Here is a 226,647-nt window from a genome sequence, read left to right on the forward strand (position 1 = left end):
TGCTGACCGTGCTTGTGGGGCTGCTGATGGTGGTACCGACCGTTGCCGCGGCACAGCCTGCCGCCGGCCGCCCGGACCGGCCGTTGACGGTGATGACGTACAACATCCACCACGGCGCCGGCATCGACGGCGTCCTCGACCTCGAGCGGATCGCCCAGCTGATCGAGCAGTCCGGCGCCGACGTGATCGGGCTGCAGGAGGTCGACCGGCACTGGGACGTGCGGAGCAACTGGGTCGACCAGCCGGCCTGGTTCGCGAAACGGCTCAAGATGCACTACGGGTACGCCGCCAACCTCGACCTGCCGCCGGTGAACCCAGGCGAGCCGCGCCGCCAGTACGGTACGGCGATCCTGTCGAAGTACCCGCTCAAGGACTTCACCAACACCCTGCTCCCGCTGTACCCGACCGGTGAGCAGCGCGGGCTGGCGGTCGCGACGGTCAAGGTCCGCGGCGCCGAGCTGCGGTTCGCGAACACGCACCTGACCAGCAACAACAACGCGGAGCGGCTGGAGCAGGCGCAGAAGGTGGTCGAGCTGCTCGGTACGTCGAAGACGCCGACGCTGCTCGTGGGCGACCTGAATGCGACGCCGGAAGCGCCCGAGATCAAGACGCTGACCGCCGTCCTGAACGACACCTGGACCGAGGTCGGCGTCGGCCCGGGCTACACGATCGAGGCCGGCAACCCGACCAAGCGCATCGACTTCCAGCTGCACAGCGCCGGCCTGTCCCCGACGAAGGCCTCGGTCCCGGTCACCCCGGCCTCCGACCACCTCCCGGTGCTGGCCTCGTTCACCCTGCACTGACCTCCCCGGACCTCTACGGCGTCCATCGGCTTCGGCCGGTGGGCGCCGTTTTCTGTGCTCCCAGCAGCGGTCCGACTACAGCTCGTGTGAAATTACAAGCTTGTAGTTTGTCAAGTCGACACGCAGGTGAAACAAAGTTACTTGTGTGAAAGCTGTTCCCAATGGGGCTCCAGGCAACTAGTGTCACGTATGAGGTCCAGATGGACCAAAAGTTCACGAACCCTGGGGAAGGGGTTCGTGACCCGGCGGAAGGAACCACCCGATGCGGACCCCCTCGCGGGCCAGGTCCGGCGGACGGGTCGCGGGCACTGGGAAGACCGGCAGGGCGCTGCTCTCCGGGGTGCTCGCGGTCTGTCTGGCCGGCTCGATGGCCGTCAACCCGATCCAGGCCGATGCAGCCAAGCCGAAGCCGCCGGTGATTCCGTCCAAGGCCGCCGTCGAGAAGGCCAAGCAGGCCGCCGCCGCGAAGGCCGGCCAGGTGGCCGGGATCGAGCAGCAGCTCGCCACCGCGAGCGCCCGGCTCGAGCAGTTGGGCGTCGCGTCCGGGATCGCGGACGAGGCCTACAACGGTGCCGTCTACAAGTTGCAACTGGCCAAGACCGAGGCGGCCGCCGCGGCGGCTCGGGCGGCCAAGGCGCAGAAGACCCTGACGACCCAGCGACAGCAGATCGGCCGGTTTGCCGCCGCGTCGTACCAAGGTGGTGGCGACGTGGCGAAGATCGCGCCGCTGTTCACGGCCGAGGGTCCGCAGGACTTGCTCGACTCGGCCGGCGCGGCGCGCTCGGTGTCGACCGCGATGCAGGGGTCGTATCTGCGGTACACGGCGAGCCAGGTTGTGACGAATCTGTTCAAGGTGCAGGCCGACCAGGCCGTCGCCAAGGTGAAGAAGGCGACCGACGAGGCCGCCGCGGCGAAGAAGGCGGCCGAGGCCGCGGAGGCAGCGCAGGCCTCGGCGGTCACGGCGATGGGCGTCCAGCGCAAGCAGGCGATCGCCCAGCTCGCCGTCCTGCAGAACACGTCGATCCAGGTGGCCGCCCAGAGGCAGCGGGGACTCGAAGAGCTTGCGCGCCAGCGAGCGGCCGCTCTCGCCGCGAAGAAGGCCGCCGAACTGCGCCGCAAGATCGCCGCCCGGGAGGCCGCCGAGCGGGCCCGGGAAGCGGCCGAGAAGGCGCGGGAGGAACGCGAGGAGCGGGAAGAGGCGAAGAAGAACCACGGCAAGAAGCCGCCGAAGCACAAGCCGGACCGGCCCAGCCGGGACGACAACGGCGGTTCCCGCAAGGGTGCGCAGGCGGCGATCGACTTCGCGCTCTCCCAACTCGGCGACATGTACCTGTGGGGCGGGACCGGGCCGTCGCGGTGGGACTGCTCCGGACTGATGATGGGCGCCTGGAAGCGGGCCGGGGTCCAGTTGCCGCACTACAGCGTCGCGCAGTACGAGCAGGTCCGGCACATCGACGAGGACGAGTTGCGGCCCGGCGACCTGATCTTCTGGTCGGTCAACCCGAACGACCCCGGCACCATCCACCACGTCGCGATGTACCTCGGCGACGGGCGGATGATCCACGCACCGCGGACCGGCAAGCCGGTGCAGGTCGCGAGCGTCTACTACTGGGAGCCGCCGGACTTCTTCGGCCGCCCCTGACAGGTGTCCCCGGCAACCATCAGGTGCCGGGGACCTCCATTTCCCTAGACCAGCCGGTGTCCGCCGTCGGCGTGCAGGACGGTGCCAGTGATGAATCCATTGCGCAGCAGGGCGATGATCGCGTCCGCGATGTCCTTGGTCCGGCCGATCCGGCCGGCCGGGAGGCGGGCGGCCATCGCGGCCAAGGTGTCCGCGGCCGCGTCACCGGCGACGACCTGCCAGATCGGCGTGTCCACCCAGCCAGGGGACACCACGTTGACGCGGATCGGAGCCAGTTCGACGGCCAGCGCCGAGGCGAGTGACGCGAGTGCGCCGTTGAGTGCGGCGACCAACGATGCCCCCGGCCCGGGCCGGTACGCCGCGATGCCCGAGGTGAACACGATCGAGCCGCCCGGTTCGAGTGCCGGTGCGCCGTGCTTGGCGAGCAGCAACGGACCGAACAACTTGGAGTCGACCGCGGATCGCCCCGCCTTCACGTCGTACTCGCTGATCGGTTGGTAGGCGCCGCTGACGTCGGCGGCGGTGGTGACGATGTGGCTGATCTTGCCCGTGGTCGCGAAGAGCCGCTCGATGTCTTCCTCGACACCGATGTCCAGGGCAACGGTCCGTACGCCGAGCTCGCGGCGTACTGCGTCGAGTTTGCCGGTGGAGCGGCCTGCGACGGTCACTTCGCTGCCTTGGGCAACGAGTTCCGCGGCGAGCCCGCGGCCCATCCCGGAGCTTCCACCGACGATCACGACGTGTTCTGTTGACTGCACTCTTTCTCCTTCGACGGTTGACTTCGAGCCAACCAGCTCAGGAGTCAGGTCTCCACGACTTGTTGCCTAACCACCGTTAGGCCAGGGCTAACAGTCATCGCCCGGAGCACCGGGTTGTGCGAGTCTGTCCGCCAGATCGCGGCGTACCGGGTGACCAGCGGGCGGCCGCACAACGGTCGCCAGACCACGTCCGGTGTCGCGGCGCGGCGGGAGCCGAGGCTGATCGCGTCCCGGCGGACGAGCAGGGCGGAGCGGAGCTGGGAGTGGCTCATGCTGATGTCGCTGAGCCTGATCCGGTCGCCGAGCCGGCGGAGCGCGTCGTCGTAGAACTCCGGTGCGGCGGCACGCGGGATCCAGATCAGCTCCAGTCCGGCGAGGTCGTCGAGGCTGAGCTCCGGGCTCGACGCGAGCGGATGCGTGGCCGCCAGCAGAACGCCGAGCTCCTCGTCGGCCAGGTGCTCCGATGTCGTTGCTGCGGGCAACGTCAGGGGCGTGCGGACCAGGCCGAGGTCGATCTCGCCGGCAGTGAGCATCCGGACCTGCTCGGTGGTCGTGCCGGCCTCCAGGGTGACCGTGCTGTTCGGGAAGCGTTCGGTGGCGAGCTGTTCGAGGGCCGCCGGCAACCACCCGGGGATGCCGTTGAGCAGGCCGAGCCGGAGTACGGGTTCGTCCAGGCCGGCGGCCCGGCGGGTGTCCTTCAGTGCCAGGCCGGCCGCCTGGATCGTCTCGCGGGCCCGGGCCAGGAAGACCTGCCCGGCGGGCGTGAGCTCGACGCCACGGCTGTGCCGGATCAGCAGCGTGGCGCCGATCTCACGTTCGAGTTGCTTGATCTGCTGGCTCAGCGTCGGCGTGGAGATGTACAGCCGCTCGGCGGCGCGGCCGAAATGCAGTTCCTCCGCGACGCTCACGAAGTACCGCAGTTGCCGAAGCTCCACGCCTTGATTCTAAGGCGGTTCAGGGCGTGGCGATGAGTCGTCCGAGGTTGGTCCGGGCGTCGAGGGTCTCATGGATGCGGACGACGTCGGCGAGCGGGTGCGTGGCGTGCACCATCGGGCGGAGGTCGCCGGACTGCCAGCGGCGGATGACCTCGGCGACGTCCTCGCGGGCCCCGTCCGGGCTGGCCAGGCGCCAGCCCATGACCGAGACGCCGGTGACCGACCGGAGGCCGAACAGGCTGCTGGCCGGAATCGTCGGGAGGGCACCGCTGATACCGCCGTAGGTGATCATCGTGCCGAGTGGTTTGACCAGATCGAGGCTCTGGTCGAAGACTGTTCCGCCGACGGCGTCGAGGGCGGTGCTCACGCCCTCGGGTGCGAACTTGCGGACCTGCGCCGGCCACTCGGGATCGGTCAGGTCGACGGCCTCGGCGCCGAGCGAGCGGATGAAGTCCAGCCGGGCCGCGGACGACGCGGTGCCGATGATCATCGCCGGGTCGAACGACCGCGCCAACTGGACGGCAAGGTGGCCGATGGTGCCGGCCGCGGACTGGATCAGAACGGTGCCGCCGGCCGGGATCCGGCCGGCTTCCAGCAGGCGCAGGGCCAGCGGCGCCGTCATCGACATCATCGTGGCTTCGCCCGCGTCGGCGTGGTCGGGGACGGGTGCGATGAAGTCCGTGTCGAGGACGACGTACTCGGCGAACGCGTCCTCGGACAGGCCCGCCACGCGGTCGCCGACAGCGACCCCGGAGGTGTCCGGACCGAGCGCGGTGACGTGGCCGACGACATCACCGGTGAGCCGGCCGGGCAGCGGGCGGTCCCAGGGAGTGTTGCCGCGGCGAAGGACGGCGTCGATGGCGTTGGATCCGATGGCCTCGACCTCGACCAGGACCTGACCGGTGGCGGGCTCGGGTACGGCGACCTCCTCGAGTCGCAGGACCTCGGGGCCGCCGTACTCGTGGTAGCGCACTGCGCGCATGAATGCTCCAAATCGTGGGAGTTGTAAATAATGGGAGATGCCCACGATAACGCCAACCAAGGCCGCTGCCAATAGAGTTGATCGGGTGAAGAAGTCGCCGAACCATCGTCTGGCCGACCGGGTGCTGTGGGCGCTCGGCCGGTCGAGCCAGCAGGCGCAGCGCCTGGTCCGGCAGCACATGACGGAGGCCGGCGTACGGACGCTGCACTACCACGTGCTCGCGAGCCTGGCCGACGACGGCGAGGGTGCTCAGGCGACGCTGGCCGACCGGATCGGGTTCGACCGCAGCGACCTGGTCACCCTGCTCGACGAGCTGGAAGAGCTCAAGTACGTCGAACGCCGGGTGGACCCCGCGGATCGGCGCCGCAAGATCGTGGCGATCACGCCCGCGGGGGACAAGCAACTGCTCGCGATGGACGAGCTGATCGCGGCCGCCGAGGCGGAGTTGCTGGAGCCGCTGAGTGCGAGCGAACGGAAGACCCTGCTCGGCCTGCTGCGTCGGCTCACCGCCGAGTGAACCGCCGGCGCCGGGAATCCGGGCCGGCTGGACGGCTCAGTGGGCTTCGGTCTTCAGGCGCTCGAAGGACGCAGTGATCTCGGTCTCGGCGTCGGCGCGTCCGGCCCAGGTGGCGCCTTCGACCGACTTGCCGGGCTCGAGGTCCTTGTAGACCTCGAAGAAGTGCTGGATCTCCAGCCGGTCGAACTCGGGCAGGTGGTGGATGTCGCGCAGGTGCTCCTGGCGCGGGTCGCCGGCCGGGACACAGACGACCTTGTCGTCCGGGCCCTTCTCGTCGGTCATCCGGAACATGCCGATCGCGCGCGCCTTGATCAGGCAGCCGGGGAACGTCGGCTCCGGCAGCAGCACCAGCGCGTCCAGCGGGTCGCCGTCCTGGCCGAGGGTCTCCTCGATGAATCCGTAGTCGGCCGGATACTGGGTGGCCGTGAAGAGGGTCCGGTCCAGCCGGAGCCGGCCCGACTTGTGGTCCAGCTCGTACTTGTTGCGTGTGCCCTTGGGGATCTCGATGAAGACGTCGAACTCCATACGGCAGATACTGTCACGGTTCGGACCGACCAATTGACAGGAGCAGCCCGGTGCCCCGTCCTCCCCGTGCGGTGTTCGTCACGCTGCTCGCCACAGCGCTCTGCGTGAGCCTGGCGGGCGGAGCGGACGCCGTACCCGGATCTGTCCAGGCAGCACAGCAGGCGCCGGCTGTGCTGGCACCGGCCAAGACCGAGGGCGTCGCGCCGACCGCGGCCGGCGTACAGAAGGTGCTGGCGCCGATCCTCATGGACCCGGCGCTGGGCAAGCACCGTGGGATCTACGTGTACGACGCCTCCCGCGGCAAGGCGGTGTACTCAGCAGGTACGGCGACGCCGTACGTCCCGGCGTCCACGATGAAGCTGCTGACGACGGTGTCCGCGCTGGAGACCCTCGGACCGGACCACAGGTTCACCACGAAGGTCGTCACTGGAGCCGGCAGCTCCCTGATCCTGGTCGGCGGCGGTGACCCGTTGCTGGCCACCAAGCGGTCCACCGACCCGACCGACTTCCCGGTCCGCGCGTCCCTGCAGGACCTGGCCGCCAGTACGGCGAAGGCCCTCAAGGCCCAAGGCATCCGGAGCGTCAGTCTCGGGTACGACGCCTCGCTGTTCAGCGGGCCCGCGGCCAACGCGAACTGGGAGCCGAACTACACCACCGAGGGCATCGCTGCCCGCACGTCCGCGCTGTGGGTGAACGAGGGCCGTCTGTCCCCGGGCATGGCCAAGCGGGCCGACTCCCCGGCGCAGGCCGCGGCCAAGGCCTTCGCCGCGCAGTTGCGTGCCGCGGGCATCAACGTGGCGCCGACCCTCAAGGCGGCTGTCGCTTCCGCCGCGGCCAAGGCTGTCGCACAGGTGCAGTCGCCGACGGTCGGCCAGATCGTCGAGTACGTGAACCTGCACAGCGACAACGACGGAGCCGAGGTGCTGCTGCGTCAGGTCGGCCTTGCCACCAAGAACGGCGGCTCGTACGCCGGTGGGGTCAAGGGCGTACGAGCGACGCTGACCAAGCTCGGTCTGGATGTCAGTAAGGCCCGGATCCTTGACGGCAGCGGCCTGTCTCGCGGGAACCACGTGCCGCTCGACCTGCTGGCCGGTGCGATCCGGGCCGCGGTCTCCAGTGAGCACCCAGAGCTGCGGCATCTGCTGACCGGGCTGCCGGTCGCAGGGTTCACCGGAAGCCTCGAGGAGCGCTTCACCGGAGCCGGCACTGTCGGGGGGACCGGACTGGTCCGTGCGAAGACCGGCACGCTGACCGGAGTCCACAGCTTGGCCGGTCTGGTCCGTGACCGCACCGGCACCCTGCTCGTGTTCGCGGTGGCGACGGACAGCGTTCCGGTGCCCAAGACCCTCGACGCGCGGGCCGCGCTCGACCGCGCCGCCGCCGCGCTGGCCGGCTGCGGCTGTGCTGTCTGACGGCGGCCTGACCCGGACCGATCAGCAGACGCATGTTGGGACATGCGACTAGGGTCAGAATATGAGTACGGCGGAAGGTGGGACCGCGGCCGAGATGGTCGACTGGCAGCTGGCAACGGGAGTGGCTCGCAAGCTGCTGCGGCCCGGACCGGCGGTCAGCCGCGTGGAGGCGGATCAGGTGGTGGCCGAGCTGCGCCAGTTCGCGGCCGACTCCGAGCACCACGTCCGGGAGTTCACCAAGCTGGAGGCCACCTCGGCCACCGCACCCGTGGTGATCGTGGACCGGCCCGGCTGGGTGCAGGCGAACGCGGACGGCTTCCGGACCGTGCTGCAGCCACTGGCCGACAAGCTGCGCGAGAAGGCCGAGCGGACCGGTGGGTTGTCCTCCGCGGTCGGCTCGCGGGTGACCGCGATCGAGGCCGGCGCGCTGCTGGCGTTCCTCTCGTCCCGCGTGCTCGGGCAGTTCGACCCGTTCTATCCGTCCGAGCCGGATCCGGACCGGCCTGGTCTGACCGGCCGGTTGCTGCTGGTCGCGCCGAACGTCATGCACGTGGAGTCCGAGCTGGGCGTCGTACCGCGGGACTTCAGGTTGTGGGTGTGCCTGCACGAGGAGACGCACCGGGTGCAGTTCACCGCGGTCCCGTGGCTGCGGGACCACCTGCGGTCGGAGATCGCGTTGTTCCTCGACCAGGCCGAGCTGGACGCGTCGGCGTACGCCGCGATGTTCCGCGAGGCGGTGCAGCGGCTGGGCCGATCGGTCCGCGGTGAGGCCGAGCTGAGCCTGGTCGACCTGATGCAGTCGCCGGAGCAGCGTGCGGTGCTGGACCGGCTGACCGCGGTCATGTCCCTGCTGGAGGGCCACGCGGACTTCGTGATGGACGGGGTCGGGCCGTCGGTGATCCCGACCGTGGACGCCATCCGCTCCAAGTTCACGTCGCGCCGGCAGAGCGGCAACCCGGTGGACCAGCTGCTGAAGCGGCTGCTCGGACTGGACGCGAAGCTGCGGCAGTACAAGGACGGCGCCGCGTTCGTACGCCGCGTGGTCGAGCAGGTCGGGATGGACGGGTTCAACCGGGTCTGGACCGGGCCGAACACGTTGCCCACCAAGCACGAGATCGCGAATCCGGATGCCTGGGTCAGCCGGCTCCACGGCTGAGCCACCGGGCGGATCGGCTGCCGACGACCTGGTCGAGCGCCGGAGAGGGAAGCTGCACCCCGCCGTCGCGCGCACGCGGGAGGCAGTGCGGACCATGCTGGCCGAGCTGCCCAAGGGAACGACCGTTCTGGTCGCCTGCTCCGGCGGTACGGACTCGCTGGCCCTCGCGGCCGCGACCGCCTTCGAGGCGCCGAAGCTCGAGCTCCGCGCGGGTGCGGTCATCGTCGACCACGGGCTCCAGGCCGACTCCGCTCACGTCGCGGAGACCGCTGCCACACAGTGCCGGACTCTGGGGCTCGACCCGGTCCACGTGCGTCCGGTAGAGGTCGGCGCCGACGGCGGTCCGGAGGCCGCTGCCCGGGCGGCTCGGTACGACGCTCTGCGCGACGCGGCCGACGAATCCGGGGCGGACGTCGTACTGCTGGCTCACACGCGTGACGACCAGGCCGAGACTGTTCTATTGGGGCTGGGGCGTGGCTCTGGCGCTCGGTCGCTGGCCGGTATGGCTCCGATCGCCGGACTGCTCAGGAGGCCGTTCCTGGAGGTTCCACGCGCCACCACGGCGGCCGCGTGCATCGCCTCGGGGCTCCGGCCGTGGCACGACCCGCACAACGACGACCCGCAGTACACCCGGGTCCGCGTACGTCACGAGGTCCTGCCGGTCCTCGAGGAGGCGCTGGGGCCTGGTGTGGTCGAGGCACTCGCCCGTACGGCGGGACTCCTCCGGGCGGACGCGGATGCGTTGGACGTACTCGCGGCGGACCTTGCGGAGACCGCAGTACGGCGTACCGACGACGAAGTGGTGTGCGACATCGGGATGCTCGAGAGCGAGCCGACGGCGATCCGGACCAGGGCCTTGCGGCAGGCAGCCCTGGAAGCGGGCTGCCGTGCGACGGACCTCACAGCGGCGCACATCGCTGCCGTCGACGCACTGGTGACAGCGTGGCGCGGACAGCGGTGGATCGATCTGCCGCAAGGGGTCCGGGCGGTCCGCAGGGGCGGATTCATCGTGTTGGGCGAAGGTGTGACAGGCTGACCGCGTGGATGCCGCGGACATCGAGAAGGACCTGACCAAGGTCCACTACACCGAGGACCAGATCCTGGCGAAGCTGCGCGAGCTCGCGGCGCGGATCGAGCAGGACTACGAGGGCAAGGACCTGCTGATGGTCGGCGTCCTGCGGGGCGCGGTGATGGTGATGGCCGACCTGGCCCGGTCGTTCAGGCGGCACGTGGAGATGGACTGGATGGCCATCTCGTCGTACGGCTCGGGCACCAAGTCGTCCGGGGTGGTCCGGATCCAGAAGGACCTGGACACCGACATCACCAACCGGCACGTGCTGATCGTCGAGGACATCATCGACACCGGGCTGACGCTGAGCTGGCTGGTCAGTAACCTGGAGTCACGGAAACCGGCCTCGCTGGAGCTGTGCACGGCGTTCATGAAGCCGGACGCGGCCAAGATGCGGGTCCCGGTGAAGTACGTCGGACTGGAGCTCCCGGACGAGTTCGTGGTCGGTTATGGCCTGGACTACGCGGAGAAGTACCGGAACCTTCGCTGCGTGGCGACGTTGGCCCCGCACGTCTACTCCTGAGACCGGGGCGGTGGGGCGGGGAAAGTCTTAAACTGGTCCTTCGGGGCAGACTTGGTGACAGCCTGTACAACGGGGTCACGCCGTCTTGGTGACCCTCGCTATGTGTTGTCTTGTGCGACACGAGACACTTGGACTGGTGTTACCGTCTCAAGCCCGCATACCCGGGCCTGCCGAGCTAGGAGGGACGGGGCGTAGGCCTCGATCATGGACGTGAAGCGTATCTTCCGCGGACCCCTGTTCTGGATCGTCGTCGCCTTCTTGGGCGTACTGGTGATCGGACAGCTCCTGACCGGCTCGACCGGGTACAAGACCGAGCCCACCGGCCAGGTGGTCCAGCTGATCCAGCAGGCCAAGTCCTCGTCCGACAAGTCGATCAAGTCGGTGACGCTGATCGACCCCGACCAGGAGATCCGGGTCGAGAAGACCGACGGGACCAAGGTCCGGGCGCACTGGGTCGACGGCCAGGCCAACACTCTCGGCACCGACCTGCAGTCCCTGTTCCAGGACGGCAAGATCGAGCGGTACGACGTCGAGAACCCGAAGCCGAGCTTCATCGGCCAGGTGTTCTCCACGCTGATCCCGTTCCTGCTGATCGCGGTCGTGTTCATCTTCTTGATGAACTCGATGCAGGGCGGCGGCTCGCGGGTGATGAGCTTCGCGAAGTCGAAGGCCAAGCTGATCACCAAGGACACCCCGAAGACGACCTTCGCGGACGTGGCCGGCTGCGACGAGGCGATCGAGGAACTCGGCGAGATCAAGGAGTTCCTGCAGGAACCAGGCAAGTTCCAGGCGGTCGGGGCGAAGATCCCGAAGGGCGTGCTGCTCTACGGCCAGCCCGGAACCGGTAAGACCCTGCTGGCCCGTGCGGTCGCCGGTGAGGCCGGCGTCCCGTTCTACTCGATCTCCGGTTCGGACTTCGTCGAGATGTTCGTCGGTGTCGGTGCCTCCCGGGTCCGCGACCTGTTCGAGCAGGCCAAGACGAACGCCCCGGCGATCGTGTTCATCGACGAGATCGACGCCGTCGGCCGGCACCGTGGTGCGGGCCTCGGCGGTGGTCACGACGAGCGCGAGCAGACCCTGAACCAGTTGCTGGTCGAGATGGACGGCTTCGACGTCCGCGGCGGTGTGATCCTGATCGCAGCCACCAACCGGCCCGACGTGCTCGACCCGGCCCTGCTGCGGCCGGGCCGCTTCGACCGGCAGATCGCCGTCGACGCGCCGGACCTGCCGGGTCGCGAGCAGATCCTCAAGGTGCACGCGCGGGGCAAGCCGATGGCGCAGGACGTCGACCTCAGGGCCGTCGCCCGTCGTACGCCGGGCTTCACCGGTGCCGACCTGGCCAACGTGCTGAACGAGGCGGCCCTGCTGACCGCCCGCGGGAACATGCAGGTGATCGACAACCGGGCGCTGGACGAGGCGATCGACCGCGTCATCGCCGGTCCGCAGCGCCGGACCCGGCTGATGTCGGACAAGGAGAAGGTGCTGACGGCGTACCACGAGGGCGGGCACGCCCTGGTCGCCGCGTCCCTGCCGCACTCCGACCCGGTGCAGAAGGTGACGATCCTGCCGCGTGGCCGCGCCCTCGGCTACACGATGGTGATGCCGGACGAGGACAAGTACTCGACCACCCGGTCCGAGATGCTCGACAAGCTGGCCTACATGCTGGGTGGCCGGGCGGCCGAGGAGATGGTCTTCCACGACCCGACCACGGGCGCCAGCAACGACATCGAGAAGGCGACCGCGTTGGCTCGTGCGATGGTCACGCAGTACGGCATGACCGAGCGGCTGGGCGCGATCAAGTTCGGCCAGGACAGCAGCGAGCCGTTCCTGGGCCGCGACATCGGCAGCCAGCGGAACTACTCCGAGGAGATCGCGGCCGCGGTCGACGAGGAGGTCGGCAAGCTGATCCTGAACGCGCACCAGGAGGCGTTCGACATCCTGGTCGAGAACCGCGCGGTGCTGGACCACCTGGTCGAGGAACTGCTGGAGAAGGAGACCCTGGACAAGAACGAGATCGCCCGGGTCTTCGCGCCGGTGATCAAGCGGGAGCGCAGGCCGGCCTGGACCGGTTCGTCCACCCGGGTGCCGTCGGACCAGCCGCCGGTGATGCCGGTGCCGACCCGAGGCGAGCAGAACGGATCGCTCTCCGACGTCCTCCCGGGCGGAGCGGTCGGCCCGGACGAGGCCGTCAAGCCGCCGAACTACGGCAGCGGCCCGACCCCGCCGTCACCAAAGGACTGATCTCACAGTCAGCGCCGCTGCCCACAAGGGCAGCGGCGCTGCTGTTTAGGGTGGCCGCATGACGTCACCGAAGTTCGACCATGCACGGGCCGAGCGGGCCGTCCGGGAGTTGCTGATCGCGATCGGTGAGGACCCGGATCGCGAAGGCCTGCTGGACACACCGGCGCGGGTGGCGCGCTCGTACGCCGAGATCACCGGCGGACTGGGTCAGCGGGCCGAGGACGTGCTGACCACGACGTTCGACATCGGGCACGACGAGATGGTCCTGGTGAAGGGCATCGAGGTCTGGAGCCTCTGTGAGCACCACCTGGTCCCGTTCACCGGAGTGGCCCACGTCGGGTACATCCCGAGCCGCGACGGCCGGATCACCGGGCTGTCCAAGCTGGCCCGGCTGGTCGATGTCTACGCGAAGCGCCCGCAGGTCCAGGAGCGGCTGACCACGCAGGTCGCCGACTCGCTGGTCGAGCTGCTCGAGCCGCGCGGCGTGATCGTGGTGATCGAGTGCGAGCACCTGTGCATGACCATGCGCGGCGTCCGCAAACCGGGCGCCAAGACCATCACGTCGGCGGTCCGCGGCCAGCTCCGCAACCCGGTCACCCGCGCCGAGGCGATGAGCCTGATCGTCGGCTGACCCACAGCTCCAGTCTCCGGCCTGCCGCAGTCCGGGCGGGACGAACGGCCTGTGCGTGCTCCGGGCGGGCGGTGTACAGATCGACAGGTAGTGCACCTGCGATACGCCGTACGCGGGACGTGCCTGCGCTCACGTGCACTACCAACGGCCCGATACCTCCTGTCCGACTGCACGCCGTCCCTTCTCGAAGGCTTCATCTGCGGGATAACCCACGGTGTCGCGGATGAATTCTTGTCCGAGGACACCATCTGGCGGAATAGCCTGTCCGCAGTCCCTGCAACCTGTCCGCAGGTACCGGCTGGCGCCCGGCGAAAGCTTCCGCGGGAACGCCGGCCGTAGCCTCCAGGGCCGGTGTGTCGTTGGAGATTGAAAGCCGATATCTGTGGACATTCTGTCGCTGAACGTTTACTTTCCGTAGTGGCGTTCGGTCGACGAGGACCGGATGCCGGCGTGAGGAGGACAAGGATGTCGGGGCGTTTCCGGTTCGGCGCCGCACTCGCCGGTGCCGTCGTACTGACGGCCGCCGGGCTGGTCGCGGCGAACTGGGCCACCGCGGACTCGGAGCCGTCGGGGGTGAAACCCGGAGAGCTGACCGCCAAGTCTCCGCTGGTCGCCGACGCTCTCGAGACCGAGCTCGGGTCGCGGGCGGTCGGCAGCTACTACGACGAGGCCGGTGAGCTGGTCGTCGCTGTGTCCGATCTCGCCACCGCTGACCTGGTCCGCGCGGCGGGCGCGATCCCGCGGCTGGTCCGCTTCACCGCCGACCAGCTGAACGCGGTCCAGTCCGAGCTGAACCGGCTGGCCATCGGCTCCAGCGCCGGCAAGGTCCGTTCCTGGTACGTCGACCCCCGCTCGGGCACTGTGGTCGTCACGGTCCCCCGAGGCGCGCGTGACTTGATCACCCAGCGGTTCCTGGACCGGGCCAAGGCGAACGGCGACCTCGTGACGATCCGGTCCGCGCCCGGCCAGGTGAGCACCACCGCGGACGACTTCGGCCTGCGCGGCGGTCTCCAGGTCGACAAGAACACCGGGTACGTCTGCTCCCTCGGCTTCAACGCCCGCACCACCAAGGGCACCCGGATCTTCCTCACTGCGGGCCACTGCACCGCCGGCAAGCCGTCGTTCTCCCGCAACGGGTACGTGCTCGGCAACACCCGCACGTCGAGCTTCCCGGGCAACGACTTCGGCAGCGTCGGAGTGATCGAGGGCTGGGACCAGCAGGGGTACGTCGAGGGCTGGGGCGCCGGCAATGTCTCGGTCAAGGGGACCGCCAACGCCACGGTCGGATCCACCCTGTGCAAGTCGGGCAAGAGCACCGGCTGGACCTGCGGCCGGATCGTCGCCCGCAACGTGACGGTCAACTACGGCAGCAACCGGATCGTCAAAGGCCTGTTCCAGCACACCGCGTGTGTCGAGGCCGGTGACTCCGGCGGCGCGAACATGACCGGCAACTACGCGCAGGGAATCACCAGTGGAGCGGCCCTGATCAACGGCCAATGCCTGGAGAAGACCGGCCAGACCAATGAGTCGTACTCGCAGCCGATCGGCGAGGCTCTGCAGGCGACCCAGTCGCGCCTCGTACTGAGCTGAGGCGGCTGACCCACCCACCGCCTCCGCGCACTCACACGCACGTATTTCAGCGGATATCCCTCAGGGTTACCGGTTGTCGCGTCGTTTTCGGGGCTGAGAACCCGCCATATCAGGGGATATCCGCTGAAATTGTCGAGGGGGAGGCGGCTGGTTCCGCGGCTGGGGGTGACGGCCACTACGGTGGTCTGGTGAGTGATGGTTCGCGGGTGCACGTGGACGGGCTGCCGGTCCTGGACCGGTGTCTCGTGATGGGTGTTGTCAACGTGACCCCGGATTCCTTTTCCGACGGCGGCGAGTGGTTCGAGCCGGCCGCGGCGATCAAGCACGGCCGGGAGTTGCTGGCCGACGGCGCCGACCTGCTCGACGTCGGCGGCGAGTCGACCCGGCCCGGCGCCGAGCGACCCGCGCCCGAGGAGGAGATCCGCCGGGTGCTGCCGGTGATCGAGGCGCTCGCGGCCGACGGTGCGCTGATCTCGGTCGACACGATGCGGGCCGGCGTCGCCGCCCTCGCCCTCGACGCGGGCGCGGTGATGATCAACGACGTGTCCGGCGGCCAGGCCGACCCGGACATGCTTCCTCTGGTGGCGGAGCGTCGTACGCCGTACGTCTGTATGCATTGGCGTGGGCACTCCATCGACATGCAGAACCGGGCGGAGTACGACGACGTGGTCGCCGAAGTGATCGCGGAGCTCGGCCAGCGGGTCGACGCGATCCGGTCCGCCGGCGTGGATCTGGGCCGGGTGGCACTGGATCCCGGTCTCGGGTTCGCGAAGAACGCGGATCACAACTGGGAAGTTCTTCGCCGATTACGGGAATTCGGCGTACTGGGCCGGCCGTTGCTCATCGGTGCGTCCCGGAAGGCGTTCCTCGGTAGGCTGCTCGCCGACGAGCAGACCGGTGAACCCAGACCGGCCGTACGACGAGACGATGCGAGCGCGGCTGTCTCCGCCCTGGCCGCCGCCGCGGGAGCCTGGTGTGTCCGGGCCCACGCGGTGGCGCCGAGCGCGGACGCGGTCCGGGTGGCGAAGAGATGGGGAACGGTATGACGGACGGTCCGGGCGGTCCGCGCCGGCGCGCAGGTGGAGACGGTGCGCGCGGCGCGACGGTGGAGGACGTCGTGCTGAACGCGAACACCGCGTTCTACAACGCGTTCGAGGCCGGCGACCTGGATCTGATGGCGGCGGTCTGGCTGCCTGATCCCGATCCGGTCTGCATCCATCCCGGCAACGCGGCGATCTCGGGGTACGCCGAGATGATGCGCGCGTGGGCGATGATCTTCGCCAATACGCCGTACATCCAGTTCTTTCTCACCGATGTCCAGGTCCGGGCGGATGAGGACGTGGCCTACGTCACGTGTACGGAGAATGTCCTGTCGTCGGGTGAGGGTGCCCCGGAGGAAGGGTTCGCGGGCGGTAAGGCGCTGGCCACGAACGTCTTTCGCAAAACTTCCTCCGGCTGGCGGTTGTGGATCCACCATGCCTCACCGGTACTGTCGTCGTCTGGGGGCCGACAGGAGGAGGCGCCGTGAGCGAGCGAAGCGAGTTCACCATCGAGCACAGCGCGTCTCGTGCCTCGTCCGCGCCCGGAGCGAAGCGAGGACGTGGATGAGCTCTCCCGTGTCCTGTCCTGACGTGATCGAGATCCGGGGCATCCGCGGTTTCGGGCGCCACGGGGTGTTCGAGCACGAGCGGGCCGACGGGCAGGAGTTCGTCGTGGACGTCCGGCTGGAGCTGGACACCCGGCCCGCCGCGGCTTCCGACGACCTGGCCGACACCGTGAACTACGGGTTGGTGGCCGAGCAGGTGCACCAGGCGATCGAGACCGACCCGGTGGATCTGATCGAGACCCTCGCCCAGCGCATCGCGGACCTGTGCCTCGCCGACCGGCGGGTGACAGCGACCGCGGTGACCATCCACAAACCCTCGGCGCCGATCACGGTGCCGTTCGACGACGTTGTCCTGACCGTGCAGCGCAGAGCCGGAGAATCCTCGTGACTGAGACCCCAAGTCCCCACGTCATCGACGCGGACACCCTGAGCGGTGGCCTCAAGCCGATCCGCCAGGTGATCCTGTCGCTCGGGAGCAATCTCGGCGACCGTGAGGCGAACCTGCAGGGCGCGGTCGATGCGCTGCGGGACACCCCGGACGTCGTGGTGGTCGAGGTCTCCCCGGTCTACGAGACCCAGCCGATCGGCGGTCCCGACGAGTCCGGCCCGTACCTCAACGTCGTACTGCTCGCCGACAGCACGCTCGCCGTGGACCTGTTGCTCGACCGCGCGCACGCGATCGAGCAGGCGTTCGGCCGGGAGCGCAGCGTGCCGGGTGCACCCCGGACGCTGGACGTCGACCTGATCACGTACGGCACCAAGGAGATCGAGTCCGAGGAGCTGACCATCCCGCACCCGCGGGCGCACGAGCGGGCGTTCGTCCTGGCGCCGTGGCTCGACATCGAGCGGGACGCGGTGCTGCCCGGGCGCGGCCCGGTCGCCGAACTGCTCGCGAAGGTCGGCACCGAGGGCGTGACCAAGCTCGACATCGAGCTCCAGTAGTGGCATCCGGCGGTCCAGAGCCCAACCAGGCGCCCGGCAAAGAGCCGCCGCGCCCGGGCTCGGTCCGGCCGACCTCACGCCGGTTGCTGATCGCGATCGCCGTCCTCGGCGCGGCGATCGGTGTGACCATGGTCAAGGCGATCGAGTCCAGCGGCGGGGTCGCGCCCGCGGTGTCCTGGCTGACTCTGATCGCCTGGACGTTCCTGGCCGCGCTGCTGTTCATGGCGGCCCGCAACACCCACCAGCGGATCCAGGTCCGGCGCGAACGGATCGAACCGTCGCGCGCGGTGTTCCTGCTGCTGCTCGCGAAGGCGAGCGCTTTCGTCGGCGCGTTGTGCACCGGGGTTTACGCAGGGTTCGCGTTAAGCTTCCTGGACGCGGTGAGTGCTTCGGGGCCGCGCAACCGAGTGATCATGGCCGGTGCCGCGGCGGTGGTCTCAGTGCTGGTCGTCACGGCCGGATTGTTGCTCGAACGCGCGTGTCGTATTCCCGAGGACCCGGACGAGACCCCCTAACATGACGGTCCATGGGGTCAAGGGGTAGCCGCCGTCGAACCAGGACCACAGTTCTCACCGTTGCCAACGGTCTGCTGATCGTTGTCTGCCTGGGTGTGAGTATCGCGCTCTTCTCCCAGAATGCCTGGATTCTCCGGACCGCTGCAGCGGGCGCCGTCGTGATCGCGATCGCCGCCTCGGTGCTGTTCCGCCATCAGTTGCTGGTCGAGCGGCTGGCCCATTCCGACGAACGCGCGCAGGTCGCGCAGGAGTACTCCCGGATCACCAGCGCGCGGGTGGTCGAGAACGCCGAGTTCGTCGACCTGATGCAGCGCCGCCTCGACAAGATCGACCAGCGCCTGGACAAGATCGACCAGGAGGTCGCGACAGTCGTTGCCGCCGGCGACAAACACTCCCAGGCCGACGCGCCCACCGTCGTGGATCTGAAGCTGCGAGGCCTGGCCGCTTCCTGAGGCGGACCTCCCGGACCATACTTCGGTGTGGGGAGGGGATGGCCATGGGGCTGGATGCGAACTATCCGGCGGTGACGATGAACGATCCCAACGGGCACGTCACGGTCTTCAACGAGGATCATCTGCCGATCGGGCAGTTGGGCCCGCCGCCGTTCGAGTCGGCGTCGGTGAACGTGACGTGCCGGCGGAAGGCGTGGGAGGACGAGGACTGGTACCGGCTGCTGAGCGCGGAGGGCTGGCCGTTCCCGGCCCAGGAGGCGTACGTCGCGGCCAACGAGACGCACGAACTGAATCCCGGGCAGCCGTATCCGATCCCGCAGTGCGCGTCGGGGTGTCCGATCAAGCTCGGGCAGGCCGCGGGTGCCGGGGCGTTGGCGATCGGTGCCGTGGCCGCCGCTGCGGCCTGGCGGCGCCGGCGGAGGGCGCCGGGTATCGCCTGAGCGACCGGGTGGTGGACCTGGAGGAGCCGGGAGCCGGTGATCCCGCGTAGGTTCTGGGGTGTGGATCTCGCTGAACTGCTGAAGGTTGCCGAAGCCGCTGTTGATCGTGGGCGGGTGGTGACCGACTCCCGGGCGCCCGGCGTGCTCACGTCCAAGGGCGATCGGGACATGGCGTCCGAGGTGGACTTCGCGGTGGAGCGGGAGGTGCGTGCCTTCCTCGAGCGGGAGACGCCGGAGATCGGCGTACTCGGTGAGGAGGAAGGCGGCGCGACGGACGGGACCCGGTGGGTGCTCGATCCGATCGACGGGACGGTGAACTTCATCCACGGCGTACCGCTGTGGGGGATCTCGCTCGGACTGATCCACGAGGGCCGGGCGGTGGCGGGCGTGATCGACCATCCCGCGCTCGGGACCAGGTACGCCGCGGCCGAGGGCCATGGTGCGACCTGCAACCGCAAGCCCATCCGCGGCAGCGAGTGCACGGATCTGAGTGACGCATTGGTTGCCGTGGGCGACTATGCAGTCGGCCCCGACCCCGACCGGGTGAACGCCGAGCGGCTCGCCCTGACGCAACTCCTGTACCCGCGGGCCCAACGGATCCGGATGATCGGTACGGCGGCCACCGCGCTGACCTGGACCGCGGCCGGCCACTTCGACGCGACGATCATGTTCTCCAACAAACCCTGGGACACGATGGCCGGTGTCTCCATCTGCCGCGAGGCCGGTGTCGTCGTACTCGACCTCGACGGCTCACAGCACGCACCCGAGTCCCGCGGCACCTTCGCCGTGTCCGCAGGCCTCGCCGACCCGCTGCTCGAGCTGATCGCTCAGACCGTCGCCTGACCCAGGCAAGCCTCGAGCACCTCAGCCAAGGTCTCTGACTACTTGTCGATGTCCCCGACGACGAAGAACATGCTGCCGAGGATGGCGATCATGTCGGGGATCACGGTGCCTGGGAGCAGCGCGGGCAGGGCGGAGATGTTGTTGAAGCTGGCCGAGCGCAGCTTGAGCCGCCACGGCGTCTTGTCACCGCGGGACACCAGGTAATAGCCGTTGATGCCGAGCGGGCTCTCGGTCCAGGCATAGGTCTGGCCCTCCGGCACCTTGAGGATCTTCGGCAGCCGGACGTTGACCGGCCCCGCCGGCAGTGAGGACAGCTTGTCGATGCAGGCGTCGACCAGGTCCAGCGACACCTTGACCTGCTCCAGCAGGACCGAGAACCGCGCGAAGCAGTCGCCCTCCGGCCGGGTGACAACCCGGAGTACGCCGTCCTGAAGGAGTTCGTCGTACCCGAGGTAGGGCTCGTCGCGGCGGAGGTCGGCGTCGACACCGGAGGCGCGGGCGATCGGACCGGAGACGCCGTACTGCGCGATCAGTTCGGGTGCGAGCCTGCCGACGCCGACGGTGCGGGCGCGGAAGATCTCGTTGCCGAGGACGAGGTCCTCGATGTCGGGCAGCCGCTTGCGGACCGCGACCGAGGCGGCCGACGCGCGGCCGAGCCAGCCGTACGGGAGGTCCTCCTTGAGGCCGCCGACGCGGTTGAACATGTAGTGCATCCGGCCGCCGGACAGCTCCTCCATCACCGCCTGCAGCGTCTCCCGCTCGCGGAACGCGTAGAAGACCGGGGTGATCGCGCCGAGCTCGAGCGGGTACGAGCCGAGGAACATCAGGTGATTCAGGATCCGGTTCAGCTCGGCCAGCAGCGTGCGTAGCCAGACCGCGCGGACCGGGACCTCCAGGCCCATCATCCGCTCGACCGCGAGGACCACGCCGAGTTCGTTGGCGAACGCGGACAGCCAGTCGTGCCGGTTTGCCAGCACGATGATCTGCCGGTAGTCACGCACCTCGAACAGCTTCTCGGCGCCGCGGTGCATGTAGCCGATGATCGGCTCGCAGCCGACGATCCGCTCGCCGTCCAGAGTCAGCCGCAGCCGCAGTACGCCGTGCGTCGCGGGGTGCTGCGGCCCGATGTTGAGCACCATGTCGGTGGTCGCCAGCTCCGAGCCGCTCCCGGTCCCGCCCCGCTCGTACGCGGGGTCGAATCCGGCCGCCCCGGCACCGATTCCCACCACTCGTTCCGTACTCATGCCCCCTATCGTGACAGGCTGGGTGTGTGGATGACCTCTTCGCACCCTCGGATGTCAGCTGGACGCCGGTCTCGCCGAAGCTGGCCGCGGTCCGCCGGCTGACCGCGGGGATCAGCGCCGGCCTGGTCGGGATCGTGCTGCTGATCGTGCTCGGGATGACCGTGGGCTGGCTGTACGGCGTCCTCGCGCTGGTGGTGGCGGCAGCCGGGTTCGTCTGGGCGTGGGTCCTGATCGGGCGCAACCAGCGGTCCTGGAAGTACGCCGAGCGCGAGGACGAACTGCTGGTCAGCCACGGGATCATGTTCCGCGAGCTGGTAGTGGTCCCGTACGGGCGGATGCAGTTCGTCGACGTGGCCGCTGGACCGCTGGAGCGGGCGTACGGGATCGCCACGGTGGAGCTGCACACGGCCACGCCGGCCACGGACGCCAAGATCCCCGGTCTGCATCCGGACGAGGCCGGCCGGCTGCGTGACCGCCTGTCCGCGCTCGGCCAGGCGCAGGCGTGGGGCCTGTGACCGAGCCGACGCCCGGTCCGCCCGGGCAGCAGACAGCGGCGGTGCGACCGCCGGTGACTGAGCAGACCGGCGCCCGCCTCCACCCGCTCACGCCGTTCGTGAAGGGCTGGGGGTACTTCGTCGTCGCGGCCTTCGCGCTGGTCAACAACGAGGGTCTGCGGAGCAATCTGACCATCGCCGGTATCGGACTGGCCGCGGTGCTGGTCGGCGGCATCCTGCTGGGCGCGCTGTCCTGGTGGTTCACCAAGTGGCAGCTGACCGACGATGCGATCCGGGTCGACAGTGGGTTCCTGTTCCGGCGTACTCGGATCATCCGGTTCGACCGGATCCAGGCGATCGACGTGGCGCAGCCGTTCGTCGCCCGCCTGTTCGGGATGGCCGAGCTGCGGATGGACGTCGCGGGCGGCGGCAAGAGCGACGGCAAGCTCAGCTACTTCACGTACGAGGAGGCCGGCCGGCTGCGCACCACACTGCTGGTCCGGGCCAAGGGTCAGCAGGTCGTCGAACAGCAGACCGATCAGGTCGAGATGAAGCCGCTTCTGGTGGTCCCGACCGGCCGTCTGCTCGGTGCGACCCTGCTGTCGTCCACAGTCCTTGCCAGCGCGGGTGGTCTGGTCTGGTTGATCGCCGCAGCGACCGTGCTGAACTTCCACATCGGCCTGTTCGCCGGTCTGCCGCTGCTCCTCGGTGTGGTGCAGCCGATCTGGAAGCAGGTCGTCGGCAACCACGGCTTCACCCTCTCGGAGAGCGACCACGGTCTACGCACCAAGCGCGGTCTGTTCGACGTCCAGCGGCAGACCGTGCCGCCCGGCCGGGTGCAGGGGCTGCTGATCACCGAGCCGCTCATCTGGCGTCTGCTCGGTTGGTCCCGCGTCGAGCTGGACATCGCCGGTGTAGCGGGCAACAAGGACGAGGGCGAGAACGACCACGAGGGCGCGCAGCTCCTGCCCGTGGGCGAGCGGGTCGAGGTGGCCGGCGTACTCGCACGGGTCCTGCCCGGCTTTGACCTGTCTCGCATCGAGATGCATCGCGCCCCCGAACGCGCCAAGTGGCTGCGTCCCATCGGCTGGCGCTACCTCGCGTACGGCGCCGACGACCAGGTGCTCGTCACGGTCCGAGGCTGGGTCAGCCGCCGTACGTCGATCGTCCTGCACCACAAGACCCAGTCCGTCCGGCTGCAGCAGGGCCCACTCCAACGCCGCCTGGGCCTCGCCAACGTCCACGTAGACACCCCCCTCGGCCCCACCGACGCTGTAGCCCTCCACCGCAACCAGTCCGAAGCAGCAGCCCTACTCCAGGATCAGGCGGTCAGGGCGCGGGAGGCCCGGCGTACGGTGGCGTCGCCGTTTGCTGTCCAGACCCAGCCGAAGCCGCCGAGTCCGGATGGGTCGAGCAGTTCGGCGGCCTCGCCGGCTGACGACAGCTCTGACAGGTAGCGCAGGGGGTCTGTCTGAGCCAGTTCGAGGCTCGGACGGGCCGCACTCACTCCGAGGGCTTGTAGAGCGTCTCTCTGGAGCAGCACGGTGCCTCCGAGCGAGTCCAGGGCCACGTGGGCTGTCACGTCGCAGGAGCCGTCCAGTAGCGGGTCGCACTCGCGGCCGTTGCGGAAGCCGGTCGCGGTGCCGTACGGCGGGCGGCTGGTGCGGAGATGGCCGTAGTCGATGGCCACGGCGACTGCGCCGTCGGTGAGGCGGTGCAGGACGTCTGCCCAGGCTTGGTCGCGGGTGGTGCCGATCTCGGCGCGGTCGCCTGGTTCGAGCAGTGGCCACCAGGTCTGCAGCCAGGCGAGATCGTTGCCGTCGACAACATTGCCGAGGGTCAGGTCGGCGAGGAGGTAGCGGGGTACGCCGTTCTCGTCGGGTTCGGCCACGTCGCAGGGGATGTTGTCCAGCCATTCGTTGGCGATGACCAGGCCGCTCAGTGCGGTGGGGAGTTCGTCGTCGAGTTCGATGTCCAGGACGGAGAGGCCTTCGGTGCGGAGGACCTTGCCCAGCTCGCCGGAGCCCGCGCCGATGTCGACGACCTCGTCAGCGCCGACCGCGCGAGCGAGGCGGGCGATCGCCTGGCTGAAGAGCGTCGAGGCGTGCACCGACGTACGGAAGTGCGCAGCCGGCCGTTCGCGCCGGTAGAACCCGTCCGGTCCGTAGAGCGCCGTGTGCCAGCCTTCCCGGAACGTCGTCATGCACCCAGCGGGACCGCACCGAACTGGCGCCACACGCTGTCCGCGCCCTCCCGCCACAGTCCGACCTCGGTGAGCCGCACGACAGGCGCCGCCACCTCGGCGAGTGCCGCCTGAGCCTCGGCGACGACAGTCGGGCCGCCCTCGGTGGATGACGCGATGGTGAGGTGCGGATGCGGGTCCAGGAACTCACCGCCGTACGGCGGGCACTCGGGGAACACCTCGTAGACCGTCTGCACCAGGGAACGCACAGTGTCGAACGGCTCCGGCCGCAGCCACGCCGTTCCGTTCGGGAACTGCCCCGCCGTCGGGAAGCTCAGCTCGAAGGGCTCGACCTTCGCCAGGGCAGCTGTCAGCCGCTCCACATCGGCGTCTGCGGGCTCGGCGACCCACGGCACCAGCACACTGACATGCGGTGGGATGAGCTCGGTCAGCGCGACCTGCGGGCGAAGTCTCGAGCGGGAGACCGAACGCCAGCGGTGTGTGTACGCCGCCAGCTCGGGAACTGTGATCAGAATCGCGGTCAACCCGCGCCGCGCGGCCCAGTCATCGCTCACGACCTCATGCTCTCATCACTGTGTGCCTCGGCGAGGCACTAGGCTGGCGAATGGATCGTCTGGTACCCGACCGCGGGACTGGAACGAAAAGAGTGAAGATGGAACGGATCGGCTTGATCGGAGCCGGCCGGGCCGGGACCGCCGTGGGAGCAGCCTTGGCGGCCGCCGGACATCCCCTGGTCGGCCTCACCGCACGGTCGAGCGCGTCACGCGAACGCGCCGCCCGGCTTCTTCCGCACGTACCGGTGCTGACTCCCGGTGAGGTCAGTGAACGCGCCGACGTGGTCCTGGTCGCCGTACCCGACGACCTGATCCGCGAGGTCGCCGCCGGACTGCCGTTGACCAGCGATCAGTACGTCGTCCATCTGTCCGGGACGCACGGGCTCGCACCACTCCAGGGGCTGTCGGCGACTCCGGTCTCACTGCACCCACCGATGACGTTCACCGGCGACGACCCGGTCAGCCTGGACGACGTGCTGTTCACGGCAACCGCTCCGGACGCAGCCCGGCCGATGGTCGAGCGGCTGGTGAAGCTGCTCGGTGCGCAGGTGCAGTGGGTGGCGGAGGAGAACCGTGCGCTGTACCACGCGGGTCTCGTGCATGGCGCGAACCACCTGACAACCTTGGTGACCCAGGCCCTCGCCGTACTGCGGGAAGCAGGCGTGGCGGATCCGGCCGCAACGCTTCGGCCACTGGTGACCGCAACCCTCGACAACACGCTGCGATCCGGTCATCATGCGCTCACCGGGCCGATTGCCCGGGGCGATGTCGACACGGTGGCAGCTCATCTGGCCGTACTCCCGGACCGGACGGCAGGCACGTACGCCGAACTGGCCAGGGCGACGGTGGAGTTGGCGGCAGCGGACGGGCGGCTGTCCCCGGAAACGGCGGAAGCGTTCTACCAGGTGCTGGACGGACACGGCGATCCGGACGAGGTGCGGGAGCGGTATCGGACAGGGGAGGCACCGCGATGAGACTCACCCAGACGAAGGCCGAACTGCGGGCGGCAGCGGCGGTCCGGCCCCGGGCGGTGGTGATGACGATGGGCGCCCTGCACGAGGGGCATGCGGCGCTCCTGGCCGAGGCCCGCGAGCGGGTCGGGCCCGAAGGCAGTGTGGTGCTGACGATCTTCGTGAACCCGTTGCAGTTCGGGCCCACGGAGGACTTCGACCGCTATCCGCGCACGCTGGCCAGCGACCTGGCGGTCGCCAAGAACGAAGGCGTCGACCTGGTCTTCAACCCGTCCCGCGACGAGCTGTACCCGAACGAGCCGTCCATCACCGTGCATCCAGGTCCGCTGGCCGACGAACTCGAGGGCATGGTCCGACCAGGCCACTTCGCCGGTGTACTCACGGTGGTGGCGAAGATGCTGCACCTGACCGCGCCCGACCTGGCGTTGTTCGGCGAGAAGGACTACCAGCAGCTCACGCTGATCCGCGAAATGGTGTGCGACCTCGACTGGGACGTCGACATCGTGCCGGTGCCGACCGTGCGCGAACCCGACGGTCTCGCGTTGTCCTCACGCAACCGCTACCTCGACGACACCGAGCGTGACGAAGCGCTGGTCCTGTACCGCGCTCTGACCGCGGGTGCGAAGGCCGGCATGAATGGTCCGGACGCCGTGATGGCCGCCGCTCACGCCGAACTGGAGGCGGTGCCGTCGGTGAAGATCGACTATCTCGCCCTGCGCGCACCGGATCTTGGCCCGGTGATCGGCCCCGGCGAGGCCCGGATGCTGATCGCCGCCCGCGTCGGTCTGACTCGTCTCATTGACAACATTTCCATAACCCTGCGGTGAAATCGATTGATACGGTCGCTGGATGACCGCTCCTGCTGTCCCGCAACGGCTGTCTGCGCCCGAGCCTGGCTGGACCGACACCGTTGACGTGGTGGTGATCGGCTCCGGCATCGCCGGACTGACCGCCGCACTGAAGGCCCGCGAGCTCGGCACTGTCCTGGTGGTGACCAAGGATGTCGTCGCCTCCGGCTCGACCCAGTGGGCCCAGGGCGGCATCGCAGCCGCCCTCAGCCCGGAGGATTCGCCCGAGGACCACCTGCACGACACCCTGGTCGCGGGCGCCGGCCTCTGCGATCCGGACGCCGTACGAGCGCTGGTGACCGAGGGACCGGACGCGGTACGGGACCTGATCGAGCTGGGTGCGCGGTTCGACACGCTGGCCGATGGAGACCTGTCGCTGACGCGGGAGGGCGGGCACCACCGCAACCGCATCGCGCACGCGGGCGGAGACGCGACCGGCGCGGAGATCGAGCGGGCGCTGGTCGCCGCGGTGAAGCGGGCCGACGACATCCGGCTGATCGAGCACGCCCTCGTCATCGACCTGCTGACCGCCGCGGACGGCGGCGTCGCCGGAGTCACCCTGCACGTGATGGGTGAGGGCCAGCTGGACGGTGTCGGCGCGATCCGCAGCCGCGTGGTGATTCTGGCGTCCGGTGGAATCGGCCAGTTGTACGCCGCCACGACCAATCCGAGCGTGTCCACGGGCGACGGCATGGCGCTGGCGTTGCGGGCCGGCGCGAAGGTGCGCGACCTCGAGTTCGTGCAGTTCCATCCGACCGTGCTCTGGTTGGGCAAGAGCGCGAAAGGCCAGCAGCCGCTGGTGTCCGAGGCGGTCCGCGGTGAGGGTGCGTTCCTGGTCGACCACGAGGGCAAGCGGTTCATGCAGGGTCAGCACGAGCTGGCCGACCTCGCCCCGCGCGATATCGTGGCGAAGGCGATCATGCGGCAGATGCTTGCCACCGGCAAGGATCATGTCTACGTGGACGCACGCCACTTCGGTGACGAGAAGTGGCGGGTCCGGTTCCCGACCATCCTGGCGTCCTGTCGCTCGCACGGCATCGACCCAGTGCGTGAGCTGATCCCGGTCGCTCCCGCCTGCCATTACTCGTCCGGTGGTGTCTGGACCGATCTGGACGGCCAGACCTCGATGCCGGGGCTGTACGCGTGCGGTGAGGTCGCGTGTACGGGTGTCCACGGCGCCAACCGGCTGGCTTCGAACTCCCTGCTCGAAGGGCTTGTCTTCGCTCGCCGAATCGCCGCTCACCTTGCCGACGGACTCCCGCCGCTGCGTCAGCCGGTCGCCGACGTCCGCGTCCCCGGTCTGGTCGACGCGGACGTGGTCGACGAAGTGCAGCGGGTGATGACCGTCGGTGCCGGCGTCATCCGCAGTGCGCGCGGCTTGTCGGAGGCCGGGGCCACCCTGGCCAAGCTGATCGAGCAGCCGGCCGGCGAGCCCGGTACGCCGGGATGGGAGGCGACCAACCTGGTCACGGTGGCGTCCGCGCTGATCGCCGCGGCCACCGTGCGCGAGGAGAGCCGCGGCTCACACTGGCGCGAGGACCACCCGGATCGCGACGACCGGAACTGGTCGGGCAGTCTGGACCTGACCCTCCCGTCCGAGGGCGAGACCGCGAGACCACGTACGACGTTCGTCCCGCATGACAGCAAGGAGAATGCTCACCATGGATGAAGCCGTCGACCGGCAGTGGGTCGGTGACCTGGTGCGGGCCACCATCGAGGAAGACCTGGCCGGTGGTGCCGACGTCACCACGGTGGCGACCGTCGACCCGGACCAGATCTCGGTGGCCGAACTCGTCGTCCGCGCCGACGGCGTGGTCGCCGGCCTGGAGGTCGCCGAACTGGTGATCCGGCAGGTGGCCGCTCCGGAGGAGATCGAGCTCGAGTACTCGGTCCGTGACGGTGCGTCGGTGCGCAAGGGCGACGTACTGATGACGATCCGTGGCAAGACGCGCCAGCTGCTGACCGCCGAGCGGACGACGCTCAACCTGCTGTGCCACCTGTCCGGCGTCGCCACCCTCACCCGCCGGTGGGTCGACGCGGTCGAGGGGACCAGTGTGGTCATCCGCGACACCCGCAAGACCATGCCGCTGCTGCGGTCGCTGGAGAAGTACGCCGTTCGCTGCGGTGGCGGCAAGAACCACCGGATGGGCCTGTCCGACGCTGCTCTGATCAAGGACAACCACGTGGTCGCCGCCGGCGGAGTGGCGGAGGCGTTCCGTTTGGTCCGCAAGGCCTACCCGGATCTCGCGGTCGAGGTCGAGGTGGACTCGGTCGACGACGCGCTGATCGCGGTCGAGTCCGGTGCCGAGCTGATCCTGCTCGACAACATGGAGGTCCCGCAGCTGCGGGAGGCGGTCGAGAAGGTAGCCGGCCGGGCGCGGCTGGAGGCCTCCGGCGGACTGACGCTGGATCAGGCCCGGGCGGTGGCCGAGACCGGGGTCGACTACTTCGCCGTCGGCGCACTGACCCACTCGGCGCCGGTGCTCGACATCGGACTGGATCTGCGGGAATCCTGATGCTCCTCGCCGTCGCCGTCGAAAACACCAGGACGCTGGTCGGCCTGGTGCTCGACGGCACGGTCAAGCGGCACTGGTGGGTCGGCACTGATCCGCGGCGTACGGCCGATGAGTGGGCCGTCCTGCTGCAGGGATTGCTGACCGGAGAGTCGCCCGTGTCCGGCATCGCTGTGTGTTCCGCCGTACCGCATGTGTTGCACGAGCTCCGTGATGTGGTCGCGCGCTACTACCCGCACGTGCCGGGCGTGGTGGTCGAGCCGGGTGTGAAGACCGGACTGCCGGTGCTGGTCGACAACCCGCGCGAGGTCGGCACCGATCGGATCGCGAACGCACTTGCCGCCGTCAACCAGTACGGCGCGCCCTGCCTGGTCGTCGACGTCGGTACGGCGACCACGATCGACGTGGTCAACCCGGCCGGGGCGTTCATCGGCGGAGTGATTGCCCCAGGCATCGAAACCGCGACCGACGCGCTCGGCCAGGCCGCGGCCCAATTGCGCCGGGTTGAACTCGTCCGGCCACGCGCAGTCGTCGCGAAGAACACCGTCGAGGCGCTGCAGTCGGGGGCGATCCACGGCTTCGCGGCGCTGGTCGACGGTCTGGTCGGCCGCATTCGTGCCGAGCAGTCGCTTGATTCCTCGACCCCGGTCGTGCTGACCGGTGCTCTCGCCCCTGTCCTTGCCGGCGAACTCACCACCGAGATTCGTCACGAACCGTTGCTCACCCTGCACGGCCTGCAGCACGCGTTTGCCCGGAACAACCAATAGTCGCCTGATCGGGCAGGAGCCCTTGTGCCTGCTGGTGACCGGGATCACCATGTGCTCAGGGGAAAACCGGGGTTGGGGGAGAGCTATGAGGTCCGTATATCGGGTACTGGCCGGTCTTGTTGCCGTCGGCGTCGTACTGCAGGCGATGTTCATCGCGCTGGGCTGGTTCACGGCGATCAAGGACATGGACGACGGCTTGGTCATCGACAAGAACTACGAGGGCAACACCGGCCACATGCTGCACGGCCAGTTCGGGATGATGGTGATCCCGATCATCGCGCTGTTGCTGCTGATCGTGTCGTTCTTCGCGAAGGTCCAGGGCGGAGTCAGGTGGGCGCTCTACGTGGTCGGCCTGGTCATACTGCAGATCGCGCTCGCGTTCCTGTCGTTCGGCGTGGCTCCCGTGATCGGGGCGCTGCACGGCCTGAACGCCTTCGCACTGGCCGCTGTCGCGGCCATGGCTGCCCGGCGCGCCGCTGTGACCCGGGAGCCGGCCGTCGAGCCGACCACCACCGTCTAGATGCCTTTGGCAACAAAGCTGGCCGAGCGGCGCCGGCTGCTGGTCGCTGTCGCCGCGACCCTCGCCGTGCTGGCGCCGCTGGCCTTCTTCTGGCAGCGGAGCCTGGTTCCGAACGACCTCTCCCCGATGACCATGGGGTACGCCGACTACGGCGGCGGCCCCATGGTCCATGCCCATCACGGCCAGGACGTCAGCACGCTCACAGGGCCGGCCAACGGCAAGCCTGACGTGGCGGTCGATCTCACCGCCCGCAAGGAGAAGTTCGAGATTCCCGGGCGCGGTTCGGTCGACGGCTACACGTTGAACCACACGTCCCCGGGCCCACAGATCGTCGCACAACAAGGCGATCTGATCCAGGTGACCTTGCACAACGAGTCCGTGCCGGAGGGAATCACCCTGCACTGGCACGGCGTCGACGTACCTGCTGCCGAGGACGGCGTCGCCGGCGTCACCCAGGATGCGGTCGCCCCGGGCCAGTCGTTCGTCTATCGCTTCGTCGCGAAGGACGCCGGCACGTACTGGTACCACTCGCACCAGGTCTCGCACGAACAGGTGAAGAAGGGCCTGTACGGCGTACTGATCGTGCAACCGAGCCCGACCGACGTGATCGCCGCCGTGCACACGTACGACAAGATCCGGACGGTCAACGGCGGGTACGGCGAACGCCGGGTGGCGGCACCTGGATCGACAGTCCGGGTGCGTCTCATCAACACGGACAACGGGCCGATGGCTGCCTGGGTCGACGGAGCGCCGTACCGGGTGCTGGCGGTCGACGGGACCGATGTGAACGCGCCGACCGAGGTGAGCAACAAGAAGGTGCTCGTCACCGCGGGTGGCCGGATCGATCTGCAAGTGACGATGCCGCAGGGATCAGCCGTGCGGATCGGCCTGGGTGGTGGGCCGACCACGCTGGTGATCGGCGACGGCAACGCTCCGACCGGCACCGAGCCGCGTGACCGGGTCGACCTGTTGAGTTACGGCTCGCCGAAGCGGCTCGAGTTCGATCCGGCGAAGGCCGACCGGAATTTCCAGTACAACATCGGACGCCGGCCCGGGTTCTTCGACGGCAGGCCGGGGTTGTGGTGGACGATCAACGGCCACCAGTTCCCGGACGTGCCGATGTTCATGGTGACCGAGGGCGATGTGGTCCGGATGACGATCAAGAACACGTCCGGCCAGGTCCATCCGATGCACCTGCACGGCCACCATGTCGTCGTACTGAGCCGCAACGGCACGGCCGCGACCGGCAGCCCGTGGTGGACGGACTCACTGAACGTCGAGGACGACGAGACCTACGAGGTCGCGTTCGTCGCCGACAACCCGGGCATCTGGATGGACCACTGCCACAACCTGCCGCACGCCGCACAGGGCCTGGTCACCCACCTCATGTACACCGGCGTCACCAGCAACTTCCACCTCGGCGGCTCCCCGGGCAATCAGCCGGAGTGAATCGGCCCTCCGACGCTCAGGGCTTTGCGGAGGATGTCGGGGAGGGTGTCGAAGGCGGCGTCGGGCGGGGTGCCGGTCGCTGCGAGGGTCTTGGAGAAGAAGCAGCGGGCAGCCGCGGCGAGGACGACGTCGAGAACGTCGGTGTCGGTCAGTCCGACGGCCTTCAGTTCGTCCACGTCCGCCTGGGTGATCGTGTCGGCGGACAGCGCGACCTTGCGCGCGAAGGCCATCACGGCGCGGTCGACCGGGTCGGCGGGCGGCTCGTCGACCAGTGCCGCGACCTCCTCGGACGTGTAGAACTTGTCGGCCAGCACCTGACCGTGCGCGAGGCTGCAGTAGCTCGACTTCAGCGCGGTCGCGGCGGCCAGCGTGGCCAACTCGTAGCGGCGCAGGTCCATGGATTCCTTGATCGCGCCGTTGAGCTGTTTCCACGCGTCGTACACGGCCGGCCGGGCCGCGAACGTGGTGACGAAGTTCGGTATGTGACCCGCCGGAGCCCGGTTGCTCTCGAAGAAGTCACGGTTGGACGGTGTGTCGATGTACGCCATGCTGGTTCCCCCCTCGTGGCTCCTTCACGGTAGGTCCGGCGTACCGATCCGGGCAACGAGCTTGGAGTTATTGCTCAGCTTGGCGCAGCAGTGTCGCGGTGGCCGCGGCGTGAGGCTCGAGGCCCAGGCGCCGGTGGGTGTCCAGCGCGGCGCGCAGCAGGTCGCGCGCGGCGGCGCGGTCGCCGGCGGCGAGAGCGAGCTGGCCGAGCGTGTGACGGACGCTGCCGAGGAAGAACGCGCCCATGCCCCCGACCGCCAGGCGATCGGCGTACGGCGTCAACTGCTCGCGCAGGTCCGCGATCGCGCGCTGGTCGCCGAACTCGATCCAGACCCTGGCCCGGACACCGGTCATACCGATCCAGAGGAAGTCCCGGAGCAGCGGGCGCTGCTCCGCCCAGTCGCCGAGCATCATCTTGGCCTCGTCGGTCCGGGAGCACGCGATCAATGCGAGCGCGTGCAGGTCACGCAGTACGGGTTGATGTGCCGCGCCCTCGTGGAGCGCCGGTTCCAGCTCGGCCAGCCGGCCTTGGATCATGCGCAGGGTGGCGAGCTGGCCGATGCCGAGAGCGAACGGGGCCATGGAGACTGTCGACTGCAGCATCACGATGCGCTCGAGCGCCGTCTCCGCAGCGGCGAAGTCGCCGACCGCCTGCCGTTCGAGTGCGAGTGCCGAGCCGGCGATCAGCAGGACCGGGACGAACTGGTGCTGTGCGGCGATCCGCTCGGCGCGGCGCATGTCGGCGACTGCCTGCTCCCAGGCGCCACGCTCGGCCCGGTCGACAGCCCGCATGCAGAGCGCGGCGGCGAGTCCGGTGATGTCGTCGTGCCGGCCGGCCAGGATCACGAGTTCGTCGGCGATCGCGGCCCTGCGGTCGAGCAGATCGGGCCGTTCCATGGCCAGGTGGGTCAGTTGGAGGACGGGGAGCAACTGTCGTGCTGAGCCGGCCTGCCTGGTCGTCAGCAAGGCATCGGTCGCGAGTGACGTCGCACGGTCCGCGGACTCCGGCTGGTAGAGGAGTTCGACGGCCAGGGCGGCCTGGACATGTGCCCGGAGCAGCGTCTCGGAGGTCGGCAGCGCGGACAGGACCTGGTCCCACAGCTGGATCGCCGCCTCGTCGGGCATGCCGTAGTCACGCCACGTCCAGATGTTGCGCTCGCTGATCACGAGCAGCGCCTGAGCGGCCGCAACGGCGTCGCCGCGGGTGAGCGCGGAGCGCGCCGCGTCAGCCAGCGAGACCCATGCCTCGACGGGACGCGCCATCCAGTGCTGGGCCCGGCCGAGGCCGGTCAGTACCGCCTCCCGCTCTTCAGCGGTCGCCATCGGATCCTGGTCCTGCAGCTCGGCAGCCATCCGGAACAGCCGTAGTGCCTCGTCGTGCGCGGAGCGCTCAGCGGCCCGGCGAGCGGCCCGATTCGCAAACGTCCAGGCCGATCGCGCATGCACGGATCCAGCGAGTCGGTAGTGCTCGGCAAGTTGCGCGGTGTGGGGTTCGAGATGGCCGATGCGCTGCCGTTCCAGGGACTGAGCGGCTCGTGCGTGCGCCCGGGCGCGAGCGGGGGCGGGCAGCGAGCGATAGATCGCGTCCCGCACGAGCGCATGGGTGAACCGGTAGCGGCTCGGTGTCTCCTCCTCGAGCAGGCCGCAGCGCAACGCGGCCTCGACGGAGTCGTCCACGGCCTCCGCTGTCACGCCGGCAGCGGCGACGACCACGTCGAGGTCGAATGATCGACCCAGGACGGCCGCGGCCGCGAGGATGTCGCGGGCCTCGTCCGGCAGCTGGGCCAGCCGCTGCCGAACCACGTCGCGGACTCCGCCGGGCACCTCTCGCCACGACGGCGCAGCCGGGTCGGACAGGTCACCAGAGTTGGTCAGCAAGCGGACGAACTCGTTGATGTAGAAGGGGTTCCCGTCCGTCCGGGCCCGGATCGCCGCAGCGACTTGGCGGTCGACCTCCACTCCGGCGTCGAGCGATACATGTGCTCTGATCGCATCCTCGTCCAGGCCTGCGAGTCCGATCCGCACCGGATCGAGCCGGGCCAGGGCAGCCAGGACCTCTGCGACCGCCGTACTGATGTCAGCGTCCGCGTCCCGGCAGGTGACCACCAGCAGGACCGGTACATCGGCCAGTGTGGCGGCGATCCGGCGCAGCAGACGCAGGCTGTCCGCATCGGCCCAGTGCATGTCGTCCAGAACGAGCAGTGACGCCGGACCGGCGCGCAAGGCCTCGACCACAGTGCCGGCCAGCTGGAAGGTCGACGATGCCGCGTCGATCGGCGCCGGACTGGTCGGCTGGAGTACGCCGGTGTCGCCGAACAACTGCTCCGCGGCCTGCTGCCATCCCCACAGCGGAGTAGTCGCGTCGGGCTCCCAGCCGCCCCACCCGCACCGGAAGCCGGCTGCCTTCGCGTCCGCTGCCACCGCTTGCGCCAGCGACGTCTTCCCGATGCCTGGCTCCCCGCTGACCAGAACGACGCGGCCGCGTCCGGCAGTCGCCTCATCCATGGCCCGCCGTACCTCGAGCAGTTGCTCCTCCCGGCCTGGCAGTGCAGCGGAGTCGGCGGAGGTCGGAAGGTCCAGGTCGGGGGATTGCCGGAGGACCGCCTCCTCGAGGGTGCGCAGTTCGGTGCCTGGGTCGAGACCGGCCTCGTCGATCAGTCGGCGGCGAGCCCGGCGCAACGCATCCAGCGCATCGGCCTGCCGTCCGGACCGGTAGAGGGCCAACGCGAGCTGTGCCCACAGCCGTTCGCGCAACGGGTGCGATTCGACGAGATGCTCGAGCTCGGGTGCGGCGTGCCGGTGCCCGCTGAGCGCGAGCCGGGTCGCCCAGAGGTCCTCGACAGCGGTCAGCCGCAGCTCCTCGAGACGAGCCGCTTCGGTTTGGATGGCGGGCGTCGTACTGGCCACGTCGGCGAAGGCATCACCGCGCCAGAGATCCAGTGCGGTCCGGAGAAGCGTCTCTGCCTGGGCCGGATCGGCGGTGATCAGAGGCGAGGCCTCGGCCAGCAGAGCGGTGAACTGCCGCGCATCGACATCGAGCCCGTCGAGCAGCAGGGCGTAACCCGGTGGCCGGGACACCAGCACCCGGGCGGGTGTCCGCGGCTCGCGCACAGGTTCGAGCAGCCGCCGGAGCCTTGCGATGTAGGCATGCAGCGAGGTCATCGCCTTGGCCGGCGGATCCTCTCCCCAGAGCAGGTCGACCAGCCGATCCACCGGTACGGCGTACCCGTCGGCGGTGAGCAGGATCGCCAGGAGCGCGCGCTGCTTGAGGCCGCCGAGGTCGACGACCGACCCGCCGACCACGAGCTCGATGCCGCCGAGCACCCGGACCTGCATGATTCGCAGAATAGGGCGCACTGCGGTGCAAGCCGTGTGCAATTCGTTGGCAAGAGGGCGCGGGCAGAGTGGCCGCGATGCCGTAGCCCACCCGCAGGAGGAGAACAGCAGTGACCGCACCCGAGCTACCGACCGGTGTCATCGACACCCGCGACATGGTCGTCGTGCACATCTACATGCGGCGCGAATTCCGGCTCGCGCCCGGCTTGGTCCGCGCGGTCGAGGACGGCGACACTCGCCGAGCCGGCACCGTCTGTGCGCATCTCGAGTTCCTGACCACAACCCTCCACCACCATCACACCGGCGAGGACCGGCTGCTGTGGCCGAAGCTGCTCGAGCGAGTACCGGAAGAGCTGGCGCCGATCGTGCACCTGATGGAGGCACAGCACGAGCGGGTCGCCGCCGTGCTGGAGGGGATCGAGCGGGTGCGTCCACAGTGGCGATCCTCCGCCCGGCCGGCGGAACGCGACGAGCTCGCGCGCCTCCTGGACGAGCTCTACGTCAGCCTGTCCGAGCACCTGGACGCGGAGGAGGAGCGCCTCCTGCCGATCGCCGCTCGCACGGTCACCATGGCGGAGTGGCTGCAGCTCGGCGAAGAGGGTGTCAAGGACAACCGGAAGCAGGACCTGCCACTGATTCTGGGGATGATTCAGTACGAGGGTGACCCGGAGGTCGTGGCCGAGATCGTCAGCCACACCCCGTGGCTGATTCGTTCCTTCGTCCCGATGCTGTCCCGCCGGGCCTTCCGCAAGCACGCACTCGCCGTCCACGGCACCGCCACGCCCTGACCACTGGCATACCGATCCGGCAACGACCCTACGAACTCGGCAGGCTGATCTGGGTATGGTTCACCCGGTCGGTTGTGAGGCAGCTGAGACGAGGTGGTCGGAGTGCGGCGGATGCTCGCCGCGGCGCTGGCGGTGGTGTGTGGCACAACGGTGCTGACCGCCTGCTCCTCGGATCCGGTTCCCACCGAGGTGGCGGTCGGCTGGTCCGGTGACGGCCGGACCGCGGTCCAGGTCAGCTGGAAGGACGACAACGCCCCGAACCGGATCACGATCGAGGGTGTGCTCAGCGAGAGCCCGTCGTACGTGAAGTATGTCGGCGCCGGCGAGCCGAACAGCTGGGACATCCCCACCTCGGCCTTCCCGCCGGACGGGAACTACCGGGTGGCGGTCGCCATCGGGACCTCGCAGGGTGGTGTGACCAGCAAGCTCGCTCGGTCGCCCGTCTTCGACACCGATGGGCCGGTCGGGCCGAGTACGGCGACGGTGGCACCGGCGGGGCGATCGGGCGCATTGATGCAGTGGACGGTGCCGGTGGTGCCGCAGGACTTCACTCCGAACGACCCGCTGGACGTGAAGGGACCGCGCACCCAGAAGTACGTGCCGATGGTCGGCAAGCCCGGTGAGCAGTTGCGACCGATCGGACCGGCGACGACGTCGACGCGGCAGGTCATCAACAGCATCAAGCCGCCGTACGTGTTCCAGGTCCGGACGCAGAACGAGTGGAGTACCCGGCTCGGTGGGCAGGTGCTGGGCCTGACCAGCTCGATCAGCGCTGCGATGCCAGGGCTGGCCCAGTTCAGCCTGCCGATCCGCGCTCGCGGCCGCGTCATCCTCCAACAGGTCGCCTGCGAGCCGGAGACGCCGTGCACCCAGCGGCGGGCCACGCCGGCCGGGGTGCCGATCGTCGTACTCACCCAGGTGATTCCCGGTGGGCGCTGGACTCCGGTGGCCCGCGGCAAGACGACAGCGGGTGGGCACTATGACATCGGGGTTCCGACCGGCGGCAGTCGCCCGTACATGGTCTCGGTCCCGGACTACACCAAGCCCGGTCTGATCACGAGTACGTCGAACAGCAGGCCGACGTACGTCCGCAACGTGGTCCGGGTCGTGTCGGCCGGGTTCGTCGGCGGGCTGACGGTCAAGAAGCGCGGGTCGAACGTCACCGCGTTCGCGACCATCAAGCCGGCCATGAGTTCGACCGCGACGCTGCAGGTGTGGAACCGCGTGCTGCGCCGGTGGGTCAACGTCAAGGCGACGCCGATCCGCAACGGACAGACGTCGCTGGCGTTCCGGGCGGGCTCGGCGGGGACCTTCGCCTACCGGTTCGTGCTGCCGGCCGCGACGATGTACGGCCGGTCGATGAGCGGAACGATCACGCAGACGCTGGCGCTACACGTCCGCTGACTGCGGCTCCCGCACCGCGGCGGTCTCCCGGTGCCGGCGGCGGATCCGGTAGTAGGTGTACGCCGCGACCGCGGCAAGCGCGAGCACGACCAGGGCCCAGACGGACAACTGGCCGAAGATCTTGTCCGCGTTGTCGCCGATGTTGTACGCGACGATGCCGATCGTGGTCGACCAGGCGATCCCGCCGGCCGCGTTGGCGGCCAGGAACTTGGGGTAGGGCATCCGCAGCATGCCTGCCATCGGGCCCGCGAAGATCCGCAGCAGCGCCACGAAGCGGCCGAAGAAGACCGTCCAGACGCCATACCGGTGGAAGTACTTCTCGGCCTTGACGATGCGGTCCTCGGAGAAGTGGTGGAACCGGCGGCCGAGCCGCTCGAACAGGCTCCGGCCCGCCTTCCGGCCGATGTAGTACCCGACCGAGTCGCCGACGATCGCGCCGGTGGCCGCCGCGGCGATGACGAACTCGAGGTGCAGGTTGCCCTGCGACGCCAGCAGCGCGGCCGCGATCAGCGTCGTCTCACCGGGTAACGGGACCCCCATGCTCTCGACGCCGATGACAAGGCCGACCACCAGGTACGCGAGGATCGCCACCCCTCCGGTCGGGACCATGATCGCGAGCGCGTGCAACGGTTCCCCCATACACCCATAGTGACATCCGGGGGCAACCGATTACGGGACGAGGCAACTATTTCAGGGGATTCTCAGGGCTGTGGCCGTTGTCAGGAGGAATCTCCGGGAGATAGCCGTTGAACGCCTTGGTGACGTTCTGTAGCGCGGAGGTGACCTCGGAGGGGATCACCCAGAAGGTGTTGCCCGGGCCCTTGGCCAGTTCGGGCAGCATCTGCAGGTACTGGTACGCGAGCAGCTTCGGGTCCGGGTCGTTGCGGTGGATCGCGTCGAACACCGTGTCGATCGCCTTCGCCTGACCCTCGGCCCGCAGGATCGCGGCCTGCCGGTCGCCCTCCGCGGTCAGGATCCTGGACTGGCGCTGGCCCTCGGCGGTGAGGATCGTGGCCCGCTTCTCCCGGTCCGCCCGCATCTGCTTCTCCATCGATTCCTTGATCGATGCCGGCGGGTCGATCGCCTTCAGTTCGACCCGGTTCACCCGGATGCCCCACTTGCCGGAGGCCTCGTCGAGTACGCCGCGCAGGGTCGAGTTGATGTGCTCCCGCGACGTCAGCACCTTCTCCAGGTCGAGGCTGCCGATGACGTTGCGCAGCGTTGTGACGGTGAGCTGCTCGATCGCCTGGATGTAGTTGTTGATCTCGTACGCAGCCGCGCGCGGATCGGTGACCTGGACATACAGCACCGTGTCGATGTCGACGACCAGGTTGTCCTCGGTGATCACCGACCGCGGCTCGAACGAGATCACCTGCTCGCGCAGGTCGATCAGCTGCCGGGGCCGGTCGATGAACGGGATGACGACGTTCAGCCCTGGTTCGAGGGTGCGCAGGTAGCGGCCGAGGCGCTCGACGTTGCTTGCCCGCGCCTGCGGGATGATCCGGACGGTCCGAAGTACCAGGACGACGGCGAGCACGGCGACGACGAGCCCGATGATCAGTTCGGCCATGGATCCTCCTGGGGATGGACGAGGGCGGTGACTCCCTCGATGGCGAAGACGTCGACCCGGGTGCCCGCGGGGATGAGCAGGTCAGGGTCGTACGCCCGGGCACTCCACTCCTCGCCGCCGATCCGGACCCGGCCGGGATCGCGGCCGCACGGGGTCAGCACCACGGCCTCGCGCCCGATCAGCGCCGCGACCCCGGTCCGCAGCTGCGGGTGCGATCTCAGGTGCCGGCGTGCGACCGGCCGGACCAGCGTGATCATCGCGGCGGCCGTGACGGCGAACGCGAGGAGCTGCAGGCCGGTCCCGAGACCGAGACCGGCGACTCCGGCCGCGGCCAGCGCGGCGACGGCGAGCAGGAGCAGATCGAGGGTTGCCGTCATCAACTCGGCGGTGCCGAGGACGGCGGCGATGATCAACCACAAAAGCCAGGACTCCATATGACCACCCGCCGGCGGAGAGGACCTCTCTTTCGAAGGTACCTCTGGATACGCGGGATGGCAGCTAACGGTTCAGCTATCTTCTGGCGGCTTCCCGGTCGGTACGACGGCCAGCAGGGTGCTGACCATCCGGGTACCGGCCGGATGGCCGGCCGGGCCGCGGCCCTTCCGGTACCGGTCGACCAGGTCGACGAGGTCCTTCCCGAACTGCCTGGCCTCCTCATGGGTGAGCCACAGCCGGGACCGGCTGAGCGAGCTCACGTCGTCCCAGGGGTCGTCGGCGGCCATCTGCTCGAACTGCTCGAGCACCCGGTCCGCCGTCGTCCGCATGATCGTCTGGCTGGCCAGCCGGCCCACGTTGTCCGACTGCGACGAGATCATCAGGCTGGACCCGCGTGACCGCCAGGGCCGCTCCCGGCCGTCGCCGGACTCCTCGGCGCGCTCGATGATGCCCCAGCGCTCCAGCGCCCGCAGGTGGTAGCTCATCGCCGACGGAGTCAGCCCGACCAGCTCCGCACACTCGGTCGCGGTCAGCACGTTGCCGTCGTAGAGCTCGTCCATGACCCGCTGCCGGGCCGGGTGCGCCAGGGCGCGGATCGCCCGCGGATCGGTGATCACCACGGGTTTCTTCTTGGCCACGAGGTCAGCGTAGCCAATCCCTTGACGATCCGGAATATGAAGCAGTAGCTTCACAACTATGAAGCAATCACTTCAGATCTCGATCTGGTCCTTCCCCGACATCCGGCTGGTGCTGCCCGCCCGTGCGCTGTCCTACGTGGGTGACTCGGTCGCGCTGGTCGCGCTGATGCTGCGCGTGTCCCACGACGGCGGACCCGGCGCGATCACGGCCCTGTTGCTGGCGTTCGCCGTACCGACCGTCGCGATGATCCCGTTCGCCGGCCGGATCGTGGACGGGCACGACTCGCGGACCGTCTTGGTCTTGGCGTCTTTGCTTCAGGCGATTGCGGGAGTCGGCCTGGCCTTCAGTCATGGCTTGGCCGAGACCCTGGCGCTGGTCTGCGTACTGCAGGTCGGTCAAGCCGTGGCGGGACCAGCGTGGGGTGCACTCATCCCGCGCATCGTCGGCGACGACCTGGTCGGCAAGACCACCGGCACCAGCCAGGCGCTCATCGGCGTCGCCACCCTGGTCGGTTCAGCCGCCGGTGGTTTGCTCGTGGGCTGGTCCGGCGACCGCGGCGCCCTCCTGATCGACGCCTTGACCTTCCTCGTGCTGGGCCTGGTGGCTCGGCTGGTCACCACGCGCCGCCGCCCCGAGCCGGGCGCGGTCCGCGAGCCCGGCGCGCTGATGGCGGGTCTGCGCAGCCTGCTGGGCGACTCGCTGCTCCGGATCCTGGTGACGTGTCTGTGGGTCTTCGTGCTCACAGGTGAGGCGGTCAACGTCGTGGAGGTGTTCCTGGTCACCGACGAGGTCGGACTCGGCGCGTCAGGCTATGGCTGGCTGATGGCCGCCCAGGGAGCCGGAGCGATCCTCGGGGCGTGGGGCAGTGGCCGCTTGGTGACGACAGCGTCCCGCTCCCGCGCCTTGCTGGCCGGGATGGCTGCCATCGGCGGTTCGTGCGTGCTCATGGGCCTGTCGCACGACGTGGTCACGCTGGCCATCGGCTGCCTGGCGGTCGGAGCCGGCAGCGGCATGCTCAACGCCGCCTGCAGCACCCTCATCGTCACCCGGACGGCCGAACAGGTCCGCGGACGCGTCGTCGCGGCGCTGGGCGGAACGGTGCGGGGCTGCAGTCTGATCGCGCTTCCGCTGGGTGGTCTCCTTGGTGCGGTACTCGGGACCCGGATGACCTTCGTGACCTGCGGGATCACCGGCGTGGTGACCGCCGCGATCGCCGCCGTACTCCTGGTGCGAACAAAGGATTCGGTTGTGGAGGCGGTCAGTCACTAGCCTTTAGGCATGACTGACGCACACGTGAACCCGGTGAACCCCGACAGCGGGCAGGACGACCTGCCCGAGCAGATGCGGGTTCGCCGGGAGAAGCGTGACCGCCTGCTGGCGGAGGGAGTGCAGCCGTACCCGATCTCGGTGCCGCGGACGCACCTGCTGAAGGACCTGCGGGCGAAGTACGACGGCCAGGAGCTGGAGCCGGACACCCGGACCGGCGAGCAGGTCTCGGTGGCCGGCCGGGTCATCTTCCTCCGCAACACCGGCAAGCTGTGCTTCGTCCGGCTGCGCGAGGGCGACGGGACCGAGCTCCAGGTGATGCTGTCGGTCGCGGACCTCGGCGACGAGGGCCTGACCCGGTTCAAGCAACTCGTCGACATCGGCGACCTGCTGTCCGTCCAGGGCGAGGTCATCACCAGCCGTCGCGGTGAGCTGTCCGTGCAGGCGACCAGCTGGCAGATGGCGGCCAAGACGCTGCGCCCGCTCCCGAACGAGCACAAGCCGCTGAACGAGGAGGCCCGGGTCCGGCTGCGGTACGTCGACCTGATCGTCCGCCCGGAGGCGCGGGACATGGTCCGGAACAAGGCCGCCGTACTGAAGTCACTGCGGGCGACCTTCGACGCGCACGACTTCATCGAGGTCGAGACGCCGGTGCTGCAGCTGACCAACGGCGGTGCCGCGGCGCGGCCGTTCTCGACCCACCTGAACGCGTTCGACCAGGAGATGAAGCTGCGGATCGCGCTCGAGCTGGATCTCAAGCGGGCGATGATCGGCGGCGTCGACCGGGTCTTCGAGATCGGCCGGACGTTCCGCAACGAGGGACTCGACTCCACCCATGCGGCGGAATTCTCGATGATCGAGGCCTATGAGGCGTACGGCGATTACGACACGATGGCCGAACTGTTCGCCGAGCTGATGCGGAACGCCGGTCGTGCGATCGGCCGGACCGCGATCACCGCGCGCGACGGTTCGGACATCGATCTGGAGCAGCCGTTCCGGCATGCGACGCTTTTCGGACTCGTCTCCGAAGCCGTCGGTGAGACCGTCGACGTGACCACCGACGTGGCCGCGCTGACCAAGCTGGCCGAGCAGCACGACGTCGAGCTGCAGCCGGGCTGGAATGCCGGCGAGATCGCCGTGGAGTTGTTCGAGAAGCTGGTCGAGCACACGCTGATCCAGCCCACCTTTGTCCGTGACTATCCGGAGTCGGCCAGGCCGCTGGCGAAGCCGCATCGCAAAATTCCCGGACTGGTCGAGGCCTGGGACCTGATCGTCAACGGGGTCGAGTTGGGGACGGCGTACTCGGAGCTGAACGATCCGGTCATCCAGCGGGAACGCCTGGTGGCACAGTCGTTGCTGGCCGCAGCCGGCGACCCGGAGGCGATGGAGCTGGACGAGGACTTCCTCCGGGCGATGGAGTTCGGCATGCCGCCGGCCGGCGGCATGGGGATGGGGCTGGACCGGCTGGTGATGCTGTTCACCGGCGCCGGTATCCGGGAGACGATTCTGTTCCCGTTGCTGCGCCCGGAGTGATTCCGGCAGCACCCGAGTGATTCAGGAAACCGGCCCGGAGGTTCGTTGCATAGCACAACCTCCGGGTCATGCAATTCCGGGGGTCCAATTGATTCCGGTCCAGCCCGAGTTACGATCTACCGGCGCGGCTGAATACTGAAGGTCACCGTCGGAGCACAGCGTCGCACGTACCTCACCGAACCGAAGATTTCGGTCACATCTTTCCGGCTCATTCCCGGTGGTGAATGACACGAAGGCGGTTTGTGCGGTACAAATCAGGTGCGAACAATTCGGCAGGGGGATTGTGCCCGGTGGCGGGCGCGGAAAGGACTGTCATCGATGGCGCAAAGGGTGCAGGTAGTTCTCGAGGACGATCTCGACGGAGGTAAGGCCGACGAGACCGTGACCTTCGGGCTGGACGGCACGACGTACGAGATCGACCTGTCGAAGAAGAATGCCGCCAAGCTGCGCGACGCCATGGCCGGGTACGTCGGCTCGGCGCGCCGGGTGTCCGGACGCCGCGGTGCCGCGGGCCGGGCGCGAGGCCGCGGCCGGTCTGCGTCGGACTCCGCCGACATCAGGGCCTGGGCCAAGGAGAACGGCTACGAGGTGAGCGAGCGGGGCCGGATCTCCGCCGAGGTGCGCGCGGCGTACAACGAAGCCAAGTAATTCCCACGGACCTGCCGGTCCCGGCGCCCACCAGGGTGCCGGGGCCGTCCGCATTCCGGTTGTTTCACAGTGTGGACGCCCCGGTGACCGGGGATCGGAAGCGGATGGTTGCGCCGGCAGGTAGTTCGGTGAATTCGCTGGTGGCGAACACGCTGTCCGATCGGGGCCGGAGGGGAACACGCTGGACAGCCGCGGGGTTCTTCCCTTGTGATGCCTCCCGGGCGGCCGATCGAGCAGTGTTCTTTTGTTCGCCCAGAGCGAGCCTGTCGGCACCGGGGACTAGCATGCATGTACGGGGGTCGGGCCACACGGTACGTCCGACTCCTCTGAGGCAAGGAGCGCTTTGGCGATGTTTGAACGATTTACGGACCGCGCCCGTCGGGTAGTCGTCCTGGCTCAGGAAGAGGCCAGGATGCTCAGCCACAACTACATCGGGACCGAGCACATCCTGCTCGGCCTGATCCACGAGGGTGAAGGGGTCGCCGCCAAGGCTCTCGAGAGCCTGGGTATCTCGCTCGAGGCCGTCCGCTCCCAGGTCGAAGAGATCATCGGCCAGGGGCAGCAGGCACCGAGCGGGCACATCCCGTTCACCCCCCGCGCCAAGAAGGTGCTGGAGCTCTCCCTGCGCGAGGCCCTGCAACTGGGTCACAACTACATCGGCACCGAGCACATCCTGCTCGGCCTCATCCGCGAGGGTGAGGGTGTCGCCGCGCAGGTCCTGGTCAAGCTCGGTGCGGACCTGAACAAGGTCCGGCAGCAGGTCATCCAGCTGCTGAGCGGGTACCAGGGCAAGGAGACGGCGTCCGCCGGTGGCCCAGCCGCCGAGGGTGCTCCCAGCAGCTCGCTGGTGCTCGACCAGTTCGGCCGGAACTACACCCAGTCCGCCCGCGAATCGAAACTCGACCCGGTGATCGGGCGCGAGATGGAGATCGAGCGGGTCATGCAGGTGCTGTCCCGGCGGACGAAGAACAACCCTGTCCTGATCGGTGAGCCGGGCGTCGGCAAAACCGCCATCGTGGAGGGTCTGGCCCAGCAGATCGTCCGTGGTGACGTCCCGGAGACGCTGAAGGACAAGCAGATCTACTCCCTCGACCTGGGCGCCCTGGTGGCCGGTTCGCGCTACCGCGGTGATTTCGAGGAACGCCTGAAGAAGGTGCTCAAGGAGATCCGCACCCGCGGCGACATCGTGCTGTTCATCGACGAGATCCACACCCTCGTCGGGGCCGGCGCGGCCGAGGGCGCGATCGACGCGGCGAGCATTCTGAAGCCGATGCTGGCCCGCGGCGAACTGCAGACCATCGGTGCCACCACCCTCGACGAGTACCGCAAGTACGTCGAGAAGGACGCCGCGCTGGAGCGCCGGTTCCAGCCGATCCAGGTGGCCGAGCCCTCGATCGCACACACGATCGAGATCCTCAAGGGCCTGCGGGACCGGTACGAGGCACATCACCGGGTGACCATCACCGACGCTGCGCTGGTGAACGCCGCGCAGATGGCCGACCGGTACATCTCCGACCGGTTCCTGCCGGACAAGGCGATCGACCTGATCGACGAGGCCGGGGCCCGGCTGCGGATCCGCCGGATGACGGCTCCGCCGGACCTGCGCGAGTTCGACGAGAAGATCGCGAACGTGCGCCGGGAGAAGGAGTCGGCGATCGACGCGCAGGACTTCGAGCGCGCCGCGAGCCTTCGCGACGACGAGAAGAAGCTGATCAACGCCAAGTCCGAGCGGGAGAAGCAGTGGAAGGCCGGTGACATGGACGTCGTCGCCGAGGTGGACGAGGAGCTGATCGCCGAGGTGCTCAGCACGGCCACCGGCATCCCGGTCTTCAAGCTGACCGAGGAGGAGTCGACCCGGCTGCTCGACATGGAGAAGGAACTGCACAAGACCTACATCGGTCAGGAGGACGCGGTGAAGGCCGTGTCGCGCTCCATCCGGCGTACTCGTGCAGGCCTGAAGGACCCGCGCCGGCCGAGCGGCTCGTTCATCTTCGCCGGCCCGTCCGGTGTCGGTAAGACCGAGCTGTCGAAGGCACTGACGGAGTTCCTGTTCGGTGACCAGGCGGCACTGATCAGCCTGGACATGTCGGAGTACTCCGAGAAGCACACGGCGTCCCGGTTGTTCGGGTCCCCGCCTGGCTACGTCGGGTATGAAGAGGGCGGCCAGCTGACCGAGAAGGTCCGCCGCAAGCCGTTCAGCGTGGTGCTGTTCGACGAGGTGGAGAAGGCCCACCCGGACATCTTCAACTCGCTGCTGCAGATCCTGGACGAGGGTCGTCTGACCGACGCCCAGGGCCGCGTGGTCGACTTCAAGAACACCATCATCATCATGACCACGAACCTGGGGACGAAGGACATCGCGAAGGCCGTCAGCCTCGGCTTCTCGCAGGCCAACGACGTCTCCGGTTCGTACGAGAAGATGAAGGCGAAGGTCACCGAGGAGCTCAAGCAGCACTTCCGGCCCGAGTTCCTGAACCGCGTCGACGAGATCGTCGTGTTCCACCAGCACGGCCCGGACGAGATCATCAAGATCGTCGACCTGATGGTCGGGCAGGTGGAGGAGCGGCTCAAGGACAAGGACATGGGCATCGAGCTCACGCAGGCGGCGAAGGAACTGGTCGCCAAGCGTGGCTTCGACCCGGTCCTGGGTGCCCGTCCGCTGCGCCGCGCACTCCAGCGCGACGTCGAGGACGTGCTCGCGGAGAAGATCCTGTTCGGGGAGGTGCGCCCGGGCCAGATCGTTCTGGTCGACGCGGCTCCCGAGGGCACGGTCAACTCCGACGGCCTGACGGAGTACTTCACCTTCACCGGTACGCCGAAGGCGAGCAGCCCCGACCTGGAGCTGACCGACCTGGCCGCCGGTGGCAGTTCGGGTCTGCAGGACACGTGATCTGAGGGATTCCCTTCAGCAAGCCGAGCGCGGCGAGCACTTGCTCGCCGCGCTCGGCATTTCTTGCAGCAGACTTGGTGACGATTCGCGGCGCCGCGTCGTCGTACCGGACATGAGCGAGCTGACTGGGCCCCGATGGTTGGCGGCGCTGCGTGGGTACCCGAACTTCCGGCGGCTCTGGGGCGCGCACCTGGTCTCCGCACTGGGCACCGGGGTGACCGTGCTGGCCATCCCGTTGCTGGCGGCCGTGGTGCTGCACGCGTCACCGCTGGAGGTCGGCATTCTCACGGCGCTGAACGCCGTACCGCACGTGCTGTTCAGCCTGGTGGAGGGCGCGCTGATCGATCGGTCGCCACAACGGGCCGTGCTCGTCCTCACCGACTTCGGCCGCGCGATCTGCCTGGGCGCAGTACCGGCCCTCGGCCTCCTCGATCTGTTGTCGATGCTGTGTGTCGTACGTCTGCTCCGGGGTTCTGCTGCTGTTCCTGCGGTCGCCCGAGCTGGTGGCCGCGAGGGTCACCGGGCGGAGGGGAATCATCGGCGACATCCGGAGCGGCCTGGCGTACGTGCTGAAGGATCGGGTCCTGGTGGCGCTGTGCCTGTCGTCCGGCATCGGGGCGTTCGCGGTGGCGATCCGGGACTCGTCGCTGGTGCTGGCCCTGGTGCGCGAGCTGCACTTCTCCGCGGGACTTGTCGGCCTGCTCGCGATGCTGGCCGGCGTGGGCGGGGTCGTCGGAGGGCTGCTCGCGCATTGGGCGGCCACCCGCTTCGGATTCGGACGCTCGGTCATGGTCGCGATCCTCACGACTGCCGCCGCGATCGCGCTGCTGACAGCGCCGTTCGGCGTGGCCCCTGCTGTGCTGGTCGGGATCGGACAGTTCGTTGGCGGCGTGTCCGGCGCGGTGTACACGATCGGCCAGCTGACCATGCGCCAGTTGGTCACCCCGCCGGACCTGCTCGGGCGCGTGAACGCCGTACGACGGTTCCTGGTCTATGCGCTGTTCCCGGTAGGCGGTCTGGTCGGTGGGCTCGGTGGAGCCCGGCTGGGCAGCCGGTCGATGCTGCTTGTCGCGGCCGGCGTCATGGCGACCTCTGTGCTTCCGCTGATCCGTGGCAACGTGGCGGGCGTCGAGGGGCATCCGCGGTAGGTGGGGTCAGCGGGTGCGGCGGAGGTGGGTGATGGTTCGGGACAGGGCGGACGGGGGCGCGGCGTGGGGGCGTGGGGTGAAGAACTGGGGGAGCGTGGTGAGGAGCCAGGTCAGGGAGGTGGCGAGGGCTACGGCGGGGCCGGGGGCTGTCCAGGTGTCGGTGGGCGTGGCGGGGTTGGTGGCCTGCCAGGTGGCGGCCAGGAAGAGCAGAGTGATGATCGTGGTCACCGCTGCGGTTGCCTGGGACTTGGGGCCGGGCTTCAGGAGCAGTCCGACGACTGTGGTGGCCAGACCGGCCAGCCAGGTGAAGGCCAGGGTCGGTTCGGTCTCGATGCCGAGCTGCCAGACGGACAGGCCTAGCCGGCGGCTGTAGGTCCACGGGAGAAGCAGAGCTACCCCGGTAGCCAGTGCGGCGAAGAGTGTGGCCCGCGCGAACCAGCGGTGCTCAACAGTGGCCAGCTCGCCTTCTGCCGCGTCGAGACGGCCAGGGAGTTCCTCGTCCGGTAGTTCGGTCATGAGGCGTCCAAACGGATCAGATCGTTGCCCAGCTGGAAGTAGAGCGCCGGCCCGATGACCGTGAGGTGGTCGGCAGCCTGCGGGACACCTTGGGTCGGCCCCGCGACGACCGTCACGTGTCCCGGCGCGTCCACGCGGACGAGGTGGCTGCCGTCGTACCCCCAGAGCTTGCCGTCGGGGCCGGCGAACCACGTCCCGTCGGCCGTCCGCTGCGATGCCGGTACGCCGGTCGCCGAGACAGGCCACCCGGTCGTCGAACCACCGAGCAGCGTGACCGACCGCCCGTCCGGCCCGACGAGCACGAGTCGCTCGCCCAGAACCATCGCCACCGCACCGGACGGCAACTGCACCAACCCGTCCGGCCGCAGGGCGCCCTTCACCTGGACGCGACGTACCGCGCTCCCCGGCCCGTAGAGGTTGTAGACGCTCGGATTGATCGCAGTCACCAGCCGATCCCCGGCTGCCCCGGCGAACTCGGCCTTCTGATCGCCCTGCACCGGCTGCGGATCGCGCACGCGCGTCGTCCGGCCATGCACCAGGTGTACGGCGGTCTCCGCGCCCGGCCGATCGAGCAGGGTCCACCAGACGCCGCCCTGACCGTCCGGAGCCCACGCACGCGCCGCCAACGGCACCCGAACCCGAACCAGCCTCCCAGCGGCATCCAGAGCCAGCTGAGAGCTCACTCCAGCCGCGCCCGGCTGTCCGTCCACCACAGGCACCGCCGGCACCTCGGTCGCCGTGTACGTCGTCGTCCCGACAACCGGCGTACGCCGATCACACCGGCGATCGGGCGGCGGTGCAGCCGGGTACGCCGCGGCCGCCGTCGCCGCATCAGGAATCACCAGTACCTGGTCGCCGCCACCCGGTGACGCTCCCAGCAGCACAGACCCGTCCGGTCGCGCCTCGATGCTCTCGACACCGTCCGCTCCACCCGGCAGCTTCCGCAGTACGCCGTCCGGCGTGATCACCGACGTGGGAGCGCCACCGCCGAGCCAAAGGTTGCCCCGCACATCGACCGCGAACGCGTCCACCGTCATGGACGAGCTGGCTGCATCACTGCTCAGCACACAGCCGGCCGGAGCGATCCCGGTCAGCAGCTGCGGCTTTCCACCCGGCCGGATGATCGCCAACCCGGTCTCGCTCGTACGCCAGGCCGTCGTACCGTCCGGGCCACTGGAGACCTCGTTGCCTGGCGCACCGACTCCTGGGTCGATCACGAAGTCCTTCAGCACCATGCCCGGTCGCAGCTGGTTCGCCGGGATCTGCCAGGTCGTCGCCGCACCTGACACCACGATCGACCGGTCCGAGTTGCGGTGGCTGAGTGCGGGACCGATGCCGGTCGCAAGGATCTGCACGCCGGGCGTCACGTAGTACGTGCCGTTCTGATCCTTGTGGCTGAGGCTGACATCGGCCTGGGCCAGGTCGAGCGGCACGGCCAGGATCGCCCACGGCTTGCCGAGCGCTCCGCCGGCCAGCATGACCATGCGGTTGTCGGCGACGCCCCACAGTGCCGGCGGTGTGGCGCCATGGTTCAGCGTCACTTGTGGCAGCGCGACTCCGTCGCGGTACGCGAACACCGTCGAGCTCTCGGATCCGGTCCGCCCCAGCAGCCACTGCCCCGGCGACCCGTCGAGTGTCCCGGCCAACGAATCCAAGGCATCCGACGTACCGATGGACACCCGCATGCCAAGGCGGTCGACCAGCTGGCCACCGTGCAGATCGAGCAATCGGTGCGGCTTGCCGGCAGACGCTTCGGGCGCATCCTCAGCTCCGATCGCCGACGGAAGCAGCAGACCGCCGAGCAGCCCAACCACTGCCGCACCGGCAACGATCCGCAAGCCACGCAAACCCACCAGGCCTGCGGCAACGAGTAGGACGCCGAGCCCAAGCGCGGTCCAAGCTCCCAGACCGGGCCGGTATCCCACACCATTCGGCAGCTTCGGTGGCAGCCACACCATGTGCGACAGAACCCCGGCAACCACCGCTGTCCCGGTGCCGACGGCAAAGGCACGACGTACCAGGCCGGACGACAGCAACGTCGCGACCGCGAGCAGACAGATCGCCACGGTCCAGGTCCGGGCCGACGGGATCTCCCAGAGTTGAGACCGGGCTAGACCAGCCTCGGCAGCCGTCGGTCCGAGCGCGACCGCGTCGAGCAGCTCACGCCAGGACAGGACCGTGGAGGCCAGCAGGAGTACGGCGAGGACGCCGGTGAGCACCGGCATCAGTTGGACCCGGAGCGGGCTCCATCCGTCCGCTGTGGTCATCAGGCGGACAAAGACTGCCCGCAATTCGGACTGGTTGAGAGGTTCTTCGGCGTCCTCGCCGGGCTCGTCATCGGCGGGTTCGGGCGGCGCGGGGGAGCGTGTCACCCAGTGCGCCGCGACCGCGGTGGCGATGGTCCCGCAAGCGATCGTGCCGATCACTGCCGGTGAAGTCGTGCAACCTGAGCGGCCCTGCGCGACCAGGCCGGTCCAGGTCGCCACGGTGACCAGTGCGATCGCCGTCGTGCCGGTCCATCTGATCTGCCGGCGAAGCTGGAATCGGTCCGCAGACAAGCGATCCGCGAGCACCAGCAGGACCATCGCGACCGGAAGCACCAGTGCCGCACCACGACCGTTGACGGGCTGAGTGGTCGCCCGCCAGAGGTAACAGCCTGTGCCCACCGGCGCCGGGACGAGCACTGAGAGCACTGTGGCCACACTGAGACACGCGAGGGTTACACCCTGCCACCCCGTTCGTCGTATGGTCCTGCGGTGCGTGATCTCATCGGTACGAAGAAGGGCCGCCGCGGCCTTCGATTCGGTGGGAAGATCGCGCAGCGGCATGAAAAAGAAGTTACCTGCCACCCATGTACCGCGTTGTAACCCTGTGACCACGCTGGTGGACCCGGACTGTCGGAAAGGGGGCCGGGGATGGAATCATCTCGTCGCATGGACGCACCGCGTCTGCCACTGACCCAGGAACCGGTCGCCGACACCGGTTCCTTTGGCGTGCGGCAAGCGGGTGGCGTGCTCGAGCGAGCCCAGCGGATCGCGGACACCCTGCGCGAGCAGGCCGAGCGCGAGAACGACGTCGTTCGCGAGGAAGCCGGCCGGATCCGGGCCCAGAGCGAGCGGCTACGGGCCGACGCCGAGGCAGCGGCGCAGAAGCTGCGGACCGACGCGAACTCCGCCGCGCAGCGCCTGCTCAACGACGCCGATCGGGCCGCCGAGCAACTGCGGAACGAGTCCGAGGCGGAGGCCGACCGGGTCCGCGCCGAGGCGGAGGCCGCCGCGGAGCGACTCCGCGCCGAGTCGACCGCCGAGGCCGAGCGAGTACGCCGGGATGCCGCGGCCGCAGCGCAGAAGCTGCACGCAGAGTCCGCCGGTGAGGCGCAGCGGGTCAAGGCCGAGGCGAACGCGATCGCGCAGCGGCTGAAGGCGGAGTCGGAGAGCGCGGCCGAGCAACTCCGGGCCGCCGTGGCAGACGAAGTGGCCAGGCGCCGCGCCGAGTCCGAGGCCGCAGCCGAGCAGCTGCGGACCGAGAGCCAGGCGGCGGCCGATCGGTTGCGGGCCGAGTCGCAAGCGGCGGCGGACCGGCGGATCGCAGCGGCCGAGGCCGAGGCGGCGCGGCTGAAGGAAGAGGCCGACGAACTGCTCGAGGACGCCCGGATGGCACGGGAGTCGGCGCAGCAGACGATCGAGCGGGCCGGTCGCGAGGCGCAGCAGTTGGTGGCCGACGCCGGCGAGCAGGCCGCACTGGTCTCGCAGGCGGCAGTGCGCAACGAGGCCGAGATGATCGCCCGCGCCGAGACCGAGGCGAGCGAGCTGCGAGCGTCGGTGGAGCACGCGGTCGAGGGCGCGCGGGAGAAGGCACGGGTCGAGATCGCCGAGGCGCACGCCGAGATCGAGCGGCTGCGCGGGGAGAACCGGGCCGAGCTGGAGCGGCGGACCGCTGAGCTCGAGGAGACCGAGCGCGCCAAGCTGGCCTCGATCTCGCTCGAGATCGACAAGCTGCGGGCCGAGGCGGTCGCCGAGATCGCCGAGCACAAGGCCGCGGCCGAGGCCGGCAACGAGCGGCTGATGGCCGACGCCCGCGCGCAGGCCAAGTTGGTCGTCGACTCGATCGAGGCTGATCGCCGTACGGCGACGGCCGAGGCGCAGCGGATCGTGGAGGACGCCAACAGGGCGGCCGAGGCGGCGCTCGCGGAGGCCGAGCGGCAGACCATCTGGAGCAAGAAGACGGTCGACGACCTGATCGGTGCGGCCGAGTCCGAAGCCGCGTCGATCCGGGCGCAGGCCCAGGCCGAGGCGACCGACGTGCTGCGTCAGAAGCGGGCGCACATGCGCCGCGTGGTCGGTCGCACGACCAGCCGGCTGAAGCAGACTCAGGACGCCGTCGCCCGGGAGAATGCCGAGCTGACCACGCTGGCCGAGACCACGCTGTCGACGGCCAACCAGCAGGCCGAGGCGACGCTGGCGAGCGCCAAGCAGGAGGCGGACAAAGTCACCGCCCAGGCGCAGAACCGGGCGGACAAGCTGAAGGGCAACGCCCAGACCGAGGCGCGCGAGATCGTCGAGCGGGCGACCCGCCGCGAGGCCGAGGCCCAGGCGAGCACGCAGGTCCTGCGGGAACGCGCCGCCAACGACCTGGCCGATGCACAGCGCCAGTCGCACGACCTGATCCGCAAGGCCCGCGCCGAGGCGCAGCAGCTCGAGGCGCAGGCCCGCGAGCATGCCGACGACCTGCGCGCGCAGGCCCGAAAACTTCTCGCCGACGCCGAGGCGAGGGTCGCGGCACTGAACCAGCGCCGTGATGAGATCACCAAGGAGCTCACCCAGCTTTCGGGTGTGATCGAGGCACTCGCTGTACCGGGGTTCCGTCCAGGTGGTGGAATGTCATCCAGCGAGGGTTCCACGGGGGAATCAGGATGAGGACGTGACAGTCAGATCCTTGTCAGTGACAATGTGTGATCCACCCACCCACCGAAGTGAGCATCAGAAGACATGAGCAGTGAAAGCCCAACCCCGTTCCGGACCGTTCTGCGTGGCTACGAGCCTGCCCAGGTGGACCAGCACATCCGTGAGCTGACCACCTCGCTGACCGCGCTGCAGCAGCAGTCCGAGCAGCTGCAGCGGCACGTTCAGGAGTTGCAGCAGCGCACGGACGCCGCGGAGTCGGCGGTCATCTCCGCCCAGGAGGACAACAAGGACCGGACGCCCACCTTCACCGAGTTCGGTGAGCGGGTGGCGAAGATCCTGTCGCTGGCCGACGACGAGGCCCGCGACCTGGTCACCCGGGCCCGCACCGACGCCGAGGCGATCGTCGCCGACGCCGAGGCGCACGCCAAGAAGGTCCGCAAGGAGGCCGAGCAGTACTCCCTGGACTGGAAGAGCGAGGTCGACGCGGAGGCGGCCCGGATCCTCGAAGAGGCACGGACCCAGGCCGACGACATGCGTGACGAGGCCGAGCGCGACGCGACCGCGCGCCGCAGCGAGGCCCAGGCGCTGTACGAGCAGGAGCGGGCCAAGTCCGCTCAGGCCGCGGCCGCCTTCGAGACCACCCTGGCCGAGCGCCGGGGCAAGGTCGAGCAGGAGTTCGCCGCCCGGACCGCGCTGGCCGAGCAGCAGCTGGCCGCCGTCACCGACCGCGCCGCGCAGGTGCAGCGTGAAGCCGACCGCTCCCGCTCCGAGGCGGAGCGACTGGCTCAGCAGCAGCTGGCCGACGCGAACCGGCAGGCTCAGGAGATCGTTGCCGCCGCCAAGGACAAGGCGGAGCGGATCCGGGCCGAGTCCGAGCGCGAGCTCGCCGCCGCGACCCAGCGCCGCGACAGCATCAACGCGCAGCTGACCAACGTCCGCCAGATGCTGGCGACGCTGTCCGGCAGCCCGGCGATGCCGCTCGACCTGCTGGCCGACGACGACGAAGAAGCCACCACCGGCAGCAAGAAGAACTGAAACACCAGGCCGGCCCGAGAACCTCGGGCCGGCCTTTCAGTTCGAGTGACCGGTCGCTCAGTTCGGCAACCGGTAGCGAGCGCGCGGGAGCGGCTCGACCAGGCCGTCGGCCACGAGGCCGTCCAGCGCGCGCTCACGTTGGACCTCGTCGTGCCAGCACGCGTCCAGAGCCTTCTTCGGTACGGCGTCTGACGTGGCCCGCAGTACGGCCAGCAGTCGACCGCGGACCTGGCGGTCGGTGCCTTCGTAGGTCTGCCCTCTGCGCGGCGGACCGTCGTACGGCGGGCTGCCGGCAAGGACCCAGGCGCAGCGGTCGCGGATCGGGCAGTCGCCGCACTTCGGCGTGCGTGCTGTGCAGACCAGAGCGCCGAGCTCCATCGAGGCAACGGCCCAGCGGGCCGCTGTCGGCTCGTCTGCGGGCAGTGCGGTCGCTGCCAACCGCTGGTCGGCCGCAGTGGGGGAGATGGTCGGCTGTGCGACGCCGGTGAGAGTTCTCGCGAGCACCCGGCGCACGTTGGTGTCCACGACCGCGTGCCGCTGGCCGAATGCGAAGGACGCGATCGCAGCAGCCGTGTAGGTACCAACACCGGGCAGAGCGAGCAGTGCGTCGTGGTCGTCCGGTACTTCGCCGCCGTGGCGCTCCACAATCGCCTGTGCCGCCGCGTGGAGCCTCAGCGCGCGCCGTGGGTACCCGAGCCGGTCCCAGGCCCGCACAGCCTCGCCTGGCGGCTCTGCGGCCAGGTCCACCGGCTTCGGCCACCGTTCCAGCCAGGCGTGGTACGCCGGCAGCACCCGATTGACCGGTGTCTGCTGCAACATGAACTCACTGACCATCACCGCCCACGGACCGGCGTCGGGCTGCCGCCACGGCAGCACCCGGGCGTTGGCGTCGTACCAGCGCAGCACCGGCTCGTGCAGAGCGGTAGCTGCGGCGGTGAGCGGCGAGCCTGACTGGTCCAGCACAGAGCCGATATTAGGGTGCGAGCATGAGCAGCCTGCTCCGTCCGGTCGGGCATCTGCCCGCCAGCGTGTACTGGTTCCGCCGGGGACTGGTGCTCGTCGTCGTGGCGCTGCTGTTCATCCTGGTCTTCCGGCTGTTCTCCGGCGGCGGTGACGATCCGCAGAATTCGGCCGCGTCCGGCCCGCAGCAGAACCCCAGTAGCGCCCCGCCGCCGACGCCGGTCACCACGCCGACGGCGACACCGACCGACAAGCCGGCCAAGAGCACGCCGACGCCGCGCGACACCAAGTGCGAAGGATCCGACGTTCGCGTCGACGTACTGCCCGCGATCCGCCGGATCGCCTCCGGGTCCGCACTGAACTTCGTGGTCCGACTCGACGCGGTCTCGGACGGGTGCAAGGCGAGCGTCGATCCCAGTCAGCTGACCGTCACGGTGACCTCGGGCAATGACCTGATCTGGACCACGACCCATTGCGCGCAAGCGATCAAGCGCGCAACGCTGGTTGTTGCTGAGGGCAAGCAGACCGCCAGCACGGTGGCGTGGAACGGCCACCGGTCCGGCCCCGGCTGCCTGCCGGGGCAGCCGGTGGCCAAGCCCGGCACCTATGTGGTCAAGGCCGTCTTCGACGGCACGCCGTCATCCGCGCAGGCCTTCCAGGTCGCTTGATCCCGGCACGTCGGTCGGCCGCGCCATGTGCGACGGCTTGGCGAACAGCAGTGCCGCGACCAGACCGATCAGGAGGACGACGCCCGGCAGGATCAGCGACTGTGCCATCGAGTCACTGAACCCCTGCACGACTGCCTCCGGAAGCTTGCCTCCGGCAACAGCACCCTGGCCCGCGGGCGCGCCGCCCGGCATGGACGGCAGGTTGTGCGCCAGCCGCGACTCGATCAGTACGGCGATGCCCGCGCTGCCGAGGACCGCGCCGACCTGTCGGGTTGTGTTGTAGACGCCCGCGCCGGCTCCGGCCTGGTGCATCGGCAGGTTCCGCGTCGCGGTGCTTCCGATCGGCGCCCACATGAAGCCGTTGGCGACACCCAGCAGGGCGATCGGCAGCAGCAGTTCCCAGATCGGCAGGTCCGGCTCGATCACCTGGCTCAGCCAGAACATCGACACCGAGCAGCAGAGCAGCCCGAAGCCGGCGATGAACCGCGGCGGCGTCCGGTCGACCAGCCGGCCGACGAACGGCGCCAGCGCACCGGAGATGACCGCCATCGGGACCAGCAGCAGTGCGGCCTTGGTCGGGCTCAGGCCGCGCACCGCCTGCGCGTACAGCATCAACGGGAACGCCATCGCGGTGATCGCGAAGCCGACCGTGGTGATCGCGATGTTGGCCAGCGAGAAGTTGCGATCCTTGAACAGGCCCAGTGGCAGCAGCGGCTCACCGCGGTTGCGGGACTGCCAGACGACGAAGGCCGCCAGCAGCACCAACCCCGTGATGATCAGCGACCACACCGAGATCGGTCCCTTGATCTGGCCCCAGTCGTACTTCTGCCCCTCCTGGATCCCGAACACCAGGCAGAACAGGCCGACCGTGCTCAACGCGACGCCGATCAGGTCGAACCTGTGCGGGTGCGTCTCCAGGTTCGGCACCAGCCGCATCGCCAGCACGAAGCCGACCACCCCGACCGGCGCGTTCACGAAGAAGATCCACTGCCAGCCGAGCCCGTCGACCAGGACACCGCCCAGGATCGGCCCGACCAGGGTCGCCACACCAGCCGTCGCGCCCCACAGGCTCATCGCCCGGCCGCGCTGGTCCGGTGGGAAGATCCGGGTGATCACCGCCATCGTCTGCGGCGTCATCATCGACGCGCCGAGGCCCTGGAAGACCCGGGCCACGATCAGCATCCCGATCGTGGTGGTGAAACCGCACCAGACCGAGGCCATCGTGAACAGAGCCAGACCGGTCAGGTAGACCTTCTTCGGCCCGACCCGGTCGCCGAGCCGCCCGGTCACCAGCAGCGGTACGGCGTACGCGAGCAGATAGGCGCTGGTGACCCAGAGGACGTTGCCGACGTCGGTGTCGAGGTCGTTCAGGATCGCCGGGGTCGCGACCGACACGATGGTCGAGTCGACCAGGATCATGAAGAAGCCGAGGACCAGCGCCCACAGCGCCGGCCACGGCCGAACCTCGGGCCTCACTGTTTCTTGCGGGGTTGCCATTCCAAGTCCTTGCTCTCGATACGTTCGATGGTGGTGGCGAGCCAGTCGCGTTCCGCCGCGATCTGACTGCGGACGTAGGCGCCACCGATCCAGTACGGCTCGTACACCTTCGCCGCCCGGGCAGCGCCGACCACCTCGTCCAGATCGGCCAGCCAGCGGTCCAGGTCCTCGACGCGGCGGCGGAACCGCAGCACGGCATCCTTGGCGTCCAGGTTGTGTGCCTCGCTCAGCACCACCGGGAAGAGCGGGTATTCGTAGACGTACTTCTCGATGCCACTTTCCACCCGCCGGGTCAGCGCCTGGCTGCCCTCCGGAGTGATCTCGTACGTCGTCCGTTCGGGGCGGTTCCCGGCGCGTTCGGTGCCGATCGCGCGGACCAGGTTCTGCCCGGCCAGCCGCTCGACCGTGTGGTAGAGCGAGCCGGGGCGGACCTTGACGATCCGGTCGTTGTGCCGGCTGATCAGCAGTTGGTACATCTCGTAGGCGTGCATCGGGCGCTCCTCGAGCAGCGCCAGCACCGAGATCGCCAGCGGGGTCAGGTCGGCCATCTTCCTCCACCCGGATTGTTCCTCGCGAAATGTTCCATGTGGAGTATTACTCGCCGTACGCCGGAAACGCAAGCGCCCCCGGGTCGATCACGAGCCGGGGGCGCTTGGTCGCAAACAGTCAGACGTAGCGTTCGAGGATGCTGGACTCGGCCAGCCGGGACAGGCCCTCGCGGACCGTGCGGGCGCGGTTCTCGCCGACGCCCTCGACCGTCTGCAGGTCGTCGATGCTTGCCGCCAGCAACTTCTGGAGGTGGCCGAAATGTTCGATCAGCCGGTCGATGACGGCGCCAGGCAGACGCGGCACCTTGGCCAGCAGGCGGTAGCCGCGCGGCGTGACGGCGGCGTCGAGCTGCTCGGCCCCACCCAGCTGCAAGGCCCGCGCGACCTGGCCGATGTCGAGCAGATCCGTCGGGCTGACGGCATCCAGCTCGAGCAGTACGTCGTCGGCCGTCTTGGGCTTGCGCCCCGCGGCCGGCGGGAGGTAGTCGCGAACCACGAGCTCACGCTCGCCGGCGACCCCGGCGACCAGTTCGTTCAGCTGCAGGGTGAGCAGCCGGCCGTCGGTCCCGAGCTCGACGACGTACCCGTCGATCTCGGTGGCGATCCGGCGGACCATCTCCAGCCGCTGCGCGACCGCGGCGACATCCCGAACGGTGACGAGGTCCTCGATCTCCAGCGCGGACAGGGTGCCGGACACCTCGTCGAGGCGCAGCTTGTACCGCTCCAGGGTGGCCAGGGCCTGGTTGGCGCGGGACAGGATGGCGCCGGAGTCCTCCAGCACGTAGCGCTGGTCGTCGACGTACAGCGCGATGATGTGCATCGACTGCGACACCGAGATCACCGGGAACCCGGTCTGCCGCGCGACCCGGTCGGCGGTGCGGTGCCGGGTGCCGGTCTCGTCGGTGTGGATGGACGGGTCGGGCATCAGGTGCACGGCGGCGCGGATCAGCTGGGTGGCGTCGCGGTCGAGGATGATCGCGCCGTCCATCTTGCTCAGCTCACGCAGCCCGGTCGCGGTGAACTCGACCTCGATCTCGAAGCCGCCGGTCGAGATCGAGTCGACGGTCTTGTCGTGACCCAGGACGAGCAGGGCGCCGGTGCGCCCGCGCAGGATCCGTTCCAGGCCTTCGCGCAGTTCGGTACCCGGTGCCACCGCCGCGAGGGTCGCGCGCATCCGGGCGCCGGTGCTGTTCTTGTCGGAATTCGGAGCCACGGAACCTGAGTCTATGCGGTCACGCCGCCGCGTTCGCGCGGAAGTACCCGGCGACCGGTCGCTCGGCAGGCCAGGTCGTGGCGGTGTTCGCCCGTGCGCGTGCAGCCGCCCGTGCATCCGGACCGTGCAGTTCCGGTTCCCCGCGCGAAACCCGACCTTCGGAGTACGGCGTCTGCCGCGTCAGGGGCAGCGGATGACCTGGCCGGCGTACGACAGCCCGCCGCCGAAACCGAACAGCAGTACCGGCGCGCCGGACGGAATCTCGCGCTTCTCGACCAGCTTGGACAGCGCCATCGGGATGCTCGCCGCGGACGTGTTGCCGGACTCGACGACATCCTTCGCGATCACCGCGTTGACCGCGCCGAGCCGCTTCGCCAGCGGCTCGATGATGCGCAGGTTGGCCTGGTGCAGGACCACGCCGCCGAGATCCTCGGGCTTGAGCCCGGCCTTCTCGCAGACCTGCTGGGCGATCTCGGGCAGTTGGGTGGTGGCCCAGCGGAAGACGCTCAGGCCTTCCTGCTGGAACGGGCCCTCGCGGCCCTCGATCCGGACCGCGTCCGACATCTCCGGCACCGAGCCCCACACCACCGGACCGATCTCGCGCTCGTCGCTCGCGACCACCACGGCGGCGCCCGCGCCGTCGCCAATCAGCACGCACGTCGTGCGGTCGGTCCAGTCGGTCCAGTCGCTCAGCTTCTCGACGCCGATCACCAGCGCCTTCGTCGCGTCGCCGGCCCGGATCGCCTGGTCGGCGGTCGCCAGTGCATAGGCGAAACCGGAGCATGCGGTGTTCACGTCGATCGCGGCCGGGTTGCCGAGACCGAGGCGGGCCGCGACCCGGGCGGCGATGTTCGGTGACCGGTCGATCGCCGTACAGGTGGCGACCACGACGTAGTCGATCTCGTCCTTGTCGAGGCCGGCGTTGGCCACGGCCTTGTCGGCCGCCCGCCAGGCCATCTCGTCGACACTCTCGTCGGGCGCGGCGATGCGGCGTTCGCGGATCCCGACCCGGCTCTGGATCCACTCGTCACTGGTCTCGACCATGGTGGCGAGTTCGTCGTTGGTGAGCACCCGCTCCGGTTGGTAGTGGCCGAGCGCGACAACTCTGGATCCGGTCATCTCGAGTGCTCCTGAGGTCATCCGGCAAGGCCGGGCGGTATCCCAGGTTCAGCACTGAACCCGGCGAGGGCGTCTCAAGACTACGTTCCGTCCACGGCCGCCGGGCAGCCCGCGTCTCATCCCTAACGTGATCTTGTGGGCAGCGACACACAACCGTCAGGTCAGGCCGGCGGCCAGCAGGGCCGAGGGCAGGTCCGGCGCGGCGAAGGTGCGCAGACCGTACTTGGCTTGGATGTCCATCGGCTTGAGGTCCTTGCCGCGGTTCGGGACGTCGGCGGGGATGATCGCCTTGGTGAAGCCGAGCCGGGCGGCCTCGGCGAGGCGCTTCTCCAGACCACCGACGCGGCGCACCTCACCGGCCAGGCCGACCTCGCCGATCGCGATCAGGCCGGGGTGGATCGGGCGGTCCATCACCGAGGACGCGACCGCGATCGCGACGGACAGGTCGGCGACCGGTTCGGTGATCTTCACGCCGCCGACGGTGGCGACGTACACCTCCTGGTCGGTCAGCTTCAGGCCGACACGGTTGCCGAGGACGGCGAGGACCATCGCGACCCGGGACGACTCGAGGCCCGAGGTGGTCCGGCGCGGCTGTGGCGCGGCGGACGGACCGACCAGCGCCTGGACCTCGGCCAGCAGCGGCCGGCGGCCCTCCATCATCACGGTCACGCACGTGCCCGCGACCGGCTCGGCGTGCTCGGAGACGAACAGGCCGGTCGGATCGCTCACCTCGACGATGCCGGTGTCCACCATGTCGAAGCAGCCGACCTCGTCGGACGGGCCGAAGCGGTTCTTGGTCGCGCGCACCATCCGGAACCCGGAGTGCCGGTCGCCGTCGAACGCCAGCACGACATCGACCAGGTGCTCGAGCATCCGCGGACCGGCGATCGCGCCGTCCTTGGTCACGTGGCCGACCAGCACGACCGCGATGTGCCGCTCCTTGGCCAGCCGCACCAGCGCACCGGTGACCTCACGCACCTGCGTGACGCCGCCAGGAGCGCCGTCCACCTCGGGATGCGCCATCGTCTGCACCGAGTCGATCACCAGGAAGGTCGGCTCGACCGCGTCCACTTGGCCGACCACTGCGGACAGGTCGGTCTCGGCCGCGAGGTACAGCTCGTCGACGAGCGCGTCGGTCCGCCCGGCTCGCAGTCGCACCTGGGCGGCCGACTCCTCACCGGACACGTAGAGCGTGCGCTGCCCGCGGCGGGCCGACTGCGCGGCGACCTCCAGCAGCAGCGTGGACTTGCCGACCCCGGGCTCACCGGCGAGCAGGATCACCGCGCCCGGTACGACGCCGCCACCGAGAACGCGATCGAGTTCAGCGATACCCGTCGGGCGCGACTCGGCTTCGATGACGGAGACCTTCGCGATCGGCATGGCCGGCGACGACACCGGCCCGGCGCTGATCCGGGAAGCCTTGGGCGCGCCGACCTCGGCGACCGTGCCCCACGCCTGGCACTCACCGCAGCGTCCGATCCAGCGGGCCGACGTCCACCCACACTCGGTGCACGCGAACTGCGGCTTCGCCTTCGTCGTCCCCGTAGCCTTCGCCATGCAGAACAACCTAAGCGAACCCGCCGACAAAACCTCAGCGGCTGAGCGTGAAGTGATCCGTGAGCTTGTCGAGCAGCCTGCGGAACCAACTGACCGTGACCCCGTCCCCGCCGTCGTCGTCGACCTCGGGCGGCTGCCCGTCCTCCTGCGCGGCCTCGAGGTACTTCGTCAGCAGCTCACTCTCCGACGTCCGCAGGTCGGCGCTCCGCTCGAGCAACGCCCGTGCCTGGTTCTTCCGGCCGGCCACGACCTCTGCCGATCCGAGGTGCTGCAGGCAGCGGGCACGGCCTTCGCTCTCGTCGATCTCCGAGTAGAGGTGTTCAGCATGGCGCCACATTCGCTTGGCCTCGTGCGGACTGCGTTGCATCCAGGCCGCTACCCCCATGAGCTCCGATGCGTGGGCCTGGCCGCTGATGTCGCCGGCCGCGCGAGCACGGGCGACGGCGGGCCGGAGTTGGTCGAGTGCCTCTTCCGGCTCCAGTTGGTACAGGTTCACGATCGCGCGGTTGATGAGGATCGCCACCTCGGCGGCCAGGTCAGGGCCCGGCCGGTTCAGGCGCGCGTCGTCCAACCGGTCCCGTGCGTTCAGCACCGCCTCGACCCGGTCGTTGCCCGCCGGCGACTGTTCCGCACGCGCCAGATGCAGCAGCGCCCGCTCGACCTGCCGGCGAGTCGTCAGCGCCGCCGCGGTCCGGCTGTGGGTCGCCACGTTGTCGGAGACACCCAGCCGCGTGGTCGCACTCTCCAGATCACCCAGCAGTCGGTACGCCGTTGCCTCGCGAGCCGCAGCGAGTTCTGCGAGATCGCGGCGGCCGCAGGCTTCGGCAACGGCGGACAGGAGTTCGCTGAGCTCCAGCAACGGGAGGGGCTCGGACCGGCGCAGGTACCAGACCTCCAGTGCGTCGCAGATCCGGGCGAAGTCGTCCGCGATGCCTTCGCGTGGCTTCTCCGCCTGCAGGCGCTCGCGCAGCTCTGGCTCGTTCAGTGAGTACCACTCGGCCGCCGCCATACCGCCCGTGTCGGAGCCGAGCGCGATCATCCACTGCTCGGCCTCCTCCGCAGCCGCACGCAGCTCCGGAGCTGCGACGACTGCCACAGCCTCTTGCCGCCGTCGCCTGTACGCCGCCAGCACGGTCGGCGCGTAGTACGCCGCCCAGATGAGCAGGAAGAGGAACGTCAGCGAGAGTCCGACCACCCGGACCCAGCCGCCGCTGTCGAGACTCTGCGACAACCGCTCGCCTGCAAGACCGGACAGCAACGCCGAGGCGAGGGCGCTGATCCCGAAGAAGTCACCCCGCCGCCTGCTCTGGCGCTCCTTGTTCTCCGGCTTGAGTTGCTGCTCGCCAGACGTCATGGCCGGCTCCCTGCGGTCAGTCCACGCACGACCTTCTGCCAGAACGTCAGCATCAGTACGGCGGGCACAACAGACGCGACCACAGCGGCAGCAGCGACGGTCCCACTGGACGCGGAGAACTGGCGGGCCTCGCCCCACAACACCAGCGACAACGGCGTCGTACCAGGACCACTGATCAGGAACCCGACGATGAAGTCGTTCCACACCAATGCGAACTCCAGCACCGCCACAGCGATCAACGCCGGCCGATAGGTCCGCTGCACCGTCGCCAGTACGGCGCTCTGTCGCGAAGGACCCAGCAGCGCCTCAGAAACCAAGGCCGGTGGAGCAGAGGCGAACGCGGACCGCAGCAGCAGAACAGCGAACGGCAGCCCAGCGGCCGCATGGACCAGTGCCAACGCGATCCGCGACCCGGCCAACCCCGCAGCACCGATCGCATCCTGCAACGGAGCGGCGTACATCTGGACCGGGGTCACCGCGAGTACGACGAACATGGCCATGACTACTCGGCCCAGCCACTGCGGTAGACCGCCCCACGCGACCAGATAGGCCGTCGGTACGGCGATCACCAGAAGCACTGCTGTAGCTGCGCCGGCGATGAGCACAGTGGACAGCAGAGCGCGGAACAGCCCGATGTTCGCGGCAGCACTGAACGACGAGAAGCCCAGACCGGACAGCGACCACCAACCATGCAGACCGGCCTCGCGCGGCGAGTGGAGAGCAGTGGCGACCAGCACTACCGCCGGGAAGATCCACACCAGGCTGACTGCGAAGCCGACGATCCACCCGAAGCGCCGTACCACCTTGCTGGGTTTCGGACGGCCCAGTGACGGATCCGGGGTCACCACAGAGACCGGCATCGCCCAGCGGCGCCGGCGCAGTCCGCGTACGCCGATCACAGCGACAGCGGCCACGATCGCGAACAGCACCACACCCAGCGCCGCCGTACGACCCGAGTCGGCACCGTTGGCGTTCGCACGCCACCAGTTCAGGCCGAGCACGTCTGCGGAGCCCTGCATGGAACCGGGCACGACGATCAGGACCAGGTCGAAGACCCGGACCGCCGCGATGACAAGGGTCAGCGTCACTACACCGGTGATTGGCCGGAGCAGTGGGATCTCCAGCGCGAACAGTCGTCGCCAGCCGGTGACGCCCTCGGCGGCGATCGTGCGAGTGACGTCGTCCGGGATCGCTTCCAGGCCGGCGCGGAACAACGAGACGACGTACCCGAGCCAGGTCCAGCCGAAGGCGGACACCAGTACCAGCCAGAACAGACCGGGGCCGAGCCACACCGGACTCGTGCCGAACAGTCGCGTCCAGACCGCGGTCACCGTGCCGCGCTCCGGTGTGGGGTCGAAGATCAGCCGGAACGTCGCACCCGACACCAGCACGGACACCGCGAACGGGATGACCAGCGCGGGCTGCAGGAACGACGTCAGTCCGGGCAGCCGATAACTCAACAGGGCAAGGAAAAATCCGACCACCACCAATGCGAACGCGACCAGCACCCAGGCCAGACTGTTGCCTACAGCACGCAATGCGCCGGGGTCGCCCATCACCGCGAAGTTGCCGAACCCGAAGCCGCTGCTGGTCCGGAACGCCGCCACCACCGTCACCCCGATCGGGATCAGCAGCAGGCTGCTCAGCAGCAGTGCGGGGAGGCCGAGCAGGTACGGTCCGGCCGGTCGCCGCGGCTTGCCGGCCACAGGGCGGCCGCTCACCTCGCGGCCGACGATCTCCAGCGACAGGCCGTTCGTCTGCAATCCCATCAGCTCTCCACCCCACGCAGTTCGTTCACCGCGGCATCGACAGCCTCCGGTACGACGGCACTGCCGCGATCGCCGATCCTGATCAGGAAATCGGTGAGCACCCGCCACAGTCCGTTGATGCCACCGACGGGTCCCAACTGGTCGGACAGGTCGAACTGCAGCAGTCCGTTCGGTGCGGTCAGCTGCTCGGCCAACCTGGTCAGCTCGGGGGAGTAGCCCGACACGCGCCCGTCGACCAGGAACCCGCCTTGCCTGATCCACGGGTCCACAGCGGTCGGGTCGGACAGACGACGTACCAGATCGACTGCGTCGTCGCTGGTGGGCTTCGGCAACACCATCACGTCGCCGCCGACCACAACCGGCGCGGCCGCACCCGGCGCGAGTGCGGGGAACGTGAACACCCCGATGTCGTCCGGATCGGCCGCGAACGAACGCACCACCGGCTCGGCGAAGTCGGACGCCAGCACCATGGCAGCCCTGCGATGGCCGAACACCTCGACGATCGCGTCCGGGAACTGCTGCACGAGTGAGCGCTTCACACCGCCGGCCAAGGTACCCGGAGCGGACCACATAGATCCCAGCAAACGAAGGGCTGCGGCGAATTCGGGTCGTCGTGACGGCCGCGGGTCCGTTGCTGTCGCCAGGCCTGCGTAGACGGCAGGCGCTATGCCCAGCAGGACGTTCTCCAGGAAGTCGGTGAGCACCCAGCCGTCGCCAGCGGCCAGTGAGAGCGGCCGGACACCTGCGTCCGACAGTGTCTTGTTCAGCGTCAGCCAGTCCGACCAGAGCCGTGGCGGCTCCACCCCGACGTCCCGGAACACCGAGGGCCGGTACCAGACCGCCGACTTGTGGGCGGTCTTGAACGGGACGCCGTACGTCTTGCCGTCGTACACGAGCAGGTCTTCCCACAGCCGTGCCCGGCCGGGGTTCGCCAGCTCGTCCGGGATGGCCTGGAGGTCGTTGCGCTCACTGCGTTCGCGCGGGACCAGTCCGGGCTGCGGCAGCATCACGAGATCCGGCCGCCGGCCGGAGCGGGCTCCGAACGCAGTCGAGATGTCGTCGCCCAGCGGCACGACCTCCACCGGATAGTCCAGCTTGCCCAGCCCGTCGAGTACGTCGTGGAACGCGTGCAACTCCTGACCGCTCCAACTCACTGCGACCCGCACACTGCGCCGGAGTCCCAGTACGTCGCTCGAACAACCTGCGACCATGAGCGTCGCGGCGGCTCCCAGGAACGCTCTGCGGCTACTGGGCATTGCGGAAGCCCGTCGTACGGCCTGAGTCGGTGGTGATCAGCAGCACTGCGGCTCCGTACAGCTCAGGTGGTGGTTCCTCGGGCTGGTGGTGAAGCCGGAGCAACGATCCCCATGTCGGCAGGCCGGCTGCGTCCTCCAGCACGATCAGCCTCGGGTGTGCGCGGAGTGCGCGGGCCACACCGGCCAGCCGGCGACGGCCTGGCGTGATCTCGTGCGGATAGCGATCCAGTACGTCGTCCAGCCCGCAGTCTCCTGCGGTGACGAGGCTCTCCTCCTCCGCGACCTTACGGGTCACGCGGTGCCTGACGATGTGGCCGTGGACGATGTTGCCGAGCACTGTCAGGTGTGGCAGCAGACCGCCTTCAGCAGGCACCAGCCGGACCGGATGGACGGTCGTCACCACTGCATCGGCCGGTGGATCGTCTGCACCGGTCAGGACATCGACCAACTGGCGTGCCGCCGTGGCCGAGGGCATCACCAGCGCTCGCTGCTCGCCTACGTCGATCTGGACCTTCGCCGGCAAGCCGGGGACCTGTTCGAGCAGCAGACCGTCCATCCCTGGCTGGCGCCTCCCCAGAAGACCCGTCGAGTGGTTCGTCAACCCTATGGGGAGTTGAGGTCCGTTCGCAGGGGCATCCGGGTGTCGTTTCAGAAGACGTTCAGAAGGTCCGGCTCCACAGGTTGATCGCGTAGTCGACCTCGACCCCCGAATGCGACGCGATGATGCGTTCGGCGTCGGCCGGCGTGAACTCGATCCGGATCACCGCCTCGAGGTCCTCCCGGCGTTCGAACCGCCAGCCCATGTCGAGTGGCGTCCGCTGCCAGCCGCGCGCGGTCCAGAACGTTTCCACGTCGGCCGCCTTGATCTTCGGGTACGACTCGGCGAACCAGCGCCCGAACGTCGACCGGCTCCCGTCGTTGTCGATCACGAACGCGGTCCCACCGCGCCGCATCACCCGATCCAGTTCGGCCAGTCCCGGTTCGCAGCCAGGCCCGAAGAAGTACGCCCAGCGCGCATGCATCACGTCGACCGACGAGTCCGGCACCGGCAGCCGCTGCGCCGTACCCTGCCGGACCTCGACGTTCGGCAGGTCCTTGGTACGGCGCTTGGCCGCGTCGGCCAGTGCGCCATGCGGCTCGATCCCGATCACGCGGCCGGCCGTCGCAGCGAACATCGGCAGGTGGAATCCGGTCCCGCAGCCGATGTCGAGCAGCGTCGCGCCGGCCCAGTCCCGGATCGCCCGCATGGCCGGCTCGATCACCCCGTCAGGATCGACGGCCCGGTTCTCGACCTCGTACACCTTCGGGTGATGCCAGATGTTGGGACTCGGAATCCCGCCGTCAGCGATGCTCACAGATCAGACCCTAGTTGCTGCCGGCACTGGTCTGGTTGTCGCGGCCAGCAGGGCGACCGGGATCAGGAGCATCCCGCAGAGGATGGCGAGCCAGTGGAAGCCGAGTACGGCGAGAATCGGGCCGGCCGCCGTACCGGCGATCGAGGCGAACGCACCCATGGTCAGGTCGGACAGGCCCTGTGCCGACGTGCGGATGTCCTCCGATACCGAGCGGGAGAGCAGTGTGGAGCCTGCGACCAGGCAGGCGGACCAGCCGAGCCCCAGCAAGGCCAGCGCGGCAGCGGTCAGGCCGTGCGCGTTGTCGGGAGCGAGTGCGGCCACTGTCATGGCTGAGGCAAGTACGGTCAGGCCGATGCCGATGGTCGGGATGCGGCCGAGGCGGTCCGCCATCCAGCCCATCACGGGGGAGAGGGCGTACATGCCGGCCACATGACCGCTGATGACGAAGCCGACGATCGTGAGGGAGGCGCCGTGGTGCCGCAGGTGCACCGACGTCATCGACATGACTCCGACCATCACCGCATGGGCGACCGCGATGGAGAGCAACCCCAGTCGGGCGTGGGGGATCGCCATCACGGTCCGGAACGTGGAGGCGAGTGGCTGCCGTTCGACCTTGGCTCTGGGGGTGTTCTGGTGCAGCCGACGCAACCCGAACCACACCGTGGCCAGACTGATCGCGAAGGCGATGACCGAGAAGATGTACGGGCCGGCGAGTGCCATGACTCCGAGCGACGTACCCACAGCGCCGCCGACCCCGGTGAGGTTGGGCCCGACGACCACACCGATCGTTGTGGCCCAGACGACCAGGGACAGCGAGCGGGCGATGTGCGCCGGGTCGGCCGAGTCGGTCGCGGCGTACCGGGACTGCAGGTTGGACGCGGACCCGCTGCCGAACAGGCATCCGGCCAGCAGGAGCAGTGCGAGCGAGTCGATCTGGGCAGCGACGATGCTGAGCAGCGCACCGGTCGTAGCAATCAGGTAGCCGACCGTCAACGACACCCGCCGGCCGCGCGACCTGGCCAGCCCTGCCAGCGGTACGGCGAGGATCGCGGCGCCCAGAGTGGTCGACGTGGCGGCCAGTCCGGCCATCGAGGTGGACCCCGAGATGTTCTCGGCCAGCAACCCCGCGACCGCGAACCCACTCGCGACCGCGACGCCGCCCACGACGTTGCTCACCACCAGCACCCGCAGCGTCGTTCGTTGCAGCTCGGCGGGTCTGATGTCGGCGGTCACGGGCTCACCCTCTCATCAAGCTGACCGGTAAGCGTCCTTATAGGATTGTTCTGACGTAATTCCACCCCCTGCTTTGGAGTTCCGGATGCCCGACATCGCGATCGTCCCTGCCCCGCGTGAACTCACCGTCGACGAAGGCCAGTGGGTGAGCGCGGATCCCGCCGGCGAGGCCATCCGCGACGTGGTCGAGAACCTCGGCGAGACCGAGTACCGGATCGACGTGACCGCGGACGGTGCCCGCCTGTCGGCCGGCTCCGAGGACGCGCTCCGGCACGCGGAGTCGACGTACGCGCAACTGCTGGACGCGGCCGAGCCGGCCGAGGACGGCATGGTCGCGGTGCCGGCGGTGCGGATCGCCGACGCGCCGCGGTTCGCGTGGCGCGGCATGATGCTGGACGTCGCCCGGCACTTCATGCCGAAGGAGTTCGTGCTCAAGGTGCTCGACGTGCTCGCCCTGCACCGGCTGAACACGCTGCACTTCCACCTGACTGACGACCAGGGCTGGCGGGTCGAGATCGCGGCCTACCCGCGGCTGACCGAGATCGGCGCGTGGCGCGATGAGACCATGGTCGGCAAGATGTCGCGCGGCCAGAAGGACTTCGAGTACGACGGTCAGCGGCACGGCGGCTTCTACACCAAGGACGACCTGCGCGAGATCGTCGCGTACGCCGCCGAGCGCGGCATCACTGTGGTCCCGGAGATCGACCTGCCGGGCCACATGCAGGCCGCGATCGCGGCGTACCCGGAGCTCGGCAACAACCCCGACACCCAGCTGACGGTGCGGCAGTACTGGGGCATCAGCGACGACGTACTGAACGTGAACGACGCGACCGTCGAGTTCGTCCGGACCGTGCTGCGCGAGGTGCTGGACATCTTCCCGAGCCCGTACATCCACCTCGGCGGCGACGAGTGCCCGTCGGTGCAGTGGGCCGTCTCGGAGGAGGCGCAGAAGCGGCAGGCCGAGCTCGGGCTGACCGAGCCGGGGCAGCTGCAGGGCTGGTTCACCGAGCAGGTCGCGTCGGTGCTGGCCGAGGAGGGCCGGCGGCTGGTCGGCTGGGACGAGATGGTCGAGACCGACTGCCCGAAGGACGCGGTCATCATGGCGTGGCGGAGCGCGCAGCGCGGTGAGATCGCGGTGAAGGCCGGCCACCAGACCGTGATGGCGCCGTGTGAGTCGGTGTACTTCGACTACTACCAGGGCGACCCGGCGACCGAGCCGCTCGCGATCGGCAACTTCATCCCGCTGGAGAAGGTGTACGACTTCGAGGTGATCCCGGCCTCGCTCACCGAGGAGGAGGCGGCCCTGATCGTCGGCACCCAGTGCCAGATCTGGACCGAGTACATGCCGGATGAGCAGCAGGTCGGCTACATGCTGCTGCCGCGCCTGTCCGCCTTCGCCGAACGCGCCTGGGGCTCCCCGCGCATGTCGTACGACGAGTTCCTCACCCGCCTCCGCCCGCACCTCGCCCGCATCGAGCGCATCGGCGTCAACTACCGTCCTCTCGACTAGCTTTTGGCTTCTGCCGCCGTTGCTGAAGGGAGAACAAAATCTCCGTAAGCGCTGTCGGCAGGGGTAGACGGACTGGGCCCCGATGGCGACGATGAGGCGTCGGGGATCCCAGGTCGGGAGCGGGAGGGACCATGACCGCGGTGGGACCGCTGGACGCGATGTTCCTGCTCGGTGAGAGCCGTGAGCAGCCCATGCACGTCGGCGGGTTGATGGTGTTCGAGCTGCCGGAGGGCGCCGGACGGGACCACGTGTTCCCGGAAGGTTCCCGCGACTACGTCTCGCAGCTGTACCACGACATGGTCGCGGCGACGGCGGTGAATCCGCTGTTCGCCCGGCGAGTGCGGAACCGGGCGCTCGACCTCGGCTACTGGTCCTGGGAGCAGGACGACGACATCGACCTCGAGTACCACGTGCGGCTGTCCGGCTTGGCGCGTCCAGGGCGGTTCCGGGAGTTGTTCGAGCTGACCAGCCGCCTGCACGGGACGCTGCTGGACCGGCATAGGCCGCTGTGGGAGATGCACCTGATCGAGGGCGTCGAGGGCCGGCGGTTCGCCCTCTACAGCAAGATCCACCACTCGCTGCTCGACGGCGTCACCGCCCTCCGCTGGATGCAGGACACCCTCACCACGAACCCCGACACAACGGACATGCCCGCGACCTTCGCGTTGCCGGCACCTGCCGAATCGGTGCTGGAAAGTACTGCGGGTCGGCTGCCGACTGCGGCTGAACTGTTTGCGGCGATCGGAAGGGCGCCGGGTCAGGCGATCGGTGGTGCTGCTCATGCCCGCCGGGTCTTGGCTGATCTTGCCGGTCTTACGCCTGTTGGGTTGAAGAGTTTGCTCAGGACTGTTCAGGCAGAGCATTCGTCCATCGCGTTCCAGGCGCCGCGGACGATCTTGAATCAGCCGATCACCGGAGCACGGCGGTTCGCGGCGCAGTCGTGGCCGATCGAACGGTTGGAGAAAGTCCGCGCGATCACCGGGGCGACGCTGAACGACGTGATGCTGGCGATGTGTTCAGGTGCCTTGCGCAACTATCTGCTCGAGCTGAATGCCCTTCCGGACAGGGCATTGACGGCGATGGTCCCAGTCTCCCTGCGCGGCGAGGCGGACGCACCCGGCGGCGGCAACGCGCTGAGCACCTTGATCGCCGACCTCGCCACCGACGAGGCGGCCCCCGAGCAGCGGATCCGCCGAATCATGGCCTCGACCACGTATGCCAAGGGCGTGCTGTCCGGGCTCAGTCCGTTGCAGCGACTGCTGGTCGGCGCTCTCGGCTTCGGCGTCGCTGGTCCCGCGGCGGTTCTGCCCGGCGTGGCCGGCCGTACGACGCCGCCGTACAACGTCGTCATCTCGAACGTGCCTGGTCCGGCCGAGAGTCCGCTGTACTGGAACCGGTCGCGTCTGCTCGGCATGTATCCGGCCAGCATCGTGCTCAACGGCCAGGCGCTGAACATCAGCGTCACCAGCTACGACCACCAGTTGCACTTCGGCCTGATCGGCTGCCGCCGTACGGTCCCGCATCTGCAACGGCTGCTGGCACATCTCGAGGTCTCGCTGACCGACCTCGAGAACATCCACTAGAGCAAACGTCCATCTGGCTGACACCCTGTTCCAGTCCGGTGTGCGATGCGAGGATCGGCCCGTGCCTTCGGATCCCGCCCTCGAGCAACCCCTCGCTCGTCCGGAACTGCTGACCTGGCTGGCCGACTCGATCCCGCACTCAACCGGCGACGACTGCGTCCGGGTAGGCATCGACGGTGTCGACGGCTCAGGCAAGACGACCTTCGCCAACGAGTTGGCCGAAGCCCTGCGCGCTGCCGGCCGGAACGTCGTACGCGTCTCGGTGGATGACTTCCACAACGTCCGCGCCATCAGATACCGCCGCGGCCGCTCGTCTCCCGAGGGCTTCTGGCGCGACTCGTTCAACTACGACCGCCTCCGCACGGACGTCCTCGAGCCGCTGGGCACAGGCGGATCACGTCGCTACCGCCCAGCCGCCCACGACCTGGCCACCGACCAGATCCTCGAGCCGCCCTGCGAGGTCGCCCCGGCCGGCGCAGTCCTCGTCGTCGACGGCCTGTTCCTCCACCGCGACGAACTCGCCAACGCCTGGGACCTCTCCGTCTTCCTCGACGTCCCCTTCGACATCACCATCCAGCGAATGGCCCACCGAGACGGCACCAACCCCGACCCCAACCACCCCACCGTACGACGCTACGTCGAAGCCCAACACCTGTACTTCAAAGCCTGCAACCCCCACCAAAAAGCAGACATCCTCATAGCCAACACCCCCCTCAACGCACCCCGCCCCCTCCGCATCCGCTAGCCCGCCCGCGCGCCTGCACCGCCGAGCACCCACCCCTGCAAGCGTCCACGCACCCCAGCAAACAGCCGCCGAGTCCGCCGCCGACCGGAGCCCGCAGGAGCCCCTCTGTCAGAGTGACGGCTCAGCCAGCCGCGGACAGTAGCCTCGCAGCCGGGCGGTAGCCCCGCACGCGGCGGCGGCTGGGTGGGAGCGCGCGGAGCGGGTGCGACGAAGGAGCGCCTGCGTAGCACGCTGGGGGAGAAACCTCTTACAGGCGGACGACGCCGTTGGGGGTTTGGAAGACGGCGGCTACCAGGCCGGGTTGGCCGTTGGGGCCTACCCAGGCGACGTCGAGGTCGTCGAGGAGGTGGTCGGCGGGGTGGCCGATCCAGTCGGTGACGCGGTGCGGGTCGCCCGCGATCTCGAGCGCGGTCAGCCGGATGCCCTTGCCGCCGACCGACGGGTGCTCGGTGAGGTCGTCCCAGTGCACGAAGAACGGCAGTTGCGGGTCGGCGATCAGGCCCTTCACGCCGATCTGCCGCCAGGTCAGGTTCACCCCGTCAGGGCGGTGCCGGTTGCCAGGTGCAGCCTCGCGGCCGAGGCGCTGCTCCATCCGCGCCATGTCGCGGACCGCCACGACCCAGCCGAGCCATCCGCCGCCCAGCTCCTTGCGGGCGCGGACAGCCTGGCCGAACGGCGCCTTGTCCGAGGCGGGGTGGTCGAGCACGTCGACCACCTCGATGTACCGATCGTTTTCCAACGGCAGGATGTGGTTGACCGTGCCGAAGCGCGGGTGCACACCTCCGTCCACGAACTCCGCCCCCAGTTGCGCGGACAACCGCTCGAGCGTGGCCTTGCAGCCGTCAGGGCCGCACGCGTACGACAGATGATCCAGACGCATGCCAGTCATTGTGTCCCCACCCACCGACACTCGTGGCCCCCGGGGTGTGTCGGGAGCACGATCTAAGCTCTCCATCATGCGTACGGTCGTCATCGGAGGAACTGGCCACATCGGCACTTACCTGGTCCCGGAGCTCGTGCGGCTCGGGCATCAGGTGACCGTGCTCAGTCGCGGCGAGCGGTCGCCGTACCAGAGTGATGGCGCCTGGAAACAGGTCGAGCTGGTCCCGGTCGATCGCGCAGCGGAAGATGCCGCAGGCACCTTCGGTGAGCGGGTGGCCGGGCTGGAGCCGGACATTGTGATCGACCTGATCTGCTTCACCGAGGACAGTGCGAAGCAGCTCGTCGAGGCCGTGCGCGGCAAGATCCAGCACCTGCTGCACTGCGGCACGATCTGGGTGCACGGGCCGAGTATGACCGTGCCGACCAGGGAGGACACGCCGCGCCGGCCGTTCGGTGACTACGGCATCCAGAAGGCGGCGATCGAGCGCTACCTGCTCGACCAGTCCCGCCGCAACGGCCTGCCGGCCACGATCATCCACCCCGGTCACATCTGCGGCCCCGGCTGGACTCCGATCACGCCGGCCGCCACCTTCAACCTCGAGGTGTACGAGAAGCTCGCCCACGGCCACGACCTGCTGCTGCCGAACCTCGGCCTGGAGACGATCAACCCGGTGCACGCCGACGACGTGGCCGGCATCTTCCTGGCCGCGATCGCCAGCCGCTCGACCGCGATCGGCGAGAGCTTCCACGTGGTCGCGAGCGACGCGGTGACGCTGCGCGGCTACGCCCACGCGGTCGCCGACTGGTTCGGCCAGGAGGCCCGGCTCAGCTTCCTCCCGATCGGCCAACTGCGCGAGCAACTGTCCGAGCGGGATGCGGGAGCCATGTGGGACCACGTCGCGCACAGCCCGAACTGCTCGATGGACAAGGCGGCCAGACTGCTCGGCTTCCGCCCGCGCTACTCCGCGATCGAGGCTGCCCGGTCAGGTATCGAGTGGCTCGTCGACAACGGCAAGATCACTTAGACGCTGGGTGAGGCAGCAACGGCCGGGCTGCTTCCAGGTGCTGACGGCACAGATCCGCGAGGACGTCGTACGCCTTGTGGCCCATCAAGGTCTGAAGCTCGACCCGGCTGGACTCGAAGACCGCCTCGACGGCGATGTGCGCCTCGGTGTTGCCGGTGCAGTACCAGTCCAGGTCGTGTCCACCCGGTCCCCAGCCACGCCGGTCGTACTCGCCGATGCCGACCTCCGTGTACGTCGTACCGTCCGGGCGCTCCACCTCGCGGAAGGTGCGGCGGATCGGCAACTGCCAGCAGACGTCCGGCTTGGTCTCGACGAAGTGCACACCCTTCTTCAGCGCCAGGCCGTGCAGCGCACAACCGCCGCCACCGGCGAAGCCCGGGCGGTTCAGGAAGATGCAGGCACCCTCCCAGACGCGGGTCTTGCGGTCGCCGTCGTCGTCGGTCTCGACCCAGCCGTTCTTCCGGCCCTCCTTGCGGAACTGCCAGTCGTCCTTGGTCAGCTCCTTGACGTACTGCTTGACCCGCTTCTCGTCGTCATCGTCGGAGAAGTGTGCGCCGAGGGTGCAGCAGCCGTCGTTCGGCCGGCCCTTGTAGATGCCGCGGCAGCCACCCCCGAAGATGCAGGTCCAGTTGGAGGTCAGCCAGGTCAGATCGCAACGGAACACCTGGTCGGGGTCGTCGGGGTCGATGAACTCGACCGAGGCACGCGGGAAATCGAGAGAAACCTCAGGCACCTGGAAAGCGTACGCGCCTTCGCCCGCAGACAGTGAATGCCGACTCCGGCGCGCTGCACTCCGGTGGACCGGTAGCGTGAGGGTATGCGGCTCGGCGTACTCGACGTGGGATCCAACACCGTCCACCTCCTCGTGGTGGACGCGCATCGCGGTGCCGCGCCGCTCCCGGCGTACTCGCACAAGGCCGAACTGCGGCTGGCCGAGCACCTGGACAAGGACGGGAAGATCGCACAGTCCGGCGCCGACGGGCTGGTCTCGTTCGTCAAGGAAGCGTCCGTGCTGGCCGAGGACAAGGGTTGTCAGTCTGTGCTGGCGTTCGCCACCTCCGCGCTCCGCGAGGCGCCGAACGGGGACAAGGTGCTGGACCGGGTCCGCGCCGAGACCGAGATCGAGCTGCAGGTGCTGAGCGGCGAGGACGAGGCCCGGCTGACGTTCCTCGCGGTACGTCGTTGGTTCGGCTGGTCGTCCGGACGGCTCGCGGTGTTCGACATCGGCGGCGGCTCGCTGGAGATCGCGGCCGGGTCCGACGAGGAGCCGACCGTGGCGGTGTCCGTGCCGCTCGGGGCGGGCCGGCTGACCAGGGAAGGGCTGCACCACGATCCGCCGGACAAGGACGAGGTGCGGGAGCTGCGGCGGCGGGTCCGGATCGAGATGGCCGCGGTGGCCGGGCCGGTACTGCGGGCAGGCAAGCCGCAACGGTCGGTTGCCACCAGCAAGACGTTCCGGTCGCTGGCCAGGATCTGCGGTGCGGCGCCGTCCGACGACGGTCCGTACGTGCCGCGCTCGCTGGACCGCGACGACCTGGCCGAGTGGATGCCGAAGCTGACCAAGATGACCGCCGACGAGCGGGCCGGCCTGCCCGGCGTTTCGGCGGGCCGCTCCACCCAATTGCTCGCCGGTGCGCTCGTCGCGGACGCGGTGATGGATCTGTTCGACCTTCCCTCCCTCGAAGTGTGCCCGTGGGCGCTGCGGGAAGGTGTCATCCTGTCCCGGCTCGACCAGTTGCAACCGCGGTGAACCAGATGAACCCCAGTACGACCGCCAAGATCGGCCTGTCCACGGCCTCCGTCTACCCCGAATCGACCGCCAGCGGGTTCGAGCTGGCCGCTCGGCTCGGGTACGACGGCGTCGAGGTGATGGTCGGCATCGACCCACTGAGCACTCAGATCGACGCGATCCAGCGGCTGGTCGACTACCACCAGCTGCCGGTGCTCGCGATCCACGCGCCCTGCCTACTGATCACGCAGCGGGTCTGGGGGACCGACCCGTGGGGCAAGCTCGAGCGCAGCGCCGAGGCGGCCAAGGACCTCGGCGCCGACGTGGTCGTCGTCCACCCGCCGTTCCGCTGGCAGCGGGACTACGCGCGCGGATTCGTTGAGGGGATCGCCCGCCTCGAAGCCGAGACCGGGGTGATCTTCGCGGTCGAGAACATGTACCCGTGGCGCGCGCCCGGCAAGGGTCTGCAGGCATACGCGCCGAGCTGGGACCCGACCGAGCAGGACTACGCGCACACCACTCTGGACCTGTCGCACTCGTCGACCGCCGAGCAGGACTGCGTCGAGCTGGCCGCGACGATGGGCCGGAGCCTCACCCACATCCATCTGACCGACGGGACCGGCTCCGCGAAGGACGAGCACCTGGTGCCCGGCCGCGGCACGCAACGGGCCGCCGACTTGCTGGCCGGCCTGGCGAACCAGGACTTCCGCGGCCACATCATCATCGAGATCAACACCCGCCGCGCGACCAGCCGGTCCGAGCGCGAGGTCGACCTGGTCGAGTCGCTCGACTTCACCCGCAAGCACTTCGTCCGGACGTCGCGCCGCTCGTCGTTCGCGGTCACTCCCCAGGGCGAGATCTCGGAGCTCACGTCGTGAACGCCCGCGGCGGATCCGGCGGTACGGCGGAGTCCGGCGCGGCCCGTACGACGACCACCGGGCGGGCGGGTCGCCGTCCCGGCGGCCCGGATACCCGCGGCGAGATACTCCGCGCGGCGCGGGGATCCTTTGCGGACAAGGGTTTCACGGCCACCTCGATCCGTGCGATCGCTCGCGAGGCCGCGGTGGACGCGGCCCTGGTGCATCACTACTTCGAGAGCAAGGACGAGCTGTTCATCGAGGCGATGGCGATCCCGGTCGACCCACGCCAGATCGCCGCGCGGATCATCGACGGTCCGCGCGACGAGCTCGGCCGGCGGATCGCGACCGCGTTCCTCGGCGTCTGGGAATCGGCCGAAGGTCAGCAGCGGATGAAGGCGATCTTCCGCAGTGTGGTGAGCAGCGACGAGGTCGCCCGCATCATGCGCGAGGGCATCACCCAGATGATCATCCAGCCGGTCTCCAAGGTGCTCGACGTACCTGACGCCCACCTGCGCGTCACGCTGGTCGCGACCCAGCTCATCGGGCTCGCGATGGCTCGCTATCTGGTCGAGCTCGAACCGGTCGCGTCCGTCGACCTGGCCACGCTGATCGATCGGCTCGGGCCGGTCCTGCAACTTCACCTGACCGGTTGATGCAGATCCCGACCGACCGCGAGATCGAGACCTTGCACCGCGATCATGCGCCGACCCGCGACGCCTTCGAGTCCGTGTACGAACACTGCCGGATCGTCTGTCAGCTCGCCGCGCAGTACTGGCCGTCGCTGGACGTCGACGCGGATCTGGTCCGCGCCGGCGCGCTCCTGCATGACATCGGCGTCTACCGGCTCTACACGGCTGGTGTGCTCGACACCGCCGACTATGTGCGGCACGGCGTACTCGGGCATGAGCTGCTTGCTGGTCTTGGGTTTTCGGAGACGATCAGCCGGTTCTGCTCGCGACATTCCGGGGTCGGCATCACGCGGGACGACGTACTGCGGCAAGGTTTGCCGATCCCGGCGGCCGACTATGTGGCGGAGTCGCGGGAGGAGGAGCTGGTCATGTACGCCGACAAGTTCCACAGCAAGCGGACTCCGCCGGTGTTCGTGAGCGGCACGTCGTACGAGATCGCCGTACGTCGGTGGGGCGAGGAGAAGGCGGTCGCGTTCGCGGACCTCAGGCACCGGTACGGCGATCCGGAACTGGCGTCGCTCAGCGCCGCCACCGGCTACGCGGTGATCTGACGTAACTGCCAGCTGTTGCCAAGCGTGGGGTCTCGGGCTAAATTCATCATATGATGAAAAACGCGGTGAGGTGCCGGGACGTCGTGGTGGTGCGCGGCGACCGGGAGGTCCTGCACGGGGTCGGGTTCGACCTCCGGACCGGGACGGTGACCGGGCTGCTGGGCCCCTCCGGCTGCGGCAAGACGACGCTGATCCGCGCGATCGTCGGTCTTCAGGCCAAGGTCACCGGCAACGTCTCCGTCCTCGGACTGCCCGCCGGCGCGCCCAAGCTGCGCGGCCGGATCGGGTACGTGACCCAGGAGCCCAGTGTTTATGGGGATCTGAGCGTGACGGAGAACCTACGCTTCTTCGCGGCGGTGCTGGGGGTGCCGGCTGACGACGTGGGCCGGGTCATCGACGCGGTCGATCTGCGGTCGCATGCCGACGTACGCGTCGATCGTCTGTCCGGTGGGCAGCGGTCGCGGGCCTCACTTGCCGCCGCACTCTTGGGCGACCCCGAGCTCCTGGTCCTCGACGAACCGACCGTCGGCCTGGATCCCGTTCTCCGGCGGGATCTCTGGGATCTCTTCCACCGGCTCGCCGACACCGGCGCGACCCTGCTCGTCTCAAGTCACGTGATGGACGAGGCTTCGCGCTGCGATCGCCTCCTGCTGATGCGCGACGGCGAGCTGCTCGCCGACGACACTCCGCAAGCCCTGCTCGACTCGGTCGGCACCGACGACATCGAGCAGGCGTTCCTCACCCTGATCGAACAGAAGGCAGGTGCGCGATGACGCCCCGGGTCACCTTCGCCGTCGCCGCTCGGGTCCTCGCCCAGCTGCGCCGCGACCACCGCACCGTCGCGATGCTGATCGTGCTCCCCACGTTGCTGGTCAGCCTGATGTGGTGGATGTTCCACGACTCACCCGGCACCTTCGACCGGTTCGGTGGGCCGCTGCTGGCCGTGTTCCCGGCGATCATCATGTTCATCGTGACCTCGGTCGCGACGCTGCGGGAGCGCTCCACCGGCACGCTGTCGCGGCTGTTCACGATGCCGATGGCGAAGGTCGACTTCCTGCTCGGCTACGCGCTGGCATTCGCGCTGATCGCCGTGGTCCAAGCTCTCGTGGTCGTGTCGATCGCGCTGTATGCCCTCGATCTGAGCATCGAGGGTGCCGCCTGGCAGTTGGGCGTGGTCGCGGTTCTTGACGGCGTTCTCGGTACGGCGCTCGGCCTCTTCGCGAGTGCGTTCGCGGCGACCGAGTTCCAGGCGGTCCAGATGATGCCGGCCGTGATGATCCCGCAGATCCTGCTCTGCGGACTCCTCCTGCCTCGCGATCAGCTCCCAACCGTGCTGCACGCCGTCAGCGACGTACTGCCCCTCTCGTACGCCGTCGACGCCGTCACCGGAGTTGCCCAAGGCAACGGCTTCGGCGCCGGCGCAGGCACCGACGCCCTGGTAGTCACCGCCTTCATCCTCGCCGCCCTGGCCCTAGGCGCCGCAACCCTAAAACGCCGCACAGCCTGAGGTTCCCCCACGCGACCGCTACGCGCGCTCCTCCGTCGCGTGCTGGCGGCCGCTGCCCCGACCTGGCGCGCGTGGTCCGGGCACGCGCGCCAGGTTTGTTGCCTTAGGCGCCGAACATGGGGTCGTTGCGGCGGTTGGTGGACCAGCGGAAGTAGACCTGGTCGGCGAAGGTCACCAGGGTCTCGAAGCCCTGCCAGGTCGCGGCCCTGATCGTGGTCGTTGTCGGGCGGAACGGCTCGGTCCGCCCATGCGGCTTCCCCAGCAACCGCTTGACCTGCCTTTTGCTCATCCCGCTCGTGATCGTCACCCGTCAACGCTATGAGGCCGCCCGCCCCGCCCACCCCGGTTGGCAGCTACCGGTCAGCCGGCCAGGTGGGAGACGTTGTGCCAGGCGGGGTCTTCGGTGACCTCGACGGAGACAGGTCCGTGCGGCCAGCCGGTGGTGGCGGCTTGGAGCTGGGCGCCGGCGGGCGTGGTGCCGTCGGCGTAGTAGTGGAGGGTCCGGGTGCCGGCCGAAGTCTCGTGGGCGAGCAGATTGCCGGAACCACCAAGGCGAGCGGTCAGGTGGTCTTCGAAACTCCGGAGTTCGTCCAGCATCTCCGACTCCGGCAGTCCGTCGTCGCGCACCACGGGGTAGCGGATCGAGACCGCGACGTGGGTGTCGAGGTGCGGCCGCCGGATGGACCGCAACGGGTACTCCGCTGTAGCGATCAGTCGATGCCCGTCCCGCGTCCCCTCGAGCATCTTCCACGCCGGACTCCCGTCCTCCAACGTGTGATCGCCCGCGAACGCAGCGACCGCGGGCAGCAACTCCTCGATCGGCACAGCATCGGCCGGCGCCTCGGCCAGCGTGTCGATGGCACCGACCCAGGTCTCCACCATCTCCTCGCCCAGCACGAGATCGAGCATCAGGAACGTCACCCGCCGCTGCACATCCACCGGCAGTTCAGGAAACGCCGGATGATGTACGCCGACATGGATCGCCGACGAATCCGGCTCCATCGACACCACGGTCTCGTCGATCGGGATCGGCGGCAACCCGTCGAACCTGATCGTGAACGCAGGTCCCGGCCGCCGCAGATCGGCGTACTCCCAGGTCCGGTCCGACGGCGGCGCGGCGCGGAGCCAGCGTCGCGCCACGGCACGCCGGCTCGGGTTCCCCGCCGCGGTGACGATCAGGACGTGCTCGGCATGCAGCCCAGGACCGAGCTCCCACTCCAGATCCGGATCGATCCGCGCGATCAGATCGGTGAGTACGTCGCTCAGATTCGCCGGCACCTGACGTGCGATCGCATCGGCCACCCGCGCCGCACCGGATTCGCTCCACCAGGACCAGAACGCGCCGATCGGGTCGGCCTCCACGGCAGTCCGCTTGCGACGCTTGAAGATGGGCATGGACGCATCCTCTCCCGGTCATGGGTGCGTCCGGCCGGTGGTTCCCGGGACGGCGACATACCGTCACCGACCTGGTGTCAACAGTAACCGGCGATCGAACCAGTGACCCCGGTGGTGTGGTGCCTGCCACACGATTCGCGAGCCTCAGGTTCAGGCGCGTAGCCTGCTGACACCACTGGCAGATGGGGCCGGGTGGGTCGATGAGGAGGAACACGTAGTGCTTCGGCGAGTCCTGCTGGGCATGTCCCGCAGCCCCCAGATCAAGAAGGCGGTTTCGTCGCTCCCGGTGTCCAGTGGCATCGTCGCGCGCTTCGTCGCCGGTGAGACCGCGCCGGAGGCCGTGCTGGCCACCGAGAAGCTGGTCAGCAACGGCCTGAACGTCACCCTCGATCACCTCGGCGAGGACGTCACCGACCTGGCCGCGGCGACCGCGACCGCGGACGCGTACCTCGAACTGCTCCACAAGCTGGCCGAAGCCGGGCTGACCAAGAACGCCGAGGTCTCGGTCAAGCTGTCCGCGGTCGGCCAGGCGCTGCCCGGCGACGGCGAGAAGATCGCGCTGGAGAACGCGCGGACGATCTGCCTCGCGGCCCGCAACGCCGGTACGACGGTCACCCTCGACATGGAGGACCACACCACCACCGACTCCACGCTGGGCATCCTGCGCGAACTGCGCCAGGACTTCCCGGAGACCGGTGCGGTGCTGCAGGCGTACCTGCGCCGGACCGAGGGTGACTGCCGCGACCTCGCCCACGCCGGCTCCCGCGTCCGGCTCTGCAAGGGCGCTTACAAGGAGCCCGAGTCGGTGGCGTACCAGGATACGCGCGGCGTGGACAAGGCGTACGTCCGGGCCATGAAGGTCCTGATGAACGGCGCCGGCTACCCGATGATCGCGTCGCACGACCCGCGGCTGATCGCGATCGCCGGCTCGCTCGCCGACGGCGCCAACCGGCAGCCGGGCAGCTACGAGTACCAGATGCTCTTCGGCATCCGCCCCGAGGAGCAGCTCCGTCTGTCCGGCCTCGGCCACACGATGCGCATCTACATCCCGTACGGCGAGGACTGGTACGGCTACCTGGTCCGCCGCCTGGCCGAGCGTCCCGCCAACCTCCAGTTCTTCGCCCGCTCCCTGATCAGCAAGAAGTAGCCGCCTGGTGGGCGCTCCGGTCCTATCCCGGCTGAGCTCAGTAGTGTGTTGGCCATGACTAGTCAGGTGGCCATTCTCGGGGCCGGTGTGATGGGGGAGACGTTGCTGTCCGGGCTGATTCGAGCCGGCCGGCGACCGCAGGAGCTCCTGATCACCGAGCGCCGGGAGGAGCGTGCCGCCGAGCTGCGGGAGCGGTACGGCGTCGACGTCGTGACCAATGGGGACGCGGCGGCCAAGGCGGACACGCTGGTGCTGGTGGTGAAGCCGCAGGACATGCCGGATCTGCTCGCTGAGATCGCCCCGGCCGTCCGGTCGTCGCAGACCGTGGTCTCGCTGGCCGCCGGCATCACCACCGGGTTCATCGAGTCGCGGTTGCCTGAGGGTGTGGCCGTCGTACGCGTGATGCCGAACACGCCGGCGCTGGTCGACGAGGGCATGGCGGCGATCTCTCGCGGCGCGCACTGCGATGAGAGCCACCTGGAGTTGGCAGAGGGCCTGTTGGCCGCGACGGGGCGGGTGATCCGGGTGCCGGAGAAGCAGCAGGACGCAGTGACCGCGATCTCCGGGTCCGGACCGGCGTACTTGTTCTTTGTCGTCGAGGCGATGATCGAGGCGGGCGTCCACATGGGTCTGCCGCGTGGGACCGCTACGGAGCTCGTCGTACAGACCGTTGTGGGTTCGGCGAAGCTGCTGCGGGAGACCGGTGAGCACCCGACCGTGCTGCGCGAGCGGGTGACGTCTCCGGGAGGTACGACGGCCGCCGCCGTACGCGAGCTGGAGGACCACAAGGTCCGTGCCGCGTTCCTGTCCGCGATCGAGGCCGCGCGCAATCGTTCGCGCGCGTTGGCCGCCGAATAACACCTCTGCTACCGGTGGCGTTATTGTTGGCGCCGCAGTTTCCTGCCGTGTTCAAGGGATGAGTCGACTATGGTCCCGCCCATGAGTAATCGTTCGGAGCAGGAGAGCCCCGAACAGGTCAGCCCTGCCCCCGTGCGCGCGGCCCAGGTCCCGGACCTGCCGTGGCGGGTGCCGCTGGATCCGGCGCCGTGGTGGGCGTGGGCGCTGTTCGTCGCGCCGTTCATCGTCGTACCCGCGCTGAACTCCTGGCTGTGGATGGGCGCCCGCGACATGCTCGCGGTCGGGCTGCTGACGATCATCGGGGCGTCGGTCGTGCGCGTCGCCGGCGGTGTCGTCCTCTACCGCGTCGAGCTCACCGCGACCGCTCTGCGCGCCCGCACCAGCATGCTGGTCCGCAGCCTCGCCTGGCAGGACGTCGACACGATCGAGGTCGGCGACGACAACGTCGTACTCACCCGCGGCCAGGACGAGAACGAGATCAACGGCATCCCCCGCGACCGCACCGCCGAGGTAGGCGCCGTCATGGACGCCATCCGCCACGAGGCCGCCAACACCCCCACCCACCACCACCGCCCCCGCCCCGGCATCGGCACCCTCCTGGTCCTCACCTACCTGATCCTCTCCATAGGCACCTTCCTCCTCCGCTGGCACCTCGTCTGACTCTCCAACCCTCGAGCAGTCCTCGCCATGCGCCGGTGTGGGCAGCTAGTGCTTTGACCAGGGGCCTTCGCCGGTGGTGGAGTTTACGGTGATGCGGGCGATGACTCCGGTGTGCCAGATGCCTTCGCCGAAGGGGAATTCGGGGAGGTTGAGGTAGCGCTGGGACAGCCGGTCCATCAGGGCTTTGTAGTCGGCGGGGATGTCGGGGCCTTCGAGTTTGGCGGTGCCGCGGATGGTCAGGTACTGCGTGATGCCGCGGGGGCTCACCTGGTCGTCCTGGACGAGCAGCGTGACGCGGGGGTCGCGGCGCAGGTTGCGGGTCTTGCGGTGGGGGTGCTGGAGGCCGAGCAGGATGTCGTCGCCGTCGCGCTCGGCCCAGACCAGGGAGGCCTGGGGCGTTCCGTCCGGGTCGAGGGTGATGACGGTGACGTTCTTGGGCTCGGTGAAGAGCCGGTGTGCGCTTTCGGGAAGACCGTTCATGGACAAAGACGCTAGGTGCCGCCGTGGGAACCTCTGGGTACCCTGTCGGCCGTGGACGGTTTGGATCCGGGGAACGTGTTTCTCGCCGACTGCCCGGCCCGGCTCGCGGTCGAGGTGATCGCGGACAAGTGGGCCGTGGTGGTCCTGTGGGGCCTGAACGACGGCCCGCGACGCCACACGGAGCTGATCACGCTGATCGGCGGCATCTCCAAGAAGGTGCTGACCCAGACGCTGCGCCGGCTGCAGACGAACGGCCTGGTCACCCGCGAGAACTTCGGCGGTGTCCCACCCCGAGTGGAGTACGAACTGACCGAGCTCGGCCGCACTCTGATGGGCCCGATCCGAATGCTCACCCTGTGGGCCGAGGAGAACGGCGAAGCAGTCCTGGACGCCCAAGAGCGAACTTAGTGTCCCGTCGGGACACCAGACACCCACAAGAGAAACTAAGGACATGGATTTCTCTTTGTGGCCCGCGGCCAACCGGACCTGGCAGGAAGTGCTCGACGGAGCGGAGTACGCCGAACGGACCGGCTGGCACGGAGTCTGGATCGCTGACCATTTCATGCAGAACGGTGACGACCTGTCCGTCCCGGTCAACGAGTGTCTGGCCCTGATCGCCGGTATCGCCGCCCGCACCGACCGGGTGCGGGTCGGCTCGATGGTGCTCGGCAACACCTACCGCCATCCCGCCGTCGTCGCGAACCAGGCGGCGACGATCGACCAGATGAGCAACGGCCGGTTCGTGCTGGGGATCGGGGCCGGCTGGCAGGTGAACGAGCACGAGGTCTACGGGATCGAACTTCCGCCGGTCCGCGCGCGGCTGGCCCGGTTCGAGGAGGCCTGCCAGGTGATCAAGGGCCTGCTCAGTCAGGACCGCACCAGCTTCGACGGCACGTACTACCAGCTCACCGGTGCCCCGCTGGAGCCGAAGCCGGCCAACCTGCCGATCATGATCGGTGCCGCCGGCGAGAAGGTTGCCCTAGGCATCGTTGCCCGGTACGCCGACGAGTGGAACCACTGGGGCACCCCGGAACTCGCCGCCCACAAGGGGAAAGTCTTCGCCGAGCACTGCGAGCGCATCGGCCGGGACCCGAAGTCGGTACGCCGTTCCGCGCAGACCATGCTGGAGATCGTCGTACCGGGTGACACCGAGGCGGCCGAGCGCAAGGAGCGGCTGGAGAGCCGCGGCGGGCACGTGATCATGGGTTCGGCCCAGGAGGTGCTGGACGTCGTGGCGCAGTACTCGGCGGCAGGGATCGACGAGGTCCTCGTCCCCGATTCGATGCTCGGCACCGGCAACCGCCGGTTCGATGCCCTGGAACGCCTCCGCGAAGAGGTCTTCGCCAAGATCTGAACAGCCAGGATCTAGAGGGACAGCGTGGCCATCACCGGCCAGTGGTCGCTGGGCAGCCGTCCGCCCGGGCGGTAATGGGAGACGGCTGCCTCGTCCACGGTCCACCCGGCACTGACCAGGATGTGGTCGATCCGTTCGTCGTCCTCCGCGCCGGTGAAGTCGTGCCAGCTCCCACCGGCCGCGATCGGTACGGCGTACCGCAGGCCTGCCTCGGTCAGGACCTTCAGCGCCGGTGAGTCCGGGGTCGCGTTCAGGTCGCCCATCACGATCCACGGCAGCGCACCGGTCGTCCATCGGGCGATCAGCCGCGAGGATTGCAGCTGTGCGACCTCGCCGGCATGGTCGTAGTGCGCGTTCGCCACGCCGACCGTCGTACCGTTGCGATGCCGCAGCCAGACCAGCGTCGCGATCCGGGTCAGGTGCGCGTCCCAGCCAACGGATCCCGGCGTTCCTGGGTCGTCGGACAGCCAGCGAGTCTCCTGCTTGTCCACCCGCCAGTCACCCGGCCGGACCATGACCGTGCAGTGCTCGCCCGCGTCCATCCCGTCGTCGCGGCCGACGCCGACGATCTCGTACCGCGGGAAGCGCCAGCGCAGGTACTCGAGCTGGTCGGGCAGCACTTCCTGCAGCCCGACCACGTCCGCGTCGAGGTGTTCGATCGCCGCCACCGTCGCATCCCTCCGCACCGGCCAGGCGTTGTCGCCGTCCGGCGCGGAGGAGTTGCGGATGTTGAAGGTGGCGGCGCGAATCTTCATGGAGCAGATCCTGCCAAACCCATCGCGCGCTCCGCCGCCCGGAGCCGGGGCAGGCTCGCTTCCAGCGCCCGGTCCCGGCCTTGCGCGAGCAGTTCGTTGATCGCGCCGGGGTCGGTCGTCAGCCGGGCGTACTCCTTCTGCAGCGGCTCGAGCACGGCCAGCACCGCGTCCGCGACGTCCCGCTTCAGTTCGCCGTACGACGAGTACGCCGTCGCCAGCTGCACCGGGTCGCCGTCGGTGCAGGCGGCGAGGATGTCGAGCAGGTTGGTGATTCCTGGTTTCGCCGCCTCGTCGTGGCGGACCTCGTTGTCGGAGTCCGTCACCGCTCGCATGATCTGGCGACGGATCACGTCCGGCGGGTCCAGCAGCCGGATCGTCCCGACCGCGTCGTCGGCCTCGGACTTGCTCATCTTCTTGGTCGGGTCGGCCAGATCCTTGACCCGGGTCGCGTACGCCGCCTTGGCCAGCCGCGGTACGACGAACGTCTCGCCGTACTCGCGGTTGAACCGGATCGCGACGTCGCGCGCCAGCTCCACGTGCTGGGACTGGTCGCCGCCGACAGGGACCCGGTCGGCGCCGTACAGCAGGATGTCCGCGGCCATCAGGCACGGATAGGTGAACAGCGAGGCCCGCGTCATCGGCCGGCCCTTGCCCTTCTCCTTGTACTGGATCATCCGGGACAACTCGCCGACGTACGACGTGCACTCGAGCAGGTACGCGAGCTGTGCGTGCGTGTTGACGTCGGACTGCACGAACACCGTGCCCGGTGCGGTGCCGGCCGCGAGCATCAGCGTCGCGAACTCGCGCGTCAGCGCGGCGAGCCGTCTGGGGTCGTGTTTGGTCGTCATCGCGTGCAGGTTCGCGACGAAGTAGAACCCCTCGGGGTCGGTGAACCGGCGCAGCGCGCCGAGGTGGTTGCCCAGCGTCAGGCGGCCGGACGGGGTGATGCCGGAAAGCGTGGTCATGTCGATGCCCTTTCGGTGTGTGGATGCCTCACCGAGGGCATCAAAAAAGGCCGCCTCGGCGAGGCGGCCTCTTGGATGCGTGTGAACGCGGGGGACCGCCCTAGGCGGCCCACCACAGCTGCAAGTTCGTGTTCACACCATCAGCATAACCGATGAACGGCCCGGTCATTTGGCTGCCGGCAGCGGCAGCACCAGGGACTGGACGGTCAGTTCGTTGCGGGCGTTCTGACCGAGGGTGATCGAGGTGTGCACGCCGTCGCGGAGGTAGGAGGTGATCCGGCTCGGCTTGGCGGCCAGGTACTCGGCCCAGCGGATGATCCGCAGGTTCGGGTACTTCTTCTGGGCGTCGGACAACTGCAGGTTGACCCAGGCGGAGTTGCGCTGGTCGGCCATCTGTACAGCCGCCGTCTTGGACCACCGGGTGGCGTGCACGTTGATCCAGTAAACGTACCGGTTCGAGCCGGCCAGCTTCATCGCCCGGTCGACCTGGGCGGCGAACTTGGGCGGGTCGAAGATGTCGTTGGTGCCGGTCGCCATCAGGATCCGGCGGGGCAGGCCGTACGCCGTCGCCCACTGGGCCATCGCATCGACGGCGCCGGACGTCGGCCGTCCGGACCAGTCGTGCACGGCCATCTGGCTTCCGTCCCGGCCGATCAGCCGGGTCGCCAGCGACTTGCCGTCCTGCACGGCGATGCTGTCGCCGAACATGAAGACCCCGTTGGTCGCGAGCACCCGTTTGATCTGGGTCTCGGTCGAGATCGCCTTGCTCATGCCTTGCCAAGCCCCGAGGTCACCGGAGCCGTACGGGCCGCCGAAGGCGGTCTCGGTCGATGTCGCAGTCGAGACAGCCACCGTCGAAACAGCAACCACGGCCCCCGCCGTAAAGATCTGCCGCCGATTGGGTCTCGCCGAATTCATGGCGTTCCTCACGGGATGGACAGTGAGGCCTAGACCGCCTCGGTGCAACCCTCCGTGACCGAATCGGGGCCTGTTTTGCAGCTTCCTGCAAATCTTGTAACACCTTGCAGTGTTTGCACGATGAAGCACGTGCCTGGCACCAGCACGAGTGGGACGGGCGAGCGCGGCCTTGGAGGGGTGTCGCGCCCGCCCGTTGTCGCCGGCGGCTCAGCTGGAACCGTTGGCCAATTGCTCGATGATCGGCCCGGCCACCGCCATCAGCTCCTCAGGTGACGCGTCCAGTCCGTCCAGCCGGACCAGGTGCCGCCCGATCACGAGCCCGAGCGTCAACGCTCCGATCACCCCTGACCGCAGTACGGCGTCCTCACCCGGCAACTGCTCGGCGATCTGTCGTTGCTGTCCAGTCATCGCTGCCCGGACCTCCGCGGCCGCTTCCGGATGACTGAACATCGCGCGCATCGCCGCCAGCGCGGCCGCCGGTTCGTCGGCCAGCTTGGCGGTCAACGCGGCCGTCAGCATTGCGGCGATCTCCTCGGGCGAGCCCATGATCGGCCCGTCCGGGCGAATGGTCGCGGCCTGGGCGAACGGCTTGTCCTTGGACCCGAAGTAGCGCATCACCAGGCCGGCGTCGCTCCCGGCCGCCGCAGCGATCGCGCGAATCGTGGTCCGGTCGTACCCGTGCTCGCCCGCCTTCGTCATCGCCGGCCTGCTCACGTTCTGGGCGCAGGTGGGCGAGCATCCGCTGGCGGCCGCGATCGCCGCCGTCGTGGGTGTGCTGCTGATGTCCGTGTTCCACGCGCGCGGTGGTGCCTACCGGCTGAACGCCCGATTCGGGAAACCAGTGCCCGTGCGGTGACGGCTAAGGTCGGAGGCATGAGCGGTGAGGCGATGCTGGTCTTCGACGAGGGTCTGACGGCGTACGACTTCGGGCGCGGGCATCCGATGAGTCCGATCCGGGTGGAGTTGACGATCCACCTGGCGCGGGCGCTCGGCGTACTCGATGAACTGAAGGTCGTTCCGCCTCCGACGGCTGACGACGCGCTGCTCCAGACCGTGCACACGGCCGACTACATCGCCGCGGTCAAACGCGCGGGGGAGCATCCGGAGGTGCCGGATCTCGAGCACGGGCTCGGCACTGACGACACGTATTGCTTTTCGGGGATGCATGACGTCTCCGCACGCATCGTCGGCGCGAGCGTGGAGGCGGCGCGGGCCGTCTGGGAGGGCGAGGTGCAGCACGCCGCGAACATCTCCGGTGGTCTGCACCACGCGATGCCCGATCGGGCCAGCGGCTTCTGCGTCTACAACGATCCGGCCGTCGCCATCCAGTGGCTGCTCGACCATGGTGCGGAGCGGGTCGCGTACGTCGACGTCGACGTGCACCACGGGGACGGCGTACAAGCGGTGTTCTACAACGATCCGCGCGTGCTGACCGTGAGCCTGCACGAGTCGCCGACCACGCTCTTTCCGGGTACCGGGAGCGCCGGCGAGTCCGGTGGACCTGACGCGGAAGGTACTGCGGTCAACATTCCGCTGCCGCCCGGGACCGGGGACGCCGGCTGGTTGCGGGCGTTCCATGCGATCGTTCCGGAGGTGGTGAAGGCGTTCCGGCCGCAGGTCCTGGTGACCCAGCACGGCTGCGACTCGCATGTCGAGGATCCCCTGGCCCACTTGACGAAGACGGTCGACGGGCAGCGCGCGGCGTACCTGGCGCTGCACGACCTGGCGCACGAGCTCGCGGACGGGAAGTGGATCGCCACCGGTGGCGGTGGCTACGCGATCATCGACGTCGTACCGCGGGCCTGGAGCCACCTGCTGGCGATCGTCGCGGGGAACCCGATCGACCCGGAGACTCCCGTGCCCGAGGTGTGGCGCGAAGAGGTCCGGATCCGGTTCCAGCGGGTCGCGCCGATGCGGATGACCGACGGCCAGGACGCGTCGTACACGGACTGGTCGAGCGGTTACAACCCGGACACCTGGCTGGACCGATCGATCAAGGCGACCCGCGACGTCAGCTTCCCGCTGTTGGGTCTCGACCCCACCTATTAGGTCGTGGCTGAGTCACACGAGTCCCCCTCTTTCCCATTCGTACCAACAGCCACTACGCTCGTTGCATGCACGGACGGAGGTGCCGGAGGGGAAGCCGGCGCACGATCCGTGCTGGAAGTGCGGTGCGCAATGGCATCAAAGAAGTCCGGTGGTGAGCAGCCGCTCGCCGAGGTGAAGTTCCTGACCGTGGCGGAGGTCGCCACGGCCATGCGCGTGTCCAAGATGACGGTGTACCGCCTGGTGCACTCCGGTGAGCTGCCCGCGGTGCGGGTGGGTCGTTCGTTCCGGGTGTCCGAGGATGCCGTGCACGACTACCTCAAGGGCGCCTTCTTCCAGGCCGGATAACCACGAGAAGAGCAAGCGGCCGGATCCCTCGGGACCGGCCGCTTCGCTATGACCGGGACACGTCCCGCAGCGCGACGGTCGCCTGTTTCACGGCGTCGTCGGGCAGGTCCGACCACAGCTCGTGGTGCGCGACCGCGCTGGCCTGTACGGCGCGCTCGGCCAGGGTGACGCCCTCGTCGGTGAGCCGGATCTGGGTGCCGCGGCCGTCCTCGGGATCGGGCTCGCGGACGACCAGACCGCGCCGGACCAGTTGATTCGTCACGTTGCTCGTCCCGCCGGTGGACAGCAGCAGGCTGCGGCTGAGATCCGACGGCTTCTGCCGGTACGGCGGTCCGGACCGACGTAGCGACACGATCACGTCGAACTCGGCCGTGGTCAGCCCGAGGTCGCGCAGTACCCGCCGGGTCGCCTCGTTGAGCTCGGTGGCGAGCACGAGGATCCGCTTGGTCAGCTCGCTGGTCGGATACAGCACCCCCGGCAACTCCCGCTGCCACGACGCGATCAGCCGATCCACCCGGTCCGCACTCATGGTTGACAGTCTAGGTGGCTTTGGTGATAGCTTTCAGGAAAGCTTTCTGATGAGGGGATATGTGGATGCGTTTGTTGTTGCGTGGTGGTGTGGTGATCGACACTGAGCCGGAGGTGGTGGCCCGCCGGGCCGACGTACTGATCGAGGACGGCCGGATCGCGGCGGTCGGTCCCGACCTGATCGTGGATCCGTCGGATCTCGAAGTGATCGACGCGTCGGAGCGGATCGTGCTTCCGGGGTTCGTGGACACGCACCGGCATCTGTGGCAGACCGCCTTGCGTGGTGTCACGGTGGACGATGATCTGGGCACGTACTTCGACCGCGTGCTGGGCTCCTACGGCTCGAAGTTCCGTCCGGAGGATGTTGCTGCGGGCAACCTCATGGGTGCACTCGAGTGTCTCGATGCAGGGATCACGACGGTCCAGGACTACTCCCACGTGCAGACCTCGCCCGCCCATGCCGACGCGGCTCTGGATGCCCTGGAGCGCAGCGGAATCCGCGCGGTCTTCGGTTACGGCCCGTCGCCGCTGGGCGGTGGTGCGGTCGACGCCGACGAGATGCGGCGGATCATGGAGTGCCGGTCGGACCGGATCGGGCTCGCGGTAGCTGCGATCGGACCGTCGTTCACGGCGTTCGAGACCGTCCGTGCCGACTGGGAGCTGGCCGATTCGCTGGGGCTGCCGGTTGTTGTGCACATCAGCAGCAGTTCGCAGATACCGGACCCGATCACGCGTCTGCGGGATGCCGGTCTGCTCCGACCCAACACGCTCTATGTGCACGGGAACCTGCTGCCGGACTCCGAGCTGAAGCTGATCGCGGAGTCCGGGGCGTCGGTGTCGGCAACCCCGACTGTGGAGGCGCGGATGGAGATGGGGGAGCCGCTGGCCGGCCGGCTGCGGGCGGCCGGTGTCAACGTCAGCCTGGGCATCGACGTCGTGACGAGTGCAGGTGGCAGCATGTTCACCGAAATGCACGAGCTGCTTGCCCTGGGCTACAAGACCTTCACGGCAGCCGACGTACTGCGCATCGCGACCGTCGGAGGTGCTCGCGCCCTCGGGCTGACCGACGTCGGATCGCTTGCGGTGGGCAACCGTGCCGACCTGGTACTGCTGCGTCATACCGACATCAACCTGGCCGGCGGGCTACGCAACCCGATCGCCACGGTCGTCACCGCGGCGCACCCGGGCAACGTGGACACCGTCCTGGTCGGCGGTACGCCGGTCAAGCGGGATGGCAAGCTGATCAGTACGTCGTTGCCGGCCGCCTACGAGGCGCTGGCCGAATCGACCGCCTACCTCACCGCTTGAGCAAGGCTCTGATCGCGGTCGTGATCTCTGCGGGGGACTCCTCGGCCATGAAGTGACCTGCGGTCGTGGTCTGGTGGTGAAGGTCGGGAGCCCAGGCCTGCCAGAGCACCGCGGCGTCGAAGCCGAGTGCGGATCCCCAATCCTGCTGGATCACGGTGACCGGCATCCGCAGCTTGTTGCCCTGGGCAAGATCTCCCTGGTCGTGGGTGACGTCGATCGCGGCCGAGGCGCGGTAGTCCGCGACGATCGACGGCACCGCGGCCCGGCAAGCGTCGAGGTAGGCATTCCGGACGTCGGCTGGGATCGCGGCGGGATCCTTCGTCCACAGGTCGAGGAAGTGGCCGAAGAACGCGTCCGGGCGGGCCGCGATCAGTTCCTCCGGCAGGCCGGGTGGTTGCGCCATCAGGTAGAGGTGGAAGCCGACGGCGGCGCTCGTTCCGCGCATCACGTCCCACATGTCAAGGGTGGGCAACACGTCCAGGCACATCAGGTGGGTGATCGTGTCCGGGTGGTCGAGGCCGGCCCGGAACGCCACCAGTGCGCCGCGGTCGTGCCCGGCCAGGGCGAACTCGTGGTGTCCCAGGTTCCGCGCCACGGCGACGATGTCCGCGGCCATGACTCGCTTCGCGTAATCGTCGGCTGGTTTGTCGCTCTCGCCGTAGCCGCGGAGATCGGGACAGATGACGGTGTGGTCGGACGCCAGGTCGTTGGCGACGTGGCGCCACATGAGGTGCGTCTGCGGGAACCCGTGCACCAGGACGATCGGCGTACCGGAACCGCCGACGGCGACGTTCAGTGTGACGTCGTCAGCGCCGGAGATGCGGTGGTAGTCGAAGCCGTTGATCTTCATGCCGGCCAGGATCGCGCGCCCGAATGAGCGCTGGATGAGCGCTACGGTGGCCGGGTGGACTTCGGGGTGCTCGGGCCGGTGGTGGCCTGGGATGATGCCGGCCGGCTGGTGGGTCTGAAGGGGCCGCGGCATCGGGCGGTGCTGGCGCGGTTGATCGTTGCGCGCGGACGCGTCGTACCGGCTTCGCTTCTGGTCGACGACCTGTGGGTGGATCCGCCGGAGGGTGCGTTGAGCGCTGTCCGGACGTTCGTCGCGGCGTTGCGGCGGGCGTTGGAGCCGGAGCGGGCGCCGCGGTCGCCGGCGCGGTTCCTGGTGACTGAAGGTCCGGGGTACGCGTTGAGGACGGATGCTGTTGACGCTTGGCGGTTCGAACGGGCTGTTGGTACCGCGTTGCCGCCTGGGGAGTTGGTGCCGCTGCTTTCCGAGGCGCTGGCGTGGTGGCGCGGTCCGGCATACGCGGAGTTTGCCGACGAGGGTTGGGCGCAGGGCGAGCGGTCGCGGCTGACGGAGTTGCGGCTGCGGGCAGTGGAGCGGTTGGGGGAGGCTCGGCTGGCGCTCGGGCATGCTGCTGAGGCTGTGCCTGAGCTGGACGCGCATGTGACCGAACATCCGTGGCGTGAGGACGCGTGGCGGTTGCTGGCGCTCGCTCTGTACCGGACTGGTCGGCAGGGCGACGCTCTCGCCGTACTGCGTCGGGCTCGGGCGATGCTGGTCAGGCAGCTCGGGGTGGATCCCGGTCCGGCGCTCGGGCGGTTGGAGACCGACATCCTCAACCAGGCCGCGCATCTGGAGCCGGTGTCGGCGGGACATGTGTGGGCCGAGGCTGCTGCGGCGTACGACCGGGCCGTTGGGGGCACTCGGGCTCGGCTGGAGTCGACGGTGGGGCTGCTGCGGAATCTCGCCGTCACTGGTGGCGGCGGTCTCGAGGCTGCGCGCCGGCACCGTCTCGCTGCGATCGCTGCCGCCGAGGAGTTGGGCGATGCCGATCTCACGGCGCGAGTCATCGGTGCGTACGACGTTCCGGCGATCTGGACGCGGTCGGACGATGAGTCCCACGCTGCAGCGATTGTGGCGGCGGCGGAGCGGGTGTTGCCTACGCAGGAGCATCCGGGTGTGCGGGCGTGGTTGCTGGCGACTATTGCACTCGAGTCGCGTGGTTCGCTGGATCCGCGGGCGCGGGAGGCGGCGCTCGAGGCCGAGTCAATCGCGCGGGGATTGGATGATCCTGCGTTGCTGGCGTTTGCGCTGAATGGCGTTTTCATGCAGACGTGCTATCGCGCTGGCCTCGCTGCCGACCGTTCCGTGATCGGTGCTGAGTTGGTTGAGCTGTCGCAACGCCACGGCCTCTTTACTTATGAGGTTCTGGGCCATCTCATCTGTCTGCAGTCGTCCTGCGCTATGGCGGACCACGTGGCCGCCGATCACCATGCCGAAGCTGCTGACGAGTTGGCTGCCCGGCATGAGTTGCCGCTGGTCGCTGTCTTCACCCGGTGGTACGCCGCCCTCCGCGAGGACACTCCGGAGGCGTACCGCCAGGCCGGCGCCCTCCTCGACAACGCGTCGATGCCTGGCCTGCAGTCCGGGCTGCTCCCACTAGCCCTGGCCTGCTACGCCATCCGGCACGACGAGCCCGTGGTTGAAGCCGACTATGGCCCCCACGCGCCGTGGGTTCATCCGCTCGTCCTGCTGTCGCAGAACCATCCCGTCGAAGCGGCCGAGGCGCTCGACCGCCTGCCTGATCCAGCACCGGGCCTGCTGCTAGAAGCCCATTGGGCCCTGGTCGCCGCAGCGGCCAAGACCGTCAACCACCGGCAACAGTTGGCGCGTGCCCGAGCCGCGCTGGCTCCAGCGGCAACAGAAGAGGCAGGCGCCGGGTCCGGCCTCTTGACGCTCGGACCTGTTGCGACCTACCTCTGATCGCCGCGACGCCTGGTGATCCTGACGGAGCCGTCGTCGAGGTCAGCGCGTCGTGGTTGTGGCTAGAGGTCGTCGGGGGAGCCGGTCTCGGACTTGCGGTCGGCGGCTCGCCGGATCTCGTGGTGCGACTGGTGGGCCGTCGTACGGTAGGCCTCCTCGTACGCTGCCAACGCGCCGGCGACCCCGGAGCCGTGACCACGGCGCTTGGCCCAGGAGGCGAACCAGGTCAGCCCCGTCAGTACGACGACGAGTCCGCCGAGAAACACCACAGAGGCCATCTCTGCAGGCTACCCGTCAACCGTGGAAGGCGGACTCGAGTCGGGCCAGGAGGATGTCGGCGCCGAGCTGGACCCGGGCGACGAGTTGCGGGCCGTGACGTCCGGCCAGTACTTCGGCCCGGACCTCGGTAACGATCGATCGCTGGACACCGACCAAGGCGTTGGCGATCGCCCACGACTCCATCCGTCCCGTCCCCTCCGAGCGCAGCAGGGTGGCGAGGGCGTCGGTGGTGGCCGCGACGATCTCGCGCTCGCGGGCCTGCAGCGACGGGCTGCCGGCCACGACCCGCGCGGCGGTGGTGATCAGGTCGACCGCGCCCGGATCGGCGGCGTGCGCGACGTTCGCGATCGTGAACCGGCGGAACGCGCCGATCGCCGACTCCCCGGCCGGACGGTCGCCGACCGCGGCCAGCGTCGCGGCCTGGAACTGTTCCAGGCCGCCGCCGAAGAACAGGTCGTCCTTGGTCGGGAAGTAGTTGAAGACCGTTGCCTCGGACACCTGTGCTGCCCGGGCGACGTCGATCACGGTGACCGCGTCGAACCCGTGCGCGACGAACAACTCCCGCGCCGCCGCCGCGATCCGCTCGCGCGTCTCCCGCTTCTTCCGCGCCCGCAGTCCGTCCGCGTCCTTCACACGGTCAGGGTAGTGGTTCTAGAGTGACCGTAAATATAGGGTCACCCTAAGAATTTGGAGGCACGACATGTCCACGGAGCTCGGCGACGCCCCGCAGCGGCTGGTGCAGAGCCTGATCGCCCAGGACACCGCCGCACTGAAGCTGCTGGTCGACCCGGACTGCCGGATCGTCGGACCGAAGGGCTTCATGATCGAGCCCGACGAGTGGATCGGCGTCCACACCAGTGGCGTGTTCGAGCAGGTCTCGCTGGAGTTGCTGCAGTCGGACGTCGTCGCCCACGGTGAGACCGTGGTGCGGACCGAGATCCAGCGGTCGGAGTGCCGGTTCCACGGGGAGACGATCAAAGGGCTGTTCCGGGTGATGAGCGTCTGGCTCGCCCGGGATGGTGACTGGCGGCTGGCCGGCGTTCAGTACACAGCGCTTGCCGCCGACGCGGCCGCGGCGGCCGGGATCACGGAGGCGGGCGAGTGAAGGTCAGTGTGACAGTGACGGATCACGCCTGGGCGGATGGCGTGGACGGGCTGCGGCGGATCGCGTCGATCGCGGACGAGGGCGGGCTGGACACGATCTGGGTGCCGGATCATCTGTTCCAGGCGGACCCGACCAGTCATCCGCAGGCTGAGTTGTACGAGGCGATCACGATGCTCGGGTTCCTCGCCGCGACGACCAGCCGGGCGCGGCTCGGGATGCTGGTCTCGCCGGTGCCGTTCCGGCCGCCCGCCGTTCAGGTGAAGGCGATCGCGACGCTGGATGCGCTCACCCGCGGGCGGGCGTGGTTCGGGGTCGGGATCGGGTGGGAAGGCGAGGAGGCGCGGGCGATGGGGATCCCGCTCGGGCCGACCAAGGACCGGTTCGAGCAACTCGAGGAGTTGCTGGACATCGCGGACCGCATGTTCGCCGGCGACAGTTCGCCGTACCAGGGCAAGCATTTCCAGCTCGAAGGGCCGATCTGCAGCCCGCGGCCGGAGCAGCGTCCGCCGGTGCTGATCGGTGGGACCGGCGAGCAGAAGACGCTGCGGATGGTGGCCCAGCGCGCCGATGCCTGCAACCTCTTCGACCTCCCCGACGCAGGTACGACGGTGCGCCACAAGCTCGACGTACTCCGTGCGCACTGCGACGAACTCGGCCGCCCGTACGACGAGATCGCGAAGACGCTGTCGACCCGGCTCACCCCGGACGACACCGTCGGCACGTTCGTTGAACGTTGCCGCGAGCAAGCAGCGTGGGGAATCGAGCACGCGATCGTGATCCGGACCGGACCCTGGACGCCGGAGTCGGTCGGGATCCTCACCGCCGCGGTGCCGGAGGTCGCCGGGCTGTGACTCCCAGGAAGCTTCCAGCTTCCTCCCAGAACGATCGCAGTACCGGCCCCGAGGATGGAATCACAGCCGAATCCATCACCTCCAGGAGCCCGCAATGCAGCTCGAGATCGTCAAGACCGTTGCCATAGGCACCATCGCCGCCCTCGGCCTCGCCGCCGTGGCCTTCACTCCCGCCGCCTACGCGTCGACCACCAACCAGACCGCCACCCCACACCTGGTCGTCCTCACCGACCCGGTCCAACTCCCCACCCGCAAAGCAGCCTAGTGCCGCGGGGCACTGAGTTCGAGACACCAGTCGTTGCAACGCATCCAGTGGCCCTTCGGGTACTCGAAGTCGCGATCGCCCAGCAGGACGAAGCCAGCCTTACGGCACAGCGCGTTGGAAGCAGTGTTCGTCACGCCGGGATAAGCGTGCAGCGTGCTGTGCCTGCCGGCCGCGGCGGCGACCTTCGCCACCTCGTGCACCGCGGCGGTCGCCAGCCCACGCCCTTGGAACTCAGGCAGGATCGCCCAGCCGGTCTCCCAGACCATCTCGGCCGCCTCGGTGTGTTCCCAGTAGCCGACCAACCCGGCTCGGTCGCCGTCGTCGGTCACGATCACGAACATCTCTCCGGTGAAAGCGTTCTCGACGTACCGCTGCTGTCTCTCGCGTAGCTTGGCCGGGGTCTCGGGGCCGCCCAGGTGCGCGGTCATCTCGGGCGTGTTGCAGCCCTCGAGCAGGGTGAAGTCCTGTTCACTCCACGAATCCAGCGTCACCATGCCGATCAGTCAACCAGCCGGCACCGACAGCCTTTGCTCAGGTGGTGCGGCGAGCGCGGGCGGCGAGAGAGTGGGGAACGCCTTGGGCGTCCGGTTCTTCGAAGCGTTCGAGGGTCAAGCCGGTGGTGAGGAAGGCGTTCAGGTAGTCGGCGAGCGTGAGGTGGTGCATGCCGACCTGACGCCGGATCCCGTCGCCCCAGTACGGCGACTCCTCGTGCCGGCCCGGTTGCCGGTAGGAGGGGTGGATGAGGCGACTGCCGTCCTCGTTCCATATGACGTGCGGGCCGTTGAAGCACGGATGTACGCCGTACGCGACCAGCACCCCGCCCGGCCGGAGCACCCGCGTCGCCTCCCGCACGACCTCGGCGAAGTCGTCCACATCCGTGGAGATCCACATCACCATCGCGGTGTCGAAGGACTCGTCGGCGAACGGGAGAGCGGCAGCGTCCGCGACCATCAGCGGACCGTCGGTCCGGCTCCGAGCCAGCCGCAACTGGTCGGCGGAGAAGTCCACCCCGACCACGCTGCGCCCACTCGCCCGAATGGTCTCGAAGTTGCGCCCGGTGCCACACCCGATGTCCAGGCAGGGGCCGGATCCAGGGCCGAGGAGCTCGAGCAGACCCGGCTGATGTGGTTCCGCTCCGGCCACGTATCTTGCGTCGTACCAGTCGGCCAGACCGTCGTACCGGGCCGTCGTACCACTTGTCATCGGCGCCTCCCCAGGTCACCGCCCAGCCTATCGAAGCAGCCTGCTTTAGGTTCACCGCCTGACCTGCGGGTAAGCTTTGCCGACGTTCTCTTTGAGTTTGGATGGTCCAACTGTGGGTTCTGTTATCAAGAAGCGCCGTAAGCGGATGGCGAAGAAGAAGCACCGCAAGCTGCTGAAGAAGACGCGGGTGCAGCGCCGCAAGCTCGGCAAGTAAGCAGTTCCCGCCGCGCCGGGGGTCGGCGCGGCCACTTGTGGGGTTGCTGTCTGGCTGGGGGTTTCTCGTGGCACAGGTAGTGATGGTGACCGGCGTCTCCCGGGACGCCGGTGCTCGCTGTGCCCGCAGACTGGCCGACGATCCGTCGATCGGCACGGTGCTCGGCGTCGACGTGGTGCCGCCGCGGGCCGAGCTGGGCCGGGTCCGGTTCGTCCGTGCCGACATCCGCAACCCCGTGATCGCGAAGGTGATCGCCGCCGAGGGCGTCGACACCGTCGTTCACACCGGCGTCGTGGCCACTCCCGGCAGCGCCGGCGGCCGGTCGTCGATGAAGGAGATCAACGTCATCGGCACCATGCAGCTGCTCGCCGCCTGCCAGAAGGCGCCCGGCGTGGCCAAGCTGGTGGTGAAGTCGTCGACCACGGTGTACGGCGCGGGCCCGCGCGATCCGGCCATGTTCACCGAGGAGATGGCACCGCGGGCGATCCACCAGACCGGGCTGAGCAAGGACGCCGTCGAGGTCGAGGGGTACGTGCGCGGCTTCGCCCGGCGCCGCCCCGACGTCCGCGTGTCCACGCTCCGGATGGCGAACTGGATCGGCCCCAAGACCGATTCCCCGATCACCCGGTACTTCGCGATGCCCGTCGTACCGACCGTCTTCGGGTACGACGCCCGCCTGCAGTTCCTGCACGAGGACGACGGCGTCGAGGCGATCCACCACGCGACGGTGAATGACCTGCCCGGGACCTTCAACCTGGCCGGCGACGGTGTGCTCTCGCTGTCCCAGGCGATCCGCAAACTCGGCCGGCCGGCGCTCCGGCTGCCCTCGTTCACCGCGTCCAGTACGGCGGCCGCCGTACGCCGGGCGCGGCTCGCGGACTTCTCGCCGGACCAGATCACCTTCCTGACCTACGGCCGTGCGGTGGACACCACCCGGATGCGGGCCGAGTTCGGGTTCGAGCCGAAGTACACGACCGCGGCCGCCTTCGACGACTTCCGTGACTCGCTCCGCCCCGGCGCGGTCGCCCGCGCGGCCTCGCTGCTGACGGCCGGACTGGGAGCGCTGCGTGGTTGACGCCGAGGTCATCCCGATCGGTGCCGGCGGTCGTCCGGGCCGGGGATCAGGACGCCGTACGACGCCGTCGGCGGCTGCCCGCGCACTCGCGGGGCAGGGAGCCCGGTCGAAGAAGAAGGGCAAGCAGTCGGTTGAGCCGTCCGTGGCAGAGCCGGTCGAGCCTGGTGCGGAACCGCAGGTGCCGGTCGTCGAGGCCGCGCCCCTGGACTTCGCGGGACTCGAGCGGGTCGTGCGCGAACTGTTCGGCGAGGACGGGGAGCGGCGGGTCGCGGAGTGGCTCGCGTTCCTGCGGCGGCGGCTGAGTGGAGAGTACGACCTCGACGAGTTCGGGTACGACTCCGACCTGACCGACCAGGTGCTGTTGCCGATGCTGCGGCCGATGGTGGAGAAGTGGTTCCGGGTCGAGGTGCGGGGGATCGAGAACATCCCGGACACCGGCAGCGCCCTGGTGGTCGCGAACCACTCCGGCACGATGCCGCTCGACGGCTTGGTCACCCAAGTCGTCGTCTCGGATCACACCAACCGGCCACTGCGCACGCTCGCGGCGGATCTGGTCTTCCAGACGCCGTTCGTCGGCGAGTTGGCCCGCAAGGGCGGGGCGACGCTGGCGAGCAACGACGACGCCGAGCGGCTGCTGCGCCAGGGGAATCTGGTCGGTGTCTGGCCGGAGGGGTTCAAGGGGCTCGGCAAGCCGTTCTCGGAGCGGTACAAGCTCCAGCGCTTCGGGCGGGGTGGTTTCGTCAGTGCCGCGATGCGGACCGGCGTACCGATCATTCCGTGCTCGATCGTCGGCGCCGAGGAGATCTACCCACTCGTCGGCAACATCGCGTCACTGGCGCGGTTGCTCGGGGTGCCGTACATCCCGATCACGCCGTTCTTCCCGCTGCTCGGACCGCTCGGGCTGATCCCGCTCCCGTCCAAGTGGCTGATCGAGTTCGGCGAGCCGATCCGCACGGACGAGTTCCCCGACGGCGCCGCCGACGACCCGATGCTCGTCTTCAACGTCACCGACCAGGTCCGCGAAACCATCCAGCAGACCCTCTACACCCTCCTCATGCAACGCCGCTCAGTCTTCTTCTGACGGCATCGCGGCGAACACACCAAGAAGAAGCCCGGCACATCGTGTGTGCCGGGCTTCTGTGCGTCTGGGCCTACTTCCAGGGTGGGAGCAAGGTCTGGATGACGCCGGGGAGATTGATGAGAGTCGGGATGCTGAGGCTCGGGAACGGCCAGGGCCACGACGGTGTGCCTGGCGTCGGGAGGCTCGGGACGATCGTGGGAGTCGTCGACGAGTTCGGAGTGTTCGGCTTCGGTGGCGTCTTCAGGCTCGGCGGGGGAGTGTTGGACTCCTCGACGATCGTGGTGTTCGGCAGCTTGGTCGGCGATCCGCTCGGCTGCGTGGACGCACCGGGTGTCGGTGCGGTGGACGACTTCGAGCTGGGCGATCCGTTGGACGGATTGCTCGGCTCGGTGCCCACACTCGGACCGGCAGGCTGGGTGCCCTTGGCCGGCTTCGGCTGGTCGCACTTCGGGCAGGCGGCCGTGGTGTGCTGGGCCAGTTGCTCGATCGTGGCCAGCGCCTCCACGGCGGACTTCAGCGACTCCGGGGGCAGTTTCGGCGCGAGCTCACCAAGAGCCTGGCGGGCGTTCGTGATGAAGGTGGTGATCGCCGTGATCGAACCCTCGTCGCCGTCCTGCTGGTACGACGCGACCAGGCGGGACACGCCTTTGCGGGCCTGTGCCGAGAAGTCGTCCAGAGTGCCGTTGATCGTGCCCACGTCGCCGCCGTGCTCGGCCAGCGCGCGGACCTCGGACAGTCGGGTCATCGCGTGCTCGAGATCGCGCCGGCCGCGGGAGTCGTCCCCGACACCCACGTTGGTGGCCACGTTCTCGATGCTGCGCTTCATCCCGTACAAGGTGTCGCCGGGCATCGCCTGCTGAGCGGCGGCGGCGGAACCGATGCCACCTCCGAGCAGGACCAGCGCGGCAGTACTGGCCACGAGCCGGATGCGCCGGCCGTGACGATGCCGGATAGGTGTCACGGACGCGTCGACGTCCTCGCGGGTCGGCGGGTCGTCCGGACCGTCAGGAGTGCTGTGCACCACCATCGGAGTCGTCGCCGCGCGGGCTGCCGCCTGTTCCATCAGGCGGTGCCGTAGCTCGGCACTGAACTCCGGACGCGGTGCCACTGCGCCGGCGGTCCTCAGCCGTCCGACCAGCTCCACAGCCTCCACAAGCTCCGGGTCATCGCTCAGTCGCGAAGAGTGACGGGGCCCGTGATCGACAGCGTGCGCGAATGCCTCCGCGCGCGCTCGAGCCCTGTGTAGGTCACTCATGTGTTCTCGTTCTCCTCAATGGCCAGCCGGGGTCACCGACAGGTCCTCACGAAGGAGAACGAGGAAACTCGCTGACGGGTTACGAAAGACATTCGTTGTCATCCTCCTCACCTCAAGTCCTTGGGGATAACCTTCGCCAAGTGCCGTACGGCCCTCAGTTGCAGTTGCTTGACGGCGCCTTCGGACTTCTCCAGCGCCTTGGCCGTTTCCGCGATCGACAATCCGGCGAAGAATCGCATCGTCAGGCAGTCGCGTTGCTCCTCGGGCAAGGCCGCGACGGCGTCCCGCAGGACCTCGGCGGTGGCGGCGGCCAGTACGTCGACCTCCGGCCCCTCGGTCTGCCGGTCGTGCGTCTCGATCTCGTCCGTGACCACCTCGAGCCGGACCCGGCCGGACTTGTAGTGGTCGGTGATCAGGTTCCGGGCGATCGTCACCAGCCAGGCGCCGAAGTCCCGGCCCTGCCAGCGGAACGAGTCCAGCGCGCGCAGCGCCCGGACGAACGTCTCGCTGGTCAGGTCCTCGGCGAGTGCCGAGGACGACACCCGTGCGTAGATGTAGCGATAGACGGTGAGCGAGTACTCGTCGTACAGCTCACCGAAGGCACCGACGTCCCCGGCCTGGGCGCGATCGACGAGCTCCGCACGTCTCATCCCGTCCGGGCTTGGCTCCGGCGTCGTCAAGATTTCTCCCCGTTCAACTGACACGTCGTCTGACACATCCGCGAATGGCCACAGCGGCTGAGACAGCACCGAGCGTTATGCCTTAAGCACTCGCTGTCAACAGTCTGAGGCGTGCCGCCTTCCGTCCGGTCCGAGTCGTCACGAATGCGCCAGCGGGCTGGCACCGGACAACGGCGCAGCCTGCTGCCGGGGGTAATTGCGCATAGGTCCCCGGCCGGACGGTTTCTGCAGTGTGAGGTTCAGCAGAAGCTCGCCCACGAGTTCACCTGTATATCGCCCGTCACGCTCTGCTGCAACCGTTCCGAGCGAGCCGAACGCGCCAACCGTGCCGGAAGCACGCCCGGCGACATGGCAGACTCGCCTGGTGAACTTCAATTTCGCTGACATTCTTCGTGACACAGCGCAACGTCACGGTGAACGTCTGGCGCTGGTCGACGGGGACCGGCGGCTGACCTGGCGCGATCTCGACGAGATCGTCGGCGCGACCGCGCAGGGGTTCGCCGCGGCCGGCCTGGTGCCCGGGTACCGGGTCGTCCTGCTGATGGCCAACAGCATCGAGTTCGTCACGTCCTACCTGGGGATTCTCCGCGCCGGGCTGGTCGCCGTACCGCTGAACACCGGACTGACCGAGCCCGAGATCGCGGCCGTCCTGAAGCACTCCGGAGCCCGTCTCGCGGTCACCGACGGGGACCTCGCTGCGAAGGTCGGGGAGGGCGTCCGGACGGTGCGTCCGGGCCAGCTCCAGGGTAACGCTCCGTTACTTCCGTCGATCGACCCTGAGACACTCGCGGTCCTGCTGTACACGTCGGGAACCAGTGGCGATCCGCGAGCGGCCATGCTCAGTCATCGGGCACTGGTTGCCAACGTCAAGAACCTTTCCGAGCTCGGCGAGGACCGGATGGGTCCGGAGGACATCGTTCTCGGGGTCCTGCCGATGTTCCACGCGTTCGGTTTGAACGCCGTACTGGGCTGGGCCGTCGCCACCGGCGCCGCGCTCGTGATCGACCAGCGGTTCGACTCCGCTCACACGCTCGACCTGATCGGCAAGTACGGCGTGACGCGGCTGCCGCTCGCGCCGCCGGCACTGAACGCTCTGCTGGCCCGATCGGACCTGCGGGATGCGCTGAAGACGATCAAGGTCGTGCTGACCGGCGCGTCGACCCTCGACCGCGGGCTGGCGGACCGGTTCGAGCGTGAGACCGGCAAGTTCGTGCATCAGGGCTACGGCCTGACCGAGGCTTCCCCCGGCGTCACCACCACGCTGGGGGAGAGCGAGCCGAAGCCCGGCTCGGTCGGCCGTCCGTTGCCGAACGTCGACCTCCGGATCGCCGACGAGCAGGGTGAGGACGTCGAGGGCGACGACCCCGGCGAGATCGTGATCCGCGGCGGCAACCTGTTCTCCGGCTACTGGCCGGACGGTGTCGACGGCCCCGACCTCGACGGTTGGTACCGCACAGGCGACGTCGGGTTCCTGGATGCCGACGGCGACCTGTTCCTGGTCGATCGGCTCCGCGAGCTGATCATCGTGTCCGGCTTCAACGTCTTCCCGAGCGAGGTCGAGGAGGTACTTGTCGGTGCGCCCGGGATCCGGGAGGCCGCGGTCATCGGCGTAGCGTCCGAGGAGACCGGTGAAGCGGTCAAGGCGTTCGTCGTACCGCAGGCCGGCGCGACCGTGGACATCGCCGAGGTCCGGGAGTACGCCGGGACGCGGCTGGCCAGGTTCAAGTGCCCGGTGGAGATCGAGGTGGTCGACCATCTGCCGCACTCGGTCACCGGGAAGGTCGCCAAGGGCCGGCTGCGGGAGGCGGACCGATGAGCGAACGTAGTGAGCTCACAATCAAGCACAGGGCCGTTGGTGCCTCATCGGCGCCCGGAGCGAAGCGAGGACGTCGATGAGCCGGGTCACGCTGTACGGGAAGCCCGGCTGTCACCTGTGTGACGACGCCCGGGAGATCGTCCGTGCGGTCTGCGCCGAGCTCGGGGTGGAGTGGACCGAGGTCGACATCACCCAGGACGACGGCCTGTTCACGGAGTACGGCGAACAGATCCCGGTCACCTTCGTGGACGGCAAGCAGCACGACTTCTGGCGCGTCGACCCGGCCCGCCTCCGGAAGGCACTCACGGCGTAGTGTGCCGGGTCACTCCCGCCGATTTTGTTCTCACGTTCACAAGCTCCTAGAGTAAGGAACGGGCCGCCGGCCGTCAGACCGCGGCCGAGCAACCGTTCCCAGGAGAATTGTGACGCGTGCCAGCAGCCGTCGACCGGGCCCGCCGACGAGAACCGAACGCGGTATCCCCGAGGCGACTGTCGCGCGCTTGCCGGTCTATCTGCGGGCGCTGACCGCACTGTCGGACAGCGGTATCGCGACCGCCTCGAGTGAGGACCTGGCCACGGCCGCCGGCGTCAACTCGGCCAAGCTGCGCAAGGACCTGTCCTACCTGGGCTCGTACGGCACCCGCGGCGTCGGGTACGACGTCGAGTACCTGCGCTACCAGATCGCCCGCGAGATCGGTGTCACCCAGGACTGGGCCGTGGTCATCGTCGGGATCGGAAACCTGGGCCACGCGCTGGCGAACTACTCCGGTTTCGGCACCCGCGGGTTCCGGATCGTGGCGCTGCTGGACGCCGACCCGAACCTGATCGGCGAGCGGATCGGCGACATGGAGGTCCGCGACTTCGCCGAGCTGGAGGACATCGTCAAGGCCGACCGGGTCTCGATCGGCGTCATCACCACTCCCGCCGGTCCGGCCCAGGGGGTGTGCGACCGATTGGTCGCCGCCGGAGTGACCAGCATCCTCAACTTCGCGCCGGTGGTGCTGTCCGTGCCCACCGGTGTCGACATCCGCAAGGTGGACCTCTCGATCGAGTTGCAGATCCTGGCGTACCACGAACAACGAAAGTCCGGAGAGGCGGCGCTCCCCCAGGTGCCCGAGCTACCAGCGATGAACGGTCTGACCGATCTGCCGAGTGTGGGCGGGGGTGTCGGGGCGTGAACGAGCGGAGCGAGTTCACCAATCAGCTCAGCAGCTCGAGCTCATCCGCGCCCGCGGCGAAGCGAGGACGAGGATGAGCTATCTGGTCGTCGGTATCAGCCACCGCTCAGCTGACATCAACGTCCTCGAGCGCGTGGCGCTCGATCCGGACGCGGCGACCAAGCTGGCCCTGGCGGTCAAGAACACCCCGGCCGTCGCCGAGTCCGCGGTGATCGCCACCTGCAACCGGACCGAGGTCTACGCGACCGTCGAGCGCTTCCACGCGGGCATGGACGAGGTCACCGCGATCCTGTCCGACGTCACCGGCGTACCGCTGCTGGATCTGGCCGAGCACCTCTACGTGCACTTCGAGGAAGGCGCCGTCGCGCACCTGTTCCAGGTCGCGGTCGGGCTGGACTCGATGGTCGTCGGCGAGAGCCAGATCCTCGGCCAGGTGAAGGAAACGCTGCGCGTCGGCCAGGATCTGGAGACCGTCGGCACCGAGCTGAACGCCCTGCTCCAGCACGCGTTGCGGGTCGGCAAGCGTGCGCACGCCGAGACCGGCATCGACTCGGCCGGCCGCTCGGTCGTGTCGGCCGGGCTGGAGGCTCTCGGCGGGTTCGAAGGCCGCCGAGCGCTCGTCATCGGCGCCGGCTCGATGGCCTCGCTGGCTGCACAGACGTTGCTCAACGGCGGCGCGCAGAGCGTGACCATTGCCAACCGCAACTACGACCGCGCGGTCGCGCTGGCCGAGCGGGTCGGCGGTACGGCGATCCAGCTCGCGAACGTGCCCGACGCGTTGGCCGAGGCCGAGCTGGTCGTGTCGTGCACCGGCGCGCGAGGCGTCGTACTGACCGAGGAGATGATCCGGAACGCGACGGACGGCCGGCCGTTCGGCGTACTGGATGTCGCTCTGCCGCGGGACGTGGCTCCCGAGGCCGCACGCATCCCTGGCGTCACGCTCGTTACCCTGGCCGACATCGCGGGAACGGCCGGCGGCAGCGAGGCCGACGTCGACGAGGTACGCCGGATCGTCAGCGAGGAGACCGGGACGTTCGAGGCGACCCGGCGGGCCGCCTCGGTCGCGCCGACGGTGGTCGCGCTGCGAGCGATGGCGACCGAGCTGGTCGACTCCGAGCTGGCCCGGCTGGAGCGCAGGCTGCCCGGCCTGGACGACGTCCAGCGGGAAGAGGTCACCCGGACGATTCGCCGCGTGGTCGACAAGGTGCTGCACAACCCGACGGTCCGGGTGAAGGAGCTCGCCGCTGATCCGGGCGGGCCGACGTACGCGAACGCACTGCGCGAACTCTTCGCCCTCGATCAGGCGACGGTCGACGCGGTGACCACGCCGAAGGCGCGCGGAGGTGAGCACGCATGATCAGGCTCGGCACCCGGCGGTCCGCGCTGGCGACCGTCCAGGCAACCATGGTCGCCGACTGGCTGCGCGAGCTCGGCCACGAGGTCGAGCTGGTGCCGATCGTCACGACCGGGGACGTCAACAGGGCGCCGGTGGAGCAGATCGGCGGTACCGGCATCTTCGTCAGCGCACTGCGCGACGCCTTGCTGGCCAACGAGATCGACATCGCCGTGCACTCCCTGAAGGATCTGCCGACCCAGCCACTCGAGGGTCTGGCCATGGGCGCGATCCCGGTCCGTGAGGACCCGCGCGACGTGCTGGTCGCCCGCGACGGACTCACGCTGGGGGAGCTGCCCACGGGTGCACTTGTCGGCACCGGCGCGGCTCGCCGGGTGGCGCAGCTCGACGCGCTCGGCCTCGGCATCGAATGCACCGGGATCCGCGGCAACGTGGACACCCGGATCGGGATGGTCACCGAGGGCAAATTGGACGCGGTGGTCCTCGCGAGGGCAGGGTTGTCCCGGTTGGGACGGCTCGCCGAGGTGACCGAGACCCTGGATCCGATCCAGGTCCTGCCCGCACCGGGACAAGGTGCCCTGGGCATCGAATGCCGGGAGGGCGACACCGAGGTGCTGGCCGCCCTGGCTCCGCTGGACGATGCGGCCACCCGGGCAGCGGTCACGGCGGAACGGCAACTGCTGGCCACGCTCGAGGCGGGTTGCACGGCTCCGGTCGGCGCCCTCGCCGAGGTGGTCGACGGTGAGGACGGCCCGGAGCTGTGGCTGCGGGGCGCGCTCGGCCAGGACGACGGCGTACGGCGGCTCTCCGCGAACGGGCCGGTGGACGATCCGGTTGCCCTGGGCAAAGCGCTGGCGAACGAGTTGCTGGAGCGAACATGACACCGGCACGGGGAACGACGGCCGCCCACAAGGGGGCCCATGAGACGGCGCACAAGACGAGCAGGACGAGGACGAGGGCGAAGGCAGACGTGAGCAGCGCGAAGACAGCGGCCACCGCAGCATCCAGCACACCTCAGAAGGTGCCGGCGAAGGCCGCCGCCACCAGCACGGTCAAGCAGACCAGACCACTCGGCCATGTCACGTTCGTCGGCGTCGGGCCGGGTGACCCGTCCCTGCTGACCCTGGCCGGCCGCGACGTACTGGCGAACGCCGACGCGGTCGTTGTCGAGGGCCCCGAGCACAATGCGTTCCTGGCGTACTGCCCCCCGGGCGTCGAGGTGATCGACGGGTCCGGCGCCGAGGGCAGCCGGGCGCTGAAGGTCGCCGCCCGGGCGCGGCTGGTGGTGAAGACGGCCAAGACCTCGGCGAACGTGGTCCGCCTGCTCACCGGCGACCCGTTCACCTTCTCCAGCGGTGCCGAGGAGGCGTCCGCGTGCCGCAAGGCCGGCATCAGCTTCAACGTCATTCCCGGTGTCAGCGAGGTCAGCGCCGTTCCGACGTACGCCGGGATCCCGCTGACGATGAAGAGCGACCGCGAGGTCACCGTGCTCGACCTGGCCGAGGCCAAGCTCGACCTGGGCAGGCTGAACCCGAAGCAGACGCTGGTCCTGCTGAACGCCGTGGACGTTCTGAAGGACACTGTGACCGCTCTGATCGAGTCCGGCTTCGACGGCGGCACACCGGTAGCGGTGACCGTCGGCGGTACGACGACCGCGCAGACCAGTGTGGTCGGGACCTTGGAGACGATCGTCGCGGACCTGCGCGCGGCCAAGGTGACCGGCGAGGCCGTGATCGTGGTCGGTGCCGTGGTCGAGCAGCGCGAGGCGCTGTCCTGGTTCGAGACCAAGCCGCTGTTCGGCTGGCGGATCCTGGTGCCGCGCACCAAGGACCAGGCCGGGCCGCTGATGGATCGGTTGAGGCGCTACGGCGCGATGCCGGAAGAGGTCCCGACCATCTCGGTCGAGCCGCCCCGCAACCCGCAGCAGATGGACAAGGCGATCCGCGGCCTGGTCGAGGGACGCTATGAGTGGGTCGCGTTCACCTCGGTCAACGCGGTCAAGGCGGTCCGGGAGAAGTTCGACGAGTACGGCCTGGACGCGCGGGCGTTCTCCGGCCTCAAGATCGCCGCGGTCGGCGACAAGACCGCCGAGGCGATCGGTGCCTGGGGCATCCGTCCCGACCTGGTCCCGTCCGGCGAGCAGTCGGCCGCCGGCCTGGTCGAGGACTGGCCGCCGTTCGACGAGGTGCTGGACCCGATCAACCGGGTGTTCCTGCCGCGTGCGGACATCGCCACCGAGACACTGGTCGCGGGCCTGACCGATCTCGGCTGGGAGGTCGACGACGTCACGGCGTACCGGACCGTCCGGGCCGCTCCGCCGCCCGCCCCGACCCGCGAGGCGATCAAGTCCGGCAAGTTCGACGCGGTCGTGTTCACCTCGTCCTCGACGGTGCGCAACCTGGTCGGCATCGCCGGCAAGCCGCACGCGTCGACGGTGATCGCGGTGATCGGCCCGGCCACACTGAAGACGGCCGAGGAGCACGGGCTGCGCGTCGACGCGATGGCCGAGACGCCGGCCGCCGAGGAGTTGGCCGACGCCCTCGCCCGGTTCGGTGCGGACCGGCGTGACACCATGGTCGAGGCCGGTGAACCGGTCACCCGCCCGTCCGAGCGGCGCTCGGGCTCACGCAGGAAGAGCTAGGTCCGTGTCTGGTGGTTTCCCGGAGGTCAGGCCGCGGCGGCTTCGGTCGTCGGCGGCGGTGCGCAGGCTGGTCGCGGAGACCACGCTGGAGCCGCGGCAGCTGATCCTGCCGATGTTCATCCGCGAAGGCGCCCGGGAGCCGATCGCGATCAAGTCCATGCCGGGCGTCGTCCAGCACACCCGCGACACCGCGCGGAAGGCGATCGCCGAGGCGGCTCAGCTCGGACTCGGCGGCGTGATGCTGTTCGGCGTACCTGAGGTCAAGGACGAGGTCGGGTCGGGTGCGCTGGATCCTGCCGGGATCCTCAACGTCGCCATCCGGGACGCTGTCTCGGAGGTCGGCGACGAGTTGCTGGTGATGTCGGACCTGTGCCTGGACGAGTTCACCTCGCACGGGCATTGCGGCGTACTCGACTCCGCTGGTCGCGTGGACAACGACGCGACGCTGTCGATCTATGCGGAGATGGGTGTCGCGCAGGCCTCCGCCGGCGCGCATGTGGTCGGCCCGTCCGGGATGATGGACGGCCAGGTCGGAGCTGTTCGTACGGCGCTCGACGCGGCCGGCTATCTGGACACCGTCATCTTGGCGTACGCCGTGAAGTTCGCGTCCGCGTTCTTCGGTCCGTTCCGCGAGGCGGTGGACTCGTCGCTGCAGGGTGATCGGAAGACGTACCAGCAGGACGGCGCGAACGCCCGCGACGCGATCCGCGAGGTTGACCTCGACATCGCCGAAGGCGCCGACATCGTGATGGTGAAGCCGGCCCTCGCGTACCTCGACATCATCCGCCAGGTCCGCGACCACGTGAACGTCCCGGTCGCGGCGTACAACATCTCCGGCGAATACGCCATGGTCGAAGCCGCAGCCGCCAACGGCTGGATCGACCGAGACCAGGCACTCCTCGAGACCCTCACCTCAATCCGCCGAGCCGGCGCCGACACAATCCTCACCTACTGGGCCAAAGACGCCGCCCACCTCCTCAACCACCGCTGAGCCCCTAGCCGCCCCACGCGCGCCACGTAGCCACCCCTCCGTCGCACCCGCCACGCACGCTCCCACCCACCCGGTGCTTCCTGGCGGGCTGCCGCCCGCGATCGAGGGCCTGGCTGGCGTCCATCCGCTAGCCGACTGTCGTCACGGTAGCTGGGGAAGACCCCACGTGCTACGCAGGCGCTGCTTGTCGCGCCCGCTCCGACCCGCCCGGGTCTTCCGTGCGGGCTGATCGTCGCGGCTTTTGGGGCTTGGGCGGCTGTGGTGCGGGGTTGGCGTACGAGTCGCTGCTCCCTCGAGGGAACAACCGGTGAGGCTCGGCTGGGTGTCAACGGGCTACCCGACGAACTGGTGGGGTGGGAAACACCCCGGCCTACGCTGGGGCGCTTGACGGGTGATGTGTGCATGGCTAGCAAGAGAAAGACCGATCCCGCCAAACGGGCCTCAACTCTGCGCGGATTCTGCCGCGCGACTGCGGATCAAGACTCTATGGCGGACGTCCTGGTGCTCGCTGAGCGGCATTCGGCGAAGCGCGATGCCCGACGGCTACGGCTGCGCGTCGGCAGGCTCGAGGACATCTGGTGAGTGTTGTCTCGACGGTCCGAAGTGATTGCTCTCGGCAACTAGGTCAGCTGCGGAGCAGGCGTGATGGTTGACGCGGGGGCGCTGGGTGTCGATTGCTGTGAAGGCGTTGTCGTCCCATGGGTCGAAGGGTGGGGGTGCGGCGAGCGTGGGCGGCGGTGGCGTGGACGCGCGTACGGCGGGTTCGGGGTCGTCGTTCCAGGGGTCGATGCGTTGGGGGTGAGTTTGTGGGGAGGGGTGTACGGCGGGTTCGGGGTCGTCGTTCCAGGGGGCGACGCGTGGGGGTGGGGTTGTGGGGTGGTGACTTGGGGCGGGCGGTGGTTGGTATCTGCCGGGTGGGATTGCGGTGGGGGTGGTCCAGGTGGGGCGGGTTACGCGGACTACGCCGTCGATGATTCGGATGTGCCAGTGGCCGGAGTGCAGGTCGTTGTGGTGGCGCTTGCAGAGCAGTACCAGGTTGGACACGGCCGTCACACCACCGTCGAGCCACGGCACGACGTGGTGGGCCTCGCATTGGATCGGTGGTGCGCCGCAGACGACGCAACCCTTGTCGCGAGCGTTGAGCGCGCGGCGCATCGGGCGGGTGACGAGGCGTTGGCTGGTGCCGACGTCTAGTGGCTGCGATTTGGCGCCGAGCACGATCGGGAGGATCTCGGCATCGCAGGCCAGGCGGCGGATGGCCCCGGCTGACAGGTCGTCGCCGAACACCAGGGCGCCGGTCGCGTTCGCGGTTGCGGCGCGCAGATCGTCGAAGTCGATGGTCACGCTGATCTGTGCCTTCGGTCCGAACCCCGGCACGAACCCACCATCCACACCCGAACCATCACCGTCCTCGACCACGGTGGCAACCGATCCGATCGCTTGATGAGGATCGGTGGTGCCGGGGAGTGTGCCTTGAACGGCGCAGGTCGTGCTGGTGTCTGAGTTGGCGTTGGCGAAGTCGGTTGGGGTGCCGGTGGTGTCTGCGGTTGTGGTGCGGTTGGGGGCGGAGGTGCGTGTAGTGGAGGTTGTTTCGGCGCCTGGCGTGATGGTGCTGCTCGACGCTGTGCCGCGGGTGGGTGGTGCGGTCGACGTGTGGGCGGTGCCGGCTGCGGTCCCGGTGGCTGTGGTTGGTTGAGGGGACGTGCGGATGTGGCGTGCGGGGGCGCTGGTTAGGTGGGCGGTGGCGGCGGTGTTGAGGACGGTGGTGAGGGCGTCGGCTTGGCGCTTGTCGCGGGGACGGGGGTCGAGCTCACTGTCGATCGTCTTGTGCGGTTTGGCCTGGGCATGGATGAGGGTGCGCAGTAGCTCCGCGTTCTCGTTGGCCAGGTAGCCGCGGAAGGTGACGCCACGGTCGGCGGTCTTCAGCGTGAGGGATTCGCGGGCGTACGCCGCCTGCTCGTCCGGTTCGGGGCCGTCGGGGTCGAGGATGTCGCGGATCTTCTTGCCCGCGCGGCGTAGTTCGGAGGGAGTGTGGGTGGCCGCCAGGTCGATCAGTTGCCGTTCGGCGAACTCGATGTCGTCAGCCGGCACCGTCGAGGGCACCCTGGCCAGGACCGACATGATCGCATCGGCCTGCGCGGGATGAACGCGCCAGGCTCCAGCCGTGGAAGCGTCCGAATCGCTGAGAGCCACGTCAGATGCTGGGTTGGGGAAAGGCACGCTGGGATCCGGGAGAGCGGCCGTGGTGGCGGGGTGGCTGGTCAGGCGGGTGGCGACGCGGACGTCCCGGTGGGCGGCGGTGCCGTCGATACGGTACCGCTGGGACAGCAGGCGGGCGGTGTCACCGGCGCCGAGGTCCTTGGCGTACCCGGACTGGTCGAGGCCGGCGATCAGCTGCCACTTGATCGTCTCCAGCCGAGCCACCTCGGCGACGACCGCGTCGAGAGTCGACAGCTTCTCGCTGTCGCTCATCGACCAGACGGGCCGTTCGCCGAGGATCTCCATGCCAAGAACTCTAAACAGCCCCACCGACAGTTTCCGGCCCCGAAAACTCCTTGTACTCAAAGGGATTCCAGGACGCGAGGTTATCCACAGTCAAGCGTCCTGTGGACAATCGGGTTCAGGATGTTGCGTTGGGCAACAATTGGCGTGAATTCAGGAGTGGTGTTTCTGGATGAAGGCTAGGGTGATGTCGGCGACCTGTTCCCAGCCGGTGTCGATGACGAGGGAGTGGCCGCGGGCGGTGAGCTGTTCGATCTCGGTGGCGGACGGGTTGTCGCGTTGCTTCTGGAAGGCCGCGGTGGCGAGGACCGGGGGCACGGTGTGGTCCTTCTCGCCGGAGAGGAACTTCATCGGGCCGCGGTTCGGGTTGGCGCGGTCGACGATCGTCTCGCTGTTCGGGTTGATGTTGGCGACCGCGGCCTGGAACAGCGGCAGCCCGGGCCCCGGCACCGGGAACTCGTCGTACAGCTTCCGGGCCTCGTCCTCCGGTACGGCGTTCACGAAGGCGTACCGGAACTGGCCATAGGTCAGCATCACGGCCTTCTTCCGGTTCGCCGGGTTCCGCAGGGCCGGGAACGACGCCCTGAGCGCGGACAACGGCAACGGCAGGATGCCTCGTCCCGGCGCCGGGTCGATCGGGACCGAAACGGTCGCGAGGCCCATGCCGGCCAGCTTCTGCGTGATCAGCCCGCCGAACGAGTGCCCGACGATCGCCGGCTTCCGCTCCAGCCGCGAGATCATGTCCGCGTAGTACTCCGTGATCGCGCCGACCGACTTCCCCGCGAAGCTCGCGGGATTCGCCCGCCCCTCGCCGACGCTCTCCGGATCATCCGGCCACCCCGGCGCCACCGTCGCATACCCGGCGGCCTCGAACTTCTCCCGCCATCGCTGCCAGCTCCCGGCCAGCAACCACAGCCCATGAATGAACATCACCACCGGCCGCCCGGAGGTATTCGCGATCTCGACCTCGCCCAACTCTCGTGCTGTGGCCATCCGCCCGCACCCCCTTTCGCGCAGTAGACCACAATCCCCACCCGCGGAGAAGCGGCCGAGCCGCGGCGGCGATCAGCCCTTCAGACCGGTCTGGGCCAGGCCTTCGACGAACTGCCGTTGCGCCAGCACGAAGATGATCAGCACCGGCAGCGCCGACAGGGTGGCGGCGGCGAGTTGGGTGTTCCACATCGGGCCGCCGTACGCGTCGACGTACTGCGTCAGCGCCTGCGGGATGGTGAACTTGGACTTGCTGGACAGGAAGACGATCGGCTCCAGATAGAGATTCCAGCTGTGCAGGAAGGTGAAGATGGCGACGGCTCCGACGGCCGGCCGGGCGAGTGGAAGGCAGATCCGCCAGAACAGCCCGAAGCGGCCGAGACCGTCCACGCGACCGGCTTCCTCGAGCTCAGCGGGGAGCGTGATGAAGAACTGTCGCATGATGAACGTCGCCAGCACGCTGGGTGCACCGAGCATCGGGATCAGGATCAGCGGCCAGTGCGTGTCCACCAGTCCGAGCGTGTCGAACATCCGGTACAGCGGGATAATCGTCACCTCGTTCGGCACCAGCAGCCCGGTCAGCACGATCATGAACACGATCCCCGCACCCCGGAACCGGATCCGCGCGAACGCGTACCCGGCCAGCGCCGACACCGCCAGCGTCCCCAACGTGACCACCGCAGCGATGTAGAGACTGTTCAGATACTGCCGGCCGAACGGCTGCAGTTCGAACACCTGCCGATAAGCGTCCAGCGTCGGCGACCCCGGCAGCGGCGACGGCGGGAACGCGAAGATCTCGGACAGCGGCTTCAGCGATGTCGTCGCCATCCACCAGATCGGAAACACGAACGGCACACAGCAGACCAGCAGTACGCCGTACAGCAGCACCTTGAGCCTAGGACTCATGCCTGGCCTAGTTTTCATGGAACACCCACCTCCGGCGCATCCGCCACTGCACGACTGTCAGCACGAGAACAATCAAGAACAACAGCAGCGAGAGGGTCGCGCCGTATCCGAAGTGGTGGAACTGGAACGCCTGCTGGTACAGGTAGTAGACGAGCACGGTCGTCGACGTTCCGGGACCGCCCTGCGTCAGTACGGCGATCTGCGCGAACACCTGGAGCGAGCCGACGATCGTCAGGATCATCGTCAGCAAGATCGTCGGACTGATCAGCGGCACGGTCACCCGGCGGAACCGCGCCCACGCCGACGCACCGTCGATCCGCGCCGCCTCGTACAACTCCGCCGGCACACCCTGTAGCGCGGCCAGGAACAGGACCATGTTGAGGCCGACGTTCTTGAACAACTGGACCACGATCACCGACGCCATCGCCGTACCGCCGGATCGCAGCCAGTTCGGTCCGTCGATCCCGAGTACGTCGAGGAACGCGTTCACACCGCCGTTGTCCTGGAGCAGGAACCCCCACACGATCGTCCAGGCGACCAGCGTCACCACGACCGGCGAGAAGAACAACGTGCGGAACACGACCGTGCCACGCAGCTTCTGATTGAGAAGCACAGCAAGGAACAACGCCAGGCTGAGGTTGAGCACGACCAGACCGGCCGAGAACAATCCGGTTGCCCTGAGCACCGGTCCGAGCTGCTGGTCGTCCGCGAGCGCCGCGTAGTTGTCCGCTCCGATGAAGGTGAAGGAGCCGGCCAGCACGTTCCACTCGTGCAGGCTGTACCAGACCACCAGCCCGAGCGGAACGATGACGAAGGCAACGATCCCGGCGAGCTGTGGCGCGACCATCAGCCAGCCGGCCAATTCGTCGCGCCGCCGCATCGTCCAGTACGGCGCTTTGTCCGTCATCGCCGGCGCCCGGGCCGGCTTCTCCAGGAGCAGGGTCATTTCGCCAGCAATGGATTGATCTTCGAGCACACCCCGGCCAGGACGGCCTTCACATCCGCGTCCGGCTTCCACAGCCGGTCGAGCGACGCGCGGACGGTCTGCTGGATCTCGGCGTACCCGGTGTGGCTGGGTTTGATCGTGCCGCGTTCGATGCCCTGGACAACGACACTGTCCAGCTGTGCCGGCTTGAGCAGCGGATTGGCCTTGCCCAGCGTGGCGGCGTTCAGCTGCGACTTGCGGGGTGGCGGGAAGAACTGCGCGAGCTTGGCCGAGTTCTCCGCGTTGGTGAAGTAGGCCAGGAACTGCTTGGCCGCGTCGGCATGCTTGCCGCGCTTGAACACTCCGATCCCGGCCTGCCCGACGACGGAGTAGTCACCCGCCGGACCCTTGGGGAGCGGGACCAGATCCCACTTGAACTTCGCCTTCTCCAGCAGCGCGGCCCGGCTGATCTGGGTCAGAATCATCCCGGAGTCGCCCGCGAAGAAGTCCTTCGTCACCCCCGGACCCGGCATGCCCTTGTCGGTGAAGACCAGTTTGTGCAGGAACGTCATCGCGTCCGCCATCGCGGGCTGGTCGAACTGGCACGTCTTGCCGTCTTCACTCCACGGCCGCGCGCCCCAGCCGGCCCAGACCGCGTTCAGCGTGTCCCAGCCCTTGTAGTCGAAGTCGCCGACCACCAGCCCACCCTTGCCGCCGCGCGCCTGAACCGCGGCAGCGGTCTTCGCGGCCTCGTCCCAGGTCCAGGTCCCGGCCGCGATCTGCTCGGCCGGCGCCGGTCGCCCGGCCGCCTTCACCAGGTCGGTGTTGACGAAGACGCCGAGCGGTGAGGTGGAGAACGGGTAGGCGTACAGCTTGCCGTCCTTCTCCCAGTTGGCCGTCGTGCTGGGCACCAGGTCAGCGTCCTTGTCGATCGGCTCGAGTGCGCCCGAAGAGACGAAGTCGGGCGCGCTGCTCTCGAAGATCCAGGCCAGGTCCGGCACGTTGCCGCCGCCGATCTGGGTGGTCAGCGTGGTCGTGTAGCTGTCGAACGGGATCGGCTCGAAGGTGATCTTCCCGACCTCGGGGTGATCCTTCTTGTAGCCGGCCGCGATCTGGTCGAACAGCGCCAGGTGTTTGGCGTTCGCACTCCAGATCGTCATCCGCAGGTCGACGGGTCCCTCGTCAGCCGAGCCGGACCCGCCGCCACCACAGCCGGCCAACGCCAGCAGGGCCGCGGCGGACAGTGCCGCTGTCAGCGTCTTCATCAGGTGTCCTCCGTCAGTAGCCGGTACTCAGTAGCCTGTGATGGCCGGCCAGTCGAGTTCGATGCCCTGGGCAATCAGCCGGTCCTGGAACTGGCCGAGCAGGGCGGGAGTGCCGCGGACCGCACGCGGGCTGACGTCGCGGTCCAGGCAGAAGGCCGCGAGCAGGCCGGCGGCCTCGCCGACGTTCCACTCGACCGGGTGCAACCGGTAGCAGCCGTTGGTGATGTGGGTGGTGCCGAGGTTCTTGTTCGCCGGCAGCAGGTTCTCGACGCGTTGCGGGATGAGCGCGCCGAGCGGGATCCGGAACGGGCTGCTGGCCACGTCGATGTAGTTGTCCCCGCCCGTCGACGGGTGCAGGTCGATCCGGTACATCCCGATCCCGACGCTGTCGGCGTACACGGCCGCACCCCGGTCGCCGCGGATCGCGGCCGAAAGGTCCTGCTCGACGATCGTGTACTCCGCCTTGATCCGCCGGGACTCCCGGATGTACGGCGCCTGGGCCAGGCCGTCGGTGGATCCGAGCAGATCGCCCCGCAACCGCAGCCCGGGAAAGCCGGCGCCACCATCGGTCCGCGGCGCCTCGGTCTGCAGCCAGTAGAGGACCGCGTGCGACAACTCCTTGGCCGCCGCCAGGTGTTTCGCCACCTCCGGTACGTCGATGACCGGGCCCTCGAAGTAGTCGATCATCGGCCAGTTCACCAGGCAGATGTCGCTGTCGTACGCACCGGGAACGAAGTGCCGGCGGGCCGCGATCCGGCGGAAGGTCCACAGGTTCGTGTCGCCGCCGGTCCGGCGCTGATCCGCGACCACAGCCAGCGGGTCGTCGTCAGGATTGGGCGTGAACGTACGCCGCGTGCTCTCCAGCGTGCGCGGATTCGGCGCTGTCCAGGACAGCAGCCGATCACCCCAGAACGAGGGCTGGTAGTTCCGCCAGAAGGCGTAGTTGGCCGGCTTGTCCCCGACGTGATCACCGTCGACGTGGTCGACCGCGAAGCAGTACGACACGGCCTGCATGTTGAGCGGCTGCGCCTCCGCCGGAGCGCTCGGCTCACCGGTCTCGGTCTGCGCCTCGAAGCCGGTGACGTACTCGGTCCCGGTGAGCGGCAGCAACTCCCCGGTCTCAGTCGCGTCCAGGATGTACGGCGCCGTGACAGTGACCTGCACGTCGCCCTCGCGATGCTGCACGGTCACCGCAGTCACGCGATCGCCGTCAGTGTCAGCTGCCACCGGACGATACGGCTGCAAGACCTGCAACCGCCCGCTAGCCCGGTACGGCGCGAGCATCGCCTCCAGCACAGCCAGCGCCACCCGCGGCTCGTGACAGAGCTTCGACACGTACCCCGCGCCAGGGTTGAGGTGAACATCCGCGCGAGACGCCGACGTCAACGGATAGTGGCGGCGGTAGTAGTCCCGGATGCCCTCCCGCAACGCCCGGTACGACGCTGTGACGCCGAACTGCTCGACCCAGCTGTGCTCGTCCGGCGGGACCGCCTGACTGGTCAGCTGCCCGCCGAGCCAGTCGAACTCCTCGGTCAGGACGACCGAGCGGCCGGCGCGCAGCGCGGCCAGGGCTGCGGCGACTCCGCCGAGCCCGCCGCCGACCACGAGAACATCTGCATGCATCAGAGCCCTTTGCTGGGTGGAATGAGGGTGGTGCCGTCGGTCAGTTCGCAGGGGAGCAGCAGTTGGCGCTCGCTGGCGGTGCCGCTGAGGATGGCCTCGAGCAACTCGACCGCCTGCAGGCCCATCGCCCGCCGTGGCACGTGGAAGCCGGTGAAGTCGATGTCGCTCTCGGCCGGCCGGGTCGAGTCACCGAGCGCGATGACGGACAGGTCGGCCGGGATCTGGACGCCCCGCGCCGTCGCAGTCGCGTGCAGGGCGACGGCATCCGCCCGCTCCTCCACAAAGACGGCGGTGACCTTCCGCTCGAGCAGTGCGTCGAGCAGTGCGTCGGGATCGGCTCCCGGCAGCCACGGCGCGCGTGCGCCGGCGGCGGCCCGGAAGCCGACCAGCCTGTCGGCCGACGACTCGGCGCCGGCCCCAGGGCCGGCGAAGGCGATGCGCCGGTGCCCGAGCGCCAGCGCCTTCTCCACCACGACCCGCGTGGCCTCGACGTAGTCGGCCCCGACGTACGGGACCGGGCCGCCGGCGTCGTCGCGGCGGCCGACGGAGACGAACGGATACTCCTGCGCGATCAGCCGGGCCAGCTCGTCGGACGGGATCTGACGACCGAGGAGCAGGCAGCCGTCGGCGATCCGGAGCCGGTTGTTCTCGTGGAAGATCTGCCGTCGTCCGGACGTGACCGGTGCACTGGTGAACAGCAGCAGGTCCAAGCCCAGTTGCTCCGCGCAGTCCTCGATGCCGGCCAGGAACGGGTGGTAGAAGTCGCCGCTCGCACTCGGGAACACCGACTCGTAGGTGAACACGCCGAGGATCTGGTTGCGCTGCTTCAGCATCCGGCGAGCCAGCGGATCGGCCTGGTAACCGGTCTCGCGGATCACCTTGAGGACCCGGTCCCGGGTCTCGGCCGGGATCCGCGCGGTGGCGTCGCTGCGGTTGTTCAGCACCAGCGACACCGTGGTCTGGCTGACCTTGGCCAGCCGCGCGATATCGCGCTGGGTGAGTCGGGTGGTTGCCTTGTCCGGCATCGATCAATCCTTCGCAGTAATACGCATTGCCGTGAACCGTAGAGCAGCCGCCGAATCGTCGTCAAGGGCCGGGTCGCGTTGATAATGCGAATTATCATTACCAGGATCTTGACCAGTGGTGCGGCGGCGAAGAACACTCACGGCAGTCCGCTCATCGCGAGGAGGTCTCCATGCTGAGTCGTCGCCACTTCACCGGTCTGGCCGCCGCAGCCGTCGCAAGCCCTGTCGTGCTCCTCTCCCAGCCGGCGTCCGCGAGCCCGGTCGGCGCCGACTCCCACGGGCCTGATCGCGACCCGGTCAGTTTCCGGTCGGCGTACGACGCCTGCCCACCCGATCCGACCGCGGTCGTGCTCGGGTCACCAGGCTTCGAGGTGTCCGGTGACGCGACGGCCGCGCTGCAGGCAGCAGTCGACGAGGCGTCCAGGCGCGGGACAGTCAACCGGCTCGGCGACATCCTCGGTGGTGGCCGCGACTTCCCGCTCGGCGACGGTGGCGGCATCGTCCTCGTCCCGCCTGGCACCTACCGCCTGTCCGCACCGATCGACGTGCACGACTCGGTCCGCATCATCGGCTTCGGCCGGCAACGCCCGCGGTTCGTGCTGGCGGAGAACAGCCCCGGGTATGCCGGAACCACGCCGCGCGACGTGTTCTCGTTCCGGCGCCGGCCGGTCGGCGGGCCGATCACCTATGCGAACAACGACACCTTCGGCTCCGGGCTGATCAACCTGGACGTCACGATCGGCGCCGGCAACCCGCAGGCGATCGCGGTCCGGTTCGGCGGCGCGCAGTTGTGCGTCCTGCAGGACCTCGACCTCGACGTGGGCGACGGCCGGGCCGGGATCGACCACAACGCGAACCTGATCCAGCGGGTCCGCGTCCGCGGTGGCGCGGTCGGCTTCAACGCGTACGCCGCCTCAGCCGGGTGGCCGACCACCGTGCTGGACTGCCGTTTCACCGGGCAACGCGAGACCGCGATCCGGGCGAACAACGACGCGAAACTGGTCCTCGTCCGCACCGTCCTGGCCGATGCTCCGTGTGGGGCCGAATGTGCGCCCGGTCAGTTCCTCCATCTCTACCTGGAGAACTGCGTACTCGACCACGTTGCCGAGGGCATCGTCATCAACGACAGCGACCAGTTGCCCGGGGCCACCGATCCACGGATTCGCTACAGCAACCAGGTCAACCTGATCGACAGCGTCGTCCGCAGCACGCCAACCCTGCTCACGCTGGCTCAGAGCGGCCGCCGTACACCGGCGCGGGACGGCGTCGTGCGAGAGCTCACGTACGGCCTGCGGATCACCCGCGGACTGTCGTCGCGCGAATCGCGGGCCGACGGTGTCGTGGTGTCGCTCGGGTCCCGCGATACCCGGATCGGGGAGTTGCTGGTGTCCGACGTACCCGATCTGCCGCCGGTGTCCACGTGGGTCAGCATCACCGACGTGGCTGGGCGGATGGGACGGACTGCCGGATCAGGCTCCGACGATCTCGCCGTCTTCCAGGCAGCCGTGGATCGGCATGAGACCGTCTTCGTGCCGATCGGTGCGTATGTGCTCGCCGGGACGCTGCGACTGCGGAAGAACTCCAACCTGATCGGTCTGCATCCCCGTCAGACCTGGTTGCGTACACCGGACGGTACGTCGTACTTCGGTGATCCCGAGCGGCCGCGGGCGCTGGTCGAGACCCCGGCCGGCGGGCGCAACATCGTGCACGGTCTCGGCCTCGACACCGCCCAGAACACGCCAGGATCGGTGAACATCAGTTGGGGGTCGGGGCGTGCGTCGTACCTGGCCGACATCACCACGCAGTTCGTGAAATGGCATCCCGACGACGTCGCCAGTGGTGATCCCGGCTACACCTACAAGGGCAAGCACAAGTACGGCGTCTGGGTCCGCGGTGGCGGAGGCGTCCTGTCGAACATCTGGAGCGCGGCGGGCTGGGCCGACAGCGGACTCCTGGTCGAGTCGTCGAGTGTCCCGACATCGGCGTACGAGCTCTCGATCGAACACCACCGGTACCGCGAGGTCGTCCTCCGGCACGTGTCCGGCTGGCGGTTCTTCGGCCTGCAGACCGAGGACCACATCTACGGCTGGCAGTCGCAGGCCGTGGAACTCGACCACTGCCACGACCTGCGCTTCGCCAACTCCGTCCTCTTCCGCGTCGCCACGGTCCTCGGCCCTTCGCCGTACGGCGTCGGCCTCGAACAGTCCCGCGACATCACGTTCCGCGGCAATCGCGGCTACCGCGACAAGACCCCCGAGTTCACCCAGTGGGGCGCCTCCGCCGCCGACATCCGCACCGCCCGCGTCGTCCCCGACCCAGAGTTCACCCTCCTGGAAATCCGATGACCCGGCGAGCTGTCGAAGGCCGCTAGGCGGTCCGCAGCCTGAGCACCTGACGAGTCGGGATGCGGCCGGTGAGGTACACGCGGAGGCCGTCCGGGGTCAGGTTGCCACCGAGGTACGTGTAGCGCTCGCCCGGGTCCATGCCGACCCGGGCGGCGCCCGAGCCAGGGCCGAACTCGATCCGGTTGGAGCCGACGGTGTAGCTACCGGTGCCGCCCACCAGCTGGTAGTTGCCTGGGGCATCCAGTGCCTCGACGCCGGCCAACGTGCCGCCCGGCCGGAAGCAGAGCTCGATCGCGTACGACGTCTCGTCACCGTCGAGATCGAAGGTCAGGTCGAAGCCGTTGCCCACCTCGACGACGGTGACCTCGGTCCGCAGCGTGCGGTACTGCTTCGGCCGGTGCGGGAAGTCCATCGACGCGTAGAACCGGCCGTCCGGCGTCAGTGCGTACAGCCCGTCCTTGCGCCGGTAGCGCTTGGGCAGCGGCAGGTGGTACGGCACCTTCACCTCGTCCGCGAGCTTGAAGCTGCGATCGCCCGTACGACGCAGGCCGTCGCTGCGGAAGTGGCCGGTACTGAAGAACTGTGGCGACAACCGGACCGAGTCGAGGATCGCCGCACCCTGGCGGAGCTTGAAGAAGGTTGGGTTGGTCGACAGCCCGGACGAGATCACCGGGAGGTCGTGGAAGTCGGTCCCGCCGAACACGGTCGCGGTGCGATCGCCACGCCGGATCCGGGCCGACCCCTGGGTCGGGAAGTGCTCGGCGAAGTCGGTCGGCACGGGTTCGGCGGCGGGCAGGACTGCGGAGAGCTCCGGCCGTTCGAGCACCTCGGCGAGGAAGTCGCCCAGCTCACCGGTCCCGCGCTGCTCGATGCTCTTGGCAACGGTCGCGAACCGTCCGTCCCGGTCGCGCAGCGCGAGCTCGCGGTACTGCGTCAGATACCACCAGACCTCGCGGATCCCCTTCTGGTCCTGCCGGCGCGAGGCCGTCGTGTCGACCTCGCCGTTCGGCTCCAGCAGGTACAGCGTCGAGTCCAGGTTGCGCCGGACGTACCCGAGTAGTTCGGGCTTGTCCCGCAACCACGCGATCGTCAGCAGACAAGGGTTCGTCACCTCGGCGGCGTACGTCGAACTCCGCTCGCTGTAGAAGCCCTCCGGGGTCGCGTCGATGCCCTCGTCGAGCCAGTCGTCGATGCGGGCGGCGTACCGGCGATCCGGAAACAGGTGGTGTGTGCGCGCAAGCGCGGCCGAGACTTCCCAGCGGTGGTTGGGCGTGTGCACACCCCCGCTCGCCAGTGCCGGGCCGGCCTTCCGCAGTACCTGCTCGAGGATCGCGCGGTGCGGCAGGGTGGCCGGCTGGTCGTCGGCGTCGAGCAGGGCGTACAGCATGCAGACGTCCTGGATCGCGAACGCGCTGTCCGGCGGTGAGTGCAGGTTGCCGACGTCGTACAGGCCGTCGTCGTGCTGCCGCGCGGCCAACTGCTCGACCAGCCACTGCAGCGGGGCCAGCAGCGAGGCGTCGTGGTGGTACGACGACCGGCCCCAGACGTACCCGGAGATGAGGCGCCGTGCCTTGCGGGCGACGGTCCGGATGCTGTCGGAGGCGTTCTGGTAGTTGCCGAGCACCAGCGGGATCTGCTTCTGGTTGGCGTCGGTGAGAACGGTCAGGAAGTCGTCGTCCACGGTGGCTCCTGCGGCGCTCGCCGCGGCGGTGGGGTGCTGGGTGGTCGAGTGCAGTGCACCGACCGTGAGAGTGGTCAGCGAACCGGCGAGAAAGGTACGGCGCTGCATCGGGCGGCCTCCACGGAGAATCGTAGGAAAGCGGTTTCCCACTGCGCAGAACTGTGGTCTCGGGAGTTTGTCCTGTCAAGACCTCGCAGCTGACCGCATCCGGTCAGTCCGGCCTCACCCGAGGTCTTGCGTAAACCGGTTTCTCGTACTAGCTTGACCGGCCAAGGCAAACGCTTTCCGGCAACCGCCTGGAGCTTTCCGGAGGGAAGAAAGTATGAGTGCGCTGGGTGAGCTCGGCAGCCTCCGGCGGAAGAAAGTGGCCGGGCAGCAGCCGAACCGGAGCGGTTGGACCGGGAAGGTCAAGAAGAAGGACAACCTGTCCGCGTACCTGTTCCTGACGCCGTGGCTGCTCGGGTTGTTCCTGATCACCATCGGGCCGATGCTGGCCTCGCTCTACCTGTCGTTCACGGACTACAACCTGATCCAGGCGCCGAAGTGGATCGGGCTGGAGAACTTCACCCGGATGCTGTCCGACGAGCGGCTGCACAACTCGCTGCGGGTGACCTTCACCTACGTGTTCGTCTCGGTCCCGCTGCAACTGGCGATCGCCTTGCTGCTCGCCGTCGTGCTCGACCGCGGCGTCCGCGGGATGGCGTTCTACCGCTCGGTCTTCTACCTGCCGTCGCTGCTCGGCTCGAGTGTCGCGATCGCGGTCCTGTGGCGCCAGGTGTTCGGCACCGAGGGCCTGTTCAACCAGTTGCTCGGGCTGGTCGGCGTCGACGGCAAGGGCTGGATCTCCGACCCGAGTACGGCGCTGGGCACGCTGGTGGTGCTGAACGTGTGGACGTTCGGGTCGCCGATGGTGATCTTCCTGGCCGGCCTGCGGCAGATCCCGACGATGTACTACGAGGCCGCCTCCGTCGACGGTGCCGGCGTACTGCGCCGGTTCTTCAGCATCACGCTGCCGCTGCTCACTCCGATCATCTTCTTCAACCTGGTGCTGCAGATCATCCACGCGTTCCAGTCGTTCACCCAGGCCTTCGTGGTCTCCGGGGGCAGCGGCGGGCCGTCGGACTCGACCATGTTCTTCACGCTCTACCTCTACGACCGGGGCTTCGGCAATTTCGACATGGGCTACGCGTCCGCGATGGCGTGGTTCCTGCTCGTGATCATCGGGGTCTTCACCGCGGCGAACTTCTTCGCCTCGAAGTACTGGGTGTTCTATGACGACTGAGACGATCCGCAGCAGCGTCGCCGCGCGGCGGACCACCGGTGTGAGCTGGGCCCGGGTCCGCCCGGTGCTGATCCACGTCGCGCTGGCCGCGGCCGCCCTGGTGATGCTCTATCCGTTGATCTGGATGGTGGTCAGCTCACTGCGGCCGGGCAACGAGATCTTCCGCGAGCCCGGGATCCTGGTGAAGGACCTGCACATCGACAACTACCGGCTCGGCTGGAACGCGCTGGCCGAACCGTTCACCCGCTACCTGCTCAACTCGGCGGCGGTGGTGCTCGGTGCGATCATCGGCAACCTGGTGTCCTGCTCGATGGCGGCGTACGCGTTCGCCCGGCTCGACTTCAACGGCAAGAAGTTCTGGTTCGCGATCATGCTGGTCAGCATCATGCTGCCGATCCACGTGGTGATCGTGCCGCAGTACATCCTGTTCTCGCAGGCCGGCTGGATCAACACGTTCCTGCCGCTGGTGGTGCCGAAGTTGCTGGCCACCGACGCGTTCTTCGTCTTCTTGATGGTGCAGTTCATCCGCGGCATCCCGCGCGAGCTGGACGAGGCGGCCCGGATCGACGGCTGCGGCCGGGCCGGGATCTTCCTGCGGGTGATCCTGCCGCTGATGACGCCGGCCCTCGCGACCACCGCGATCTTCACCTTCATCTGGACCTGGAACGACTTCTTCAGCCAGCTGATCTACCTGACCGATCCGAAGATGTACACCGTGCCGGTCGCGCTGCGGTCGTTCGTCGACGCGACCTCGAGTACGAACTGGGGGTCGATGTTCGCCATGTCGGTCGTCTCCCTCGTTCCCGTCTTCCTCGCATTCCTGCTCGGCCAGCGGTTCCTGATCAAGGGCATCGCCACCACCGGCATCAAGTAACCCCCTGAAAGGTGCACACCATGAGGCCGCTCATCCCACCCACCGCAGGCCGGCGCCTGCGGGCCCTGGCCGCCGTCGCGATCGCTTCCACCCTGCTGGCCGCCAGCGCGTGCGGTGGTGACTCCGGCGGTGGCGGCGGTGGCGACTCCGCGAACGGCGAGGTCACGCTCCGCTTCACCTGGTGGGGCGGTGACACCCGGCACAAGATGACCCAGCAGGCCATCGACGTGTTCCAGAAGGATCACCCGAATATCAAGATCAAGGGTGAGTTCGGCGAATGGGCCGGGTACTGGGACAAGCTCGCCACCACTGTCGCGGCCAACGACGCGCCGGACATCATCCAGATGGACGAGAAGTACCTGCGTGAGTACGCCGACCGCGGCGCGCTGCAGGACCTGAAGAAGTCCGACGGCCTGGACACCGGCAAGTTCGAGAAGGACACGCTCAGCGCCGGTGAGTTCGACGGCGGACTGTACGGCCTGAACGCCGGCATCAACTCGTTCGCGATCGTCGCCAACCCCGCCGTGTTCAAGGCCGCCGGAGTGGCCCTGCCGGACGACACGACCTGGACCTGGGACGACTTCACCCGGATCGCCGCGGAGATCACCACGAAGACCGGCGGCAAGGTCTCCGGCACCGGTGCCCCCGGCACCAACGAGGCCGCGCTGAACCTGTGGGCCCGCCAGCACGGCGAGTCGCTGTGGACCCAGGACGGCAAGCTCGGCATCTCGGCCGGCCAGGTGACCGACTTCTACACCAACCTGCTGAAGATGCGTGACGCGAAGGCGATCCCGGCGGCCGAGTCCGTCTCCCAGGACATGAACGCGCCGCTGGACCAGTCCGCGCTGGCGACCGGCAAGCTGGCGATGAGCTTCATCTGGAGCAACCAGCTGGTCGCGTTCAGCAAGGCGGCCGGGACCGAGCTCAAGCTGCTGCGGATCCCGAGCACCGACGGCAAGGCGGCCGACAACGGCTCGTACTACAAGGGCTCGATGTTCTGGTCGATCTCGTCGCGGTCGAAGCACCAGAAGGAGGCGACCGAGTTCGTCAACTTCCTGGCCAACAGCACCGCCGCCGGCAACATCCTGCTGGCCGAGCGCGGTGTGCCGCCGAACACCGAGATCCGTGCGGCGGTGGACCCGAAGCTGCAGCCGGCCGACGCCGCCTCGTCGAAGTTCATCCAGGACATCGGCAAGGAGCTCGGCGACCCGTCGCCGGCGCCGCCGGTCGGTGGTGGCCAGGTGGAGAAGATCACCCAGCGCTACACCACCGAGGTACTGTTCGGCCGGCTCACGCCCGACAAGGCGGCCCAGCAGTTCATCGACGAGGTCAACGGGGAGCTCAAATAGTGTTGCTGACGGCAACTGATTGGCGATGACGCCGCGCGTGGCCGTGGCAGGTGTCCACGGCCACGGGGCGTCCCACGTCCGCAACGTCGTCCGACTGGCCGCCGAGGGAAAGGCGCAGCTCGTCGCTGTCGCCGACCCTCGGCCGGCCGAGGATCTGCCCGCTGGGGTCGAGGTTTTCGGCGGGCTGGACGAGTTGCTCGCGTCGACGGCGGTCGACGCGGTGATCATCAGTACGCCGATCCAGACGCACGTGGCGCTGGCCGAGGCGGCGATGCGGGCCGGGACCGACGTACTCCTGGAGAAGCCTCCGACGGCGTCGCTGGCGGAGTTCGAGAAATTGTCCGCGGTCGTCGCTGAGACCGGGCGGGCGTGTCAGGTCGGCTTCCAGGCGCAGGCGTCGAAGGCCACGTTGACGTTGGCGTCGATGGTGGCCGACGGGCGGCTTGGGGAGATCCGCGGGATCAGCGCGGTTGGTAAGTGGGTGCGGAAGGCGCGGTACTTCCAGCGGGCGCGGTGGGCTGGTCGCCGGACGCTCGACGGAGTTGCGGTGGTCGACGGGGCGGTGACGAACCCGTTGGCCCATGCGACTGCGGCGGCGTTGTTGCTCGACGGGTCGACCGGCGTGGACGACGTACGGTCCGTCGAGACGGAGTTGTTCCGCGCGAACCCAATCGAGTCGGACGACACGTCCACGGTGCGGATCGTGACGAGTCGCGGTACGACGATCCTGGTTGCGGTGACGCTGTGCGCGTCGGAACATCTCGAGCCGCGGGTGATCGTGCACGGGTCCGCCGGTCGCGCCGAACTGCGGTACACGACGGACACGCTCGAGATCATCGACGGCAGTGGCACGACCGAGACGACGTACGACCGGGCTGGGCTGTTGGAGAACCTGCTCGATCATCGCGCGGATCCCGGCGTACCGCTGTACGTCCCGCTAGCTGCGACCGGGGGATTCACCCAGGTTGTCGACGCGGTGCGGTTGGCGGAGGCGCCGGCCGAGATCCCGGGCGAGTTGATCCGGTGGGAGGGCGAGGGACTCGACCGGCGGCCGATCGTGCTCGACGTCGAGAAGTGGGTGGACCGCGCCGCCGACGACCTCGCCCTCTTCAGCGAACTCGGCGCGCCGTGGACCCACCCACCCGAACACCAGAACCGATAACGCAGAACCAAGCTGCTGGACGCCCAGGCCGCCAGGGCACCCGCCGCCGGCTGACCCGAGGACCGGTCATCGCTCATTCGGGCCGAGCCACAGGCCGCCGTTCGCTTCGAGCACCTGGCCGGTGACCCAGCGCGCGTCGGGAGACGCGAAGAACGCGATCACGTCGGCGAGGTCGGCGGACTGGCCGTGTCGCCCCAGAGCGACCATGCCGGCCACCAGCGCGGCGGAGTTCGGGTCCTGCAGCCAGCCGTTCATGTCGGTCTCGGTGATGCCGGGAGACACCGTGTTCACGGTGATCTGGCGCGGGCCGAGAGTCCGGGCGAGAGAGCGGGTGAAGACGTTCAGCGCTCCCTTGGTCATGCCGTAGCCGATCTCCGGCTGAGCGAACCACGTGACGCCGGACGACACGTTGACGATGCGGCCGCCGTCGGGCATCAGCGGCAGGACCCGCTGGGTGACGAAGAGCGGAGCCTTCACGTTCACGGCGATCAGCCGGTCGAACGCTTCGGGCGTGATGCCGTCGATGCTGTCGGCGTAGTCGATGACGGCGGCGTTGTTGACCAGGATGTCGAGGCCGGCGCCGTTCAGTCCGGCGACCAAACCGTCGTACAACGCGTCCACGTCGCCCTCGGTCCCGAACTCCGCGCCGACGGCGAACGCCTCTCCGCCGGCGGCTGCGATCGCCTCGACGGTGTCCTTGGCCGCCGCCTCGTTCGTGGCGTAGTGCACCCCGACCCGCGCACCGTCCGCGGCCAGTCGCTCGGCTGCGGCCCGCCCGATCCCGCGCGATCCCCCGGTCACCAATGCGGTCTTTCCCTGCAGACTCATATCCTCGCCCTTCCTCGAAACGGAACGATCCCTAGCATCAATGTAAGGGAACGATCCCTAACATTGCTACCCTGTTCTCATGAGGACCCGCAGAAGCTCGGACGAGACGCGTGCCCACGTGCTCGAGATCGCGCACGAGTTGTTCTACTGGCAGGGGATCCGGGCGATCGGGGTAGACCGGATCGCCGCCGAGGCGGGGATCGCTCCGACCACGCTGTACCGGCTGTTCGCGTCCAAGGACGATCTGGTCGCGGCGTACGTCGACCGTGCCGACGAGGCGTACCGCGAGTGGTTCCGTACGTCGCTCGAAGGCGGCGGTGACGACCCGCGCGACCGGGTGCTGGCACTGTTCTCCGAGCAGAACGCGATGCTCCAGCCCGACATCTGCCGGGGCTGCCCGTTCCTGATGGTGCTGACCGAGTTCCCGGACGAGAAGCTGGCCGGACACCAGCGGGCGATCCAGCTCAAGCAGTGGGTCCGCGACCAGTTCGTTGCCTTGGCCAACGACCTGGAGGTCGACGACCCGGAGCGGTTGGCCGCGCATCTCACGCTGATCTTCGAGGGTGCCTATGCCTCGGTCCAAGCCCTCGGCAGCCTCGGCCCCGCCGCCCAGACTCGCTCCTTGGTCGAGAGCCTGTTGAAGTAGGTGAGTCTCAGTGGGGTAGTGCGAGAGTGAAGGTTGTGCTCTCGGGCTGAGAGGTCAGGGTGAGGGTGCCTTGGTGGGCTTGGGTGATGGATTGGGCCAGGGAGAGGCCGAGGCCGGTGCCGCCGGAGGTTCGGGTTCGGGAGGTGTCGGCTCTGGTGAAGCGCTGGAAGACTGTGGGTTGCAGGTCGGTAGGGATGCCGGGGCCGTCGTCGTGGATGGTGAGGACGGCGGAGTCGGCGGACGAGGTCAGGCCGACCGTGACCGTCGTACCCGCAGGAGTGTGACGGCGGGCGTTGCCGAGGAGGTTGGTGACGACCTGGTGCAGGCGTTGCTCGTCGCCGATGATGACGATCGGGTCCGGCGGCAGGTTCAACTGCCACACGTGCTCAGGCGCCACGATTCGCGCGTCGGCGATCGAGTCGCGTGCCAGCCGACTGAGGTCCACCGGGCGACGATCGAGCGGGCGACCCGCATCGAGGCGGGCCAGCAACAGTAGGTCCTCCACCAGCGCCGCCATCCGGGTCGCCTCGACCATCACCTTGCCCATCGCCTGCATGTACAACTCGGGATCACGCCGCTGCAGACTCAACTGTGCGTACCCGTGAATCGTGGTCAGCGGCGTACGCAGCTCATGGGATGCATCGGCAACGAACTGCCGCACCTGGACCTCACTCCGGTGCCGCGCGTCCAACGACCGCTCCATGTGCCCGAGCAACGTGTTCAAGGCGACCGCGACCTGACCGACCTCGGTCCGTTCGTCCGTCAGCCGGGCCGGGACCCGCGCGGTCACTCCGATCTCGCCGGTGTCCAGCGGCAACCCCGCCACCTCACGAGCCGTCTGCGCGACTCGCCGCAGCGGCCGCAGTTGCCGTCGTACGACGAACACCGCGACACCGCCCGCGGCCAGTACGCCGACGCCGCCGAACAGCACCTCCCACCCGATCAGACTGTTGACCGTGTTATCGATGTCCTTGGTCGGCAGTCCGGTGATCACCGTGACGTCGCCGATCCGGGAGGCGTGCACCCGGTACTGACCCAGACCGGGAACGGCCACGGTCGCATTCGTCCCACCGGCGGGTACAGCCTCGAGGACGGCGAGGTCCTGGCCGGACAAGGTGGTGACCTCGCCGGCGCTCGTGATCACGTTGCCGATGGCATCCGACGCGCTGCGGTAGACGGTCACCGTGCCGGCGTCCTGCCCGTGCGGGACGTCCGGCGGTGGCTTGTTCCCGCCACCGTTGGTCAGTACGCCGAGCGCCCGCCCGTGCGTCGCCATCACCTTGGTGTCGAGCTGCTTGGTCAGATACGAGCTGATGGCAGCCGTCGTCAGCACACTGATCAGCACACTCACGACCGCGACCAGCACGACGACCGCGGCCGCGACCCGTGCGGTCAGGGAGGCAGGCACGAACCGCGTCATGCACTCCAGCATGAGCAACCAGCCCTGGAGGAACCTCCGCGCCGGCTGGGGAAATGCTGTGAGTCAGAGAATCTCGGCCGCCTCCTGCCGCAGTGCCTCGAGCTCGCTCGCGGCCCACCCTTCGGCCCGCGACTCGGTGCCCCGGAACGTCGGCTTGTCGACCAGGTGGAACCGCAGGTTGAAGATCCGGCCGACGACCCGCAGGTACGGGATGGCGGCTTCGTCGGCCGCCGCGATCGGCCGCCGGGTCGTGTACCCCGACTTGAACGAGGACCAGTACGGCGTCGACGCGACGCCGGTGAAGTCCGCGGCCCGGGGACCGATCGCGGCGAGGTCGAAGTCGAGCAACAGTAGTCCCTGCGGCGTCAGCAAAACGTTGTCGAGACTCACGTCGCCATGGCAGACACCTCGGTCGGAGTACTGTGCGACGTTCTTCCGTACTGCGGCCGCAAGATCGCGGAGCAGGTTTTCCTCCGTGCGATGAATCGCGAGGATCTGTTCGAGCGGTTCGTCCAGCCGATGAGCGACATCCGCCGGACGACGCCGGTACGCCGACGAGTAGTTGTCGGCGGCATCGTGGAACGCGGCGAGTTGCGCGCCGAAGGCAGCGTACAGATCATCGTCGAACGGCGGCCGTGGCGTGGTGCCGTCGACGAAGGCCGACACGGTGAACGGCCGTGGTCCCTCAGGTGCCTCGAGTGCGCCGACAAGGTCACCGGACGGCAACGGGCGAATTGCTGGAACGAGCAGTCCGGCGGATCGCAGATGTTCCGAAAGCCCTGCCTCCCAACGGATTTCGTCCGGGTGGCGCGCGTCGTACCGATAAAGCTTGAGGACGTACCGGGCGTCCCCGGTGGTCAGTACATAGACGTCGTTGACCAGCGACCGGAGCAGCTCGCAGCCGGTGAAGCGGAGCCCGTAGAGCTCGCCGAGGTGAGCGCTCAGAGCGCGTGGGTCAGGCAACGATCGCAGGGTCCGGAGCATGGCCCGACCCTAGGAGAAGGGGGCGGACAATTCTTCTGAATTCGAGGTGTGAGCTCGGAACAGAGTGGGGAGGTTCGCAATGTTTCCGGATTCGCCTCCCCTTCTGGGGCCGGAAACCGGTAGCCTCGTTCAGCGGTCCTTGGGGGAGGCCTACCGAGCCACCGCATCCATCCCGACGAACTGCCGGAGAGCCCAAACCGGTCAGGAGACCACGTCTTGCAGGAGAACACCAGCAATCCCAGTACTGGCGAACTGGCGAACGTACCCCTTACCGGTGCGGACAAGGTCGCCTATGCCTTCTACGCCACTGCGGCCGCGGCCGCACTAGTCGGCCAGGTCTGGGCCGGCGTGACCCATATCCCCTGGCCTGACGAAGGCTTCTCGACCTTCCTCAAGATCCTCGTCGTGACCCCGGCCGTGGCCGTGCTCGAACTCGGTGGTGTGGCCACCGCCGCGCTGGCCGACCTGCGCCGGCGCAAGGGTGAGCAGGCCTACGCCTACCGCGCGATGTCGTTCTTCGCGGCGCTGGTCGCGGTCGTCTTCAACGTCGTCGGTCACTGGCGCCCGGAGGAGCGGTTCCTCGCCTTCGGCTTCGGCGGCCTGTCCGCGTTCGCCTACGTGCTCTGGCTGATCCACAGCTCGGCCCGCCGCCGCGACGCGCTGCGCCGGGCGGGGCAGATGCGCGAGACCGGCCCGGTGTACGGCGTGGTCCAGTGGGCGCGTGAGCCACGGGTGACCTGGCTGGCGCGGTCGCTGGCGATCGAGCACGGGTACAGCCTGTACGAGAGCCTGCGCGCGGCCCATCACCAGATCCGGAACAAGTCCCGGCGCGACGCCATCGCCGGGACCGTTGCCGAGTACATCCGTTCCGAGCACCAGGACGAGCGGCTGGCGAAGATCGCCGAGACGACGTACGACCCGGACCGGCTGGCCGGGATGCTCGAGGAGCGGATCAACTACGAGGTCATCACCAGCAAGCTGACCAAGGCGATCTCGCCGCCGCCGGAGCCCGAGGAGCGTCCCGCCGTGCCGGCTGCGGTCTGGGTGCTCGAGGGTGGGCAGCCGCGCCGGGCCGAGGGCACCGGGGTGTCGCTGCGCGACGAGGACGCCTGGACCGGCGAGCTGATGGCTGTCGACTACCAGGTCCCCAACGACGAGTCGGTCGCCGAGGCGGTCGTGGTCGAGGACGAGAGCGAGCCGGAGCACGTCGTCCAGAACGGCGCGTCCGACGGCCCATCCAACGGCGCGGTCAACGGGTCGGTGAATGGCAAGCTCAAGCCGCTGGCGCCGCAGCCGAAGGCCGAGCCGGTGGTGCAGAAGCCGCAGCCGCCGTCGCCGTTCGCGGACGCGACCGACACCCAGCCGCCGGCGCTCATCACGACGGCGCCCGCCGAACCGGTGGCGCGGAAGTCGGTCGTGGACGAGGCAGTGGTGGCCAAGCCGGCGATGGAGTCGATGAAGATCGATGAGCCGGCCGCCGAGCCGACCGCGTTGGAGAAGAAGCGGATGCGGGCGTGGGCGCTGCTGTCCGACTGGCCGGAGGGGCACGAGCGGACGGCGAAGAAGCTCGCCGACGCGATCGCGTCCAGCGAGCCGATGGCCGCACGCTTCATCGAGCAGTACGAAGCCGAGCACGGCTTGGTGTTCACCTCACAGAACTGATGAACCCCGCGCCGGCCGCACCCCGGCGCGGGTTCAGTCCCCGAGGTTGACGGGTAGTTCCGCGAGACCGCTGACCAGGACGCGGCGCCACTCGAGGTCCTCGGCCGGCTTGGCCAGGCTCATCCGCGGGAGGCGTCGTACCAGGGCCAGCAGCGACTCCTGCAGTTCGATCCGGGCCAGCTGCGCCCCGAGGCAGAAGTGCGGTCCGAACCCGAACGACAGGTGCTTGTTGTCCTTCCGGTCCAGCCGCAGCTCGTCAGGAGCGTCGTACGCGCGGGGATCCCGGTTGGCCGAGTTCAGCGCCGCCATCACGCCTTCGCCTGCCTTGATCCGTACGCCGTGCAGCTCGACGTCCTCGAGTGCGACGCGCAACTGGCCGACCTCACTGAAGCGGTTGAAGCGCAGCAGCTCCTCGATCGCGGACGGGAGCAACGTGGGATCGGCGACCAGCTTGGCCCAGTTCTCCGGCCAGCGCAGCAGGGTCGCGACGCAGCTCGAGATCTGGTTCGCCGATGTCTCGTGGCCGGCGACCAGCAAGTTCACACCGAACGCGATCAGCTCTTCCTGACTGAGCCGGTCGCCTTCCTCGCGGGCCCGGACCAGTTCATCCAGCAGGTCCTCCGCGGGCTGGTCGGTGTTCGCCAGCTTCTTCGTGACCAGGTCCTCGATGTACGCCGTCAGGTTGGTCATCGCGTCCTCGACCAGGTCCTTCTCGGCCATCTTCATGCTGTACCCGAGCTCGGTCCACTCCCGGAACTGCGCGCGGTCCGCGTACGGTACGCCGAGCAGCTGACAGATCACCTGGATCGGCAACGGCAAGGCGACGAGTTGCCGGATGTCCGCACCGTCGCCGGCCGCCGCGACATCCTCTGCGAGCTGTGCCGACAACTCCGCGACCCACGGCCGGGTCTGCTCGATCTTCCGATGCGCGAACGTCGGCACGACCAGCCTGCGCAGCCGGGTGTGTTCTGGCGGATCGGTCGTGGTCAGGCTGTTCGGCATCGGCTTGGCCAGCGCGACCCGAGGTGCACCTTGCTTCACCACCGCGGCCCGGGAGAACCGCGGGTCCGCGAGCACCATCCGTACGTCGTCGTACCGCGTCACCAGCCAGACCTCGGCCCCGGCCAGCGTCCGCACCCGAGCCACGGGCCGGTTCTCCCGCAGCTCGGCGAACGTAGGCGAGGGATCGAACTGAAAAGCATCCTGGAACGGAATCTCCAGCACCGGTTCCGACACGTCTTCGACCCTAAGCGACTGAGGTAACCCTTGGCCGCTCCTCAGCGCGTCGGTGCGGAGGGGCGGGTGGCGACGGTTGGGACGATGAAGGCGGCGGCGATGAGCAGCATCAGGACGGCGCCGATGAGGGATCCGATGGTGATGCCCTCGACCACAGGCAGGGTGCCGCCCAGGCTGAGCTCGGCGTCGACGTTCGGCGAACCGTCGGCGTTCATGACGACGACGGACCAGTCGCCTCCGACGGCGTTCCAGTCGAGGGTTCTGGAGCCGGATGCGACCCAGAAGGTCTGGTCGGCGGGTGCAGCGGCGGGCTTGTCTCCGGCGTGTGCCGTCGTCGAGAGCTTGAACGGATCGACATCGAAGTCCGCGACCTCGTCGTGGCTGACACCGCTCAGGTACGTCGCCACCTCGGCCGCCGGACCGATCCCGACGAACACCGGCGTACCGTTCGTCGACTCGATGTCGATGCGGACGTCACCGAGGAAGTCGTCGGTGTAGAAGGCGTCCGGACCGGTGCCGCCGACCTCGAGTGACGGAGCCAGCAGGGCGTAGGAGCCGGTCGTGACGCGCTCCGGTCCGGCGGTGAAGTAGCCGTTGTCGCGTTGCTGCTGCGCCCAGAGGCCGAAGCCGCCGATCGCGAACAGGATGAGGCTGACCAGGCCGAAGAAGGCGCCGACGACAACCAGCAGAGTACGGCGGCCGCTCCACGTGCGTTGGACTGTGGGAGTAATGGTGGTCATGAGACTGTCTCCGTGACATGTGCGGTGTGGCGTGGGTGGATGGCTTCGGCGGGTGCGGGGCTGGTCCAGAAGCGTCGGTTGACGACCAGGAGGACTAGGGCGACCGCGCACCACACGGCGACGTACAGCCAGGTCTCGCGGGTCGCGTCGGCGCCGGACCAGAGGTCTTCGGTGTTGATGGCGCCCTCGGTGGCGTGCGCGATCAGGGTGATGAGTGCGCTGCCGGCGGCGTGGTTGAACAGCCACGCGTACCAGAAGGTGACGGCGACGGTGGTCATCGCTTCGAACGGCTGCAGGCCGAACGAGGAGATCAGGAAGAGCGGCAGGTGCCAGCCGGTGATGGCGACGGCCATGATGGCGGTCGCGGCGAGCGGCGTGCGCTTGGCCTGCAGTCGCGGCTGCGCGTAACCACGGAAGCTCGGCTCTTCGCTGAACGGTCCGCCCATCGGATCGACGATGTTCATCCCGATGACGAACGCGAGTCCGTACCACGGCGTGAACTGCCCGGTGTCCGGTGCGGACGCCCCCAGGGCCTGGTTCATCGAGATCGTCACGAAGTGCACGAGGAGCGGTACGGCGAGCGCGGCGACGTACCAGACCCAGCGGACGCGCCAGCGGATCAGTCGCGCTCCGACGGACTTCAGGCCGGCCAGGCCCTCGGTCAGGAAGACGACAACGAGAGCGGCGATCAGGGCGCCGGGGGCGAAGAAGCTGCCGAACGGGACGGCTCCCCAGGCGAGGACGTAGGCGAGCACGAAGAAGCTCAGCACGGGGTGATTGCGGACGAAGGTCATGACGGTTCTCCTGCGGATGAGGGGCGGCTGCGGACGTGGGTTTTGGCTCGGCCGGCGTGGAGGCTCGGGGTCGTTCTGGATCACGCGGGACTTGTGCACTGCTCCTCCAGGGACTCGGTCTACGTCCGAGACTCGCGCTCCTGGGCGCGTTCGGGAGACCGGTCGACCGGTGGAGGAATGGTTCGGGTTTCTGGTGTCAGGCGCGCAGATAGAGCAGTACGGCGAGCACCCGGCGGGATTCGCTGCGGGTGGACGGGATGCCGAGCTTGGTGAAGATGCCGGAGACGTACTTCTCCGCGGCGCGCAACGTGATCGTCAGCGCGTCCGCGATGCCCTGGTTGGAGGCACCGGTCGCCATCAACTCCAGCGCCTCGCGCTCGCGCGGCGTGAGCACCGCGAGCGGATCGTCACCACGCCGGCGCTTCAGCAGGGTGGAGACGATCTTCGGGTCGATGGCCGAGCCACCGGTGCCCACCCGCCGTACCGCGGCGACGAAGTCCTCGACGTCGCTGATCCGGTCCTTGAGCAGGTAGCCAACGCCCTCGGCGGACTCCGACAGCAGTTGCATCGCCAGACCGAGTTCGAGGTACTGCGACAGCACGAGTACGCCGACCCCCGGATGCTGCGCGCGGATCCGCAGCGCGGCGCGCATCCCTTCGTCGTTGTGCGTCGGTGGCAGCCGGATGTCGAGGATCGCGACCTCCGGTGGGAAGCTGCGGACGTACCGCAGCAGGTCGTCGGCGTTGTCGTACGCCGCGACGACCTCGAGGCCGGCACCACTCAGGATCCGGGTGAGCCCCTCGCGCAGCAGGACGCTGTCCTCGGCGATCGCTACTCGCACGGGAACTCCGCCTCGAGCCGGGTCCCGTGCCCGGCCGGGCTCCAGATCCGCAGCCGGCCACCGACCGCCTCGACCCGATCGGCGAGACCGCGAAGCCCGGTCCCGCGTTCGGTGTCCGCCCCGCCGACGCCGTCGTCGACGACCTCGACCACGACCGTGTCCGCCGAGCGCGTGACGTGGACCGAGGCCACGGTCGCGTGGGCGTGTTTGGCGATGTTCGTCAGGCTCTCGCTGACGACGTAGTACGCGGCGACCTCGATCCGCTCGGTCAGCCGTCCGTCGACCGCGACCTCGAGCTCGACGGGTACGGCGGCCTGCGCTGCCAGCGACTCCAACGCGACGGCCAGGCCGTGCCCGGTGAGCACGGCAGGATGGATGCCGCGGGCAACGTCTCGCAGCTCGTCGAGGGAGACGCTGACCTCACGCTTGGCCTGCAGCAACCGTTCCGAGGTCTCGCCTCCGGCACTGCCGGCGAGCAGGCCGAGCTCGAGCGACAAGGCAACCAACCGCTGCTGGGCGCCGTCGTGGAGATTCCGCTCTAGTCGCTGCCGCTCCTTCTGGCCGGCGTCGATGACCCGGGCTCGGGAACCCTGCAGTTCTTGCAGCCGGGCGCGGAGCTCCACCTGCAGGCGGTTGTTCTCCAGCGCGATGCCCGCCGCCGCGGCGACGGCGTCCAGCAACTCCCGTTCGTCCTCGAGCGACCGGTCGAACTCCAGCGCGATGATCGGCTCGTCGTCGCGCTTGATGACCCGCGTCGCCCGCCCGTCCTCGGCTCCGCGCAGCGTGATGGCCCGTCCCTCTTGGTCCGCCCAAGTGCCGTACTGCGGAAGCCAATAGGCAAGCGTCAGCGAAGGATCGTGCAGTGCCCGCGCCAGTGGCTCGCGCAGCTCGCCGGCTGGGTGGGCGCGCAGCTCCATCAGGAGTGCGCCGACATCGGTCCGGGCCATCCGGGCGTCCAGCAGGCCGAGCAGGAACGCGACCGGCGCGAGCCCGACTGCGGCGAACGCGATGTGGCGGACCGTTTCGATCTGCGGCCAGCCACGCAGACCCGCGACGTACAGGACCGCGAGCGCGACCAGTGCGAGTCCGAACGTGTCCACCAGCAGCGTCACCGGACGTCTGCGCGTGCCGGCGGCGGACGGACGCCGTACGAAGAGTAGAACCGTGCCGGTCAGGAGCAGAACGCTCATGGTGATCAGCTGGACCTGCTCGATCCGGGCCGCCAGTACGGGCTCGGAGGTGATGGCGAGCAGGCTGTCGGGATTGCCACCGAGCAGGATCTTCGCCAGTTGGAGAACCACGACGTTCACGTAGGCGGCGATGACGACCACCTGGCGTGGCCGGGTCTCCAGCCGTCCGGTCGGATAGGCGAGGAAGACGTGCAGGAACATGGCCGACGGAACCATGTCGAGCAGGTGGCCGAACGAGTGCAGCGCAGGCACCGAAGACCACTGCAGAGCCGTCAGCGCCATCACGAAGGCCGTGGCGATCATCAGTGGACCGAGGCGGCTGTCCGGCCGGCGCCACCAGGCCAGGGTGCCGCTGATCAGGTACGGAATGGTGATCCAGTTGAACAGCAGTGCCTGCAGACCCGGCCGGACGAGTTCGTCGCCGGCCATCGCGAGGACCACCGAAACCACCAGGGTGCCGAACCCCGCCAGGACGGTCGCCCACAAAGCCCACGGCCCTGGGCCGTGGGCCGGTTCGATCGTCAGGGTCCCCCTCGCCACAACCCGTCACCCACCCTCAACCCCAGCCTGCGCCCGTTGCCCGGCGCAGACAATGCGTGAGGTTCCTAACGACAGGAGGTGGTCCCGTCGGTGACGGAACCACCTCGCTGCGTGAGCCTGCGGACCGGGTGTGCGGTCGACTACCTCCTGTCCTTGGGCACCGTTACTTGGTGCCGAAGGTGTAGATGGTGGTGGTCGCGTAGGTCTCGCCGGGGCGGAGAACCGTGGACGGGAAGTTGGGCTGGTTGGGGGAGTCCGGGAAGTGCTGGGTCTCGAAGGCGAACGCATCGCCCTGGCGGTAGGCCTTGTTGCCGATGCCCAGGAACGTGCCGTCGAGGAAGTTGCCGCTGTAGAACTGCGCGCCCGGCTGGTCGGTGTGGACCGTGACGGTGCGGCCGTCCTCGGGCTCCCAGAAGCGGGCGGCGAAGCGGAGTCCGTCGTGGTCGGTCTTGCCGCCGAGGACGAAGTTGTGGTCGTAGCCGCGGCCGACGATGAGTTGCGGGTGGTCGCCGCGCAGCCGGGCGCCGATCGGCGTCGGCTTGTTGAAGTCGAACGGCGTACCCGCGACCGGGGCGATCTCGCCGGTCGGGATCAGGCCGGCGTCGACCGGGGTGTACGACGATGCGTTCAGTTCGAGCACGTGGTCGTCGATCGAGCCGCTGCCCTCACCGGCCAGGTTGAAGTACACGTGGTTGGTCAGGTTCACCACGGTCGGCTTGCCTGCGACGGTCGCTTGGTAGTCGATCCGCAGGTTGTCCCGCCGGTCCAGCGTGTAGGTGACCGTCGTACTGAGCTCACCCGGGAAGCCCATCTCACCGTCCGGGCTGACATAGCTGAACGCGACCCCGACCGAGTCGTCGGTGCGCACGGTCTTGGCCTTCCACACCTTCTTGTCGAAGCCGATGGTCCCGCCGTGCAACGCGTTCTCGCCGTTGTTGACCGGGATCTGGTACGTCGTCCCGTCCAGCGTGAACCGGCCCTTCGCGATCCGGTTGCCGTAGCGGCCGATGGTGGCGCCGAAGTACGGGCTGAGCGCCGCGTAGTCGGGCAGATTGTCGAAGCCCAGGCTGATGTTCTTGGTCCGGCCGCGCCGGTCCGGGGTCTCGACCCGCTGGATGGTGGCGCCCCAGGTCAGCATCGAGATCGTGACCCGGCCGTTGGTGAACGTGTAGACGTCCACCGCAACGCCCTCCGGGGTGGTGCCGAACGGGTCCTTGCGGATCTCCAGCTTGCCGTGGTGTGCGCCCATGGCGGCCAACTTATCCGGCGTACCAGCGGCCGAACCGGCCTGGGTGGTCGCCACCGCGGTACTGCTCAGAGCGCCCGCGGCGGCGGCACCCAGACCCAGGGCGCCGGCCGTACGCAGGACCTCGCGGCGGGGCAGGTGATCAGGCATCGCATTCCCCTCACTGAGTCGACGGTCGTCGGCGAGAGCGTTTCCACGCCGACCCGGGCACGATAAGCACGGGTGTCCAGTGTTTGGAATAGTTCGTAACGGTTTGAATTCGTCCGATGACTGCACGGTTATCGAAAGGTCTGCCGACGGCTGACCGGATCGGTCCGGTCCTGGCCCCGATCGGGTCTTCTCCGATACGCCGCCAGCACGCGAGCATGGACGGTATGAGCGCAACCGCACTGATCGTGATCGACGTCCAGGAATCCTTCCGCGTCCGGCCGAACTGGCAGGCCGTGAACCACCCCGACATCGCCGACCGGGTCGGCCGCCTGGTCCGCGCCGCCCGGGACCAGGGCGACCTCGTCGTCTGGGTGCTGCACACCGAGCCCGGCACCGGCGGCGCGTTCGATCCGGCGAACGGCCACGTCCGGCTGATCGAAGGACTCGAGCCGATCGACGGTGAGCCGGTGATCACCAAGACCTCGCACAACGCCTTCACCACAACGAATCTGCAGCAACTCCTGACCCAGCACGGCGTCACCGAGTTGGTGATCGGCGGCATCCGGACCGAGCAGTGCTGCGAGACCACCACCCGGATCGCCTCGGACCTCGGGTACGACGTCGTGTTCGTCACCGAGGCGACGGCGACGACCCCGTTGCCGCACTGGACGATGCCGGCCGACGCGAGTCTGGACGAGATTCTGGCGGATCCGCGCACACTCAGTCCCGAGCTCGTCACCGAGCGGACCGAGTACGCGCTGGCGGGCCGGTTCGCCACCATTCGGACACTCGACGAACTGACCGCCGTACCCGTGTCATCCTGACCGGATCATGAGTAGTACTCGGGTCGTCTTCCTGCTGGTACCCAAGCTGCACCTGCTGGATCTGGCCGGGCCGGCGCAGGTCTTCTCGACCGCGAACGATCTCGGCTACCGCTACCGGCTGAGCTACGTGGCGGAGACGGAGGAGATCGCCACCGCCCAGGGCGTGCCGGTGAAGGCGCGGCTGGACTGGCCCGAGCTCGGTCCGGACGACCTGATCGTCGTACCCGGTTGGCGGTCGCCGCGGTTGTCGCCGCAGCCGCCGATCGGGCCCGAGACCAGGCAGCGGTTGCGCACTCATCACGCAGCCGGGGGATCGGTGGCCAGCGTGTGCTCCGGCGCCGATGCACTCGGCGCGGCCGGGCTGCTCGACGGCCACCGCTACACCACGCACCACGACCTGACCGAGGAGCTGGCCGCGCGGTACCCGAAGGCGAGCATCGTGCGGGACGTCCTGTACGTCGTGGACGACCGCGTCATCACCTCCGCCGGGATCGCGAGCGGGATCGACCTGGCGCTGCACCTCGTCGCGGTCGAGCGGGGCGCAGAGGCCGCGGCCCGGGTGGCGCGGGAGATGGTCGTGTACGCCCGGCGCAACGGCGACGAACTGCAGGACAGCGTGATGCTGCGGCACCGCGGTCACCTGAGCGATCTGGCCCACCGGGTGCAGGACGTCATCGACGCCCGGTACGCCGACCGCCTCCTGCTCGCCGAGCTCGCGCACGAGGTGGGCGTGAGTGAACGGACCCTGACCCGGATCTTCACCAATGCCACCGGCCTGACCCCGCTGCGGTACCAGCAACTCCTCCGGCTCGAGCGGGCCGAACACCTGATCGGCCACGGCGCAACTGTCGAGGCGGCCGCTCGCACTGTCGGCTTCGAGGATGCCCGGATGCTCCGCCGTCTCCGCGCCCGTACCGCGGAGCCGGTCGCGGGGTAGACCTAGGTCCACCCGGCCGGGGGACTCAGCTCTCCTGAGTTCCGCCCGCCGTCCCACGAGGCTCGTTGTGTCAGGAACAACGAGAGGTGGGGACAGCGTGAGCGCTGGTGGCGTGACCGTGCGGGTTGCACGGTGGAGTGCGATCCATCCATGGCGAGCGATCGGCCTCTGGCTGCTGCTCGTCGTCGTCGCGGTCGGGATGTCGGTGGTCATCCCGAAGCAGCAGATGCAGAGCAAGGACACCTGGGTCGGTCAGTCCGGCCAGGCAGCGGAGATGATCGAGCACGCCGGACTGGGCGACCGGCCCGCGGAGACCGTACTCCTGACCGATCCCGACGGTCGGCTGGACAAGGCGGCCGCAACGACTGCGATGACCCAGCTCCGGCAGAAACTCACGACGCTGGACTCGGTCCAGGAGGTCGGTCAGCCGGTCTGGTCGGAGAACGGCAAGGCCGCGTTGCTGCCGATCGAGTTGAAGGGAACGGCGGACGACGCGGCCGACGCGATCGAGAAGGTCGTCGCCACCACCACCGAGGTCCAGCAGGCCAACCCGGGCCTCAGCATCAACCAGGCCGGCACGGCCTCACTGGACGCGGGGATCTGGAAGCAGGTCGGTTCGGATCTCGCCAAGGCGGAGAAGCTCAGCCTGCCGATCACGTTCGTGCTGATGCTGCTGGCGTTCGGTGCGCTGATCGCGGCCGGAATCCCCGTCCTGCTGGCGTTCTCGGCGGTCGGCGCCGCGCTCGGCTTCTACGCGCCGCTGTCGTTCCTCTTCCCCGACGGCGGTTCCGTCGCCAACGTCGTCCTGCTGATCGGGATGGCCGTCGGCGTCGACTACTCACTTTTCTACCTCAAACGAGAACGCGAGGAACGCCGTAAGGGCCGTAGCACCTTGGACGCCGTCGAGATTGCCGCGGCGACCTCAGGTCACTCGGTGGTCGTCTCCGGCCTCGCCGTGATCGTCTCGATGGCCGGCCTGTACGTCGCGCAGGACATGACGTTCTCTTCGATGGCAACGGCAACGATCGTGGTCGTCGCGGTGGCAGTCCTCGGCTCCCTGACCGTGCTGCCCGCACTGCTGGCGAAGCTGGGACATCGGGTCGACCGGCCGCGCGTCCCGCTGCTCTGGCGGCTGAACCGGCGCATCGGTCCCGGTGGGATCAGCCGTCGCATCCTGGCTCCGGTATTGAGCCATCCGCGGGCCGCACTGTCCGTGTCGATCCTCGCCGTGGCGGCGCTCGCCGTACCGGCACTGGGGATGAAGACCGAGCCGTCCGACCTGAACACGCTGCCGCAGAGCATCCCCGAGGTACGCACGTTCAAGGCCCTGCAGGAGAACTTCCCGTCCCAGGGCGGGCTTTCGTACGACGTGGTCGTGCGTGGCGAGGATGCGGTCGCGGCATTGACCGGGCTGCAGGAGTCCGCGGTACAGAGCGGCAAGTTCGTCGTACCGCAGGGCGAGGCGATCCGGCAGGCGAACGGGACAGCGGTGCTCACGCTGGTGTCGGTATTGCCGGAGAGCAGTGCGAACGCCGAGACCGCGTTGAACCAGTTGCGGTCGGACTTCGTACCCGCCTCGCTCGGGTCGATGCCGAACTGGGCGGTCGGTGGGGAGCAGGCCGAGTCGGTTGACTATGGCAACAATCAGCGAGATAAGCTGCCGTGGGTGATCGCGTTCGTCCTCGTGCTGACGCTGGTGATGATGGCCATCACGTTCCGGAGCGTGGCGATCGCCCTGCTGACCACGGTGCTCAACCTCGCCTCCGTGGCTGCCTGCTTCGGAGTACTGTCGCTGGTGTTCCAGCACAGCTGGGCCGAAGGGCTGCTCGGGTTCACTTCGTCAGGCTTCGTGGTGTCGTGGATCCCGCTGTTCCTGTTCGTGATCCTGGTCGGGTTGTCGATGGACTACCACGTGTTCGTCCTCGGCCGGATCCGCGAAGGAGTGGCCGCAGGGTTGACGCCTCGCGAGGCGGTCCGGAAGGGCATCACCGAATCGGCCGGTGTGGTGACCAGCGCAGCCGCCGTCATGGTCTCGGTGTTCGCGGTCTTCGCCACCCTGGGCATGCTCGAGATGAAGCAGATGGGCATCGGCCTGGCCGTCGCCGTCCTGATCGACGCGACCCTGGTCCGGATCGTGATGCTTCCCTCCATCCTCGTCCTCCTGGGCCGCAAGGCCTGGTGGCCGAACCGGCTGCACCGGCAGGAGCCGGCGCAGCCCGAACGAGAGCTGGTGACGGTCTAGTCCTGTTCGAACTGCAGTTGCTGACGATCCAGCAGGTGGCCGCTGCGGATCCCGGTGGCGAATGGATCAAGCAGGTCGACCGCGGCATCCTGCCGAAGACGTACTGCGGACCGACGTCGACCGAGGGGAAGCGGGTCTCGGAACGGATGGCCCGGGGCTTCACCGAGGACATGGCCATGTCGCGGACGAACGTCGACAAGGTCGCCCGTCCGGCCGCCGCGAAGATCATCCGCTGAGCCTCGAGGCCGCCGTCAGTTTGCTGACGGCGGCACTCAGCTGTCCGGTCAGGAGCAGGTGCTCGGCGTCCGACGTGAGTTTGGACGCCGGCTCGGTGACATTCTGTCCGATGTGGTTCTGCGCGATCCAGCGGGCCGCGCCGACCACCGCATCGCCCTCGGTGAAGGAGTCCGCCTTGGTGCGCTCGAGGTACTTGGCGGACTGGGTCAGAGCGGCGAGAGCGATAGTTGCCTGGGGCCCTGACCAGTCCTTCGCCTGGAGAGCTACCGAGGCAGCGACCGCAGCGGCCAGCGCGTACGGATCATGCTTGTGCAGAAGGGTGTTCCGGGCTTCTGTCAGCTTCTGCCGAGCCGTCGCCTGGGTGGTCAGACCCCAACCATAGGGGTACTGCGGATCGTAGGAGGCGTCACCGGCGTTCAATGGCTCCTGCGCTTCCGTACGCGGCCAGCTGACCGGCAGCCGACCGGTGAACGGGCGCCTGCCGAACAGGACGTCCGCGACCCCGGCGCCTTCGGTGCCCGGCAGCCACGACGCCACCACGGCGTTCATCGTGCCGAGCTGGTCGGCGATCGCCTGCGGCCGGCCGGACACGATCAGCACGACACACTTCATCGCGCCGCACACCTTGTCCACCGCGGCCTTGTCGGCGTCCGACAGCAGCAGGTCGTGACCATTGCCGACGTCACCGATCCCTTCGGCGTACGGGCGTTCGCCGACGACGACCACGCCGACGTCGTGACCCTCCAGTGGAGCCGAGGCGTCCGCGCTGAACGTTGCCGTCGGCACCACCTGCTTGATCCCGTCCAGGATCGTCGTACCGGTGGTCGTCGGACCGGAGCCGCCCTGCCAGGTGATGCTCCAGCCGCCCATCTGGTTGCCGAGGTCGTTCGCGTTGCTGCCGGCCACGTAGACCTTCGAGGTGGATGCCAGCGGCAACAGGTTGCCGTCGTTCTTGAGCAGCACCTGGGACTTGGCCGCCGCCTCCCGGGCGACCGCGCGGTGTGCGGCCGATCCGATGTCGGCGAGGTGCGTGGTGTCGGCGTACGGGTGCTCGAACAGGCCGAGCTTGAACTTCTCGGTCAGGATCCGCCGGACCGCGTCGTCGACCCGGGTCATCGGCACCCGGCCGGCGCCGATCTCGTCGGTCAGGCCCTGGGTGAAGCCCTGGTAGTTGGTCGGCACCATGATCATGTCGAGCCCGGCGTTGATCGACGTACGGATGTCGCTCGCGTAGTCGCCCGGCAGCTGGTCGATCGCCTGCCAGTCGCTGATCACGAACCCGTCGAAGCCCATCCGCTGCTTGAGTACGCCGTTGATCAACTCGCCGTCGCCGTGCATCTTGACCGGGGCCTGTCCGTCGATGGCGACACTCGAGTACGACGGCATCACGGCCCCGACCCCGAGGTCCACGGCGGTTCCGAACGGTGCCAGGTGCAGCGTCTCCAACTGCTGACGGGTGACCTCGGTGATGCCCTGGTCGATCTTGTAACTACCGGTCGTCGAGGACCCGTACGTCGTACCGCCGTCGCCGACGAAATGCTTCGCGGTCGCCAGCACGCGGGTGTTCTGCGCCAGCTGGCTGCCGTCCGCCTTGCCCTGCATGCCGGTGATCACGGTCGCCATCGACTGGACCAGCGCCGGGTCCTCGCCGTACCCCTCGTAGGCCCGGCCCCAGCGGTCGTCGCGGACCACGCAGACGCACGGCGAGAAGTCCCACGGGATGCCGGTCGCGCGCACCTCGGTCGCGGTCACCTCGCCGGTACGGCGGGCCAGGTCCGGATCGCGGGTCGCGCCGATGCCGATGTTGTGCGGCAGGATCGTCGCGCCGACCACGTTGTTGTGCCCGTGCACCGCGTCGACGCCGTAGATCAGCGGGATCTGCAACCGGGTGGCCTGGGCGTTCAGCTGGAAGTTGTCGATCATCGCCGCCCACGCGGCCGGAGTGTTCGGCGTCGGCACGGAGCCACCACCGGACAGCAGCGAACCGAGCGCGTACGACGCGATGTCGGTGCGCGAGCGGAGCGCGTTGCGCTCGGCCTGGGTCATCTGGCCGACCTTCTCGGCCGTCGTCATCCGGGCGAGCAGGTCCGCGACCCGCTTCTTCACCGGGAGCTTGCTGTTGAGGTAGGGCAGGTCGTGGGCGTTGATCACGACGACCGGCTGGGTCGACGGTGCCTTCGCGCCGGTGACGGTGAGCTCGAGCGGGATCGTCTCGGCGGCCTCCGCGGTGCGGTCCTTCCGGGTCGTGACGGCCACGGTCTGCGCGGTGCCGGACGCCGTACCGGCCGGGAAGGTGACCGTGCCGGTGACCGGGTTGTAGTCGTCGGCGCCGGCGGATCCGGTCCCCGTGCGGTAGTCGACGGTGACCGGCTCCTCGAGTGGGGTACTGCCGGTGGTCGCGACGGAGATCTTGACCTGGGCGGTGCCGCCTTCCTTGACCGGGTAGACGCCCGCATCGGTGACGACGCTCGCCTTCAGTGCGGGGTCGGCCTTGCCGTAGACCTCGACCTGGTCGATCGCGAACTCACCCGGGGAGCCGACCGGCATGGTGATCGCGTAGCCCCACATCTGGGTCAGGTTCAGCACCTGGTCGATGCCGCCGACCGGTTGGTAGTCGGCGCGGTAGACCAGGTCGCTGAACGGGATCTCGACCAGGTGCCAGCCCTGCCAGTCGTCGGTGAAGCTGGTGTTCCACAGTTCGGAGGCCTCGGCGTTGGCGCCGCCGTCCTTGATCTCGAAGAAGATCCGCTTGCCGGAGCCGGGTGGCAGCGGTGCGGTGTTCTGGCCGTACCACCAGAACCGGATGCCCTTGTGCGCGGACCAGTCGCCGGGGTTCTGGTCGAACGTCACGTCGTGGCTGAACCCGCCGTACCCGCTGATGTTGTAGGTGCCGTGCAGCACCTTCTCGCCGGACGGGGCGTCGGCGCGCGCCTGCAGCTCCATCGTCGGCGGGTCGTCGGCGTCGCTGCCCCAGCCGAAGATCCCCGGGTTCGGCGGCGACGCGAACGGCTCCGCCCCCTCGAACGCGGCCAGCACGATCGGCGCCGGGTCGTCGGCGACTGCCTGCAACGGCGCCATTCCCACCACCAGCGCCCCGGCCACCACCAGAGCAACCCGCCGGAACCCACGCATCGCGACCTCCCCAACGCGCGAGCCTCACACCCGCGTCGGCCCCGACTCTCAACCAGCCACCTCACCCGGTCAAGGCCTCACCGGTTCCGGAACTAGAGCGCTCTCACGATCGGGCGCATATGCGCGCGATCTCCGTCCTGAAGGCAGAAATGAACGAGCTCAGGTGCCGCGATCTCGATCTCGCCGATCGTGGTGGTGCGGCGCTCGGCGACCCAGTCGATCAGCTTCAGCGGGTTCGGGATCTCGGAGGTGAAGTGGAGGAGGTTGAGATACCAGATGTCACGGCGGCAGTGCGGGCGCTCGAACCAGTCGTCGGGGCCGAGCTCGGTGGCGAACCGGTCCAGGAAGGCGTCGGCTGCTCCGTCGAGCGGGATCGCGCAGGCCATCACCGACCCCGGGGTCAGGGTGAGACCGGTGACACGAAAGCGAGTCAGGCCGGCGGTCGCCCGCCGTACGGCGGCCAGATAGCGCTCGATCGCGGGGTCGTCCGGGGCGATGGTGGCGCGGTAGCCCTCGAGAGCGCGGACAGTGAGGTGGGCCGATCCCAGTTGGCCGGTCTGCCAGTGGCCCGGGCCGGCCAGCTCCGCCGCCTCGGTGGTGACGGCGTCCAGGCGTTGCGCGAGGTCGCTGTCGGTCGGAGGACGCAGTACGACGCTGACGGGCCAGCGGCCGCCCTCGCGGGGAGGTTCGTCGCGCTGATGGTCTCCGCGAGCGATGAGGGGTGCGGCGGTGGTGAACAGATCGTCGAACTTGGTCACGGGCGGTACGACGCCGGACGGGATTCAGAAGTTGGAGTGGTCCGATTGAGAACGAATTCAGTAGCCAGAGTGATGGACCCTGACCGGCGCGGCCGGAAAGGATGAGCGCATGACTACACGTTTCGGGATTTTCGTACCGCAGGGCTGGAAGATGGATCTGGCTCAGATCGCGGATCCGGTGGAGCAGTGGGAGGCGATGACCGACGTCGCCAAGCGGGCCGATGAGCAGTCCTGGGACTCGATCTGGTTGTTCGACCACTTCCACACCGTGCCGGAGCCCAGTGACAACACCACCTTCGAGTGCTGGAGCGCGACGGCCGCGCTGGCCCGCGACACCAGCCGGGTGAACATCGGCCAGATGGTCGGCTGCAACGGATACCGCAACCCGGCGCTGTACGCGAAGATCGCGTCCACCGTCGACGTCGCCAGCCACGGCCGCCTGTACGCCGGCATCGGCGCGGGCTGGTACGAGCACGAGTGGAAGGCCTACGGCTACGAGTGGACCGACATCCCGCCGCGGATGGCCGCGTTCCGGGAGGCCACCGAGATCATCTACAAGATGTGGACCGAGGACAAGCCGGTCTACAACGGCAAGCACTACTCGATCAATGAACCGATCAACGAGCCGAAGGGCGTGCGCAAGCCGCACCCGTCGTTCTGGATCGGTGGCGGTGGCCCGAAGGTCACGCTGAAGCTGGTCGCGCAGTACGGCGACGCGGCCAACATCGGCGGCGGCAACCCGCAGGTGATCAAGGAGAAGGCGGACATCCTGCGCGCGCACTGCGAGAGGGTCGGCCGGAACTACGACGACATCATCAAGTCGACCAGCTTCAACGTGTTCCCGATCGACAAGGGTGACGACCCGGCGAAGGCGACCGAGAAGGCCCTCGGCCCGATGAACCGGGAGAAGTTCGACAACGACAACCTGATCGGGACCGAGGACGAGATCGCGGACAAGGTCGAGGCGGCACTCGAGGCCGGCGCCGACTACGTCATCTTCTACGTCCCGGGCGTCGCGTACGACCTGGACCTGGTCGACCGCGTCGAGCAGGTCACCAAGCGCTTCGCCTGAGCCGGAGCCTGCGGAGTCCCGGCCGCACGGTGCGGCCGGAGGTACTTGCGGCCCTGACCAGAACCGGCCATGGCGGGAGTCCGTCATCGGCATCGGTGGACCGGGCTGAGGGCAACTGACAGGCTCGCGAGGATGGCCTCGCGAGCGTCGGGGCATCGGGAGGACCGCCCCGTGACTACTCGATTGCCACGCCTCACCTCGGGCCTGCTCGCGACGGTGGTGGTCGCCAGTTCCCTGCTGCTGGCGACCACCCCGGCCCACGCTGGAGCCACGACCGCTCCGGCGACACCAGCCGGCAGCACCCACCGGATCACCCTGGTGACCGGTGACGTCGCCGAACTGACCACGAGCTCCAACGGCCAGGTCTCGGCCCACCTGGCGGGCGACGAGCCGTACTACTTCGGCAGCTTCGACGGCGAGCTCAGCGTGGTCCCCGCCGCGGCGTACCCGCTCCTGAGCGAGGGTCGCCTGGACGAGCGCCTCTTCAACCTCACCGAGCTGGTCGAGCAGGGGTACGACGACGCGAGCAGCGACGAACTGCCACTCCTCCTGGCCGCGCCGTCCACCCTGCGCAGTACGCCGGCCGCCCCGCAGGCCGCGACCGTACGCCGTACCCTCCCCAGCGTCGGGAGCACCGCGGTCAGCGTGGAGAAGGCCGGCGCGAAGACCTTCTGGAACAGCATCAGCGGCCCGACCACCTTCAGGTCCGGCAGCCAGGTGGCCAAGATCTGGCTCGACGGGCGGACCGAGGCGACCCTCGAACAGTCCACGAAACAGATCGGTGCCCCAACCGCCTGGCGGTCCGGGTACGACGGCCAGGGCGTCAAGGTGGCCGTGCTCGACACCGGCTACGACGCGGGCCACCCGGACCTCGCCCAGCAGGTCGTCGCATCCCAGAGCTTCGTCCCGGACCAGCCGGTCCAGGACCTGCACGGCCACGGCACCCACACCGCGTCGATCGTCGCCGCCCTCGGTACGGCGTCCGACGGTGAGCGCAAGGGAGTCGCGCCAGGCGCCGACCTGCTGATCGGCAAGGTGCTCGACAACAGCGGCCACGGTCTCGACTCCGAGGCGATCGCCGGCATGGAGTGGGCGGTCCAGCAGGGCGCGAAGGTCGTCAGCATGAGCCTCGGCGGCAAGCCGTCTGACGGGTCCGACCCGATGAGCCAGGCCGTCGACCGGTTGTCGAAGTCGAGTGGTGCCCTGTTCGTCGTTGCCGCAGGCAACGCCGGCGCGGAGGACTCCGTCAGCTCTCTCGGTGCGGCGTCGGAGGCACTGACCGTGGGTGCCGTCGACCGTGACGACAAGTTGGCGAGCTTCTCCAGCCGTGGGCCGCGGCTCGGCGACGGTGCACTGAAGCCCGAGGTCACCGCGCCCGGCGTGGAGATCGCGGCCGCCCGGGCGGCCGGCACCGAACAAGGCCACGTGCTCGGCCAGTACTACACCAGGCTGAGCGGCACCTCGATGGCCACGCCGCACGTGGCCGGCGCCGCCGCGATCCTGGCCCAGCGGCACCCGGACTGGTCGGGCCAGCAGTTGAAGGCCGTGCTCGCCGCGACAGCGGTGCCGTCCAAGGACGCGACCCCCGCCCAGCAAGGCCTCGGCCGGATCGACATCCCGAACGCGCTCGACCCGGCGATTCTGCCGGACGCGGCCAGCCTGTTCTTCGGTGATCTCTCCTGGAGCGGTACGACGGCCCCGGCGCCGGTCGGGCGCACGGTTGCTTACCGCAACAACTCCACCCGGAAGGTGACGCTGGACCTGAGCGTCGGCGCGCAGTCGCCCGGCAAGGTGAACGCAGCGGTCACGGTGAGCCCCGCGCGGCTGACCATCCCGGCCGGCGGTACGGCGTCCGCCACGGTCACGATCGACCTCGCGAAGACCCAACCGGCCAAGTACACCGGCGTCCTCACGGCCCGCAGCGGCCACGTGTCGTACCGGACCGGGCTCGGGTTCGCGGCCGGTGGGCGGCTGAACTCCGTGACTGTGAAGGCGATCGGCCGCGACGGCAAACCTGCCAGCCTCAAGGGCGGGTCCAGCGGCGTGCAGCTGTGGAACCAGGACACCGGCGCCGTGAAGGTGGTCGCCTTCGACAGTGCCACCGGCAGCCGGACCCTCGAAGTACCGACCGGACGGTACGCCGTCATGGTCTTCGTCGTCGGCGCCGACCAGGCAGGCTGGTCCAACTCGTACTCGTTGCTCGGTGATCCGGACGAGTGGATCGACGGCGACCGGACGTTCAGCTTCGACGCGCGGACCGCGAACAAGGTCACCATCAAGACCCCGCGTCCGGCCGACGCGCAGAAGGTCGGGTTCGCCTGGCACCGCAACGTCGGCGCCCGCGACGCGGTGTCCGGCTGGACGGTGCCGCAACGGGCCACCGGCGGCATCTACGTGCAGGACTTCGGGAAGGTTGCCAACGGCACCTTCCAGGTCGTGCAGCGGTGGGATCTCGCCCAGCCCGAACTGACCGCCGACGTCAGCGGCGTGGACGGGGCCTTCCGGTTGCCGACCCCGAGCGAGACGACGTTCGACTCGTCGTACGTCGGCAGCACGACGCTGCCGCTGGTGAACGGCGGCGACGGTACGGCGGCTGAGCTGACCGGGGCCAAGAATGCCGCGGTTCTGTTGCGGTTTCGGGGTTCCAGTCAGACGGCGGCGCAGATCACCGCGGCCAAGCAGGCGGGGGCGAAGTTCGTCCTGATGTACAACGAGATCTCTGGCTTCTGGTCGACGAGTTCCAACCAGGGCGTCCCGTTCTATCTGCTGCGTGCCGAGCAAGGCCGGCAGTTGCTCGACGTACTGGCCAAGGGACCGGTGTCCATGCGGCTGAACGGGTTGCGCGACAGCACCTACCGGTACGACGTGGTCCTGGGGCCGTCCGTCGTCCGCGGCCCGCTCACCTATGACGTCGCGAAGATGCGGCCGGCTGTGGTGACCACGGACTTCCAGCGCAACGACGCGTTCAAGTTGCACAACGACGAGCGGATCGCACACCTGCCGGGTGTACCGGCCGGCCTGAGCTCGATCCGTGGCGTGACCGGACCGGTCACGCGCACCGACTACCTCGCCAGCGACGTGAAGGGCGTCCTGTGGGACGAGCAGACGTCGGCGGGGGACTGGAACGAGTCCGGCTTCGAGTACACGATCGCCCGCGGCTACCGCCGGAACGAGACGGCGGACCGTGGCTGGTGGGAGTCGCTGACGCGTCCCGCCGTTCCGGATGGAGGGGGAGCCGGGAACGAGGTGCAGGGCTGGCCTCCGGCGCGGTACGAGAACGCGTTGCGGTTCGCGATCCCGCAGTACGTCAGTGGTGATCGCACCATCTATGGCTGGGGCGACCGCGGTGACACGACGAGCATGAAGCTCAGCAGCAACGGCGTCGAACTCGGCAGCGAGGACTGGTCGGTCGGCCAGTTCACGGTGCCGGCCAAGGCGGCCTGGTACGACCTGACGCTGGACCAGAAGCGTGGTCCGAGCAGTTGGGCCAAGACCTCGACCGCGACCCACACCGAGTGGCACTTCCTGTCCAAGCCGACCAGCGGGCGATCGGTGCTTCCACTCGTCCAGGTCGACTACCAACGGGCCGGCGACCGGCTGCAGCTCAAGCCGGCGTACCAACCGGGTGTGCACGGCCTGGGCATCTTCCGCACCACCGCCGAGATCTCGTACGACGGGACGACCTGGCAACGACTCACGCTGCTCCCGCGGGGACTCGACGGCACGGTCACAGCGCGGATCCCGGCCGCACCAGCGGGAGCGTCGGCGGCAAGCCTCCGGGTCACGGCGACCGATCTGGTCGGGAACAAGCTCAGCCAGACGATCGAGAACGCCTGGCTCGTCCAGTGATGTGATCGATGCAGTGTTCTGATCGTTCACAAAGGGGCGACGCCACGAAGCCGGGGGGAGTTGCTCCGTGGCGTCGCCAGAGGCGCGCCAAGGGAGGGGTGGGGGCAGGCGCGCCGGTCTGTGTGGATCAGCTCCCGAGGATGCCTCCACCGAGAACGCCCAGCAGTCCGAGCAGGGACAGCAGGTTGCGGATCACTTGCTCGACGGCGGCGGTGCCGCCGGTCTGGTAGGCCGTCACGCACTTCTGCAACTGGTCCTGCGTCGGCGAGGTGATGGTCACCTTCTTCATCTCCGCCTGGCAGTACTGCGTCGCCTTGGTCAGCTCGGTCAAGGTGCTGCCGACCGTGCCGACGATCAGGCCGGCTGCCGTCTGCAGGGTTGCGACGCCCGGCGCCGGCGGTTTGCCAGACGTCGGAGGCTTCGGCGTCGGCGTGGTCGGGTTGTCCGTCGACGGCTTGTCGCCCGGTGTGGTCGGCTTGCTGCCCGGCGGGGTCTTGGTCGGCTGCGTGCCCGGCTTGCCGTCGCCACCCTGGACCGGTCCGGTCGTCGGCTTGGCCGCGCCCGGGTAGGTGGGCAGGTCGCTCGCCTGCGGCAGGTTGTTGTCGGCCGGGGCGTCGATGGTCGGGTCGCCGACCTGGTCGCCGGCGGTGTCGATGCCCTGGCCGTCGCTCTCGGTCCCGTTGCCGACCGCGATCCAGCTGCCACCGGCGTACGCCTTCGCGATGCTGATCACGAGATCGGCGTACTGCTGGGAGTGGTTGTAGCGCAGGATCGCCGAGTTCAGATCACTGGCCTTGGACAGGTTGGTCTTGCCGGAGCACAGGTACACCGCGGTGGACATGGCCGCGTCGTCGATGTCCTGCGGGTTCCGCACGCCGTCGCCGTCGCCGTCCACCCCCATCGAGCGCCAGGTGCCCGGGATGAACTGCATCGGCCCGACCGCGCGGTCGAAGGCGCCGTCACCGTCGAACGCACCGGCGTCCGTGTCGTTGATCTTGGCCGTGCTCACGCCGTCCAGCCGGGGGCCGAAGATGCCCGGCACCGCGACACCCTGGGAGTTCAGCGCGTTGCCTCCGAAGCGGCCGTGGTTCGACTCGACCCGGCCGATCGCGGCCACGAGGGTCCACGGCAGGTTGCAGGCAGGATCGACCTGTGCCATCACCTGCTGAGCCCGGGAGTAGGCCTTCAACGCGGCGTTCGGGATCCCGTTGCGGGACAGGCCGGAGACGACCTGGGTCGGCTGCTCGCCGGGATCGACACCGTGGCCGACCACACCGGGCACCGGCACGTTGGCCGGCTCGGCGATCGGCTGCTTCGGTACGACGACCGGACTCTTGCCGGACAGACCCTGCTCCAGCGACGCCGTGGCGATCGCCGGATCATCCGTGGCGCTGACGGTGAATGCGCTCGCGAACAACGCCAGCGGGATGAGCGGCGCCACCTGACGCCACCCGCTACCCGTGGCGCGGCGCTTGCCCTTCGCCATCGATGATCCCCTCCGTGACTCATCGAAATGCCCAGCCCCACGCTGCGGACATCTGATTTCGTCTGTCGGTTGCCGTCGTACTGGGTCTAACGTCCAGTCCGTGCGTGGGTTACGCACCGAACTCAGACCATCTACGTCGGGTTACCGGGTACCCATACTGGCGCGTAACAACGCGCCTGTGAACCCCCCGGCGGGAACGAACCGGCCTGCCCGCCCATCGGCCCGCCTGGCCGGTCGGGGAGAATGGCGGCCGTGCCCGACCACACAGAACAGTCCGCCAGCCTCTTCGACAGGGCGTCCGCCGTCACGCCGGGCGGGGTCAATTCTCCCGTACGAGCGTTCCGCGCCGTTGGCGGCGTACCGCGATTCATGGCATCGGGTGATCGATGTCACATTACCGATGTCGACGGCAATCGCTACCTCGATCTGGTCTGCTCCTGGGGCCCGATGCTGCTCGGCCACGCCCACCCGGAGGTGACCGCCGCGGTCCAGGCCGCCGTCGCCCGCGGTACGTCGTACGGGACGCCGACCGAGACCGAAGTACTGCTCGGCGAGGAGATCGTCGGGCGGACCCCGGTGGACAAGGTCCGGCTGGTCTCGTCCGGCACCGAGGCCACCATGTCGGCGCTCCGGCTGGCCCGCGGGTATACCGGCCGGGCGAAGATCGTGAAGTTCGCCGGCTGCTACCACGGGCACGTCGATGCCCTGCTCGCGCAGGCGGGATCCGGCGTGCTGACGCTGGGCATTCCCGGTACGCCGGGTGTCACCGAGGCGACCACGGCCGACACCATCGTGCTGCCGTACAACGACCAGGCCGCCGTCTCCGCCGCCTTCGCCGAGTACGGCGACCAGATCGCGGCTGTCATCACCGAGGCGTCACCCGGCAACATGGGCGTCGTACCGCCCCGCGACAACTTCAACGCCTTCCTGGCCACGACGTGCAAGGACAACGGCGCACTGTTCATCTCCGACGAGGTGATGACCGGCTTCCGGATCACCCGCTCCGGCTGGTACGGCGTCGACGGCGTACAGCCCGACCTGATGACGTTCGGCAAGGTGATGGGCGGTGGCTTCCCGGCCGCGGCGTTCGGCGGACGGGCCGACGTCATGTCGCACCTGGCTCCGGAGGGCTCGGTCTACCAGGCCGGCACCTTGTCCGGGAACCCGATCGCCACCACCGCGGGCCTGACCACGCTTCGACTGGCCACCGACGAGGTCTACGCGAAGCTCGACGAGACGTCGGCCACGATCCAGCGGCTGGTCTCGACCGCGCTGGACAAGGAAGGTGTGCCGCACGTCATCTCGGCGGCCGGGAACCTCTTCAGCGTCTTCTTCGTGGAGTCCTCGGAGGGACCTGCCGAGATCCGGGACTTCGCCGGAGCGAGCGCCCAGGTGCTGCCCCGGTTCGCGGCGTTCTTCCATGCCATGCTGGACGCCGGCGTCTACCTGCCGCCGAGCGCCTTCGAGGCCTGGTTCGTCAGCGCCGCCATCGACGACGACGCCCTGGCCGAGCTCGAGTCCGCCCTGGCCTCTGCGGCAGCGGCGGCGGCCGCCGTACAACACTGAAGGGCTGTACCGAATTGATGGAAGGGCAGCGGTGACCGAAACGACGGTCGTGCACCTGATGCGTCACGGCGAGGTGCACAACCCGACCGGTGTGCTCTACGGCCGGATCCCCGACTTCCACCTGTCCGAACTGGGCCGGGCGATGGCCGAGCGGGTGGCCGAGTCCGTGAAGGGTCGCGACATCGTCCACCTGGTCAGCTCGCCGCTGGAGCGGGCCCAGGAGACGATGGAGCCGATCGCCACGGTGTTCGGGCTGACCCCGGACATCGACGAGCGGGTGATCGAGGCCGCGAACCTGTTCGAGGGCAAGAAGTTCGGTGTCGGCGACGGTGCGCTGCGCAACCCGAGTGCCTGGTGGTTGCTCCGCAACCCGATCAAGCCGTCCTGGGGCGAGCCGTACCAGCAGATCGTCCGGCGGATGCGGGACGCGATCGAGACCGCCCGGCAGAAGGCCGCCGGCCACGAGGCGCTGATCGTGTCGCACCAGTTGCCGATCTGGATCGTCCGGTCCGCGATCGAGGGCCGTCGGCTGCCCCACGACCCGCGCAAGCGCCAGTGCAGCCTGGCCAGCCTGACGTCGTTCACCTTCCACGGCGAGTCGATCGTCTCGGTCGGGTACGCCGAACCGGCCAAAGACCTGCTGCCGGTGAAGAACCCGAAGAAGTTCGTCGGGGGCGCGTGATGAAGCGTGCGGCCGCCGTGGTGGCCGGGTTGTTGCTGGCGCTGACCGCGTGCTCGTCGGGGCAGCAGGCCGCGGAGAACCGGCAGGGCCAGGCGGGATTCGTGAGCGGGACGCACAACGTGTCGGTCTTCGCCCCGGCCGACCGCAAGCCGGCGCCGGCCTTCACCGGTACGACGCTCGACGGCAAGACCTGGACGCTGTCCGACCACCTGGGCAAGGTGGTCGTGCTGAACGTCTGGGGCTCGTGGTGCCCGCCCTGCCGCAAGGAGGCGCCGGACCTGGTCGCGGCGAACAAGGAACTCGGTCCGTCGGTGCAGTTCATCGGCCTGAACACGCGTGATCTCGACCCGGCGCCGGCGAAGAAGTTCGTCCAGGAGTTCGGCGTGCAGTACCCGAGTGTGTACGACCCGAACGGCAAGTCGCTGCTGCGCTTCCGCGGCCAGATCTCGGCGGCGTCGATCCCGAGCACGCTGGTGATCGACAAGACTGGCAAGGTCGCCGCACGGGTGATCGGCGACGTGACCAAGCAGACGCTGCTCGGCATGGTGAAGGACGCCGGTTGACCTGATGGGTGAGTGGTTCGCGCAGTCGATGACGGGTTCGATGCTGGTGGCACTGCCGATCGCGGTGCTGGCCGGCGCGATCTCGTTCTTCTCGCCCTGCGTCGTTCCGCTGCTGCCCGGCTACCTGTCCTATGTCACCGGGCTGTCCGCGGCCGAGCTCGGTTCGAAGCAGCGCGGCCGGATGCTGGCCGGGACCGCCTTGTTCGTGGCGGGATTCTCGGCGGTCTTCATCCTGACCGGCGTACTGTTCGGCACCGCCGGAGACCTGCTGATCGAGCACCAGACCGCGATCACCCGGGTGCTCGGCGGACTGACCGTCGTACTGGGACTGGTCTTCCTCGGCGGGTTCGGGTTCCTGCAGAAGGACGTGCGGGTGCATCGCGTGCCCGCGGTCGGGATCGCGGCCGCGCCGCTGCTCGGCGTACTGTTCGGATTCGGCTGGACGCCGTGTATCGGTCCGACGCTCGGGACCGTGATGACGCTGGCCGCGACCGAGGGCAGCACCGGGCGGGGTGCGACGCTGGCGTTGGTGTTCAGCCTCGGGCTGGGCATTCCGTTCATCGTCGCGGCGCTGGCGTTCCGGCGGATGCTGTCCGCCGTCGCGTGGGTCCGGCGGCACCAGGTGCTGGTGATCCGGATCGGCGGCGTACTGATGATCGCGGTGGGACTGCTGCTGCTGACGGGAGTGTGGGATTCGATGACCGCGGACCTGAGGCAGTGGGTCGCCAACTTCGGGTCGGCGGTGTGAGGTGACCGAGGTCAAGGACCACATCACCGCACCGACCGGCGGCTCCGGGAACGAACCGCCCGCGCTCGGCCTGGTCGGCTGGCTGCGCTGGATGTGGCGCCAGCTCACCTCGATGAAGACCGCGCTGGTGCTGCTGTTCCTGCTCGCGCTGGGTGCGGTGCCGGGATCGCTCATCCCGCAGACGCCGATCGACCCGATCAAGGTGTCGGACTTCCTCACCGCGCATCCGAAGCTCGGCCCGTTCTACGACAAGCTCGGGCTCTTCGACGTCTACAAGTCGCCCTGGTTCTCGGCGATCTACCTGCTGCTGTTCATCTCGCTGATCGGGTGTGTGGTGCCCCGGCTCGGCGTCTACCTGAAGGCGGTCCGGGCCCGCCCGCCGAAGCCGCCGCGGAACCTGAACCGGCTGCCCGGCTACCAGCGCTTCACCATCGACTCCGAGGGCGACTTCCTCGCGACCGCCACCCGTGAGCTGAGCCGCCGTCGGTTCCGCGTCCAGGCGTACGACGGAGCCGTCGCCGCGGAGCGTGGTTACCTGCGCGAGGCGGGCAACCTGCTCTTCCACTTCTCCCTGATCCTGGCGCTGATCGGCGTCGCCTGGGGCTCGCTGTTCGGCTACCGCGGTACCGTCCTGGTTGTCGTGGGCAACGGTTTCGCGAACTCGCTGGCGCAGTACGACGACTTCGCGCCGGGCCGGGTGTTCAACGGCGACAACCTGCCGCCGTTCTCGCTGACGGTCAAGGACTTCGAGGTGAAGTTCCAGCAGGACGGTCCGCAGAAGGGCGCGGCCCGCGAGTTCAAGGCGCAGCTGAGCTACCAGGAGACGCCGGACGCGCCGGAGAAGTCGTACCAGCTCGAGGTCAACCACCCGCTGAAGCTCGACGGCAGCAGCATCTACCTGCTCGGCCACGGCTACGCGCCGCGGGTCACGGTGCGGGACGGCAACGGGCAGGTCGCGTTCTCCGGGCCGGCGCCGTTCCTGCCGCAGGACAGCAACTTCTCGTCGTTCGGCGTGATCAAGGCGCCGGATGCGCGGCCGATGCAACTCGGCTTCGAGGGCTTCTTCCTGCCGACCGCGGTGATCGACCAGCGCGGCCCGGTCTCGGTCTTCCCCGACGACCTGAACCCGGCCCTGGTGATGACCGGGTACTACGGCCGCCCGCAGCCGGAGACCGGGAAGCCGGAGTCGGTGTACCAGCTGGACAAGTCCAAGCTGACCCAGTTCGAGAAGGACGGCGACAAGCTGCGCTTCCAGCTCGCCCCCGGCCAGACCACGACGCTGCCGGACAAGGCCGGATCGATCACCTTCGACGGCTACAGCCGCTGGGTGAAGCTGCAGGTCAGCCACACCCCGGGCACGAATCTGGCGCTGGGGGGCATCCTGCTGGCCATCCTCGGCCTGATGGGCTCGCTGTTCGTGCACCCGCGGCGTACCTGGGTGCGCGTCCGCACCGAGGACGGGCGTACCGTTGTCGAGGTCGCGGGTCTGGACCGCGGACCCGAGCGCGGGCTCGGCGACGAGATCCGGGCCATCACCGACAGCCTGAAACCAGAACCCGACCGATCGAGCACCCAGGAGCAGCCATGAGTGCGGAGACCTTCGCGCACGTCTCCAACCTGGTCGTCCCGACCGCCACGGTGATCTACGCGCTGGCGATGATGTCGCACGCGCTCGAGTGGGCGCTCGGCCGCGCCGTCGTGGTCAAGGACGCCGAGGTCAAGCAAGACGTTCTGGTCGCGTCCGGTGGCGAAGCGGTCACCGCAGGCACTGCTTCGACCGGCCCTGCTTCGACCCGCACCGCTTCGGCTGGCTCTGCTTCGGCCGAGGCGGCCGTGCCGGGGACGGAGCGGATGGAGGCGGCGAGCCGGATCGGGCTGACGCTGACCTACCTGGCGTTCGTGCTGCACCTCGCGGGTGTGGTGACCCGCGGCCTCGCCGCGGGGCGGGTGCCGTGGGGCAACATGTACGAGTTCTCGATCACGGCGTCGCTGGCTGTCGCGGCCGTCTACCTGATCTTCGTGCAGCGCTACAAGCTGCAGTGGCTGGGTCTTGGCGTGACGCTCGTGGTCGCCGCCGTCCTGGGTCTCGCGACGCTCGCGCTCTACACCCCGGCCGGTCCGCTGGTGCCGGCGCTGCACTCGTACTGGCTCGTCATCCACGTGTCCGCGGCCGCCATCTCCGGTGGTGCGTTCACCATCGGCGGTCTGGCGTCCGTGCTCTACCTGGTCAAGGCTCGCGCGGAGCGCCGGGTGCTGGCCGGCGGCACGATGTCGGCGTCGCTGCGGCGGCTCCCGAGTGCCGAGGCGATGGACGGTACGGCGTACAAGGTGCTCGCGTTCGCGTTCCCGCTGTGGACCTTCGGCGTGCTCGTGGCCGGGCCGATCTGGGCGGAGTACGCCTGGGGCCGCTACTGGGGCTGGGACCCCAAGGAGGTCTGGTCGCTGGTCACCTGGGTGGTGTACGCCGCCTACCTGCACGCGCGGGCGACCGCGGGCTGGCGCGGCCGGAACGCCGCGACGATCGCGATCATCGGGTGGTTCGTGTTCATCTTCAACTTCGTCGGAGTGAACCTGCTGGTCTCCGGTATGCACTCCTACGCCGGGGTGTGACATGAAGGAGTTCGCCATCTACACCGGCCTGCGGGCCGCGTTGTTCGCGGTCTGCTTCGCCGTGTTGTGGTTCGCGCTGAACGCCCGGCTGAGTGTCTTCCCGTTGTTGCTGCTGGCACTGATCGTCTCCTCGATCCTGTCGATCTTCGTTCTGCGCGCCGCCCGCGAGCGGCTGGCCGGCCAGATCGAACGCCGGGCCACGAAGATGTCGCAGCGGATCGAACAGGCCCGCTCCGCCGAAGACGACGACTGACCCACCTCACTCCGCGGGGGAACGGCGTACCACTGGTTCAACTGGTACGGAGAGTGACCTAGGCCACGGCCAGGTTCTTGGCAAAATCGTTTGTGCATCCCTTCACATGAGTCGTAGAGTCGTGGATAGAACGAAACCGTTTCGTTCTATCTGCTACTACGAACTCACACAGGGTGATCATGGTCGAGACAGCCGGAGTGCGGCACCGTCCGCGGGTCGAGGGTGGTCGTGAGGAAGAGATCCTCGCTGCGACCGTCACGCTCGTGGCCGAGTTGGGGTACGACCGGCTGACCATGGACGCGGTGGCGACGGCGGCGAAGGCCAGCAAGGCGACGCTGTACCGGCGCTGGACCAGCAAGGCCGAGCTCGTGGTGGACGCGATCAGCCGGGCCAAGGGATGCCCGATGCCGGACAACGTCGACACCGGCAGCCTGCGCGGTGACCTGATCTCGCTGGCGTGCGGCACCGGCGGGTTCACCGACGAGATGCCGATGTCGGTGATGGCCGGGCTGCTGACCGCGTTGCAGCACGACGCCGAGCTGCAGAAGGCGTTCCAGCAGCGCTTCCTGGCGCCGCGGCTGGGGCTGGTGGCAACGATCTACCAGCGGGCGATCGACCGTGGCGAGGTCAGCCCGGCGGTCGACGTCGAACTGCTGGCCAACACCCTGCCGGCGGTGATCATCCACCACGCCTTCCTGCTCGGTGTCGAGCCGACCGACGACCTGATCCTCCGAGTGATCGACAACGTCATTCTGCCTGCGGCGCGGGGGTCGCAGGCGAGCTGACCGGTGAGGGGCCGGTCCGCGACCACAACGCAGTTACGCCCAAGAGGGGAATAGTTCTATGTCCGAAGACGTCGTCAAAGCCGATCCGCCCGAGGGCCGGCCGGTGGACGCGGTGACGGAGACCGCCCACGGCCACCGGAACCTCGGTATCGCGCTCGCGCTGATCAGCATGGCGCAGTTGATGGTGGTGCTGGACGGCACCATCGTCAACATCGCCCTTCCACACATCCAGACCGATCTGGGCATCAGCAACGCCTCGCTGCCGTGGGTGGTCAACGCCTACGCGCTGGCCTTCGGCGGTCTGCTGCTGCTCGGCGGCCGGATCGGGGACATCCTCGGCCGCCGCAAGGTGTTCATCTTCGGCGTCGTGCTGTTCGGTGTGGCGTCGTTCATCGGCGGCATCGCGCAGAGCGAGAGCGTGCTGCTGGCCAGCCGGATCCTGCAGGGTCTCGCCGCTGCGGCGGCCTCGCCGAACGCACTGGCACTGATCACCACCACCTTCCCGGCCGGCAAAGAGCGCAACCGCGCGATGGGGGTGTACGCCGCGATGTCCGGGGCCGGTGCGGCCGTCGGACTGATCCTCGGCGGTGCGCTGACCGAGGCGTCCTGGCGCTGGACCTTCTTCATCAACACGCCGATCGGCCTGATCGTGGCGGTGCTGGCGTTGCGCTACCTGGGCGAGTCGGCCCGGCAGAGCGGGAAGTTCGACCTGCCCGGTGCGATCACCGGATCGATCGGTCTGGCCGGTCTGGTCTACGGCCTGAACCACGCGGCCTCGGACGGCTGGGGTGACCCGGTGACGCTGACCTTCATCCTCGGCGGCCTGGCGCTGATCGCGACCTTCCTGCTGATCGAGGCTCGGTCGCGGCACGCACTGATGCCGTTCCGGATCCTCGCCAACCGGACTCGCGGAGTCAGCTTCTTCGTGATGCTGGTGGTCGGCGCGGCGATGTTCTCGATGTTCTACTTCCTGGGCATCTTCGTGCAGAACATCATGGGGTACAGCGCGCTGAAGACCGGCTTCGCGTTCCTGCCGTTCAGCCTCGGCATCGTGGCGGCCGCGCAGGTCGCCTCGGCGCTGATCGCCCGGATGGATCCGCGCTGGATCGCCGGTGCCGGTGCGGTGCTGGTCTCGGGTGGCATGTTCGGGTTCAGTCAGCTCGAGGTCGACTCGTCGTACCTGACCCATCTGTTGCCGTTCATCCTGCTGCTGTCGTTCGGCATGGGTCTGATCTTCGTGCCGCTCACACTGACCGCGGTCAGTGGCGTCGCGAACGAGGACTCCGGTGTCGGCTCCGCCGTACTGAACACGGTCCAGCAGATCGGTGGTGCGGTCGGCCTGGCGTTGCTGGGCACGATCTCCACCAACGCGATCAAGGACAAGTTCACCGAGTTGGCTCCGGGGCTGCAGAATGCGGCCGAGTCCGGTCAGTCGCCGACCCAGCTGAAGCAGTTGGAGGGCCAGTTCACGGCGGTCGCCACCACGCACGGCTTCACCCGCGCGTTCCTGTGGTCGACGTTCCTGATGCTCGGCGCGGCCGTGGTCACGCTGGTCGGTCTGTCGGTCAAGTACAAGGATCTGGCCACCGACAACCAGAACGGTCCGGTCCACATGGGCTGATCCAGCCCGAGAACTCGAAGGGTCCGCTTTCCACGGGAGGAGGGGAAGCGGGCCCTTCGTCGTACGTCAGAGCTGCTTGCGCAGCCAGAACTCCATCCGGACGCCGTCCGGCATCAGGTTGCCGGGCGCACCGAAATCGGTGAATCCGTTGCGGAGATAGAGCTTGCGGGCCGGTTCGTTGCCGTCCGCAACCGCCAACTCCAGCACCCGGGCGCCGGTACTACGAGCCCAGCTCTCGATCGCCGCCATCAGTGCGTCACCGACGCCTTGGCCGCGGCCGTGCGGGGCGATCCACATCGAGACGAGCTCGGCGACACCGGGCTCGTCGTCGGCCGGCAGTCCGCCGGCCATGCCGACCGCCGTACCGTCGAGACTCGCGATCACCTGGTAGCCGCCGGGCAGGGTCAGCCGCTCGCGCCACCGCTCCTGCGGCGCGTCGACCCAGTCCGCGTGCACCGAACCGAAGGCGGACGGTGTGTCTGCCAGCGCCGCCAGTCGTAGTTCGCGCCAGAGCTTCCAGTCGTCAGGCCCGATGTCCTGTAGTTCGATCACGACGGACAGAATCCCCGCAGACGAGTGCCCGGCGCCAGTCAGTTTCTCGGCGGGAACTTGTTGGACACCCAGTCGCGGACGCCGCCCATGCCGTCGCCGAGGTCGCGGAGGAACTTGGCGAGCGGATCCTGCGAGCGGCTGAAGGTGTCGGCGTACGACTTGGCGGCGTTCTTGGCCTCCTGAGAGATGGAGGCGGTGGCGTCGTCCTGGCGCTTCGGGTAGGTGCCGGACACGATCGTGGTGTACTCGCCCTCGTCCACCCAGCGCCGCAGCTCGTGCGCGCGGATGACGGCCAGCGGGTGCGACTGCGCCTCGAGCAGCAGCAGCTTCAGCAGGCTGTCGCGCAGATCGCCGGCGCTCTCGTACTCCGTGCCCTGCGCCAGGAACGCCGTGGTGTCGAGCTCACCGAGCTCTCCGCCGCTGGCCAGCTTCATCTGCACGCGGAGCGCGACGGCCGGGTCCTGGGTGGCGAGCAGGCCGGCCCGGTCGCCGGAGAGCTCGGCCTTGCGGGACCACTCTTGCAGTGCGGCGATGATCGCGCGGACTCCGAGCGCGCCGATCGGCATCCAGTTCACCGCGCCGGTCAGCCGAATCAGCCAGAACAGTAGCGACTGGTAGAGCGCGTGCCCACTCTGCGCGTGGCCGAGCTCATGACCGAGGATGAAGCGCAGTTCCTCCTCGTCCATACCCTTCAGCAGCGCGCTGTTCACGACGATGAACGGCTTGTCCATACCGATCGTGACGGCGTTCCAGATCGGGCTGTTGACGACGTACAGCTCGGGCAGTTGGCGGACGTCGAGGGTGCTGCCGGCCTCGGTGTAGAGCCGGTGCACGCGAGGGAACTGGCGCTCGTCGACCCGGATCGCCGATCCGAGGAACTGCAGCCGGAAGGCCCGCTCGTTGATCAGGCCGGACATCTTCTTCAGCATGAAGTCGAAGCCCTTCAGCTGCCGCAGCGCCACCAGCGCGCCGCGGTCGGCCGGGTGCTCCCACGCCCGCGAGCTGATGTCGGTCAGCGTGACCCGCTGCCGGGTCGGGCGCTCTTCGTTCTCGCTCATCGTTCCCCCTGCTGACTGGGCCTCGTGTCCGTCCAACCTAGCTCGCTCCCGGGTCGCCGTACCTTCGGATTGAGGATCCAGGCGAGCAGGAGCGGGAGCGGCCAGCTCAGGGGGACGGACCACCAGGACGCGTGCAGGAAGAGGAGGCCGACCACGCCGGCCAGCGCGATTGCGGTGCCCCACAGCCAGTACCAGAAGGCGTTCCATCCGGGGTGGCGGAAGCCTCTGCGGTAGCCGACCGCCGCCAGCGTGGCCGTCGCCGGCAGGGCGCTGAACACTCCGAAGGCGACGACGACAGTGGCGATCAGCACGATCTCGCCGGTGGAGAAGTGCGGCTCGAATCCCAGGGGCACCATACGTACCATCGTTCCGTCCGGGACCCCGGTTGCAGAGCGTAGGAATACTCAAATCGCGCCATTGGTCCTAGCCTGGCCCGCATGAGTGAGGTTGACGTGTGCCGTGAGGTGGACCGGCGCGACGACAAGGCGCGCGCCTGGGTGTCGGAGGCGATCCGGATCGTGGATGCCGACGCGAACCGGAGCGCGGACACCCACCTGCACGTGTTCCCGATGCCGGACGCGCTGGGCGTGGACCTGTACCTGAAGGACGAGTCCGTGCACCCGACCGGCTCGCTCAAGCACCGGCTGGCCCGGTCGCTGTTCCTCTACGCGCTGTGCAACGGCTGGATCGGCGAGGGCACCACGGTGATCGAGGCCTCCAGCGGCTCGACCGCGGTCAGCGAGGCGTACTTCGCCCGCCTGCTCGGGCTGCCGTTCGTCGCGGTGATGCCACGCTCGACCAGCCCGGAGAAGGTCGAGCTGATCGAGTTCTACGGCGGCAGCTGCCACTTCGTCGAACGGTCCGGCCAGATCTACGGCGAGGCGAAGCGGCTCGCCGAGGAGACCGGCGGCCACTACATGGACCAGTTCACGTACGCCGAGCGGGCCACCGACTGGCGCGGCAACAACAACATCGCCGAGTCGATCTTCGACCAGCTCCGCCTGGAACAGCACCCGGTGCCGAGCTGGATCGTCGTCGGTGCCGGCACCGGAGGTACGTCGGCCACCATCGGCCGCTACGTCCGCTACCAACGGCACGACACCTCGATCGCGGTCGTCGACCCGGAGAACTCGGCCTTCTTCCCCGCCTTCGAAGCCGGCGACGACGACTACTCCACCGGCCGCCCGTCCCGAATCGAAGGCATCGGCCGCCCGCGCGTCGAACCGTCCTTCGTCCTCGGCGTGGTCGACCGGATGATCTCGGTCCCCGACGCCGCCTCGATCGCCGCGATGCGCTTCTGCTCCCGCGTCACCGGTCGCCTGGTCGGCGGCTCCACCGGCACCAACCTGTGGGGCTCACTACGGCTGGCCGCGGAGATGCGGCGTACCGGCGTCCGCGGCAGCATCGTCACGTTGTTGTGCGATTCCGGGGAGCGCTACGGCAACACGTACTACGACGACGCCTGGCTCCGCACGAGCGGCATCGACATCACGCCGTACACCACCACCCTCGAAACCTTCGCCACCACCGGCCGCTGGCGCGAACCAGGCGAGTAGGGAGATTTCTCCCCCAGCCCACCCATACCTTCCCTGCGTCTACCGCCGCACCTGCGGGCTGTCGCCCGGGTGTCCGCCGTACTGCGTTTCCACCTGAACCGGCGTGCGGCCTGCCGACCGGGGTGTGCGAGCTGCCGCTCGCGTTCGACTGCAGGACCGGCGTGAGGCGCCCGGCCGTGGCGTGGGCGGTGTCAACCACCGTGCCCACGCGGCCGCCTGGGTCATACAGCGCGATGGGCTGAGTGGCTGACGCTCATGGGGTTTCGACTCGGGTGAGGATGATGCTGCCGGGTGCGGGACGCGGGCGCCGGGTGGTAGGTGGACCTCGGCGATGTCTGTTGGGGAACGCGGGCCGGTGATCTGGCCGGGGGGGGGGTATCCGGTGGCGGGGTCGTGCCATTCGGAAGGCCGCCGACGTAGACGAACGGCTCGAACTGCTCGCCGAGGTCATCGAAGCAGCCAAGGACCGCGGCGACCTCACCTCGTAAGCACCAAGCGCCGCCGGGGTGAGCGGACCTGCACCACTCAGTAACCCTCGCCAGCTGCCGATGCTCGCCCTCGGCTGAGCGTGCGCACGCGGTCCACGGGCGCGTTGGTGAGTGCCGCAGGTCCGCCAGAGAACGAGCTGAACTAGCCGCCGAGGGCGAGGCCGACGGCTAGGCCGGTGGCGTAGAGGAGTTCGGTTAGGCCGGTGCCTTTGAGGACGGGGATGAGGGCTGGGCCTACCGCGTCGCCGAGGACTACTCGGATGGACTGGATGGCCAGCGGGATGGCGATGAAGGCCAGGAGGGTCCAGGGGGTGGCGATGGCGGAGACGGCTGCCAGGACGAACGCCAGTACAACGAGGGCGGCGTACAGGCGGCGGGAGTTGGCGGCGCCGAGGACCACTGCGAGGGTGCGTTTGCCGGTGACGGTGTCGGTGGGGATGTCGCGGAGGTTGTTGGCGACCAGGAGGGCGCAGGCGATCGACCCGATCGAGACCGCACCGGCAACGGCCGTCCAGCTCAGCGTCTCCGCCTGGACGTACGTCGTGCCCAATACGGCGACCAGCCCGAAGAACAGGAAGACACTGACCTCACCCAGCGCCCGGTAGCCGTACGGCTTCTTCCCACCGGTGTAGAACCACGCACCGAGCAGCGACGCCGCCCCGGCAACCAGCAGCCACCAGTTGGAGGTCGCGGACAGGATGATTCCGAGTACGGCGCCCACGCCGAAGCAGGTGAAGGCTGCGGTCTTCACCTGTCCCGGTGTGGCGACCTTGGAGCCGACCAGGCGCAGTGGGCCGACCCGGTTCTCGTCGGTGCCGCGGATGCCGTCGCTGTAGTCGTTGGCGTAGTTGACCCCGATCTGCAGGGTCAGCGCGACGCCGAGCGCGAGCAGGGCCTTCCACCAGACGAAGCCGTCCAGGTACGCGGCCGCACCGGTTCCGACGAGGACAGGGGAGATCGCGGCGGGCAGCGTGCGTGGGCGCGCGCCTTCGATCCACTGGGCAGGGGTGGCCATGACCGTCGATTCTGTCAGCCGCGAGTCGGAGGTCCGAAGCCGGGCCGTACGCTCGGAGTGACATGTCTAGCCTGCGCCTCGTCCCCGGTACGCCGGATGCCGTGTTGTCCGCGTTGAGCGGCGTACTGGATGGCAGTGGTACGCCGTTCGCTCCAGTACCATCCGATCCGGCCGCGGCCGAACGCGTCAGGCAGGCGGCCGCACCGGACGAGCCGCTCGAGGATGGCTGCGCTGTGGTGCTGACCACATCCGGGTCGTCCGGTGAGCCCAAGGGCGTGCTGCTCTCCCGCGAGGCCCTGCTCGCGTCCGCGGTCGCCACACACGCCCGCCTCGGCGGACCGGGCCAGTGGCTGCTCCCGATGAAGCCGTACTTCGTGGGTGGCCTGCAGATCCTCACCCGCTCGGTCGTAGCCGGCCAAATGCCCGTCATGCTCGGCGACAGCTTCACCGAGTCGGCCGAGGAGATGACCGGCCCGCGCCGCTACACGGCCATGGTCCCGACGCAGTTGGCGCGCTACCTGGACACCGATCTGGACGCGCTGCGGTCGTTCGACTCCATCATCATCGGTGGCGCCGCCACTCCGGCCCCGCTGAAGGCACGTGCCGCCGAGGCCGGCGTCACCGCGATCCCGGCGTACGGGATGACCGAGACCGGCAGTGGCTGTGTGTACGCCGGTGAGCCGCTGGATGGTACGTCGATCGCGCTGGACGACGGCCGGGTCCTGATCAAGGGCACCACACTGTTCTCCGGGTACCGGCTGCGGCCGGAGCTGACTGCGGACGTGCTGCGGGACGGCTGGTTCCGGACGCAGGACCGCGGCGAGATCGTGGACGGGCGCCTGCGCGTCATCGGCCGGATCGACGACGTGGTCATCTCGGGCGGCGTCAACGTCACCCTGACCACCGTCCAGGCACGGCTGCTCGAGCATCCCGGCGTGAAGGACGCCGTGGTGCTGGGAGTGCCGGACGTGGAGTGGGGGACCAGAGTGGTCGCCTTCGTCGTCGGTGAGCCCGGCCGCGACGAGCTGCGGGACTTCGTCGCGGAGGCGCTGCCGCGGACGTGGGCGCCACGCCAGGTGGTTGCCCTGGACACCTTGCCGATGCTTGCCTCGGGCAAGGTCGATCGGCAGCGGCTGCTGGAGACCGTGCGGTGATCACGTACTCGATCGGCCTGAAGAACAAGTTCCGCGGCATCACGGTGCGCGAGGGCATGCTGTTCGAAGGCCCGGCGGGCTGGGCCGAGTGGAGCCCGTTCCTGGACTACGACGACGCCACCTCCGTTTCCTGGCTGCGCGCAGCCCGCGAGGCAGCCGTCGACGGCTGGCCGGCACCGGTGCGCGACGTCGTACCAGTCAACTGCACTGTGCCGGCAGTCGGCCCGTCGAAGGCGGCGGAGATCGTCCGGGCGTCGGGATGCGGCACGGCCAAGGTGAAGGTGGCCGAGCCGGGGCAGACGCTGGCGCACGACCTGGAGCGAGTGGAGGCTGTGCGGGACGCGATCGGCACGGGCCGGGTGCGGATTGACGCCAATGGCGCGTGGTCCGTGGACGAGGCCGTGAAGAGCCTGAAGGAGCTGGCCCGCTTCGACCTGGAGTACGTCGAGCAGCCATGCGCCGCCGTGGAGGATCTGGCCGCGGTACGACGCCGTACCGACGTACCCGTGGCTGCGGACGAATCGATCCGGCGGGCCGAAGACCCGCTGCTGGTGAAGAAGTTGGAGGCGGCGGACATCGCCGTACTCAAGGTGCAGCCGATCGGCGGAGTCCGTGCCTGCCTGGAGATCGCCGAGCAGATCGGGCTGCCCGTGGTGGTGTCGTCAGCACTGGAAACGTCAGTGGGGATCGCCGCCGGTGTCGCACTCGCTGCAGCGCTGCCGGACCTGCCGTACGCGTGTGGACTCGCCACGGTGTCGATGTTCACCAGTGAAGTGGTCGCGGACCCATTGCTGCCGGTGGACGGCTTCCTGCCGGTCAGACGCGTGCAGCCGGACCCGGTGCTGCTGGCCGCGGCCCGTGCGGATGAGACCAGGACCGCAGTGTGGGAAGGACGCATGTCCCGCGTGCAGAAGAGGAGTGCCGGATGAACCCGTCCACAGCGTTCGCGACGGTGGTGGTCGACGAGCTGATCCGGAATGGTGTGCGTGAGGCCGTGGTTGCCCCCGGCTCGCGCAGCGCCCCGCTGGCGTTGGCGTTTGCCGCTGCGGACCGGGAGGGACGACTGCGGTTGCACGTCCGGATCGACGAGCGTACGGCGGGCTTCCTCGCGATCGGCCTGATCCGCGGGACCGGACTGCCGGTGCCCGTGGTGACAACGTCCGGTACCGCGGTCGCCAACCTGCATCCAGCGGTCCTCGAGGCGTCGCACAGCGGACTGCCCTTGGTCGTGCTCAGTGCGGACCGCCCGCCGGCACTGCGGGGGATCGGTGCGAACCAGACGACAGACCAGATCAAGGTCTTCGGCTCGGCGGTTCGGCTGTTCCACGAGATGGGTACGCCGGTACGTGAGGTCGGGCAAGTCGCCTACTGGCGTTCACAGGTAGCGCGCGCCATAGCCAACGCGGTGGGAGCTCGGTCCGCTGATCCGGGACCGGTGCAGCTCAACTGTCCGCTGTCAGAACCGCTGGTGCCCACCGACGGTCCGGACTGGCCTGAGTCGCTGGCTGGTCGCAGTACTGGGCCTTGGACTGCGGTGCATGCGGCCAGCGGGCCGCCGACGGCTGTCTCGCCTGGCCCGAAGACTGTGGTGGTTGCAGGCGATGGCGCCTCGCAGGCGGCGCGGCTGGTGGCCGAGGCGGGTCAGTGGCCGTTGTTCGCCGAGCCGTCCAGCCGGGCGCGGACCGGTCCGGCGGTCATCTCGGCGTACCGGTTGTTGCTGCAGGCCAACGCTTTGGCCGGCGAGATCCAGAGGGTGCTGGTGTTCGGGCACCCGACGCTGTCCCGGCCGGTCGCCAAGCTGCTGGCTCGCCACGACGTCGAGGTGGTGGTGGTCTCGCCGACCGGGCTGTGGCCGGACCCGGCCCGCCGCGCCGCGTCCGTCGTCACGGGGCTGGAGGTCACCGGACCGGACACCACGGACTGGCTGGAGCGCTGGCAGCAGGCGGACCAGTTGGCCCGCCCGGCGATCGACAAGGTCGTCACGGACGGCCTCACCGGTCCGGGTATCGCGGCCATCGTCGGTGAAGCGGTCGGTGCCGACGGCATGCTGGTGGTCGCCTCCTCGAACCCGGTCCGCGACCTCGACCTCGCACCGGTCGTCCCGATCCGGACCATCGCCAACCGCGGCCTGGCCGGCATCGACGGCACCATCTCGACCGCCGTCGGCGCGGCCCTCGCGAACGCCGGGCCGACGTACGCGCTGATCGGCGACCTGGCCTTCCTGCACGACTCCAACGGCCTGATCATCGGACCCGACGAGGCGCGGCCGGATCTGCGCATCGTGGTGGTCAACGACAACGGCGGCGGCATCTTCTCCACGCTCGAGCAGGGCGATCCGACCCACGCCACCCACTTCGAGCGAGTCTTCGGCACCCCCCACAACACCGACCTCGGTGCATTGTGCGCCGCGACCAGTACGCCGTACACGCTCGCGGAAACGCCCGAAGCTCTCCGCGCCGCACTCACCCGCACGGTCGCCGGTCTGGACGTCGTAGAAGCCCGGGTTCCCCGCACCACCCACCGCCCGATCACCGAGGCGCTGGTGGCGGCACTCAGCCAGCAGTAACCGCGACGCGGGCCTTCTTCGAGGGCTGGAGCGTGCGCAGGTGGTTGAGCAGTGGCGCGATGGTCGCGATCGCCAGCGCCGTGGTGGTGAGGATCGGGATCGTTGCACCGCGCAGCGACGAGTTGAGTGGCGCCGCGATGGTGAAGATCAGGCTGATCGCCGTGATGGTGGTGGCCAGCCGTCGGCCGGGCCGGGCGACAGCCAGGAACGGCAGACACCACAGGAAGTACCAGTCGTGCGCCGTCGGCCCCAGCAGGACCACTGCCAGCAGTGCGATACCGACAGCCCGCGCTGCGTGATGGATGGACGACCGCAGGCTCAGAACCGCTATCAATCCGATCGCAAGGACCATGCCGACCAGCCGGACGATCTGGAGCGACTGCTGCGCGGCGGTGTCCTCGCCCAACCACTCCAGTACGCCGGACGCCGCCATACCGATCAGATTCGCGATGGAGAACGGCGAGCGGACCAGCCCGGGTACGTCGAGCGCACCCAGCCACCCGGACCCCACGCCGGTCAGCTCTCCGATCGTCACCAGCGTCAGAACCGACACCGCACCAGCGATCACCAGACTGGCGAAGCGGAGCGCCCGTCCGGCCAGCGGGCTCATCACAGCAGCGATGGCGATCACCACGAGCCCGCCAGGTAGCTTCACCGCGGCGGCAGCACCTGCGATGACAGCCGCCGTACCCCATCGGCCGGTGAGAGCCAGAGCGAAGGCGCTGCATGCCAGTCCGAGCATCAGGATGTCGTTGTGCGCGGCACCAATGCCATGCGTGATCAGCATCGGGTTGGCCACCACCAGCCAGGTCGCGATAGCCGGATCGACGCGGCAAGCCGTCGCCAGCCGTGGCACGGCCCAGGCAATCAGCACGATGCCCAGTACGGCGAGGAGCCGGTGTGCCAGCATCAGCACGTACGGATCCATCGTGAGGTGCGCCATCAGGCCGCCGTACGCGAGTGGCAGCGGCCCGTACGGCGCCGGAGTCTGCATCCACATCGGATCGACCGCTTCGACGATGTGGCCGGACAGTACGCCGGGGCCGACCTCGTACGGGTTGTAGCCCTCGGCCACCAATGCGCCCTGCGCGGCGTAGCTCCAGGCGTCCCGGCTGAACAGCGGCGGGATCAGCAGCAGCGGTGCACTCCAGTACGCCGCCATCCGCAGCAACGGTGTGCGTTGCCCGGTCATGACCTGGCGGCCCGCGGACAGCCAGGCCCAGGCCATCAGCCCGAGCCCGGCCACCATGAACGTGAGTCCGACCATCCGGCCGGCCAGAGTGGTCCGCAGGTCGCCGGTGATCGGCAGGTCCGCCACCCAGGACGAGGGCGGCACCACCGAGGTCACCAGACTCGCGACGGCGACGACGGCGGAGCCGACCACTCCACGGATCATCGGCGAGCGCACAGCCGGAGGTTAGGCAGGCTGGGCGACTCCCCGATGAACAGCAACTTGCGTCAGGCGGATTCCTTGCGGAAGGTGCGGGCTCCGACGGCCAGTCCGACGACCGTCAGCAGCACGACCCAGAACAGGCCCCACAGGGACGACGAACTGCTGATGTCGCCGCGGAACAGCGAACGGACGCCGTTCACCACGTGCTTCAGCGGGCTGATGTCGGACAGCCGCTGCAGCCACTCCGGGCCGATCTGCATCGGCAGCAGGATGCCGGACAGCAGCAGCAACGGCATCGCGATCCCGTTCAGCAGCGGGGCCAGCGCGTCCTCGCTCTTCGTGATGAGCGCGACGGAGTACGACAGCGAGGCGAAGGTCGCGCCGAGGAGGGCGACGATCACCAGCGACAGCAGCACGCCGCTCCACGGTGCCCGCAGGCCGAGCGGGATGGCCGCGAGGAGCAGGAGGATGGACTGGACCACGAGCACGACGACGTCACGTAGTACGCGCCCTGCCATCAGGGCGATCCGGGACGCCGGCGTCACCCGGTCGGCCTCGATCACACCGGCCCGGTACTCCGCGATCAGGCCGAAGCCGACGAACATCGCACCGAACATGCCGAGCTGGACGATCAGGCCCGGAATGAACACCTGATAGGCGTTGGTGGTCGCGCCTTGGCTGATCTGGGCGGTGATCGGCTTCAGCAGCGGGCCGAACAGGAACAGGTACATCAGCGGCTGGCTGAGCATCAGGATCGACCACATCGGGTTCCGCAGCGACAGCCGCATGGCCCGGTGGAACACGATCCAGGTCTCGCGAAGCGTGGTCATGCCACCACCTCCTGCTTCTCCTCGGTCTGCGCCGGGGTGATGTCCTCGTCCCGCAACGACCGGCCGGTCATGCTCAGGAACACGTCGTCCAGCGTCGGGCGATGCACCTCGACCCCCTGCAGTTCGATGCCCTGGGCATCGATCGAGCGGAGCAGCCCGGGCAGCACCGACCCGCCGCGCGGGATCCGGAAGCCGACCACGTCGCCGTCGGTCTCCACCTCGACCGCGCCGTCCAGTTCGCCGGCGATCTTGCTCACCGTCGGCGCCTGGGTGGCGTCGGCCAGACTGAGCCGGACCGCGTCGCCGGAGACCTGCTGCTTCAGCGCCTCAGGGGTGCCGGAGGCAACGATCTTGCCATGGTCGATGACCAGGATCCGGTCGCACAGCGCGTCTGCCTCGTCCAGGTAGTGGGTGGTGAGGAAGATCGTCGCGCCGCGATCGCGCAGGCCGCGGATGTGCTCCCACAGGTTGGCCCGCGCCTGCGGGTCGAGGCCGGTGGTCGGCTCGTCCAGGAAGATCAGCTTCGGCTCATGGATCAACCCCATCACGATGTCGAGCCGGCGCCGCTGGCCACCGGACAGCGTCTTGCACTGCCGCCGCCACAGCCCGGGCAGGTCCATCTCCTCGAACAACCGCTGACCGTCCGCGGCGGCCTTGGCCTTCGGTACGCCGTACAGCCGGGCGTGGTCGACGACCTCGTCACCGGCGATCGCCTCGGGCAGCGTCGACCCGCTCTGGGGCACGTAACCGATCCCACGCCGTACGCCGACCGGATCCTTGGCCAGGTCGCAGCCGGCCACCGTTGCGGTCCCGCTGGTCGGCTGGATCAGCGTGGCCAGCATCCGCAGCGTGGTGGTCTTGCCGGCCCCGTTCGGGCCGAGAAAGCCGACGATCTCTCCGTCGGCGACATCCAGATCAACCCCCTGCACGGCCTGCACCGGCCCGCGCTTGGTCTTGAAGGTGCGGACAAGTCCGCGAGCTTCGATCATCATGCGGACAGTCTGAATGATCAACTTTGACTAGTCAATGTTGATTAAATCCCGAACCAGATGCCGGGGAGGGTGGCCGAGGTGGTGCGTGTCAGTCGGCGGAGCGGTCCGGGCCGTCGCCGGAGCGGTCGGGGATCTCACGCCAGTGGGTGACCATGCCGGGGTACGGCTCCCAGTCGGCGGGTTCGCCGGCGAACGAGTAGGCGCCGTCGGCGACGCGCTGGCGGAACTCCCGGGTCCACTCCAGTTCGCCCTTGTCCCGGGCGGTCGAGATGCGGAACATCTCGACCACGTGGTTGGGGGTGGCAGGGGCCTCGAGGATCTGGCGTTCGGAGAAGGGCTCGGCCTTCAGCCACGACTCCACCTGGGTTATGCGGGCCTCCAGAGCGGCCAGTACCTCGTCGCGGCGCAGTGACCAGAGGAAGGCCAGGGCCGCCTGCATCTTGTCGGGGTGGAAGCTGTCGACCGTCCAGAGCATGCCGCGCAGCAGCGAGAAGTACTCCGTCTCACCATCGGCTGTCAGCTTGTAGGAGGTGCGCCCCGGCCGCTGACCGCTCTCCTCGTCGAGTTCCTGCAGGTAGCCGTGCTTGGCCAGCGTCCGCAGCCCGGTGTAGATCGAGCCCGGGTTGATGTTGGCCCAGTCCTGCACGTCCCAGGTGATCAACTCACGACGCAACTGGTAGCCGTAGGCCGGCTGGAAGATCCGCACGACCCCGAGCAACAGCAACCGCGTGGTGGACATGTTCGCAGTGTAAATCCGGGCGCCCTGAACAGTGGTCAAGGCGTAGTCTCCGGGAGCATGGACGTGCGTGTGACAACGGACCCGGCCGCGTTCCAGCGGACCGTCTTCCCTTTCCTGCAACGCGATCCGGTGTTGCACACACTCATCATGGGCAGCGTGCACCAGCGCGCCAACGGCACCGCCCCCGCCGAGACCGGCCCGTCGTACTTCGTCTCGGTCCACGATGGTGACGTGGTCGGCGCGGCGATGCGGACCCCCGGCCGGGCGGTCTACCTCGGCGCGCTGCGGGAGGACCTCGCGGAGCCGGTGGCCGACGCGTACGCCGACGTACTGCCGGAACTGGTCGGCGTCGAAGGAAGCCGGCCGGCGGCGGAGCAGTTCGCGCGGCGATGGTCCGAACTGCGCGGCGGTCGGACGATCGAGTCCACAGCGAGCCGGCTGCACAAGCTGGGCACTCTCACGCTGCTCGCGGCGGACGCCGGCCAGGCACGGCTGATGCGCGCGGACGAGCTCGACGTCGTCGGTGCGTGGGGAGCCGACGGGTTCCCACGGGAGTTGCGCAACGGCTACAAGGAGTGGGCCGCGCGGCATCTGGCTCAGGGGACCCTGTGGATCTGGGAGGCCGAGGGTACGCCGGTGAGCATGGCCGGTTTCCGCCTCCCGACGTTCGGGGTGTGCCGGATCGGGCCGGTCTACACCCCGCCCGAGCACCGCCGGCACGGGTACGCCGGGGCGCTCACGAGTCACTTGTCGGCGGAGATCCTTGCCCAGGGCAATCAGGCGTGCCTCTACACCGACCTGGCGAATCCGACGTCCAACAAGATCTACCACCAGGCCGGCTACCGCCCGGTCGCGGACTTCGTCCACCTCGAGCTGGTCGCGTGATCGCCGGTCAGTGCGGATGGAGTCCGTGGCGTGAGGTGATGCCGAGCTTGGTGTAGACCTTGCCGAGGTGGTACTCGACGGTGCGGGGGCTGAGGAACAGCCGGCTGCCGATCTCGGGGTTGGAGAGTCCGTCGCCGGCCAGGCGGGCGATCTGGCTCTCCCGGGCGGTGAGTTGGTTGGCGGTGGCGGGAGTGCGTTTGCGGGCGGTTTCGCCGGTGGCGAGGAGTTCCCGGCGAGCGCGTTCGGCGAAGGCCTCGGCTCCGATCTCGGTGAACAGGTCGTCGGCGGTGTGGAGTTGTTCACGGGCGTCGTTGCGGCGGCCGCGGCGCCGGAGCCATTCGCCGTACAGGAGGACGGCACGGGCGAGGTCCGTGCGGACGCGGGTCCTGGCGAGTCGCTCGATCGCCTCCCGGTAGAGGGGTTCGGCCGTACGGTCGTCGCTGACCAGCGCGCGGGAGCGGGCCTCGATCCCGAGTGCCCAGTCAGTACCGCTCGCGCTGGTCATCTCGGCGATCCAGCCCAGGGTTTCCTTCGCCGCCTCGAGTTGCCCGCTGCGCGCGGCCGCCTCGACGAACTCGGTTGCGGCCCAGTTCACCGCGCCCGGGATCCGTACTACGGGAGCGTTGACCCGGCCAAGGGCGCGGTGCGCGGCCGCCATCGCCTCGCGATAGCGGCCGAGGCCGTTGTTGAGCACCGCGTTCGCCCGTTCGGCGACGACGACCCCGATGCCCTCGCCCCGGTGGGTCACGTCCGCGATGGTGGCTTCGATCCCGGTGGACGCCTCGGCGCGCTCACCGCGCAGAGCGGCAACGGCGAGTGCGCCGTACGGCGCCGGGTTGCTGCCGGTCGCCTCGGTCACGGTCTGGATCTCGTCGACGAGCGCTCCCGCGGCGCCGAGATCGCCCGCGAACAACAGCAGGTACGCACGCATGCTCAACGCCAGCGGGAGCTCACTCAAGGCGCCGGTGGTGCGGGCGAGGTCCAGGTACCGGGCGGACAGATCGTCCCAGCACTTGTCCGCCCACAGATGCAAGGCAGCGACGCAGGCCAGCCACGACCAGCGCAGCTCCTCCGCCGCGGACATGCCCTCGCCGAACGAGGTGACTGTCCGCCGCAACAGCGGGACGCCGGCCGCGTAGCCCTCGGTGATGTTGGCGGCCAGGCCGGCCAGGAGGAGGTCCGGCGGAGAGGGCTCTTGCGGCCGGGGCGTCGTACTAGCGGCGCGCGCCACGGCCAGCGGGCTGCCGTCCGGACCGGCCAGCCGGTCCGCGAACATGGCGGCCTTCAGGGCGTCCAGGTACGTCTCCCGGGACAGCGCGGTGTCGATCGGCTCGAGGCGCTTCGCGGCCTTGAGCAGCAGCGGCGCGGCGTCCCGGCCCCGGTTGGTGGCGAAGGCGACCTGGGCGCGCAAGAGGTCGACGCGAGCCTGTTGCAGTTCGCTGAGCGGTCCGGCTTCGGCCATCACCAACAGCTCCAGCGCCGCATCGAACGCCCCGGCCTGGCTCTTGGTCTGCGCCGCAGCCAAAGCCCTGGCGGCCCGCTGCGCCGGATCGGCGGTCAGCCTCGCGGAGCGTTCGAGGAACGCGGCGGCTGCGGCCAGGCCGCCGCGGGCCTGGGCGCGGCCGGCGGACTGTTCCAGTTCCGCGGCGACGGTGTCGTCAGGTCCATTCGCTGCGTGGGCGAGGTGCCAGACACGGCGGTCGGCGTCGCGCGTCGGATCGGTGACGTCGGCCAGCGCACGGTGCGCCTCCCAGCGTTCCTCCTGCGTCGCCTCCCGATGGATCGCCGAGCGCACCAACGGATGCCGGAAGGTGATCCGCTCGTGGATCACGACCAGGCCGTCGAACTGCGCTGGATCGACCGTGTCGACGGCGATGCCCAGTCGTTGCGCGGCGCGACGTACCAGGGCGGCGTCCCCGGCCGGTTCGACCGCGGCGACGAGGAGCAGCCGGCGGCTGTCGGACGGCAACGGTGCCAGCCGGCGCCGGAACGTGTCCTCGATCCGATGGGTGAGCTGCTGCGCGTCGGGCAACCCGAAGCCACCGGCGAGCTCGGCGTAGCTGAGGTCCTGAGGTAGTTCCAGCAGTGCGAGTGGGTTTCCGCGTGTCTCGGCGAGGATGCGGTCGCGGACCCGCTCGTCGATGGGTCCGGGGATCGCCGCGCTGAGCAACTCGCGGGCGTGTTGTGGCGGGAGGCCGCCGACGTCGAGCCGGGGCATGCCGGAGAACGGCTCGTCGTCGGCCGAGTCGCGGAGGGCGAAGACGATGGCGACGGATTCGGCCATCAGCCGGCGGGCCACGAAGGTGAGAGTTCGTGCGGAGGTGTCGTCGAGCCATTGCGCGTCGTCGACAGTGCAGAGCAGTGGTTCCTCGGCGGCGTCGGCCACCAGGCTGAGGACGGCCAGGCCGATCAGGAAGCGATCCGGTGGCGGACCGGTCCGGAGGCCGAAGGCGGTGCCGAGCGCGTCACGTTGCGGGGACGGAATGTGGTCGAGCCGATGCAGCAGTGGTGCGCACAACTGGTGCAGGCCGGCGAAGGCGAGTTCGGATTCGGCCTGGACGCCCGCCGCCCGGATGACCCGGCAGCCGGACGCCTCGGCCACCAGGTAGTCCAGCAAGGCCGACTTGCCGATCCCCGCCTCCCCACGGATCACCAGGGCCTGGCTCAGACCGCTCCGGACGTGACCGAGGAGGTCGTCGAGCTGGCGGCGCTCGGCGTACCGATCAACCAGCATGGTCTGAAATTAGCCCGGTTCGATCCCCGGGGCCAGGCTGCCTGATTGCCCCGGGCCCAGTAATTCGGCCCCGGGACTCACGGATACGAACGCGGTACGACCCGGGAAGACGGGCGGCTGACCGCGATCCGGCACGAGAAGTTGTCGATCACCTCCCCGTTCGACGACTGGGCCGAGCCGGCGACCGGTGTCTCGTCGCAGCTCTACGGCTGCCAGAACTACCTCGGCATTCACCGGCTGATCAAGGGCAACACGATGACGCCCACGTTCACCCGCGGCCCGGGTGAGTCGCTCGGCGTGTTCACACTCGAGACGGCGATGGACGAGCTCGCGTACCAGCTGGCAATCGACCCGGTCGAGCTGCGGTTGCGCAACCACACGCCGGTCGACCCGTTCGGCAATCCGTGGTCCAGCGACGGGCTGGTGGAGTGCCTTCGCCTCGGCGCCGAGCGGTTCGGGTGGTCCGGACGCAACCCCGCTCCACGGACGACCCGCGATGGCGAGTGGCTGCTCGGCACCGGCGTGGCGGCCGCGGCGTACCCGATCGCGTTCTTCATGCCGCCGCAACGGGCCCGGGCCCGGATCTTCGCCGACGGCAGCGCGATCGTGCAGACCTCGACGCAGGAGTTCGGCACCGGGGTACTCACGATGGCCACCCAGGTCGGCGCCGACGCCCTCGGCGTCGCGCTGCGCGACATGGAGTTCCAGGCCGGCGACAGCGACCTGCCGAACAGTACGGCGGCCGTCGGCTCGGCCGGTGCCGGCATGGTCAGCTCCGCGGTCCACGCAGCCGGTACGGCGCTGCGCGACCAGCTGATCGCGTTGGCCGTCGGCGATGAACAGTCGCCGCTGCACGGAGCAGGACCAGGCTCGGTGAAGGTGGCGGACGGACACCTCACCTCCGCCGAACGTCCGGGCGCGGTCGACACGTACCGTGAGCTGCTGTCGCGCAATCACATGTCCGACGCCGAGGCGCTCGGCACGTGGCGGCCGCCACCCTTGGACACACCGCACGGGCTGCTCACGTTCGGCGCGCAGTTCGCCGAGGTCGCGGTCGATCCCGAGCTCGGCCTGGTCCGTGTGCGCAGGCTGAACGGCGCGTTCGCGCCCGGGCGAGTGCTCAACCCGCTGCTTGCGCACAGCCAGCTGATGGGCGGCATGCTGTGGGGGATGAGCCAGGCGCTCCTCGAGGGCAACCACATGGATCCTCGCTACGGCCGGTGGGCGGAGACGAACCTCGCGGAGTACCTCGTACCGGTCAACGCCGACGCCCCTGAGGTCCACGTCGACTTCGTGGACGTGGACGACGAACTGGTCGGCCCGCTCGGTGCCAAGGGCGTGGGCGAGATCGGTCAGGTCGGTGTCGCGGCCGCCGTCGCGAACGCGGTCTTCCATGCGACCGGTCGCCGGATCCGCAGCCTGCCGATGGCGCCTGAGCTTGTGATGGACCCGGACCTGGCGACGGATCCGGTCGCGGGAGGGCAATGAGCGATACCGGGCCGGCGGGCTCCGCGGTGCCCGCCGGCCGCTCCCGGCTCCCGGAACGACCGCCGCTCTCGCAACCACGCAGTACCGGCTCGCGAGCGTCGCAGCAGCCCGCACTCGGGCTGCTCGGCCTGCTGCTCGTCATCCCGGTAGCGGTGGCGCTGGCGGTCGGTGCCGGTGGCGAAGGGTCGATCCGCGTCCTCGCACCGCTGGTGACGTTCTCCCTGCCACTCGTCGTGATGATCGGGTTCTGGTGGGAGGACTGGCCGGGCACCCGGCTGCGCAGTAGCTGGTCCGGCTGGGCCGACACCGTGCTGATCATCGCGGGCGCGATCGTCCTGACCGCGATCGGTCAGACCCTGTCCGGTCGGCTCGATCCCGCGGCCCTGTTCGATCCCTCACCCGGTCCGGGACACGTACCGACGTTTCCGGCGACGATGCCGCTCGCCGGCCTGGCGTTCGTCCTCACGCTCCAGATCACGCTCGTCGGTGAGGGCTGGCCGCTGCGGCGCCTCCACCCGCTTGTCGCCGGTCCGATCGCAGTTGCGATCGCCTGGGCCATCGCGGTCGTCGCCTACCTGACCGTTGTGGAGATCGAGTCGCCCCCGGGGTCGGACGTGATCGCGCGGGACGGGCCGGTGCCAGGCGCCGTACTCGGCGCGACGCTGGTCCTGATCGGCGCCTGGCAGGTGCTCTTCTTCGTCGTCTGGCGCGGATGGCCGTTCGCGACTGTCGCGAGTCGAGCGACCCGCCTCACCATCGGCCATGTGACGGTGATCGGCGGCGGGATCCTCAGCTACCTCGTCCTGCAGGAACTGCTGGGGCTGACTCCTGCACGCATCACCGCGCTCAGCGGTTGCTTCATCGCCGCCGGCCTGTTGCTGGGCATGCTGCTCGAGGGCTGGTTCGGCAATCTCAGTCCTGCCGTCGAACGCGTCGTCCTCTTGCCGGCCACGTTCGCCTTGGCGGCCCTGTTGGCGATCTCCTTGCAGGCAATCGCCAACAGGGCCATGCACCTGCCGCCCAGGACCGCCGACGACTGGGTCGGCCACGCCGCCCTCAACGCCCTCGCCACCGCGACCATCCTCCACGTCGCGATCGGACGCCGCTGGCCTTTCCCGAACCCCGCCGAGTAGCGCAGTTCAGGGTCAGCCGATGTCCAGCGTGTCGCCTGGGGCGAGGCCGTGGTACGGGCGCTCGTCGGAGTTGAGGAAGCGGCCCATCATGCCGAGGCCGAGCTGGCTGAGCAGGGCGTCGTGGATGCCGACGAGCTGCTGGGACTTGATCTCGCGGGCGTAGCCGACGGCCGGCGGCAGGGCGAACCACGGACCGGAGATCGGCACCAGGTTGGTGTGGACCGCGCGGTCCGGCTGGGTGAACGAGTCGCCCGGGTGGTAGACGGCGTCCTCGATCAGGAAGCCGATGTTCTCGCACGGAACACCCAGCTCCGGCAGGATCACCGCGTGGTCCTTGCCATAGGCACTGACCCGGAACCCGGCCGCCTCGAACGACTGCCCGCCGGCCACCACGTTCACCCGGTCACCCAGGTCGGACAACTGCTCGGCGACACCGGAGTTGGTGTAGACCGGCGCGTCCAGCGCCTTCACCCGATCGATGTCGATGTGGTCCTGGTGCTCGTGCGTGACCAGGATCGCGTCGGCCCGCTCGAACGCGGCGTCCTCGCTGAACGACCCCGGATCGATCAGCAGCACCTTCCCGTCCTTCTCGACCCGCACACACGCATGCGTGAACTTCGTCAGTTTCACCCTCAGTCTCCTTTCGGGTCGAGCGGACGATCCTCTTTGGCACCAGCGACGCCCAGGCACGCACCTCGCTGCGTTGGAGGAGCATCCACGATGAACCCCGCATCGAGGACGCTCCTCCGCCTTGCGATGCACGCACCTGGACGCCGCTGGCACTCAAAGCCCATCGTCCACTCGACCCAGCGCGTCTCTCATCGGAACCAGCTTGGCGTTTGTTTCGGCCAGCTCGGCGACGGGATCGGAGCCCGCCACGATGCCCGCGCCGGCGAAGAGCCGCATCCGGCGTGGGTTGTCCGGGTCGGCCTGGCCACAGCGCAGTGCGATGCACCACTCGCCGTCGCCGGCCGCGTCCATCCATCCGACCGGTCCGCTGAACCGGCCGCGCTGCATCCCCTCGATCTCACCGATCAGGTTGCGGGCGACCGGCGTCGGCGTACCGCAGATCGCCGCGGACGGGTGCAGCGCGGCGGCGAGGCCGAGCGCGGACGCTCCGTTCGCTGCGACGCCGGCCACGTCGGAGGCGAGATGCATCACATTCGGCAGGTGCAGGACGAACGGCGTCTCGGGCACCTGCATCGACTTGCAGTGTGGCTTGAGGGCCTCGGCCACCGACCGTACGGCGTACTCGTGCTCCTCGAGGTCCTTGCTGGACCGGGCCAGCGACGCGGCCAGCGCCAGGTCGTGCGCGTCGTCCCCGGTACGGCGGATCGTGCCGGCCAGCACCCGGGACGTGATCAGGCCCTTCTCCCGCCGGACCAGCAGCTCCGGGGTGGCACCGATCAGGCCGTCGACGGAGAACGTCCAGCAGTTCGGGTACGCCGCTGCCAGCCGGCGCAACGGCCAGCGCAGGTCGATCGGCTGCTCGGCGATCGCGATCAGGTCGCGCGCCAGCACCACCTTGTCCAGCTCGCCGGCCGTGATCCGCTGGACCGCGTCCGCGACGATGCTCGACCAGTCCGTTCCGGACCGGGCTCCGTCGGAGAACGTCACGTCGTACACCGGGTTCGGCTCGTTCGCGACCAGTTCGGGCGGCGCGGTCAGCGAGCTGGCCGGCGAGACCGTGGTCACCCAGGTGGTGCCGCCGCGGCGGCCGACGATCACCTCGGGCACGACCAGCTCGCTCGGGTCCTGGTCGGTGAACCCGAACGACCCGAAGCAGACCAGTCCCGATCCTGGTACGCCGACCTCGTCGCGGATCACGGCGGCCGCGACCAGCTCCTTCCACCAGGACACCGCGTCCTGGAAGCGGTTGCTACCGGCAACATCGAGGCGGGCCGCGACGCCCCAGCCGACGTGGCCGTCGCCGCGTCGTACCCAGGCCAGGCCGCCCTCGGTGGGCAGATGGTCCATCAGTTGCGCCGACACTCCGTCGACGGGCTGGCTGCGGATCACCAGATGGGGCGCCGGCTGATGACCGGATCGGACCGGGTCAGACAAGCTCACAGCACCACTCCTCGCTAGCGCTCCGGCCCCGGGTCACGATGGCCGGTCGAAAACACGGAGATGCACTCACGAGATGCAAGCGTATGCCTGCCCGCTGTCCAGCGAATTTCGGCGCCTGTCCGGCGCGTGATCAACTAGACAGGTGACCCGCGCAGATCTGACCAAGCAACCGCAGGCCGTGGCGGCCATGTTCGACAACGTGGCCGAGGGGTACGACCGGACCAACGCGGTGGCGACGATGGGTCTGGAGAAGCACTACTGGCGGCCGCAGACGCTGGGCGAGATCGCGCCGCGCAAGGGCATGAAGATCCTCGACCTGGCCGCCGGGACGGGTGCGTCCAGCATCAGGTTGCGGGAGGCCGGCGCCGAGGTGGTGTCGTGCGACTTCTCGGTCGGGATGCTGCGGGTCGGCAAGCGCCGCTACCCGGACCTCGACCTGATCGCCGGGGACGCACTGCGGCTGCCGTTCGCCGACGCGACCTTCGACGTGGTGACGATCTCCTGGGCGCTGCGGAACGTGAACGACGTCACGGTCGCGCTGCAGGAGATGCTGCGGGTGACCCGGCCGGGCGGACGGCTCGTCGTACTGGAGAACTCGCACCCGACCTGGAAGCCGTTCCGGGTCGCTTACCTGGAGTACATGATGCGGGCGGTTCCGGTGGTCGCGAAGGCGGTGTCGACCAACCCGGACGCGTACGAGTACCTGGCCGAGTCGGTCCGTGCCTGGCCCGGCCAGGAACCGCTGGCCAGGACCATCGAGGCCTCGGGCTGGACCCGGGTCCAGTGGCGCAACCTGACCGGTGGTCTGGTCGCCATCCACCGGGCGGTCAAGCCCGCGTAATTACGCAAGAAAATCGGCGCGTAATTTGCTTGCAGGCAAGGGAGTCAGGGCCGGTTTCGTGTCCGCGTCAGGCAGTCCTAGACTGTCGGGTGACGAGGCTTAGTGAATCCCTTCACGAGCGCACAGCCCCCAGAAATCAGGCCGGGAATCGAGATGAGCCAGAGCGTGCCGCACGGGCAGCAGGCCGAGACCGCCGATGTGATCGTCGTCGGCGCCGGACCCGCTGGCTCGGCCGCCGCGTACCACCTGGCCAACGCCGGCCTCGACGTACTCCTGCTGGAGAAGACGGCCTTCCCGCGCGAGAAGGTGTGCGGCGACGGGCTCACCCCGCGCGGCACCAAGCAACTCATCAACATGGGCATCGACATCTCCGAAGAGGCCGGCTGGATCCGCAACTACGGCCTGCGCATCCAGGGCTCCGGACACGTCCTGCAGCTTGACTGGCCGGACCTGTCCAGCCACCCGAACTACGGGCTGACCCGGAACCGGATGGACTTCGACGACATGCTCGCCCGGCAGGCCGTGAAGGCCGGGGCGCGGCTGCGCGAGCGGACCAACGTGAGTGGCCCGATCCTGGACGAGCGGGGCCACATCGCCGGCGTCACCGCGAAGCCGGTCGACGACAACGGCCGCCGGGCCGGTGATGACCTGGAGTTCCGGGCGCCGCTGGTGATGGCCGCCGACGGCAACTCGTCCCGCCTGAGCATCGCGATGGGCCTGCACAAGCGCGACGACCGCCCGATGGGCGTCGCGGTGCGGACGTACTTCACCAGCCCGCGGACCAACGACGACTACCTGGAGTCCTGGCTCGAGCTGTGGGCCGACGACCCCAAGCAGCCCGATGGCCGCGTGCTGCTGCCCGGGTACGGCTGGATCTTCGGCATGGGCGACGGCACGGTGAATGTCGGCCTCGGCATCCTCAACACCTCGGACGCCTTCGGCAAGGTCGACTACGCCGACCTGCTGAAGCAGTGGCTGAAGAACACGCCGGAGGAGTGGCAGTTCCGCGACGAGTTCCAGACCATCCCGATCCGTGGTGCCGCGCTGCCGATGGGCTTCAACCGGCAGCCGCACTACACCCGCGGCCTGATGCTGCTCGGCGACGCCGGCGGCATGGTCAACCCGTTCAACGGCGAGGGCATCCCGTACGCGATGGAGTCCGGGGCGTTCGCCGCCGAGGTCGCCGCCCAGGCACTGCGCCGGCAGCCGAACCAGCGCGAGCGTGCGCTGACGGCGTACCCGAAGGCCTTGAAGCAGGAGTACGGCGGCTATTACACACTCGGCCGGATCTTCGTGAAGCTGATCGGAAATCCGGAGGTGATGCGGCTGTGCACGAAGTACGGACTGCCGCGCACCACGCTGATGAAGTTCACCTTGAAGTTGCTCGCGAACCTCACCGACCCGCGTGACGGGGACGTGATGGACAAGATCATCAACGGTCTCACCAAGCTCGCACCGGCGGCCTGACCGGCGGGGCGGGTGAGCTGAGCCACAGCAGTACTGATAACACAGTGCTGTTCCGAAACAGACAGAACAAGACAGACCACCGGCTGAAGGAGAGGGAGCACGAGACCGATGCACCCTTACGTACCGATCCTCGTTCTCGGTGTACTCGCGGCGATCTTCGTGGCGGGCACGCTGGTGACGAGCGCGCTGGTCGGACCCAAGCGCTACAACCGGGCCAAGCTCGACTCCTACGAGTGCGGGATCGAGCCGACCCCGCAGCCGGTCGGTGGCGGGCGCTTCCCGGTGAAGTACTACATCACCGCGATGCTCTTCATCGTGTTCGACATCGAGATCATCTTCCTCTACCCGTGGGCGGTCGCCTTCGACCAGATGGCGCTGTTCGGGTTGGTCGAGATGGTCATCTTCATCGTCACCGTCTTCGTCGCGTATGCCTACGTGTGGCGGCGCGGCGGACTGGAGTGGGACTGAGCTATGGGTGTTGAGGAACAGCTTCCGGCCGGCGTACTGCTGACCACGATCGAGGGCCTGTCCGGCTACATGCGCAAGGCGTCGTTGTGGCCGGCAACCTTCGGGCTGGCCTGCTGCGCGATCGAGATGATGACCACCGGTGCGCCGCGCTACGACGCGGCCCGGTTCGGGATGGAGGTCTTCCGGGCGTCGCCGCGGCAGGCCGACCTGATGATCGTGGCCGGCCGGGTGAGCCAGAAGATGGCCCCGGTCCTGCGCCAGATCTACGACCAGATGCCGAACCCGAAGTGGGTGCTGGCGATGGGTGTCTGCGCATCGTCCGGCGGCATGTTCAACAACTACGCGATCGTGCAGGGCGTGGACCACGTCGTACCGGTCGACATGTACCTGCCCGGCTGCCCGCCGCGGCCGGAGATGCTGCTGGACGCGTTCCTCAAGCTGCACGACGACATCCAGCACAGCAAGCTCGGCGCGAACAAGCGGGCGGAGCTGCAGGAGCGGGAGGTCGCCGCACTGGCTGCCTCGCCGACGATCGAGATGAAGGGGCTTCTTCGGTGAGCGATACGCAACCCGAAAACCTTCCGGCCACTTCGGCGGCCGGGGACGCTCAGACTCCGGCGGCCGAGGTGGTCGACCAGCGCGAGGGCATGTTCGGTGTCCGCGGCACCGGTGACACCTCCGGCTTCGGCGGCCTGCGCCGCCAGGTCGCACTGCCGGGCAGTACGCCGAAGCCGTACGGCTCCTGGTTCGACGGCGCGACCGACCGCCTCGAGGGCCTGGTCGGCGACGGCGCGATCGAGAAGGTCGTGGTCGACCGCAACGAACTGACCCTGCACATCAAGCGCGAGGACCTGGTGGAGGTCTGCCGGCACCTGCGCGACGACGAGGCGCTCCGGTTCGAGTTCTGTTCCGGCGTCAGCGGCGTGCACTACCCGAACGAGACCGATCGCGAGCTGCACGCGGTCTACCACCTGCTCTCGATCACGCACAACCGGCGGATCCGGCTGGAAGTCTCCTGCCCGGACGCCGACCCGCACATCCCGTCGGTCGTCTCGGTCTACCCGGCCAACGACTGGCACGAGCGGGAGACCTGGGACTTCTTCGGCATCATCTTCGACGGACACCCGGCCCTGACCAGGATCCAGATGCCGGACGACTGGCCCGGACACCCGCAGCGCAAGGACTACCCGCTCGGCGGGATCGACGTCGAGTACAAGGGCGCGGTCATCCCGCCGCCCGATACGCGGAGGTCGTACAACTGATGACCACAACTGACCCGTACGCGACCACTCGCGACACCACCGAGGGCAAGGTCTTCACCGTCACCGGCCAGGACTGGGACTCGGTCGTGGCCGGCCTCGGCGACGAGCCCGAAGAGCGCGTCGTCGTCAACATGGGCCCGCAGCACCCGTCCACCCACGGCGTGCTCCGGCTGATCCTCGAGCTCGAGGGCGAGACGGTGACCGAGGCCCGCTGCGGCATCGGCTACCTGCACACCGGCATCGAGAAGAACATGGAGTTCCGCTCCTGGGTGCAGGGCGTCACGTTCTGCACCCGGATGGACTACCTGTCGCCGTTCTACAACGAGGCGGCCTACAGCCTCGCGGTCGAGCGGCTGCTCGGGATCGAGGACCAGATCCCGGAGAAGGCCAACGTCATGCGGGTGCTCCTGATGGAGCTGAACCGGATCTCGAGCCACCTGGTCGCGATCGCCACCGGTGGCATGGAGATCGGCGCGCTGACCGTGATGACGATCGGCTTCCGCGAGCGCGAGATGACGCTGGACCTGTTCGAGCTGATCACCGGTCTGCGGATGAACCACGCGTTCATCCGCCCGGGCGGTGTCGCGCAGGACCTGCCGCCAGGTGCGCTGGACAAGATCCGCGAGTACATCACCTGGATGAACAAGCACCTGCCCGAGTACGCCGAGCTGTGCAACGCCAACCCGATCTTCAAGGCCCGGCTGCAGAACGTCGGCTACCTGGATCTGGCCGGCTGCATGGCGCTGGGCATCTCCGGCCCGCCGGTGCGCTCGACCGGGTACGCGCTGGACCTGCGCAAGAGCCAGCCGTACTGCGGGTACGAGACGTACGACTTCGACGTACCGACCTGGGACTCCTCGGACTCCTACGGGCGGTTCCGCGTCCGGCTGCAGGAGATGCACGAGTCGCTGAAGATCGTCGAGCAGTGCGCCGACCGGCTGGCCAAGATGGAGGGCGAGCCGGTGATGGTGGCCGACAAGAAGATCGGCTGGCCGAGCCAGCTGGCCGTCGGCACCGACGGGATGGGCAACTCGCTCGACCACATCAAGCACATCATGGGCGAGTCGATGGAAGCGCTGATCCATCACTTCAAGCTGGTCACCGAGGGCTTCCGGGTGCCGGCCGGCCAGGCCTACGTGGCACTGGAGTCGCCGCGCGGCGAGCTGGGCTGCCACCTGGTCTCCGACGGCGGCACCAAGCCGTACCGGGCGCACTTCCGTGACCCGTCCTTCGCAAACCTGCAGGCGATGCCGATCATGTGCGAGGGCGCACAGGTCGCCGACGTGATCGTCGCCGTCGCCAGCCTTGACCCGGTGATGGGTGGAGTGGACCGATAGATGGCCGAGAATCACGCGACTGCGACCGATGTCCCGGTGCCGTACAGCACCGGTGACTCGAAGATCACCGACACCACGATCGCGGAGATGCGCGAGCTGGCCGCCCGGTACCCGGTCGGCCGGTCCGCGCTGCTGCCGATGCTGCACCTGGTGCAGTCGGTCGAGGGCCGGGTCACCCCGGAGGGCATCGAGACGTGCGCCGAGATCCTCGGGCTGACCGGGGCCGAGGTGTCCGCGGTGGCGACCTTCTACACGATGTACAAGCGCCGCCCGGTCGGTGACTACCACGTCGGGGTCTGCACCAACACGCTCTGCGCAGTGATGGGTGGCGACGTGATCTTCGACCGGTTGAAGCAGCACCTCGACGTCGGCAACGACGAGACCACCGAGGACGGCAAGATCACCCTCGAGCACCTGGAGTGCAACGCCGCCTGCGACTACGCGCCGGTGATGATGGTGAACTGGGAGTTCTTCGACGACATGACGCCGGAGTCGGCCACCCAGCTGGTCGACGACCTGCGGGACGGCAACGAAGTGAAGTCCCCGCGCGGCGCGACGATCTGCACCTGGAAGGAAGCCGAGCGCGTGCTGGCCGGCTTCCCCGACGGCCGCGCCGACGAGGGCCCGACCGGCGGCAAGGCGACTCTGGCCGGCCTCCGCCTGGCCCGCGAACGCAACTGGACCGCGCCGAGCCCCAACGGTGGTGGCTCCCCGGCACCGCTCGACGGCGGGCCGGGTCCGCGGCCGGAGGACCAGCCCGGGCGCGAGTCCCAGGCCGTCCACACCGACGACTCCCGGAAGGAGGACTGACCATGCTGACCCCGGTACTGTCCGACAACTGGGACCAGATCCGTTCCTGGCAACTGGCGTCGTACCAGCGGTCCGGCGGGTACGACGCTCTGCGCACCGCGCTGCGGATGCAGCCGGCCGACGTGGTGAGCGCCGTCAAGGACTCCGGACTGCGCGGCCGTGGTGGCGCGGGCTTCCCGACGGGCATGAAGTGGTCGTTCATCCCGCAGGACAACCCGAAGCCGAAGTACCTGGTGGTGAACGCGGACGAGTCCGAGCCGGGCACCTGCAAGGACATCCCGCTGATGCTCGCCTCGCCGCACACGCTGGTCGAGGGCGTCATCATCGCGTCGTACGCGATCCGCGCGTCGGTCGCGTTCATCTATGTCCGCGGTGAAGTGCTGCACGTCGTCCGCCGGTTGCAGCAGGCGGTTGCCGAGGCCAAGGAAGCCGGCTTCATCGGCACCGACATCCTCGGCACCGGCTACGACCTGGACGTGATCGTGCACGCCGGCGCCGGCGCCTACATCTGTGGCGAGGAGACGGCGCTGCTCGACTCGCTGGAAGGTCGTCGCGGTCAACCCCGGCTGCGTCCCCCCTTCCCGGCCGTGGCCGGTCTGTACGGAAGCCCCACTGTCATCAACAACGTCGAGTCGATCGCATCGGTTCCCGCCATCATCAAGAACGGCGCCGACTGGTTCTCGTCGATGGGCACCGAGAAGTCCAAGGGCATGACGCTCTACTCGCTGTCCGGGCACGTCACCCGCCCGGGTCAGTACGAGGCGCCGATGGGCATCACGCTGCGGCAGTTGATCGATCTGGCCGGCGGGGTCCGCGAGGGCCACGAGCTGAAGTTCTGGACGCCGGGTGGTTCGTCCACGCCGCTGCTGACCGCCGAGCACCTCGACATCCCGCTGGACTACGAGGGCGTCGGCGCGGCCGGCTCGATGCTCGGCACCAAGGCGCTGCAGATCTTCGACGAGACGACCTGCGTGGTCCGCTCGGTGCTGCGCTGGACCGAGTTCTACAAGCACGAGTCCTGTGGCAAGTGCACCCCGTGCCGTGAGGGCACCTGGTGGCTGGTGCAGATCCTCGAGCGCCTGGAGCACGGCAAGGGCAGCAAGGACGACCTCGAAACCCTGCTCGACCTGTGCGAGAACATCACCGGCCGGGCGTTCTGCGCGCTGGCCGATGGTGCGACCGCGCCGATCACCAGCTCGATCCAGCACTTCAAGGACGAGTACCTGGCGCACTTCGAGAACGGCGGCTGCCCGTTCGACCCGATGGCAAGCACAGTCTTCGCTACCGCTGGAGCAAGCGCATGACGATCGCTAACAACACAGTGAACCCGTCGGCTGAAGTGGAGCGGACCGATCTGATCACCGTCACCATCGACGACATCGAGGTGAAGGTTCCCAAGAACACCCTGCTGATCCGGGCGGCGGAGCAGATCGGGATCCAGATCCCGCGGTTCTGCGACCACCCGCTGCTCGACCCGGTCGGCGCCTGCCGCCAGTGCCTGGTCGAGATCACCGACGCCGGCAACGGCCGCGGGATGCCGAAGCCGCAGGCCTCCTGCACGATCACCGTCGCCGACGGCATGGTGGTCCGCACCCAGGTGAGCTCGCCGGTGGCGAACAAGGCGCAGCACGGGAACATGGAGTTCCTGCTGATCAACCACCCGCTGGACTGCCCGGTCTGCGACAAGGGCGGCGAGTGCCCGCTGCAGAACCAGGCGATGAGCAACGGGTACGGCGAGTCGCGGTTCCACGAGGTCAAGCGGACCTTCCCGAAGCCGATCAACATCTCGGCCGAGGTGCTGCTGGACCGCGAGCGTTGCGTGCTGTGCGCGCGCTGCACCCGGTTCTCCGAGCAGATCGCCGGTGACCCGTTCATCGCGCTGGTCGAGCGCGGTGCGCTGCAGCAGGTCGGCATCTACGAGAAGGAGCCGTTCGAGAGCTACTTCTCCGGCAACACCATCCAGATCTGCCCGGTGGGCGCGCTGACCAGCGCGGCGTACCGGTTCCGGTCCCGGCCGTTCGACCTGGTCTCGGTGCCGTCGGTGGCCGAGCACGACTCGTCCGGTGCGGCGATCCGGGTCGACTACCGGCGCGGCAAGGTGATGCGCCGGCTGGCCGGTGACGATCCCGAGGTCAACGAGGAGTGGATCTCCGACAAGGACCGGTTCGCGTTCAACTACGCGACCACCGGTGACCGGCTGACCCACCCGATGATCCGCGAGGACGGCGAGCTGCGGCCGGCGTCCTGGCCGGAGGCGCTCACCTTCGCGGGCCAGAAGCTGACGGCGGCCCGCGGCAACGCGGCGGTGCTGACCGGTGGCCGGCTGACCCTCGAGGACTCCTACGCGTACTCGAAGTTCGCGCGCGTCGTCCTCGGCACGAACGACATCGACTTCCGGTCCCGGCCGCACTCGGCGGAGGAAGTGGACTTCCTCGCCGCCGCGGTCGCCGGCACGGGCCTCGGTACGACGTTCTCCGACCTGGAGAAGGCCGGATCGGTGCTGCTCGTCGGGTTCGAGCCCGAAGAGGAAGCGCCGGCCGTGTTCCTGCGACTGCGCAAGGGCGTCCGTGCGCACGGCACCAAGGTGTTCTCCGTGGCGGCGTACGCGTCCCGCGGGGTCGAGAAGCTCGACGGTGTGGTCGTCCAGGCATCGCCCGGCACGGAGGCCGCCCTGCTGGCTGACCTCGGCAGCGCGGGCGAGGCCGGATCCGCTGCGCGGGCCGCGCTCGGTTCCGACTCGATCATCATCGTGGGCGAGCGGCTGGCCAGTGTCCCGGGTGGCTACTCGACCGCACTGCGGCTGGCGCTCGACACGGGCGCGCAGCTCGCCTGGATCCCGCGGCGTGCGGGTGACCGGGCCGCCCTCGAGGCCGGTTGCCTCCCGGGGCTGCTGCCCGGTGGCCGGCTGGTGACCGACCCGCAGGCGCGGGTCGACCTGCAGGCCGCCTGGGGTGTGGACAGCCTGCCGTCGAACGTCGGCAAGGACCTGACCGAGATCCTCGCGGCAGCGGGATCGCTGGACGCGCTGGTGGTTGCCGGCGTCGAGATCGACGACCTGCCGGACCCGGCCGCGGCGCTGGCCGCGCTGGAGGCCGCGCCGTTCGTGGTCAGCTTCGAGGTCCGCAAGTCGCAGGTGACCGAGTACGCCGATGTCGTCTTCCCGGTGGTTCCGCCGGCGGAGAAGGACGGCACCTTCGTCAACTGGGAGGGCCGCGAGCGGTCGTTCCCGGTGGTGCTGAAGGTCGCGGCCGCGATGCCCGACGTACGGGCGCTGGCCGCGCTGGCGCAGGAGATGGACCGGTCGCTCGGGTTCAGCACTCCGGCCGGCGCAAAGAAGGAGTACGACGAGCTCGGCCGCTGGGACGGTGACCGCGCGCAGGAGCCGACGTACCAGGCCGGTCCGTCGCTCGGCGCGTTCGACTCCACCCGGCTGGCGACCTGGCGGATGCTGATCGACGACAGCCGTGCCAACGACGGTGAGCCGCATCTGACGGCCACCGCCCGGACGCCGGTCGCCCGGATCTCGCTGACGACGGCGCGCCGGGTCGGTGTTGTCGACGCCGACGAGCTGGTGGTGAGCACAGACGCCGGTTCGATCCGGCTGCCGGTCGTGATCACTCCGATGCCCGACAACGTGGTCTGGCTGCCGACCAACTCGGCCGACTCCCACGTACGCCGGTCGCTGCACGCAGACCATGGTTCGATCGTGACGATCGCCGGAGGGAACGCATGAGCATGATCCCGCTCGCTGTGCCGGATGCGGGCGTCGGCCACGATCCCTGGTGGGTCGTCGGCATCAAGGTGCTGCTGGTCTTCGTCTTCCTGGTCGTGCTGACGCTGTTCAACATCTGGTGGGAGCGCCGGGTGGTGGCCCGGATGCAGCACCGGATCGGACCGAATGTGCACGGCCCGCAGGGTCTGCTGCAGTCGCTCGCCGACGGTATGAAGCTGATGTTCAAGGAAGACCTGATGCCGAAGGGCGTGGACAGGTTCGTCTTTGTCGCGGCCCCGGTGATCGTGTCGATCCCGGCCTTCCTGACCTTCGCGGTGATCCCGTTCGGGCCGACGGTGAAGATCCCATTCACCGACACCTACACCCGGCTGCAGATCACCGACCTGCCGGTCTCGGTGCTGTACGTGATGGCGGTCGCCTCGATCGGCATCTACGGCATCGTGCTCGGCGGCTGGTCGTCCAACTCGACGTACTCGCTGCTCGGTGGCCTGCGGTCCAGCGCGCAGATGATCTCCTACGAGGTCGGCATGGGCCTCGCGCTGGTGACGGTGTTCCTGTTCGCCGGGTCGATGTCCACCTCGGAGATCGTCGCGGCGCAGGGCTCGCACCAGTCGGTCAGCCTGTTCGGCGCGGACATCCCGATCCCCGGCTGGTACGCGTTCCTGCTGTTCCCGTCGTTCGTGATCTACGTGATCTCGATGATCGGCGAGACGAACCGGGCACCGTTCGACCTGCCGGAGGCCGAGGGCGAACTGGTGGCCGGCTTCCTGACCGAGTACTCCTCGATGAAGTACGCGATGTTCTTCCTGGCCGAGTACATCAACATGGCGACCGTGTCGGCGCTGGCCACCACGCTGTTCCTGGGCGGCTGGCGGGCACCGTGGCCGATCTCGATCTGGGACGGCGCGAACTCCGGCTTCTGGCCGGTGCTGTGGTTCGTCGGCAAGATGATGTGCTTCATCTTCTTCTACATCTGGTTGCGCGGAACGCTGCCGCGGCTGCGCTACGACCAGTTCATGAAGCTGGGCTGGAAGATCCTGATCCCGGTGTCGCTGGGCTGGATCCTGCTGGTCGCCACCGTCCGCGCGGTCGGCCGGGAGGCGTCCACGCCCCGCACCTGGCTGCTGGTCGCGGCCGGTATCGCCGTACTGCTGGCGCTGATCTCGCTGGCCGTCCCGCAGAAGCCCAAGACCGACAAGACCGAGGACGACGACGGCAAGGACTTCGACGCCTTCGCCGGCGGGTTCCCGGTGCCACCACCGCTCGTCAAGACTTCGAGCCGAAGCGAGGAAGCCCATCGTGGCTAGTGTCAAAGAGTCCCTCTGGGACCCGGTAGCCGGGTTCGGCGTCACCTTCCGGACGATGTTCCGCAAGGTGTTCACCGAGGAGTACCCCTTCGAGAAGAAGCCGACCGCGCCACGCTTCCACGGCCGGCACCAGCTGAACCGCTGGCCGGACGGCCTGGAGAAGTGCATCGGCTGTGAGCTGTGCGCGTGGGCCTGCCCCGCGGACGCCATCTACGTCGAGGGCGCGGACAACACTGAGGGTGGACGGTTCTCGCCGGGCGAGCGGTACGGGCGGGTGTACCAGATCAACTACCTGCGCTGCATCCTCTGCGGGCTGTGCATCGAGGCCTGCCCGACCCGGGCACTCACGATGACCAACGAGTACGAGTTGGCCGACCGCACCCGCGAGTCCCTCATCTACGAGAAGAAGGACCTGCTGGCGCCGATGCTGCCGGGCATGCAGGAGCCGCCGCACGACATGCAACTGGGCGCGACCGAGAAGGACTACTACCTCGGTCTGACCGGTTCCGTCGTACCCGCCGAGGGTGGTGACGCCAAATGATCGGCATGGTCACCGGCGGGCAGTTCGCGTTCTGGATGCTGGCCCCGGTCATGATCCTGGCCGCGATCGCGATGGTGCTGGTCCGCAAGGCGGTGCACTCCGCGCTGCTGCTGGCGACGGTGATGATCTGCCTGGCCGTCCAGTACGCCGCCCAGGACGCGCCGTTCTTGTTCGCGGTCCAGATCATCGTCTACACCGGCGCGATCCTGATGCTGTTCCTGTTCGTGCTGATGCTGGTCGGTGTGGACGCGTCCGACTCCCTGGTCGAGACGATCCGCGGCCAGCGACTGCTGGCCGGGCTGGCGTTCCTCGGCTTCGCGGTCCTGCTGATCGCTGCCGTCGGCAACGCGATGTACGGCGACCCGGTCGGCCTGGCCAACGCGCAGCCGGACGGCAACCCGAAGGGCATCGCGCAACTGCTGTTCGGCAAGTACGTGTTCGCCTTCGAGGTCACCTCGGCGCTGCTGATCACCGCCGCCATGGGCGCGATGATGCTGGCGCACCGCGAGCGGCTGACCAAGAAGCGGACCCAGCGCGACCACGCCGAGGAGCGGATCCGCAAGTACGCCGAGCAGGGGATCCACCCGGGTCCGCTGCCGACCCCGGGTGTGCTGGCCCGGCACAACGCCGTCGACACGCCGGCGCTGCTGCCGGACGGGTCGATCGCACCGACCTCGGTTTCGCGCGTGCTCCAGGCACGTGGCACCGTGTTCCCCGAAACCGAGGAGCGCGACGAGATCGAGACGGTCCGCAAGATCAGCGAGGGCGACCAGGGCGACCAGGTCCCGTCCGAGCCCGAGAGCACTGACCTGTCCGGATTCGGCGAAGGAGACAAAGCGTGAGCGAGCGGAGCGAGCGAACAATCCAGCGCAGCACGCTTTCGGCATGTGCGCCCGGAGCGAAGCGAGGACGCGCATGACGACCGAGCCGTACATCGTGCTCGCGGCAATCCTGTTCAGCATCGGTGCGCTGGGCGTGCTGGTGCGCCGCAACGCCATCGTCGTCTTCATGTGTGTCGAGCTGATGCTGAACGCGACCAACCTCGCGTTCGTCAGCTTCGCCCGCCAGCACGGCAACCTCGACGGCCAGATCGCCGCCTTCTTCGTGATGGTGGTGGCCGCGGCCGAGGTCGTGATCGGGCTGGCGATCATCATGGCCATCTTCCGCACCCGTCGCTCGGCCTCGGTCGACGACGCCAACCTGCTCAAGTACTGAGGTAATCACCGATGAGTCATGAGCTGACGTGGCTGCTGGTCGCGGTCCCGGCCGTGTCCGCGGCGATCCTGCTGCTCGGTGGCAAAGCCACCAACGCCTGGGGTCACCTGCTCGGCACGCTGGCACCGCTGATCGCTTTCGCCTTCGGCGTCGTTCTGTTCGTCCAGATGCAGGGTCTCGGCACCGAGGAGCGGTCCGAGACCTTCAAGCTGTTCGAGTGGTTCTCGGTCGGCAGCATCAAGGTCGACTTCAGTCTGCTGATCGACCCGCTGTCGATCCTGTTCGTGCTGCTGATCACCGGTGTGGGTTCACTGATCCACATCTACTCGATCGGCTACATGGAGCACGACGAGCGGCGGCGCCGCTTCTTCGGCTACCTGAACCTGTTCATCGCGTCGATGCTGCTGCTGGTGCTCGCGGCCGACTACCTGCTGGTGTTCGTCGGCTGGGAAGGCGTCGGCCTGGCGTCGTACCTGCTGATCGGGTTCTGGCAGCACAAGAACTCGGCCGCGGTCGCCGCGAAGAAGGCGTTCGTGGTGAACCGGGTCGGTGACATCGGCCTCTCGCTCGCGGTGATGAGCATGTGGGCGCTGTTCGGTTCCTCCGCCTTCGCGACCGTCGACGCCGGCGCGGAGCACCTCTCGCCGACCTGGGCCACGCTGCTCGGGCTGATGTTGTTGCTGGCCGCCTGCGGCAAGTCCGCGCAGGTGCCGCTGCAGTCCTGGCTGCTGGACGCGATGGAGGGCCCGACCCCGGTGTCGGCCCTCATTCACGCGGCGACCATGGTCACCGCGGGCGTCTACCTGGTGGTCCGCTCGAACGCGATCTACGAGGTCACCGACGCCGCGTCCACCGCGGTGGTGATCGTCGGTACGGTGACCGCGCTCGCCGGTGCGATCATCGGTTGCGCCAAGGACGACATCAAGAAGGCCCTGGCCGGTTCGACGATGAGCCAGATCGGCTACATGATGCTCGCCGCGGGTCTCGGCCCGGTCGGCTACGCCTTCGCGATCTTCCACCTGCTCACGCACGGCTTCTTCAAGGCCAACATGTTCCTCGGCGCCGGCTCGGTGATGCACGGCATGGACGACGACGTGAACATGCGGCACTACGGTGCTCTGCGCAAGTACATGAAGGTCACCTTCGTGACGTTCGCCTTCGGCTACCTGGCGATCCTCGGCATCCCGCCGTTCTCCGGATTCTTCAGCAAGGACCACATCATCGAGGTCGCCTTCGCGGAGAACTTCGTGGTCGGTCTCTGTGCGCTGCTCGGCGCCGGCATCACCGCGTTCTACATGACGCGGCTGATGATGATGACCTTCTTCGGCGAGAAGCGCTGGGAGAAGGACGTGCACCCGCACGAGTCGCCCAGTGTGATGACCGGTCCGCTGATCATCCTGGCGATCCTGTCGCTGGTCGGCGGTGCGCTCTACTTCGCCGGCCACTGGATCGTCGACTGGCTGGAGCCGGTGACCGGTTTCGAGGAAGCCGAGCCAGCGATCAGCGCGCTGGCGATGACGCTGATCACCCTCGCGGTGGTGCTCGTCGGTGCGGCCATCGGGGTCATGCTGTTCCGCCGGGACATCCCGCGCGAGGCACCGGTCCGGGTCTCGCCGGTCACCACCTTCGCCCGCCGTGACCTGTACGGCGACGCGCTGAACGAGACGGTCCTGATGCGCCCGGGCCAGTACCTCACCCGGACGCTGGTCTGGCTCGACAACCGCGGTGTGGACGGCCTGGTGAACGGGCTGGCCGCACTGTTCGGTGGGATGTCCGGCCGGCTCCGCCGGTTCCAGACGGGCTTCGTCCGTTCGTACGCACTCAGCATGGTCTTCGGCGCCGCACTCGTGGTCGTCGCCCTCCTCGCGGTGAGGTTGTCGTGAACATCGGTTGGTTGACCCTGTTACTGCTCCTGCCGTTCGTGGGGGCGATCGTGACGATGCTCGTGCCCAGGGCGAAGGCGCTGCTGGCCAAGCAGGTCGCGCTCGGCTTCTCGCTCGTCACGCTGGTGCTGACCGCGATCGTTGCGATCGGCTACAACCGCAACGGCCCCGAGGACTACGCCGAGACCTACACCTGGATCAAGGCCTTCGGCGCGCACTACGCGCTCGGCCTCGACGGGGTCGGTGTCGTCCTGGTGGTGCTGACCGCGCTGCTGACGCCGATCGTGCTGATCGCCTCCTGGAACGACGCGCAGAACGGCCGCTGGTCGGAGAAGTCCTTCTTCGCCTGGATCCTCGGCCTGGAGGCACTGTCGATCGGCGTGTTCGCCGCCACCGACGTGTTCCTCTTCTACGTGCTGTTCGAGGCCACGCTGATCCCGATGTACTTCCTGATCGGTGGCTTCGGCGGCGCGCAGCGCTCGTACGCCGCGGTGAAGTTCCTGCTCTACTCGCTGCTCGGCGGTCTGCTGATGCTGGCCTCCGTGGTCGGCCTGTACGTCGTGTCCGCCAGGGCCGGCGACCCGTCGTACCTGCTCAGCGACATGATGAAGCTCGACATGAGCCAGAACACCGAGCGCTGGCTGTTCCTCGGCTTCATGTTCGCGTTCGCGGTGAAGGCGCCGATGGTGCCGTTCCACACCTGGCTGCCGGACGCAGCCGGGGAGGCGACGCCGGGTACGTCGGTGCTGCTGGTCGGCATCCTGGACAAGATCGGCACCTTCGGGATGATCCGGTTCTGCCTGGGCCTGTTCCCGAACGCGTCCGAGTGGGCCACCCCGGTCGTCCTGGTGCTGGCGCTGATCTCGGTCCTGTACGGCGCGCTGCTGGCGATCGGGCAGACCGACATCAAGCGGCTGATCGCGTACACCTCGATCTCGCACTTCGGCTTCATCGTGATGGGCATCTTCGCGCTGACGTCGCAGGGCCTGACCGGGTCGACGCTGTACATGTTCAACCACGGCCTCTCCACCGCCGCGCTGTTCCTGGTCGCCGGGTACCTGATCTCCCGGCGCGGATCGGCCCGGATCGCCGACTACGGCGGGGTGGAGAAGGTGGCACCGGTACTGGCCGGCACGTTCCTGTTCGCCGGCCTGTCCAGCCTCGCGCTGCCCGGTATGTCGCCGTTCATCTCCGAGTTCATGGTGCTGGCCGGGACGTTCAGCCGGCACAAGGTGATCGCGGTGATCGCGGTGGTCGGTATCGTGCTGGCCGCGCTCTACATCCTGCTGATGTACCAACGCCTGATGACCGGGCCGGTCCGCGACGGGATCGAGAAGCTCAAGGACCTGAACGTGCGTGAGGTGCTCGCGATCGCTCCGCTGATGGTGCTGATCGTCGGCCTCGGAATCTTCCCGAAGCCGGTGGTCGACATCATCAAGCCGGCGGTGGAGTCGACCATGCAGCACGTCGGTGTGACCGACAAGGCACCGCAGATCCCCGTGACGGAGGGACAGAAGTGATCGCGCACATCCTGCCGCTGGCGGACTTCACCGCGCCGAAGATCGAGTACAGCGAGCTGTCGCCGCTGCTCGTGGTCTTCGGTGCGGCGTGTGTCGGCGTCCTGGCCGAGGCGTTCCTGCCTCGCCCGCTGCGGCACCTGGTGCAGCTGGCGATCACGGTGGTCGCCGTGCTCGTGTCCGGCGTACTGACCGGCATCCTGATGAACGACAACAAGGAGCTGATCGCGGCGCAGGGCGCGATCTCGGTCGACGGCCCGGCGCTGTTCACCTGGCTGGTCCTGCTGGCGCTGACCCTCATCAGCGTGCTGCTGTTCGCCGAGCGGTCGGTCGACGGTGGACTGTCCGCGTTCGCCGGCCAGGCGGCCGCCGTACCGGGGTCCGAGGCCGAGCGTGAGGGTACGGCGGCCAAGGTCGAGCACACCGAGATCTTCCCGCTGACGCTGTTCGCGGTCGGCGGCATGATGCTGTTCGCGTCGGCCAACGACCTGCTGGTGCTGTTCGTCGCGCTCGAGGTGTTCTCGCTGCCGCTGTACCTGCTCTGCGGCCTGGCGCGTCGTCGCCGGCTGATCTCGCAGGAAGCCGCGATGAAGTACTTCCTGCTCGGGGCGTTCTCCTCGGCGTTCCTGCTGTTCGGCATCGCGCTGCTCTACGGGTACGCCGGCACCATGTCGCTGGGCGGCATCTCGGACGCGCTGTCCACCCAGACCGGTGGGGACACGATCCTGCTGGCCGGGACCGGACTGGTTGCTGTCGGCCTGCTGTTCAAGGTCGGCGCCGTACCGTTCCACTCCTGGACCCCGGACGTCTACCAGGGCGCTCCGACCCCGGTCACCGGGTTCATGGCGGCCTGCACCAAGATCGCCGCGTTCATCGGGCTGATGCGCGTCTTCTACGTCGCGCTCGGCGGCACCCGCTGGGACTGGGCTCCGATGATGTGGATCGTCGCGATCCTCACCATGGTGGTCGGTTCGATCGTGGCCATCACCCAGACCGACGTGAAGCGGATGCTGGCCTACTCGTCGATCGCGCACGCGGGCTTCCTGCTGACCGCGTTCGTCGGGCTGGCGCAGGCCGGGAACGGCGTACACAACGGGATCACCTCGACCCAGGCGGTGCTGTTCTACCTGGTCTCGTACGGCTTCGCGACCGTCGGCGCCTTCGCCGTCGTCACGTTGGTGCGGGACGCGGGCGGCGAGGCCACCCACCTGTCCCGGTGGGCCGGACTGGGCAAGAAGTCGCCGCTGCTGGCCGGCATCTTCGCCTTCTTCCTGCTCTCCTTCGCCGGCATCCCGCTGACCGCGGGCTTCACCGGCAAGTGGGCCGTCTTCAGCGCGGCCTGGACCGGTGGCGCGTGGCCGCTGGTGGTGGTCGCCGTACTGTCCAGCCTGGTCGCCGCGTTCTTCTACGTTCGCGTGATCGTGCTGATGTTCTTCTCCGACCTCCCGGCCGACGCGCCGGATGTCGCCCTGCCCGGCTGGCAGACCACGAGCGCGGTCGCGCTCGGTCTCGCCGCCACGGTGGTGCTCGGCCTGGTTCCCGGGCCGCTGCTCGACCTGGCGGCGCGAGCAGGTGAGTTCATCCGGTGAGTCCGTCCCCGCTGCCGGCCGAGAGCCTGGGATTCGCGTTCGCCGACGAGGCGCTCGAGTCCCGGGTTCGCGACGGCCTGGAGTCGGTCGAGCGGGAACTGCACGACGCGACCCAGTCCGAGGCGCCGTTCGTCACGGCGGCCGCGCAGCACGTCATGGTTGCCGGCGGCAAGCGGTTCCGGCCGCTGCTGGTGCTGCTGGCGGCCGAGTTCGGTCCGTCGCCCGCCGCCCCTGAGGTGATCAAGTCGGCGGCCGTGGTCGAGCTCACCCATGTCGCGACCCTGCACCACGACGACGTGATGGACGAGGCCGCGCTTCGGCGTGGTTCGTCCACCGCGAACGCCCGGTGGGACAACTCGGTCGCGATCCTGTCCGGCGACTGGCTGTTCGCCCGGGCATCGGACCTGGTCGCCGATCTCGGTCCGGAGGCGGTCCGGATCCAGGCCCGCACCTTCGGCCGGCTGGTCGAGGGGCAGATCCGCGAGACCCTCGGTGTCGGCGAGGGCCAGGACCCGCTGGCGCACTACCTGTCGGTGGTGGCCGACAAGACCGGTTCGCTGATCGCGACGTCGGCGCTGTTCGGAGCCCGGTACGCCGGTGCGCCCGAAGAGGTGCAGGAATCGCTGCGCGCCTTCGGCGAGGAGATCGGCGTCGCCTTCCAGTTGGCCGACGACATCCTCGACATCGCCTCGGAGTCCGACCAGTCCGGCAAGACTCCTGGCACCGACCTCCGCGAAGGCGTGCCGACGCTGCCGGTGCTGATCTTCCGCGCGCAGGCCGACCCCGCTCAGCCGGACGACGCGCGCCTGCTCTCGTTGCTCGACTCCGATCTGTCCGACGACGCCCGCCTGGCCGAGACGATCGAGTTGCTGCAGGCGCACCCGGCGTTCCGTCAGGCCGAGGACGACGTACGACGCCGCGCGGCCGACGCCCGCAAGCTCCTCGCCGACCTTCCCGAAGGTCCGGCGCGCGAGGCCCTCGACTCCCTCTGCGACCTGGTCGTCACCCGCTCCGTCTGAACACCGCCCGCAGTCCGCGCGGTCTGGCGTCCAGCTCCTGGGTCATGGCAGTGAGGGCTGCCCAGCGCTCGCCCTCAGTCGATTGAAGCGATGGCGGCAGCTGCTTCTCGGGTAGCCGCCGTCGCCGAGCACAGGGCCGTGCCTTCCCTTCGAGGTGTTCGATCGCGGCCAGCATCACCGCCGGCGTGATGCCGCTCGGACCGTCCGGCCAGAGCTTGGCGGCTCGTCCGGAGTCCTGCAGCTTGCCGGCTCGTTCGCCGATGCGTTTGGCCTGTACGGCGGTGAGCTTGGCGGCGCGCTCGGCCAGTTCCGGTTCGCCGAGTCGCCACAACTCCCGGGCGATGGAAATGGGAGGGGTGCGGATCACGAAGCTTCCCATCCGCCGATGATGCCGCACCCGAGGGCGAAAGCGAATTGGCGGCGCCGAAAGCGAATTGGCGGCGCCGAAAGCGAATTGAAAGGGCTGCGTGGTCCTCTGTCCATCAGAGACCGGGAGGTGCTGGTGGACACAGTCGAGCAGGTGGAGCGGCGGCCGTGGGTGCTGCGGCGGTGGCCCGCGGTGGCAGGCGTCGCGATGGCGGCGTTCGCGGCCTGGGGGATGGAGAGCGGTGCCGACGTGGCGCCCATCGTGACGGCATCGGCATTCTTGTACCTCGGGGCCGCGGCCTTGCAGCGCCGCACGGCCGCCTGGCCGATGTTCGCCGTCAGCTTCGTAGCAGTCGGCCTCGGGTCCAACGTTGAGGGGTTCAACGCAACCTGGGTCATGCTGGCCTTCGCCGCCGTACTAGCCGTGTACGGCGTGATCCGCGGCGCCCTCCGTCCACCCTGGGGCCTACCCCTGCAGGCAGCAGCTCTCATAGTGCTGGCCGCCGCAGCCCTCATCGCGGTAGACGCGAACCAAACCGTAGCTGGCGTCCTCGTAGCCGCCGGCCTCCTCATTCACGCCGGCTGGGACACCTACCACCACCGCACCCACCGAGTCGTCGCCCAATCCATGTCCGAGTTCTGCGCCGTCCTCGACACCCTCCTCGCCCTCGCCGTACTCGTCGTCACCTTTGGTTAAAAGGTGTTGTTGTGGCGTTGGGTGCGGGGGCGGCCGTCGGGGTCGTAGAGGTGGTTGGCGAGCCAGCGGGCCCAGGGGGTGTGGAGGCGGGGGACCGGCTGGGGGGTGTGGGGACGGATGCGGCCCGCGGGTCGTGGCCCGAGGCAACCATTTGCGTGCCAGTCGTCCAGGGTGGCGGCCGTCTCCCGCCACTGGTCGAAGCCGGCGATCGGGTCGAGCTCGGGATCGTCGGTGCCCAGGTGCTCGGACCACAGCTCCAACCGCAACGAGCGGGCCAGGTCCTCGGATTCGACCGCGCAGGTCAGCTCGCTGTCGTTCGTCCAGGATCTGCGGTTGAAGTTGTCGGATCCACACGTCAGCCACTGATCGTCGATGATGCAGACCTTCGCGTGCACATAGATCGGTACGCCGGCCTCGTTCTCCAGGTTGTAGATCGCCACGCGATCCGACTCCAGCAACCGCATCGCCTCCAGTTGCGCGTAGCGAGCCGGCGGACCACTCAGCCGCCCGTCCTGGTCCGGGTATCGCGGTACGACCGCGATGATCCGCAACTCGGGCGACCGCACCAACGCCTCCCGCAGGCACAGCGTCACCTCCGTGGACCACAGGTACTGATCCTCCAGGTAGATCAGCGACCGTGCCCGCCCGAACGCCTTCAGATAGCCACGAGCGATGCTGTGCTCCCCACCCGGCGCGAACGGGAACCCCGGATGCTTGTGCGCATACGTCCGCAACACCTGTACGGCGTGCGGCCCGGCCGCGGACGGATCGGGGAACGCCTCCGGCAGATCCTCCGGATGCCGCGGCATCCGCGCCAACCGCTGGATCACCATCCGGTACGGCGTCCGGCGGTCGAGCGGATGCGCATCGTCCCAGCGTTCGACGAAGCAGCGCAGCAGATCTCCCACCACCGGACCCCGGAGCTCGAACATCACGTCATGCCACGGTGGCCGGTCTCCGTACCGCGCATCCATCGGCGCCGGTTGCGGATCACCCAGGTGCCGGCCGTCGTCGCGCCGTCCATGGCACAGATCGATGCCGCCGACGAAGGCGACATCCGCGGCAGGATTGTCGCGATGCCGGATCACGAACAGCTTCTGGTGGTGCGAGGCCAGCCGACGGACCCGCTGGTCGAGCAGCGCCTCGCCGCCGGCTTCGTTCAGTTCGGTCCCGAGCCGCTGGTTCTCCTGGGAGTTGAAGTTCAGGTGATCCGAATGGGACCGCCACAGCAGCGCCCGGACCTCGACCCCGGACCGGGCGAGGTCGCAGAGCACCGAACCCAGGCTGGGACCGCCCTCGACCAGTACCTCGTCCGGATCGCCACGCCAGTCGGTGAAGTACACCCGGTCGCCCGGCCGCAGGGCGCACAGTTCGTCGTACAGACGGCGGAAGTATGTCGCGCCGTGCACCAGGGCCTGGACCCGGTTGCCCTCGGTCCAGGCCCCGTCGGCGTCGATGTCCGTGGTGGGGTTGCCCCGCTCTGTCGCGGTCAGGAACCAGTCGTGCCTCATCAGTTCCCAGTGCCCGTAATCCGTCAGGTCATGACTGGCGGGAGTCCCAGGTGGGGCTTTCGACGTAGTGGTTGTCGTAGAGGTCGCTGGTCTTGGCGAGTTCGGACGGCGCGGTCTCGCCGCGGTAGACGCGTTCGAGGAGGCGGTAGTAGTCGAAGCGCGGCTTCGCGTGGGTGAGGACGAAGAAGACCTCGGCGGCCTCGTCGCCGGCCGCCTCGAAGGCGTGCGGGGTGTTCGGCGGTACGACGAGTACGTCGCCCTCGGCCAGGGTGATGAGGTCGTCGCCGAGCAGGACACGCAGGCTGCCGGAGAGGACGAAGAACAGCTCGGACGCCTCTCGGTGCTGGTGCGGGGGAGCGCTGTCCTTGCCAGGCCTGAAGATCGAACGGTGGCTGGTCAGGTGACCGCCGGTGTCGGCGACGTCGGCGAACAGGGTGACTCCGGCGGCGGGCAGAACCTCGGCTTCGGCGGCACGGACCAGGACGGGCGGGATGGTGCTCATGACAGTTTCTCCTTCGCTAGTTGGCAGATCAGTTGCTGACGGCATCGACCAGGACCGGAGTACGACGCCGGCCGGTGAGTGCGATCGCGGCGGTGACGACGACCCCGGCCGCGGTGAGCAGGACGGCGAGCCGGAGCCCGTGGGTGGTCGCCGTACGCAGCGACTCGCCGGTCAGGCCGGCCGTGCCGCGGTTGGCGATGGCCACGAGGATCGCGAGACCGACCGCGTTCCCGATCTGCTGACCGGTCGAGGCCATCCCCGAGCCGATGCCCTGGTACTCCGCGGCGACGCCGGTGGACGCGGCGGCGAACATGGTGCTGAACGCGCTGCCCTGGCCGAAGCTGAGGATCAGCAGTGCCGGAACCAGAACGCCGTACGACGCATGGCTCGACAGGACCAGACCGAGGAGTGCGACACCGACCGCGGACACGGACAGGCTGACCGCGAGAGTCAGGTGGAGACCGAACCGCGTCGCCAGCCGCCCGCCCAGGTTGGAGCCGACGAAGATCGCCAGCATCGGGAGCAGGTACGCCAGGCCCGTCTCCAGCGCGTTGTAGCCCAGGACGTCCTGGAAGTAGACGGTCTCGAAGTACAGCAGCGTTCCGAGCGTCGCGGAGAACAGCAGGATCACACTGACGCCGTTGCGGAGGTTGCGAACGCGCAGCAATCCCAACGCCAGCAGGGGATCCGGCGACCGGAGCTCGATCAGGACGAACGCCGTCAGCAGTACGACGCCGGCCACGACCGCAGCCACGCTGACACCGTCCCACCCAGTCGCCGGGCCCTGCACCAGCGCGAACACAACCGCGGTGATCCCTGCCGTCGCAGCCACCGCGCCAGGTACGTCGAATCTGCGGCAACCACGATCCGTCCCGTCGACGGGGAGCAGGATCAGCGCCGCCACCACACCGATCGCGGCGAGCGGAACGTTGACGAAGAAGATCGCCGCCCAGCCGAACGACTGGGTCAGGACACCACCCAGCAACGAGCCGAGCGCCATTCCACTGCCACCTGCCGCGCCCCAGATCGAGAACGCCCGGTTGCGGTCCCGGCCCTCCGCGAACAACGTGCCGATCAGCGACAGCGTGGCGGGCGCGAGGACGGCACCGCCGAATCCCTGCACCGCCCGGGCGCCGACCAGCAGGCCGGGCTCAGTCGCGAAACCTCCGGCCAGCGAGGAGGCGCCGTACAGGATGAGACCGGCGGTGAACATCCGGCGCCGGCCGAGCAGGTCGGACATCCGGCCGCCCAGCAGAAGGAATCCGCCGAAGGCGACGGCGTACCCGCTCACCACCCATTGCAGGTTGTGGGCGACGAAGCCGAGGTCGCGGCCGATGTCCGGGACGGCGACGTACACGATGGTGTAGTCGATCGAGATGATCAGTTGGGCGAACGCGAGCAAGGACAGGATCAGTGGCTTATTCAGGATGTCTAACATCCAGAATCGACTCCTGGGTCTGGACGGAAAGGTCGTGGGTGAAGGTCAGGACTTGAGGTTGGCGAACCGGTTCCGGGTGCTGGCGGGAGCGTCCGGAGACGTGCTCACCACCCGCTCGGCGATGTCCGCGATGGTCTGGCCGGCCAGCGTCCGGCGATAGGTCAGCTCGGCGGAGCGCATCGCCTGGGAGACCACGCAGACCTTGGTGTAGTCGACCTTCGGGTCGGCGCCCGGGCCCTCCTTCAGGATCTGCGTGCAGCGGAAGGCGTCGTCCGGCCCGTCGATCGCGACCACGATGTCCAGCAGGGTGATCTTCTGCGGGTCGCGGGCCAGCTGGAAGCCGCCCTTGGGCCCGGAGACCGAGGTCAGGATGCCGGCCCGGGTGAGCGCCTGGAGCTGCTTGTTCAGATACGCCGTGGGAAGGTTGTAGAAGGCGGCGAGTCGCTTGGCGGTGACCGCCTCGCCGGGCAGCCAGCTGAGATTCACGCAGCTGTGCATCGCCCACTCGACGCCTTCGTTCATCTTCATAACCTGGATACTAAATGTCCTGAATCCCGGTCGTCAAGCGAATGATCACACCGCGGAGGCGGTGACGGCGGCGCGCTCGATTGCGATGGTGCGGCGCCGCCGGTTCATGCTGTCGAGGGTGAAGATGACCAGCGCCAGCCAGACCAGCCCGAATCCGGCCCACCGCATCGGCGACATCTCCTCGTGGAACACCAGCACACCGCAGACGAACTGCATGATCGGCGCAATGTAATTCAGCAGCCCCAGCGTCGTCATCGAAACCCTGGTTGCGGACGCCCCGAAGAGCAGCAGCGGTACGGCGGTGATCGGCCCGGTCAGCAGTACGAGCGTCAGATAGCCGGCGCCGTGATGCGTGACCGTCGACTCGCCCTGCGTGCCGAGTACGACGATCGCCGCGAGCGCCAGCGGTGCCACGGTGGCGGACTCGATCGCCATTCCCTCGATCGCCCCGGCGCCGGCCTGCTTCTTGGTCAGCCCGTACAGCCCGAACGAGAAGGTGAGGATGATCGCGACCCACGGTGGTCGGCCGTTCTCGATCGTCAGCCCGGCGACCGCGACGAAGGCGACCGCGAGCGCGACCCACTGCAAGGATCGCAACCGTTCCTTCAGTACGACGACGCCGAGTAGCACAGTGAACAGCGGAGTGATGAAGTACCCGAGCGACGTCTCCACCACCCGGCCGTGGTTCACCGCCCAGATGTAGGTACCCCAGTTGGCGGAGATGAGGAACGCGGCCGCGATCAACGGCCACCGGCGCCGCGGCTCCCGCAGCAACGCCTTCACCTGGCCGAACTTGCGCAGTACGACGACCAGGATCGCGATCGTCACCAGCGACCACAGGACCCGGTGGGCCAGCAGTTCGATCGCGCCGGAGTGGTCCAGCAGTCTCCAGTAGAGCGGGAACAGGCCCCAGATCAGGTACGCCGCGAAACCGTAGATGAACCCTCTGCGCTGCTCTGGCACGCCGTCAGACTATGCCCATGCGACAGTCGCATCCAATTGCTTTGCTCATGACGTGAGACGGGCCTGAGTCCAGTACCCGTTGTCCCCGGGGAGCCGCTGGTGCGATGCGGTTGGATAGAGGGGTGGACACGAGGAGGCACCCGTGGGTGTGAGGACCGGTCTGGTCTCGGTGACGTTCCGCCAGTTGCCGGCCGACGAGGTGGTGGAGCTGGCGGCGAAGGCCGGTCTCGCGGCGATCGAGTGGGGTGGTGACGTACACGTCCCGCTCGGCAATCTGGTTACCGCTCAGCGGGTGAAGGCGGTGTGCGAGGTCCACGGACTGGAGATCGCGGCGTACGGCTCCTATCTGCGGGCGGGCAGCGTCGACCGGGAGGAGATGCGCTCCGCGGTCGCCACTGCCGAGGCCCTCGGCGCTCCCCGGATCCGGGTCTGGGCAGGCAATGTCGGTACGGCGCAAGCGGGCGTGGGGGACCGGATGGCGGTGACCCGCGGGCTGGCCGAACTGGCCGACGTGGCGGCCTCGTCCGGGATCGAGATCGCGATGGAGTTCCACCGGAACACGCTCACCGACGAGGTCGACTCCACCATCACGCTGCTGCTCGACGTCGGGGCTCCCAACCTCAAGACGTACTGGCAGCCGCCCGTCGACCTGGACGACGCCCAGTGCCTCGACCAGCTCGAAGCCCTGATGCCGTGGCTGACGACCGTCCACGTCTTCTCCTGGTGGCCGTCGAACACCCGGCTCCCGCTCGCCGGCCGCGAGTCGCTCTGGCGCCCGGTCCTCGACCGCCTCGCCGCCGAGCCCCGCGAGATCAACGCCCTGCTCGAGTTCGTCGCCGACGACTCCCCGGAGCAGTTGGCCAAGGACGCCGCCGACCTGCACGCCTGGGTCTAATTCACGGGCAGGTACAGCGCGATCACGAGCTTGCCGCCGGTGGGACGCCCCGAGCTGATCCGGTAGGTGACTGTCTTCGGCGTGGACTGCGCGTCTTCGGCCATCCAGCCGAAGCCGCTGGACGCGGGCGGACCGTCCTGGTCCGCGGTCACTCCGCGCCAGCGCGTGGTCACGCCGAGGCCGAGATTGGTGTTGCCGTAGGCCCAGAGGAACCGTTTCCCGACCGGTGTCGTGAGTTCCACCTTGCCGCCGGAGGCAGGAACGACCACCGAGCGGACGAACCGGTACCGGGTGCCGTCGACCTCCTTCTCCCGGTCCAGATCGATCCCGTTCGTGCTGACCTGCGGTCCGGCGTCGTAGATCGCCACCCCGATTCTTGCCTTCGGCACCGACATCGGCCGGCCGAGCTTGTCCACCAGTCGCGCCGTCACCTGCACGTGCCGACCGGCCGGGACGGCCAGCTGGATGTGCTGACTCGTGTCGAGCTGGGACTGGTCGCCGACCGCGGGGTACCCGTTCACCGAGCTCCCGTCGCTGAGCCGCACCTGGATCCGGTACTCGACGTTGTCCTGTACGACGTAGTCGGCCGGAGTCCCGAGCGTCTGTACGACGACGGATCGGCTGCGGGCGACGAAGCTGGTGCCGACCTGCATCGCGCCACGGCCGCCGATCGTCGCCGCGAGCGGCTGCCCGATCGGTGCGTCGGTCCAGAGGGTGCTCTCGCTCGGTACGCCGTTCTTGAACGGCGAGACGTCCTTCATGCGGGGGACGCTGTCGACCGTGAAACCGTTGACGCGGACCCAGATCGTCGCGTCGGAGTCCGCCTGGCACATCCCGGCCGATCGCGTCCCAGAGGTCGAGCCGGTCCTCGCCGGCCGGGGCGGAGGAGTCGGGCAACCTCTCCGTCGGGATCTCGCCGGTCCAGCGACGTCGCCACCAGGACGAGTACGTGGTGACGAGGATCCGGCGTACATAGGGCTCGGGGTCGTCGGTCGAACGGATGGTTGCCTTCTCGTCGGAAAGTTTCGCTGAGCACTGGCCAAGCGGTGGATGGTGACGGAATGCTGGGCCGGGACAGGTTCCTTCACCGCCCCGGAGGTGTCCGATGTCCATCACCCGACCGTTGCCGCGGCTGATCGCCGTACTGCTGCTGTTCGCGGCGACGCTCACGACCAGCCAGGTCGTGACCGCGACCAAGGCGCACGCGGATGGTTGTTACACGTGGGGCCGCACGCTCAGCCAGGGCATGAACGGCGAGGATGTGCGGCAGTTGCAGATCAGGGTCGCCGGTTATCCCGGGTACGGCGGTCATCTCGCCGTCGACGGGGACTTCGGGCCGGCCACCAAGGCGGCGGTGCAGCGGTTCCAGTCGGCGTACGGGCTGGGGTCGGACGGGATTGCCGGGCCGGCGACGTTCACCAAGCTCTATGCGCTGCAGGACGACGACTGTACGCCGATCCACTTCGCCTACACCGAACTCGACGACGGGTGCGGCGGCTCTGGATGGGACGGCGGACCGCTGTCGGCGGCGGCGACGAAGGCGAACGCGTTGCAGACCATGTGGCAGTTGGAGGCGATGCGGCACGCGCTCGGTGACCAGCCGCTGAACATCTCCAGCGGGTTCCGCAGCATCCCGTGCAACAACTCGGTCGGTGGCGCGAGCAACAGTCAGCACCTGTACGGCCGGTCCGCCGACCTGACCGGGGTCCACTCCTTCTGCACCCTCGCCAAACAAGCCCGCAACCACGGCTTCGGCGGCATCTTCGGCCCCGGCTACCCCGGCCACAACGACCACACCCACGTAGACATCAGAACCGGAAACGTCTGGGACGCCCCCAACTGCGGAATCTAGCTGTACCCGGCCGTGGGCCGCTGGCGGGTTGTTTCACCGCTGACGCCAAACAACCCGCCAGCCGTCACGCGACCCGCCACCCACCGGCCCTAGCTGACCGGTTGGGTCCCGAAGTCCGCAGATACGTCGGCTTCACAGGAGTTGGCTGAGCGTGTGGATCACGAGGCCTACCAGGGCGCCTACGACGGTGCCGTTGATTCGGATGAATTGGAGGTCTCGGCCTACGTGGAGTTCGATTCGGGCGGCGGCTTCGCGGCCGTCCCAGCGTTCGATGGTGTCGGAGATGACGGAGACGATCTCGTTGCCGTAGGTGCGGACGACGTACCCGACTGCCTCGGACGCGCGGGCGTCGACCTTGCCGCGCAGCGCCTCGTCGTCCTGCAGTCGTTGGCCCAGGTCCTGGATGGCCTTGGTTGCGCGGACCCGCAGCGTGCTGTCCGGGTCGGCGATCGAGTCGATCAGTGCGGTGCGTACGGCGTCCCACACCGCGGTCAGGCTGGAGCCCATATCGGGGTGCGTCAGCATCCGCGCCTTGAACGCCTCGAAGCGCGCCATCGTCTCCGGATCGTTCTGTAGGTCGTGCGCGAGCTGCCCGAGCAGCCGGTCGACCGCCCGCCGCGCCGCATGCGTCGGGTTGTCCCGTACGTCGGCCAGCCAGGCCAGCGCCTCGCGGTGGATCCGGTCGATCACCAGCCGGTCGACCCACTGCGGTGACCACCGCGGCGCCCGCGGACCAACCACGTCGGCGAGCAGTTCGCGGTTGTCGCGCAACCAGTCATGCGCCTCCACCATCAACAGATCGAACAACGCATGGTGAGCACCGTCATCGACGACCGACTGCAGGAAGTGCCCCGCGATCGGGCTCAACGGCTCCTGCACGAACCGCGGCAGCAACGACCCCCGGACGAACGCCGCCACGTCCTCGTCGCCGAGCCGCGGCAGCGCCGCCCCGATCGTCCGCGCGCCCTCGGCCACGATCCGCTCGGCATGCGTGCCGGAGGTAAGCCACTCACCGGCCCGGCGGCTCACCTCGGCGGTGCGCATCTTCTCCGCCACGACCTCCTGGGACAGGAAGTTCTCGGTGACGAACTGCTCGAGGCTCTCGGCCAGGCTGTCCTTGCGGGTCGGCACGATCGCCGTGTGCGGGATCGGCAGCCCGAGCGGACGCCGGAACAGCGCGGTCACCGCGAACCAGTCCGCCAGCGCACCCACCATCGCGGCCTCCGCCGCGGCGTTCAGGTACGCCCAGCCGCCGTCGCGGTGCAGCGTGGCCACATAGATCACCGCGGCCAGCAGCAGCAACGACAACGCCACCGATCGCATCTGCCGCAGCCCGCGCCGCCGGACGAGGTCGGCGGCGCCCAACGTCAATGTCGCCATACCCCGATCTAACCAAGTCCCCGGTCATCAACCGGTCAGGCGACGACCTGGTCGACCCCTGAATTGCGGACCGTACGCCGGTCCATCAGGCCGGAGACGAGGGCCAGGAGCAGCCCGGCAACGGCCAGGACGGCGCCGACGCGGCTCGGCCACTCGTACCCGTAGCCGGCGGCCAGGACGACGCTGCCGAGCCAGGCGCCGAGAGCGTTCGCGATGTTCAGCGTCGAGTGGTTCAGCGACGCCGCCAGCGACTGTCCTTCGTGCGCGACGTCCATCAGCCGGGTCTGCAGCGCCGGCACCAGGATGCTCGCCGAGAACCCCATCGCGAACACCGCGATCAGGGCTCCGGGCCGGGTCTGAGCCAGCCACCCGAACGTTCCGAGTACGACGGTGATCGCGAGCAGGCCGCCGTACAGGCTGGGCATCAGGGCGCGGTCGGCGAACCGGCCACCGACGACAGTGCCGCACGTCATGCCGATGCCGTAAACAGCCAGCACCACCGTGACCGCGGCCTCGGAGAAACCGGCCAGTTCCGTCATCGTCGGGGCGATATACGAGTACGTCGCGAACATGCCGCCGAAGCCGACCATCCCGACCAGCAGCGCCATCCACACCTGCGGACGGGACAGCGCACTGAGCTCGCTGCGGATGTTGACGTCGCTGCCCACCGGCTGCGGCGGAACCCAGAACCACACCGCCACCAGCGTGACCAACCCGAGCGCGCCGACCGCGAGAAACGGCGCCGGCCAGCCGAGTCGCTGGCCCATCAAAGTGGTGATCGGTACGCCGATGATGTTGGCCACCGGAAGACCGACCATCGTCATCGAGACAGCCCAAGCCCTCCGATTGACCGGCACGAGCGTTGTCCCGACCACCGCGCCGATGCCGAAGAATGCACCGTGCGGTACGCCGGTCAGAAACCGCGCGGCCATCAGGAACTCGTAGCTGGAGGCAACGGCCGACAGCACGTTGCCGATCACGAACACCGCCATCAGCCCGAGCAGCAGCCGCTTCCGCCCGGTCCGGGCACCGAGCGCCGCGATCACCGGTGCACCGACCACCACGCCCAGCGCGTACGCCGAGATGAGGTGGCCGGCGGTCGGGATCGAGATCCCCACCCCGTCAGCGATCTGAGGCAGTACTCCCATCGTGACGAACTCGGTGGTTCCGATCGCGAAACCACCGGTCGCCAGTGCGAACAGAGCGAGGCCGACGGGCCACGAGGTGCTGTGGCTGTCAGGAGTCACTGAGTTTGTCACGCCTGATTGTCGCACCCACGAGCAGCGCCACCGCGATGAGGGCGAAGACCACATTGCCGATCAGGTCGGTCGTCCGCGACGTGTCCATCACCGGGTCCTCCGGGAACGCGTGCCAGGCGTAGGTCAGCAGCGCGCCACCCGCTACAGCGAGCGAATGCAGTTGCGTCCAGCCGGTCCGTCGCGACCACCGCACCACCACGATCACCGCGAGTACGTCGAGCGCGGCCATCAGCCCGGCCTGCAGCCAGCCGCTCTTCACCAGGTCGTTCACCAGCATGAACGCCGAACTCAGCACCAGTCCGGTGGCGCCGACCAGCCACGCCGAGGGCACGGTGCCTGCCGTACGACGCTGTCCGCGGGAGCCGACCCGGGCCGCGATGGCGACGAGGACAACGATCGCGATTCCGGTCCCGGCGAACTGCGCCGGCGACGCGACGAACGAGTCGCGCGGGATGTTCCCCAGCAGGAACTCCGCGATCAGCGGCGCCAGGAAGAACAGCCCGAGGGCCGGCAGGGTCCGCTTCATCACACCCACATCTCTTGTGTCGGGTCACGCTCCTCACTCTCGCGTTCGACGGACGCCGGCACCGATGCGATCCGTCCGGATCCTGCGCTGACGGACGGCGGGTCCCGGACCTGACGTCCGTCATGGCTCAGGGATCATTCAGGGTCATTTCCCTATACGCCGTATAGGTAATGCAGGTTGAATGGCATTCATGAGCGAGGTGACGACGAAGGACCGGATCACCGCGGCCGCGACCTGGCTGCTGACCGAGCACGGCGCGGCCGGCGTGTCGATGCGGAAGGTGGCGGCCGCGGTCGGGATCACTCCGATGGCGATCTACCAGTACTTCCCGGACCGGGAGACGCTGCTGAACGCGGTCGCGGACGCGGCCTTCGCCGAACTGGTCCGGCGCTGGGAGTCCGCCCCGCGCAGTACGGCGGCGGACGCGCGGATGCGGGAGATGCTGGTCGACCATGTCGACTTCGCGCTCGCCCAGCCGCGGCTGTACGACTACATGTTCACCGAGCGGCGCGACCAGGCGCGGAAGTTCCCGGACGACTTCCGGGCGCGCAAGTCGCCGACCTTCAACCTGGTCGCCGACGCGATCTCCGACGGCGTCGACCAGGGTCTCTACAACGGCGACGACGACATCTGGGAAACCAGCCTGATGTTCGCCGCCCTCCTGCATGGCCTGATCCAACTCCACCACGGCGACCGCATCGGCATGCCCGAACCCGCCTTCCGCGCGCTGTGCCTAAAACTCGCCGAAAGGATGATCGATGGCCTCCTCCGTACCTAACTCGACCGCCCGGGTCTGGGCCGCCCTCGCGGCCGTCGCCACCGGTGTGCTGCTGTACTTCGGTTCCGGCTTGCATACCGTCCCGGCGCTGACCTGGTTCGCACCGCTGCCTGTGCTCCTCGTCGCACCCCGCCTGAAGCCAGGGCTTGCGGCCGTGACCGCCTTTGTTGGTTGGCTTCTAGGGCTCACCAATCTGGTCCGCTACCTGCGCGGTGACCTCGAGCTCCCGCTGGTCGCGTTCGCCTTCCTGCTCCTGCTCGCGGGTGTCTTCACCGCCACGGTGCTGCTCTTCCGCGCGCTGGTTGTCCGCAGGCACTTCGTGCTCGCCGCCTTCGCCGCTCCCGCGCTCTGGGCGGCCGTCGACTACCTGATCGCGACCGTTTCCCCACACGGCGCGTTCACCAGCCTCGCCTACACCCAGGCCGAGGTAGCACCCATCAACCAGATCGTCTCCCTGACCGGCCTGTGGGGCCTCAGCTTCCTCCTGTTCTTCCCGGCCGCCGTCCTCGCCACGAGACGTCTCGTCCTGGTCAGTGCTCTGGTGGTCGTTGCCGCCAGCACCTGCCTGTACGGCGTACTCCGGCTCGACGGAACCGCGGACGCTCAGCCGCTGCGGATCGCCGTACTCTCCGCAGAAGGTGAAGACAACGCGCGCTGGCCGGACGGCGGCGGCCCCGCCGTGCTGGAGCGCTACCGCCCGATGATCACCGACGCGGCCCGATCCGGCGCGCAGGTCGTCCTGCTCCCGGAGAAGATCATCGACGTCGAGGCGACCGCGCTTCCCCAGCTGTCCAGGGAGTTCCAGACACTTGCCACCAGCAACAAGGTCGAGCTCGTCGTCGGCCTCACCGTCTTCGGGCCTGACGACTACAACCGGGCTCTGATCTTCCACCCCGACGGCAGCGCGCCCACGTCGTACGACAAACACCACCTGATCCCCGGCATGGAGCCGTACACGCCCGGCGACCACCTCGCCGTCTTCAACAGTTGGGGCTTGCTGATCTGCAAGGACCTGGACTTCCCCGCGCTCTCCCGTGCGTACGGGAAAGAAGCTGTCAGCCTGCTACTGGTGCCGGCGCTCGACTTCGAGGACGACGGCTGGCTGCACAGCCGGATGGCACTGCTCCGCGGCATCGAGAACGGCATCCCGATGGCCCGCGACGGCAGCAAGGGCCGCCTCACCCTCAGCGACGCGCAGGGACGGATCGTGTCCGAGACGACGGCGCCTGCCGACGCGCCGGCCGTCCTGATCGGCGACCTCCGGCCCGGCAGGAACGGGACCGTCTACACCGCCTGGGGTGACTGGTTCGCCTGGCTGTGCTGCCTGGTCGCCCTGGCCGGGGTGGTGTGGTTGAGGTCGCGCGGTGGGCGTGGGAGCATCCGGCATGGCCAACTTTGGGGATCACCAGTTGCAGATCTACCTGCAGGGGATGCTGCAGGGGACACGGCCGGAGATCACGACCGACCTGGCCCGGCTGGAGTCGCAAGCGGCCGGGACACTGTCCGCTGAGGCGATGGGGTACATCGTGCCGAGCGCGGGCAGCGGGGCGACGGCGCGGGCGAACCTGGCGGCGTTCGACCGGTGGCGGCTGGTGCCCCGGATGCTGCGCGGTAGCACCGACCGTGACCTGTCCTGCACCATCCTCGGTACGGCGATGCCCGCGCCGGTGCTGGTCGCGCCGATCGGAGTACAGACACTGGCCCACCCGGACGGCGAGCTCGCGACGGCCCGGGCCGCGGATGCGCTCGGCCTGACCTACACACACTCGACGCAGGCGAGCCACGCCTTCGAGCAGATCGAGGCGAAGAGCAAGTGGTACCAGCTCTACTGGCCGACCGACCGCGACGTCTGCCTGAGCTTCCTGCAGCGGGCGAAGGCGAGCGGGTACGGCGTCCTGGTCGTCACCCTCGACACCGGGACGCTCGGCTGGCGTCCGGCCGACCTGGACCGCGGGTTCCTGCCGTTCCTCAAGGGGGAGGGCCTGGCGAACTACTTCAGCGACCCGGCCTTCCAAGCCAAGCTGGCCAAGCCGGTCGCGGAAGACCCGGGCGCGGCGGTGATGCACTGGGCGCAGATGTTCCCGAACGTCGGCCTGGGCTGGGACGAGTTGTCGTTCCTGCGGGACAACTGGGACGGCCCGATCGTGCTGAAGGGAATCACGGCCGTCGAGGACGCGAAACTGGCCGCCGAGCACGGCGTCGACGGGGTCGTGGTCTCGAACCACGGCGGCCGTCAGGTCGACGGGGCGATCGCGTCACTCGACGCGCTACCGGCGATCGCGGACGCGGTCGGTGAACAGGTGACGGTCCTCTTCGACTCAGGTGTCCGTACCGGCTCGGACGCCGCGAAGGCCTTCGCCCTTGGCGCGAAGGCGGTCCTGCTCGGCCGTCCGCTGCTCTACGGTCTCGCACTGGCCGGGCAGGCGGGTGTCGAGCACGTCCTGCGCTGCTTCCTGGCCGAGCTCGATCTGACCCTCGCACTGTCCGGCTACGCCAACCACCGAGAGCTCAACCGGGACTCGGTGGTCCGGGCGTGAAGGCGGTCATCTTCGACCTGGACAACACGCTGTTCGACCACACCGGGTCGGCGACGCACGCGATCCGCAGCTGGATCCCCGAGCTGGGTGGTACGACGACCGACGAGTTGGTCGCGCAGTGGTTCGTGATCGAGGACCGCGTCTACAGCCGGTTTCTGGCCCTCGAGATCACCCATCAGGGGCAGCGGCGTGGCCGGCTCCGCGAGTTCCTGCCCCTGCTCGACCACCCGGTCCCGCCGACCGACGAGGAGCTCGACGAGCTGTTCACCGGCTACCTGCATCACTACAAGTCGAGCTGGACCGCCTACCCGGACGCCCGCCCCGCCCTGGAAGTTGCCCGGAGCAACGGCCTGCGGATCGGCGTGCTGACCAACGGCAGCACGCAACAGCAGAACGCGAAACTCGAGGCGATCGGGCTGGCCGACCTGGTCGACGTGGTCTGTACGACGGAATCCCTGGGCGTCAGCAAGCCCGCACCCGAGACCTACCTGCGGACCTGCGAGGCGCTCGGCACCGAGCCGATCGACACGAGCATGATCGGCGACAACCTCGAGCTCGACGTGCTGGCGCCCCGCGCCCTCGGCCTGACCGCGCATCACCTCGATCGTGCGGCCGGCGTCACCCTCACGGACCTCGTGTCCTGAGTCGGACTGGTCTGAGATTGCGGTCTTCGGAGTCGGAGAAGGCGTTCGTCATGGCACGATCTTCCGGACGGTCCGGGAGCCGGGCCATCCATCCGGGCCGATCAGGTCCGGATGTCTGCTGGAACGGACCGGATTCCTGGGATCAGGCCGGTGTCTGCGTCCGCCGGTACTGCGACGGAGGTACGCCGTACCGGTCGAGGAAGGCCTGCCGGAGGGACTCGGTCGAGCCGAAGCCGCACTGCCGGGCGACGGCCGCAAGGGGCAGTTCGCCCGAGACCAGGAGGTGTGCTGCGGCCTCGGTGCGGACGCCGCGGACGTACTGCGCCGGCGTCTGCTCGACGTGGGTCAGGAACATCCGCGACAGGTGCCGCTCGCTGACCCCGGCGAGCCGGGCGAGGGCCGGCGTACTGAGATCCGAGTTCGGATGGCTGACGATGTGGTCGCGGAGCCGTCGGACCAGGAGATCGCCGCTCAGCCGGCTTGCCACGAACATGCTCATCTGGGACTGGGCGGCCGGCCGCTGGAGGTAGGTGACCGTGCCGAGCGCGACACCGCGGGCGATCGCCTCGCCGTGATCCTCCTCGATGAACGACATGGTCAGATCCAGTGCGCTCGTGACGCCACCCGAGGTCGCGATCTCGCCGTCGCGGATGTAGATCGGGTCCGCGTCGACATCGACGTCCGGGTGCTTCGCCGCGAGTTGGTCGGCGTACATCCAGTGCGTCGTGATGCGGCGCCCGCTCAGCAGGCCGGTGGCCGCTAGGACGGTCGCGCCGGTGCACACCGACGAGACGCGGCGGGCGAGCGCGGACAGGCGTCGTACGTGCCCGACCAGACTGCGGTCCGCGGCGGCATCCTCGTGTCCGAGTCCGCCGGAAACGAGCAGCGTGTCCATCGGCTCGTTGAACCGCTCGAGCGCCACGTCGGCCTGCAGTTGCAGACCCGAGTCGCACCGCACCGTGCGCTTCCCCGGCGTCGCCAGCACCATCCGGTACGGCGGGCTGGCGCCGATGCGGTTCGCGATGTCCAGACATGACGTCACGCAGGCGATGTCGAGCAGTTCGGCACCGTCGTACGCGACCAGGAGGACCAGGCGTTCGTCCACGTCGTCACGGTATCCGCTCTTGCGTCGTAACGTTTACAACACATACCGTCGTTCTGGAGTATTCGCTACAGGAGGTTCGATGGAGCGAGTCGCGGCCCTGGTCCGGCGGTACGTCGACGCCGGGTGGGTGGAGGACCCGGATGGCTTTCAGGCAGCCGTCCGGGCCTTCCTCAGTTGATCGTCCAGGTGTCGGAGCCGGTGACCAGGGCCTGCAGGTCGCCGGTGCCCTGAGCCTCCTGGGCGGTGGTGATCTGCTGGCGGACCATGTCGTCGTACGCCGGGCGCTCGACCGCACGGAAGATGCCGATCGGGGCCTGGTGCAAGATGCCGGCGTCGGTCAGCCGCGACAGCGCGAACGCGTACGCCGGGTCGTCCGCATGGGCGTCGTGGACGACCAGGTCGGCCTCGCCGTTCGGGAGGTCGGCGACCTCCTTGACGGCCAGCGACGCGAAGCCGTCCCGGACCACGCCGAGCCGGCCTTCCTTGCCGAACCGGATCGGCTCGCCGTGCACCAGCGGGATGATCGCGTCGTCGCGGGTCTCCGGATCCTTGAACGCCTCGAACGCGTTGTCGTTGAAGATCGGGCAGTTCTGGTAGATCTCCACGATCGCGGTGCCGCGGTGCTCGGCCGCCGCACGCAGCACCGAGGTCAGGTGCTTGCGGTCGGAGTCGATCGTGCGGGCCACGAACGTCGCCTCCGCGCCGAGCGCCAGCGAGACCGGGTTGAACGGGTTGTCCACCGAGCCCATCGGCGTCGACTTGGTCACCTTGCCCGGCTCCGAGGTCGGCGAGTACTGACCCTTGGTGAGGCCGTAGATCCGGTTGTTGAACAGCAGGATCTTCAGGTTCACGTTGCGCCGCAGCGAGTGGATCAGGTGGTTGCCGCCGATCGACAGCGCGTCGCCGTCACCGGTCACCACCCAGACGCTCAGGTCGGGCCGCGCCACCGCGAGACCGGTCGCGATCGCCGGCGCCCGCCCGTGGATCGAGTGCATGCCGTACGTCGACAGGTAGTACGGGAACCGGGACGAGCAGCCGATGCCGGAGACCATCGCGATGTTCTCGCGCTTGATCCCGAGCTCGGGCAGGAAGCCCTGGAACGCGGCCAGTACGGCGTAGTCACCGCAGCCGGGGCACCACCGGACCTCCTGGTCCGACACGTACTCCTTGCGGTTCTGCGGCTCGCTCGCGGCCGGGACGCCGTGCAGCCCACCGGGCAGACTCGGCAGGCCGAGGTCGACCGTGCTCATCGTGCTCCTCCCAACCGGGACTGGTGCAGATCGTGCTCGTTACCGTTCAGGGCTTCGCCGTGCGTCAGGTTGGCGGCGGCCTCGCCCAGGTGGCGGGCGTCGTCGTCGATGCCCTCGGTCTCCTCGACCAGGTTGCCGATCACCTCGGCCAGCTCGGCCGCGCCGAGCGGCATGCCCCGCACCTGCGCGTAGGACACGACGTCGACCAGGAACTTCGCCCGCAGCAGCATCGCCAGCTGGCCCAGGTTCATCTCCGGGACCAGGACCTTGTCGTAGCTGCGCAGCAGGTCGCCCAGGTTCGGCGGGAACGGGTTCAGGTGCCGCAGGTGGGCCTGCGCGACCTTGCCGCCGACCTTGCGGACCCGGCGGACACCGGCGCCGATCGGGCCGTACGTCGAACCCCAGCCCAGCACCAGGACCTTCGCGGTACCGTCCGGGTCGTCGACCTCGATCGGGTCGATGGAACGGGCGATGCCGTCCACCTTGGCCTGCCGGGTGCGGATCATCAGGTCGTGGTTGGCCGGGTCGTAGGAGATGTTGCCGGTCTTGTCCTCCTTCTCCAGACCGCCGATGCGGTGGTCCAGGCCCGCCGTCCCCGGGATCGCCCAGGCGCGGGACAGGGTCTCCGGGTCGCGCAGGTACGGGAGGTAGAGCGGTGCGCCCTTGTCGTCGGTGGCGTTCGGCTCGAGGGTGAAGTTCGGGTCGATCGTCGGCAGGTCGTCGACCACCGGGATCTGCCACGGCTCCGAACCGTTGGCCAGGTAGCCGTCGGACAGCACGATCACCGGCGTCCGGTAGGTGATGGCAATCCGGGCCGCCTCGACCGCGATCGCGAAGCAGTCCGCGGGGGACTGGGCCGCGAGCACCGGCAGCGGGGCCTCGCCGTTGCGGCCGAACATCACCTGCAGCAGGTCGGCCTGCTCGGTCTTGGTCGGCATACCGGTCGACGGGCCGGCGCGCTGGATGTCGCAGACGACCAGCGGCAGCTCGAGCATCACGCCGAGGCCGATCGTCTCGGACTTCAGGCTGATGCCCGGACCGGACGAAGTGGTCACGCCGAGTGCGCCGCCGAACGACGCACCCAGGGCAGCGCCGACACCGGCGATCTCGTCCTCGGCCTGGATCGTGGTCACGTTGAACCGCTTGAGCTTGGACAGCTCGTGCAGTACGTCGGAGGCCGGGGTGATCGGGTACGCGCCCAGGACCAGCGGCAGACCGGCCCGCTGAGCGCCCGCCACCAGGCCGTACGCCAGCGCCAGGTTGCCGGAGATGTTCCGGTAGGTGCCGGTGGCCATCTTGGCCGGCTTCACCTCGTACCGGACCGAGAACTCCTCGGCCGTCTCGCCGAAGTTGTAGCCGGCCCGGAAGGCCGCGATGTTCGCGTCCCGGATGTCCGGCTTACTGGCGAACTTCGTCTCGAGGAACGTGATCGTCGACTCGACCGGGCGCTGGAACAGCCACGACACCAGCCCCAGCGCGTACATGTTCTTGGCCCGGGACGCGTCCTTGCGGGACAGGCCGAACTCCTTGACCGACTCCACCGTCATGCCGGTCAGGTTCAGGCCGATCACGTGGTATGCGTCCAGCTCGCCGGTCTCCAGCGGGTTCTGCTCGTACCCGATCCGCTTCAGGTTGCGGGCGGTGAAGTCCGCGGTGTCGACGATGAGCGTCGCCCCGCGCGGTACGTCGCGCAGGTTCGCCTTCAGCGCCGCCGGGTTCATCGCGATCAGCACATCGGGCGCATCACCCGGCGTGAGGATGTCGTGGTCGGCGAAGTGGAGCTGGAACGACGACACTCCCGGCAGAGTTCCGGCTGGTGCCCGGATCTCGGCGGGGAAGTTGGGCAGGGTCGACAGATCATTGCCGAACGATGCCGTTTCCGCTGTGAACCTGTCCCCCGTGAGCTGCATCCCGTCGCCGGAGTCGCCGGCGAAGCGGATCACCACGCGGTCGAGCTGCTTGACCTCGATGGTCACTGTTCTGTTCATCTCCAAGTCGAAGCTTGGGTCGGCCCGCCGCGTCGTGGGCGACAGGTCGATCCCCCCAGTTCAGGGCGATAACCCCAATATTAGTTCGCCCTTAGTACAGAACCATGCGGAAGCCCCGGTGGTCCACAGCCTGGGACACGGTGTTAGTAGGTGGGTTCATCCGCTAGTGACAAATCCGCTCATGTCACCCTGCGCAGTCGTTCGCTTGCGATCCGCAGTCACAACCGGCAGCATGTCGGCATGCGTGCCGTTGCCGGACTGCTGATCCTTGCCCTGACCGGATGCTCCGCGCAGGTGGCGCCCGCGATGAGTCTCGGCGGTACGGCGCCCGCAGTGGCGCCGGCGTCGGCCGCTGCACCGACGCGGACAGCCAAGATCACCACCATCCGGACAACGGACACCACCAAAGGTGTGATCACGGTGATCGGCTCGTTGACGCCGGCACCGAAGGCGGGCACGCGGATCCCGCTGCAGCAGTGGATCCCGGCCGCGAAACGGTGGCAGGAGATCGCGCACGGGTACTCGTCGGACAGCTCGGTGACGATCAAGGCCGTGCAGCCCGGGTCGGTCCGGACGTATCGCATCGCGGTCGGGCCACAGGCGCCGTACCCGGCAGCCGTCTCGCCGGTGATCAGCCTCAAGCACTATGTCTGGCGCGGGATCTTCAAGCGGGGCGTGCTGGCCGCGGGTGGGAAGGGTGCGCCGCAGTTCAATGTGGTGCCGCCGAACGAAGGACCGCGGCGGGCGGAGGCCGACCTGCTCGCGAACAAGGGCGGGTTCGTCTGGGGTGACGTCGACTCGACCGGCTGCAGCTATGTGCGCAACTGGCTCGGCAACCTCACCGACGGGACTGTGCGGGTGTCAGTGCACAACGGGACCAAGGCAATCACCTCGGTGCGGCAGGCGCAGGAGACCGAGACCTGGCTCAACGCCAAGATCCTCGGCGTCACCCGCCTCCGCCTCCAGGTCACCGACCTCAAATCCGGCTACGGCCCGTACGTCTCGGTCGACTCGATGATGCTCTGCACCAACTAGGCTGCTGCCGTGTCGGAGAGCTATGGGGTCATCCTCGCGGTGGTCGCGCTCGGTCTGGTCGGGCTGATCGGTGCCTTCGCGCTGAACAAGGCGCTGACCGTCACCTATCCGACCGAGAGCAAGCTCAAGACGTACGAGTCCGGCGTGGACCCGGTCGGCGAAGGGTGGGCGCAGGTACACATCCGGTACTACCTGTTCGCCTACCTCTACGTGATCTTCGCCGTCGACGCGATCTACCTGTTCCCGTGGGCGACGATCTTCGCCACCCTCGGCTTCTCCACCTTGATCGAGATGTTCGTCTTCCTCGCTTTCGTCGCGGTCGGCCTGCTGTACGCCTACCGCAACGGCGTCCTCCGCTGGACGTGACGGACCGCCAGGCCATCACGATCGGCCACGGTCACGCTCAACCTGTCTGCGACCTTGTGATGGCCCGGACGTCCGGCACTCACCAACCTCCGGCGCGTCGACCGTCGCACGCTCAGCCGTCGGCGCACTCCGGCGTGTCGGTCGGGTTGGTGAGTGGCCCAGGTCCGCTAGGCGCGGGCGAGGGCCGCGGCGATTGCCCAGTCCTGTGGGCCGATGCCGACGGACTTGAAGACGGTGCGGCCGGTCGAGGCCGGGGGAGTTGAGAGGGCGGGCCCGAGCTCGACCAGGTCCGTGCGTTGCAGCGTGCCGGAGTCGACAGCGTCGATGATCTCGCCGGACTCTTCCAGCGCCGCTTCCTGCTGATCGACGAGGACCGTCGACGCGGTGGCGAAGAGGTCGCGCGGCAGCTCGCGCATCGTCGGGCGGAAGGCGCCGATCGCATTGACGTGGACGCGGCCCGGGAGTGCGTCGGCACTGAAGAGTGGTGCGGTGGACGAGGTGGCGCAGCAGACGATGTCCGCGTCGGCGATCGCGTCGTCGATGTCCGTGCCCGGAGTGAACTTCACCTCGGGAAACTCGTCGGCGAGTGTCTTGCTCAGCGCCCTGGCGTGGTCAGCCGAGCGGCCGGTGACGATGACGTCGGCGATCGGACGTACGGCGAGAACTCCACGGACCTGGTCCGGTGCCTGAGCGCCCGTGCCGATCAGAGCGAGCCGGGACGCGTCGGCCGGAGCGAGCAGATCGGTGGCGACTCCGACGACCGCACCGGTCCGCAACGTGGTGATCGAGCCGCCGTCCGCGACGAGTTGATCGCCGGCGCCGGTCCAGATCACGGTCGCGCGGATGGCCGGCACCTCGTCGAGAGCGATACCGATCTTCTTCAC

At 68.7% G+C, this 226,647-nt stretch carries 213 protein-coding genes and 3 pseudogenes (2 of these 216 cut by a window edge); 127 read left to right on the plus strand and 89 right to left on the minus strand.

Annotated features, from left to right (window positions below; translation table 11 throughout):
- Together E0H75_RS08035 and E0H75_RS08040 are read left to right on the plus strand one after the other, a co-directional pair.
- Positions 1-803 carry the 3' portion of an endonuclease/exonuclease/phosphatase family protein gene (locus tag E0H75_RS08035; protein WP_131512540.1) on the plus strand. 10 nt of this gene lie to the left of the window's left edge, so the window shows 803 of its 813 coding nt (coding positions 11-813); its start codon lies off the left edge, out of view; it ends in the stop codon at positions 801-803.
- Positions 804-1,065: 262 nt separating this feature from the next.
- Positions 1,066-2,445 carry a C40 family peptidase gene (locus tag E0H75_RS08040; protein ID WP_131512541.1) on the plus strand — a complete coding sequence of 460 codons (1,380 nt, stop codon included), beginning with the start codon at positions 1,066-1,068 and terminating at the stop codon, positions 2,443-2,445.
- Positions 2,446-2,489: 44 nt separating this feature from the next.
- Here E0H75_RS08040 and E0H75_RS08045 read toward each other — a convergent pair whose 3' ends face one another.
- From E0H75_RS08045 to E0H75_RS08055, 3 genes are read right to left on the minus strand one after another with little or no spacing between them, the layout of a single operon-like run.
- The gene (locus E0H75_RS08045) at positions 2,490-3,203 is read right to left on the minus strand and encodes an SDR family oxidoreductase (RefSeq protein WP_202872857.1); all 714 of its coding nucleotides are present in this window, start codon (positions 3,201-3,203) and stop codon (positions 2,490-2,492) included.
- A gap of 44 nt (positions 3,204-3,247) precedes the next feature.
- A complete protein-coding gene (locus tag E0H75_RS08050) occupies positions 3,248-4,138 on the minus strand; it encodes a LysR family transcriptional regulator (protein ID WP_131512542.1) in 891 nt (296 codons plus the stop codon).
- Between the two features lie 19 nt (positions 4,139-4,157).
- The gene (locus E0H75_RS08055) at positions 4,158-5,120 is read right to left on the minus strand and encodes a quinone oxidoreductase family protein (RefSeq protein WP_131512543.1); all 963 of its coding nucleotides are present in this window, start codon (positions 5,118-5,120) and stop codon (positions 4,158-4,160) included.
- Between the two features lie 85 nt (positions 5,121-5,205).
- On the opposite strand from E0H75_RS08055, the gene E0H75_RS08060 reads away from it, so the two are divergent.
- Positions 5,206-5,637: a MarR family winged helix-turn-helix transcriptional regulator gene (locus tag E0H75_RS08060; protein ID WP_165553507.1), complete on the plus strand. Its 432-nt coding sequence runs from the start codon at positions 5,206-5,208 to the stop codon at positions 5,635-5,637.
- Between the two features lie 36 nt (positions 5,638-5,673).
- On the opposite strand, the gene E0H75_RS08065 is transcribed toward E0H75_RS08060, so the two are convergent.
- A complete protein-coding gene (locus E0H75_RS08065) occupies positions 5,674-6,162 on the minus strand; it encodes an inorganic diphosphatase (RefSeq protein ID WP_131512545.1) in 489 nt (162 codons plus the stop codon).
- Positions 6,163-6,212: 50 nt separating this feature from the next.
- Here E0H75_RS08065 and dacB point away from each other — a divergent pair, with 50 nt between their 5' ends.
- From dacB to E0H75_RS08140, 15 genes are all read left to right on the plus strand, one after another.
- Positions 6,213-7,574, plus strand: coding sequence for a D-alanyl-D-alanine carboxypeptidase/D-alanyl-D-alanine endopeptidase (gene dacB / locus E0H75_RS08070; RefSeq protein WP_131512546.1), 1,362 nt, complete (start codon positions 6,213-6,215; stop codon positions 7,572-7,574).
- A gap of 61 nt (positions 7,575-7,635) precedes the next feature.
- Entirely contained in the window at positions 7,636-8,730 is a 1,095-nt protein-coding gene (locus E0H75_RS08075) for a zinc-dependent metalloprotease (RefSeq protein ID WP_131512547.1), read from the plus strand.
- Positions 8,702-9,766 (plus strand): tRNA lysidine(34) synthetase TilS, encoded by a 1,065-nt coding sequence (tilS, locus tag E0H75_RS08080; protein WP_131512548.1) that lies wholly within the window; start codon positions 8,702-8,704, stop codon positions 9,764-9,766. The genes E0H75_RS08075 and tilS overlap by 29 nt, the downstream gene beginning before the upstream one ends.
- Positions 9,767-9,770: 4 nt before the next feature.
- Positions 9,771-10,322: a hypoxanthine phosphoribosyltransferase gene (gene hpt, locus E0H75_RS08085; protein ID WP_131512549.1), complete on the plus strand. Its 552-nt coding sequence runs from the start codon at positions 9,771-9,773 to the stop codon at positions 10,320-10,322.
- A 204-nt stretch (positions 10,323-10,526) separates the two neighbouring features.
- Positions 10,527-12,563, plus strand: coding sequence for an ATP-dependent zinc metalloprotease FtsH (gene ftsH, locus E0H75_RS08090; protein ID WP_131512550.1), 2,037 nt, complete (start codon positions 10,527-10,529; stop codon positions 12,561-12,563).
- 58 nt (positions 12,564-12,621) lie between these two features.
- Positions 12,622-13,194: a GTP cyclohydrolase I FolE gene (gene folE / locus E0H75_RS08095; protein WP_131359978.1), complete on the plus strand. Its 573-nt coding sequence runs from the start codon at positions 12,622-12,624 to the stop codon at positions 13,192-13,194.
- Positions 13,195-13,659: 465 nt separating this feature from the next.
- Complete coding sequence (locus tag E0H75_RS08100; protein ID WP_131512551.1) at positions 13,660-14,784, plus strand: S1 family peptidase; 1,125 nt, start codon at positions 13,660-13,662, stop codon at positions 14,782-14,784.
- Between the two features lie 248 nt (positions 14,785-15,032).
- The gene (gene folP / locus E0H75_RS08105) at positions 15,033-15,830 is read left to right on the plus strand and encodes a dihydropteroate synthase (protein WP_131513139.1); all 798 of its coding nucleotides are present in this window, start codon (positions 15,033-15,035) and stop codon (positions 15,828-15,830) included.
- The gene (locus E0H75_RS08110; protein WP_202872858.1) at positions 15,827-16,312 is read left to right on the plus strand and encodes a nuclear transport factor 2 family protein; all 486 of its coding nucleotides are present in this window, start codon (positions 15,827-15,829) and stop codon (positions 16,310-16,312) included. Before folP ends, E0H75_RS08110 begins: the two co-directional genes overlap by 4 nt.
- A 76-nt stretch (positions 16,313-16,388) precedes the next feature.
- On the plus strand, positions 16,389-16,778 hold the full coding sequence (gene folB / locus E0H75_RS08115) for a dihydroneopterin aldolase (protein ID WP_131512552.1): 390 nt from the start codon (positions 16,389-16,391) through the stop codon (positions 16,776-16,778).
- Positions 16,775-17,332: a 2-amino-4-hydroxy-6-hydroxymethyldihydropteridine diphosphokinase gene (gene folK, locus E0H75_RS08120; RefSeq protein WP_131512553.1), complete on the plus strand. Its 558-nt coding sequence runs from the start codon at positions 16,775-16,777 to the stop codon at positions 17,330-17,332. The genes folB and folK overlap by 4 nt, the downstream gene beginning before the upstream one ends.
- Complete coding sequence (locus E0H75_RS08125; protein ID WP_131512554.1) at positions 17,332-17,847, plus strand: DUF3180 domain-containing protein; 516 nt, start codon at positions 17,332-17,334, stop codon at positions 17,845-17,847. Before folK ends, E0H75_RS08125 begins: the two co-directional genes overlap by 1 nt.
- A gap of 11 nt (positions 17,848-17,858) precedes the next feature.
- A complete protein-coding gene (locus E0H75_RS08130) occupies positions 17,859-18,299 on the plus strand; it encodes a hypothetical protein (RefSeq protein ID WP_131512555.1) in 441 nt (146 codons plus the stop codon).
- A 44-nt stretch (positions 18,300-18,343) separates the two neighbouring features.
- A complete protein-coding gene (locus E0H75_RS08135) occupies positions 18,344-18,739 on the plus strand; it encodes a hypothetical protein (protein WP_131512556.1) in 396 nt (131 codons plus the stop codon).
- Between the two features lie 60 nt (positions 18,740-18,799).
- Positions 18,800-19,582, plus strand: coding sequence for an inositol monophosphatase family protein (locus E0H75_RS08140; protein ID WP_131512557.1), 783 nt, complete (start codon positions 18,800-18,802; stop codon positions 19,580-19,582).
- Between the two features lie 38 nt (positions 19,583-19,620).
- Here the strand turns inward: E0H75_RS08140 and E0H75_RS08145 are convergent, their stop codons facing one another.
- Positions 19,621-20,826 carry an NADH-quinone oxidoreductase subunit D gene (locus E0H75_RS08145; RefSeq protein ID WP_131512558.1) on the minus strand — a complete coding sequence of 402 codons (1,206 nt, stop codon included), beginning with the start codon at positions 20,824-20,826 and terminating at the stop codon, positions 19,621-19,623.
- A gap of 26 nt (positions 20,827-20,852) precedes the next feature.
- On the opposite strand from E0H75_RS08145, the gene E0H75_RS08150 reads away from it, so the two are divergent.
- Both E0H75_RS08150 and E0H75_RS08155 read left to right on the plus strand, forming a co-directional pair.
- Positions 20,853-21,341 carry a PH domain-containing protein gene (locus E0H75_RS08150; protein WP_131512559.1) on the plus strand — a complete coding sequence of 163 codons (489 nt, stop codon included), beginning with the start codon at positions 20,853-20,855 and terminating at the stop codon, positions 21,339-21,341.
- Between the two features lie 53 nt (positions 21,342-21,394).
- Positions 21,395-22,777, plus strand: coding sequence for a PH domain-containing protein (locus E0H75_RS08155; RefSeq protein WP_165553516.1), 1,383 nt, complete (start codon positions 21,395-21,397; stop codon positions 22,775-22,777).
- Positions 22,778-22,884: 107 nt separating this feature from the next.
- Here the strand turns inward: E0H75_RS08155 and E0H75_RS43535 are convergent.
- Both E0H75_RS43535 and E0H75_RS08165 read right to left on the minus strand, forming a co-directional pair.
- Positions 22,885-23,523, minus strand: a pseudogene (locus E0H75_RS43535) (SAM-dependent methyltransferase); the annotation flags it as partial.
- Complete coding sequence (locus E0H75_RS08165) at positions 23,520-24,077, minus strand: 2'-5' RNA ligase family protein (RefSeq protein WP_131512562.1); 558 nt, start codon at positions 24,075-24,077, stop codon at positions 23,520-23,522. The pseudogene E0H75_RS43535 and the gene E0H75_RS08165, both read right to left, overlap by 4 nt.
- A gap of 50 nt (positions 24,078-24,127) precedes the next feature.
- On the opposite strand from E0H75_RS08165, the gene E0H75_RS08170 reads away from it, so the two are divergent.
- The 7 genes from E0H75_RS08170 (at position 24,128) to E0H75_RS08200 (ending at position 31,145) form a co-directional block, all read left to right on the plus strand.
- Positions 24,128-25,051 (plus strand): Rossmann-like and DUF2520 domain-containing protein, encoded by a 924-nt coding sequence (locus tag E0H75_RS08170; protein WP_420323279.1) that lies wholly within the window; start codon positions 24,128-24,130, stop codon positions 25,049-25,051.
- Positions 25,048-25,875, plus strand: a complete 828-nt coding sequence (panC, locus tag E0H75_RS08175) for a pantoate--beta-alanine ligase (RefSeq protein ID WP_131512564.1) — start codon at positions 25,048-25,050, stop codon at positions 25,873-25,875. The genes E0H75_RS08170 and panC overlap by 4 nt, the downstream gene beginning before the upstream one ends.
- Before the next feature lie 22 nt (positions 25,876-25,897).
- The gene (locus E0H75_RS08180; RefSeq protein ID WP_131512565.1) at positions 25,898-27,565 is read left to right on the plus strand and encodes an L-aspartate oxidase; all 1,668 of its coding nucleotides are present in this window, start codon (positions 25,898-25,900) and stop codon (positions 27,563-27,565) included.
- Entirely contained in the window at positions 27,558-28,412 is an 855-nt protein-coding gene (nadC, locus tag E0H75_RS08185; RefSeq protein ID WP_131512566.1) for a carboxylating nicotinate-nucleotide diphosphorylase, read from the plus strand. Before E0H75_RS08180 ends, nadC begins: the two co-directional genes overlap by 8 nt.
- Positions 28,412-29,176, plus strand: coding sequence for a type III pantothenate kinase (locus E0H75_RS08190; protein WP_131512567.1), 765 nt, complete (start codon positions 28,412-28,414; stop codon positions 29,174-29,176). The genes nadC and E0H75_RS08190 overlap by 1 nt, the downstream gene beginning before the upstream one ends.
- Before the next feature lie 85 nt (positions 29,177-29,261).
- Positions 29,262-29,696 carry a DUF6220 domain-containing protein gene (locus tag E0H75_RS08195; protein WP_131512568.1) on the plus strand — a complete coding sequence of 145 codons (435 nt, stop codon included), beginning with the start codon at positions 29,262-29,264 and terminating at the stop codon, positions 29,694-29,696.
- Positions 29,697-31,145: a multicopper oxidase family protein gene (locus E0H75_RS08200; RefSeq protein WP_131512569.1), complete on the plus strand. Its 1,449-nt coding sequence runs from the start codon at positions 29,697-29,699 to the stop codon at positions 31,143-31,145.
- On the opposite strand, the gene E0H75_RS08205 is transcribed toward E0H75_RS08200, so the two are convergent.
- Both E0H75_RS08205 and E0H75_RS08210 read right to left on the minus strand, forming a co-directional pair.
- Positions 31,133-31,693 (minus strand): carboxymuconolactone decarboxylase family protein, encoded by a 561-nt coding sequence (locus E0H75_RS08205; protein ID WP_131512570.1) that lies wholly within the window; start codon positions 31,691-31,693, stop codon positions 31,133-31,135. The genes E0H75_RS08200 and E0H75_RS08205 overlap by 13 nt on opposite strands.
- Before the next feature lie 67 nt (positions 31,694-31,760).
- A complete protein-coding gene (locus tag E0H75_RS08210) occupies positions 31,761-35,027 on the minus strand; it encodes an ATP-binding protein (RefSeq protein WP_131512571.1) in 3,267 nt (1,088 codons plus the stop codon).
- 110 nt (positions 35,028-35,137) lie between these two features.
- On the opposite strand from E0H75_RS08210, the gene E0H75_RS08215 reads away from it, so the two are divergent.
- Positions 35,138-35,815 carry a hemerythrin domain-containing protein gene (locus E0H75_RS08215; protein ID WP_131512572.1) on the plus strand — a complete coding sequence of 226 codons (678 nt, stop codon included), beginning with the start codon at positions 35,138-35,140 and terminating at the stop codon, positions 35,813-35,815.
- Between the two features lie 111 nt (positions 35,816-35,926).
- Complete coding sequence (locus E0H75_RS08220; protein WP_238162932.1) at positions 35,927-37,219, plus strand: hypothetical protein; 1,293 nt, start codon at positions 35,927-35,929, stop codon at positions 37,217-37,219.
- On the opposite strand, the gene E0H75_RS08225 is transcribed toward E0H75_RS08220, so the two are convergent.
- From E0H75_RS08225 to E0H75_RS08240, 4 genes are all read right to left on the minus strand, one after another.
- A complete protein-coding gene (locus E0H75_RS08225; RefSeq protein ID WP_202872861.1) occupies positions 37,205-37,858 on the minus strand; it encodes a DedA family protein in 654 nt (217 codons plus the stop codon). The genes E0H75_RS08220 and E0H75_RS08225 overlap by 15 nt on opposite strands.
- A 46-nt stretch (positions 37,859-37,904) precedes the next feature.
- Complete coding sequence (locus E0H75_RS08230) at positions 37,905-38,789, minus strand: SPFH domain-containing protein (RefSeq protein WP_131512574.1); 885 nt, start codon at positions 38,787-38,789, stop codon at positions 37,905-37,907.
- On the minus strand, positions 38,777-39,223 hold the full coding sequence (locus E0H75_RS08235; protein ID WP_131512575.1) for an NfeD family protein: 447 nt from the start codon (positions 39,221-39,223) through the stop codon (positions 38,777-38,779). Before E0H75_RS08235 ends, E0H75_RS08230 begins: the two co-directional genes overlap by 13 nt.
- Before the next feature lie 72 nt (positions 39,224-39,295).
- On the minus strand, positions 39,296-39,862 hold the full coding sequence (locus tag E0H75_RS08240; RefSeq protein ID WP_131512576.1) for an ArsR/SmtB family transcription factor: 567 nt from the start codon (positions 39,860-39,862) through the stop codon (positions 39,296-39,298).
- Between the two features lie 58 nt (positions 39,863-39,920).
- Between E0H75_RS08240 and E0H75_RS08245 the strand changes: the two genes are divergently transcribed.
- From E0H75_RS08245 to E0H75_RS43540, 6 genes and pseudogenes are all read left to right on the plus strand, one after another.
- The gene (locus tag E0H75_RS08245) at positions 39,921-41,132 is read left to right on the plus strand and encodes an MFS transporter (protein WP_131512577.1); all 1,212 of its coding nucleotides are present in this window, start codon (positions 39,921-39,923) and stop codon (positions 41,130-41,132) included.
- A gap of 9 nt (positions 41,133-41,141) precedes the next feature.
- On the plus strand, positions 41,142-42,662 hold the full coding sequence (gene lysS / locus E0H75_RS08250) for a lysine--tRNA ligase (protein ID WP_131512578.1): 1,521 nt from the start codon (positions 41,142-41,144) through the stop codon (positions 42,660-42,662).
- A gap of 318 nt (positions 42,663-42,980) precedes the next feature.
- A complete protein-coding gene (locus E0H75_RS08255; RefSeq protein ID WP_131360032.1) occupies positions 42,981-43,310 on the plus strand; it encodes a histone-like nucleoid-structuring protein Lsr2 in 330 nt (109 codons plus the stop codon).
- A 349-nt stretch (positions 43,311-43,659) separates the two neighbouring features.
- Positions 43,660-46,200: an ATP-dependent Clp protease ATP-binding subunit gene (locus tag E0H75_RS08260; protein ID WP_131512579.1), complete on the plus strand. Its 2,541-nt coding sequence runs from the start codon at positions 43,660-43,662 to the stop codon at positions 46,198-46,200.
- 112 nt (positions 46,201-46,312) lie between these two features.
- A pseudogene (locus tag E0H75_RS44945) lies at positions 46,313-46,594 on the plus strand (MFS transporter); the annotation flags it as partial.
- Between the two features lie 55 nt (positions 46,595-46,649).
- Positions 46,650-47,348, plus strand: coding sequence for an MFS transporter (locus E0H75_RS43540; protein WP_131512580.1), 699 nt, complete (start codon positions 46,650-46,652; stop codon positions 47,346-47,348).
- Positions 47,349-47,354: 6 nt separating this feature from the next.
- On the opposite strand, the gene E0H75_RS08275 is transcribed toward E0H75_RS43540, so the two are convergent.
- Positions 47,355-47,864 (minus strand): hypothetical protein, encoded by a 510-nt coding sequence (locus E0H75_RS08275; protein ID WP_131512581.1) that lies wholly within the window; start codon positions 47,862-47,864, stop codon positions 47,355-47,357.
- Positions 47,861-50,557 (minus strand): hypothetical protein, encoded by a 2,697-nt coding sequence (locus E0H75_RS08280; protein ID WP_131512582.1) that lies wholly within the window; start codon positions 50,555-50,557, stop codon positions 47,861-47,863. The genes E0H75_RS08275 and E0H75_RS08280 overlap by 4 nt, the downstream gene beginning before the upstream one ends.
- 240 nt (positions 50,558-50,797) lie before the next feature.
- On the opposite strand from E0H75_RS08280, the gene E0H75_RS08285 reads away from it, so the two are divergent.
- Together E0H75_RS08285 and E0H75_RS08290 are read left to right on the plus strand one after the other, a co-directional pair.
- Positions 50,798-52,780, plus strand: a complete 1,983-nt coding sequence (locus tag E0H75_RS08285; protein WP_131512583.1) for a kinetoplast-associated-like protein — start codon at positions 50,798-50,800, stop codon at positions 52,778-52,780.
- A gap of 72 nt (positions 52,781-52,852) precedes the next feature.
- A complete protein-coding gene (locus tag E0H75_RS08290) occupies positions 52,853-53,803 on the plus strand; it encodes a DivIVA domain-containing protein (RefSeq protein ID WP_131512584.1) in 951 nt (316 codons plus the stop codon).
- 57 nt (positions 53,804-53,860) lie between these two features.
- Here E0H75_RS08290 and E0H75_RS08295 read toward each other — a convergent pair whose 3' ends face one another.
- Positions 53,861-54,766, minus strand: coding sequence for an HhH-GPD family protein (locus E0H75_RS08295; protein WP_272948887.1), 906 nt, complete (start codon positions 54,764-54,766; stop codon positions 53,861-53,863).
- A 23-nt stretch (positions 54,767-54,789) separates the two neighbouring features.
- Between E0H75_RS08295 and E0H75_RS08300 the strand changes: the two genes are divergently transcribed.
- Positions 54,790-55,431 carry a hypothetical protein gene (locus E0H75_RS08300; RefSeq protein WP_131512586.1) on the plus strand — a complete coding sequence of 214 codons (642 nt, stop codon included), beginning with the start codon at positions 54,790-54,792 and terminating at the stop codon, positions 55,429-55,431.
- On the opposite strand, the gene E0H75_RS08305 is transcribed toward E0H75_RS08300, so the two are convergent.
- The 11 genes from E0H75_RS08305 to E0H75_RS08355 form a co-directional block, all read right to left on the minus strand.
- Positions 55,402-56,928 (minus strand): DHA2 family efflux MFS transporter permease subunit, encoded by a 1,527-nt coding sequence (locus E0H75_RS08305; protein WP_131512587.1) that lies wholly within the window; start codon positions 56,926-56,928, stop codon positions 55,402-55,404. The genes E0H75_RS08300 and E0H75_RS08305 overlap by 30 nt on opposite strands.
- Positions 56,904-57,476: a PadR family transcriptional regulator gene (locus tag E0H75_RS08310; protein ID WP_131512588.1), complete on the minus strand. Its 573-nt coding sequence runs from the start codon at positions 57,474-57,476 to the stop codon at positions 56,904-56,906. Before E0H75_RS08310 ends, E0H75_RS08305 begins: the two co-directional genes overlap by 25 nt.
- A 118-nt stretch (positions 57,477-57,594) precedes the next feature.
- The gene (disA, locus tag E0H75_RS08315; RefSeq protein WP_131513145.1) at positions 57,595-58,650 is read right to left on the minus strand and encodes a DNA integrity scanning diadenylate cyclase DisA; all 1,056 of its coding nucleotides are present in this window, start codon (positions 58,648-58,650) and stop codon (positions 57,595-57,597) included.
- 219 nt (positions 58,651-58,869) lie between these two features.
- On the minus strand, positions 58,870-59,808 hold the full coding sequence (locus tag E0H75_RS08320; RefSeq protein WP_131512589.1) for a beta-ketoacyl-ACP synthase III: 939 nt from the start codon (positions 59,806-59,808) through the stop codon (positions 58,870-58,872).
- Between the two features lie 156 nt (positions 59,809-59,964).
- Positions 59,965-61,365, minus strand: a complete 1,401-nt coding sequence (gene radA / locus E0H75_RS08325; protein WP_131512590.1) for a DNA repair protein RadA — start codon at positions 61,363-61,365, stop codon at positions 59,965-59,967.
- A gap of 34 nt (positions 61,366-61,399) precedes the next feature.
- A complete protein-coding gene (locus E0H75_RS08330; protein WP_202872862.1) occupies positions 61,400-62,719 on the minus strand; it encodes a hypothetical protein in 1,320 nt (439 codons plus the stop codon).
- Complete coding sequence (locus tag E0H75_RS08335; protein ID WP_131512591.1) at positions 62,716-64,488, minus strand: ABC transporter permease subunit; 1,773 nt, start codon at positions 64,486-64,488, stop codon at positions 62,716-62,718. The genes E0H75_RS08330 and E0H75_RS08335 overlap by 4 nt, the downstream gene beginning before the upstream one ends.
- The gene (locus E0H75_RS08340) at positions 64,488-65,744 is read right to left on the minus strand and encodes an ABC transporter substrate-binding protein (RefSeq protein ID WP_131512592.1); all 1,257 of its coding nucleotides are present in this window, start codon (positions 65,742-65,744) and stop codon (positions 64,488-64,490) included. Before E0H75_RS08340 ends, E0H75_RS08335 begins: the two co-directional genes overlap by 1 nt.
- On the minus strand, positions 65,734-66,300 hold the full coding sequence (locus E0H75_RS08345) for a P-loop NTPase family protein (RefSeq protein WP_131512593.1): 567 nt from the start codon (positions 66,298-66,300) through the stop codon (positions 65,734-65,736). Before E0H75_RS08345 ends, E0H75_RS08340 begins: the two co-directional genes overlap by 11 nt.
- Before the next feature lie 103 nt (positions 66,301-66,403).
- Complete coding sequence (locus E0H75_RS08350) at positions 66,404-67,099, minus strand: class I SAM-dependent methyltransferase (RefSeq protein WP_131512594.1); 696 nt, start codon at positions 67,097-67,099, stop codon at positions 66,404-66,406.
- A 3-nt stretch (positions 67,100-67,102) separates the two neighbouring features.
- Positions 67,103-68,332 carry an MFS transporter gene (locus E0H75_RS08355; protein WP_131512595.1) on the minus strand — a complete coding sequence of 410 codons (1,230 nt, stop codon included), beginning with the start codon at positions 68,330-68,332 and terminating at the stop codon, positions 67,103-67,105.
- A gap of 85 nt (positions 68,333-68,417) precedes the next feature.
- On the opposite strand from E0H75_RS08355, the gene E0H75_RS08360 reads away from it, so the two are divergent.
- The 3 genes from E0H75_RS08360 to E0H75_RS08370 all read left to right on the plus strand — a co-directional run bounded on the left by E0H75_RS08360 (position 68,418) and on the right by E0H75_RS08370 (position 72,170).
- Positions 68,418-69,842: a beta-N-acetylhexosaminidase gene (locus E0H75_RS08360; RefSeq protein ID WP_131512596.1), complete on the plus strand. Its 1,425-nt coding sequence runs from the start codon at positions 68,418-68,420 to the stop codon at positions 69,840-69,842.
- A gap of 131 nt (positions 69,843-69,973) precedes the next feature.
- Positions 69,974-71,425, plus strand: coding sequence for a WS/DGAT/MGAT family O-acyltransferase (locus E0H75_RS08365; RefSeq protein ID WP_131512597.1), 1,452 nt, complete (start codon positions 69,974-69,976; stop codon positions 71,423-71,425).
- Between the two features lie 61 nt (positions 71,426-71,486).
- Positions 71,487-72,170, plus strand: coding sequence for an AAA family ATPase (locus E0H75_RS08370; RefSeq protein WP_202872863.1), 684 nt, complete (start codon positions 71,487-71,489; stop codon positions 72,168-72,170).
- Between the two features lie 247 nt (positions 72,171-72,417).
- Here the strand turns inward: E0H75_RS08370 and E0H75_RS08375 are convergent, their stop codons facing one another.
- Complete coding sequence (locus tag E0H75_RS08375; protein ID WP_131512598.1) at positions 72,418-73,050, minus strand: VOC family protein; 633 nt, start codon at positions 73,048-73,050, stop codon at positions 72,418-72,420.
- Positions 73,051-73,126: 76 nt separating this feature from the next.
- On the opposite strand from E0H75_RS08375, the gene E0H75_RS08380 reads away from it, so the two are divergent.
- Positions 73,127-74,077, plus strand: a complete 951-nt coding sequence (locus tag E0H75_RS08380; RefSeq protein ID WP_131512599.1) for an NAD-dependent epimerase/dehydratase family protein — start codon at positions 73,127-73,129, stop codon at positions 74,075-74,077.
- On the opposite strand, the gene E0H75_RS08385 is transcribed toward E0H75_RS08380, so the two are convergent.
- The gene (locus tag E0H75_RS08385) at positions 74,070-74,810 is read right to left on the minus strand and encodes a DUF3109 family protein (protein WP_131512600.1); all 741 of its coding nucleotides are present in this window, start codon (positions 74,808-74,810) and stop codon (positions 74,070-74,072) included. The genes E0H75_RS08380 and E0H75_RS08385 overlap by 8 nt on opposite strands.
- A gap of 84 nt (positions 74,811-74,894) precedes the next feature.
- On the opposite strand from E0H75_RS08385, the gene E0H75_RS08390 reads away from it, so the two are divergent.
- The 6 genes from E0H75_RS08390 to E0H75_RS08415 are packed head-to-tail and all read left to right on the plus strand — an operon-like array spanning position 74,895 to position 79,413.
- Positions 74,895-75,827: a Ppx/GppA family phosphatase gene (locus E0H75_RS08390; RefSeq protein ID WP_131512601.1), complete on the plus strand. Its 933-nt coding sequence runs from the start codon at positions 74,895-74,897 to the stop codon at positions 75,825-75,827.
- Between the two features lie 5 nt (positions 75,828-75,832).
- Entirely contained in the window at positions 75,833-76,684 is an 852-nt protein-coding gene (locus E0H75_RS08395; protein ID WP_131512602.1) for a sugar phosphate isomerase/epimerase family protein, read from the plus strand.
- Positions 76,681-77,319: a TetR/AcrR family transcriptional regulator gene (locus E0H75_RS08400; RefSeq protein ID WP_131512603.1), complete on the plus strand. Its 639-nt coding sequence runs from the start codon at positions 76,681-76,683 to the stop codon at positions 77,317-77,319. The genes E0H75_RS08395 and E0H75_RS08400 overlap by 4 nt, the downstream gene beginning before the upstream one ends.
- On the plus strand, positions 77,319-77,906 hold the full coding sequence (locus E0H75_RS08405) for an HD domain-containing protein (RefSeq protein ID WP_131512604.1): 588 nt from the start codon (positions 77,319-77,321) through the stop codon (positions 77,904-77,906). The genes E0H75_RS08400 and E0H75_RS08405 overlap by 1 nt, the downstream gene beginning before the upstream one ends.
- A 50-nt stretch (positions 77,907-77,956) precedes the next feature.
- Positions 77,957-78,679 (plus strand): ABC transporter ATP-binding protein, encoded by a 723-nt coding sequence (locus tag E0H75_RS08410; RefSeq protein WP_131512605.1) that lies wholly within the window; start codon positions 77,957-77,959, stop codon positions 78,677-78,679.
- The gene (locus E0H75_RS08415; protein WP_131512606.1) at positions 78,676-79,413 is read left to right on the plus strand and encodes an ABC transporter permease; all 738 of its coding nucleotides are present in this window, start codon (positions 78,676-78,678) and stop codon (positions 79,411-79,413) included. The genes E0H75_RS08410 and E0H75_RS08415 overlap by 4 nt, the downstream gene beginning before the upstream one ends.
- A gap of 103 nt (positions 79,414-79,516) precedes the next feature.
- On the opposite strand, the gene E0H75_RS08420 is transcribed toward E0H75_RS08415, so the two are convergent.
- Both E0H75_RS08420 and E0H75_RS08425 read right to left on the minus strand, forming a co-directional pair.
- A complete protein-coding gene (locus E0H75_RS08420) occupies positions 79,517-79,720 on the minus strand; it encodes a hypothetical protein (protein ID WP_131512607.1) in 204 nt (67 codons plus the stop codon).
- Positions 79,721-79,773: 53 nt separating this feature from the next.
- Positions 79,774-80,808 carry a DUF695 domain-containing protein gene (locus E0H75_RS08425; RefSeq protein WP_131512608.1) on the minus strand — a complete coding sequence of 345 codons (1,035 nt, stop codon included), beginning with the start codon at positions 80,806-80,808 and terminating at the stop codon, positions 79,774-79,776.
- A 217-nt stretch (positions 80,809-81,025) separates the two neighbouring features.
- Between E0H75_RS08425 and E0H75_RS08430 the strand changes: the two genes are divergently transcribed.
- The 3 genes from E0H75_RS08430 (at position 81,026) to E0H75_RS08440 (ending at position 83,473) form a co-directional block, all read left to right on the plus strand.
- A complete protein-coding gene (locus tag E0H75_RS08430) occupies positions 81,026-81,955 on the plus strand; it encodes a proline dehydrogenase family protein (RefSeq protein ID WP_131512609.1) in 930 nt (309 codons plus the stop codon).
- 54 nt (positions 81,956-82,009) lie between these two features.
- Positions 82,010-82,813 (plus strand): pyrroline-5-carboxylate reductase, encoded by an 804-nt coding sequence (gene proC, locus E0H75_RS08435; RefSeq protein ID WP_131512610.1) that lies wholly within the window; start codon positions 82,010-82,012, stop codon positions 82,811-82,813.
- Positions 82,814-82,894: 81 nt separating this feature from the next.
- Complete coding sequence (locus tag E0H75_RS08440; protein WP_238162889.1) at positions 82,895-83,473, plus strand: hypothetical protein; 579 nt, start codon at positions 82,895-82,897, stop codon at positions 83,471-83,473.
- A 45-nt stretch (positions 83,474-83,518) separates the two neighbouring features.
- On the opposite strand, the gene E0H75_RS08445 is transcribed toward E0H75_RS08440, so the two are convergent.
- The gene (locus E0H75_RS08445) at positions 83,519-83,953 is read right to left on the minus strand and encodes a TIGR03618 family F420-dependent PPOX class oxidoreductase (RefSeq protein ID WP_131512612.1); all 435 of its coding nucleotides are present in this window, start codon (positions 83,951-83,953) and stop codon (positions 83,519-83,521) included.
- 51 nt (positions 83,954-84,004) lie between these two features.
- Between E0H75_RS08445 and E0H75_RS08450 the strand changes: the two genes are divergently transcribed.
- Positions 84,005-84,361, plus strand: a complete 357-nt coding sequence (locus tag E0H75_RS08450) for a winged helix-turn-helix transcriptional regulator (protein ID WP_131512613.1) — start codon at positions 84,005-84,007, stop codon at positions 84,359-84,361.
- A 43-nt stretch (positions 84,362-84,404) separates the two neighbouring features.
- Positions 84,405-85,307: a TIGR03560 family F420-dependent LLM class oxidoreductase gene (locus E0H75_RS08455; protein ID WP_131512614.1), complete on the plus strand. Its 903-nt coding sequence runs from the start codon at positions 84,405-84,407 to the stop codon at positions 85,305-85,307.
- Positions 85,308-85,318: 11 nt separating this feature from the next.
- On the opposite strand, the gene E0H75_RS08460 is transcribed toward E0H75_RS08455, so the two are convergent.
- The 4 genes from E0H75_RS08460 to E0H75_RS08475 form a co-directional block, all read right to left on the minus strand.
- Entirely contained in the window at positions 85,319-86,062 is a 744-nt protein-coding gene (locus E0H75_RS08460) for an endonuclease/exonuclease/phosphatase family protein (protein WP_131512615.1), read from the minus strand.
- Positions 86,059-87,027 (minus strand): tryptophan--tRNA ligase, encoded by a 969-nt coding sequence (gene trpS, locus E0H75_RS08465; protein WP_131512616.1) that lies wholly within the window; start codon positions 87,025-87,027, stop codon positions 86,059-86,061. The genes E0H75_RS08460 and trpS overlap by 4 nt, the downstream gene beginning before the upstream one ends.
- A 165-nt stretch (positions 87,028-87,192) precedes the next feature.
- Positions 87,193-87,879, minus strand: a complete 687-nt coding sequence (locus tag E0H75_RS08470) for an SGNH/GDSL hydrolase family protein (protein ID WP_131512617.1) — start codon at positions 87,877-87,879, stop codon at positions 87,193-87,195.
- 273 nt (positions 87,880-88,152) lie between these two features.
- Positions 88,153-88,644 (minus strand): TetR/AcrR family transcriptional regulator, encoded by a 492-nt coding sequence (locus E0H75_RS08475; protein ID WP_131512618.1) that lies wholly within the window; start codon positions 88,642-88,644, stop codon positions 88,153-88,155.
- 28 nt (positions 88,645-88,672) lie between these two features.
- Between E0H75_RS08475 and E0H75_RS44565 the strand changes: the two genes are divergently transcribed.
- From E0H75_RS44565 to E0H75_RS08485, 3 genes are all read left to right on the plus strand, one after another.
- Positions 88,673-88,801 carry a hypothetical protein gene (locus tag E0H75_RS44565; protein ID WP_272948888.1) on the plus strand — a complete coding sequence of 43 codons (129 nt, stop codon included), beginning with the start codon at positions 88,673-88,675 and terminating at the stop codon, positions 88,799-88,801.
- A gap of 17 nt (positions 88,802-88,818) precedes the next feature.
- Positions 88,819-89,994, plus strand: coding sequence for an acetoin utilization protein AcuC (locus E0H75_RS08480; protein ID WP_131512619.1), 1,176 nt, complete (start codon positions 88,819-88,821; stop codon positions 89,992-89,994).
- 129 nt (positions 89,995-90,123) lie between these two features.
- Positions 90,124-90,339, plus strand: a complete 216-nt coding sequence (locus E0H75_RS08485; RefSeq protein ID WP_012923942.1) for a helix-turn-helix domain-containing protein — start codon at positions 90,124-90,126, stop codon at positions 90,337-90,339.
- A gap of 46 nt (positions 90,340-90,385) precedes the next feature.
- On the opposite strand, the gene E0H75_RS08490 is transcribed toward E0H75_RS08485, so the two are convergent.
- Entirely contained in the window at positions 90,386-90,868 is a 483-nt protein-coding gene (locus tag E0H75_RS08490; protein ID WP_131512620.1) for a MarR family winged helix-turn-helix transcriptional regulator, read from the minus strand.
- Positions 90,869-90,933: 65 nt separating this feature from the next.
- Here E0H75_RS08490 and E0H75_RS08495 point away from each other — a divergent pair, with 65 nt between their 5' ends.
- Positions 90,934-92,175, plus strand: a complete 1,242-nt coding sequence (locus tag E0H75_RS08495) for an amidohydrolase family protein (RefSeq protein ID WP_165553518.1) — start codon at positions 90,934-90,936, stop codon at positions 92,173-92,175.
- Here E0H75_RS08495 and E0H75_RS08500 read toward each other — a convergent pair.
- Positions 92,165-93,025, minus strand: a complete 861-nt coding sequence (locus E0H75_RS08500) for an alpha/beta fold hydrolase (RefSeq protein ID WP_131512621.1) — start codon at positions 93,023-93,025, stop codon at positions 92,165-92,167. The two genes, E0H75_RS08495 and E0H75_RS08500, sit on opposite strands and share 11 nt — an antisense overlap.
- 54 nt (positions 93,026-93,079) lie before the next feature.
- Between E0H75_RS08500 and E0H75_RS08505 the strand changes: the two genes are divergently transcribed.
- Complete coding sequence (locus E0H75_RS08505) at positions 93,080-94,942, plus strand: AfsR/SARP family transcriptional regulator (RefSeq protein WP_131512622.1); 1,863 nt, start codon at positions 93,080-93,082, stop codon at positions 94,940-94,942.
- 62 nt (positions 94,943-95,004) lie between these two features.
- Here the strand turns inward: E0H75_RS08505 and E0H75_RS08510 are convergent, their stop codons facing one another.
- Positions 95,005-95,220: a hypothetical protein gene (locus E0H75_RS08510; RefSeq protein WP_131512623.1), complete on the minus strand. Its 216-nt coding sequence runs from the start codon at positions 95,218-95,220 to the stop codon at positions 95,005-95,007.
- 16 nt (positions 95,221-95,236) lie between these two features.
- The gene (locus E0H75_RS08515) at positions 95,237-95,854 is read right to left on the minus strand and encodes a TetR/AcrR family transcriptional regulator (RefSeq protein ID WP_131512624.1); all 618 of its coding nucleotides are present in this window, start codon (positions 95,852-95,854) and stop codon (positions 95,237-95,239) included.
- 67 nt (positions 95,855-95,921) lie between these two features.
- Here E0H75_RS08515 and E0H75_RS08520 point away from each other — a divergent pair, with 67 nt between their 5' ends.
- The 3 genes from E0H75_RS08520 to E0H75_RS42960 all read left to right on the plus strand — a co-directional run bounded on the left by E0H75_RS08520 (position 95,922) and on the right by E0H75_RS42960 (position 97,442).
- Complete coding sequence (locus E0H75_RS08520) at positions 95,922-96,326, plus strand: nuclear transport factor 2 family protein (protein ID WP_131512625.1); 405 nt, start codon at positions 95,922-95,924, stop codon at positions 96,324-96,326.
- Complete coding sequence (locus tag E0H75_RS08525) at positions 96,323-97,177, plus strand: LLM class flavin-dependent oxidoreductase (RefSeq protein ID WP_131512626.1); 855 nt, start codon at positions 96,323-96,325, stop codon at positions 97,175-97,177. The genes E0H75_RS08520 and E0H75_RS08525 overlap by 4 nt, the downstream gene beginning before the upstream one ends.
- Positions 97,178-97,271: 94 nt before the next feature.
- Complete coding sequence (locus E0H75_RS42960) at positions 97,272-97,442, plus strand: hypothetical protein (protein ID WP_165553520.1); 171 nt, start codon at positions 97,272-97,274, stop codon at positions 97,440-97,442.
- Here E0H75_RS42960 and E0H75_RS08530 read toward each other — a convergent pair.
- Together E0H75_RS08530 and E0H75_RS08535 are read right to left on the minus strand one after the other, a co-directional pair.
- Positions 97,439-97,936: a GNAT family N-acetyltransferase gene (locus tag E0H75_RS08530; RefSeq protein ID WP_131512627.1), complete on the minus strand. Its 498-nt coding sequence runs from the start codon at positions 97,934-97,936 to the stop codon at positions 97,439-97,441. The two genes, E0H75_RS42960 and E0H75_RS08530, sit on opposite strands and share 4 nt — an antisense overlap.
- A gap of 37 nt (positions 97,937-97,973) precedes the next feature.
- Complete coding sequence (locus E0H75_RS08535) at positions 97,974-98,645, minus strand: class I SAM-dependent methyltransferase (RefSeq protein WP_131512628.1); 672 nt, start codon at positions 98,643-98,645, stop codon at positions 97,974-97,976.
- Positions 98,646-98,757: 112 nt separating this feature from the next.
- Between E0H75_RS08535 and E0H75_RS08540 the strand changes: the two genes are divergently transcribed.
- The 3 genes from E0H75_RS08540 (at position 98,758) to E0H75_RS08550 (ending at position 101,015) form a co-directional block, all read left to right on the plus strand.
- Entirely contained in the window at positions 98,758-98,859 is a 102-nt protein-coding gene (locus E0H75_RS08540) for a 30S ribosomal protein bS22 (RefSeq protein ID WP_008356322.1), read from the plus strand.
- A gap of 67 nt (positions 98,860-98,926) precedes the next feature.
- The gene (locus E0H75_RS08545) at positions 98,927-99,934 is read left to right on the plus strand and encodes an NAD-dependent epimerase/dehydratase family protein (protein WP_238162890.1); all 1,008 of its coding nucleotides are present in this window, start codon (positions 98,927-98,929) and stop codon (positions 99,932-99,934) included.
- Positions 99,927-101,015, plus strand: a complete 1,089-nt coding sequence (locus E0H75_RS08550) for a lysophospholipid acyltransferase family protein (protein WP_131512629.1) — start codon at positions 99,927-99,929, stop codon at positions 101,013-101,015. The genes E0H75_RS08545 and E0H75_RS08550 overlap by 8 nt, the downstream gene beginning before the upstream one ends.
- A 70-nt stretch (positions 101,016-101,085) precedes the next feature.
- Here the strand turns inward: E0H75_RS08550 and E0H75_RS08555 are convergent, their stop codons facing one another.
- Together E0H75_RS08555 and E0H75_RS08560 are read right to left on the minus strand one after the other, a co-directional pair.
- Entirely contained in the window at positions 101,086-102,123 is a 1,038-nt protein-coding gene (locus tag E0H75_RS08555) for a DUF5667 domain-containing protein (protein WP_238162891.1), read from the minus strand.
- Positions 102,124-102,377: 254 nt separating this feature from the next.
- Entirely contained in the window at positions 102,378-102,950 is a 573-nt protein-coding gene (locus E0H75_RS08560; protein WP_238162892.1) for a sigma-70 family RNA polymerase sigma factor, read from the minus strand.
- Positions 102,951-103,314: 364 nt separating this feature from the next.
- On the opposite strand from E0H75_RS08560, the gene E0H75_RS08565 reads away from it, so the two are divergent.
- The 7 genes from E0H75_RS08565 (at position 103,315) to hemB (ending at position 110,930) form a co-directional block, all read left to right on the plus strand.
- Positions 103,315-104,766 carry a class I adenylate-forming enzyme family protein gene (locus E0H75_RS08565; protein WP_131512631.1) on the plus strand — a complete coding sequence of 484 codons (1,452 nt, stop codon included), beginning with the start codon at positions 103,315-103,317 and terminating at the stop codon, positions 104,764-104,766.
- A gap of 76 nt (positions 104,767-104,842) precedes the next feature.
- On the plus strand, positions 104,843-105,079 hold the full coding sequence (locus E0H75_RS08570) for a glutaredoxin family protein (protein ID WP_131512632.1): 237 nt from the start codon (positions 104,843-104,845) through the stop codon (positions 105,077-105,079).
- Positions 105,080-105,188: 109 nt separating this feature from the next.
- Positions 105,189-105,944, plus strand: coding sequence for a redox-sensing transcriptional repressor Rex (locus tag E0H75_RS08575; protein WP_131360150.1), 756 nt, complete (start codon positions 105,189-105,191; stop codon positions 105,942-105,944).
- Positions 105,945-106,017: 73 nt separating this feature from the next.
- Positions 106,018-107,301: a glutamyl-tRNA reductase gene (locus E0H75_RS08580; protein WP_131512633.1), complete on the plus strand. Its 1,284-nt coding sequence runs from the start codon at positions 106,018-106,020 to the stop codon at positions 107,299-107,301.
- Positions 107,298-108,179 (plus strand): hydroxymethylbilane synthase, encoded by an 882-nt coding sequence (gene hemC / locus E0H75_RS08585; protein WP_131512634.1) that lies wholly within the window; start codon positions 107,298-107,300, stop codon positions 108,177-108,179. Before E0H75_RS08580 ends, hemC begins: the two co-directional genes overlap by 4 nt.
- Positions 108,180-108,268: 89 nt before the next feature.
- Positions 108,269-109,939, plus strand: coding sequence for a bifunctional uroporphyrinogen-III C-methyltransferase/uroporphyrinogen-III synthase (locus E0H75_RS08590; RefSeq protein WP_131512635.1), 1,671 nt, complete (start codon positions 108,269-108,271; stop codon positions 109,937-109,939).
- Positions 109,940-109,943: 4 nt separating this feature from the next.
- On the plus strand, positions 109,944-110,930 hold the full coding sequence (hemB, locus tag E0H75_RS08595; RefSeq protein WP_131512636.1) for a porphobilinogen synthase: 987 nt from the start codon (positions 109,944-109,946) through the stop codon (positions 110,928-110,930).
- Positions 110,931-111,473: 543 nt separating this feature from the next.
- On the opposite strand, the gene E0H75_RS08600 is transcribed toward hemB, so the two are convergent.
- The 7 genes from E0H75_RS08600 to E0H75_RS08630 form a co-directional block, all read right to left on the minus strand.
- Entirely contained in the window at positions 111,474-113,435 is a 1,962-nt protein-coding gene (locus tag E0H75_RS08600) for an HNH endonuclease signature motif containing protein (RefSeq protein WP_131512637.1), read from the minus strand.
- Between the two features lie 150 nt (positions 113,436-113,585).
- Positions 113,586-114,425, minus strand: coding sequence for an alpha/beta hydrolase (locus tag E0H75_RS08605; RefSeq protein WP_131512638.1), 840 nt, complete (start codon positions 114,423-114,425; stop codon positions 113,586-113,588).
- Between the two features lie 72 nt (positions 114,426-114,497).
- Positions 114,498-115,328, minus strand: coding sequence for a carbohydrate ABC transporter permease (locus tag E0H75_RS08610; protein ID WP_131512639.1), 831 nt, complete (start codon positions 115,326-115,328; stop codon positions 114,498-114,500).
- A gap of 7 nt (positions 115,329-115,335) precedes the next feature.
- Entirely contained in the window at positions 115,336-116,274 is a 939-nt protein-coding gene (locus E0H75_RS08615; protein WP_202872865.1) for a carbohydrate ABC transporter permease, read from the minus strand.
- The gene (locus E0H75_RS08620) at positions 116,271-117,518 is read right to left on the minus strand and encodes an ABC transporter substrate-binding protein (protein WP_131512640.1); all 1,248 of its coding nucleotides are present in this window, start codon (positions 117,516-117,518) and stop codon (positions 116,271-116,273) included. The genes E0H75_RS08615 and E0H75_RS08620 overlap by 4 nt, the downstream gene beginning before the upstream one ends.
- A 27-nt stretch (positions 117,519-117,545) precedes the next feature.
- Positions 117,546-119,141, minus strand: a complete 1,596-nt coding sequence (locus E0H75_RS08625) for an FAD-dependent oxidoreductase (RefSeq protein ID WP_131512641.1) — start codon at positions 119,139-119,141, stop codon at positions 117,546-117,548.
- Positions 119,141-120,166 carry a LacI family DNA-binding transcriptional regulator gene (locus tag E0H75_RS08630; RefSeq protein WP_131512642.1) on the minus strand — a complete coding sequence of 342 codons (1,026 nt, stop codon included), beginning with the start codon at positions 120,164-120,166 and terminating at the stop codon, positions 119,141-119,143. The genes E0H75_RS08625 and E0H75_RS08630 overlap by 1 nt, the downstream gene beginning before the upstream one ends.
- A 170-nt stretch (positions 120,167-120,336) precedes the next feature.
- Between E0H75_RS08630 and E0H75_RS08635 the strand changes: the two genes are divergently transcribed.
- Positions 120,337-122,511, plus strand: coding sequence for a glycosyl hydrolase family 28-related protein (locus E0H75_RS08635; RefSeq protein WP_131512643.1), 2,175 nt, complete (start codon positions 120,337-120,339; stop codon positions 122,509-122,511).
- 22 nt (positions 122,512-122,533) lie between these two features.
- On the opposite strand, the gene E0H75_RS08640 is transcribed toward E0H75_RS08635, so the two are convergent.
- Positions 122,534-124,300: a prenyltransferase/squalene oxidase repeat-containing protein gene (locus E0H75_RS08640; protein WP_131512644.1), complete on the minus strand. Its 1,767-nt coding sequence runs from the start codon at positions 124,298-124,300 to the stop codon at positions 122,534-122,536.
- Between the two features lie 214 nt (positions 124,301-124,514).
- On the opposite strand from E0H75_RS08640, the gene E0H75_RS08645 reads away from it, so the two are divergent.
- From E0H75_RS08645 to E0H75_RS08660, 4 genes are read left to right on the plus strand one after another with little or no spacing between them, the layout of a single operon-like run.
- Positions 124,515-125,474 carry a carbohydrate ABC transporter permease gene (locus E0H75_RS08645; protein WP_131512645.1) on the plus strand — a complete coding sequence of 320 codons (960 nt, stop codon included), beginning with the start codon at positions 124,515-124,517 and terminating at the stop codon, positions 125,472-125,474.
- Positions 125,464-126,348, plus strand: a complete 885-nt coding sequence (locus E0H75_RS08650; RefSeq protein WP_131360180.1) for a carbohydrate ABC transporter permease — start codon at positions 125,464-125,466, stop codon at positions 126,346-126,348. Before E0H75_RS08645 ends, E0H75_RS08650 begins: the two co-directional genes overlap by 11 nt.
- Before the next feature lie 20 nt (positions 126,349-126,368).
- Positions 126,369-127,697, plus strand: a complete 1,329-nt coding sequence (locus tag E0H75_RS08655; protein WP_131512646.1) for an ABC transporter substrate-binding protein — start codon at positions 126,369-126,371, stop codon at positions 127,695-127,697.
- Positions 127,698-127,722: 25 nt separating this feature from the next.
- Positions 127,723-128,859, plus strand: a complete 1,137-nt coding sequence (locus tag E0H75_RS08660) for a Gfo/Idh/MocA family protein (RefSeq protein WP_131512647.1) — start codon at positions 127,723-127,725, stop codon at positions 128,857-128,859.
- Between the two features lie 66 nt (positions 128,860-128,925).
- Here E0H75_RS08660 and E0H75_RS08665 read toward each other — a convergent pair whose 3' ends face one another.
- Positions 128,926-129,687, minus strand: coding sequence for an SDR family NAD(P)-dependent oxidoreductase (locus tag E0H75_RS08665; protein ID WP_131512648.1), 762 nt, complete (start codon positions 129,685-129,687; stop codon positions 128,926-128,928).
- 79 nt (positions 129,688-129,766) lie between these two features.
- Between E0H75_RS08665 and E0H75_RS08670 the strand changes: the two genes are divergently transcribed.
- The gene (locus E0H75_RS08670; protein ID WP_131512649.1) at positions 129,767-130,333 is read left to right on the plus strand and encodes a TetR/AcrR family transcriptional regulator; all 567 of its coding nucleotides are present in this window, start codon (positions 129,767-129,769) and stop codon (positions 130,331-130,333) included.
- A gap of 7 nt (positions 130,334-130,340) precedes the next feature.
- Here the strand turns inward: E0H75_RS08670 and E0H75_RS08675 are convergent, their stop codons facing one another.
- Both E0H75_RS08675 and E0H75_RS08680 read right to left on the minus strand, forming a co-directional pair.
- Positions 130,341-131,753 (minus strand): sensor histidine kinase, encoded by a 1,413-nt coding sequence (locus E0H75_RS08675; RefSeq protein ID WP_131512650.1) that lies wholly within the window; start codon positions 131,751-131,753, stop codon positions 130,341-130,343.
- A 63-nt stretch (positions 131,754-131,816) separates the two neighbouring features.
- Positions 131,817-132,737 carry a phosphotransferase enzyme family protein gene (locus tag E0H75_RS08680; protein WP_131512651.1) on the minus strand — a complete coding sequence of 307 codons (921 nt, stop codon included), beginning with the start codon at positions 132,735-132,737 and terminating at the stop codon, positions 131,817-131,819.
- 216 nt (positions 132,738-132,953) lie between these two features.
- Here E0H75_RS08680 and E0H75_RS08685 point away from each other — a divergent pair, with 216 nt between their 5' ends.
- Positions 132,954-134,399 (plus strand): hypothetical protein, encoded by a 1,446-nt coding sequence (locus E0H75_RS08685; protein WP_131512652.1) that lies wholly within the window; start codon positions 132,954-132,956, stop codon positions 134,397-134,399.
- 33 nt (positions 134,400-134,432) lie between these two features.
- On the opposite strand, the gene E0H75_RS08690 is transcribed toward E0H75_RS08685, so the two are convergent.
- The 6 genes from E0H75_RS08690 to E0H75_RS08715 form a co-directional block, all read right to left on the minus strand.
- On the minus strand, positions 134,433-135,635 hold the full coding sequence (locus E0H75_RS08690) for a cytochrome P450 (protein WP_131512653.1): 1,203 nt from the start codon (positions 135,633-135,635) through the stop codon (positions 134,433-134,435).
- Positions 135,636-135,676: 41 nt separating this feature from the next.
- Entirely contained in the window at positions 135,677-136,375 is a 699-nt protein-coding gene (locus E0H75_RS08695; RefSeq protein ID WP_131512654.1) for a hypothetical protein, read from the minus strand.
- The gene (locus E0H75_RS08700; protein ID WP_131512655.1) at positions 136,372-137,169 is read right to left on the minus strand and encodes a CPBP family glutamic-type intramembrane protease; all 798 of its coding nucleotides are present in this window, start codon (positions 137,167-137,169) and stop codon (positions 136,372-136,374) included. The genes E0H75_RS08695 and E0H75_RS08700 overlap by 4 nt, the downstream gene beginning before the upstream one ends.
- Before the next feature lie 196 nt (positions 137,170-137,365).
- The gene (locus tag E0H75_RS08705; RefSeq protein ID WP_131512656.1) at positions 137,366-138,010 is read right to left on the minus strand and encodes a response regulator transcription factor; all 645 of its coding nucleotides are present in this window, start codon (positions 138,008-138,010) and stop codon (positions 137,366-137,368) included.
- Positions 138,001-139,740 (minus strand): histidine kinase, encoded by a 1,740-nt coding sequence (locus E0H75_RS08710; RefSeq protein ID WP_131512657.1) that lies wholly within the window; start codon positions 139,738-139,740, stop codon positions 138,001-138,003. The genes E0H75_RS08705 and E0H75_RS08710 overlap by 10 nt, the downstream gene beginning before the upstream one ends.
- A 163-nt stretch (positions 139,741-139,903) precedes the next feature.
- Complete coding sequence (locus E0H75_RS08715) at positions 139,904-141,136, minus strand: aldose epimerase family protein (RefSeq protein ID WP_131512658.1); 1,233 nt, start codon at positions 141,134-141,136, stop codon at positions 139,904-139,906.
- Between the two features lie 224 nt (positions 141,137-141,360).
- Between E0H75_RS08715 and E0H75_RS08720 the strand changes: the two genes are divergently transcribed.
- From E0H75_RS08720 to E0H75_RS08735, 4 genes are all read left to right on the plus strand, one after another.
- Entirely contained in the window at positions 141,361-141,960 is a 600-nt protein-coding gene (locus E0H75_RS08720) for a cysteine hydrolase family protein (RefSeq protein ID WP_202872866.1), read from the plus strand.
- A gap of 7 nt (positions 141,961-141,967) precedes the next feature.
- A complete protein-coding gene (locus E0H75_RS08725; protein ID WP_131512659.1) occupies positions 141,968-142,897 on the plus strand; it encodes a GlxA family transcriptional regulator in 930 nt (309 codons plus the stop codon).
- A 97-nt stretch (positions 142,898-142,994) separates the two neighbouring features.
- Positions 142,995-145,139: an MMPL family transporter gene (locus E0H75_RS08730; RefSeq protein ID WP_131512660.1), complete on the plus strand. Its 2,145-nt coding sequence runs from the start codon at positions 142,995-142,997 to the stop codon at positions 145,137-145,139.
- A gap of 35 nt (positions 145,140-145,174) precedes the next feature.
- On the plus strand, positions 145,175-145,375 hold the full coding sequence (locus E0H75_RS08735; RefSeq protein WP_131512661.1) for a hypothetical protein: 201 nt from the start codon (positions 145,175-145,177) through the stop codon (positions 145,373-145,375).
- Here E0H75_RS08735 and E0H75_RS08740 read toward each other — a convergent pair.
- Together E0H75_RS08740 and E0H75_RS08745 are read right to left on the minus strand one after the other, a co-directional pair.
- On the minus strand, positions 145,365-148,508 hold the full coding sequence (locus E0H75_RS08740; protein ID WP_131512662.1) for a glycoside hydrolase family 3 N-terminal domain-containing protein: 3,144 nt from the start codon (positions 148,506-148,508) through the stop codon (positions 145,365-145,367). The two genes, E0H75_RS08735 and E0H75_RS08740, sit on opposite strands and share 11 nt — an antisense overlap.
- 92 nt (positions 148,509-148,600) lie before the next feature.
- The gene (locus E0H75_RS08745; protein WP_131512663.1) at positions 148,601-149,266 is read right to left on the minus strand and encodes a hypothetical protein; all 666 of its coding nucleotides are present in this window, start codon (positions 149,264-149,266) and stop codon (positions 148,601-148,603) included.
- Between the two features lie 109 nt (positions 149,267-149,375).
- On the opposite strand from E0H75_RS08745, the gene E0H75_RS08750 reads away from it, so the two are divergent.
- Together E0H75_RS08750 and E0H75_RS08755 are read left to right on the plus strand one after the other, a co-directional pair.
- Positions 149,376-150,338: an LLM class F420-dependent oxidoreductase gene (locus E0H75_RS08750; protein WP_131512664.1), complete on the plus strand. Its 963-nt coding sequence runs from the start codon at positions 149,376-149,378 to the stop codon at positions 150,336-150,338.
- 171 nt (positions 150,339-150,509) lie between these two features.
- The gene (locus E0H75_RS08755) at positions 150,510-154,187 is read left to right on the plus strand and encodes a S8 family serine peptidase (protein WP_238162893.1); all 3,678 of its coding nucleotides are present in this window, start codon (positions 150,510-150,512) and stop codon (positions 154,185-154,187) included.
- Positions 154,188-154,314: 127 nt separating this feature from the next.
- Here E0H75_RS08755 and E0H75_RS08760 read toward each other — a convergent pair whose 3' ends face one another.
- Complete coding sequence (locus E0H75_RS08760; RefSeq protein ID WP_131512666.1) at positions 154,315-155,673, minus strand: lytic murein transglycosylase; 1,359 nt, start codon at positions 155,671-155,673, stop codon at positions 154,315-154,317.
- Positions 155,674-155,916: 243 nt separating this feature from the next.
- On the opposite strand from E0H75_RS08760, the gene hemL reads away from it, so the two are divergent.
- The 9 genes from hemL (at position 155,917) to E0H75_RS08805 (ending at position 164,501) form a co-directional block, all read left to right on the plus strand.
- Positions 155,917-157,239: a glutamate-1-semialdehyde 2,1-aminomutase gene (hemL, locus tag E0H75_RS08765; protein WP_131512667.1), complete on the plus strand. Its 1,323-nt coding sequence runs from the start codon at positions 155,917-155,919 to the stop codon at positions 157,237-157,239.
- A gap of 58 nt (positions 157,240-157,297) precedes the next feature.
- Positions 157,298-157,921, plus strand: a complete 624-nt coding sequence (locus E0H75_RS08770; protein ID WP_238162934.1) for a histidine phosphatase family protein — start codon at positions 157,298-157,300, stop codon at positions 157,919-157,921.
- Complete coding sequence (locus tag E0H75_RS08775; protein WP_131512669.1) at positions 157,921-158,484, plus strand: TlpA family protein disulfide reductase; 564 nt, start codon at positions 157,921-157,923, stop codon at positions 158,482-158,484. Before E0H75_RS08770 ends, E0H75_RS08775 begins: the two co-directional genes overlap by 1 nt.
- 4 nt (positions 158,485-158,488) lie before the next feature.
- Entirely contained in the window at positions 158,489-159,232 is a 744-nt protein-coding gene (locus tag E0H75_RS08780) for a cytochrome c biogenesis CcdA family protein (RefSeq protein WP_131512670.1), read from the plus strand.
- A 1-nt stretch (position 159,233) separates the two neighbouring features.
- Complete coding sequence (resB, locus tag E0H75_RS08785) at positions 159,234-160,820, plus strand: cytochrome c biogenesis protein ResB (protein WP_131512671.1); 1,587 nt, start codon at positions 159,234-159,236, stop codon at positions 160,818-160,820.
- Positions 160,817-161,842: a c-type cytochrome biogenesis protein CcsB gene (ccsB, locus tag E0H75_RS08790; RefSeq protein WP_131512672.1), complete on the plus strand. Its 1,026-nt coding sequence runs from the start codon at positions 160,817-160,819 to the stop codon at positions 161,840-161,842. The genes resB and ccsB overlap by 4 nt, the downstream gene beginning before the upstream one ends.
- A gap of 1 nt (position 161,843) precedes the next feature.
- Positions 161,844-162,095 carry a DUF4229 domain-containing protein gene (locus E0H75_RS08795; RefSeq protein WP_131512673.1) on the plus strand — a complete coding sequence of 84 codons (252 nt, stop codon included), beginning with the start codon at positions 161,844-161,846 and terminating at the stop codon, positions 162,093-162,095.
- A gap of 179 nt (positions 162,096-162,274) precedes the next feature.
- Positions 162,275-162,880, plus strand: a complete 606-nt coding sequence (locus E0H75_RS08800; RefSeq protein ID WP_131512674.1) for a TetR-like C-terminal domain-containing protein — start codon at positions 162,275-162,277, stop codon at positions 162,878-162,880.
- 58 nt (positions 162,881-162,938) lie between these two features.
- Entirely contained in the window at positions 162,939-164,501 is a 1,563-nt protein-coding gene (locus E0H75_RS08805) for an MFS transporter (RefSeq protein WP_131512675.1), read from the plus strand.
- A 66-nt stretch (positions 164,502-164,567) separates the two neighbouring features.
- Here E0H75_RS08805 and E0H75_RS08810 read toward each other — a convergent pair whose 3' ends face one another.
- From E0H75_RS08810 to E0H75_RS08820, 3 genes are read right to left on the minus strand one after another with little or no spacing between them, the layout of a single operon-like run.
- On the minus strand, positions 164,568-165,053 hold the full coding sequence (locus E0H75_RS08810) for a GNAT family N-acetyltransferase (protein WP_131512676.1): 486 nt from the start codon (positions 165,051-165,053) through the stop codon (positions 164,568-164,570).
- Between the two features lie 38 nt (positions 165,054-165,091).
- Complete coding sequence (locus E0H75_RS08815) at positions 165,092-166,111, minus strand: M48 family metallopeptidase (protein ID WP_131512677.1); 1,020 nt, start codon at positions 166,109-166,111, stop codon at positions 165,092-165,094.
- A complete protein-coding gene (locus E0H75_RS08820; protein WP_131512678.1) occupies positions 166,108-166,467 on the minus strand; it encodes a hypothetical protein in 360 nt (119 codons plus the stop codon). The genes E0H75_RS08815 and E0H75_RS08820 overlap by 4 nt, the downstream gene beginning before the upstream one ends.
- 81 nt (positions 166,468-166,548) lie before the next feature.
- Here E0H75_RS08820 and cds1 point away from each other — a divergent pair, with 81 nt between their 5' ends.
- Positions 166,549-167,667, plus strand: coding sequence for an L-cysteine desulfhydrase Cds1 (gene cds1, locus E0H75_RS08825; RefSeq protein WP_202872867.1), 1,119 nt, complete (start codon positions 166,549-166,551; stop codon positions 167,665-167,667).
- A 630-nt stretch (positions 167,668-168,297) separates the two neighbouring features.
- Here cds1 and E0H75_RS08830 read toward each other — a convergent pair.
- Positions 168,298-169,170, minus strand: a complete 873-nt coding sequence (locus E0H75_RS08830) for a 1,4-dihydroxy-2-naphthoate polyprenyltransferase (protein ID WP_131512679.1) — start codon at positions 169,168-169,170, stop codon at positions 168,298-168,300.
- Positions 169,171-169,232: 62 nt separating this feature from the next.
- On the opposite strand from E0H75_RS08830, the gene menE reads away from it, so the two are divergent.
- Genes menE through menD form a run of 3 tightly spaced genes read left to right on the plus strand, consistent with a single transcriptional unit; the run spans position 169,233 to position 172,890 of the window.
- Complete coding sequence (menE, locus tag E0H75_RS08835) at positions 169,233-170,324, plus strand: o-succinylbenzoate--CoA ligase (protein ID WP_131512680.1); 1,092 nt, start codon at positions 169,233-169,235, stop codon at positions 170,322-170,324.
- Positions 170,321-171,253 (plus strand): o-succinylbenzoate synthase, encoded by a 933-nt coding sequence (locus tag E0H75_RS08840; RefSeq protein ID WP_131512681.1) that lies wholly within the window; start codon positions 170,321-170,323, stop codon positions 171,251-171,253. Before menE ends, E0H75_RS08840 begins: the two co-directional genes overlap by 4 nt.
- Complete coding sequence (menD, locus tag E0H75_RS08845; protein ID WP_131512682.1) at positions 171,250-172,890, plus strand: 2-succinyl-5-enolpyruvyl-6-hydroxy-3-cyclohexene-1-carboxylic-acid synthase; 1,641 nt, start codon at positions 171,250-171,252, stop codon at positions 172,888-172,890. Before E0H75_RS08840 ends, menD begins: the two co-directional genes overlap by 4 nt.
- Here menD and mptB read toward each other — a convergent pair.
- The 4 genes from mptB to E0H75_RS08865 form a co-directional block, all read right to left on the minus strand.
- On the minus strand, positions 172,877-174,298 hold the full coding sequence (gene mptB, locus E0H75_RS08850) for a polyprenol phosphomannose-dependent alpha 1,6 mannosyltransferase MptB (protein ID WP_238162894.1): 1,422 nt from the start codon (positions 174,296-174,298) through the stop codon (positions 172,877-172,879). The two genes, menD and mptB, sit on opposite strands and share 14 nt — an antisense overlap.
- A gap of 50 nt (positions 174,299-174,348) precedes the next feature.
- Entirely contained in the window at positions 174,349-175,113 is a 765-nt protein-coding gene (locus tag E0H75_RS08855; protein WP_131512683.1) for an ABC transporter permease, read from the minus strand.
- Positions 175,110-176,105, minus strand: coding sequence for an ATP-binding cassette domain-containing protein (locus E0H75_RS08860; RefSeq protein WP_131512684.1), 996 nt, complete (start codon positions 176,103-176,105; stop codon positions 175,110-175,112). The genes E0H75_RS08855 and E0H75_RS08860 overlap by 4 nt, the downstream gene beginning before the upstream one ends.
- Before the next feature lie 88 nt (positions 176,106-176,193).
- On the minus strand, positions 176,194-176,844 hold the full coding sequence (locus E0H75_RS08865) for a PadR family transcriptional regulator (protein ID WP_131512685.1): 651 nt from the start codon (positions 176,842-176,844) through the stop codon (positions 176,194-176,196).
- A gap of 57 nt (positions 176,845-176,901) precedes the next feature.
- Here E0H75_RS08865 and E0H75_RS08870 point away from each other — a divergent pair, with 57 nt between their 5' ends.
- The gene (locus E0H75_RS08870) at positions 176,902-177,729 is read left to right on the plus strand and encodes a GNAT family N-acetyltransferase (protein ID WP_131512686.1); all 828 of its coding nucleotides are present in this window, start codon (positions 176,902-176,904) and stop codon (positions 177,727-177,729) included.
- Positions 177,730-177,736: 7 nt separating this feature from the next.
- Here E0H75_RS08870 and E0H75_RS08875 read toward each other — a convergent pair whose 3' ends face one another.
- Complete coding sequence (locus tag E0H75_RS08875) at positions 177,737-180,463, minus strand: helix-turn-helix transcriptional regulator (RefSeq protein ID WP_131512687.1); 2,727 nt, start codon at positions 180,461-180,463, stop codon at positions 177,737-177,739.
- 114 nt (positions 180,464-180,577) lie between these two features.
- On the opposite strand from E0H75_RS08875, the pseudogene E0H75_RS44830 reads away from it, so the two are divergent.
- From E0H75_RS44830 to E0H75_RS08885, 3 genes and pseudogenes are all read left to right on the plus strand, one after another.
- A pseudogene (locus E0H75_RS44830) lies at positions 180,578-180,826 on the plus strand (molybdopterin cofactor-binding domain-containing protein); the annotation flags it as partial.
- A 60-nt stretch (positions 180,827-180,886) separates the two neighbouring features.
- Positions 180,887-181,951, plus strand: a complete 1,065-nt coding sequence (locus E0H75_RS08880) for a xanthine dehydrogenase family protein molybdopterin-binding subunit (RefSeq protein ID WP_337589501.1) — start codon at positions 180,887-180,889, stop codon at positions 181,949-181,951.
- Positions 181,948-183,084: a hypothetical protein gene (locus E0H75_RS08885; RefSeq protein WP_131512689.1), complete on the plus strand. Its 1,137-nt coding sequence runs from the start codon at positions 181,948-181,950 to the stop codon at positions 183,082-183,084. Before E0H75_RS08880 ends, E0H75_RS08885 begins: the two co-directional genes overlap by 4 nt.
- A 12-nt stretch (positions 183,085-183,096) precedes the next feature.
- Here the strand turns inward: E0H75_RS08885 and E0H75_RS08890 are convergent, their stop codons facing one another.
- Both E0H75_RS08890 and E0H75_RS08895 read right to left on the minus strand, forming a co-directional pair.
- Positions 183,097-183,714, minus strand: a complete 618-nt coding sequence (locus E0H75_RS08890) for an MBL fold metallo-hydrolase (protein WP_131512690.1) — start codon at positions 183,712-183,714, stop codon at positions 183,097-183,099.
- 153 nt (positions 183,715-183,867) lie between these two features.
- A complete protein-coding gene (locus E0H75_RS08895; RefSeq protein ID WP_131512691.1) occupies positions 183,868-185,154 on the minus strand; it encodes an isochorismate synthase in 1,287 nt (428 codons plus the stop codon).
- Between the two features lie 142 nt (positions 185,155-185,296).
- On the opposite strand from E0H75_RS08895, the gene E0H75_RS08900 reads away from it, so the two are divergent.
- The 17 genes from E0H75_RS08900 (at position 185,297) to E0H75_RS08980 (ending at position 204,143) form a co-directional block, all read left to right on the plus strand.
- Positions 185,297-185,995: a demethylmenaquinone methyltransferase gene (locus E0H75_RS08900; RefSeq protein WP_131512692.1), complete on the plus strand. Its 699-nt coding sequence runs from the start codon at positions 185,297-185,299 to the stop codon at positions 185,993-185,995.
- A gap of 153 nt (positions 185,996-186,148) precedes the next feature.
- The gene (locus E0H75_RS08905) at positions 186,149-187,462 is read left to right on the plus strand and encodes a geranylgeranyl reductase family protein (RefSeq protein ID WP_131512693.1); all 1,314 of its coding nucleotides are present in this window, start codon (positions 186,149-186,151) and stop codon (positions 187,460-187,462) included.
- A gap of 108 nt (positions 187,463-187,570) precedes the next feature.
- Positions 187,571-187,930, plus strand: a complete 360-nt coding sequence (locus E0H75_RS08910) for an NADH-quinone oxidoreductase subunit A (protein ID WP_131360291.1) — start codon at positions 187,571-187,573, stop codon at positions 187,928-187,930.
- A 3-nt stretch (positions 187,931-187,933) separates the two neighbouring features.
- Positions 187,934-188,488, plus strand: coding sequence for a NuoB/complex I 20 kDa subunit family protein (locus E0H75_RS08915; protein WP_131360293.1), 555 nt, complete (start codon positions 187,934-187,936; stop codon positions 188,486-188,488).
- Positions 188,485-189,192, plus strand: coding sequence for an NADH-quinone oxidoreductase subunit C (locus E0H75_RS08920; protein ID WP_131512694.1), 708 nt, complete (start codon positions 188,485-188,487; stop codon positions 189,190-189,192). Before E0H75_RS08915 ends, E0H75_RS08920 begins: the two co-directional genes overlap by 4 nt.
- Positions 189,192-190,529, plus strand: coding sequence for an NADH-quinone oxidoreductase subunit D (locus E0H75_RS08925; protein WP_131512695.1), 1,338 nt, complete (start codon positions 189,192-189,194; stop codon positions 190,527-190,529). The genes E0H75_RS08920 and E0H75_RS08925 overlap by 1 nt, the downstream gene beginning before the upstream one ends.
- A complete protein-coding gene (nuoE, locus tag E0H75_RS08930; RefSeq protein WP_131512696.1) occupies positions 190,530-191,339 on the plus strand; it encodes an NADH-quinone oxidoreductase subunit NuoE in 810 nt (269 codons plus the stop codon).
- A 2-nt stretch (positions 191,340-191,341) separates the two neighbouring features.
- Positions 191,342-192,643 carry an NADH-quinone oxidoreductase subunit NuoF gene (nuoF, locus tag E0H75_RS08935; RefSeq protein WP_202872869.1) on the plus strand — a complete coding sequence of 434 codons (1,302 nt, stop codon included), beginning with the start codon at positions 191,342-191,344 and terminating at the stop codon, positions 192,641-192,643.
- Positions 192,640-195,072, plus strand: coding sequence for an NADH-quinone oxidoreductase subunit G (locus tag E0H75_RS08940; protein ID WP_131512697.1), 2,433 nt, complete (start codon positions 192,640-192,642; stop codon positions 195,070-195,072). The genes nuoF and E0H75_RS08940 overlap by 4 nt, the downstream gene beginning before the upstream one ends.
- Positions 195,069-196,379: an NADH-quinone oxidoreductase subunit NuoH gene (gene nuoH / locus E0H75_RS08945; protein WP_131512698.1), complete on the plus strand. Its 1,311-nt coding sequence runs from the start codon at positions 195,069-195,071 to the stop codon at positions 196,377-196,379. Before E0H75_RS08940 ends, nuoH begins: the two co-directional genes overlap by 4 nt.
- Positions 196,372-196,920 (plus strand): NADH-quinone oxidoreductase subunit NuoI, encoded by a 549-nt coding sequence (gene nuoI, locus E0H75_RS08950; protein WP_131512699.1) that lies wholly within the window; start codon positions 196,372-196,374, stop codon positions 196,918-196,920. The genes nuoH and nuoI overlap by 8 nt, the downstream gene beginning before the upstream one ends.
- Entirely contained in the window at positions 196,917-197,762 is an 846-nt protein-coding gene (locus E0H75_RS08955) for an NADH-quinone oxidoreductase subunit J (RefSeq protein WP_131512700.1), read from the plus strand. The genes nuoI and E0H75_RS08955 overlap by 4 nt, the downstream gene beginning before the upstream one ends.
- Positions 197,763-197,835: 73 nt before the next feature.
- Positions 197,836-198,135 (plus strand): NADH-quinone oxidoreductase subunit NuoK, encoded by a 300-nt coding sequence (gene nuoK, locus E0H75_RS08960; protein WP_130384807.1) that lies wholly within the window; start codon positions 197,836-197,838, stop codon positions 198,133-198,135.
- A gap of 11 nt (positions 198,136-198,146) precedes the next feature.
- Positions 198,147-200,018 (plus strand): NADH-quinone oxidoreductase subunit L, encoded by a 1,872-nt coding sequence (nuoL, locus tag E0H75_RS08965; protein ID WP_131512701.1) that lies wholly within the window; start codon positions 198,147-198,149, stop codon positions 200,016-200,018.
- Complete coding sequence (locus E0H75_RS08970) at positions 200,015-201,538, plus strand: NADH-quinone oxidoreductase subunit M (RefSeq protein WP_131512702.1); 1,524 nt, start codon at positions 200,015-200,017, stop codon at positions 201,536-201,538. Before nuoL ends, E0H75_RS08970 begins: the two co-directional genes overlap by 4 nt.
- Entirely contained in the window at positions 201,538-203,124 is a 1,587-nt protein-coding gene (nuoN, locus tag E0H75_RS08975; RefSeq protein ID WP_420323287.1) for an NADH-quinone oxidoreductase subunit NuoN, read from the plus strand. The genes E0H75_RS08970 and nuoN overlap by 1 nt, the downstream gene beginning before the upstream one ends.
- Positions 203,121-204,143 (plus strand): polyprenyl synthetase family protein, encoded by a 1,023-nt coding sequence (locus E0H75_RS08980; RefSeq protein ID WP_131512704.1) that lies wholly within the window; start codon positions 203,121-203,123, stop codon positions 204,141-204,143. Before nuoN ends, E0H75_RS08980 begins: the two co-directional genes overlap by 4 nt.
- Here E0H75_RS08980 and E0H75_RS08985 read toward each other — a convergent pair.
- Positions 204,127-204,522: a hypothetical protein gene (locus E0H75_RS08985; RefSeq protein WP_131512705.1), complete on the minus strand. Its 396-nt coding sequence runs from the start codon at positions 204,520-204,522 to the stop codon at positions 204,127-204,129. The two genes, E0H75_RS08980 and E0H75_RS08985, sit on opposite strands and share 17 nt — an antisense overlap.
- A gap of 123 nt (positions 204,523-204,645) precedes the next feature.
- Here E0H75_RS08985 and E0H75_RS08990 point away from each other — a divergent pair, with 123 nt between their 5' ends.
- Entirely contained in the window at positions 204,646-205,206 is a 561-nt protein-coding gene (locus E0H75_RS08990) for a hypothetical protein (RefSeq protein WP_202872870.1), read from the plus strand.
- Here E0H75_RS08990 and E0H75_RS08995 read toward each other — a convergent pair.
- From E0H75_RS08995 to rarD, 5 genes are read right to left on the minus strand one after another with little or no spacing between them, the layout of a single operon-like run.
- Complete coding sequence (locus E0H75_RS08995) at positions 205,203-206,717, minus strand: phospholipase D family protein (protein ID WP_131512706.1); 1,515 nt, start codon at positions 206,715-206,717, stop codon at positions 205,203-205,205. The genes E0H75_RS08990 and E0H75_RS08995 overlap by 4 nt on opposite strands.
- Before the next feature lie 28 nt (positions 206,718-206,745).
- Entirely contained in the window at positions 206,746-207,219 is a 474-nt protein-coding gene (locus E0H75_RS09000; RefSeq protein ID WP_131512707.1) for a cupin domain-containing protein, read from the minus strand.
- Between the two features lie 28 nt (positions 207,220-207,247).
- Positions 207,248-208,657 carry an MFS transporter gene (locus tag E0H75_RS09005; protein WP_131512708.1) on the minus strand — a complete coding sequence of 470 codons (1,410 nt, stop codon included), beginning with the start codon at positions 208,655-208,657 and terminating at the stop codon, positions 207,248-207,250.
- Positions 208,658-208,702: 45 nt separating this feature from the next.
- The gene (locus E0H75_RS09010) at positions 208,703-209,185 is read right to left on the minus strand and encodes an RrF2 family transcriptional regulator (protein ID WP_131512709.1); all 483 of its coding nucleotides are present in this window, start codon (positions 209,183-209,185) and stop codon (positions 208,703-208,705) included.
- A 45-nt stretch (positions 209,186-209,230) separates the two neighbouring features.
- A complete protein-coding gene (gene rarD, locus E0H75_RS09015) occupies positions 209,231-210,148 on the minus strand; it encodes an EamA family transporter RarD (protein WP_131512710.1) in 918 nt (305 codons plus the stop codon).
- A 142-nt stretch (positions 210,149-210,290) separates the two neighbouring features.
- Here rarD and E0H75_RS09020 point away from each other — a divergent pair, with 142 nt between their 5' ends.
- Complete coding sequence (locus E0H75_RS09020; protein ID WP_131512711.1) at positions 210,291-211,043, plus strand: sugar phosphate isomerase/epimerase family protein; 753 nt, start codon at positions 210,291-210,293, stop codon at positions 211,041-211,043.
- Here E0H75_RS09020 and E0H75_RS09025 read toward each other — a convergent pair.
- A complete protein-coding gene (locus E0H75_RS09025; protein WP_131512712.1) occupies positions 211,040-211,804 on the minus strand; it encodes a hypothetical protein in 765 nt (254 codons plus the stop codon). The two genes, E0H75_RS09020 and E0H75_RS09025, sit on opposite strands and share 4 nt — an antisense overlap.
- Positions 211,805-212,148: 344 nt before the next feature.
- Between E0H75_RS09025 and E0H75_RS09035 the strand changes: the two genes are divergently transcribed.
- Complete coding sequence (locus E0H75_RS09035) at positions 212,149-212,895, plus strand: D-Ala-D-Ala carboxypeptidase family metallohydrolase (RefSeq protein WP_131512713.1); 747 nt, start codon at positions 212,149-212,151, stop codon at positions 212,893-212,895.
- Between the two features lie 132 nt (positions 212,896-213,027).
- Here the strand turns inward: E0H75_RS09035 and E0H75_RS09040 are convergent, their stop codons facing one another.
- The 3 genes from E0H75_RS09040 to E0H75_RS09050 are packed head-to-tail and all read right to left on the minus strand — an operon-like array spanning position 213,028 to position 216,060.
- Positions 213,028-214,275 carry a DUF445 domain-containing protein gene (locus E0H75_RS09040; RefSeq protein WP_131512714.1) on the minus strand — a complete coding sequence of 416 codons (1,248 nt, stop codon included), beginning with the start codon at positions 214,273-214,275 and terminating at the stop codon, positions 213,028-213,030.
- 35 nt (positions 214,276-214,310) lie between these two features.
- The gene (locus tag E0H75_RS09045) at positions 214,311-215,534 is read right to left on the minus strand and encodes an MFS transporter (protein WP_238162895.1); all 1,224 of its coding nucleotides are present in this window, start codon (positions 215,532-215,534) and stop codon (positions 214,311-214,313) included.
- Positions 215,512-216,060, minus strand: coding sequence for a hypothetical protein (locus E0H75_RS09050; RefSeq protein WP_131512716.1), 549 nt, complete (start codon positions 216,058-216,060; stop codon positions 215,512-215,514). Before E0H75_RS09050 ends, E0H75_RS09045 begins: the two co-directional genes overlap by 23 nt.
- 190 nt (positions 216,061-216,250) lie before the next feature.
- Here E0H75_RS09050 and E0H75_RS09055 point away from each other — a divergent pair, with 190 nt between their 5' ends.
- The 4 genes from E0H75_RS09055 to E0H75_RS09070 are packed head-to-tail and all read left to right on the plus strand — an operon-like array spanning position 216,251 to position 220,019.
- Entirely contained in the window at positions 216,251-216,838 is a 588-nt protein-coding gene (locus E0H75_RS09055; RefSeq protein WP_165553522.1) for a TetR/AcrR family transcriptional regulator, read from the plus strand.
- A complete protein-coding gene (locus tag E0H75_RS43965; RefSeq protein WP_131512718.1) occupies positions 216,819-218,348 on the plus strand; it encodes a nitrilase-related carbon-nitrogen hydrolase in 1,530 nt (509 codons plus the stop codon). Before E0H75_RS09055 ends, E0H75_RS43965 begins: the two co-directional genes overlap by 20 nt.
- Complete coding sequence (locus E0H75_RS09065) at positions 218,269-219,375, plus strand: lactate 2-monooxygenase (RefSeq protein ID WP_238162936.1); 1,107 nt, start codon at positions 218,269-218,271, stop codon at positions 219,373-219,375. Before E0H75_RS43965 ends, E0H75_RS09065 begins: the two co-directional genes overlap by 80 nt.
- Positions 219,372-220,019 carry an HAD family hydrolase gene (locus E0H75_RS09070; RefSeq protein WP_131512720.1) on the plus strand — a complete coding sequence of 216 codons (648 nt, stop codon included), beginning with the start codon at positions 219,372-219,374 and terminating at the stop codon, positions 220,017-220,019. Before E0H75_RS09065 ends, E0H75_RS09070 begins: the two co-directional genes overlap by 4 nt.
- A gap of 142 nt (positions 220,020-220,161) precedes the next feature.
- Here E0H75_RS09070 and E0H75_RS09075 read toward each other — a convergent pair whose 3' ends face one another.
- From E0H75_RS09075 to E0H75_RS09085, 3 genes are all read right to left on the minus strand, one after another.
- Positions 220,162-221,124: a GlxA family transcriptional regulator gene (locus tag E0H75_RS09075; protein ID WP_131512721.1), complete on the minus strand. Its 963-nt coding sequence runs from the start codon at positions 221,122-221,124 to the stop codon at positions 220,162-220,164.
- Between the two features lie 170 nt (positions 221,125-221,294).
- A complete protein-coding gene (locus E0H75_RS09080) occupies positions 221,295-222,374 on the minus strand; it encodes a 2-oxoacid:ferredoxin oxidoreductase subunit beta (RefSeq protein WP_131360356.1) in 1,080 nt (359 codons plus the stop codon).
- A complete protein-coding gene (locus E0H75_RS09085; protein WP_238162896.1) occupies positions 222,371-224,362 on the minus strand; it encodes a 2-oxoacid:acceptor oxidoreductase subunit alpha in 1,992 nt (663 codons plus the stop codon). The genes E0H75_RS09080 and E0H75_RS09085 overlap by 4 nt, the downstream gene beginning before the upstream one ends.
- Before the next feature lie 240 nt (positions 224,363-224,602).
- Between E0H75_RS09085 and E0H75_RS09090 the strand changes: the two genes are divergently transcribed.
- Positions 224,603-225,397, plus strand: coding sequence for a hypothetical protein (locus E0H75_RS09090; protein ID WP_131512722.1), 795 nt, complete (start codon positions 224,603-224,605; stop codon positions 225,395-225,397).
- Between the two features lie 9 nt (positions 225,398-225,406).
- Positions 225,407-225,763 (plus strand): NADH-quinone oxidoreductase subunit A, encoded by a 357-nt coding sequence (locus tag E0H75_RS09095; protein WP_131512723.1) that lies wholly within the window; start codon positions 225,407-225,409, stop codon positions 225,761-225,763.
- Positions 225,764-225,930: 167 nt separating this feature from the next.
- Here E0H75_RS09095 and E0H75_RS09100 read toward each other — a convergent pair whose 3' ends face one another.
- On the minus strand, positions 225,931-226,647 hold the 3' portion of the coding sequence (locus tag E0H75_RS09100; RefSeq protein ID WP_131512724.1) for an ornithine cyclodeaminase family protein. The gene runs 183 nt beyond the window's last position; only the last 717 of its 900 coding nucleotides appear in the window; its start codon lies beyond the right edge, outside the window; the stop codon is at positions 225,931-225,933.

This window comes from Kribbella capetownensis (assembly GCF_004331485.1).
GTDB lineage: Bacteria > Actinomycetota > Actinomycetes > Propionibacteriales > Kribbellaceae > Kribbella > Kribbella capetownensis.

What these genes read in the sequence shown, in the direction of transcription:
- E0H75_RS08040 (WP_131512541.1), top strand. Translation starts at nt 1,066, where the DNA reads ATGCGGACCCCCTCGCGGGCCAGGTCCGGCGGACGGGTCGCGGGCACT.
- E0H75_RS08055 (WP_131512543.1), bottom strand. Translation starts at nt 5,120, where the DNA reads ATGCGCGCAGTGCGCTACCACGAGTACGGCGGCCCCGAGGTCCTGCGA.
- E0H75_RS08065 (WP_131512545.1), bottom strand. Translation starts at nt 6,162, where the DNA reads ATGGAGTTCGACGTCTTCATCGAGATCCCCAAGGGCACACGCAACAAG.
- E0H75_RS08075 (WP_131512547.1), top strand. Translation starts at nt 7,636, where the DNA reads ATGAGTACGGCGGAAGGTGGGACCGCGGCCGAGATGGTCGACTGGCAG.
- tilS (WP_131512548.1), top strand. Translation starts at nt 8,702, where the DNA reads ATGCCTGGGTCAGCCGGCTCCACGGCTGAGCCACCGGGCGGATCGGCT.
- ftsH (WP_131512550.1), top strand. Translation starts at nt 10,527, where the DNA reads ATGGACGTGAAGCGTATCTTCCGCGGACCCCTGTTCTGGATCGTCGTC.
- folE (WP_131359978.1), top strand. Translation starts at nt 12,622, where the DNA reads ATGACGTCACCGAAGTTCGACCATGCACGGGCCGAGCGGGCCGTCCGG.
- E0H75_RS08100 (WP_131512551.1), top strand. Translation starts at nt 13,660, where the DNA reads ATGTCGGGGCGTTTCCGGTTCGGCGCCGCACTCGCCGGTGCCGTCGTA.
- folP (WP_131513139.1), top strand. Translation starts at nt 15,033, where the DNA reads ATGGGTGTTGTCAACGTGACCCCGGATTCCTTTTCCGACGGCGGCGAG.
- E0H75_RS08110 (WP_202872858.1), top strand. Translation starts at nt 15,827, where the DNA reads ATGACGGACGGTCCGGGCGGTCCGCGCCGGCGCGCAGGTGGAGACGGT.
- folB (WP_131512552.1), top strand. Translation starts at nt 16,389, where the DNA reads ATGAGCTCTCCCGTGTCCTGTCCTGACGTGATCGAGATCCGGGGCATC.
- E0H75_RS08130 (WP_131512555.1), top strand. Translation starts at nt 17,859, where the DNA reads ATGGGGTCAAGGGGTAGCCGCCGTCGAACCAGGACCACAGTTCTCACC.
- E0H75_RS08135 (WP_131512556.1), top strand. Translation starts at nt 18,344, where the DNA reads ATGGGGCTGGATGCGAACTATCCGGCGGTGACGATGAACGATCCCAAC.
- E0H75_RS08145 (WP_131512558.1), bottom strand. Translation starts at nt 20,826, where the DNA reads ATGAGTACGGAACGAGTGGTGGGAATCGGTGCCGGGGCGGCCGGATTC.
- E0H75_RS08170 (WP_420323279.1), top strand. Translation starts at nt 24,128, where the DNA reads ATGGATCGTCTGGTACCCGACCGCGGGACTGGAACGAAAAGAGTGAAG.
- panC (WP_131512564.1), top strand. Translation starts at nt 25,048, where the DNA reads ATGAGACTCACCCAGACGAAGGCCGAACTGCGGGCGGCAGCGGCGGTC.
- E0H75_RS08180 (WP_131512565.1), top strand. Translation starts at nt 25,898, where the DNA reads ATGACCGCTCCTGCTGTCCCGCAACGGCTGTCTGCGCCCGAGCCTGGC.
- nadC (WP_131512566.1), top strand. Translation starts at nt 27,558, where the DNA reads ATGGATGAAGCCGTCGACCGGCAGTGGGTCGGTGACCTGGTGCGGGCC.
- E0H75_RS08190 (WP_131512567.1), top strand. Translation starts at nt 28,412, where the DNA reads ATGCTCCTCGCCGTCGCCGTCGAAAACACCAGGACGCTGGTCGGCCTG.
- E0H75_RS08195 (WP_131512568.1), top strand. Translation starts at nt 29,262, where the DNA reads ATGAGGTCCGTATATCGGGTACTGGCCGGTCTTGTTGCCGTCGGCGTC.
- E0H75_RS08200 (WP_131512569.1), top strand. Translation starts at nt 29,697, where the DNA reads ATGCCTTTGGCAACAAAGCTGGCCGAGCGGCGCCGGCTGCTGGTCGCT.
- E0H75_RS08205 (WP_131512570.1), bottom strand. Translation starts at nt 31,693, where the DNA reads ATGGCGTACATCGACACACCGTCCAACCGTGACTTCTTCGAGAGCAAC.
- E0H75_RS08210 (WP_131512571.1), bottom strand. Translation starts at nt 35,027, where the DNA reads ATGCAGGTCCGGGTGCTCGGCGGCATCGAGCTCGTGGTCGGCGGGTCG.
- E0H75_RS08220 (WP_238162932.1), top strand. Translation starts at nt 35,927, where the DNA reads ATGCTCGCCGCGGCGCTGGCGGTGGTGTGTGGCACAACGGTGCTGACC.
- E0H75_RS08225 (WP_202872861.1), bottom strand. Translation starts at nt 37,858, where the DNA reads ATGGGGGAACCGTTGCACGCGCTCGCGATCATGGTCCCGACCGGAGGG.
- E0H75_RS08230 (WP_131512574.1), bottom strand. Translation starts at nt 38,789, where the DNA reads ATGGCCGAACTGATCATCGGGCTCGTCGTCGCCGTGCTCGCCGTCGTC.
- E0H75_RS08235 (WP_131512575.1), bottom strand. Translation starts at nt 39,223, where the DNA reads ATGGAGTCCTGGCTTTTGTGGTTGATCATCGCCGCCGTCCTCGGCACC.
- E0H75_RS08245 (WP_131512577.1), top strand. Translation starts at nt 39,921, where the DNA reads ATGAAGCAATCACTTCAGATCTCGATCTGGTCCTTCCCCGACATCCGG.
- lysS (WP_131512578.1), top strand. Translation starts at nt 41,142, where the DNA reads ATGACTGACGCACACGTGAACCCGGTGAACCCCGACAGCGGGCAGGAC.
- E0H75_RS08255 (WP_131360032.1), top strand. Translation starts at nt 42,981, where the DNA reads ATGGCGCAAAGGGTGCAGGTAGTTCTCGAGGACGATCTCGACGGAGGT.
- E0H75_RS08260 (WP_131512579.1), top strand. Translation starts at nt 43,660, where the DNA reads ATGTTTGAACGATTTACGGACCGCGCCCGTCGGGTAGTCGTCCTGGCT.
- E0H75_RS08275 (WP_131512581.1), bottom strand. Translation starts at nt 47,864, where the DNA reads ATGACCGAACTACCGGACGAGGAACTCCCTGGCCGTCTCGACGCGGCA.
- E0H75_RS08285 (WP_131512583.1), top strand. Translation starts at nt 50,798, where the DNA reads ATGGACGCACCGCGTCTGCCACTGACCCAGGAACCGGTCGCCGACACC.
- E0H75_RS08290 (WP_131512584.1), top strand. Translation starts at nt 52,853, where the DNA reads ATGAGCAGTGAAAGCCCAACCCCGTTCCGGACCGTTCTGCGTGGCTAC.
- E0H75_RS08300 (WP_131512586.1), top strand. Translation starts at nt 54,790, where the DNA reads ATGAGCAGCCTGCTCCGTCCGGTCGGGCATCTGCCCGCCAGCGTGTAC.
- E0H75_RS08305 (WP_131512587.1), bottom strand. Translation starts at nt 56,928, where the DNA reads ATGGCAACCCCGCAAGAAACAGTGAGGCCCGAGGTTCGGCCGTGGCCG.
- E0H75_RS08310 (WP_131512588.1), bottom strand. Translation starts at nt 57,476, where the DNA reads ATGGCCGACCTGACCCCGCTGGCGATCTCGGTGCTGGCGCTGCTCGAG.
- disA (WP_131513145.1), bottom strand. Translation starts at nt 58,650, where the DNA reads ATGCGCGCGACCCTCGCGGCGGTGGCACCGGGTACCGAACTGCGCGAA.
- E0H75_RS08320 (WP_131512589.1), bottom strand. Translation starts at nt 59,808, where the DNA reads ATGACCGGATCCAGAGTTGTCGCGCTCGGCCACTACCAACCGGAGCGG.
- radA (WP_131512590.1), bottom strand. Translation starts at nt 61,365, where the DNA reads ATGGCGAAGGCTACGGGGACGACGAAGGCGAAGCCGCAGTTCGCGTGC.
- E0H75_RS08330 (WP_202872862.1), bottom strand. Translation starts at nt 62,719, where the DNA reads ATGACGTCTGGCGAGCAGCAACTCAAGCCGGAGAACAAGGAGCGCCAG.
- E0H75_RS08335 (WP_131512591.1), bottom strand. Translation starts at nt 64,488, where the DNA reads ATGGGATTGCAGACGAACGGCCTGTCGCTGGAGATCGTCGGCCGCGAG.
- E0H75_RS08340 (WP_131512592.1), bottom strand. Translation starts at nt 65,744, where the DNA reads ATGCCCAGTAGCCGCAGAGCGTTCCTGGGAGCCGCCGCGACGCTCATG.
- E0H75_RS08345 (WP_131512593.1), bottom strand. Translation starts at nt 66,300, where the DNA reads ATGGACGGTCTGCTGCTCGAACAGGTCCCCGGCTTGCCGGCGAAGGTC.
- E0H75_RS08360 (WP_131512596.1), top strand. Translation starts at nt 68,418, where the DNA reads ATGCCCGACATCGCGATCGTCCCTGCCCCGCGTGAACTCACCGTCGAC.
- E0H75_RS08365 (WP_131512597.1), top strand. Translation starts at nt 69,974, where the DNA reads ATGACCGCGGTGGGACCGCTGGACGCGATGTTCCTGCTCGGTGAGAGC.
- E0H75_RS08375 (WP_131512598.1), bottom strand. Translation starts at nt 73,050, where the DNA reads ATGCGTCTGGATCATCTGTCGTACGCGTGCGGCCCTGACGGCTGCAAG.
- E0H75_RS08380 (WP_131512599.1), top strand. Translation starts at nt 73,127, where the DNA reads ATGCGTACGGTCGTCATCGGAGGAACTGGCCACATCGGCACTTACCTG.
- E0H75_RS08390 (WP_131512601.1), top strand. Translation starts at nt 74,895, where the DNA reads ATGCGGCTCGGCGTACTCGACGTGGGATCCAACACCGTCCACCTCCTC.
- E0H75_RS08395 (WP_131512602.1), top strand. Translation starts at nt 75,833, where the DNA reads ATGAACCCCAGTACGACCGCCAAGATCGGCCTGTCCACGGCCTCCGTC.
- E0H75_RS08405 (WP_131512604.1), top strand. Translation starts at nt 77,319, where the DNA reads ATGCAGATCCCGACCGACCGCGAGATCGAGACCTTGCACCGCGATCAT.
- E0H75_RS08410 (WP_131512605.1), top strand. Translation starts at nt 77,957, where the DNA reads ATGATGAAAAACGCGGTGAGGTGCCGGGACGTCGTGGTGGTGCGCGGC.
- E0H75_RS08415 (WP_131512606.1), top strand. Translation starts at nt 78,676, where the DNA reads ATGACGCCCCGGGTCACCTTCGCCGTCGCCGCTCGGGTCCTCGCCCAG.
- E0H75_RS08425 (WP_131512608.1), bottom strand. Translation starts at nt 80,808, where the DNA reads ATGCCCATCTTCAAGCGTCGCAAGCGGACTGCCGTGGAGGCCGACCCG.
- proC (WP_131512610.1), top strand. Translation starts at nt 82,010, where the DNA reads ATGACTAGTCAGGTGGCCATTCTCGGGGCCGGTGTGATGGGGGAGACG.
- E0H75_RS08440 (WP_238162889.1), top strand. Translation starts at nt 82,895, where the DNA reads ATGAGTAATCGTTCGGAGCAGGAGAGCCCCGAACAGGTCAGCCCTGCC.
- E0H75_RS08445 (WP_131512612.1), bottom strand. Translation starts at nt 83,953, where the DNA reads ATGAACGGTCTTCCCGAAAGCGCACACCGGCTCTTCACCGAGCCCAAG.
- E0H75_RS08455 (WP_131512614.1), top strand. Translation starts at nt 84,405, where the DNA reads ATGGATTTCTCTTTGTGGCCCGCGGCCAACCGGACCTGGCAGGAAGTG.
- E0H75_RS08460 (WP_131512615.1), bottom strand. Translation starts at nt 86,062, where the DNA reads ATGAAGATTCGCGCCGCCACCTTCAACATCCGCAACTCCTCCGCGCCG.
- trpS (WP_131512616.1), bottom strand. Translation starts at nt 87,027, where the DNA reads ATGACCACGCTTTCCGGCATCACCCCGTCCGGCCGCCTGACGCTGGGC.
- E0H75_RS08475 (WP_131512618.1), bottom strand. Translation starts at nt 88,644, where the DNA reads ATGACGAAGGCGGGCGAGCACGGGTACGACCGGACCACGATTCGCGCG.
- E0H75_RS08480 (WP_131512619.1), top strand. Translation starts at nt 88,819, where the DNA reads ATGAGCGGTGAGGCGATGCTGGTCTTCGACGAGGGTCTGACGGCGTAC.
- E0H75_RS08485 (WP_012923942.1), top strand. Translation starts at nt 90,124, where the DNA reads ATGGCATCAAAGAAGTCCGGTGGTGAGCAGCCGCTCGCCGAGGTGAAG.
- E0H75_RS08490 (WP_131512620.1), bottom strand. Translation starts at nt 90,868, where the DNA reads ATGAGTGCGGACCGGGTGGATCGGCTGATCGCGTCGTGGCAGCGGGAG.
- E0H75_RS08495 (WP_165553518.1), top strand. Translation starts at nt 90,934, where the DNA reads ATGCGTTTGTTGTTGCGTGGTGGTGTGGTGATCGACACTGAGCCGGAG.
- E0H75_RS08500 (WP_131512621.1), bottom strand. Translation starts at nt 93,025, where the DNA reads ATGAAGATCAACGGCTTCGACTACCACCGCATCTCCGGCGCTGACGAC.
- E0H75_RS08510 (WP_131512623.1), bottom strand. Translation starts at nt 95,220, where the DNA reads ATGGCCTCTGTGGTGTTTCTCGGCGGACTCGTCGTCGTACTGACGGGG.
- E0H75_RS08520 (WP_131512625.1), top strand. Translation starts at nt 95,922, where the DNA reads ATGTCCACGGAGCTCGGCGACGCCCCGCAGCGGCTGGTGCAGAGCCTG.
- E0H75_RS42960 (WP_165553520.1), top strand. Translation starts at nt 97,272, where the DNA reads ATGCAGCTCGAGATCGTCAAGACCGTTGCCATAGGCACCATCGCCGCC.
- E0H75_RS08530 (WP_131512627.1), bottom strand. Translation starts at nt 97,936, where the DNA reads ATGGTGACGCTGGATTCGTGGAGTGAACAGGACTTCACCCTGCTCGAG.
- E0H75_RS08535 (WP_131512628.1), bottom strand. Translation starts at nt 98,645, where the DNA reads ATGACAAGTGGTACGACGGCCCGGTACGACGGTCTGGCCGACTGGTAC.
- E0H75_RS08570 (WP_131512632.1), top strand. Translation starts at nt 104,843, where the DNA reads ATGAGCCGGGTCACGCTGTACGGGAAGCCCGGCTGTCACCTGTGTGAC.
- E0H75_RS08580 (WP_131512633.1), top strand. Translation starts at nt 106,018, where the DNA reads ATGAGCTATCTGGTCGTCGGTATCAGCCACCGCTCAGCTGACATCAAC.
- hemC (WP_131512634.1), top strand. Translation starts at nt 107,298, where the DNA reads ATGATCAGGCTCGGCACCCGGCGGTCCGCGCTGGCGACCGTCCAGGCA.
- E0H75_RS08600 (WP_131512637.1), bottom strand. Translation starts at nt 113,435, where the DNA reads ATGGAGATCCTCGGCGAACGGCCCGTCTGGTCGATGAGCGACAGCGAG.
- E0H75_RS08605 (WP_131512638.1), bottom strand. Translation starts at nt 114,425, where the DNA reads ATGGCCACAGCACGAGAGTTGGGCGAGGTCGAGATCGCGAATACCTCC.
- E0H75_RS08610 (WP_131512639.1), bottom strand. Translation starts at nt 115,328, where the DNA reads ATGAGTCCTAGGCTCAAGGTGCTGCTGTACGGCGTACTGCTGGTCTGC.
- E0H75_RS08615 (WP_202872865.1), bottom strand. Translation starts at nt 116,274, where the DNA reads ATGACCCTGCTCCTGGAGAAGCCGGCCCGGGCGCCGGCGATGACGGAC.
- E0H75_RS08620 (WP_131512640.1), bottom strand. Translation starts at nt 117,518, where the DNA reads ATGAAGACGCTGACAGCGGCACTGTCCGCCGCGGCCCTGCTGGCGTTG.
- E0H75_RS08625 (WP_131512641.1), bottom strand. Translation starts at nt 119,141, where the DNA reads ATGCATGCAGATGTTCTCGTGGTCGGCGGCGGGCTCGGCGGAGTCGCC.
- E0H75_RS08630 (WP_131512642.1), bottom strand. Translation starts at nt 120,166, where the DNA reads ATGCCGGACAAGGCAACCACCCGACTCACCCAGCGCGATATCGCGCGG.
- E0H75_RS08635 (WP_131512643.1), top strand. Translation starts at nt 120,337, where the DNA reads ATGCTGAGTCGTCGCCACTTCACCGGTCTGGCCGCCGCAGCCGTCGCA.
- E0H75_RS08640 (WP_131512644.1), bottom strand. Translation starts at nt 124,300, where the DNA reads ATGCAGCGCCGTACCTTTCTCGCCGGTTCGCTGACCACTCTCACGGTC.
- E0H75_RS08645 (WP_131512645.1), top strand. Translation starts at nt 124,515, where the DNA reads ATGAGTGCGCTGGGTGAGCTCGGCAGCCTCCGGCGGAAGAAAGTGGCC.
- E0H75_RS08650 (WP_131360180.1), top strand. Translation starts at nt 125,464, where the DNA reads ATGACGACTGAGACGATCCGCAGCAGCGTCGCCGCGCGGCGGACCACC.
- E0H75_RS08655 (WP_131512646.1), top strand. Translation starts at nt 126,369, where the DNA reads ATGAGGCCGCTCATCCCACCCACCGCAGGCCGGCGCCTGCGGGCCCTG.
- E0H75_RS08660 (WP_131512647.1), top strand. Translation starts at nt 127,723, where the DNA reads ATGACGCCGCGCGTGGCCGTGGCAGGTGTCCACGGCCACGGGGCGTCC.
- E0H75_RS08665 (WP_131512648.1), bottom strand. Translation starts at nt 129,687, where the DNA reads ATGAGTCTGCAGGGAAAGACCGCATTGGTGACCGGGGGATCGCGCGGG.
- E0H75_RS08670 (WP_131512649.1), top strand. Translation starts at nt 129,767, where the DNA reads ATGAGGACCCGCAGAAGCTCGGACGAGACGCGTGCCCACGTGCTCGAG.
- E0H75_RS08675 (WP_131512650.1), bottom strand. Translation starts at nt 131,753, where the DNA reads ATGACGCGGTTCGTGCCTGCCTCCCTGACCGCACGGGTCGCGGCCGCG.
- E0H75_RS08680 (WP_131512651.1), bottom strand. Translation starts at nt 132,737, where the DNA reads ATGCTCCGGACCCTGCGATCGTTGCCTGACCCACGCGCTCTGAGCGCT.
- E0H75_RS08695 (WP_131512654.1), bottom strand. Translation starts at nt 136,375, where the DNA reads ATGACCACCATTACTCCCACAGTCCAACGCACGTGGAGCGGCCGCCGT.
- E0H75_RS08700 (WP_131512655.1), bottom strand. Translation starts at nt 137,169, where the DNA reads ATGACCTTCGTCCGCAATCACCCCGTGCTGAGCTTCTTCGTGCTCGCC.
- E0H75_RS08715 (WP_131512658.1), bottom strand. Translation starts at nt 141,136, where the DNA reads ATGCCTGATCACCTGCCCCGCCGCGAGGTCCTGCGTACGGCCGGCGCC.
- E0H75_RS08720 (WP_202872866.1), top strand. Translation starts at nt 141,361, where the DNA reads ATGAGCGCAACCGCACTGATCGTGATCGACGTCCAGGAATCCTTCCGC.
- E0H75_RS08725 (WP_131512659.1), top strand. Translation starts at nt 141,968, where the DNA reads ATGAGTAGTACTCGGGTCGTCTTCCTGCTGGTACCCAAGCTGCACCTG.
- E0H75_RS08740 (WP_131512662.1), bottom strand. Translation starts at nt 148,508, where the DNA reads ATGCGTGGGTTCCGGCGGGTTGCTCTGGTGGTGGCCGGGGCGCTGGTG.
- E0H75_RS08750 (WP_131512664.1), top strand. Translation starts at nt 149,376, where the DNA reads ATGACTACACGTTTCGGGATTTTCGTACCGCAGGGCTGGAAGATGGAT.
- E0H75_RS08760 (WP_131512666.1), bottom strand. Translation starts at nt 155,673, where the DNA reads ATGGCGAAGGGCAAGCGCCGCGCCACGGGTAGCGGGTGGCGTCAGGTG.
- hemL (WP_131512667.1), top strand. Translation starts at nt 155,917, where the DNA reads ATGGCGGCCGTGCCCGACCACACAGAACAGTCCGCCAGCCTCTTCGAC.
- E0H75_RS08770 (WP_238162934.1), top strand. Translation starts at nt 157,298, where the DNA reads ATGCGTCACGGCGAGGTGCACAACCCGACCGGTGTGCTCTACGGCCGG.
- E0H75_RS08775 (WP_131512669.1), top strand. Translation starts at nt 157,921, where the DNA reads ATGAAGCGTGCGGCCGCCGTGGTGGCCGGGTTGTTGCTGGCGCTGACC.
- E0H75_RS08780 (WP_131512670.1), top strand. Translation starts at nt 158,489, where the DNA reads ATGGGTGAGTGGTTCGCGCAGTCGATGACGGGTTCGATGCTGGTGGCA.
- ccsB (WP_131512672.1), top strand. Translation starts at nt 160,817, where the DNA reads ATGAGTGCGGAGACCTTCGCGCACGTCTCCAACCTGGTCGTCCCGACC.
- E0H75_RS08795 (WP_131512673.1), top strand. Translation starts at nt 161,844, where the DNA reads ATGAAGGAGTTCGCCATCTACACCGGCCTGCGGGCCGCGTTGTTCGCG.
- E0H75_RS08800 (WP_131512674.1), top strand. Translation starts at nt 162,275, where the DNA reads ATGGTCGAGACAGCCGGAGTGCGGCACCGTCCGCGGGTCGAGGGTGGT.
- E0H75_RS08805 (WP_131512675.1), top strand. Translation starts at nt 162,939, where the DNA reads ATGTCCGAAGACGTCGTCAAAGCCGATCCGCCCGAGGGCCGGCCGGTG.
- E0H75_RS08815 (WP_131512677.1), bottom strand. Translation starts at nt 166,111, where the DNA reads ATGAGCGAGAACGAAGAGCGCCCGACCCGGCAGCGGGTCACGCTGACC.
- E0H75_RS08820 (WP_131512678.1), bottom strand. Translation starts at nt 166,467, where the DNA reads ATGGTGCCCCTGGGATTCGAGCCGCACTTCTCCACCGGCGAGATCGTG.
- cds1 (WP_202872867.1), top strand. Translation starts at nt 166,549, where the DNA reads ATGAGTGAGGTTGACGTGTGCCGTGAGGTGGACCGGCGCGACGACAAG.
- E0H75_RS08830 (WP_131512679.1), bottom strand. Translation starts at nt 169,170, where the DNA reads ATGGCCACCCCTGCCCAGTGGATCGAAGGCGCGCGCCCACGCACGCTG.
- menE (WP_131512680.1), top strand. Translation starts at nt 169,233, where the DNA reads ATGTCTAGCCTGCGCCTCGTCCCCGGTACGCCGGATGCCGTGTTGTCC.
- menD (WP_131512682.1), top strand. Translation starts at nt 171,250, where the DNA reads ATGAACCCGTCCACAGCGTTCGCGACGGTGGTGGTCGACGAGCTGATC.
- E0H75_RS08855 (WP_131512683.1), bottom strand. Translation starts at nt 175,113, where the DNA reads ATGACCACGCTTCGCGAGACCTGGATCGTGTTCCACCGGGCCATGCGG.
- E0H75_RS08860 (WP_131512684.1), bottom strand. Translation starts at nt 176,105, where the DNA reads ATGATGATCGAAGCTCGCGGACTTGTCCGCACCTTCAAGACCAAGCGC.
- E0H75_RS08865 (WP_131512685.1), bottom strand. Translation starts at nt 176,844, where the DNA reads ATGTCCACCACGCGGTTGCTGTTGCTCGGGGTCGTGCGGATCTTCCAG.
- E0H75_RS08870 (WP_131512686.1), top strand. Translation starts at nt 176,902, where the DNA reads ATGGACGTGCGTGTGACAACGGACCCGGCCGCGTTCCAGCGGACCGTC.
- E0H75_RS08875 (WP_131512687.1), bottom strand. Translation starts at nt 180,463, where the DNA reads ATGCTGGTTGATCGGTACGCCGAGCGCCGCCAGCTCGACGACCTCCTC.
- E0H75_RS08885 (WP_131512689.1), top strand. Translation starts at nt 181,948, where the DNA reads ATGAGCGATACCGGGCCGGCGGGCTCCGCGGTGCCCGCCGGCCGCTCC.
- E0H75_RS08905 (WP_131512693.1), top strand. Translation starts at nt 186,149, where the DNA reads ATGAGCCAGAGCGTGCCGCACGGGCAGCAGGCCGAGACCGCCGATGTG.
- E0H75_RS08910 (WP_131360291.1), top strand. Translation starts at nt 187,571, where the DNA reads ATGCACCCTTACGTACCGATCCTCGTTCTCGGTGTACTCGCGGCGATC.
- E0H75_RS08915 (WP_131360293.1), top strand. Translation starts at nt 187,934, where the DNA reads ATGGGTGTTGAGGAACAGCTTCCGGCCGGCGTACTGCTGACCACGATC.
- E0H75_RS08925 (WP_131512695.1), top strand. Translation starts at nt 189,192, where the DNA reads ATGACCACAACTGACCCGTACGCGACCACTCGCGACACCACCGAGGGC.
- nuoE (WP_131512696.1), top strand. Translation starts at nt 190,530, where the DNA reads ATGGCCGAGAATCACGCGACTGCGACCGATGTCCCGGTGCCGTACAGC.
- nuoF (WP_202872869.1), top strand. Translation starts at nt 191,342, where the DNA reads ATGCTGACCCCGGTACTGTCCGACAACTGGGACCAGATCCGTTCCTGG.
- E0H75_RS08940 (WP_131512697.1), top strand. Translation starts at nt 192,640, where the DNA reads ATGACGATCGCTAACAACACAGTGAACCCGTCGGCTGAAGTGGAGCGG.
- nuoH (WP_131512698.1), top strand. Translation starts at nt 195,069, where the DNA reads ATGAGCATGATCCCGCTCGCTGTGCCGGATGCGGGCGTCGGCCACGAT.
- E0H75_RS08955 (WP_131512700.1), top strand. Translation starts at nt 196,917, where the DNA reads ATGATCGGCATGGTCACCGGCGGGCAGTTCGCGTTCTGGATGCTGGCC.
- nuoK (WP_130384807.1), top strand. Translation starts at nt 197,836, where the DNA reads ATGACGACCGAGCCGTACATCGTGCTCGCGGCAATCCTGTTCAGCATC.
- nuoL (WP_131512701.1), top strand. Translation starts at nt 198,147, where the DNA reads ATGAGTCATGAGCTGACGTGGCTGCTGGTCGCGGTCCCGGCCGTGTCC.
- E0H75_RS08985 (WP_131512705.1), bottom strand. Translation starts at nt 204,522, where the DNA reads ATGGGAAGCTTCGTGATCCGCACCCCTCCCATTTCCATCGCCCGGGAG.
- E0H75_RS08995 (WP_131512706.1), bottom strand. Translation starts at nt 206,717, where the DNA reads ATGAGGCACGACTGGTTCCTGACCGCGACAGAGCGGGGCAACCCCACC.
- E0H75_RS09000 (WP_131512707.1), bottom strand. Translation starts at nt 207,219, where the DNA reads ATGAGCACCATCCCGCCCGTCCTGGTCCGTGCCGCCGAAGCCGAGGTT.
- E0H75_RS09005 (WP_131512708.1), bottom strand. Translation starts at nt 208,657, where the DNA reads ATGTTAGACATCCTGAATAAGCCACTGATCCTGTCCTTGCTCGCGTTC.
- E0H75_RS09010 (WP_131512709.1), bottom strand. Translation starts at nt 209,185, where the DNA reads ATGAAGATGAACGAAGGCGTCGAGTGGGCGATGCACAGCTGCGTGAAT.
- E0H75_RS09025 (WP_131512712.1), bottom strand. Translation starts at nt 211,804, where the DNA reads ATGAAGGACGTCTCGCCGTTCAAGAACGGCGTACCGAGCGAGAGCACC.
- E0H75_RS09035 (WP_131512713.1), top strand. Translation starts at nt 212,149, where the DNA reads ATGTCCATCACCCGACCGTTGCCGCGGCTGATCGCCGTACTGCTGCTG.
- E0H75_RS09040 (WP_131512714.1), bottom strand. Translation starts at nt 214,275, where the DNA reads ATGGCGACATTGACGTTGGGCGCCGCCGACCTCGTCCGGCGGCGCGGG.
- E0H75_RS09050 (WP_131512716.1), bottom strand. Translation starts at nt 216,060, where the DNA reads ATGAAGCGGACCCTGCCGGCCCTCGGGCTGTTCTTCCTGGCGCCGCTG.
- E0H75_RS09055 (WP_165553522.1), top strand. Translation starts at nt 216,251, where the DNA reads ATGAGCGAGGTGACGACGAAGGACCGGATCACCGCGGCCGCGACCTGG.
- E0H75_RS43965 (WP_131512718.1), top strand. Translation starts at nt 216,819, where the DNA reads ATGGCCTCCTCCGTACCTAACTCGACCGCCCGGGTCTGGGCCGCCCTC.
- E0H75_RS09065 (WP_238162936.1), top strand. Translation starts at nt 218,269, where the DNA reads ATGCTGCAGGGGACACGGCCGGAGATCACGACCGACCTGGCCCGGCTG.
- E0H75_RS09080 (WP_131360356.1), bottom strand. Translation starts at nt 222,374, where the DNA reads ATGAGCACGGTCGACCTCGGCCTGCCGAGTCTGCCCGGTGGGCTGCAC.
- E0H75_RS09085 (WP_238162896.1), bottom strand. Translation starts at nt 224,362, where the DNA reads ATGAACAGAACAGTGACCATCGAGGTCAAGCAGCTCGACCGCGTGGTG.
- E0H75_RS09090 (WP_131512722.1), top strand. Translation starts at nt 224,603, where the DNA reads ATGCGTGCCGTTGCCGGACTGCTGATCCTTGCCCTGACCGGATGCTCC.